Here is a 230686-nt window from a genome sequence, read left to right as displayed (position 1 = left end):
ACCAGCGCCTCGACCGCCTCCTCCGCGAGAAGCGAGAGGTCGACGATCTCGCGGGTGAACGCTCGGCGATCCGCGCGGCTGAGCAGCAGCAGGGCCTCGGTCAGATCGATCGCGCGCGTGTTGACCTCTCGGAGGCGGGAGATCAGCGCATCGACATCGCGGTCGGGATCGTCGCGCGCGACTTCGAGCAGAGTCTGCGAGATCGCGAGGGGCGTCCTCAGCTCGTGCGAGGCGTTGGCGGCGAAGCGCTGCTGCTCGGCCACATGCGCCTCGAGCTGCTCGAGCATCGCGTCGAAGACGTCGGCGAGGTCGCGGAACTCGTCACGGCGACCGGGCAGACTCACCCGGTGCGACAGCGAGCCCTGCGCCGCGAGCCGAGCCGCGTCGCCGATGCGCTCGAGCGGCGCCAGCATCCGTCCGGCGAGCAGCCAGCCCCCGCCGAGGCCCAGCGCCAGGAGGACGACCATGACCGTCGCGGCGACCGGCACGAAGGCGCGGATCAGGTCGGAGCGGTTCGGCACGCGGAGGTCGGTGAGCACCGGGATCTGCACGTCAGGGACGTACCGCAGCAGGTACAGCGCCACTGCGGCGAGCAGCAGCAGTCCCGAGACCACGACGATCCCCGCATAGCTGAGGGTGAGCTTGAGGCGGGCGCTCATCCCGCGGCGCCTAGGCATCCGCATCCGTCCCGATCCGATACCCGACACCCGGCACCGTGAGGATCAGCCACGGCTCGCCCAGGCGCTTGCGCAGCGAGGAGACCGTGATGCGCACGGCGTTCGTGAACGGGTCGGCGTTCTCGTCCCAGGCGCGTTCGAGCAGTTCCTCGGCGCTGACGACCCCGCCGCCCGCGTCGACGAGCACCTCGAGCACGGCGAACTGCTTGCGGGTGAGCGCGACGTACCTGTCGTCGCGGTACACCTCGCGGCGGAACGGATCCAGACGCAGCCCCGCGACCTCCAGCACCGGGGGACGGGCGCGCTGGCGTCGTCGATCGAGGGCACGCAGGCGCAGCACGAGCTCTCGCAGTTCGAAGGGCTTCGTGAGGTAGTCGTCGGCTCCGATCTCGAAGCCCGTCGCCTTGTCGTCGAGGCGGTCGGCGGCGGTCAGCATCAGGATCGGGATGCCGCTGCCCGAGGCCACGATCCACCGGGCGATGTCGTCGCCGGAGGGACCGGGCACATCGCGGTCGAGCACGGCGATGTCGTAGGAGTTGATGCTCAGCAGCTCCAGCGCGGTGTCGCCGTCGCCGGCGATGTCGGCCGCGATCGCCTCCAGGCGCAGGCCGTCGCGCACCGCCTCGGCGAGGTAGGGCTCGTCCTCGACGATCAGCACACGCATGGCTGCGATCCTACGCAGTGCGGTGTATCGGGAGCATATGGAAAAGCGCATACGCCCTGGCAACCGCGCCCCTTCTTCACTGGGAGCATGAACACCCGCACCACCTCCCGTCCCCCACGAGCGCGCCGTCGCCGCCGGGTCGTCGTCACCCTGGCCACCGCGGTCGCCGTGGTGATCCTCGCGTTCGCTCTTCAGCAGTCGTTGTCGGTCGCATTCGCCGACGCCACCCACACCGGACCGTCGCCGTCCCCCACTCCGCGGCACGACGGCGGAGACTTCAGCGGCTCGGTCATGGCGCCGAGCGAGGCCGACGGCGTGATCCGCGACGACGACAAGCCGACCGTGTTCGAGGTGGACCGGGTCGCGATCGGCAACCTCGATCCCGGGCTGTCGGAGGCGTTGCAGCGCGCCGCATCCGACGCCGATGCGGACGGCATCACGTTCCGGGTCAACAGCGGATGGCGCTCTCCCGCGCTGCAGCAGCGGATGCTGCAGGACGCGGTCGTGCAGTACGGGTCGGAGGACGAGGCCCGCCGCTGGGTGGCGACGCCGGAGACCTCGGAGCACGTGACGGGCGATGCGGTCGACCTGGGGCCGTGGCCCGCGCTGGACTGGCTCGCGCAACGCGGATGGCGCTACGGCCTGTGCCAGATCTACGCCAACGAGCCGTGGCACTACGAACTGCGTCCAGAGGCCGTCGACGACGGATGCCCCGAGATGCTCGCCGATCCGACCGTCGACCCGAGGATGACCCGATGACCGCCGTTCTCGTACCGCAGCGTGCCGCCTCCTCGCGGCTGCACGCCCCCACGCTGTACACGCTGCCGACGGGTATCGCGGAGAACGTGCGTCGAGTGCGGGAGGTCACGGCCGCCCGCATCATGGCCGTCGTGAAGGCCGACGGCTACGGGCACGGGGCGGTCACGGTCGCCACGGCCGCGGTCGCCGCGGGGGCCGGATGGCTCGGGGTGACCGACGTCGGCGAGGCACGCGCGCTCCGGGAGGCGGGGCTCTCGGTGCCGGTCCTGTCGTGGCTGAACCCGTCGGGAGTGGATGCCGAGGAGGCCGCGAGGCACCGAGTCGACATCGCGGTCGGCTCCGCGGAGGAGCTGCGCCAGCTGATCGCCGATGCCGGAAAGCCGGTGCGCGTGCATCTGCACCTCGACACGGGCATGTCCAGGGGTGGGAGTCCGCTCGACGAGTGGCCGGAACTGCTCCGCCTCGCCCGCTCCGGGCGCGGCAGGGTCGAGGTGGTGGGGGTGATGGGCCATCTGCCCCGCGCGGACGAGGGGGATCCCGCGGCGAATGCGGCTGCGGTGCTGCGCATGCGGCAGGGGCGTGACGCCGTGCTGCGGGCCGGCTTCGGACCGGTGCTCGTGCACCTCGCAGCGACCTCCGGTGCGCTGACCGATCCGGCGACGCACTTCGGCATGGTGCGGATCGGCGCCGGCCTCGTGGGCATCGACCCGTCGGAGACGACCGTGCTGGCCGGGGCGTCCCGCTGGACGGCGCCTGTCGTGCACAGCGTGCTCGCCTCCCCGGGCACCGCCGTCGGCTACGGCGGTGCGCACGTTACCGACCGGGAGACGCACCTCAGCGTCGTGGGAGTGGGGTACGCCGACGGCATCCCTCGGGAGCTGGCGCCGGATGCGGGCGTCGAGATCGGGGGGATGCGGCACCGGATCGTGGGGAGGGTGTCGATGGACCAGATCGTCGTCGACACCGGGTCGGTGCCCTTCCCCCGCGGCGCGGTGGCGACCGTGTTCGGACCGGAGGGGGGAGCGGTTCCTGCCGTGCAGGACTGGGCGCGCTGGGCAGGGAGCATCCCGCACACGGTCGTCACCGGCATCGGCACACGGGTTCAGAGGAGCGTGGCATGACGACGAACGTGCTGGTCATCGGCGGAGGGCAGAACTCCGAGCACGAGGTCTCGCTGGCCTCGGCGGCCGCGGTCGCCGCCGCCCTGCGGATGGGCGATCACGAGGTCACGAGCGTGACGATCGATCGCGAGGGGATCTGGCGGGTCGACGGGCGTCCGAACGGCGCGACTCCCGCAGAGTCGCTCGCCCTCGCCCTGCCGCTCCTCACCCGCACCGATGTGGTGTTCCCCGCCGTGCACGGCGCGCTCGGGGAGGACGGTGCGCTGGCGGCGCTGTGCGCGCTCGCCGGAGTACGCGTGGTGGGGTCGGGGCTGCGGGCTGGGGCGATCGGCATGGACAAGTGGACGACCAAGCTGGTGGCGGATGCCGTGGGCCTCGGCACCGCGCGGGGCCGGCTGGTCGCGGCAGAGGACATCGGCGACGTCGAGTTCGAGGGGGAGGTCGTGGTCAAGCCCGTGTCGGCCGGATCGAGCCACGGCGTGAGCCTGGTGACCGAGGAAGGGCAGCTGCTCTCGGCTCTGCGGGAGGCGGCGCGCTTCGATCGGCGGATCCTTGTCGAGGAGGTGGTGCGGGGGCGGGAGATCGACGTCGCGGTGCTGCGCGAGAAGGGCGGTGTGCGGTGGGCGGCGCCGCCGTTGGAGATCCACGCGACCGGGTTGTTCGACACGGCCACCAAGTACGACGGCAGTGCACGGTTCACGGTTCCGGCAGCGCTCGACGCGGCGCAGACGGCCGCCCTCAAGCGTGCCGCGATCGCCGTGTTCGATGCGCTCGGTTGCGATGGGGTCGCGCGCATGGACTTCTTTCTCACCGATCGGGGGCCGGTGCTGAACGAGGTCAACACGATGCCGGGGCTGACCGCCGCATCCCAGGTGCCGCGGATGTTCGCCGCCGTCGGGGTGGCGTACGTCGATCTGGTGGCGCGGCTCGTGCGTGCGGCCTCGTGACGGAGGTTCGCCACGTCTCCGGGGAACCCCTCGACAAGCGAGAGCTTCGGGCGGACCATGGAAGCATGGCGGCCTTCACAGCGGACAACGCGTTCAGCGGATTCAGCGTCGACGACATCGACGCGGCGAAAGAGTTCTACGGCACGACCCTCGGCCTCGACGTCGAGGTCAACGCGATGGGGTTCCTCGACCTGCGGCTGCCCAGCGGCGCGTCGATCCTCGTGTACGCGAAGCCGAACCACACCCCGGCGAGCTTCACGATCCTGAACTTCCCGGTGTCGGACGTCGACGCCGCGGTGGACGAGCTCATCGAACGGGGCGTGCAGACCAAGATCTACAGCGACGACGAGTTCCCCTCGGATTCACGCGGCATCGTGCGCGGCAACGGTCAGGGCCCGGACATCGCGTGGTTCCGCGACCCGGCGGGCAACGTGCTCGCGGTCATGCAGGCCTGACGCCGAGGGCGCTACAGCCGGTCGACCGCCGTGACGGTCACGACGGCCTGTCCTGCCTCGTCGGAGGCGGCGAGGTCGATCGTCGCGGTGATGGCCCAGTCGTGGTCACCGGCGGGGTCGTCGAGGATCTGCCGTGCCGTCCACGCCGTCGCGCCCTCGTCGAGGATCAGCAGCTTCGAGCTGCGGGCATCCGCGCCGGTGAGGAGCTCGTCATGGTCGGCGAAGTACCCGTCCAGCGCGTCCGACCACGCATCGGCGCCGAAACCGGGGTCGAGCTCGGCGAGGCCGTCGATGTCTTCCCGTGCCGCCAGCTGCACCCGTCGGAACAGCTCGTTGCGCACGAGGATGCGGAAAGCGCGGATGTTGCTCGTGAGCCGCTTCGGTGCGGGCGGCACGATCGGCTCGTCGGGCGCGTGCGGGTCGAAGCGTCCGTTGTCGACGCCGGCGATCAACTCCTCCCACTCGTCGAGCAGGCTGGAGTCGACCTGACGGACGAGTTCGCCGAGCCACTCGATGAGGTCGCGCAGATCCTCGTCCTTCAACTCCTCCGGAACGGTCTGCGAGGCAGCGCGGTACGCGTCGGAGAGGTAGCGCAGCACCACACCCTCCGAGCGCGCGATCTTGTAGTAGGCGACATATTCCCCGAACGACATGGCCCTCTCGTACATGTCGCGGACGACGGACTTCGGGTGCAGTTCGAAGTCCCTGATCCACGGCTGAGCGGCGCTGAAGGTCTCGAACGCAGCTCCCAGGAGCTCGTCGAGCGGCTTCGGGTAGGTGATCTGCTCGAGCAGCTCCATCCGCTCCTCGTACTCGATGCCCTCGGACTTCATCGCGGCGACCGCTTCGCCCCGGGCGAGGAACTCCTGCTGGCTCAGGACCGCGCGCGGGTCGTCGAGCGTCGACTCCACGATCGAGATCATGTCGAGCGCGTACGAACCGGTCCCCGTGCCGGCGGCGGGATCGGGGTCGAGCAGCTCGAACGCGGCGAGGGCGAAGGGGGACAAGGGCTGGTTGAGTGCGAAGTTCGGCTGGAGGTCCACCGTGAGCCGGATCTCCCCGTCGGCCGTCTGCTCGACGATGCCGGATTCGCGGAGCGTGCGGTAGATCCCGATGGCGCGGAGTGCGAGCTCGCGCCGGCGTTCCCGCGACTCGTGGTTGTCGTATACGAGCGCGCGCATATTTCCGAACACGTCGCCGCCGCGCGCGATGACGTTGAGCATCATCGCGCTGGTGATCTGCATGTGCGAGGTCAGGGTCGCCGGTTCCGCATCGATGAGTTTGCGGAACGAGGGCTCTCCCCACGACACGAAGCCGTCCGGTGCCTTCTTGCGGATGATCTTCCGCTTCTTCTTCGGGTCGTCGCCGGCCTTGCGGATCGCGGCGATGTTCTCGCTCTCGTGCTCCGGGGCCTGCGCGACCACCGTGCCGGCGGTGTCATACCCGGCGCGACCGGCACGCCCCGCGATCTGGTGGAACTCGCGGGCGTTCAGCTGCCGCATCCGGGTGCCGTCGAACTTGGTGAGCGCGGTGAGCAGGACGGTGCGGATCGGGACGTTGATGCCGACGCCGAGCGTGTCGGTGCCGCAGATCACCCGCAGCAGACCGCGCTGCGCGAGCTGCTCGACCAGTCGCCGATACTTCGGCAGCATCCCGGCGTGATGCACACCGATCCCCGCGCGCAGGAACCGCGAAAGGGTCTTGCCGAACGCGGTCGTGAAGCGGAACTCGGCGATCAGGGCTGCGATCTCGTCGCGCTGCTCTCGGGTGGCGACTTTGGTGCTCGACAGCGCCTGTGCACGCTCCATCGCGGCGGCCTGCGAGAAGTGCACGACGTAGATCGGAGCTTGTCCGGTGTTCAGCAGGTCGTCGATCGTCTCGTGGATGGGCGTCGTCTCGTAGAAGAAGTGCAGCGGCACCGGGCGCTCGACCCCGGTGACCGTCGCGGTCTCTCGACCCGTTCGACGGGTGAGGTCGGCGGCGAGCTCGGTGACATCGCCCAGGGTCGCCGACATCAGGATGAACTGCGCCTGCGGGAGCTCGAGCAGCGGCACCTGCCAGGCCCATCCGCGGTCGGGGTCGGCGTAGAAGTGGAACTCGTCCATCACGACCTGCCCGACATCGGCATCCGTGCCCTGGCGCAGGGAGAGGTTGGCGAGGATCTCGGCGGTGCAGCAGATGATCGGAGCGTCGGCGTTGACCGAGGAGTCGCCCGTGACCATGCCGACGTTCTCGGCGCCGAAGACGTCGACCAGTGCGAAGAACTTCTCGCTCACGAGGGCCTTGATCGGTGCCGTGTAGTAGCTGCGGCGCCCTGCGGCGAGAGCGGTGAAGTGCGCGCCGACCGCGACGAGCGACTTCCCGGTGCCGGTCGGGGTAGACAGGATCAGGTTGCTGCCCGAGACGATCTCGATGGTCGCCTCGTCCTGCGCGGGGTAGAGGCTGATGCCCGTGCTCTCCGCCCATTCGACGAACGCGAGGTAGACGGCGTCCGGGTCCGCGGCGTCCTGGACGATGGCGGGATCGAGCCGCGGGGAGGAAGTCATGGTCTTCCGATCATCCCATCCGGCGGGGATGCCGACCTGCGAGGCTGATCAGGCGGCGGTCGCGGCGCGCAGCGCGATGCGGATCATGTCGCCGAAGGTCTGCTCGCGCTCCTGCGCCGTGGTCTCCTCACCGGTGACGATGTGGTCGCTCACCGTGCAGATCGCGAGGGCGCGCCGACCGTGGAACGCCGCGAGCGTGTACAGGCCGGCCGCTTCCATCTCGACCCCCAGGATGCCGTGCTGCACGAAGGGCTCCATGAGCTCGGGGCGGGTGCTGTAGAACTGGTCGCTCGAGAACAGCTGTCCCACGTGCACGATCGATTCGAGCTCGGCGTCCTCGCTCGCCTCGACCGCCGCGCGCAGCAGTCCGAAGTCGGCCACGGGAGCGTAGTCGAGTCCGTGGAAGCGCACGCGGTTGATGCCGGAATCGGTCGACGCACCGCTGGCGATGATGATGTCGCGCACCTTCACGCGCTCTGTCAGCGCACCGCACGACCCCACCCGGACGATCGTCTGCACGTCGTAGGAGTCGAACAGCTCGTTGGCATAGATCGCCATCGACGGCTGCCCCATGCCCGAGCCCTGCACAGAGACGCGGTGCCCCTCCCACGTGCCGGTGAATCCCAGCATCCCGCGCGTCTGCGAGTACAGCTCGGCGTCGTCGAGGAACGTCTCGGCGATCCACTTCGCGCGCAGCGGATCCCCGGGGAACAGGACGACGGGGGCGATCTGGCCTGGCTCTGCGGCGATGTGGGTGCTCATGGCCTCAGCGTAGCCAGCCGGTGAGACGGAGACGACGCGCGCTCACGGGAGTGCGATCGTCGACAGGCGTGCGGGATCGGCGAGGACGTGCAGCGCCGCGATCCGCCCATCTTCGACCTCGAAGCTCATGAGCGACACGAGACGCTCGCCGAACATGGCGGCCACTCCCGGACGGCCGTCGATCAGCACGGGTGTCGAGTGCGCCGCGAGGCGGGCGGCGAGCACGGCCTGCGCGCCGATCTGCTCCGCGCCGTGAAGGGTCTGAGCGCTGGTGCCGTAGTCGGCGTGCAGAGTCGCGTCCTCATGGAGCAGACCGAGGAGCGTCGTCAGGTCGCCCTCCTGCGCTGCCGCGAGCCACGCGTCCACCAGTGTGCGTCCGCGGCGGCGGTCGGCGCGGGCAGGCACGGATGCCTCGCGCAGGCGGCGACGCGCGCGGGAGGCCAGCTGCCTGGCGGCGTCGGGCGACCTGTCGAGGGCGGCAGCCACCTCGTCGAAGGGCTGACCGAACACGTCGTGCAGCACGAACGCGATCCGCTCGGTGGGTGACAGCGTGTCCAGGACCACGAGCAGCGCCACGTTGACCCTGTCGGAACGGTCGACCATGTCGGCGAGGTCCGGTGCGGGATCGACGGGCTCGTCGCGCCAGGGCTCGACGTTCCAGGAGTGCTCGCGCGTCGATCGCGGGGCGCGGAGCAGGTCGAGGCTGATGCGCGAGACGACGGTCGTGCACCACGCGTCGAAGTTGTCGATCCCGGCAGGATCCGTTCGCGCCAGCCGCAGCCAGGTCTCCTGCACCGCGTCGTCGGCGTCGGCGCTCGAACCGAGCATCCTGGTCGCGATCGCCCGCAGCCGTGGCCGGGTTTGCTCGAACCGTCGTGCGAGTTCTTCGTCGTCCATGTCACATCTCCTCGTCGTCGCTCGTCATGATCTCGACGGATGCGACGGCCGAGATGTGACAGGCCGCGCGAGACACGAAAGGCAGACCATCATGAGCACTCCCATTCTCGTCACCGGAGGCACCGGCAACATCGGACGCCACACCGTGCCGCTGCTACGCGCTGCGGGCCGCGACGTCCGCATCCTGACCCGGCATCCGCGAGCGGCGGAGCCGGGCATCACCCATGTCGAGGGCGACACCGTGAAGGGGACCGGGCTCGACGCCGCGCTCGAGGACGTCGAGACGGTGCTGCACCTCGCCGGCGGCGCGAAGGGCGACGACGTCGCGGCGCGGAACCTCGTCGAGGCCGCGCGCCGCGCCGGCGTCCGCCACATCGTGCTGATCTCGGTCGTCGGCGCGGGCAGCATGCCGATCGGATACTTCCGGATGAAGTCTGCGGCGGAACGCGCGTTCGAGGAGTCGGGCATCCCGTGGACGGTGCTCCGCGTCGCGCAACTGCACGACTTCGCGATGCCGATGGTGAAGGCGCTGCCTCGGATGCGTCTGGCGCCACAGGGGCTGCGGTTCGAGCCGGTCGGGGTGGAGGCGGTCGCCGAGCGGCTCGCGGCGGTGACACTGGGCGCACCCGCCGGACGCGTACCCGACCTGGCCGGCCCCGAGGTGCAGGAGATCGGGGATCTCGTGCGGACGTTCGACCGTGCCCGCGGGCGCAGCCACAGGCTCCTGTCGATGCGCATCCCCGGTGCGGTGGGTCGTGCCTATCGCGCGGGCGACAACCTCGCCGACGAGACCGCGGTGCGTACAGGCTCCACGTGGGCGCAGTTCGTGTCCGCCGGCGTCGGGTCTGCGGCGTCCGAGGTCGTGGGGTCGCGCTGAGACACCTGTCGTGGGGAGGGGATCCGCGGTTCGGAGGTGTGAATCGCGGATACGGCCCTCCGAACCGCGGATCACCTCCGCAGCGCGACCGCGGGAGGAGCGCTCAGCCCTCGCGACGACGCACGATCTCGCCGATCCACAGCGGAGCGAACGGGGAGGTGCAGCCGGGAGCGGTCGGGTAGTCGGCGAGGACCTGCAGGCGTTCGCCGATCTCCAACGCCCTCGCACGGTGCTCAGGATGGAAGATGCCGATGTTCGCGAGGGTCTCGTTCATCGCCCACTGCAGACGACTCGGAGCGTCCTTCATGTCGCGCTCGATCAGGTCGAGGAGGTGCGGCAGGTCGAGGCCATCCGCGTCCTTCATCACCCGCACCGTGGTGAGTGACCAGGCGGCGGCGGCCACCGTTGGGTCGGAGTCGTCGAACCATCGCAGCCGGAGCTCCTCGGCCAGCGGCGACTTCTTGACGACGTAGTTCACGAACCAGTCGTTCACCTTCGGCGGCCGGGTGTCGCGCAGCATGGCGTCGAGCTCGTCGGCGGTGAAATCGCGCGGGCGGCAGACCAACAAGGCCAACAGCCGCGCCGGTGTCTCCCCCGTCGCCCACAGTTCCTGCGCGAGGGGCTGGTCGGTCTTGATGCGTTTCGCCAATGCGCGCATCCGGCTGAGATTGATGCCGTGGTCGTCGCCGCGCTTCTCGTTGGCGGCGCGCATCTTCGGGTCTTCCAGGGCCGCGAGCTCGCCCAGAGCCTCGGGCACGGTCATCTCGGACATGCTCTCAGGGTACGCGGACTCAGTCCTCGTCCAGCAGCTCGCCCCGGATGCGGCGGAGGTCTTCCAGGAGCGAGCCGATCAGGATCCAGTGCTGCGACGAGGGCGGCCGCACCACGAGCGGCGCCGTGAGCGCGGGGATGGTCGAGGTCAGGGTGTCCGGCTCGGGGGAGGCCTCCGCGACCTGCACGGCCAACCGCACGTCGTGGCCGGCCCTGCGCAACTGCTCCGCGATGGCCGATACGACGGGCTCGTCGCCGAGGGTGTCGTCATAGTGGTCGAAGTACGCCCTGGTCATGCCGATCGTCTGGGTCACGATGGGCGACAGGCGCTCGAGCAGCTCCCGCAGCTCCCGCAGTTCCGCGCGGTGGGTCGAGCGCCGCGGGTTCAGGGTGAGCGATTCCTCCCCCGCCGCGATGGAGGCGTCAGCGGCGTCCTTCATCGGGCGCAGCAGGCGCACCTCCAGCATCAGCTCCTGCAGCTTCGCGGGTGTCTGCGGTTCGGGCAGCGCGACCGCCAGCCGATCCAGGCTCGCCGCGAGCTCCCGACCGAGCAGGCCGACATCGCGACGGGCGGGCGCGACCAGGACGGGCGGGACGATCAGGGCGTTCACGACGATGCCGATCACCACGCCGATCAGCGTCTCCACGATGCGCGCGAACGCGTACTCCGGGCTGGAGGAGCCCAGCGCCAGCACGAGCATCGCCGAGATCGCGACCTGGTTGCCGGTGCCGGGGGAGGCGCGGAAGATCCACGCCACGAGCATGGCCACCACGATGGCGAGCAGCACGATCCAGCTGGGCGACCCGAGCAGCAGTCCCAGCGCGACGGCGATCACCACCCCCGCGATCACCCCGATGCTGCGTTCGAGCGCCTTCGACAGCGACTGGTTCACGCTGGGCTGCACGACGAGGAGGGCGGCGATCGCGGCGAAGACCGGCAGCTGCGCGGGGAACACCCATCCGGCGATCAGCCACGCCGCGATCGTCGCTGCGGCCGACTTCACGACCTGCAGCAGCGGGGAGCGCTTGGAAGCGCGGATCGCGGCGGGGATGCGCATGACCTCAACGCTAGTCGTGCGGCGGCCGCATGATACGCGCCGGTCGGGGACGCGTCCATCGGGGTGGCCGATCGGCGTCGAAGGCACAGAGTAGGCCGTCCATCCCCGACGGCGAGGAGCCTCACATGTACTTCCACCTGCAGCAGCTCATCAACGAGATCGAGCCGGACGAGCCGGATCCCGCGGCGGCCAACGCCCTGCAGGAAGGACTGGGTGGCCAGTTCGGCGAGATGCGGACGATGATGCAGTACCTGTTCCAGAGCATCAACTTCCGCGGCCCCGCAGGCAAGCCCTACCGCGACCTCATCCAGGGCATCGGCACGGAGGAGATCAGCCACGTCGAACTCATCGGCACCACGATCTCGCGGTTGCTCGACGGCTCGCCGGCGTATCAGGGGAAGAAGGGCGACCCGGTCGACGCCCCTGGTGCCGGTGGTGCCGTGCCGCTGGAGATCGCCCTCGATCACAGCAACATCCATCACTACCTCGTCGGGGCGCAGGGCGCGCTGCCGGTCGACGCGGCCGGGAATCCGTGGATGGGCAGTTACGTCTACAACTCCGGCAACCTCGTGCTCGACCTGCTCTACAACCTGATGCTCGAATCCACCGGACGCCTGCAGAAGTGCCGGCTGTATGAGATGACGGCGAACAAGACCGCGCGCTCGACGATCTCCTACCTGATCGTGCGGGATCAGGCGCACGAGAACGCCTACGCGAAGGCGCTCGAGACCCTCGGGGTGAACTGGCGCACCAGCCTGCCCATCCCGAAGACCAACGCCGAGAGCTTCCCTGAGGTCAAGCGGCTGCTCGATCTGGGTCTGCAGAGCAAGCAGTACTCCTTCGACCTCGACGACAGGTCGGAGGCGGGGCGCATCTTCCAGGGGATGTCGCCATCCGGCGACGGCACCGAGCTGGTGGCCGACGAGCAGGCGCCGGAAGGGGTGCCGTCGACGATCGCCCCCGAGCGCCCTGAGGAGTTCTCTCCCGGCGCGGACGCCGAGCTGCAGGCCCTCATCGAAGCCACCGCCGAGATGGAGATGGCCGACATCGACGCGACGTTCGGTCGGATGTCTGGCAGCTGACGAGGGTCGCGGGATCGGCGGCGGATGTCAACCCCGTCGCCGATCCTCGCGATCACCGGCTGAATGAGAACACACGAACGACGAACAGTGAGGAGCATCCCATGGTGCAGATCATCGAGACCATCGACGTCCACGTTCCCGTCCGCACGGCGTACAACCAGTGGACGCAGTTCGAGAGCTTCCCGAAGTTCCTCGACGAGGTCGAGTCGATCACGCAGATCGACGACACGCATACGCACTGGAAGGTGAAGGTCGGCGGAGCGACGCGAGAGTTCGACGCCGAGATCACCGAGCAGCACCCCGACGAGCGGGTCGCGTGGAACAGCGTCGGCGGCGAGACGGAGCACGCGGGAGTGGTGACCTTCCACACCCTCGACGACACGAACACCCGGGTCACGGTGCAGCTCGACTGGGAGCCCGAAGGCCTGCTCGAGAAGCTCGGGTCGCTGGTGGGCGCGGGCTCGCATGCCGTGAAGAAGGACCTGCAGAACTTCAAGGAGTTCATCGAGGGCCGCGGGGTCGAGACCGGCGCCTGGCGCGGTGACGTCGACGCCTGACGCCCGGGCTTTCGGGTGTCCCCTGCTCGTGCTTGCATGAGCAGATGGAGCGGGACGAGCGGTTGCGCGGCGAGACCAGGGCCGTGTGGGCGACGGCGTTCTGCTTCGTCGTCGGTGCGGCCGCGGGCGTCCTGCTCCTGCGGGGTGACCCGCGGCCGCTCACCGGCGAGGGGTCGCTGGCGATGCCGGCCGCTGCGATCGCCGGTGTCGTCGCGGCTGCCGCATTCCTCACGAGCACGCTCATGCACCGTCGCGGCGAGACGGCGCCGATGCCGCGCTGGCAGGCCGTGGTGTCTGACCTCTCCGCGATCGCGCTGACGGTGGCCTTCGGGGCGGTCACCGTGATGGGGGTGCTGCTCACCGCCGAGGTGCTCGCGGCCGGGCTCCAGGGGCTGCGGCTCGGGGCGGTCGGCGGGGGACTGCTCACCGGTGTCGCCGCGGCGGTCGGCGGTCGGTCGGCATTCGGGGCGGGCATCGATCTGCGCACGACCGATCTCGCCGCGCTCCTGTTCGGCTTCCTCACGATCGGCACGCTCTTCGCCATGGTCACGGCGGCCGATCCGTCCTGGTGGGAGCAGAACTTCTCGCAGCTGGGCGGGTCGTGGGCCTTCAACGGCACGCTCGTCGTGGCCGGTCTGCTGGTCGCGACCGTCGGGTCGTACATCGGACGCGACCTGCATCGGATGCTGGGCGATCCCGCGGTAGCGCGCATCGCCGGGGTCGTCGCCCTCTGGGCCGCCTGCGGGATCGCCCTGGCCGCCGTCGGACTGCTGCCGTTGCACAGGGTGCCCGTGCCGCACGACATCGCCGCTTTCGCGACACTCGTCCTCTTCGCCGCTGCGGCCGCCGCCACTGTGATCGCGATACCCGGGCCGCCCCGCGCCCTGCTGATCACCTCGATCGGCGTCGGAATGCTGGTGGTGGTCGCCCTCCTCCTGTGGATCCCGTTCGGGCTGTACTCGGTCACGGCCGTCGAAGCCGTGATCGTCGGACTCGGGCTGCTGTGGATGTTGACCCTGGTGCGGGTGCTGGCGATCCTGACGCCGACGCAGTCCCGGCCGTCGGCGCGTCCGACCCTCCTGCGCCAGGCGCCGTCGGCCCGCTAGCCCGCGGCATCCCTAGTCGGCCGCTTCCCGAAGATAGGGAGACCGTCCGATGTCGGCGGGGTACCTCAGAGCGGAGTGTAGGGATACAGCGAACCGTCGAGGAGAACCCCATGTACGAGCACCCGTACCTCACTCATCAGATCACCCAGTTCGAGCAGGAGCAGATGGAGCGCGCCGCCGCGCAGCGGCGCTTCCTCATCGAGCACGCCGACCAGATCGTGCCGCGTCCGGCGGGAGCGGTGCGTCGGATGCTCGACCGCGTGCTCGGCGTCGACCGCTCCCGCACGGCGACCGCACGTTCGACGAAGGTCTGCGAGACGGCGGCGCCCGCACGGTGAGCGAGGCCTTCGCGGAACCCGGCCGGCGCCCCGGCCCGAATGTCGGTCGGGAGTGGGACGATGAATCCATGCCTCCTTCCGCTCCGAGCGCCGAGATGGTCGGCCGCGCGGCCGAGCTCGTCGAGGTGCGCCGGTTGTTCGACGGCGTGCGCGACGGCGTACCGGCGGCGCTCCTGGTCGAAGGCGAGGCCGGGATCGGCAAGTCGCGGCTGGTGCGGGAGTTCGCGGCGGGCATCGAGCAGACCGCCGACGTGCACGCCGGCTGGTGCCTCGACCTGGGGTCCGCTCGCACGCCGTACGGTCCGCTCACGGGCATCCTCCGTTCGATCGTGGCCCGCATGGGGGTCGAACGGGTGCGCGAGTCGGTCGGCGTCGGCGCCGAGGCGCTCGGGATGCTGCTGCCCGAACTGGTCGACGCCCCCGCAGACCGCGACCGCACGAGTCCGGAGCGGCTCCGCGACGCGATCGCCTCGCTCATCGAGGCGGCGGCCGAGCGCGCGCCCCAGGTGCTCGTCGTCGAAGACCTGCACTGGGCGGACGAGTCGACGCTCGCCATCCTCTCCTTCCTGCTGCGGGCGCTCGGCCGGGGGCGCATCCTGCTGCTCATCACCTGCCGCACCGACGATGTGCGCCGCGGGGACGCGGTGAGCCGGTTCATCGGCGAGTCGACGAGGGCCCGGCTGCTCGAGCGTCTGACCCTGGGCCGACTGGACGAGCGCGCCGTGCGGGAGCTGGCCGAGCAGATCACGGGCCGTCCGCTCAGCGAGGCGGCGTTGGGGCGCATGCAGGAGCGCGCCGAGGGCGTGCCCTTCTTCATCGAGGAGATCGCCGGGTGCTCGAACGGCCCGTTGCCCGACGGCCTTCGCGATCTGCTGCTCGCCCGGTTCGACCGGCTCGGCGATGACGCCCGCCACGTCGTGCAGGTCGTGTCGGGAGCCGAGCGCCCGCTGTCGCATCCCCTGATCACGCGCCTGGTCGACCTCCCGGAGCAGCGGCTCGACGAGGCGATCCGGGAGGCGACGCGCAGCGGCATCCTGGTCGTGGTCGACGACGACTACCGCTTCCGGCACGCCCTCCTGCGCGAGGCCGTGCACGACGACCTGCTTCCGGGGGAGCGGGCGCGACTGCATCGCTCGTATGCCGAGACCCTCGAGGCGCACGGCGCGGGCTCCGAGAACGGTGACGCCGCGGCGCTCGCCTACCACTGGCAGCTCGCGCAAGACGACCGGAAGGCGCTCGTCGCCGCGGCAGACGCCATGCGCCACGCCAAGGCGCAGTACGCGTTCGCCAGCGCCGCCCGCTTCGGCGAGCTCGTGCTGGAGCTGTGGCCGCTGGTGCCCGATGCGGCCGTGGCCGCCCAGGTCGAGCGCCTCGACCTGCTCCTCGTCCTGGGCTCGGTCCTGCGCAATGCGGGCGACGGCGAACGCGCGCTGGCCGTGGCGAACGTGGCCCTCGCTGAGGTCGATCCCGCGACTGTCGATCCGCGTCTGCATGCGCGGCTGCTGCGCAACAAGGCGCTCTATCTCGTCAACCTCGGCCGGCTCGGAGCCATCCCGCTGCTGCAGGAGGCCCTGGCGATCGCAGAGGAGCACGTCCACGATGACGTCTTCCGCGCCGAGCTGCTCAACCAGCTCGCCAGCCGTCGCATGATCGCGGGCGACCGCGAGGAGGCGATCCGGCTCGCCGATGAGGCCGAGCGTGGGGCCGCAGGCGCGGAGTCCACCGATCAGCTGTCGATCGCGGCGAACGTGCGCGGCGGCTCGCTGGCGCACCTGGGCGAGGTCGAGGCCGGCGTACGCGAGTACGAACGTGCCAGAGCGCTCGCTGCGGGGTCGAATGCCGAGATGCGGTACCGCGTGAACTACTCCGACCTGCTCACACTCCTCGGCCGCTACCGCGAGGCGGTGGAGGTGGCAGAAGAGGGGCTTCGGCGCGCGCGCGAACTCCGGGTCGAGCGCACCTCTGGCTCGATCATGGCGCAGAACATGGTCGTGCCGTTGCTCGAGCTCGGCGAGATCGAGCGGGTGGAGGAGATGCTGGCGCGCGACTTCGTGCAGGGGACTCTGCGCGTGTTCCGCATGTATATGAGCATGACGCGCGTACGGGTGCTGGCCTGGCGTGGCCGATCGGCAGAAGCGGCCGAGATGCTGCGGGACTGGCTTCCGGCGTTCGAGGAGACGGGGGTCTCGGAGCGGCAGATCTGGTACGACCGCGTCATGATGACGGTCGCGGTCGCCGAGAGCGAGGGAGACCTCCGCGGCGCGCTCGACACGATCCTCGGGATGTTGCACGACGACCGCCCTGCGCTGCTCCATCAGCGTCGACTGCTGCTGGAGGGCGCCGCGATCGTCGCCGAGCTGCGCGCAGAGGGCGTCGACGTCGGGGAGGCGTCGGACGCCATCCGCGGGGCCTGGCTCTCGCAGCCGTCGGAACTGCAAGACGATGCCTGGTCGACGATCCTCGACGCGCTGCTCGACCCGCGTCACGATGCGGTCGATGCCGCGGTGCGCCGGGCCGAGGGAGACGACGTGCCGGTCACCCTCCGGGTCGTCCTGCGGCTTGAGCGCGCACGACTGCTGGTGCGGGACGGCGACCGGTCGTCGGCCTCGACGGAGCTCGCCGTCGCCGCCGACATCGCCGAGGCGCTGGGGCACGCGCAGTTGCAGACCGCCGTCGCCCGATTCGCCGCCGTCGCGGGACTCGCTCCGCGGGCGGCTGCGGAATCCGTGCAGGGCGGCGAGGCTCTCACGGCCCGCGAGCAGCAGGTGCTCGAACTCATCGCCGAAGGTCTGAGCAACCGGCAGATCGGCGAGCGTCTGTTCATCAGCGTCAAGACCGTGAGCGTTCACGTCTCGGCGGTGCTGAGAAAGCTCGGCGTGAGCACGCGCACCGAAGCCGCGCTCCTGCAGAGGAGTCCGGCGTTCGGTGCTTCTGCTCAGCCCGCCGTGGTAGCGTGACAGAGCGCGCGTGTCGGATGTTCCGACTCGGCGCAGGCCGTGCGAACGGCCAAGTCAACAGAAAGTAGAAAACACATGGCCACTGGCACTGTGAAATGGTTCAACGCGGAAAAGGGCTTCGGCTTCATCGCTCCCGATGACGGCTCGGACGACCTCTTCGCCCACTACTCGGCTATCGCCGGCTCCGGTTTCAAGGAGCTCCGCGAGAACCAGAAGGTCGAATTCGACGCTGAGCGTGGCCCCAAGGGCATGCAGGCGGCGAACATCCGCGCTCTCTGAGCGCGCGCTGACTTCCTGAAGCCGGCCGGATCCTCACGGATCCGGCCGGTTTTTTCGTACCTCGGAGACGGACTCGAAGTGAGGCGGACCTAACCTCCGTGTTAGATTAGGCCAGGCTTACCAAAGGCTGGGCGCGGCTCTCGCGCCGACACCCACCCCGAAACCCGAAGGGAACGCCTGTGCGCATCTCTCGAATCCTCGCCATCGGCGCAGCCGCCGCGCTCGCCGTCGGCCTCTCCGCCTGCGCCTCCTCCGCACCGCAGTCGACGGCGGAGACCGGTGGCAACCCGGCATCGGACGACGCGTTCCCCGTCACGGTCGAGCACGCCTACGGCGAGACGACCATCTCGGCGAAGCCTGAGCGCGTCGCGACGATCGCCTGGGCGAACCACGAGGTGCCCCTGGCCCTGGGCATCGTGCCCGTCGGCATGAGCAAGGCGACGTGGGGCGACGACGACGACAACGGCGTGCTGCCCTGGGTCGAGGAGAAGCTCGACGAACTCGGCGCCGAGACCCCGGTGCTCTTCGACGAGACCGACGGCATCGATTACGAGGCGGTCGCCGACACGGAGCCCGATGTGATCCTCGCCGCGTACTCCGGCCTGACGCAGGAGGAGTACGACACCCTCTCCAAGATCGCGCCGGTCGTCGCCTACCCCGAGGTCGCCTGGGGCACCTCGGTCGACGACATGATCGAGATGAACTCGAAGGCACTGGGTCTCGAGGATGAGGGTGAAGCACTGATCGAGGAGCTGCACGCAGACGCGGAGGCCGCCCTCGAGGAGAACAGCATCCTGAAGGACAAGAAGGTCCTGTTCGCCTACCTCGACCCGACCGACCTGAGCCAGATCGGCTACTACACGGCGACGGACACCCGCCCCGGATACCTGCACGACAACCTGGGGCTGCCCTACCCGTCGCTCGTGGAGGACACGGCGGACACCGACAAGTTCGACCTGACGATCAGCGCCGAGGAAGTGGCGAAGTTCGAAGACGTCGACGTGTTCGTCACCTACGGTGATGACTCGCTGATCCCGCAGCTGCAGGCGGACCCGCTGCTGTCGAAGATCCCGGCGATCGCCGAGGGACGCATCGCGATCCTCCCGAACGCGACGCCGATCGCCGCATCCGCGAACCCCTCGCCGCTGTCGATCCCGTGGGGACTCACCGACTACCTCGCGATGCTGGCCGCGCCGCTGTCGAAGTAATCGTTCGATCCGCATCGGCGGAGTGAATCCCCCGTGACCTCAGCAACCGTCATCGCACCAGCACCGGGCGCCGCAGACCTGCGACGCCCGGTGCTGGTGCGCACCCTCTGGCTGCTCATCGGGGTCGCGGTGCTGGTCATCCTCAGCGTCCTGTCGATCTCCTTCGGCGTGCGTGCGGTCTCCTTCGACGACATCGTCGCGGCTCTCGGCGGCCACACCGACACGATCGCCCAGGCCGCGATCGTCAAGCGCATCCCTCGCACCGTGCTCGCGCTCCTCGTCGGGGCGGCGCTCGCGCTGGCGGGTGCGACCATGCAGGCTGTGACGCGCAATCCGATCGCCGACCCCGGCATCCTCGGCGTCTCGAACGGGGCTTCGCTCGCCGTCGTGTGCGGCATCGCGTTCTTCGGGCTCAGCAACCCCTATGGACAGATGGCGTTCGCGATCGCCGGAGCCGGGATCGCCGCCGTCTTCGTGTACGCGGTCGGCTCGCTCGGTCGCGGTGGCGCGACCCCGCTCAAGCTCGCTCTGGCCGGAGCAGCCACGTCGGCCGCCTTCGCCTCGCTCATCAGCGCGGTCATGCTGCCCCGCGTCGACCTGCTCCAGACGTTCCAGTCCTGGCAGATCGGCGGCGTCGGCGGGGCGGAGTGGCCGCGCATCGCCCTCACTGCACCCGTGCTGGCCATCGGAGCCCTGATCTGCTTCCTCAGCGCGCGCGGCATGAACTCCCTCGCCCTCGGCGACGACATGGCCAAGGGTCTCGGTGAGCACGTGTTCCGCACGCGCATGGTCTCTGCGCTCGGCGCGGTGATCCTCGCCGGCGCGGCGACAGCGATCGCCGGACCCATCGGCTTCGTCGGCCTCATCGTCCCGCACATGTGCCGGATGCTCGTCGGCACGGACCACCGCTGGCTGCTGCCGTTCTCGGCCATCGCCGGCGCCGCGCTGCTGACCGCGAGCGACATCGTCGGCCGGGTTATCGCCCCGTCGTCGGAGGAGATCCAGGTCGGCATCATCACGGCCATCATCGGCGCCCCGTTCTTCATCTGGATCGTCCGCCGTCAGAAGGTGCGTGAGCTGTGAGCACGACCGAGCACACCGAGCACACCCTCGACCGCGTCGACGAGCCGGCATCCGCCCGCATCGCCCGCATCGTCGCCGGCCGTCGCTCGCGCCACCGCCGGCACGCGATCGCGACGATCGTGCTCGGGGTGCTGCTGCTCGTGCTCTTCACGGTCGCCCTCATGGTGGGCAACACGTTCTATTCGCTCGATGAGGTCATCCGCGTGCTCCTCGGCGAGACCGTTCCCGGAGCCTCCTTCACCGTCGGCGACCTGCGGCTGCCGCGCGCGGTGCTCGCGGTCCTGACCGGGATCGGGTTCGGCATGGCCGGCGTCTGCTTCCAGACGATGCTGCGCAACCCGCTCGCATCCCCCGACATCATCGGCATCTCCAACGGCGCCGGGGCTGCTGCGGTGTTCGGCATCGTGGTGCTGTCGCTCAACGGTCCGCTCGTCTCGCTGCTCGCCCTCGGCGGTGCCGTCGTCACGGCTCTCGCGATCTACCTGCTCTCGATCAAGGGCGGCTTCGCGGGCACGCGCCTGATCCTGATCGGCATCGGCGTCGCCGCGATGCTGCAGAGCGTCATCTCGTACATGCTGTCGCGGGCGGCGAACTGGGACATCCAGACCGCGATGCAGTGGCTGACCGGAAGCCTCAACAACGCGTCGTGGGAGCGGGTGCTGCCGATGGCGATCGCCGCGGCGATCATCGTGCCGTTGATGCTGTCGCAGGGCCGTGCGCTCGGTGCCCTCCAGCTCGGCGACGACTCCGCCGCAGGACTCGGGGTCCGCGTCAACACCACGCGCCTGCTGCTCATCCTCGGCGCCGTCGCCCTGCTCGCCTTCGCGACGGCAGCCACCGGCCCCATCGCGTTCGTCGCGTTCATGGCCGGACCCATCGCCGCCCGTATCACAGGGCCGGGAGCGAACCTGCTGCTGCCGTCGGCCTTCGTCGGAGCCGTCCTCGTGCTCGGCGGAGACCTGATCGGCCAGTTCGTCTTCGGCACCCGCTATCCGGTCGGCGTCATCACCGGCGTGGTCGGCGCGCCGTACCTGATCTACCTGCTCATCCGCACCAACCGCTCCGGGGGTTCGCTATGACCGTGTCGCACAGCCTTTCGGCCGACGGGGTGACGCTCGCCTACGGCGACCGCACCATCATCGACGGCCTCGACCTGCAGATCGCCCCCGGCAGGATCACCACCATCGTGGGCGCGAACGGTTGCGGCAAGTCGACCCTGCTCCGCTCGCTCGCGCGCCTGCTCTCTCCGACCGCAGGGCAGATCGTGCTCGACGGCAAGTCCGTGCACGCGCGGCCGACCAAGGAGGTCGCGCGGGTGCTCGGCCTGCTGCCGCAGTCTCCGGTCGCACCCGAGGGCATCGCGGTGGCGGATCTGGTGGGCCGCGGTCGGCACCCGCACCAGAAGATGCTCGCCCGGTGGAGCACCCACGACTACGAAGTGGTCGCCGACGCCCTCGATGCGACCGGCATCACCGAGCTCGCCGACCGCAGCGTGGACGAGCTCTCGGGCGGACAGCGCCAGCGCGTGTGGATCGCGATGGCGCTCGCGCAGGAGACCGACATCCTGCTGCTGGACGAGCCGACCACGTTCCTCGACGTCGCGCACCAGGTCGAGGTGCTCGACCTGCTCACCGACCTGAGCGTCTCACGCGGCACGACCATCGTCATGGTGCTGCACGACCTCAACCTGGCGGCGCGCTACGCCGATGAGCTGGTGGCCATGAAGGACGGTCGGGTGCACGCGACGGGCGCTCCGCAAGACGTCGTCACCGCCGAGCTCGTCGAAGAGGTCTTCGGCCTCGCCAATCAGATCACCATCGATCCGGTCTCCGGCAAGCCGATGGTCACACCCATCGGGAGGCATCATGTCCGCTGAGACCACCACGACCGAGCGCCCGACCTACATCCTCACCCGCGCCGAGGTGCGAGCCGTCGCCCGCGTCTCGCCGTCGTTCGTGCGGGTCACCTTCGGCGGTGAAGAGCTGTTCGAGTTCGGCACGCCCGGCGAGGTGTTCGACAGCCGCATCAAGCTGGTCTTCCCGCCGGCATCCGGCATCCTCCCCGAGATCGACCGGGACTCGGACAGCTGGTGGCAGGCGTACCTCGCCGTCCCGGAGGCCGAGCGCGGGTCGATGCGCACGTACTCGGTGCGCGAGCTGCGGGTCGATGCGGACGGCGGAACCGAGGTCGACGTCGACTTCGTCCTGCACCTCGAGCCTGGCCTGACAGGACCCGCGTCGCTGTGGGCGAGCCAGGCCGGCGTCGGCCAGGAGCTGTACGTCGTGGGACCGCGTCGTGGCGTCGACGTCGATGCGCACGGCGGAGCGGAGTACGCCCCGGGTGCCGCCGATTCGGTCGTGCTGGCCGGCGACGAGACGGCCGCTCCGGCGATCGCGCGGATTCTGGAGGACGCGCCACGGGACGTCCGCGGAGTGGCGTTCATCGAGGTGCCGTCTCCGGCCGACGTCCTGCGCATCGACGCACCCGTCGGGGTGGAGGTGCACTGGCTGCCGCGCGATGCGGGAGAGCCGCACGGTCTGCGCTTGATCCCCGCAGTGCTCGGATACCTCGGGGACGCCGATGCGACGGATGCGATCAGCGTGACGGACATCGACGGTGAGGACCTGCTGTGGGAGACGCCGGACTACTCCGGCCTCGGGGAGGACATCGCCACGCGGGAGGCCCCGGCGGAGCGGTACTTCTGGATCGCGGGGGAGAGCGGCGTCGTCACCACGCTGCGCCGGCACCTTGTCAAGGACCTCGGCATCGACCGCGGGCAGGTGGCCTTCATGGGCTATTGGCGCCGCGGCGTCGCCATGCGCGGCTGACCCGCCCTCCCCGAGCGGCTGCCGAAACGGAGACGACCCGAGCATCCGTCGGCGTGCCCTGTGTGGACGCGCCGCCCGGATGCCGGGTCGTCTCCGTTCCGGTGGCGGCCGGAGGGGTTACTTCGCGAGGAAGGACTTCAGTGCCGCGTTGACCTCGTCGGCGTGAGTCCACAGCAACCCGTGCGGGGCGCCCTCGACCTCGACATACTCGGCATCGGGGACGGCCTGGTGGAAGCGGCGCGCGGTGGCGTCGATCGGCAGGATGTTGTCCTTCGTCCCGTGCAGGATCAGGGTCGGCTTGCCGGCGGCACGGACGGCATCGACATCGCCGCGGAAGTCCTCGATCCAGGCGGGGACCACGGCGTAGGCGGCCACCGGCGCGCTGCCGACCGCGACGTTCCAGCTGCCCTGCACGGCCTCTTCGCTGATGCGGGAGCCCAGGGTCTCGTCGAGGTTGTAGAAGTTCTTGTAGAAGTCGGTGAACCACGCGAAGCGGTCGCCCTTCGCGGCGGCCTCGATCCCGTCGAAGACCTCCTGCGGCACGCCCTCGGGGTTGTCGTCGCGCTGCACGAGGAAGGGCTCGAGTGAGGCGAGGAAGGCGAGCTTGGCCACCCGGTCGTGTCCGTAGCGGGCGACGTAGCGTGCCAGTTCGCCCGTGCCCATCGAGAAGCCGACCAGCACGACGTCACGCAGGTCGAGGGTCTCGAGCACGGTGTTCAGGTCGGCCGCGAACGTGTCGTAGTCGTAGCCGGACGCCACCTTGGAGGACTGCCCGAAACCGCGGCGGTCGTACGTGATGACGCGGTAGCCCTGGGCGAGGAGCTCGCGGGTCTGACGCTCCCAGCTGTGACCGTCGAGCGGATAGCCGTGGATCAGGACGACGGGCTGGCCGGCACCCTGGTCTTCGTAGTAGAGCTCGATCGGGGTGCTGTTCTCGTTTCCGACGGTGATGTAACCCATGATCCTGGTCCTTTCGGTTCCGGTGAGAACGATCGTTCTCGCTCGATATGACCAACATAGAGAACGTGCGTTCTCATGTCAAGTAGACTTCTGGGTATGACCGAAGACGAGGCACGTGAGCGCATTCTCTCCGCCGCGGAGGAGCTGTATTACCGCAAGGGGTACGCGGCCGTGGGCATGGACGAGCTGCGCTCGGCGGCCGGCGTGTCGCTGCGTCGTCTGTATGCGCTGTTCCCGGCTAAGACCGACATCGTCGCGGCCGTCCTCGCGCGCAAGCACGTCGAGTGGGAGTCCGGACTCGCGGGTGCTGTGACCGACGCGGGCGACGATCCGCGGACGCGTCTCCTCGCCGTCTACGGCTACCTCGAGGACTGGTTCTGTGCCGATGACTTCCGCGGCTGCGCCTTCATCAACGCCTTCGGTGAACTCGGCGGCACGAACCCCGAGGTCGCCGGGATCGTCCGCGCGCACAAGGCGTCGTTCCAGGAGTACATGGCAGGACTCGTCGCCGCGACCGGGGCCCCGGCGGCGCTCGCGGCCCAGCTCTCCATCCTCGCGGAGGGCGCCCAGAGCACCGCGGCGATCTCGTCCGATCCTGCGGTCGCCGTGCAGGCGCGCGAAGCCGCCGAGGTGCTGATCGACGCGGCGTTCGCCCGCCCCTGACCCCACCCCGCCCGCGCCGGCCCCCGCCCCCCCGCGCGCTCCCTCCGCCCGCGCCCCCGCGCCGTCTCCCTGCACGGATGTCGGGGGTTCGGACGGATGTCGGGCGTCGAGGCGGCGTGTCGTCCGACAGGTGTCCATCCGTCCGACATCCGTGCCGGCAGAGTGTCGAACATGGCTAACCTGGTTAGCGAAACCGTGGAGCGCTGTCAAGGCGGGTGCGTCCGAGGATGAGGCTGCCTACGGTCGGGGCATGGAATCACGCAGCAGAGGCATCGTCCGCCAGTCGCTGATCATCGCCGCGGCGTCGTTCATGCTGATCGCGGCCGCGGTGGGCGCGGGCGCTTTCGGCGGAGCATCCGTCGACGATCTGCAGGATGGCGCGCTCTCGGCTCAGGGCTCCTACCTGGCGCCGGCCGGGCCCGCGTTCTCGATCTGGTCGCTGATCTACTTCGGCCTGATCGCGTACACCGTGTGGCAGGCGCTTCCCGCGCAACGGCAGGACGATCGCCAGCAGGCTGTGGGCGGATGGATCGCCGCCTCGATGGTGCTCAACGGACTGTGGTTGGTCACGGCGCGGTACCTCACCCTCTGGCTGACGGTGCTCGTGATCGCGGCGCTCCTGGCCGTGCTCGCGCGGATCATCGTCATCCTCGATCGATTCCCCGCCCGCAACCTCGCCGACCGTGTGCTCACCGACGGCGCGAACGGCCTGCATTTCGGCTGGGTGACGATCGCGACCGTGGCGAACACCGCCGCGTGGCTCACGCAGATCGCGCCAGAGGACTGGGCCGAGGCGGCCGACGCGTGGGCCGTGGCCGTCCTGGTCGTGGTGCTCGTGATCGGAGGGGCAGCGGCCTGGTTCACCGGACGCATCGCCCCGGCCCTCGCGACCGCGTGGGGTCTGAGCTGGCTCGCGGTCGGTCGGCTGACGGGAGAGCCCGAGAGCACGCCGACCGCGGTGACGGCGATCATCGTCGCCGTCCTGCTCGTCGTCGTGGGAATCGTCGCCGTGCTCCGTCGTCGGCGTGAAGCCCCGGCAGCGCGCACGGCGCCGCTCGGACGCTAGAGCACCAGGCGGTAGCCCATCCCCGCCTCGGTGAGCAGATGCACCGGGGCACCGGGCTCGTGCTCGAGCTTCTTCCGCAGCTGCGACATGTACAGACGCAGGTAGCCGGAGTCGGAGACCTGCTCGCTGCCCCAGATCTCCTTGAGCAGATCCTGACGGGTGACGAGGGCCCCGGGGTGCCGGGACAGGTGCTCCAGCATCCGCCATTCCGTCGGGGTCAGGTGCACGCGTGCGCCAGCCCTGGTCACGGTCTTGGTGGCGAGGTCCACCACGACATCGCCGAACGACACGGTCGACTCCCCACCCACCGGCATGGACCGGCGCGACAGGGCGCGCAGGCGGGCGAGGAGTTCGTCGACCTGGAACGGCTTGGTCACGAAGTCGTCCGCGCCGGCGTCGAGCGCCTCCACCTTGTCGGCGGAGCCGGTGCGACCCGACACCACGATGATCGGCACGTTCGTCCAGCCGCGCAGAGCCTGGATGACCTCGATGCCGTCGAGGCGCGGCATACCCAGGTCGAGCATGATGAGGTCGGGGTGGGTCTGCGCGGCAGCCGCGATCGCGGCCGCGCCATCCGGAGCGACGACCACGTCGTAGCCGTGTGCGGCGAGGGTGATCCTCAACGCTCGCACCATCTGCGGGTCGTCGTCGGCGATGAGGAGCTTCACTCCGAGCCTTCCGTGTCGCGGGGTCCTGCGGCAAGAGGCAGGGAGATGACCATGGTGAGGCCCCCGCCGGGGGTGTCCTCGGGTGTCAGGGTACCGCCCATGCCCTCGGTGAACCCGCGCGACAGGGCGAGCCCGAGACCGAGGCCGGTCGTGTTGTCGGTGTCGCCGAAGCGCTGGAACGGCTGGAAGATGCGGTCGCGTCGCTCGGGGGACACGCCGTCGCCCCGGTCGATGATGCGGATCTCGGCGTGATCGAGGAGCGCGCTCGTCGAGACGATGACCTTGGCGCCGTCCGGAGCATGGCGGTGAGCGTTCGCGAGCACATTGACGATCACGCGTTGGAGCAGCACGGGGTCGGCGAACACGGGAGGGAGGTCGGGGTCGAGCGCGAGCTCCACATCGGACGGTCCGAGGCCCAGTTCGTCGACCGCAGCGAGCACGGTGCCTGCGGCATCCATCCGAGAGGCCGAGACGGCGAGCACGCCCGCCTGCACGCGACTCACATCGAGCAGATCGGTCACCAGCGTCGACAGCGTCGCGAGGCTCTCGTCCGCCGTGGCCAGCAGCTCGTCGCGGTCGGCGGCCGAGAGTCGGTGCGCGCCGCGGAGACCGCCGATCGCCGCGACAGCCGAAGCGAGCGGGCGGCGGAGGTCGTGGCTGACGGCGGACAGCAGAGCGCTCCGCACCTGGTCGGTCTCGGCGAGGGACTCGGCCTCACGCGCGGTCGCCCGGAGGTCGGTGTGCTCGATCGCCGCCGACAGCTGCGCCACGATCGCGTCGAGCAGACGCCGTTCGGGCCCGGCCAGCGGGTCGCCGTTCAACTCGAGCACCGCGCGGGGGCCGCCCCCGGGCCGGATGCCGACCGGGATCGTGGTCGCCCGTCCGTCGGCCACGGGCTCCCCATCGCTCGCGAGCACTTCACCGTCGGGCGAGAGCAGACGCACGCCGCTCAGGCCGAACGCCTCGCGCGTGCGACTGACCAGGGCGAGGACCGCGTTGTCGCCGCGCAGCACGTTGCCGGCGACGGCGGCGAGCAGCTCGGCTTCCGCGGCGGCGCGTTGCGCGGTGCGAGCGCGCCGGGCGGCCTGGTCGACGATGATGCTCACCAGGATCGCGATCACGACGTAGAGCGCGAGGGCGAGCACGTGCAGCGGATGCGCGATCGTGATGGTGAACAGCGGTGCGACGAACAGGAAGTCGAGCGTGACGCCCGAGAGCACGGCGGCGAACACCGCCGGACGGATGCCCCCGATGAGGGCGACGACGACCACGAGCAGCTGATACGCGAGCACTTCGGCCGTGATCGACTCGGGGCTGCGGAACGTGAACATGATCCACGACAGCAGGGGGCCGACCACCAGGGCCACTCCGAAGCCGAGCGCCTGCCGCCGCCAGCCGAGGGCCCCGCCCGTGATGCGCGGCAGGGCGATGCGTCCGCCCGCCGCCGCATGCGTGACGATGTGCACGTCGATGTCGCCCGAGCGCCGGATGACCTCCGATCCGATGCCAGGACCGGTGAGCGCCGCCGTGAGACGACCGCGCCTGCTGACGCCGATCACGAGCTGCGTGGCATCGGCGCCCTGGGCGAACTCGACGAGCGCGCCGGGGATGTCGTCGCCGACGACCTGGTGGTACGAGCCGCCGAGCGACTCCACGAGCGTGCGCTGCGCCGCGAGGGCGCCTGGTGTCTCGTCGCGCAGGCCGTCCTGCGCGGTGATGTGCACCGCGAGCAGCTCGCCGCCGGCCGAACGGGCGGCGATCCGAGCGCCGCGACGGATCAGCGTCTCCCCCTCAGGGCCGCCCGTCAGGGCGACGACCACGCGCTCCCTGGCCTGCCACGCACCCTCGATGCCCTGCTCGGCGCGGTAGCTGCGCAGCGCGCTGTCGACCTCGTCGGCGAGCCAGAGGAGGGCCAGCTCGCGCAGGGCGGTGAGGTTGCCGAGGCGGAAGTAGTTCGACAGCGCGGCGTCGATGCGCTCCGCCGGGTACACGAGTCCGGCCGACAGCCGGTCCCGCAGCGTCTGCGGGGCGAGGTCGACGACCTCGATCTCGTCGGCGGCGCGGACGACGGCATCAGGGATCGTCTCCTGCTGCGCGACGCCCGTGATCTTCTCGACCACCGCGTTCAGCGACTCGATGTGCTGCACGTTGACCGTCGTGACCACGTCGATGCCCGCGTCCAGCAGCTCGTCGACGTCCTGCCAGCGCTTCGCGTTGCGCGAGCCGGGGGCGTTCGTGTGCGCGAGCTCGTCGACGAGGGCGATCTCGGGCGCGCGGTCGAGCACGGCGTCGATGTCGAGCTCGGTCAGGGTGATCCCGCGGTGGAGATCGACGCGGCGCGGCACCTCGGGGATGCCGATGGTCTGGGCCCTGGTCGCCGCGCGCTCGTGGGTCTCGACGATCGCGATCACCACGTCGTGGCCCTCGTCGAGCATGCGCCGCCCCTCCGCGAGCATCTCGTACGTCTTGCCGACGCCGGGCGCGGCGCCGAGCAGCACCCGGAGCCGACCGCGGCGCACGGAGGATCGACGGAGTGGTTCTCCGGTCATTCGCCCTCCCGGTCGTCGAGCGCGAGGTTGAGTTCGGCGACGTTGAGGCGCTCCGCACCGAGGAATCCCAGATCCCGCCCTTGAATCCTAGACTCCACGAGCTCCCGCACCTGCTGCGTCGGGAGCCCACGGGCCTCGGCGACGCGCGGGACCTGCAGCAGCGCGTACTCGACGCTGATGTGCGGGTCGAGCCCCGAACCGGAAGCCGTCACCGCATCGGCCGGCACCTGCGACGGGTCGACGCCTTCGCGCTCCGCGATGGCCGCCGTGCGCTCCTCGATGGCGGCCACCAGGTCGGGGTTCTCCGGCCCGAGGTTGCTGCCGCCGGACGAGGCTCCGTCATAGCCGTCGCCGGCCGCCGACGGGCGCGACTGGAAGTACTGCGGCAGGGCCTCGCCATCGGCATCCGTGAAGGGCTGGCCGATGAGCGCGCTGCCCTCGTCGTCGGGGAGCAGCGACCCGTTCGCCTGCCCCGGGAGCAGCACCTGGCCGATCCCGGTGACCAGGAGTGTGTACCCGACTCCGAGCACGAGGGTGAGGACGATCATCGCGCGGACGGCGACCCCGGTGGTGCGGAGGGTGGTGCGGGTGGAGGACATGAGGTGCCTTTCCTGAGGTGCGTGGTCGGAGCAGGGTCAGAAGCCCGGGATGAGACTGACCACGAGGTCGATGAGCTTGATGCCGAGGAACGGCGCGATGATGCCGCCGAGTCCGTAGACCAGCAGGTTGCGCTGCAGGATCTGGGAGGCGCTCGCTGGGCGGTACTTCACCCCGCGCAGGGCCAGGGGGATCAGGAACACGATCACGATCGCGTTGAAGATGATCGCGCTGGTGACGGCGGAGGCCGGGGAGTGCAGCTGCATGATGTTGAGGGCCGCGAGCCCGGGGAAGACCCCCATGAACATCGCCGGGATGATGGCGAAGTATTTGGCGATGTCGTTCGCGAGCGAGAACGTGGTGAGCGCTCCGCGGGTGATGAGCAGCTGCTTGCCGATGCGCACGATGTCGATCAGCTTGGTCGGGTCCGAGTCGAGGTCGACCATGTTGCCGGCCTCCTTCGCCGCCGAGGTGCCGGTGTTCATCGCGACGCCGACATCCGCCTGGGCGAGTGCGGGGGCGTCGTTCGTGCCGTCGCCGGTCATCGCGACCAGGCGGCCGCCCTGCTGTTCGCGGCGGATGAGTTCGAGCTTGTCCTCCGGTGTGGCTTCGGCGAGGAAGTCGTCGACGCCGGCCTCCGCGGCGATGGCCTTCGCGGTCAGGGGGTTGTCGCCCGTGATCATGACCGTGCGGATGCCCATGTTGCGCAGCTCATCGAACCGCTCGCGCAGTCCCTCCTTCACGATGTCCTTGAGGTGCACGACGCCGAGGATCCGGGCGTCGGACCCTGGTTCGCCGGACGCTTGTCGGGAGTTCGCACGGATGTCGGACGACTCGCCGCGGCCCGGCCCGACATCCGTGCCTTCGCCCGACAGGTGTGCAGGGACGGATGCGGATGCGGTGACGGACGCGGCGGACGCGGCGGCGGATGCGCGCACCGCGACGACGAGGGGTGTGCCACCGCTCGCGGCCACGCCGTCGGTCGAGGCGGCGAGCTCGTCGTCGCTGTCGAGTCCGAGCCACGCCCGCACCGCGGAGCCTGCACCCTTGCGGATCTGCGTGCCGTCGGCCAGGTCGAGCCCCGACATGCGGGTCTGCGCCGTGAAGGGGACGACCACGGCGTCGGCGGGTGCCGTCACCCGGATGCCGCGGGCCTCGGCGAGTTCGACGATCGAGGCGCCCTCCGGCGTGGGGTCGGCGAGCGACGACAGGGCAGCGACCCGGAGCAGCTCTTCCTCGTCGACGCCCGAGAGGGGCAGCACCTCGTGCGCGCGGCGGTTGCCGTGCGTGATGGTGCCCGTCTTGTCGAGGAGCAGTGTGGTGACGTCTCCTGCGGCCTCGACCGCGCGCCCCGACATCGCCAGCACGTTGCGCTGCACGAGCCTGTCCATTCCCGCGATGCCGATCGCCGAGAGGAGGGCCCCGATGGTGGTCGGGATCAGGCACACGAGCAGGGCGATGAGCACCGGGATGCTGACCGGCGACGCGGCGTACGACGCGATCGGGTTGAGGGCGAGTACTACCACCAGGAAGACGATCGACAGACTGGCGAGCAGGATGTTCAGGGCGATCTCGTTGGGGGTGCGCTGGCGGCTCGCACCTTCGACCAGGGCGATCATCCGGTCGACGAAGGTCTCGCCCGGCTTCGAGGTGATGCGCACCACGATGCGGTCGGACAGCACGCGGGTGCCGCCGGTCACCGCGCTGCGGTCGCCGCCGGACTCGCGGATCACCGGAGCGCTCTCGCCCGTGATGGCCGACTCGTCGACGGTCGCGATGCCCGCGATGATGTCTCCGTCGCCGGGGATCAGCTCGCCCGCCGTGACGATCACGACGTCGTCGCGCTGCAGCTCGGCCGACGACACCTGCGCGGTCGCGGCGTGCTCTGCGGCGGCATCCGCTGACGGGTCGTAGCCAACCACGCGGCGGGCCATGGTGCTCGTGCGGGTCTTGCGCAGGCTCGCCGCCTGGGCCTTGCCGCGTCCCTCGGCGACCGACTCGGCCACGTTCGCGAACAGCACCGTGAGCCAGAGCCACACGGCGATGCCCACCGTGAAGGGAGCGGGAACCGGCGTGCCGCCGGAGTCGGCGGGGCCGCCGAGGAAGGGCTCGGCGATCGCGAGCACGGTGGTGAACGCGGCGCCGACCCATACGAGGAGCATGACCGGGTTGCGGACGAGGGCTGCGGGGTTGAGCTTGCGGAGCGCGCCGGGGAGTGCCTGCACGAGCTGCGACCAGCCGAAGGAGCGCGACGGCTGCACGGCGGCGGGTGCCGGAGCATCCTGCCGTTCGGAGGGGGTGGTGATGAGAGTCATGGTCAGACGAGTCCTTCGGCGAGGGGTCCCAGCGCGAGCACGGGGAAGTAGGTGAGAGCGGTCACGACGACCGTCACGGTGAGGAGCAGCCCGACGAACTGCGGGCGATGCGTCGGCAGGGTTCCCGAGGTGGCGGGCACCCGCTCCTGGGCGGCGAACGAGCCGGCGAGGGCGAGCACGAGAACGATCGGCAGGAAGCGCCCCAGCAGCATCGCGATGCCGAGCGCGGTGTTGAACCACGGGGTGTTCGCGGTGAGTCCGGCGAAGGCGGAGCCGTTGTTGTTCGCGGCCGAGGTGAAGGCGTAGAGCACCTCGCTCATGCCGTGCACGCCGGGGTTGAGGATGCTGGTCGACTCCACGTCTTCTCGGATGCCGGGGATCGCGAAGCTCAGGGCGGTGCCGCCGAGGACGAGCGCGGGGACCACGAGGATGTACAGGCTGGCGAGGGTGATCTCCCGCGGTCCGATCCGCTTGCCGAGGTACTCCGGGGTGCGTCCGACCAGCAATCCGCCGACGAACACCGCGATGATCGCGAGCACGAGCATGCCGTAGAGGCCCGATCCGACACCACCGGGGGCGACCTCGCCGAGCATCATGTTCAACATCGGCATCATGCCGCCCAGGGCCGTGTACGAGTCGTGCATCGAGTTGACCGCACCGGTCGAGGTGAGCGTGGTCGCGCTGCCGAAGAGCGTGGAGCCGAGGATGCCGAAGCGCACCTCCTTGCCCTCCATCGCGGCCCCGGCGAGTTCGGGTGCGCTGCCGCGGCCGGCGAGTTCGAGCGCCGAGAGGGCGAAGGTCGAGACGAGGAAGATCGCGCCCATGACCGCCGCGATCGCGTAGCCCTGACGGTGGTCGCCGACCATGCGGCCGAAGGTGCGCGGGAGGGAGAACGGGATCACGAGGATCAGCAGCACCTCGAGCAGGTTCGTGAAGCCGGTCGGGTTCTCGAACGGGTGCGCGGAGTTGGCGTTGAAGAACCCGCCCCCGTTCGTGCCGAGCAGCTTGATCGCCTCCTGCGAGGCGACGGGCCCACCCGGGATGCTCTGGGGTGCGCCGGACACCGTGGTGACATCGGTGAGTCCCGCGAAGTTCTGGATGACGCCGCCCGCGAGCAGTGCGACCGCGCCGATCAGGGCGATCGGAAGCAGGATGCGCCCGAGGCCGCGGATCAGGTCGACCCAGAAGTTGCCGATGGTCGTCGAGCCTCGGCGCGCGAGTCCGCGGATCAGCGCGATCGCGATCGCGAGGCCCACGGCTGCCGACACGAAGTTCTGCACCGTGAGGCCCGCGAGCTGCACGGTGTAGCCCATCGTCTGCTCCGGCGAGTACGACTGCCAATTCGTGTTCGCCACGAACGAGGCTGCCGTGTTGAAGGCGAGCCCCTCCGGCACCGCGGGGAGTCCGAGCGACTGCGGCAGGAACGCCTGGAGGCGCTGCAGCCCGTAGACGAGGAGCACCCCGACCACCGAGAACGCCAGCACGCTGCGGGCATACGCGCGCCAGGTCTGCTCGGACGACGAGTCGACCCCGATGATCCGGTAGATGCCGCGCTCCGCTCGCAGGTCGCGCGCCGAGGTGTAGACGTGCGCGATGTAGTCGCCGAGCGGGCGGTAGAGGAGCACGAGCACGACCACGACGGCCGCGACCTGCAGGACGCCGAACCAGATCGTCGCGTCCATCAGAACCGCTCCGGGGCGACGAGGGCCACCACGAGGTAGACGATGGCGGCGACGCCGAGGACGGCCGCGAGGATCTCGAAGACGATCATGCGCGGTCCACCGCCTTGGCGACCAGGGACACGAGGGCGAACAGCGCGAGAGTCAGCGCGATGTAGATGATGTCGAGCACGGATCCGATACAACTCCCGCGGCAGCGCGCGAACGGCGATCCTCACGCTTCCCCTACGCCCCCGGTGCGGATGCATGCGCGTTGCTCACGGCAGCCGCGGTTTTCCGGATGTCGGTCGCGGCCCGGATCGGACATCGCCCTCATTGCGAACCCGACGCTGGTGGTGCGCTATGTCCACGGATGTGATTATTATGTCGTCATATGACGACCATGCGAAGAGAGTTGCCCACGTGACGAAGGTGGAACTGTTCTATGGCGATCTCGACGAGTCCGCTCGCGAGTGTGAAGAGGCGTCGAGCGGACTCCTGTTCGATGTGTCTCGCATCGGCGGGGGCGACTTCGGAGTGGAGGCGCCGGTCGGCCGCCATGGGTTGCAGGTCGAGGTGCACTCCCGGATTGTCGAGCTACACGACGCCGCCGCCACGCATGGCGATGCCGGATCGGCCCTCGCCGCCTCGCTCTTCGCGATCGCGGCGACCTACTCCGAACTCGATGAAGAGCTCGCGGGGGAGGGCGCGCCGTGAACCTGTCTTCGCCACGGCGGGGATACCCCCTGGAGCGGATCGCCGGCGACGTCGGCACGATGTCCCGATCGGTCGATCAGGTTGAGATCGTGGCCGCGCACCTTCGCACGCTGCGCGGCGCGTCAGGACGCGCCGCAGCCCTGCCGGGGCGGGACAGGGCGGTCACCGCCGCGCGCACCGACGCGCGGGAGATCCTGTCGACGATCGGCCCGCACGTCGCGGTCGCTCAGAGGCTCTCGGCGGCCCTGTCGAGGTATGCGAGGGCCTATGACGAGCACGCGCACAGGGCGAACGACCTGATCGAGCAGATCGAGTCGGCGCACGGGTCGTGGCTCGCGCTGAACGCGGCGTCGGATGAGGCGGGTCGGGGTGCTCTCGCTGCCGCGGAGGGCGACGATCCGGTCGTCGCGCAGGCCGCAGAGGAGCTGGCGACCGACCTGATCAGGGATCGCCGAAGGGTGGAGGAGGAGCTCGACGACCTCTGGACCCGCTACGAGTTCCATTTCGGAGCATGGGACGAGGCCTACGACACAGCGGTGCGCGCGCTCGGGGAGAGCGCGGGCGTGAACCTCTCGCACGAGTCGCGGGACCTCCTGCAGGATCTGCTCGCGGCGGATTCGCCGCAGGAGGTGCTCGCCCTGTGGCTCCTGCACCCCGAGTTGCAGGAGGAACTCATCGATGCGGACCCTGCGGCCTTGGGTGCGCTGGATGGCCTCCCCGCGGCTGTGCGGGTACATGCGAATCAGCGGAGCGCTGCCGCATGGATCGAGGAGGCCCTGACGGAGCGTGAGCGTGAGCCGGACGGATCGGAGCGAGCGGCGTTTCTCGCGAAGGAGATCGACTACCTCCGGAAGGTGCAGCACGGCGAGGTGCAGCTGTATCTGTACGACCGCGACTTCTCGCGCATCGTCGAGGTCGTCGGGGATCTCAGTGTCGCGCCGACGCACGTGCTCACGTATGTGCCCGGTACGTTCACGAGCCTCGCGAGCTTCTACGGCGGCGACGTGCAGCAGGTCGCGGGTCAAATGGTGCGAGCGGTGCCCGGAACCCTCGCGTTCGTCTACAAGGACGGTGAGTTCCCTGGCGAGGACTCAGAGGCGGGTGGAATGAACCCGATGCGAATCGGGGAGGCGAACGACCATGATCGTGCCGTCGAGGCAGGGCGGCAGCTGGCTCGGTTCGAGGCCGGGATGCGGGCAGATCCGGCGACCGGTGCAGCGGAGCAGGATGCGTTGGGGCACAGTTGGGGGCTTGCGAACGTGACGAGCGCGGAGGTCGCCGGTGCCGAGTTCGACAAGGTGATCTCGCTCTCCGGAGCCGGGTTGCCGCCGGAATGGTCCCCGGACCCCGACACCGTGTATGCCGACCTCTCCTATCGAGATCTTCTCCAGGAGGGACAGCACATGGGACTCGTCTGGGACGGCAACAACCCGCGCTCTCACCCGGCTTTCGAGCACGGCGGCTACTACGTCGGCCCGGACGACGCGGTGCTCGATCAGGCCGAGGGCGGGAGCGCTCATCCGGGGTACGGTCTCACGCCCGACTACTTCCGGGTGCTGACGGAGAACCACAGCCTGATTGCGAGCGACGATCCCGCTAACTGGGAAGCGCTGCAAGACATTCGGCGGCTGGTAGCAAGGTGACGAGGTGGCTCGGTATGTCGGCGGTAGCGGCGGTGGCAATCATGTTGGGGCTATGCGGGTGCTCTGGAGCGAAAGTGCCACCAGAACGGAACCTGGACCAGAGCTGGGAGGAGGTGAAGGCTTCGACGCAGGCGATGGAGCGGGAGGTCGCGGCCCTCGTGCCGGACAAGGATGTCGTTCGCGTGGATCAGAACGAGAAGGGGGGCCTGTTCAGTTGTGATGAAGCACGGCACCGATGGACGGGGATCACCACAGTCACTCTTGTCCCCGGCGTCGAGATCGAGTCGCTCTTGAAAACGTTGGAGGACCAGATCGCAGATGCGCTGCATCACAGAGGCGAGTTCACCGTGTCGCATCGACGCGACATCTTCGGCGACTATGCGCTGACCGCGCAGTCGAAGACGACGGGAGAGGCTGTTCTTCTCGGGCAAGGCGACGAAGGAACCATCGTGATCGACTCCTGGTCGGTGTGCTTCACGCTCCCCGAGGGCACCTATCCCGGTGGCGACTTCTGAGCGTGGGCTGGACAGGAGGTGGTGCGGTGGCATTCACTGCTGAATGAGGGCACCGGGGGTTGACCTCTCGGGTCAGCCCCCGCATCCTCGCAGTTCAACGCGCCATGAGTTGATCCCGCGCACGCTCTGCTCACCCAGCTGATCGGAGGAACCAGAGATGGCTGAACGCCCGATGGTGATTGTTCCTGATGTGGTCGGCCAACCGGTGGACATCGCCGGCGAAACCGCGGCCGCAATCGGGTTGATTCTGTCGAGCGGAGATCTCGACGGCCCTGGTATCCGCGCACGTACCTGGCCTGGGCTCTTCTGGGTGACGAGCCAAGATCCTCAGGCAGGAGCGATCGTCGAGCGCGGAAGTCCGCTGCGCGTCACTTTTGTGGAGGATGGTCAAGCCAGGAGCGACGTGCCGGCGCAGTCATCCGGGCCGTTGCCGTCGCTCGAAAGCCATGCGGATGACGATCCCGACGAGCGCCTGCGGGGGCGCACGTATCCCGGCGGTGACTTCTGAAGACGGTCATGTCCGACCTCCGCTCACCCGCCGCATCTCCGCCGCGAGTGCCTGGTTCGTCTCCGCCAACCGTGCCGTGATGGTGTCTCGCACCTCGGGCGTCTTGTTCTGGCTGAGCTTGGCGCGCGCGTCGAAGCGGTCGACGCGCATCCGCAGACCCACCGTGCCCTTCGCCGCCCGGCGCGTTCCCTGCTCGTCCTCCGACAGATGCCGACCGTGCTCCTGGCGACTCTCGAAATGGTCAGTCAGACGCGTGAGCATCGCGTAGTTCTCCTCCTCGCCGAGGATTTCGGGGGTGCCGTACAGGTGCGCGGTGACGTGGTTCCACGTCGGGACCAGGTCGCCCGGCGCATAGAGGCTCGACGACACGTAGTCGTGCGGACCCTGGATGATCACCAGCACCTCGTGTCGGCCGAGCTCATGCAGCTGCTCGTCCGGACGTCCGAAGTGGCTCGCGATCACGATCTCGTCCTCGTCCTCGAGCAGCAGGGCCGGGTAGTGCGAGGCGATCAGGCCCGAGCTCGTCGGGGAGACGAACGTCGCCCACGGGTTGCCGCGGATCAGGCGCTTGACCTCTTCGGGGTCGGTCATCAGGTAGCGGGGTGTGTGTCGCATCAGGACTCCTCGGTGCGGGGGCGGGTGGTCAGACGGGTGCGCACGGCCAGGGCGGCACAGGCGATGACGGCGAGTCCGCCGACGGCGGTGGGCCAGCCGATCGGCTCGTGGAGCAGGATCGCGGCCCAGGCGATGCCCATCACCGGCTGCACGAGCTGGATCTGACTCACCTGCGCCATCGGCCCGATCGCGAGGCCGCGGTACCAGGCGAAGAAGCCGAGGAGCATGCTCACGGCGGCGAGGTAGGCGAAGGCGAGCCACTGCACCGGTGTTGCGGATGGCGGCTGTGCGAACGCCGATGTCACGGTCAGCGCTGTCATGAGCGGAGCGGCGACGATCAGGGCCCACGACACCGTCTGCCATGCCCCGAGCTCTCGGGCGAGAAGGCCGCCCTCGGCGTAGCCGACCGCGGCGGCGAGGACGGCCCCGAACAGCAGCAGGTCGGCTCCGGTGAGCGCACCGATCCCGCCGTTCTGCAGTGAGGCGAAGACGACAGCGGCGGCGGCGCCGAGGATCGCGTAGACCCAGAACGAACGAGCGGGCCGTTCGCCCGTGCGCAGCACCACGGCGACCGCGGTGGCGGCGGGCAGCAGACCGATCACGACCGCACCGTGACTGGCCGGGGTCGTGGTCATCGCGAACGACGTGAGCAGCGGGAACCCGGCCACGACGCCGCCGGCGACGATCGCGAGTCGCGCCGCCTGCCTCATTGTGGGGCGCCGCTGACGGGTGGCGGCAAGGGCGATGCCCGCGAGGATCGCGGCGACGACGGCGCGACCCGATCCGGTGAACAGGGGCGACAGCCCGCCGGTCGCGACGCGCGTGAACGGGAGGGTGAAGGAGAAGGCGGTGACGCCGAGGAGTCCCCACCACAGTCCGGCGCGGGTCGATAGCACTGGCGTGCGCGGAGCGATAACGCTACTCTCTACTTTCATGAGTCAGGATAGCAGTGACCGGATCGTCGCGGGAGTCCGTACCTGGATCGCGTCCGCGTCTGCGGGAGCCAGGGTCCCCTCGAACCGGGCGTTGATGGCCGAATACGGGGCGAGCCCTGTGACGGTGCAGAAGGCCATGCGGCAGCTCGTCCGGCTCGGACTTGTCGAGTCGCGCCCCGGCGCCGGGACGTTCGTGCGGGCGACGCCCACCGCGCGCGCAGCCGACTACGGCTGGCAGACCGCTGCTCTCGGCGCAGCGCCGGCCGGACTCGCCGGGCTCTCGTCGACCCAGCGCACCGTGGCGCCTGACGCCATCGGACTGCACTCCGGATACCCGGCGGCAGACCTGCTGCCGGAGCGCCTGGTGCGACAGGCGATCATACGGGCCGCGCGATCCGAGGCCGCGCTGACGCGCTCTCCTGCGGCCGGGAATCCCGACCTCCAGGCCTGGTTCTCGAGCGAGCTCGCCTCCTCGGCCCCGGCGGGGGTGACGCCGGCGTCGGGGCGCGATGCCCTGATCATCTCGGGCAGTCAGAGCGGACTGAGCTCGATCTTCCGTGCGGTCGTCGGCGTCGGACAGCCGCTGCTGATCGAGTCGCCGACTTACTGGGGTGCGCTGCTCGCGGCGGCACAGGCGGGGGTGGTGCTGGTGCCGGTCCCTTCCGGACCCCAGGGTCCCGACCCGGACGAGGTCGAGCGCGCGTTCGCGCTGACCGGCGCTCGGGCGTTCTACGCGCAGCCGACCTTCGCCAATCCGACCGGCGCACAGTGGACGACAGCCACCGGAGCCGCCGTCCTGGAGGCAGTCCGTCGCCACGGCGCCTTCCTGATCGAAGACGACTGGGCGCACGACCTCGGAATCGACGCCGAACCACGACCGATCGCCGCATCGGACGACGACGGCCACGTCGTGTACTTGCGCTCGCTCACGAAGAGCGTCTCGCCCGCGCTGCGGGTGGCGGCGGTGATCGCCAGGGGTCCCGCGCGGGATCGCATCCTCGCCGACCGTGCCGCCGAGTCGATGTACGTGAGCGGTCTGCTGCAGGCCGCCGCGCTCGACGTGGTCACGCAGCCTGCGTGGCGCACACACCAGCGCGGGTTCCGTGAGCACCTGCGCGCTCGTCGCGACCTGCTGGTGTCGAGTCTGGCTGCCTCGGCGCCGCGCGCGCAGGTCGAGCACGTGCCCGTCGGCGGTCTCAACCTGTGGGTGCGGTTGCCCGAGGGGACCGATGTCGGACAGGTCGTGCGCGACTGCGAGGTGCGCGGCGTGATCATCGCGCCAGGGTCGGAGTGGTTCCCCGCCGAGCCCTCCGGTGCCTTCGTGCGCCTCAACTACGCCAACGCCGACCCGGCCCGGTTCCCCGAAGCCGCGGGCATCCTCGGCGAGGTGCTCGACGGGTCGTGACTTCGCTCGCCTGACGGGATCGGGTGACGACGCGCGCTACTCCTGCGGCGGGCCGGCGGGCCGGTGCGCGCGACGACCGGACACGACCACCGGACGCCCCGCGCGTTCCTGGCCGGGCAGGGGACGGGAGCGGCGGCCGTAGATGAGCTCCGACGAGTCGAGCAGCCAGGGCACGAGAGTGATCGACACCCCGTGCACGAGCATCAGCTGGTTCGCGAGGCGACGGGCACGACGATTGTGCAGGAACGACTCCCACCAGTGGCCCACGATGTACTGCGGCAGGTACACGGTCACGACCGACGAGCCGTGCTTCTCGCGATACTGCTTGATGAACTGCGTGATCGGCTGGGCGAAGGAACGGTATGGCGACTCGACGATCACGAGAGGGACGGGTACGAGGTGGTCGGCCCACTCCTGCTGGACCTTCGCGGCATCCTCCGCCGACACGGCCACGTGCACGGCGAGGGTCTTGTCGTGCTTGGCGGCGATCGCATAGTCGACGGCCTTCATGACCGGCTTCTGCAGGTGATTCACGAGCACGATCGCGACGTCGCCCGAGGCGCCGAAGCGCGTGGTGTCGTCGATCGCGATCTCGTGCTCGACATCGCGGTAGTACCGCTTCACGCCCATCATCAGGAAGGCGAGAACAGGGATGGCGAAGAACACGAGGTAGGCGCCGTGCGTGAACTTGGTGATCGTCACGATCACCAGGACGAGCACCGTCAGGGTCGCTCCCGCGGAGTTGATGAGGAGTCCCACCTTGGCCGATCGTCGGTCGGAGGTCGAAGCCCCGTCGATGCCGGACCCCGCCGTGCCCTCCACAGGCCCTCGCAGCACTCGCCGCCAGTGCCGGACCATGCCGATCTGCCCGAGGGAGAACGAGACGAAGACGCCGATGATGTAGAGCTGGATCAGCGTCGTCAGCCGCGCCTGGAACACCACGAGCACCGCGATCGCGGCGATGCCCAGCAGGATCATTCCGTTCGAGAACACGAGGCGGTCGCCGCGGGTGTTCAGCGACTTCGGGGCGTAGCCGTCACGGGCGAGCACGGCGCCCAGCAGAGGGAAGCCGTTGAACGCGGTGTTCGCGGCGAGCAGCAGCACGCACGCAGTCGCCGCCTGGACGATGAAGAACGGGATGCTGCCCCCGCCGAACGTGGCCGAGGCGATCTGCGCCATCAGGCTCGGCTGCGGGTTCGTGCAGTCGAAGCCGATCAGATCGCAGGGGTTCTCGGCGTAGTGCACGCCGGTGATCAACGCGAGTGCGGTGAGGCCCGAGAACAGGCAGATCGCGATCGTCCCCATCAGCACCAGGGTCGACTGGGCGTTGCGGACCTTCGGGGCACGGAAGGCCGGCACGCCGTTCGACACGGCTTCGACACCGGTGAGAGCGGAGCAGCCGCTCGAGAACGCCCGCAGGATCAGCAGGATCACGGCGGCCTGGCTCAGGCTCTCGGCCTGCACCGAGAACTCGGCGCTCGAGGCGACGGGGGCGTCACCGAGGAACGTCCGGATCAGACTGGTGACGATCATGATCCCGACCGACCCGATGAACACGTACGTCGGGATCGCGAACACGAGCGAGGCCTCGCGCACGCCGCGGAGGTTCACGATGATGATCAGGATCACGAAGCCGACCGCGAGCTCGACGCGGAACGGATCGAGCCCCGGCACCGCGGAGATGATGTTGTCGACGCCCGAGGCGACCGACACGGCCACGGTCAGCACGTAGTCGACGAGGAGTGCCGCGGCGACGACCACACCGGGGATCTCGCCGAGGTTCTTCGAGGCGACCTCGTAGTCTCCGCCGCCCGAGGGATAGGCCTTGATGAGCTGCCGATAACTGAGCACGACCACGAGCAGAAGGACCACGACCGCGACGGCGACGAGCGGCGTGAACGACAGGAAGGTCAGTCCGCCGATCAGGAGGATCATCACGAGCTCCTGCGGGGCGTATGCCACCGAGCTCAGTGCATCCGAGGCGAAGATCGGCAGAGCCATCCGCTTCGGCAGCAGCTGATCGTCGACCTGCTGGCTCGTCAGCGGTTCCCCGATGAGGATGCGCTTCGCGCGTGGCGGCGCGTCCACGCTCTCCCTGTTTTCGTCTGACACGTCCGGCGACACTACGCCTGCGCACGGCGTCCTCACGTGATCCTCACGGAATCCCTACGGCTGGATACACCGTCCTCACGAAATCCTTACGGCCGTCATCCGGGCCTCACGGCGACGCCTACACTGACACGTTGTGGGGGATCAGGTGCTGCTCGGCTTCATCGCGATAGCGATCGGCGTGGCCTTCGGCGTCGTGCTCTTCGTCCCCTTCGTGGCGATCAGCTACCGTCGGCGCGGACGACTGGGATTCGGCCGCACGATCCTCTGGCTCTCTGCCCTGATCTACTTCTGGGCGATCTGGACCTACACGCTCCTTCCCCTGCCCGACCCCGACGCGATCCGGTGCGTCGGCGCGATCACCGACCCGATGTCCGTGGTCCGCGACGTGCAGACCGCGCTCGCGGCCCCGGGGAACCCGCTGCGACACCCGGCGCTTCTGCAGCTCGCATTCAACGTGCTGCTGTTCGTGCCGCTCGGGGTGTTCGTGCGTGTGCTCGCCGGGCGCGGCATCGTGGTCGCGCTCGCCGCGGGCTTCGGTCTGTCGCTCCTGGTCGAGACGACGCAGCTGACGGGCGTCTGGGGTGTCTACCCGTGCGCGTACCGGTTCTTCGACGTCGGCGACCTCATGACCAACACGCTCGGCGCGGTCGTCGGTTGCACGCTGGCGCTCGTGGTCCCGCGGTCGCTGCGCGGCAGTGGGGCGCGCCCCGATGCCGACCTGGCGCGTCCGGTCACCCGAGGTCGCCGCGCCCTCGCGATGCTGTGCGATGGTCTCGGCTACTTGTTCGTGAGCTTCGGTGTGAGCATCGCGGTGCAGCTGTGGTTGCAGTTCGTGATGGACGATCGGGCGGCGGTCCTCGACGGGCGCATCGCGAACGCCGCCGGCACGATCACCGCGTCGGCGCTGTGGCTGGTGGTGATCCTCGCCGGCGGCCGCTCCGTCGGCGATCTCGCGGTGCAGCTGCGTTACACGGGTTCGAGGATGCCGGTCCCCGTCGCGCGATTCCTGCGCTGGGTGGGTGGCATCGGCGGACTCGGCGCGCTCCCGTTGCTCGGCGGATTGTTCGAGCCCGCGTCCTCCGCGCTGATCCTCGTCGCGATCGTCCTCCTCTTCACGACCCGCCTCGGTCGCGGGCTGCCGGGACTCCTTTCAGGCCAGCAGCTCTCCGATGCCAGAGCGGATGCCGGACCGGACAGCTCCCGGTAACGCCGGCGCCACGTCGTCGCCGCCGGCCAGCCAGACGTCCTGCCGAGGTCGCCCGCAGAGTCGTGACCGCGGCCCCTGATGCCCGGGACGCCCGGACGCGGAGAGTGGCGGAGCGTCCGCTGGGGGCGCACCGACAGAACAGGAGAGACCCATGTCTCAACTCACCGCCGCGCGTCATCGCGGCACTCGCTCGCCCGCTCCTCGTGCAGGGCGCCTCTGGCTGCTGTGGGGTGTCGCCGCCGGACTCTTCGGCCTCATCGCCACGATCCTCTTCGATGTGCGCCCCTGGACCGAGGCCGACTACGAGCGGGGCGGAGTGCTCATCGCCGCCGCGGAGGACATGCCGAACCTCGATCCGATGGGCAATCGACTGGGCTTCCTGTTCGGGTTCGCCGCGGTCGCGTGCCTCCTGGTGTTCCATGGAGCCTGGCGTGTCCGCACGGAGCGGACACCGGGTTCGGTCGCCGCGCGGGTCTTCGCCGCGGGGCTCATCACCTCCGCCGCCGGACTCACGTTCGGGTACGGGTGGAAGGGCTCCCTCGCCCTGTACGGACACGGCGGTCCCGAGTTCGGCAGCTTCGGCGACGAGGGGCTCCTCATCTTCTACGCCCTGACCGACTTCGGTGCCTTCATCCCGTGGTTCGGGGTGCTCGTGTCGCTGGGGGCGCTCGCCACCATGGCCTGGGTGGAGCGCTCGGTCTCCCGCATCCTGGGGACCCTGCTCGCCGGGATCGTTCTGCTCGTGGCGGCCGGATACATCGTGACGGGCGTCCCCGGACTGGCAGGACCCGTTGGTGGACTCGGCCTGGCCTTCGCGTCGCTGTGGCTGCTCGTCGGCAAGCGCGGAGTGGCCGTCGCGGCCGGGGCCGAGGCTCGTGCTGCCGTGGCGCCCGAGGCGGCATCCGGTGCGGAGCCGCTCCGATGAGGCGGCCGTGGGCATCCGCGGCCGGCCTGGCCCTCGCTGCGGTGCTCCTCGCTCTCGCCGGGTGCTCGGCGACGGACACGGCACCCGCTTCGCCGGATCCCGTCGCCGAGAGCGACGAGACGTCCGAGAACGCGCAGTCCGACGTGCCGGAAGAGTGCGCGACCGCTTTTCCGCAGGCATTCGCAGCGCCCGACCTCTCGGACGTGGAGGCGCTCCCCGCGGACTGGCCCGATCCTCCGCCCGGGTCCACGCTCTGCCTGACGTCGTCCGGGCTGGGCGACGCCGCGACGGAGTCGCTGTCGTACGTCACCGACGCCGAGGCGTCCGCGGTGCTGACACATTACGAGCAGGCACTCGCGGGATACGCGACCGAGCGCACGCCCTCGCCGACCGGAGGCGAGATGCTGACCGGCGACGGCGCGGGGATCGGCTTCCAGGTCCAGCCGGGCACGGGGACGGTCGTCGTCGTCATCCAGCCGGTGGGATAGCGGACGGGGCGGCGGCGCACACCACGACGCGCGTGCCGCCGCCCGACGGTTGCTCCCACCGAACGCGGAGCCCGGACTCCTCGGCCCATTCGCGCATCGAGGCGAGTCCGACCCCCGTGCCCGTCCGGATGTCGAGCCCCCGTCCGTCGTCCTGCACGCACAGGATCGCACCGTCATCGCCGCCGACCGTCACCACGACCGACTCCGCCTCGGCATGCCGCACCGCGTTCACCACGGCTTCCGCCGCGATGCGCAGCAGGATTCCTGAGCGTCGCGGGTCGAGGCCGACGTCCGTCGCCACACGCAGACGCACTCCCGCGCGGGCCCCGGCGAACGACGCGATGAGCACCTCCAGTTCGCCGACGAGGTCGTGCACGTCCGCTGTGCCGCCGCGGGCGAGACCAGCCAGCGTCTCGGATTGCGCGCCGAGGAGCATGCCGACCCTGGCGGCGGCGAGTTCGGCGGCACCGCGGTCGCCGCGCGCGAGATGGTTCGAGGCCGCGGCGATCGAGAACCCCGCCCCCGCGAGCGCCGGCCCCAGGCCGTCGTGCAGCTCCCTGCGCAGTGCCCGCCTTTCGGCGTGCCGGGCCTCGGCCGCGTTCCTCCGCGCGAGATCCAGCGCGGAGGAGGCTGCGGCGAGTCGCACGACGACGCCGATCACGGGGGCGAGGTCGGCGATGGTCTCCCGCGCGCGACGGCCCACCGGGAGGTCGGGATCCGAGCCGGTGACGACGAGTTCGGCGATCGCACCCGTGGTGCCGGATCCGGCGTGCAGCCGGAAGTGCGTCGGCTCTCCGACCGGGTTCCCCACGAGCACGCCGACGGGATCAGCGGTCCCGTCGGATCCGGTGCTGATGCGCACGGAGCCGAGTCGCAGCGTGCGGCGCAGCGCCGACGCCAGCGCACGCAACCCGTCGCTGCCGGTCGCGATCTCGGCGACCTCAGCGCCGAGCGTGTGCACGAGGCGTTCCGGAGCACCCGATTCGCCGTACACGAGCCGGTCCACGCGGCGGTGGATGAGGCGTCGGGCAGGCAGGAGGCCGATCGCGATCACGGCGGCCGTCGTGAAGACGGCGAGCGGCGTCGCCGGCCCGAGACTCTCCAGCGCCGTGACAGTGAGCAGGTATCCGCCCGCGGCCAGGACGGCGAGGATGCTGGTCGTGAGCACAGCGCTCACGGCGACGTCGACACCTCGGAGGCGGTGCTGCAGTCCCATCACCAGGATCGCCGATGGGTAGAAGATCTGGCCGATGATGGGCGCGATCGTGCCGAACAGCCAGACCGGTCCCGCGAGCTGCAGCGACGAGGGCAGCACGGTCACCACGTAGGAGGCCGTGAGGAAGACGTGCCCGACCAGCAGCCAGAGCAGCGGTGACCGCTCCTCCCGTCGCACGGTCATCGCGTGTCGGGCGAGGATGCCCGCCACCACCAGCGAACAGCACATCGTCAGCGTCGCCGCGACCGCATAGGCGAGGGGCAGCACGGCCTGGTAGGCGGGCCAGGCCGGAGCGAGCGGGTTGTCGAGCGGACCGCGACCCTGCTGCGTCATCGACGAGACCGTCGCCACGACCGCGGCGACCGTGACGACCCGCACGAGCATGCGGCGCAACATGCTCCGTCGGCTCGGGAGGAGCAGCAACGGCACGATCGCGGTCAGGAAGGTGCCGGGCACGAACGCCCACCCGCCGGCGTAGGCGAAGAACCCGGCCAGCGGAAGGGAGGGGTGCGCGAGTGCCAGCAGACCGTACTGCACCCCGAACGCCGCGAGCCCCGAACCGACGGCGTGCACACCAGTCAGGATCGCGACGGGCTGCGGACGCCGCAGGAGCAGCACCGCGGCGAGCGGGGCGTACACGAACGCCACCGCGACCCCGATGTCGTCGAAGCGCGCCTGCGCCTCCGGGGGCGCCGGGGAGAGGAAGGTGCCTTCGACCGGCGCCGCTGGCAGTTGGAAGATCCACGCGAGGACGATCGAGGCCGTCGCGAACCCCCACGCCGGGATCAGGACGGCGAGAGCGGCCGCGGTCCGTGCGGGTGCCGGCCGGTTCACGATCGACCTCTCACGGTGACGGAGTCGGGTGGGCCCTGATGATCTGTGCGGTACCCCGTCTCCTTCGCGCGGTCGTGGAGCGCACGGAGGATCGGCCGCGTACGGGTCCGCTCACCCACGACGCGCAACGCCCACCGGTCTGACGAGAGCACGGTCACGTCGATACTGTCGACTCCGCCTCTCCGTCTCGCCCGTAGCATGGCCTCGGCGACCAGGTGGTAGACCGCCTCCGGATGCTCGGGCGCCACGTGCACCGCGGTGTGCAGCGCCGGGCTGTCGAAGCGTGCCCCGAGCTCTGCGAGGGCGCCCGGCAGGTCGCCCGCGTCGAGCGAGCCGGGAAGCAGCGTCCGTGCCAGGTCGCGGACTTCGGTGGTGGCCGCCTGCAACGCCGAGGCCGCACGCCCGAGCACCGCTGCCGGATCGGGTGCGTCCGGCAGTCGTTCGAGGTCGCGGCGGATCCGGGCCAGCGCGGGCTCGATCCCGGCTTCGATCTCGGCACGGGCGAATCGCCGCTCGCTCGCGGCGATCTGCCTGGCTCGATCTCTCGCGTCGCGAAGACCCTCGTTGATAGCGGCGAGGAGAACCGCGACGCTCAGCACGCCTCCGATCCGACGGAGCGCGTCGATCGTGCGCGGCTCGACGCGGCGCCCGGCGGTCCCGCACACCTCGACCGTGCCGCACACCCCGTCTGCCGCGAACAGCGTGATCACCTGGCGGGTCGCCGGATCGACGGCTCCCGCCTCTGCGCGAGCGCCGTCACCGGTCGACGTGATCGCCACGCCGCCGAGTCGCAACGACTGCCGCAGTGCCGCGGCCAGGGCGCCGAGAGATCCGCTCTCTCCGCCGGCGATCTCGGCGCTGACCGTGCGGAGCAGGGCGCGCGGGTCCGCGGATCGCCCGTACAGCAGCTGGTCGACGGCGCGCTGGATGCCTCGGCGTGCGGGCTCGGCCGCTACGGCCAGCAGCACGACGGCGATCATCCCTCCGCTGGTCGGCGTGAGGGGTGCGAGCTGGGCCGCGGTCGCCGCGATCGCACCGTAGGCGACCAGCAGGGCCGAGACGAGCAGGACGCCCACGGCGAAGCGCGCCAGGGGAGGATCCACGGCATCCGGTGCGCGCGCGATGGCCGTCAGCACGAAGGAGGCGGCGGCGAACAGCACGCCAGCCGGAAGGAATGCCGCGGCGAAGGCGGTGGCGACGAGAGAGGGGCCGCCTTCGTCGCCGACGATGTAACCGCCGACGCCGGAGAGCAGCAGAGCGAAATGCGCGATCGCCAGCCAGAGCGCAGCCTCGCGGTCGGGCGACGTTCCTCGCGCGGCCGCCCACAGGATCATCAGCCCCGCTCCGAGGGCGAGAGCGAGCCACACGATCCACAGCGGCAGCGCGAACGGGAGGGCGTGACCGGCCTGGAGCTCCGCGACGCTCACGACAGCGATCACGGTGGAGAGCAGCGTCCCCGCCGCGAGGAGGGAACGCGAGCGGAGCATGACCGCGGCCCCCAGCACACCCGCGACGGTGAGGCCTCCCGGCATCCACGCCACCCCCAGCAGGTCGAGCCAGAGCCCGCCGTCGAGTCCCGCCGCCCGGAGTCCGGATGCGAGGGTCGATGCGCCGGCGCCGACGGCAGTCACGGCGAGCGCGAGAGGGAGTAGCGGACCCCCACGTCCGCCGTGACCGCCCCGCACCGGGAGGAGCGCAGCAGCGCCGCCGAATGCGAGGGCGGCGCTGAGTGTGCCGACGGCCTCGACACCGGATGCCGACGCGAGGCACAGCAGCATCCCGATCAGGGCGGGTGCCCAGGAGAGGGACAGCACGAGCACAGCCGGCAGGGCTCGCGTGGCGCGCGGCGCCGCCGCCGTCGCGCGTCGTGGTGCGGCCGTCGTGGACACGGGCATTCCTCTCTCCGGGCCTCAGTGTGCCGGACGGGCGGCCGCCGAAGCCAGCGTTCTCGGCGTCCCGGGCCGGATCGCCCGGCGCTTCAGGACCCGGTGCCCTCTCGGCTGGGACATCGGGACGCCTAGCCTCGGCACAGGTCGACGGGGTCGCGTCGGCGGGAGGAGGGGCCATGCGCGGTCGAACGGGACGGTCTGCGCGAGCATGGGGGCGGCGCGCGGTCGGCACCCGCCGGCGTCGTGGGGCCGCCGGTCCGGGTGGGCGCCGACCGCTTCGCGCCGGTCGGACGGCACCGCGGCCCCGGTGGGAGCAGATGGGGCTGCTCCCACCGGGAAGCCGGCACCGCGCTCCGGGTGCGGCCCGTACTCCTGGTGCGCGACGGCCGGGGGAGCGCTAGCGTGAGCGGCATGCCGGAGCACCCGATCGACCGAGACCCGTCGGAGTCGGAGAGCGCCGTGCGCATTTTCGTCGTGGATGATCATCCGGTCTTCGCGTTCGGCATGTCGAGCTTCCTCGAATCGATCGAGGGCTTCCAGGTGGTCGGCCGGGCCGGCACCGAGGACGAGGCCGTCGACGGGGTGCTCGCCGCTCAGCCGGATGTCGTCCTCATGGATGTCGACCTCGGTGCGGGGTCGGGCATCGAGGCCACGCGCCGCATCGTGCGGGCGGCCCCTGGCATCGGTGTGCTCATCGTGACGATGCTCGGCGACGACGACTCGGTGTTCGCCGCTCTGCGTGCCGGTGCTCGCGGATACCTCCTCAAGAGCGCACTGCCCGACGAGATCGAGCGGGGACTGCGGGCGGTGGCTTCCGGCGATGTGCTGCTCACGGCGGAGATCGGGCGGCGGGCGATCGAGCTGCTCTCCGGGGCGCGGACGACCGGCCCCGTGGTGTTTCCCGAGCTCACGCACCGCGAGCGCGAGGTGCTCGACCTCATCGCCCGGGGCCTCGACAACCAGGCGGTCGCGCGCCGGCTCGTGCTGTCGTCGAAGACCGTGCGCAACTACCTGTCCGGCATCCTCGCGAAGCTGGCGGTGTCCGATCGCAGTGCGCTGATCGTCCGGGCGCGCGAAGCGGGTCTGGGTCAGGATGCGCCGCCTGCCGAGGCCTGACCGCGAGCGACAGGGAACGCCGCGTCAACCCGTTCGGGAATCGTAGGGACATCGGGGATCCACAGCGGTTTCCGATCACGAACGCGTAACGTCGAGGGCATGACGACCGTTCACGTCACCGAGGACACGATCAACCACGCCCGCGAGCTGCGCGACGAGCTGCAGCGGTTCCTGCGCGAGTACGAGTTCGGGATGCGTGAGGTCGAGACGAAGATCTCGATCCTCCGTGACGAGTTCACACACGACCACGCGTACAACCCGATCGAGCACGTGAAGAGCCGGCTGAAGTCGCCGGACAGCATCGTCGAGAAGCTCGCCCGCAAGGGCATCGACGAGCCCGACTTCGACCGCATCCGTGCCGACATCACCGACATCGCCGGCGTCCGTGTGACCTGCAGCTTCGTGGCCGACGTCTACCGCCTGTTCGACCTGCTCACGGCGCAGGACGACATCACGGTGCGCACGGTCAAGGACTACATCGCGCACCCGAAGGCGAACGGATACAAGAGCCTGCACGCGATCATCGAGGTGCCCGTCTTCCTCTCCACCGGCGCCCTGTCGGTGCCGGTCGAGGTGCAGTTCCGCACGATCGCGATGGACTTCTGGGCCAGCCTCGAGCACAAGATCTACTACAAGTTCTCGAACCAGGTGCCCTCGCACCTCGTCGACAGTCTGTCGGATGCCGCAGACGCCGCCGCCGAGCTCGACAGCCGGATGGAGCGGCTGCACCGCGAAGCCCACGGCGTGCCGCAGCGCCAGCTCGCTCCGGCGCCCCCGCCCGCCCCGCGCACGTCGCCCGCGGCCCCCGAGAGCCCTCGAGTCGTCGGCGTCTGAGCCGGAGCTCAGTCCCCGAACACCGAGGCGAGTGCGGGCCAGGACTCGGCGCGCGCGAACACAGGGACGCGGTCGCGCGTCGTCGAAGCGGTCACCACCGCCCCACCGCGTACAGCGCTCCCGGTCCACACGTCGATCCACTCGCCGGGCGGCAGGTACACGGTCGACGCGGAGACCCCTGGCTCGAGCACCGGCGCGACCAGGAGCGCCTCGCCCAGCATCCACTGGATCGGATGCGCCCACACCTGCTCGTCACCGGGGTGGTCGAAGTACAGGGGTCGCATGAGCGGGCGGCTCGTGCGGATCGACTCCCGCGCCTGTGCGGCGAGATACGGCACCAGACGCTCGCGAAGGTGCACGAGCTGCCGCACCTCGGCGATCACGGCGTCGTCCCCCGTGCGCTCGGCGATGTTCCACGGCGTGCGGTCGCGCGAGGGCAGCCGGTGGTGGTTGAACTCCGAGTGGTACTGCATGATCGGCACGAACACGCTCGCGGCCATCGCCCGCACGTAGAGCTCAGGATCGGGGATGTCGCCCGAGAACCCGGCGATGTCCCACCCCCAGTAGAGGACGCCGCTTGCTGCGGCCGAGAGCCCGGCGAGCATCGACCACCGGAACGCCTCCCACGTCGAGTTCTCGTCGCCCGCCCAGAACGCACCGTGCGCCTGCGAGCCCGTGAAGCCCGCACGGCTGAAGGTCACCGGCGCCTTGCCCGCCGACGCGAGCAGTCGTCCGTATGCCGCGGCATAGGCGACGGGGAACAGGTTGTTCGACACGTCGCCGTGGCTGCCGTCGAGGTAGCGCAGGTCCGCGCCCCACGCGTGCTCGCCCCCGTCGGTCTTGAACCCGTCGATGCCGACCTCCTCCACGAGGTAGCGGCGCTTCTCGGTCCACCACCGTGCAGCGCGCTCATCGGTCAGATCGGGCATGAGTCCCAGCGGGAACCACCAGCCGCGGTTGCGGTAGGGCCGAAGCGACCCGTCGGGGGCGACCTCCTTGATCAGCACGTCCTCTCTGATCGCGGCATCCGCGTCGGCGCGCGCCTGCCCCTGCGGATGCGGGCGCATCTTCATGAGCGGGATCTGCCATAGGTGCACTCGGACGTCGTCGGCGTGCAGGGCGTCAACCATGCCCTTGGGGTCGGGCCATGCGCCCTCGGAGGGGAAGTCGAAGTCGTCCAACCGCAACGGACCGCCGTCGGCGCGCACCTCGTACCGGGCGTCGCGGAACGCCGTGAAGGTGCTCTCGTCGCTCCAGGCTTCGATCACGACGGAGCCGACCGGGATGTCGTGCTCGCGGTGCAGCGCCATCTGCCGCTCGACCTCGGCCTGCGTGTTCCACTCGTTGCCGCTGGCCCACAGTCGGAACACCCAGTCGGGCAGCTCTGTCGGACGCCCGACCTCGGCGAGGAAGGCGTCGAGCACCGCAGTCGGAGTGCCGCCGTAGAGGGCGAGCTCGATGGCGGCGGCCTCGGCGACAGCGTCCGTCTCGGCCTCGACGACCAGACGTGACGCGTCGGAGGCGCCGATGTCGAACCACACGCGTCGCGAGGTGCGCACATGGAAGCCCCACCCCGCGCCCCCGACGACGTGCGCGAAGGGCATGGGCAGGTACGTGCGGCGATGCGCGCCCTGGCTCTTGTACTGCTCGAACACCATGGAATCCAGCCGCTGCCCGCGGTGGTCCACCGTGTCGAAGCGCTCGCCGAAGCCCGTGACGTGCTCGCCCTCGGTCAGCGGGAGCGCGAAGCGCACACGGAGGATGCGCTCCCCGTCATCGAGCACCTCGACCTCGCTCGGGCGCGCAGGTGCGGATGACGCGGCGTCCACACGCACGGCGTCGGCGGCTCCCAGACGCCAGGCAGCGACCCGGCACGAGAACCAGCGGGTGCTCTCGGCGGCACCGTCCCGGCGCTGCGCGGTGAAACGGTAGCGCAGCTCCGCGCCGGAGGGGACGCTCGGCAAGGTCAGCTCCCACCCGCCGGCGGCCCTGTTCTGGCGGGCCTGCGCCGAGGCGAGGTGTCCACCGTCGACCGCCTGTCCGCGGGACGAACGGGCGACGGCGGAGAGGGCATGCCGTTCCACGCGAGTGCCGGCCGCGTCCCGCCATTCCAGCTCGACGTGGACGGCGTCCGCATCGGCAGAGGTGCGGACGCCGAGCCGCAGCGGCTCGCCCGCGACCGGATGCACGGGCGAGCGCTGCTCGGTGTCGTCGGAGTACGGGTGACCGGATCCGGCCGGACGGTGACGGATCACGCGGGGACCTCCCCGAGTTCGACCGCGAGTCGCAGCAGCATCGCATGGCTCCACAGCAGGGGAGTCGCCACGGTGCCCCACCGGTCGATCCACTCCTGACGGAACGACGGGTCGAGCAGGTGAGCGCCGACCTGCTCGGGCAGCATCAGGTCGGCGGTGGCGGTGTTCGCGGCCCATTCGAGCGCCGAGCGGGCGCTGTCGCGGTCGCCGACGGCTGCCTGCGCGAGTCCGAGGAAGCACGTCAGCAGCGGCCATTGGCCGCCCCCGAAGAAGGTGTCGGCACGGAAGCGGTGCACGCCGCCGTCGATCGACAGGTCGCGGCGAACGGCCGTGATCGTGCCCGCGGCCAACGGGTCGGCCGCGGGGATGACTCCGAGCGGCGAGATCAGAGCACTGAGGCTGCCGTCGACCGCGTCGTCGCCGATCCACTTCACCAGGTGTCCGTCTGCCGTGCCGTCACCGTGCAGCAGATCGTCGATCGCGGACCGGGCGTCGAGTGCGGCCTCGAGGCGAGGTCCCTCGATCAGGCCCGACGATGCGGCCGCGGAGAGCCCGGCCGCGATACAGCCCAGCGTCGAGATGTGCACCTGTTCGGAGTGCTCCTCCCACCAGTCGAAACAGGGTCGCTGCCACGAGCTGACCAGGTAGTCGACCGTGAGCTCCGCCGCCCTGCGCCAGCGCTGCGCGTCGAGTCCGTGGCGTTCGGCGTGCGCGACGGCGGCCCACAGCCACGTGCCGTAGCCGTCGAGCTGGAAGTCCCACCAGTCGTCGTGGCCGAGGTCGCCCGCGAAGGTGAAGCGTGCGGGGAGCATCCGATCGTCCGGCACCGGGTGCCCCGCCCGCGCGGCGGCGACGATCTCCTCGATCGTGCCGGCATGCCGCAGCAGCACGTCGGAGCACCAGTCGAAGAACCGGCTCGCGGAGTCGACGGCGCCGGCGGCCGAGACGCCGTCGGCGATGAACGACCCGTCGCGGAACCAGCAGTAGCCGCGGTAGGCGGAGAAGTCGGGGCTGGCGGGATAGGCGCCGTTCGGCTCCTGCAGGGAGGTGATCACGGATCGCGAGTGCGCGAGGAGCGCACCGAGGTCGGTGTGCACGGGGGACGTCATCGTGGGGACTCCTGGGGTCGGAGGGGGCGGGCCGGTCGGCCCGCCCCGGGGTGGGGTGGCCTCAGCCGAGCAGCGCGTTGACGCGCTCTTCAGCCGAGTCGAGGGCTTCCTGCACGCTCTTGCGCCCGGCCGCGGCCTCGGTGAGCTCTTCGCTCACGATGTCCTGCATCTCGGTCTGGCCCTCGCCGATCGAGGGGGCGAGAGCGACCTGATCGAGCGAGTCGAACACGGCCTGACGGTTGGCGGGGTCGCCCTTGTCGAGGTACGCGTCGAGCTGGCTCTCGTCGGCGATCGGCGGCAGTTCCCATCCGCTGTCGAGTCGCACGTCGACCATGGTCTTCGAGCTGGTGAGGAACTCGGCGAAGCGCTGGGCGGCGTCCGCGTTCTCGGTGCCGGCCGAGACGGCGACGCCGTTCGAGAACAGCGCGCTCGCCGGGGTGGTGTCGCCCGGTTCGACCGCGATGTCCCACGCGAAGCCGGCATCGGCGAGGCCGCCGAACATCCAGATGCCGGTGTGCCACATCGCGAGCTTGCCCTCGGCGAAGAGGCCGCTGTCGAAGTCGGGCGTTCCCGCTCCCTGCTCGGCGGTCGGCATCGTGGTGCCGCTCTTGCCGACCAGCCACTCCGCCGCGGCGAGACCCTCGGGGGAGTTGAACGCCACGGCGGAGCCGTCGTCGTTCAGGAAGTCGCCGCCCGCCTGCGCCACCGCCTTGTAGTACTCGTGGTAGCTGATCGGCTGGTAGTCGCCCCAGACGCCCGCGGCGGCATCCGTGAGCTTCTCGGCAGCGGCCTGCTCATCCGCCCAGGTCCAGTCGGCGGTCGGGTACTCGAGGCCGGCGGCGTCGAACAGGTCGGCGTTGTAGAACAGCACGACGTTCGAGAACGAGCTCGGCAAGGCGTACTGGGTGCCGTCCGTGGCGTAGGCCTCGGCGAGGGAGGTCTGGTACACGTCGGTGTCGACGCCCTCGAGCGGTGCGAGCATGCCGTTGGCCTGATAGGCGGCGTAGTTGGCGAACTCGATGTCGAACACATCCGACACCGTGCCGCCTGCCAGGTCGGTCTGCAGCGCGGTGAAGTAGTCGGCGTACGGGAGCGTCGTGACGTCGACCTTCACATCGGGGTTCTCCTTCTCGAAGGCCTCGACGATGGTGGCGAGGTTCTCCTCGTTGCCGCCGTTCGAGATGAAGTTCGAGTAGGTGATGGTGACCTGGTCGCCGTCGCCGGAGGCATCCGTGCCTCCGGACGAGCAGCCGGCGACCGTCAGGCCGACGACGGCGAGGACGGCGACGGTGCCGACCGGGGTCCATGCTGTGCGTGACATGGTGGGGGTTCTCCTTCTCATCGGGTGGTGCGTGATCGGGTGGTGCAGTCGGTGCGGATGCTCCGAGGTCATTTGATCCCGGAGCTGGCGACGCCCTGGATGACGTAGCGCTGGGCGAAGACGTAGATGGCGAGCATCGGCAGGATCGAGACGACGGAGCCCGCCATCATCACGTCCCACTGCGTGGTGTACTGCCCCTGCAGGCCGGCGAGCGCGAGCGGAAGCGTCTGCAGCTCGGCGGATCGCAGGATGATCAACGGCCACAGGAAGCTGTTCCAGCTGCTCATGAACGCGAAGACCGTGAGCGTGGCGATCGTCGGACCGACCAGCGGGAGCACGATCGTCCCGAAGATGCGGAAGTGCCCCGCCCCGTCGAGAGTCGCGGCCTCGTCGAGTTCCCGCGGCACGGAGTTCATCGCCTGCCGGAGCAGGAACACCCCGAAGGCACTCGCGACGCTCGGCAGCAGCACACCCAGGTAGGTGTCGACGAGCTTGAGGTCGCGCATCTGCACGAACAGCGGCACGATCAGCACCTGGATCGGGATCATCATCGTCGCGAGGTACACCGCGAACACGGCGTCGCGACCGGGGAAGGGCATGCGGCTGAAGACGTACGCGGCCATCGAGCTCGTGAGCAGCTGCAGCAGCGTGACGACCACGGCGAGGACGAGCGAGTTGAGCACGACCCTGGCGAACGGCGTGTTCGCGAACAGCTCGGTGTATGCCGAGAACGAGGGGTTCTCCGGGATCAACGGCGGCGTGGAGGAGAGTCCGGCGCCGGGAGAGATCGAGGTCACGATCGTCCACAGGAACGGGAAGAACATGACCAGCGCCCCGAGGATGACCACGGTCGTCAGAGCGACGGTGCCGAGACGCTTACGCATAGTTCACCCACTTCTTCTGGCCGCGGATCTGGATCACGGTGATGAGGAGCACGACGAGGAAGAGCATCCACGAGAGGGCGGATGCCTCGCCGGCCCGCCCGTAGCGGAAGGTGAGGTCATAGATCTGCTGCACGACGACCGTGCTCGCACCGGCCGGACCGCCGCCGGTCATCGCGTACACCTGGTCGAACACCTGGAACCCGTTGATGAGCGAGATGACGATGACGAAGAACGTCGACGGCGAGAGCATCGGCATGGTCACGCTCACCAGTCGACGCCAGGGCCCTGCACCGTCGACGCGGGCGGCCTCGTAGAGGTCGGCCGGGATCGCCTGGAGGCCTGCGAGGAGGATGATCATCACGAAGCCGAGGTCCTTCCACGCCGACGCGATGATGATCGAGGGCATCGCCCACGCGGGATCGGTCCACCATCCCGGGCCGTCGATGCCGACCAGTCCCAGCACCGCGTTCACGATGCCGATGTCGGGGTTGAGCAGCCAGCGCCAGACCAGCGCGACGACGATCCAGCTGGTCACCACGGGGAGGAAGTACACGCCGCGCAGGAAGTTGCGGGCGGGGATCGCGCTGTTGAGGGCCAATGCGAGTGCGAGTCCCCCGACGTAGACGAGGGGCAGGTACCCGACGAGGTAGTACAGCGTGTTGAGGAACGCGCGGTGCGTCGCCGGGTCCTGCAGCAGGTGGATGTAGTTGTCGAAGCCGACCCATTGCATCGGAGACAGCAGGTTCCAGCTGTGCAGGCTCGTCCACAGTGCACCGACCATCGGGTACAGCGTGAACATCACGAGCGGGAGCGCGCTGGGGAGCAGGAAGATCAGCACGGTGATCGCATACCGCGCACGGCGGGAGCGACGGGCGCGTGCCGGGGTGCGGGTGGGAGGCGGGGCCTCCACGGCCGGGCGGGAGTCGAGCGCGGTCATCAGCGGGACTCCTGCGCTCCGTCACGGAGGGAGGGCTCGGTCAGACGTTCGCGGACCAGACGGCCCTGTTCGCCGGTGCGCCCTGCGGCGTCGAACGGCGTCGCGAGCACGAGGCTCGCGGCTCCCTGCGCCCAGCGGTCGTCCTGCCAGGTCTCGACCGCGACGGGAATGCCGCGCTTACGGGGCATGAGCCCGGAGCGCAGCGCCGGCTCGAAACCGTAGGACCAGTGGTTCCAGGCCTCGACGCCTTCGCCGAGGAGGATGAGGATCTCGGGGTCGATCGTGTTCACGACCCCCGCGAGCGCACGGCCGAGGAGGTGCCCGGCGTGTGAGAACAGCTCCTGTGCGGCGGTGTCGCCCGCGTCGGCGCATCCGCGGAGCGTGGACATGCCCGCCGCCTCGCCGATGATCCCGCGGGTGCGGGCCGCCGACACCAGGGCGCCTTCGCCGATCAGCGATTCCAGGCATCCGTCCGCCCCGCAGCTGCACCGGGGTCCGTCCTCCTGAGTGGGGAGGTGGCCGATCTCGCCCGCACCGCCGCCGTGCCCGCGCAGCACGGAGCCGTCGGCGATGATGCCGGCGCCGATGCCCGTGCCGATCGTGACGACCAGCACGTTGTCGTGGCCGCGGGCCTGGCCGTGAAGGAGTTCCGCCATCGCGAGGGCGTTGACGTTGTTCTCGACGAGCACGGGGAGGGCCAGTTCGCGGCGCAGCACGTCGCCGAGGGGCACGTGGCTCCATCCGAGCTGGGTCGAGTCGACGTTGCCGAGGCTCTGGTCGTCGACGTCACCGGGGACGCCCACCCCGACGCCGAGGAGAGGGCGGTCGCTGCCGCCGGCGATGAAGGTGCGCAGCAGGCTCGCGAGGGTCGGGATCGCGGTCGCGGATGCGGCGTCGAAGGGCTCCGTCGCCGAGCGCACGACGGTGCCGTCGATACCGACCTCGACGACGGTGATGTGGTCGGCGACGACCTTGACCCCGATGACGCGGCCGGCGTCGGCGACGAGACCGAGCAGGCGGGCGGGGCGTCCGCCCTGGGAGGGGCTGTGGTCGAGTTCGACCAGCAGGCCGTCGGCGATCAGCTGCTTCGTGACCTGCGTGACCAGGGCGGGCGACACGCTCAGCAGTCGCGCGAGGCTCGCTCGGGACGTGGGTCCGAGCGCGCCGACCTGGGCGAGGACGGCGGAGCGCATGATGTCGGACCGTGCCGAGGACTGAGTCACAGGAACCCCTTTGTTTAGGACTAAATGAACTATAGAAACAAGTAGGGGTCCTGTCAATGCCAGGCCGATTCCGAGAACGCGCTCGACCCGCGTGCGACGATCGGTGAATAGGTCGGCAGTATCACGTAAAGTTTTACTCATGCACGGAGAACAACTTCAACGGAGAAGGTCGATGAGAAGACGCGGACTTTTCTTGGTGGCGGCAGCGCTGTCGGCATTGACGGTGTCAGCGTGTGCCCCCGCGCCCGATGACGACGCGGGGCGTCTTGCCCCGTCGTTGCATGCCCTCATCGAACAGGCGCTGGGGCGAAACGACCTGTCGGAGTGGGACAGGGCAGCTCTGGAGAAGGCGAGTGAGGAAGGCAAGATCTCGCAGGCAGACTACGTCGAAGGGATGGATCTCTTCGACGCGTGCCTGAAATCGGCGGGGATCGAGTTCGACCGGACGGTGCTCCTGAACGGCGTCATCGAGTTCCAGCCGCCGCCCGGGCGCTATTCCGAAGCCGAGATCGATGCGCAGGCGAAGGCGCAGTACGAGTGTTCGGTGAATGCCGCCACCCAAGAGATCTTCACCCTGCAGCAGGCGAATCCTGACCTCTTGGCGGATTTCCCTCAGGCCGCGGTGAACTGTCTCAAGAAGGCGGGGGTGGTGGATGACGAGTTCACCAAGGCGGATTTCGAGAACGCGTCTGGTTCTGGAGCGGGGCCGGCCGAGTATCCGTTCGATGTGATGTCCCCGGAGGCGCAGACATGCCTGTACTCGCTCGGGTACTCCGTGAAGATTGCTGAGTGAGTGAAGCGCGCGCTCATCTGGCCGCCACCCCGAAAAACAGGACCTACCCGGTGAGGTTCGTGGATCTCGTCGACGAACGGACGCTGCCGTCGCGCGCCATCGAACCCGCGGCCTACGAACCGAGGAACTCCCTCGCCGCCGCCGACATCGCGGTGACGCCGACCTCGATGGTGGGGTGGATCTCCGGCGCGAAGAACGGCGAGTGGTTCGTGGGGACGTCGGCCTCCTGGCGGCCGGCGGCGACGGCCTCGGCGAACTTCGCAGGGTCGTGGCCGCCCCAGAACCAGAACACCAGCGGAGCACCGGCGTCCCGCGCGAACCACGACACGTCCTCGCTGCCGGTGAACATGCCCGGGTCGATGACGGATGTCTCGCCGAGCGCGCGCTGCAGGGCTGCGGTCACCCTGGCCGTGGCGTCCTCGTCGTTGATCGTGGCAGGCAGCGTGTGGTCGGTGCGGATCTCGGGTTCGCGCTCCGCCCCCGATGCCGTGGCCTCGGCGCGGACGATGCGCTCGACGCTCGTGAGCACCTTCTCGCGCATCTCGTCGTTCGGGTAGCGCAGGCTGAGCTCGAGCTTCGCCTCGGCGGGGATGATGTTGTTCTTGAGCCCTGCGTGGATCGAGCCGACCGTGACGACGGCGACGCTCTGCGGGTCGATCTCGCGCGAGGTGATGGTCTGCAGGCGCATCACGGTCGCCGCGGCCATCACGACCGGGTCGATCGTGGCGTGCGGGCGGGAGCCGTGGCCGCCGCGTCCGTGCAGGGTCACGGTGAGTCCGTCCGATGCCGCCATCTGGGTGCCGCTGCGCACCCCGATGATGCCGGCGGGGAGCGGGGTGACGTGCTGGCCGAGCACGACGTCGGGCTTCGGGTAGCGGTCGAGGATGCCGTCGTCCAGCATCGCGCGTGCGCCGGCGCCGTACTCCTCGGCGGGCTGGATCAGCACGACCAGGGTGCCCGCCCACTCGGCGCGCTCGGCGACGAGCTTCTCGACCGCGCCGATCATGGCCGTGACGTGCATGTCGTGGCCGCACGCGTGCATGACGGGAACGGTCGTGCCTGCGGGGTCGACGCCCTTCGCGGTGCTCGCGTAGGACAGCCCGGTCTGCTCTTCGACCGGGAGTGCATCCATGTCGGCACGCACCCAGACGACGGGTCCTTCGCCGTTGCGCAGCACGCCGACGACGCCCGTGACGCCGACGCCCTCCTCGACCTCGAGTCCGAGGTCGCGCAGATGCTGGGCGGCGATGCCGGCGGTGCGCGTCTCCTGGAACGAGAGCTCAGGGTGCTGGTGCAGGTCGATGTACAGCGCTTCGAGATCGATCGTCATGGCCCGAGCCTAGTCCGCACGGTCACGACACCGCCTGGTCGAGAAGGTCAGGTGTGCACGTAGGTCTGCAGGGCGGGACCCGGATGCAGCACGGCGTTGACGATGGCCTGGATCGCGAACGCACTGGTCTCGCCGAGGTCGATCTCGTCGGGGTGCAGGAGCCACTGCAGCTGCAGTCCGTCCATGACGGCGAGGATCGCCGCTGCCGCCGACGCGATGGTGTCGGGATCGGACACGCCCTCCTGTGCGCACAGCTCATGGAACGCCGCGGTCACCTCGCGGCGGAGGGTCGTGTACCGCTCGGCGAAGAACGGCCGCGACGGATGCTCGTCGGTGACGGACTCGGCCGAGAGCACGGTGTACGCCTGCACGATGCCGGGGCGCTTCTCGTTGGTGAAGGCCGTGCGCACGAGGTGCAGGAACAGTTCAGGGCCGCCGGGGATGTGCTTCTGCGCCAGGCCGGCGACGTCGTCCTGGTCGCGGTACGCCAGCACCTCGAGCAGCAGTTTCTGCTTCGAGCCGAAGTGATGCAGCACCCCCGCGTGGGTGATGCCGACCTGCTCCGCGACGTCGGCCAGGGTGCCGTTCGTCGACCCCTTGTTGCCGAAGATCTCGATCGCCGCCTTGAGGATCTGCTCGCGTTTCGCGCGTGTCGCCGGGCGCACGCGTACCGTCTGGTCGCTGTCTGCCACTGCGGCTTCCTCTCCCTCGTCGAGCTGTGCTTGCGATCCAACTTACTCCTCGGTAACCTCACGGAAGCTTACTTTCTCGACAGTAAGCAAATCACGACCGTCGGAGGGCTCCCGTCCACCGATGACGCAGCACAAAGACCCGTGCCAAGGAGAAGCAATGAAGCTCAGGAAGTCTCTGATCGCCGTGACCGCGATCACCGCACTCGGCATCTCGGCCCTCGCCGGATGCTCCGCCGGGGGAGGGGACGACGACTCCGGCAGTGGCGCCGGCTCGGCCTCCCTCACCATCGCGAAGCCCGACGGCGCGATCACCACCGAGTCCAACAACCCGTACGTCGGCGACTCGTCCGCCTCGAAGTACGGGTACGGCAAGGTGATCTTCGAGACGCTCGCCCTCGTGAACCAGACCGGCGACCGCGGCGTCACGCCCTGGCTCGCCGAGAGCCTGGAGTGGAACGACGACTACACCGTCCTCACGGTCGTCCCGCGGAAGGATGTCACCTGGAGCGACGGCGAGCCGTTCACCGCCGACGACATCGTCTATTCGTACGAGCTCGCCTCCACGCCTGCCCTCGACACGGCCGGCCTCCAGCTCGACAGCGCCGCGGTCGAGGGCGACAGCGTCGTGCTGACGTTCGCCGCGTCGAAGTTCGTCAACCTGGCCCGCGCCCTGCACGTGCCCATCGTCCCGAAGCACATCTGGGAGAACCTCGACGACCCCGCCACCGACCCCGTCAAGGGCGACGACCTCGTCGGCACCGGCCCCTACGTCCTGTCGAACTGGTCGACCGAGTCGGTCACCCTCGAGGCCCGAGACGACTACTGGGGCGGCGACCTCGCGGTCCCCGAGCTGCACTACGTCTCCTACGGCGACAACACCGCCCTGACCACGGCGCTCGCGCAGGGCGAAGCCGACTGGGCGCAGGCGTTCATCCCGCAGATCCAGGAGCAGTTCCTCGACGCCGACCCCGAGCACAACAAGTTCTGGGCCGCTCCGACCACCGGCTCGGCGACGTTGTTCATGAACCTGCAGCAGAAGCCCTTCGACGACCCGGCCTTCCGTCAGGCGCTCGCCTGGGTCATCGACCGCGATGCCTACGTCGACATCGCCCGCGAAGGCGCCAGCGAGGCCGTCTGGTCGGTCACCGGACTCTCGTCGATCCTCGAGGACGAGATCCAGCCCGAGTTCAAGGGCGTGAACTACTCGGTCGACGCCGAGAAGGCCCGCGACCTGCTCGAGACGGCCGGCTACACCTGGAAGGACGACGCGCTGATCGACCCCGACGGCGCACCCGTCTCGTTCACGCTCTCGGTCCCCTCCGGATGGAGCGACTGGAACACCGCCCAGGAACTGATCGCCGAAGACGTGACCGATGCCATCGGCGCCGAGGTCAAGATCGACATGCCCGACTGGGGCGGCTGGGCGGACCCGCGCGACAACGGCACCTTCTCGGCGATCATCCACTGGCTGGAAGACAGCGGCACGGCCTACGGCCTCTACACGTCGACCATGGACCCCCGCTGGATCTCGGATGGCAAGGCCGGCTTCAACTTTGGTCGTTTCGAGGACCCGGAGGCGACGGCCGCGCTGAACACCTACGCGAACGCGTCATCCGACGAGGAGCGCACGGCCGCACTCGACACGCTGCAGACGATCTTCTCCGAGCAGGTGCCGGCCATCCCGCTGGGCGCGCACCCGCTGCTGGGCGAGTTCAACACGCGCAACTACGTGGGCTGGCCGTCGGAGGAGGACCCGTACGCGTCCGCCGACCCGACACAGCAGAACATCGTGCAGATCCTGACGAAGCTGACGCCTGCCGAGTAAGCACCCTCCTGCCGGGGGAGCCCGTGCCCGCAGCGGCATGAGCTCCCCTGAGCAGGTCGACGAAGGACACCCCATGCCAGATCCTCTGCTCAGCGTGCGCGACTTCTCGGTCGTGTATGACGTCGATCCGCCCGTCGAGGCGGTGAAGAACGTGACCCTCGAACTGCAGCGCGGCGAGATCCTCGGCCTCGCCGGGGAGAGCGGCTGCGGCAAGACCACGCTCGCCTACGGTGTGCAGCGCCTGCTCCGCGCCCCGGCCGTCATCACGGGCGGCAGCGTGACCTTCCACGACGTGACCGGCGTCGACGTCGACATCGACGCCCTCGACGCCGACGCGATGCAGCGCTTCCGCTGGGACAAGGTGTCGATGGTGTTCCAAGGGGCCATGAACGCCCTCAACCCGGTCGCGACGATCGGCTCCCAACTCGAGGACGTCTTCGAGATCCACCGACCCGACATGAACCGCAAGCAGCGTCGTGCCGAGGCCGAGGAGCTGCTCGAGATCGTGAAGGTCGGACGCCAGCGCATCCGCTCCTTCCCGCACGAGCTCTCCGGCGGCATGCGACAGCGCGTGATGATCGCGATGGCCCTCGCACTGCGTCCGCAGCTGATGGTGATGGACGAGCCGACCACGGCGCTCGATGTGCTCGTGCAGCGCGAGATCCTCTCGCAGATCTCGCAGCTGCGTCACGAGTTCGGCTTCTCGGTGATCTTCATCACCCACGACCTTCCGCTCCTGTTGGAGATCAGCGACCGGATCGCGATCATGCGCGAGGGCGAGATCATCGAGCTCGCGACAGCCGAACGGATCTGGACGCAGCCCGAGCACGAATACACGAAGACCCTGCTGTCGTCGTTCCCCCGCCTGACCGGGGAGAGAGGGGTGCTGGCGCGATGACCACGCTCGAATTCCGCCATGTCACGAAGGCCTACAACGTCCGCGGCGCCGGCCAGATCAAGGCCCTCGACGACGTGAGCTTCACCCTGACCTCCGGGCGCACGATCGGTCTGGTCGGCCAGTCCGGCAGCGGCAAGTCCACGATCGCGAAGATCCTGACGCAGCTGGAGACCCCGACCAGCGGTGAGGTGCTGCTCGACGGCAGGTCCATCCCCCGCCGAGGCAAGGGCCTGCGGGCCTACCGGCAGCAGTTGCGCATGGTGTTCCAGGACCCGTTCGCCTCGCTCAACCCGTACCACTCGATCCGCTACCACCTGGAGCGACCGATCCGCCTCGACGCCGTCGTGCCCAAGAAGGAGACCGAGGACGAGGTGCGACGACTGCTCGAGCGGGTGCGACTCGACGCGGATGCCGTGATCGACCGCCGTCCGCACGAGCTCTCCGGTGGCCAGCGGCAGCGTGTGGCCATCGCCCGTGCTCTGGCCTCGCGCCCCTCGCTCCTGGTCGCCGACGAGCCCGTGTCGATGCTCGACGTCTCGATCCGGCTCGGCGTGCTGAACCTGCTCGCCGACCTGCAGCGCGAGGAGGGACTCGGCGTGCTCTACATCACCCACGACCTGGCGACGGCCCGCCACTTCAGCGACGAGATCATGGTGCTCAACCAGGGCCGCGTCGTGGAGTACGGCACGGCTGACGACGTGATCCTGAACCCGCAGGACCCGTACACCCGAGAGCTGCGCGCCGCTTCTCCCGACCCCGAGAAGCACTTCGCCTCGGCGGCATCGAACGGAGGCGCCCTGTGAGCACGGCATTCCCCCAGCTCGACGACAACGACCTCGTCGCCCGCGACGCGCTCGAGGTCGGCACCACCGCGACCACAGCCGAGCGCGGCCGACGGCGCGTGCCGTGGCGGTTCTTCGCCGGACGCGCGGGCTTCTACCTTTTCACGCTGTGGGCGGCCATCACGATCAACTTCTTCCTGCCGCGGCTCATGAAGGGTGACGCGGTCAGCTCGTACCTCGCCCGCAACCGCAACGTGAGCCCAGAGGCGGCCGACGCACTGCGCATCCTGCTCGGCATCGACACCGACAAGTCCATCTGGCAGCAGTACCTGGAGTACTGGGCGATGCTGCTGCGCGGCGACCTCGGCATCTCGACCCTGCATGGCCTGCGCCCGGTCGCGGAGGTTCTCGCCGCCGCGCTGCCGTGGACGCTGGGTCTCGTCGGGATCGCGACCATCATCTCGTTCGCGATCGGCACGGTCGCCGGCGCCTTCGTGGGATGGAAGCGCGGCAGCAAGCTCGACGCGATCATCCCGGTGACGACGTTCTTCAACACGATCCCCTACTTCTGGCTCGGCCTGATCGCGATCGCGATCTTCTCCTCGACCCTCAAGTGGTTCCCGTCATCGCACGCCTACGACAAGGGGCAGTCCCCGGAATGGAGTCTCGACTTCATCGGCCAGGTGATCATGCACGGCACGCTGCCCGCCCTGACCATCGTGGTGGCCTCGCTCGGCGGGTGGGTGCTCGGCATGCGCAACATGATGCTGACCGTGCTCGACGACGACTACATCACGGTCGCGCAGGCCAAGGGCATGCCCAACAGGCGCGTGCTCTGGGGCTACGCCGCCCGCAACGCGGTGCTGCCGCAGATCCAGAGCTTTGCGCTGTCGATCGGCTTCATCGTCGGCGGCACGATCGTGATGGAGATGGTGTTCAGCTATCCGGGCGTCGGCAAGCTGCTGCTCGACGCGACCAACGCCAAGGACTTCGCCCTCATGCAGGGCGTCTTCCTCGTGATCACGCTGTCGGTGCTCGTGGCCAACATCCTCGCGGATGTCGTCTACGCCTACCTCGACCCGCGCACGCGCCAGATGGAGTCCTGACATGACCGTTCCCACCACCGCAGCGAGCACCGCACCCGACGGGTCGGCCGTCGTGTCGGGCATGCCCGAGACCGCGACTGTGCACACCGCCCCCACCGGAGCCCCGCCGCGCAAGACCTTCTGGTCGCAGCTCGCCCAGGCGTTCGCGATGTTCCGCAACCCCAAGTCGATCGCCGGGCTCATCATCCTCGGAGTCTTCGTCCTCATCGCGATCCTCGCCCCCTGGATCGCGCCGTACGGGCCCACCGAGAAGGACAGGACTGCGCTGCGCCAGCCGCCCTCCTGGGAACACTGGCTGGGCACCACACACATGGGGGAGGACGTGCTGAGCCAGATCATCTTCGGCACCCGCGGCGTGATCGTCGTCGGCTTCCTCGCCGCGTTCATCGCCACCATCATCGCGATCACGATCGGCGTGATCGCCGGATATGTGCGCGGGTGGAAGAGCGAGTCGCTGTCGGCGCTCACGAACGTGTTCCTGGTGATCCCCGGCATCCCGCTCATCATCATCATCGCCTCGCAGTTCGACAACCCGCCGCTGATCGTGATCGCCGCAGTGCTCGGGCTCACCGGGTGGGCGTGGGGTGCTCGCGTGCTGCGGGCTCAGACCATGTCGCTGCGCAACCGCGACTTCATCCAGGCGGCGCGGGCCAACGGCGAGCCGCTGCGCCGCATCATCACGGTCGAGATGCTGCCGAACCTCATGGCTCTCATCGCGTCGAGCTTCGTCGGCACCGTGACCGCCGCGATCTTCGGACTCACCACGCTGGCGTTCATCGGCGTGATCCCGGTGAGCAACCTGAACTGGGGCACGATCCTGTTCTGGGCGCAACAGAACGGCGCGTTCCCACGGCTGTGGTGGTGGTACGTGCCCGCCGGCCTGTGCATCGCGATCATCGGCGTCGCGCTGTCGCTCATCAACTTCGGCATCGACGAGTACGTCAACCCGCGACTGCGCTCGGCGGGTGAGTGGGCCAGAGCGATGAAGAAGAAGGGGCTGAACGTCAACGACGCGGTCACGGCCGTCCGCAGCGTGCCCCTGCCCGCGCCGTCCCCCGATCCCGTATCGTCGGCGACCTCGCTCGACTCCTCGACCTCTTCGGCCCCGAACACGAACCAGAACACGAAGTGATGACCTCTCAGACCCTCACCACGCAGCTTCCGTACCAGGACCCCGCTCTCTCGATCCCGGAACGCGTGGCCGACCTCCTCAGCCGCATGACGCTCGAGGAGAAGGTCGGGCAGATGCTCCAGCTCGACGCCCGCGACGACCTCGACGACCACATCGCCCGCCGTCACGCGGGGTCGATCCTGCACACCTCGCCAGAGCGCATCCTGCGCGCGAACGAGCTCACCGCGCAGACCCGCCTCCGTATCCCGCTGCTCGTGGGAGAGGACTGCATCCACGGACACTCGTTCTGGCCAGGAGCCACGATCTACCCCACGCAGCTGGGAATGGCGGCCTCGTGGGATGCGGGCCTCGTCGAACGCGTCGCCCGCGCCACGGCGGAAGAGGTCGCGGTGACCGGCATCCACTGGACGTTCTCGCCCGTGCTGTGCATCGCCCGCGACCTGCGCTGGGGCCGCATCGACGAGACGTTCGGTGAAGACCCGTTCCTGATCGGCGAGCTCGCCTCGGCGATGGTGCGCGGCTATCAGGGCGACGGCCTGGACGATCCGACCGCGATCCTGGCGACGGCCAAGCACTTCGCCGGATACTCCGAGACCCAGGGCGGGCGCGACGCGAGCGAGGCCGACATCTCCCGCCGCAAGCTGCGGTCGTGGTTCCTGCCGCCGTTCGAGCGCGTCGCCCGCGAGGGATGCCGCACGTTCATGCTCGGCTACCAGACCACCGACGGGGTGCCGATCACCACCAACGACTGGCTGCTCAGCGATGTGCTTCGGGGCGAGTGGGGCTACACGGGCACGCTCATCACCGACTGGGACAACGTCGGACGCATGGTGTGGGAGCAGCGGATCCAGCCCGACATCGCCCACGCGGCCGCGGCGGCGGTGCGGGCGGGCAACGACATGATCATGACCACGCCGAGCTTCTTCGAGGGCGCTCTCGACGCGGTCGCTGCGGGCATGCTCCACGAAGACGCGTTCGATGCCGCCGCCGCCCGCATCCTGACGCTCAAGTTCGAGCTCGGACTGTTCGAGAATCCCCGGCTGCCCGGGACCGAGCTCGCCGCGGTGGTGGGCAGTACCGCGCACGCGGAGCTGAACCTCGAGGTCGCGCGCCGCTCGCTCGTGCTGCTCGAGAACGACGGCGTGCTGCCGCTCGACCCGACGGGGCCCCTCAGGGTGCTCGTCGCCGGACCCCTCGCCGACGACGCGCAGACGCAGCTCGGCGACTGGGCGGGCGGCTCCGGTCAGGCAGGGTGGCTCGACGGTCAGCCCCGCGACATGATCACGACCGTGCTCGACGGGCTGCAGGCGATCGACGGCTGGACGGTGACGCACGCCAGGGGTGCCGACATCCTCACGCTCGAGGAGGATCCCCGCGGACGATTCTTCCCCGATCACCAGCCGCGCCCGCCGGTCGTGAAGCCGTGCGAGCCGGATGCGGCGCTGATCGCGGAGGCCGTGGCCGCCGCATCGGAATCGGACGTGGTCGTGGCGGTCGTGGGTGACCGGATCGAGCTCGTCGGCGAGGGGCGATCCACCGCGACGCTCGAGCTCATCGGCGGGCAGAACGCCCTGATCGACGCGCTCATCGCGACAGGGAAGCCCGTCGTGATCGTGCTGCTCGCCTCGAAGCCGCTCGTGCTCCCTCCCTCCGCGTCGAAGGCGGCCGCCGTGATCTGGGCGGCCAACCCCGGCATGCAGGGCGGCCGGGCGTTGGCCGACATCGTCTCCGGCGCGGCCGAGCCCTCAGGGCGTCTGCCGATCTCGTTCGCCCGCCACGTGGGTCAGCAGCCGACGTACTACAACCAGATCCGCGGTCAGCACGGCGACCGGTATGCCGACCTCACGCAGTCGCCTGCCTGGGCGTTCGGCGAGGGGCTGTCGTACACGACTGTGGAGTACGCCGACCTGACGCTCGAGGACACCGCACTCGGGGAGTCCGACACGATCGTCGGGCACATCACGGTGTCGAACACGGGCGCCCGGTCGGTGCGCGAGACCGTGCAGGTGTACGTGCGCGACTCGGTGACGAGCGTGAGCTGGACCGACAAGGAGCTCAAGACGTTCCGTCAGGTCGATCTCGCGCCGGGGGAGACCGCGCGCGTGCGAGTCGAGCTTCCGGTCGCGGAGTGCACGATCGTGGACGCGGCGGGTACACGCCTGGTCGAGCCCGGCATGTTCGAACTCCTGGTCGGTCCGAGCTCGCGCGACGATGTGCTCCTCTCCGCCGAGTTCGAGGTGATGTGACCGTCGGCCGGGGAGGACGTGACGCTGGATCGTTCTCTCAGTCCTGAAGGCGCTGGGGGCCGACGCCCTGGGTACCGAGAGCATCGTCGGGGTTGAGCAGGCCGCAGGCCTTCATCGACAGGCAGCCGCAGCCGATGCATCCGGTGAGTTCGCGCTCCAGGCGTTCGATGCCCTCGCGGCGCTTCTCCAGCTCGCGCTTCCACCGCCGCGAGGCCCGCTGCCAGTCGGCGTGACTCGGGGTCTCGGTCAGCGGCACGTCGGCGAAGGCCGTCTGCACGTCGGAGAGCGGGATGCCGAGGCGCTTGGCGACCGTGATGAGCGAGACGCGGCGCAGCATGTGCCGGGCATAGCGGCGCTGGTTGCCGGGCGTGCGAGTCGACGCGATGAGGCCCAGGGACTCGTAGAAGTGCAGGGCGGATGCCGCGACGCCGGTGCGCCTCGTCATCTCGCCGATCGACAGCGGTTCGTCGGGTGCGTGCGGACTCATCCGGTCGACCTTCCTCGATTTGACCTCAAGTATACTTGAGGTTTTACGGTGGAAACCGTGACCCGAACGAAGACCGACCGATGACCTACGTGATCGCCCTGCCGTGCGTCGATGTGAAGGACAAGGCCTGCATCGACGAGTGCCCCGTCGACTGCATCTACGAGGGCGAGCGCTCGCTGTACATCCACCCCGACGAGTGCGTGGACTGCGGCGCCTGCGAACCCGTGTGTCCCGTGGAGGCGATCTTCTACGAAGACGACCTGCCCGAGGAATGGCAGGACTACTACAAGGCGAACGTGGAGTTCTTCGACGAGATCGGCTCGCCCGGAGGGGCGGCCAAGACGGGGATGCTCTCGTTCGACCACCCGCTGGTCGCCGCGCTTCCCCCGCAGGAGGCGCACGCATGAGTCCGCGCCTCACGATCGTCTGCGTCACGCTCGACCATGCGCAGCCCGCGTCCGTGAAGGAGACCGTCCGATGACCGCCCATGCCCCAGAGCCCGTGCCGCACCCGGCCGCACCCGTCCCCACTCCCGTCGGCGAGGGGCTCAAGGCCGCGTTCCGCACCCACCCCGCCGGCGTGGCCATCATCACGGCGCAGACTCCGGCCGGCCCGGTCGGCCTCACCGCATCGAGCGTGTCATCCGTGGCGGTCGACCCCGCCGCGATCGTGTTCTCGGTGACGCGTGCCACCGGGAGTGCGGGGGCGCTCCTCGGCGCCGAGACCTTCCTCGTGCACCTGATCGACGACGAACACTCCGACCTCGCGCAGAGCTTCGCGGTCAGCGGCTCCGAGCGCTTCACGCCGGAACAGGGCTGGACGACACTGCCCACGGGAGAGCCGCACCTGCCCGAGGCGCGTGCGGCGCTGCGGTGCCGCTCGATCCAGAACGTCCCCGTCGGCTCCTCCACGGTCGTGATCGCCGAGGTGCTCGAGGTGCTGCCGGGGCGCGCCGCCCGTCCGCTGGTCTACCTCGACCGCCGTTTCCACGCCCTCCCGCACGACACCGCCCTCTGAACCCGCTCCACGAAAGGAACACCATGTCCGCGCTCTACACACTCCCCGAGCTGCCCTACGACTACGCGGCGCTCGAGCCGCACATCTCCGGCAAGATCATGGAGCTGCACCACTCCAAGCACCACCAGGCGTACGTCACCGGCGCGAACACCGCACTCGAACAGCTCGCCGCCGCCCGCGACGCCGGGGATCTCGCGAACGTGAACAAGCTCGAGAAGGACCTCGCCTTCAACCTCGGCGGCCACATCAACCACTCGGTGTTCTGGCAGAACATGTCGCCCGAGGGCGGTGGCGCTCCCGAGGGTGAGCTGGCGGCGGCGCTCGAGGACGCGTTCGGGTCGATCGATGCCTTCCGCGCACATTTCACCGCGACCGCCCTCGGCGTGCAGGGGTCGGGCTGGGCCGTGCTGGCGTGGGACAGCGTGGGCGCCCGGCCTGTGATCTTCCAGCTGTTCGACCAGCAGGGGAACGCGCCGCTCGGCGTCACCCCGCTGCTGCAGCTCGACGTCTGGGAGCACGCGTACTACCTCGACTACCTCAACGTGCGCGCCGACTACGTCAAGGCCTTCTGGAACCTCGTGAACTGGTCGGACGTGCAGCGCCGTTTCGAGACCGCCCGCACCGCGACACAGGGTCTGATCGTCGGATCCTGATCCCGCGGGGCGCACCGCGTCCGCCCAGGAATGCACTCGCGTAACCGTCTAGGGTGGAGGAAGGAGCGTCGGGAAGCCTGGTCGACATCATCGTTCGTCGACACCTCGGAGCTCCCATGACAGACGCCCGTCGTTCCTTCCCCGCCCGCGGCAGCTACCGCGAGGTCCGCCGCATCGGCACCCTCCTGCGCAAGGAGAGCGTCGGCGGCATACTTCTCGTGGTGATGGCCGCGCTCGCCCTCGTGTGGGCGAACTCCCCACTCGCGGAGAGCTATTTCGCGCTCCGGGACTTCGAGATCGGCTACGAGCCATGGCACCTCCGCCTCAGCCTCGGAGCCTGGGCCGCAGACGGACTGCTGGCGATCTTCTTCTTCCTCGTCGGTCTGGAGCTGAAGCGCGAGTTCGTGGTCGGCGATCTGCGCGACGTGCGAACCGCGATCGTGCCGGTGGCCGCGGCCGTCGGGGGCGTCGTGGTCCCCGCCCTGATCTACGTGCTCGTCATCGGGCCCGATCCCGAACTGCTGCGCGGATGGGCGGTTCCGACGGCGACCGACATCGCCTTCGCCGTCGCCGTCCTCGCGATCATCGGCTCGCATCTGCCCGCGCGCCTGCGTCTGTTCCTGCTGACGTTGGCGGTGGTGGACGATCTCATCGCGATCGGCATCATCGCGATCTTCTACACCGATGACCTGAACCCGATGCCGCTCCCCGCCGCGATCCTCGGCCTCGCCCTGTACGCGGCGCTCGCACAGATGCGGCAGGGGTTCTTCGCCCGCAACCGCTTCGCGGCCTGGCTGATCCTGCTCCCGATCGGCGTGGTCGTGTGGGCCTTCGTCCACGCATCGGGGATCCACGCGACCATCGCGGGCGTCGCCCTGGGCTTCATGATCCCGGTCCGTTCCGGGGAGACGGATGCCGACGGGATCGAGCGCCCCGGGCTCGCGGAGGAGTTCGAACACCGGTTCCGTCCGTTGTCCGCCGGGTTCGCGGTCCCCGTCTTCGCGTTCTTCGCGGCCGGCGTGGCCGTCGTCGGCGACGGCTTCGTGCAGACGGTCACGCACCCCGTGGCCATCGCGATCGTCTGCGGCCTGGTGCTCGGCAAGCCGATCGGGATCGTGGTCGCCACCTGGATCGCGACGAAGGCGACCCGCGCGAAGCTGGGTGGGGGACTCCGGTGGGTCGACCTGATCGGCGTCGGCATGCTCGCGGGCATCGGATTCACGGTGTCGCTGCTGGTCGCGGAGCTGAGCTTCCCCGCAGGACTCGAGCACGATGCCGCGAAGGTCGCCATCCTCATCGCCTCCGTGCTCGCCGCGGTCGCCGCATCGATCCTGCTGGGCGCGAGAAACCGGCGGTATCGGGCGATCGCCGCGCAGGAGTCCGTCGACGCCGACGGCGACGGCGTCCCGGATGTGTATCAGCGCGAGGAGTAGGCGGCACTCCGCTCAGATGAGCCGCGCCGTGGTGCCGCGCACGTTCAACTCGTACGGCAGCTCGGAGGGGATGTGCACCTCGTCCGGGGTGGCGAGCTTCGCCAGCACGGCATCCGCGGCCCGTTCGCCCTGGCCGAGCGGGAACTGGTCCACCGTGGTCAGGCGGAAGAACTCCCCGAGCTCGTGCCCGTCGATGCCGACGATCGACAGCTCCTCCGGCACGCTGAACCCGAGGTCGCGCGCGGCGAGCAGGGCTCCGATCGCCATCTCGTCGGATGCCGCGAACACCGCGGTCGGGCGGGGCCCAGGGCGTCCGAGCAGCTGCTTCGCCGCCCGGTACCCGCCCTCGACCGTGAAGTCCGCGGGCTCGAGGAACGCGTGGTTCAGGGGGATGCCGGCCGTCAGCAGGGCCTTCTCGAAGCCCAGGCGGCGGTTCGTGGGGATGTGGAAGTCGATGTCGAACTCGGGGTTCGCGCCGATGTGCGCGATGTCGGTGTGACCGAGACCGATGAGGTGCTCGGTGGCCAGTTGGGCGACTGCGACGTCGTCGACCGTGAGGGTGTCGAGCTTCGGGTTCGGGCCGCCGATCGCGATCACCGGAAGTCCGAGATCGAGCAGGTGCTGCGTCTCGTCCTCATCGAGCTCGATCGACACCGCGATCACGGCATCCACCCGCTGACGCCGCAGGAACGTGTCGAACACGTGTCGGCGCACGTCCTTGTCGGCGGTGATGTTGTACAGCGTGATGTCGTAGCCGGCGCGCATGAGCGCCGCCGAGACGCCCGAGAGCACCGTGCTGAAGAACCACCGGTCGAGGAACGGCACCACGACGCCGATGTTGCGCGTCCGACCGGAAGCCAGACTCGATGCGCGGGAGGACACGACGTAGCCGAGCGACTGCGCCGCGGCCTGCACCCGCTCCTTGGCGGACTCCGACACGTGTCCGCGGCCGCTGAGCGCGCGGGAGACGGTCGCGGTGGAGACCCCGGCGAGCCGGGCGACCTCATCGATGCTGGCCATGTGTTCCTCTGTGTGATCCGCTCCCGTCGCACTCCCTGTCGAGCCGTGCGGCTGAGATCGACGGAAAGTGCGACGGGGCGGGATGGCGCGGGTCAGACCTGGGCGGGGGTGGTGTACCAGACCGCGGTGTCGACCGGGAGGGCCGCGCCGTCGAAGGGCTGGCTCTGCAGGATGACCGTCGCGTCGGCGGGCAGCTCGATCGGCTCGGCGCCGAGATTCGCGACCACGTGCACGTCTCCGCGCCGGAAGGCCACCGCGTCAGCGCCGGCATCCTCCCACACCAGCGAGCCGGCGCCGAAGCCGTGCTCGCGACGGGCGGCCAGCAGACGCTTGTACAGCGCGAGGGTCGACGCGGGGTCGACCTCCTCGACATCGCGGGCGTATGTCGCCCACTCCGCCGGCTGCGGGAGCCACGAGAGTCCGGTCTCGTTGAAGCCGAAGGCCGGAGCATCCGCCTCCCACGGCAGCGGGACGCGGCAGCCGTCACGGCCGTAGCGCTCGCCGTTCGTGCGGTACCAGGTCGGGTCCTGACGGAACTCGTCCGGGATCTCCATGGCCTCCGGGAGTCCGAGCTCCTCGCCCTGGTACAGGTACGACGATCCGGGGAGCGCGAGCATCAGGGTCGTGGCGGCGCGGGCACGGGCCAGGCCGGTCGCGGTGTCGGGCTTGTGCGGGGTGTTCGGCCCGATGCCCTCGCCCTGCGGGTTGTCGGCCGTGAGTGCGAGGCGCGATGCGTGGCGCACGACGTCGTGGTTCGACAGCACCCACGTGCTGGGCGCGCCCACCGCGCCGAACTCGTCGAGCGACTCGCGGATGACGTCGCCGAGCCGCTGGGCATCCCACGGCGTCATCAGGTACGGGAAGTTGAACGTCTGGTGCATCTCGTCCGGACGCACCCACAGGGCGGTCTGCTGCAGCGTCGGCATCCAGGCCTCGCCGCACAGGGCGCGGTCGCCGTCGTACTCCGCCAGCACCTTGTGCCAGTCGCGGTAGATCTCGTGAACGCCGTCCTGACCCCAGTACGGCACGTTCGACTCGCCGCCGCCCATCGAGTCGGCATCCGTCGGCGGGGTGTAGTCGGGCAGGCCCTCGGTCTTGATCATGCCGTGGGCCACGTCGACCCGGAATCCGTCGACGCCGCGGTCGAGCCAGAAGCGCAGGATCGAGCGGAACTCCTCCTGCACCTCCTCGTTGTTCCAGTCGAAGTCGGGCTGCGTCGCATCGAAGATGTGCAGGTACCACTGGCCGGGGGTGCCGTCGGCCTCGGTCACGCGCTGCCACATGCCACCGCCGAACACCGACTCCCAGTTGTTCGGGGGCAGTTCGCCGTTCTCGCCCTTGCCGTCGCGGAAGATGTAGCGCGCGCGCTCCGGGCTGCCGGGGGCGGCCTTGAGCGCCTCCTGGAACCAGACGTGCTGGTCGGAGGAGTGGTTGGGCACCAGGTCGACGATCACCCGGATGTCGCGGGCGTGGGCCTGCGCGAGCATCTCGTCGAAGTCGGCGAGCGTGCCGAACAGCGGGTCCACGTCGCGGTAGTCGGCCACGTCGTAGCCGGCATCGCGCTGCGGACTGGTCATGAACGGACTCAGCCAGATCGCGTCGACGCCGAGATCCTGCAGCGCGTCCAGACGGCTGGTGATGCCCGGGAGGTCGCCGATGCCGTCGCCGGAGGCGTCCGCGAAGGAGCGGGGGTAGATCTGATAGATGACGGCGCTGCGCCACCACTCGGAACCGGGGGCTGCGTTCTGCTCAAGCTGTGCCATGCGAAACAGGTTACTGCAAACGCTTACACTCCCGCCAGGGAAGGCATCGAATCGGTTCGGCGTCCCGTCGCGGTGCGTTCGCGGTGAGGTGACCCCGTCGACCTCCTCCCCGCGCCGTCGCGTCGCGGGAGTAGGGTGGCGGCAACCGACGAGTGGAGGCTGTCATGGTTCCCGAGATCAATTACTGGGCGGTCCTCCTGGCCACCGCGTCGAGCATGCTCGTGGGGTCGGTCTGGTACGCGCCCAAGGTGTTCGGCACGCGATGGGCGAAGCTCGCGGACGTCGACATGGATCGCCCGGCCGCGACGGCTGCATGGCCGATCATCACGACCGTGATCGTCAGCTTCATCACGGCATGGGTGCTCGCCGGAGCATCCGCCATCGCCTGGCACTTCTACGGTGGGTCGTTCTTCTGGGGCGCCGTCGTCACGGCGGTGACGCTGTGGGCGGGGTTCACGGCCGCCCGTTTCATCACGCACGACGCGTTCGAAGGCCGCTCGACCAGACTGACCACCCTCAACATCGCGCACGAGCTGGTGACGGTCGTGGTGATGGCCGTGCTGATCGGAGTGTGGCCGCCGGCACTGGTCTAGGTCGTTCGGGGTCGTCGAAGGAGCGCCGACGACCCCGCGTGCTCACGGCGTCGGCATGCCGCCGTTGACGTTCAGCGTCTCGCCGGCGACATAGCTCGACTCGGCCGATGCCAGGAAGACGTAGGCGGGGGCGAGTTCGGCGGGCTGCCCCATGCGGCCGAGCGGGGTGTCTTCGCCGAAGCTCTCGAGCTTCTCCTGCGGCTGGCCGTCGCTGGGCTGCAGCGGGGTCCAGATCGGGCCGGGTGCCACGGCGTTCACGCGGATGCCCTTCGGAGCGAGCTGCTCGGCCAGTCCCTTGGTGAACGCGTTGATGGTCGCCTTGGTCGCGGCGTAGTCGACGAGGATGCCCGAGGGCGAGTACGCCTGGATCGACGTGGTGTTGATGATCGTCGACCCGGCGGGCAGGTGCGGCAGCGCCGCCTTCGTGATCCAGAACATCGCATACACGTTGGTCTTGAACGTGTCGTCGAACTGCTCGTCCGTGATGTCGATCAGCGACTCCTGGTAGACCTGCTTCCCGCCGTTGTTGACGAGGATGTCGAGGCCGCCGAGGGCCGCCACCGCATCGGCGACGAGGGTGCGGCAATACTCGGGGTCGCGGAGGTCGCCGGGGAGAGCGGCGACCTTCACGCCGGCGTCGCGCAGGATGTCGGCGATGCGGCTCGCATCCTTCTCCTCCTCGGGCAGATACGAGATCGCCACGTCGGCGCCCTCGCGGGCGAACGCGATCGCCGTGGCCGCACCGATACCGGAGTCACCGCCGGTGATCAGCGCCTTGCGTCCGGTCAGGCGTCCGGTGCCCCGGTAGCTCTCCTCGCCGAGGTCGGCCTTCGGGGTCAGGTCGGCGTCGAAGCCGGGCTCCGGCATGTGCTGCTTCTCGGGCTCGATGTCGGCATAGAGCTCGGCGGGGTTGGTGAAGGTGTACTGGTCGCGCGTCATGATGCGTCCTTCCTCGTCTGCGGATCGTCCCGCCGTCCGCGACCGCGTGCGAGACGCGGCGCGGGTCCGGGGTGACGAGTGGACTCCCAGCGTGCGGGTCGACGCCCGTCGAGGCAAAAGCCTTGCGCCGGACGGGCCTGGTTGCTACGCGGACGTCGCGGCGCAACCCTCACCGCAGAACTAGACCTTCGCCACTTCTGCGGGCGTCCCCGGTATGCGAATGTTCCTATCGTGGCCGTCCGGCCGCCCACGAACTGTCCGGGTCGTGGTCCTGCCAGAGGGGTTCCGATGCCCGATTCGTCGCGCCGAAGGGTGCCGTCGGTGATCGCCGCTGCGCTCGTCGCCGCGGTGCTCGCTGCCGCCGCGCCGGCCGTGTCGGGGGCCTTCGCTGCCGCTGACGGTGCGCCCTCCGACGCCGCGACGGATCCGTCTGTGTCTGTCGCCCTGGCGTACGAGTTCCTCGACGCGCGCGTGGACGAGTTCTGCGACGGCGCCGGTCGCTGCCTGCCGCGCAGTTACGAGGGCGGGTTCTTCACGACCCCGAGCTGGGACTTCACTCCCTCGTTCGTCTACGACGACGCTCTGGTCGCGATCGCCTACACCGCCCGAGGTCTGCCCGACGACCTCCGCCGCGCGCGAGCGATCGGCGACGCCCTCCTCTTCGTGCAGCAGAACGACCCGATCGGCGACGGTCGCACCCGCGCATCGTACGAGCCGCACGGCATCCGGCAGGGGCGAGTGGAGATCACCGGACCCGGCACGTTCACCGGCAACCAGGCGTGGGTCGGCTTGGCCCTCGCTCGGCTCGCGCACGCGACCGGTGACCCTCGATATCTGGACGGCGCCGTCCGCGTCGGTCAGTGGATCCAGGCCAACACGGCCGACATGGACCGAGCGCCTTTCGGCTACACCGGTGGTCAGCTCGAGGACGGCACCTCGCTCACGTGGAAGTCCACCGAGCACAACGCCGACATCACGGGATTCTTCACGCAGCTGGCGCAGCTCACCGGGGATGCCGTGTGGACCGAGCGGGCGGCGGTGGCCGCGGGGTTCGTGGCAGCCATGCAGAGCGCGGACGGCCACGTGAACACCGGGACGGCCCTCGACGGCTCGACGATCAACACCCGTCCCATCCCGCTGGACGGCCAGACGTGGAGTGCGCTCGCGACGGGAGACCCGCGGTACGGTGCGGCGCTCGATTGGACGCTCGGAAGCCTCATGGCGTCGGATGGCCCGTACACGGGGCCGTCGATCAGCGAGGTCGACGTGTCGAAGGTGTGGTTCGAGGGCAGCGGTCACCTGGCTCTGGCGCTGCGACTCCGCGGCGGAGTCGGCGACGACGACCGGGTCGAGTCCCTGCTGCGCAGCATCCGTCTGGCGCAGCGCGACGCTCCGAACGGCGACGGCAAGGGCATCGTCGCCACCTCGAACGACGGCCTCGACTCCGGCTTCGGCGACCTGTACTACGCGAGCCTGCACACCGGCGCGACCGCGTGGTACCTGCTGGCCGCGTCGGGGACGAACCCGTTCATGCTTCCTGCTGGCTGAGCGGGGCTACGCGGCGACGCGGGCGACGGCGGCGATCGCGCTCGTGAAGAAGTCGAGTCCGTCGACACCGCTGCGCATGGCGGCCGAGGTGTCGGGGCCGAAGCCGGGCTCCGTGGCGTGCTCGGGGTGCGGCATGAGTCCCACCACGTTGCCCGCCTCGTTCGTGAGACCGGCGATGTCGCGGAGCGATCCGTTCGGGTTGACCCCGGCATAGCGGAAGGCCACGAGCCCCTCGCCCTCGATGCGGTCGAGGGTCTGCTCGTCGGCGATGTAGCCGCCGTCGGCGTTCTTCAGCGGGATCACGATCTCCTGGCCGGTGCGGAACGCGTTGGTCCAGGCGGTGTCGGAGTTCTCGACCGTGAGCTTCTGGTCGCGACGGACGAAGTGCTGGTGGTTGTTGCGGATCAGTCCGCCGGGAAGCAGGTGCGCCTCGACCAGCATCTGGAACCCGTTGCAGATGCCGAGCACGGGCATGCCCTTGGCGGCGGCATCCTTGACCTCGGCCATGATCGGCGAGAGCGCGGCGATCGCACCCGCACGGAGGTAGTCGCCGTAGCTGAAGCCTCCGGGGAGGACCAGGGCGTCGACACCCTCGAGGTCGTGCGATCCGTGCCACAGTTCGACCGGCTCGGCACCGGCGATGCGGACGGCGCGCTGCGCGTCACGGTCGTCGAGCGAACCCGGGAAGGTGATGACGCCGATGCGGACGGTCACTCCGCGACCTCGATGCCGACGACGTCTTCGATCACGGAGTTGGAGAGCACCTCGTCGGCGATGCGCTTGGCCTCGGCGAGAACCTCGTCGGTGACCTCGCCCTCGACGGTGAGCTCGAAGCGCTTGCCGATGCGGACGTCGCTGAAGCCCTCGACGCCCAGACGTGCGAAGGCGCCGGAGACGGCCTTCCCCTGCGGGTCGAGCAGTTCGGGCTTGGGCATGACGTCGACGACGATGGTGGGCATGACGGCTCCAAGAGTCGCGGGCGGACGGGCGCCTTCAGTCTACCGCCCCGGGGCGAGTCCCTTACGCGGAGTGGAAGACGGTGTGCAGGTCGCCGACGGTGTCGCGGCCGCCGAGGCCGTCGATCTCGAACAGCACCGAGATGCCGATGACGTGGCTGCCCAGGCCCTCGACGAGTTCGCGACCTGCTGCCAGAGTGCCGCCCGTGGCGAGCACGTCGTCGATGAGCAGGACGCGGGAGCCGACCGGCAGGTCGTCGTGCATCTCGATCGTCGCGGTGCCGTACTCGAGGGCGTAGTCGACGGATGCTGCGGGGCGAGGGAGCTTGCCCGCCTTGCGGATCGGGATGAGCCCGACGCCCGCGGCGATGGCGGCGGCGCTGGCGAGGATGAACCCGCGCGCCTCGATGCCGGCGATCACGTCGAACTGGCCGGCGAAGGGCTCGATGATCGCCTCGGTCGTGACGCGCAGAGCTTCGGCGTCGGCGAGCAGCGGCGTGATGTCACGGAAGATGATGCCCGGCTGCGGATAGTCCGGCACATTGCGGATCAGGGCTTCGGCGCGGACGAGGGCAGGGGAGAGCGTGGCTTCGGGCACCGGACAAGGGTACGCCGGTCGGCCAGGGTTGACGATTCACCGACGCGGTGACGATCCGCGGACGATGTCCCGGCCGCTGTTCAGCGGATCGTCGTGGCATCGGCGATCCGTCGCCGACCGGGCTGGCTTGACACCATGGGAGCGCTCCCATACAGTGGCTACTCAGTTCGTGGGAGCGCTCCCACGAAGTCCCGATGCAGCAACACCGCACGACCACCACAAAGGAGTGAACTGTGAACACACGTGCCCGCCACCGGATCCTCGCGATCGCCGCCGTGGCATCCGTCTCCGCCCTCGCCCTCGCCGGCTGTTCCGGAAACACCGGCGACGCCGACGGAGGCAGCGCCGACGAAGAGGTCACACTGACCGTCACCACCTTCGGCACCTTCGGCTACGAGGACCTCTACAAGGAATACGAGAAGGCGCACCCGAACGTGAAGATCGAGGCGACCAACATCGACACGGGTGGCAACGCCCGCACCGATGCCTTCACCAAGATCGCCGCCGGTTCCGGCCTCAGCGACGTCGTCGCGATCGAGGAGGGCTGGCTCGGAGCGATCATGGACGTCTCCGACACCTTCGTCGACCTGCGCGACTACGGCATCGAGGACCGCAAGGACGACTGGGTCGACTGGAAGTACGGCCAGGCCACCGATGCCGAGGGCCGCGTCATCGGCTACGGCACCGACATCGGCCCGAGCGGCATCTGCTACAACGGCGCCGCGTTCGAGGCCGCCGGTCTCCCGAGCGACCGCGAGTCCGTCGCCGAGCTCCTCAACGGCGACTGGGAGAACTACTTCAAGGTCGGCGCCGACTACACGGCCAAGACCGGCAAGGCCTGGTACGACCACTCCGGGTTCGTGTGGAACGCCATGGTCAACCAGCTCGACGAGGGCTACTACACCGCTGACGGCGAACTGAACGTCGAGGGCAACGACGAGCTCCAGGAGCGCTTCGAGCTGCTGGGCGCCGCGACGGAGGGCGGCCAGTCCGCCGCGCAGACCGCCTGGGACTGGAACGGCGGCAAGTCGTTCGTCGACGGCACCTTCGCGACCTTCGTGTGCCCCGGCTGGATGCTCGGCGTCGTGCAGGGTCAGGTCGAGGCCGGCGGCGGCGACGCGTCGACCGGATGGGACTTCGCCGACGTGTTCCCCGGAGGCGCGGCGAACTGGGGTGGCGCGTTCCTCTCGATCCCCGAGTCCTCGGAGCACAAGGAGGCCGCGGCGGAGCTCGCCGACTGGCTGACGCAGCCCGAGCAGCAGGTGAAGCAGTCCGCTGCAGCGGGCAACTTCCCCTCGACCATCAAGGCGCAGGAGTCCCTCGCCGAGGAGGCCACGCCCAACGAGTTCTTCAACGACGCGCCGACCGGTGCGATCCTCGCCGAGCGTGCCAAGGGCGTCGTCGCGCAGTTCAAGGGCGCGGACGACTCGGTGATCCAGGAGAACGTCTTCGGTCCGGCTCTCAGCAGCCTCGACCGCGGCGAGACCGACACCAAGGGCGCCTGGGACCAGGCCATCGGCCTGCTGAACGATCTCGTCGGCTGACCAGGGTCGGCTGACTCCCTCCTCTCGTCGCAGTCTCTGTCGCCTCCGCGTGCGGTCGGCGACAGGGACTGCGACGGGAACCCTCGGATCCCGGGACAAGGAAACGCACATGACTCTCACCGCCCCGCCTGCGCAGCAGCATGCCGCGGCATCCGCGACCGAGGATGCTCCGCCGAAGCGCTCCTGGCGCCACCGCGTCTCGCGGTTCGACCAGAACGCGTCGCCGTACTTCTACATCTCGCCGTTCTTCCTGTTGTTCGGACTCGTCGGCCTGTTCCCGCTGCTCTACACCGTGTGGGTCGCGGTGCACGAGTGGGACCTGCTCAAGGGTGAGGGCGACTTCGTCGGATTCGGCAACTTCGCCGAGATCCTGGGCGACGCGATGTTCTGGAACTCCATCGGCAACACCCTGAGCATCTTCCTGCTCTCGGCGATCCCGCAGCTCGCGGTCGCGCTCGTGATCGCCTACCTCCTCGACCGCGGTCTGCGCGCCCCGACCTTCTGGCGCATGAGCGTGCTGATCCCGTTCGTGGTCACCCCGGTCGCGGTCGCCATCATCTTCTCGAGCATCTTCAACGAGGCCGACGGTCTCGCCAACAACCTGCTCAACCTCATCGGCATCGCCGACCAGGAGTGGAAGCACAACACCGCCCTGTCGCACATCGCGATCGCGGTCATGGTCAACTTCCGCTGGACCGGCTACAACGCCCTCATCCTGCTGGCCGCGATGCAGGCCGTGCCGCGCGACCTCTACGAGTCCGCCGCCCTCGACGGGGCAGGGGCCGCCCGCCGGTTCTTCTCCATCACGATCCCGACGATCCGTCCGACCCTGATCTTCGTGATCATCACCGCGACCATCGGTGGCCTGCAGATCTTCGCCGAGCCGCGCCTGTTCGACGTGTCGACCGCTGGCGGCATCGGAGGCAGCGACCGTCAGTTCCAGACCACGGTGCTGTTCCTGTGGGAGCTCGCGTTCTTCCGGCGGGACCTCGGAGAGGCATCCGCCGTCGCGATCCTGCTGTTCCTGCTGATCGTGGGGATCGGCGTGATCAACTTCCTCATCTCCCGGCGCATCTCCACCGGAGACGCCCCCAAGAACCGCGCGGCTCGTCGCCGCGCTCGCACCGCCGACACCGCGGCCGCCGCCGCCGCTGCCGGCACGACGATCGCCACCACGACCGAGGAGAACGCGCGATGACCGCCACGCAGGCGCTGAGCGTCCCCGAGAAGATCCGCCGTCGGCGCGGAACGTCGTCCGGCACCGCCGGCATCGGCAGCCGCCCCGGGTTCCTCACCTACGGACTGCTGGCCGCGTTCATCATCGGCAGCGTGTATCCGCTGTGGTGGTCGGTCGTGGTGGCCAGCGGCACGAACGCCACCCGCGGGGAGACGCTGCCCCTGATCCCCGGCGGGAACTTCCTCGCCAACGCGGCCCAGGTGTTCGATGCGATCCCCTTCTGGCTCGCCCTCGGCAACTCCTTCCTGATCTCGGGCATCATCACGATCTCGGTGGTCACGTTCTCGACGCTCGCGGGCTACGCGTTCGCCAAGCTGCGGTTCAAGGGACGCGACGGTCTCATGGTCTTCGTGATCGCTACCATGGCCATCCCGACGCAGCTGGGCATCATCCCGCTGTTCATGCTGATGCGCGAGTTCGGCTGGACCGGTTCGATCGGAGCCGTCATCGTGCCGACACTCGTCACGGCGTTCGGCGTCTTCTTCATGCGGCAGTACCTGGTCGACGTGATCCCGGACGAGCTGATCGAGGCGGCGCGCATGGACGGGGCCAACCAGTTCCGCACGTTCCTCACGGTCGGGCTCCCCGCCGCGCGACCGGCCATGGCGATCCTCGGTCTCTTCACGTTCATGACGGCGTGGACCGACTACCTGTGGCCGCTGATCGTGCTCTCGCCCCAGAACCCGACACTGCAGACGGCCCTCAGCCAACTCCAGTCCGGGTACTACATCGACTACTCGATCGTGCTCGCCGGAGCGGTGCTCGCGACCCTTCCCCTGCTCGTGCTCTTCGTGGTCGCGGGCCGGCAGCTGGTCAGTGGCATCATGGCGGGCGCGGTGAAAGGATGACCCCTATGACCCGCTCCTTCCCCGAGAACTTCCTCTTCGGCGCCGCGACGGCCGCCTATCAGATCGAGGGTGCGGCGTTCGAAGACGGCCGCACGGCATCGATCTGGGACGCGTTCTGCCGGGTGCCCGGCGCCGTGATCGGCGGGGACGACGGCGATGTCGCCTGCGATCACTATCACCGATACCCGCAGGACGTCGCGCTCATGAAAGAGCTCGGGCTGCAGACGTACCGCTTCTCGACCTCGTGGTCGCGCGTGCGACCGGACGGGGGAGCGGTCAACCCGGCCGGCGTCGACTTCTACGAGCGCCTGGTCGACGAACTCCTCGCCGCCGACATCCTGCCCTGGCTCACCCTGTACCACTGGGACATGCCACAGGCGCTGCAGGATGCCGGTGGCTGGACGAACCGCGACACGGTCGACCGGTTCCTCGAGTACGCGGGCACCATGCACGACGCGCTCGGCGACCGCGTGAACGTGTGGACCACGCTGAACGAGCCGTGGTGCTCGTCGTTCCTGTCCTACACGGGTGGTGAGCATGCGCCGGGGCACACCAGCATCGCGGAGGGACTGCTCGCCTCGCACCATCTGCTGCTCGCGCACGGGAAGACCGTGCAGGAGCTGCGCGGGCGCGATGCCTCGCTCAACCTCGGGATCACGCTGAACCACACGGTGGCCGACCCCGCCGACCCGCAGAAGCCGGCCGACGTCGACGCCGCCCGTCGCGTGGACGGGCAGTTCAACCGGTGGTTCCTCGACCCGATCTACCGCGGCGGCTACCCGGTCGACATCGTGGAGGACATCCGCGCGGTGGATGCCGACGCCGTCGCGCAGTTCGAGGCCGCCGTGCACGACGGCGACCTGGAGACGATCTCGCAGCACATCGACACCCAGGGCGTGAACTACTACCACGGCGACCTCGTGTCCGGCACGCCGCCGATCGCGTCTCCCGTGCCGGGAGGGCCCGCCACCGAGCGCCCGGTCCGCAGCCCCTATCCGTCGAGCGCCGGCGTCCACGCGGTCGAGCGAGGGCTCCCGCGCACGGCGCAGAACTGGGAGGTGCAGCCCGAGGGGCTCACCCGCCTGCTGCAGCGCGTCTGGACCGAGTACGCCGAACCGGCAGGCACCGTGCTCTACATGACCGAGAACGGTGCGGCGTATGACGACGTCGTGGTGGTCGAGGACGGCGAGACGCGGGTGCACGACGCCGACCGCACCGACTTCCTGCGACTGCACCTCGGAGCGGTGCTCGACGCCGCAGAGGCGGGTGTCGACGTGCGCGGCTACTTCTACTGGTCGCTCTTCGACAACTTCGAGTGGGCCTGGGGCTACGACAAGCGCTTCGGCATCGTGCGGGTCGACTACGACACCCAGGAGCGGACCGTGAAGGATTCGGGCCGCGAGTACGCGCGTGTCATCTCCACCAGGGCGCTCTAGGGGCGACGCCGAGTCTCGGATCGCGTGAGCGGCGGCAGCCAGATGCCCCCGTTTGCGCGATTCGACACGAGATGCCCACCCGACCGGTGAGAATAGGGCGATGGAAGAGTGCGTACGCTGATGTCGCCCCGAGCGACCATCGAAGAGGTGGCATCCGCTGCCGGTGTCTCCCGGTCGACCGTGTCGCGGGTCGTGAACGGGTCGACGGCGGTGAGTCCGGAGGCGCTCGCCGCTGTGCGCGCGGCGATCGACGAGCTGAACTACGTGCCCAACAGGGCCGCCCGTTCCCTCGCGTCGCGACAGACTCATGCGATCGCGCTGATCGTCCCCGAAGACACGAACCGCTTCTTCGGAGACCCGTTCTTCGCCGCGATCGTCGCGGGGATCACGGGGGCGCTCGGAGGATCCGACTACCTGCTCAACCTGCTCATCGCCAGTGACGACCCCGGCGACAAGATGACCGGGTTCGTGCGCAACGGCGGTGTGGACGGCGCTCTGATCGTGTCGCATCACACGAGCGACGCCTTCATCGACCGGGTGGCCGACGCCGTGCCGGTCGTCTATGGCGGGCGGCCCGTGCGCCGGCGCGACGGCGACTACGTCGTCGATGTCGACAACGTGGCGGGCGCCCGCGAGGCGACTCGGCGGCTGATCGACATCGGTCGGACGCGGATCGCGACGATCTCGGGTCCCGTGACGATGGTCTCCTCCGGTGACCGCATCCAGGGCTTCCGCGCCGCGCTCGCGGATGCCGGGCTGACGCCGTTCGCGGAGGAGGAGGGCGACTACAGCGAGGCCAGTGGAGCGGATGCCATGCGACGCATCCTCGACGTCGGCCGCCCCGATGCGCTCTTCGTCGCCAGCGATCTCATGGCGAGGGGAGCGTTGACGGCCCTGCGCGCCGCGGGTGTGCGTGTGCCCGAGGACATCGCTCTGGTCGGCTTCGACGACTCCTCCGTCGCGGTCACCACCGATCCGCAGCTCACGACCATGCGCCAGCCGATGTACGCGCAGGGCGAGGCCATGGCCCGCATCCTGCTCTCGCGTCTCGCCGGCGAGGATCCGCCGCAGACGACCATCCTGCCGACGGAGCTCGTGGTCCGCGCCTCGGCCTGACGCGCCGGTCCCGGGACCGGATGGACACGGGCACGCCCCTGGCGCCCCCTCCGGGTCAGGGACGCACCCGTGCGTCTGGTTCGGCTGAGCGTGTCAGCCGAAGATCGATGCGGGCAGATCACCGCCGAAGAGGGAGAGGGCGGTGATGCCGGCCGAGATCAGCAGCACCGCGACGGTGCCGGCGACGGCGAGGAGGGAAATCCCGCGACCGCCGAGCCGCTGCCCGCGCAGTCCGACGGCGACACCGGCTCTCGCGGCGATCGCTCCGGCCGCGTCGTCGCGGTACAGCTCCGTGCGGGCGGCGAAGCGGCGATGGAACTCCTCTGCGAGCACGACCGTGGCGGCCATGGTCTCGGCCCGGTCGAAGCGGGTCTTCGCCGGAAGATACACGTACAGCCGATCGGACACGAGCTCGATCTCGGCGCCGGAGCCCAGGTCGAGCACGCGCGCCATCAGGTCGGGCGTGAAGATGTAGAGCGCGTCCTGCTGGTAGCCGTCCGGCACGATCAGGCGGAACGTCTTCGCGAAGTCTCCCTCGAGGTCCAGCCGTGCGGCACCGCGCCCGAGGCCCAGCGTCGGGATGATGCTGCGCGTGCGGTTGGCCAGCACGATATGCGGCACCGACGCGGGCAGCGGCAGCTCGACGAAGGCGAACGGCCGCTGGATCGTGGCACGCTGCTGTCCGCGCGACACGGAATGATGCAGGCCGAGCTCGAACGGCATCCGTTCGTCGTCGCACGCGACGACCGCGCGCTCCCGACCGTGCGCGACCCGGGCGAACGCGGCACCGGGGCGACGTGTGCGCTCGAGCACGTCGGCGTACGCCCATCCGTTCTGCCAGGCGAACGCGGCGACCTTCACGCGGCGGCCCACCCCCACGGCGTACCAGACGAATCCCCCCGCGGCGAGGACCGTGTACCCCACGACCACGACGCCGAGGATCGGCGCGACCGTGAGGATGTCGCCGCGTCCGAGGAACCACAGGCCGGTCAGCATCGCGGCGGCGAACAGCAGGACCGCGGTGAGGATGACCACGAACCGGCGATGCGGAGGGATCCCGCAGAGCCGTTCGTACGCGAGGATGTCGCGGAGCCCCGCGCCCCGTCGCAGCGGTTCCAGGTCTACGGCTACAGGCTCCATGGCAGCGTCGCCCAGGGGCCGTTGCGCTTCTCGGACATCGCGGCCTTGAAGTCGGACCATCCATCACCGAACTTCTCGAACGACTTCTCGTCGACGTTTCCGTCCGACCAGTGCATGACCCGACCGACGAGGTAGCTCAGCCCGAAGTCGGCCCAGGAGGTGAACGCGGGACGACCCTCCTCGTTGATGCGGTGGATGATCCCCCGGGCCTCCGCCACGTCGCCGTGACCCAGCGCGACGCCCCAGGTCGTCATCGCGACCGCCTGTCCGAGTGCGTAGCCGTCGAGCGTGCGCACGAACAGGTCGGGGGTGACGACATCCTTCCCGACGCGCTTGCGCACCTGCGCCTCGGAGTACTCGATCGAGGTCACGAAGGTGCGGGCGTCACGCTTGTCCCCGCCCTCCTGAACGATCGCGGCCAGCCATTCCTTCGCCTTCGGAGTGCGCCCGAGGCGCTCGGCGAGTTCCGCGCGTACCGCGAGGTACAGCATCCACACCTCGCGCCGACGACGGGCGCCCGTGAGCCGCTCGATGTTGGCCAGCCAGTCGCCACGCGTGTGCACTCCCCATTGCTCGACCAGCACCTTCTTCTCGCGATCGCCGAGGAGTGACGCCTTCGGGTCGTTCCAGAGGCCGGACGGGAGGTTCACGATCTGCAGGAAGCCGAGCGCGATCTCGTCGGCCTCGGCATCGGTCGTCGAGTACTCCGGCGCAGCCTTCACCTTCGCGTCGGGGAGGATCCAGATCACGAGGAAGAACAGGACCACGGCACCGACGACGGCCCAGGCCCACCACTGGCCGATGAGCCATTCGAAGATCGACGTGATGCTGTTGAAGTCGACGCTCGCGAAAGAGTGCATGGTGCTCCTGGAAGTGGGTGATGCGTCCGTTATTAGATTGAACGTACATTCAGTGAGTAATCTATACGTCAGGGGACCGATTCGGAAACACCGCAGCCGACGGATCTCAGGAGGTGGACGCCGCATGGCACGCACCGACGCGCAGAATCGCCTGGCCAGAGAACGGGCGCGGGAGAACATCCTGCAGGCCGCGATCGAGGTGTTCAGCGAGCGCGGCGTGTCCGGCGCAAGCATCGCCGAGATCACCTCCAGGGCGGGCGTCGCCCAGGGGCTCGTGAACTACCACTTCGGCGCGAAGGACCAGCTCGTCGGCGCCGTCATCGACCGGTGGTTCGAGACCGTGCTCAGCTTCGCCCGCGTCGAGGGCACGCCGGACGAGATGCTGGCCGCGGTCATCGACGGGGCGCTCACCGCGACCGCCTACGCGATCCCGCTGCAGCGCGCGGTGCTGGCGATGCAGCAGCAGCCCTCCACGCATCGGCTCTTCGCCGAGTCGGAGGCGCGTCACGAAGAGGCGGCGACGGCGGCCGAGGATGCCGTGCGCGACCTGTTCCGCGCGCGCGGCGCCGAAGACCCCGCCCTCGAGGAGGTCATGCTCCGCAGCACCCTCGAGGGTGTCTTCGTGAAGGCTGCGGTCTTCGGCGAGACCTATCCGTTGGAAGAGGCAAGGCGGTGGATGCATCGCCGCTACGGTCTGCCCGATCCGACGACGCCCATCGTGTCGCCGGCACCTCTGCGTGACGGTGAGCCTCGCCCGCGCGCGACCGCGGCGCTCTCTCCGTAACCGCAGAGCGAGGGCGGCTGAGGGTCGCAGCGCCTCAGGTCAGGTTCATGCGGGCGAACGCGCCGAGCACCACGCGCTCGGACTGCACGAGATACCTCTCGAGCTCGGTGGCACCTGCGTGCGGACCCCGGCTGAGGAAGGTGTCGAGCACGGCCCGGTTCTTGCGGACGAAGGGCTCGTGGAGCGAGCGAGGATCGTCGATCTTCAGGAAAGCCAGTCGCAACTCCGCCGCGACGTCGCGGTAGGTGCGCGCCAGACGGGGGCTGTCCGCCAGGTCGACGAGCGCGACGTGGAACGCCATGTTGGCGCTGCCGACCGCGCGCCAGGCGGACGCGTCGTCGTGGCCCGCCCCGGTACCGGCGGCCTCGGCGGTGTCGACGGCATCCTTCATCCGCTGGACCGCGGGGTGCTCGGGCTCCGACTCGCGCAGGGCCGTGCATTCGATCACCCGGCGCGCCCGGTAGATGTCGATCACGTCGGCGATGGCCGGCGACGCCACCGAGACTCCGCGGTGGGGGATGTGCTCGACCAGGCCCTGCTCGGCCAGGACGCGGAACGCTTCGCGGAGCGTGTTGCGCGACACGTCGAACTGCTCGGCGAGCGTCGACTCCGACAGGCGGGAGCCCGGGGCGAAGTCGCCGTCGATGATGCGCTGACGGAGCACGTCGGCGAGCATGCCCTGCTGGTTCATGCCTTCATCGTAGGTGCCGGAGGCGACAAGGATCATGAGAACGCAACCATGCTGTAGCACGATCGAAACATGATTGTTGAACAATCCTCTGTAATACGTTCTACACTGAGTGTCTATCGACACCCACCAACGACGATGGGAATCCCCCGCACATGTCCGATCAGTCCCCCGCATCCTTGTCGCCCGAAGATGAGACCCGCGTCGCCACCGCGAAGAGGCGCGCGGGCCGCAGCGCCGTCATCGGCGCGATCTTCCTCATGGCCACCAGCGCCATCGGCCCCGGCTTCATCACGCAGACCGCCACCTTCACCGCGCAGATGGGCGCCGCGTTCGCGTTCGCGATCCTCGTCTCGATCCTGATCGACATCGCGGTGCAGCTGAACGTGTGGCGCATGATCACCTCGTCGGGAAAGCGCGCGGGCGAACTCGCCAACAGCGCCATCCCCTTCTCCGGTCACGTGATCGCCGTCCTGGTCGTGATCGGCGGTCTGGCCTTCAACATCGGCAACATCGCCGGTGGCGGGCTGGGGCTCAACGCCCTGCTCGGCATCGACCCCAAGGTCGGTGGCGCCCTCACCGCCGGCCTCGCGATCATCATCTTCCTGATCAAGAAGGCCGGTCGGGTGATGGACGTCGTCCTCATCGTCCTGGGCATCGGGATGATCGTGATGACCCTGATCGTGGCCTTCGTCTCCCAGCCTCCGATCGGCGAGGCCTTGCGGCAGACGTTCCTGCCCGATGAGCTGAACTTCGCCACGATCACCACGATCGTCGGCGGCACCGTCGGCGGGTACATCACCTACTCCGGCGCACACCGATACCTCGACTCGGGCCACACCGGGCCCGAGCACGCCGGGTCCGTGATGCGCGCCGCCGCCAACGGCATCCTCGTCACCGGGATCATGCGTTACGTGCTGTTCCTCGCGATCCTCGGCGTCGTCGCCTCCGGTGTCGCGCTCGATCTGTCGGGCCAGGCGGCGAACCCCGCCGGTCAGGCGTTCGGCGCGGTGCTCGGCGACGCCGGGATGCGCATCTTCGGCGCCATCTTCTGGGCCGCGGCGATCAGCTCGGTCATCGGTGCCGCGTACACCTCGGCCACGTTCCTCTCGACCTTCACCGCGAAGCTCAAGGGCGGCTGGGCGCTGCAGCTCGCCACCGTCGCCTTCATCGTCGTGTCGCTCATCGTGTACCTCTCCATCGGCACGGCGCCGGCCGCCATCCTCGTCTTCGTCGGCGGGTTCAACGGGCTGATCCTGCCGATCGGCCTCACGGTGTTCATGTACATCGGCTGGTTCCGCCGCGACCTGCTCGGCACGAAGAGGTACCCGATGTGGCTGCTCGTCGCCGGTACGCTCGTGACGCTGCTCACCTGGTACATGGGTATCGTCTCGGTCGGCCCCATCTTCGCCTTCCTCGGAATCGGAGCGTGATCGCATGACATCCATCGACCTGAACTCGGATCTCGGCGAGAACGTCGCCGACCGGATCGTCAGCGACGATACGAGCATGCTGCGCATCGTCACGAGTGCGAACGTGTCGTGCGGGTTCCACGCGGGCAGCCCGGAGGGCATCCGCGAGACGCTCGCTGCGGCCGTGCAGGGCGGCGTCGTGATCGGCGCACACCCGGGCTACCGTGACTACGAGAACTTCGGTCGCACGAAGGTCGACATCGACTCGGCCACCCTTCAGGCGCATGTCGAGTATCAGCTCGGCGCTCTCCTGGGGCTCGCGTCCGCGGTCGGCGGACGGGTCTCGTACGTCAAGCCGCACGGTGCGCTGTACAACACGATCGCGCGGGACGAACGGCAGTCGAAGGACGTCGTGGCGGCGATCCGCGCGATCGACCCGAGCCTCGTACTGCTCGGTCTCGCGGGCGGTGTCGTGCTCGACGTCGCCGAGCGCGCCGGTCTCGCCGTCGCGGCGGAGGCCTTCGCGGATCGGGCATATCAGCCGGACGGTCAGCTCGTCTCGCGCACCGAGGCCGGCGCCGTGCTGCACGACCCCTCTGAGGTCGCGGAGCGCATGGTGCGCCTCGCGTCCGACGGCGTGATCCGCGCGATCGACGGCACCGACGTGCCCGTGGTCGCGCAGTCGATCTGCGTGCACGGAGACAGCCCCGGCTCGGTCGCCATGGCTGCGGAGACGAGGCGGATGCTGCAGGATGCGGGCATCACGATCGCACCGTTCGCAGGCGCGCGATGACGGTTCTCGCCACAGCCGAGCAGCTCGCCGACGCCCGCGCCGCCCGTGCCGCCATCAGGGCGGGGCGCGCCGAGCCGACCAGCGGGGTCGCCGTCGGACTCACCCAGGCGAACCTCATCGCCGTGCCGGCCGACTGGGCCTTCGAGACCCTGCTGTTCACGCAGCGCAACCCGAAACCCTGCCCCGTTCTCGAGGTCATCGAACAGGGCGATGTGGAGTCCCGGCTCGCGCCCGGCAGCGACATCCGCACCGACATCGGCCGGTACCGCATCTGGCGCGACGGCGAGCTGGCGGAGGAGGTCGACGATGCGATCGAGGCCTGGGCAGAGCACCCCGACCTCGTCGCGTTCCTCATCGGTTGCAGCTTCACGTTCGAATCGGGTCTCGTGCAGGCGGGGATCCCGATCCGCCACCAGGAGCTCGGGAGGAACGTGCCGATGTATCGCACGGCGGTCGCGTGCGTCCCGGCGGGGCGCCTGAGCGGTGAGATGGTCGTGTCGATGCGTCCCATCGCCGCGGATCGGGTGGCGGATGCCGTGCAGATCTCCGGACGCACTCCCGCGGTGCACGGCGCTCCCGTCCACATCGGCGACCCCGCGTCGCTCGGCATCGTCGACCTGGCGCACCCCGACTTCGGAGACGCCCCCGAGGTGCGCGAGGGCGAGGTGCCGGTGTTCTGGGCCTGCGGCGTCACGCCCCAGGCCGCGATCATGGCCTCGAAGCCGCCGTTCGCCATCACGCACGCCCCCGGGTACATGTTCATCACCGACGTCCCGGATGCGGAGTACATCGTCTGATGCGCATCCTCACGGCATCCGATCGCGCCCTGCTCGTCGAGGCCTCAGACCTCGATGAGGCCATGCGGCTGAACCTCGCCTGGCAGGACGTGCCCGGCGTCGTCGAGCGCATTCCCGGAGCCAGGACCGTACTGGTGCGCTTCGATCCCCTGCGGGTGTCGGCCCCGGAGCTGGCGGCGGTGCTGTCCTCGACGGAGGTCGACGCTGATCATCTGCCGGAGACCGGAGAGGTCGCCGTGCCCGTGCGCTACGACGGGGAAGACCTCGACGAGGCGGCGTCGCTGCTCGGCGTCTCGACGGAGGAGCTGGTGCGACGCCACCTCGCTGCCGACTGGAGGGTCGCGTTCTCGGGTTTCGCCCCCGGGTTCGGATACGTGGTGAGCAGCGACCCACTCTTCGATGTGCCGCGCCGATCGTCGCCGCGCACCCGTGTGCCCGCCGGCTCGGTCGCGCTGGCCGGACAGTTCACCGGGGTGTACCCGCGGGAGAGCCCTGGTGGCTGGCAGCTCATCGGCCGCACGGACGCCGTGATGTGGGATATCGACCGGACCCCTCCCGCATTGCTGTCACCCGGGACGACCGTGCGATTCGAACACGTGCGGGAGAGCGCCCGGCTCGGCGGGGACCGCGACGAGCCGCCGTCGGCTGCCTCGCGACCCGCCGACACGGATGCCGGCGCCCAGGGCCTCGACGCCCCCTCCGCCGTGGAGGTCGTCCGCCCCTCGCTGCAGCTTCTGGTGCAGGACGCCGGGCGCCCCGGCTACGCCTCGCTCGGAGTCTCGGCATCCGGAGCAGCCGACCGCCGAGCCCTGCGCGACGCCAACCGCGCGGTGGGAAACGCCGTCACCGCCGCAGTGTTGGAGAGCGTCGGGGGAGCGGTGCTGCGGTTCCGCGGTCCTGGTGTCGCCGCCGTCACCGGTGCCGTCGGCGCGATCACGCTGACCGAGGTGGACGGCGCCGCGCGTGCGATCACGCACGGAGAGCCCTTCGCCACGGTCGACGGTGACGAGCTGACCCTGGACCACCCTGACCGCGGGCTGCGCTATGTCATCGCGATCCGCGGCGGACTCGACGCGACGCCGGCGCTCGGCAGCCGCGCTGCGGACACTCTTGCAGGACTCGGGCCGATGCCCCTGGCGGCGGGCGCCGTGGTCCCGATCGGCGATGTCGCCCCGCACCCTGTCGCCCCCGATGCCCTGGCGCGGGAGCTTCCGCAACCCGGCGACGTCGTCGACCTCGAGATCACACTCGGCCCGCGCGACGACTGGTTCACACCGGCGGCGCTGGCGACTCTCACGGGCCAGGACTGGACCGTCACGCCGCGCTCGGATCGCGTCGGCATCCGCCTCGACGGAGATGTGCCCCTCGAGCGCTCCACCGGGGGCGAGCTGCCCAGCGAGGGCGCGGTCACCGGCGCGATCCAGGTGCCGCCCGACGGGCAGCCCGTCCTGTTCCTGCCCGACCACCCCCTCACGGGCGGCTATCCGATCATCGGCGCCCTCACCGACAGCAGCCTCGATCTCGCGGGCCAGCTGGCGCCGGGCGTGCGCGTCCGCTTCATCGTCAAGGAGACCTCATGACCAAGGTGCTGATCGCCAACCGCGGAGAGATCGCCGTGCGCGTCGTCCGCGCCTGTGCCGAGGCCGGGTACACCTCGGTCGCGGTGTACGCGGACCAGGACGTCGATGCCCTGCATGTGCGTCTGGCCGACGAGGCCGTGGGGCTCGGGGGCGACACCGCGGCGACGACGTACCTGTCGATCGACGCCCTGCTGACCGCCGCGCGGGAGTCCGGAGCGGACGCCGTGCACCCGGGGTACGGATTCCTCTCCGAGAGCGCGGCGTTCGCCCGGGCCGTCGAGGGTGCGGGGCTCGTGTGGATCGGCCCGACGCCCGACAGCATCGACGCACTCGGCGACAAGATGACGGCGCGCCGCATCGCGCAGCAGGTCGGGGCTCCGCTGGCTGCGGGTACCGACGAACCGCTCGCCGGCCCGGAGGAGGCCGTGGCCTTCGCGGAGCAGCACGGACTCCCGATCGCCATCAAGGCCGCTTTCGGCGGGGGCGGCCGCGGGTTGAAGGTCGTACGCGAGCTGGCGGAGGTCGCCGAGGCCTTCGACGCCGCGACGCGTGAGGCCATCGCGGCGTTCGGCCGCGGGGAGTGCTTCGTCGAGCGCTTCCTGGAGAGCCCGCGGCACATCGAGGTGCAGGTGCTCGGCGACGGTCGCGGCGGTGTCGTCGTCGTCGGCGACCGCGACTGCTCGATGCAGCGCCGCAACCAGAAGCTCATCGAAGAGGCCCCGGCCCCTGGGCTCTCGCCCGAGCAGCGGACGCGGTTCCACGAGGCGGCGCGGTCGATCTGCGGCGCGGTCGAGTATCGGGGCGCGGGGACGGTGGAGTTCCTGCTCGCGGCGGACGGCACGATCTCGTTCCTCGAGGTGAACACGCGACTCCAGGTCGAGCATCCGGTGACCGAGGCGGTGACCGGGACCGATCTGGTGCGCGAGCAGTTCCGGATCGCGTTCGGCGAGGGGCCGTCCTTCACCGAGACGCCCGAACCGCAGGGGCACGCCCTCGAGTTCCGCATCAACGCCGAGGACCCTGGCCGCGGCTTCCTGCCCAGCCCCGGTCGAGTCGAGAAGCTCCGGATCCCGGGCGGCCCCGGTGTGCGCTGGGACAGCGGCATCGATGAGGGCGACGTCGTCGAGCCGGCCTTCGACTCGATGATGGCCAAACTGATCGTGTACGCGGAGACGCGCGACGCCGCCCTGGTGCGTGCGAGACGGGCGCTGCGGGAACTCGTGGTGGAGGGCCCGGCGACCGTCATCCCGTTCGACCTGCGGGCGCTCGACGACCCGGCGTTCGCCACGGAGACCTTCGCGGTGCACACGCAGTGGATCGAGAGCGCCCTGCTGCCGAAGCTCGAGATGCAGCCGCGGTCGGCCGCCGTGGCGGACGCCGGATTGCAGCGGTTCCCCGTCGAGATCGACGGGCGACGCGTGATGCTCGGTCTGCCCGCGGCTCTCCTCGCCGGGCTCGGACGTCCGGCGGAACCCGCGGCGGAGCCATCCCTCGCCGATCCGACGGAACTGCGCTCGCCGGTGCCGGGGACCCTGGTGCGGTGGCTCGTCGACGACGGCGCCGAGGTGGCCGAGGGTGACCCGGTCGCCGTCCTCGACGCGATGAAGATGGAGACCACGGTGCCGGCGCATCGCGGGGGGACGCTGTCGCAGCGTGTCGAACTCTCGGCGTCGGTCGCCGCCGACGGGGTGCTCGCGGTCATCGCCTGAGCGCTCCGCCGCCGAACGCAGGGACCCCGGCTGCCTCATGAGAGGCGGCCGGGGTCCTGGTCGTTGTGCGGCGCGTCTCAGGCGGGGTCGCCGCCGAGCGGGCCGACGGCCTCGAGGGGCTTGGGGTCGTCGGCGCCGGTCTTGCGCAGCCGGGCGATCAGGTTGCCCAGGTGGTAGATGAGGATCGCCGCGACCGTGGCGATGACGATGCCGCCGAGCTCGAAGCCGGATGCCTCGTCCTTGATCATGAAGCCGCCGACGGCCATGATCAGCGCGACTGCTGCTGTGTACTGGTTCACCGGACGCGAGAAGTCGACGCGGTTGTCGACCCAGATCTTGATGCCGATGACGCCGATCAGGCCGTACAGGGCTGTCGTCACACCGCCGAGCACGCCGGCGGGCACCGAGTTGATGACCTCGCCGAACTTGGGCGACAGGCTGAGCAGGATCGCGGCCGCACCGGCGACCCAGTACGCGGCGGTGGAGTAGACGCGCGTGGAAGCCATCACGCCGATGTTCTCGCCGTAGGTCGTGGTGCCCGAGCCGCCGAAGAAGCCGGCCAGGGTGGTCGAGACGCCGTCGGCGATCAGCGCCTTGCCGGTCTGCTCGTTCACGGTCGCATCGCCCGTCATGGTCGCGACGCCGCGGACGTGTCCGACGTTCTCCGCGATCAGCACGAGGACCACGGGGAGGAACATCGCGAGGGCCGTCAGCGTGCCCGGCTCGGTGAAGTTCGGGAGATGGAAGGTGGGCAGGCCGATCCAGTCGGCCTTCTCGACCGCCTCGAAGTTCAGTTCGCCGCGGAAGGCCGCGAAGATGTAGCCCGCGATCACGCCGAGGAAGATCGAGATGCGACCGAGGAAGCCGCGGAACACGACCGCGAAGAGGATGGTGATCGCGAGGGTGAAGGTCGCGGTCACGGGGGCTGCGGCGTAGTTGTTGTGCGCGGCCCCTGCGAGGTTGAACCCGATGAGGGCGACGATCGTCCCGGCGAGGACCGGCGGAAGGAAGCGGTCGACCCACTTGACCCCGACCGTGTGCACCACGACGCCGATGATGGCCAGCAGCACACCGACCGCGACGATGCCGGCCAGGGCCGTGCCCATGTTCGCGGAGGCGGTCGCCGCGGTGACGGGGGCGATGAACGCGAACGACGAGCCCAGGTAGCTGGGCAGCTTGTTGCGGGTGACGAGCAGGAACAGGATCGTGCCGACACCGCTGAAGAGGAGGGTCGTGGCGACCGGGAATCCGGTGATGATCGGGACGAGGAAGGTCGCGCCGAACATGGCGACCACGTGCTGGAGACCGATCGCGATCGTCGCTGGCCAGTTCAGCCGCTCATCGGGACGGACGACGGCGCCGGGCTCGACCGTGCGGCCGTTTCCATGCAGCTTCCACAGGGCCATGCGGGCTCCTCAGGGTTCGGGGGATGGCAGGAGTGCTGGAGCAACACTACCGATTCCTGAGTTTTCCCTGAGCGCCGTCTCCCATGGTAGAACGCGCGGTAGAATGGTAGACATGAGCCTGAACATCAAGAACGAGACGACGCATGAGCTCGTCCGTCGCTTGGCGGCCCTCACGGGGCAGAGCCAGACGGGTGCGGTCGAGGATGCGGTTCGTCGCCGGCTCGCCGAGTTGGAGCAGAGCCGAGAGGCGGAGATCGAGCGCAAGCGGGCGGCGATCGACGCCGTGGTCGCGCGAGCCCGACTCATTCCGCGGACCGGCCGCAACACAGAAGAGATCATGGATGAGCTCTACGACGAGGCGGGGATGCCCCGGTGATCGTCGATTCGTCGGCTCTGGTCGCGATCTTGATGGAGGAGGCGGAGGCAGCGGAGTTCTCCTTCCGCCTCGCGACGGAAGATCCCATGATCTCGGCGGCGTCGCTCACCGAGTGCATGATCGTCCTCCATGGCAAGGCCGGAGAGGGGATGGTGCGTGAACTCGATGTCCTGCTCCGCTCCGCTGCCGTGGCGGTGCTTCCGGTCGACGAGGCACAGGCGCGCCTGGCGGGAAACGCCTATGCGCGTTACGGCCGCGGGTCGGGGAGCCCGGCTCGCCTGAACTACGGCGACTGTTTCTCGTATGCGCTCGCGATCACGCGCGACGAGCCGCTGCTGTTCACGGGCGACGATTTCGTGCACACCGACGTGCGACGGATGGAGTCTGCCTGACGGCTCAGGCCCCCAGGCGGTCGATCAGCTCGCGGTAGCGGTCGGCGGTGCGCTCGACCACCTCGTCGGGAAGTGCGGGCGGCTCGCCCTGCTTGTCCCAGTTCGCGGCGAGCCAGTCGCGCACGATCTGCTTGTCGAAGCTCGCCATGCGCTCGCTCGCGGTGGTGCCGGTGCGCCAGGCCTGGGCGTCCCAGTACCGAGAGGAGTCGCTCGTGAGCACCTCGTCGGCCAGTCGCAGCGTGCCGTCGGCATCCGTCCCGAACTCGAACTTGGTGTCGGCGAGGATCAGGCCCTTCTCCTCGGCGATCGCAGCTGCTCGGGCGTAGATCGCGAGTGAGGTGTCGCGAAGCTCGGCCGCGCGGTCCGCACCCACCAGCTCGACGACGCGCTCGAACGTGATGTTCTCGTCGTGCTCGCCCATCGGCGCCTTGTAGGCCGGGGTGAACAGCGGCTCGGGCAGTCGGTCGCCGTTGTGCAGGCCGGCGGGCAGCGGGATGCCGCACACCGTGCCGCTCTCCTGATACTCGGCCCAGCCGGACCCCGTGATGTAGCCGCGCACGACGCACTCGATCGGCAGCATCTCGAGCGACTGCGCGAGCATCGCACGCTCGGCGACGGCCTCGGGAAGCTCTCCTTCGGCGATGTGGTCGGGGAAGTCGGAGAGCTGAGCGAACCACCAGCGGCTCAGTCGCGTCAGCAGTGCACCCTTGTCGGTGATGCCGGGGGAGAGCACGAAGTCGAACGCGCTGACCCGGTCGGATGCCACGACGAGGATGCGCGTGTCCTCCGGGTCTTCCGAGGCGTAGAGGTCGCGGACCTTGCCCGAGTAGATGTGCCGCCAACCGGGGATGCTCTGTGCCGTGCCTTCTGAAGGGGTGCTCACCCGCCCATTATCCCGGAGTCCCGTGCGCGATCCCGCCCGATGACTGTATAGTCCATGTGGACTATTTGAGAGGGATCATGAAGAAGGACGCGGTCGACACGCTCACCCCGCTGGGGGTGATGGTGCTCGCGCTGCTGCGCGAGGGCGACATGCACCCCTATGAGATGGTGCGGCTACTCCGCGCGCGCCACGACGACCGTCTGCTCGCCATCACGAACGGCACGCTGTACCACACCGTGGCCCGCCTCCAGAAGGCAGGACTGCTGGAAGAGGTCGGCGTCGATCGGGAGGGGAACCGTCCCGAACGCACGACCTACACGCTCACGGCCGCCGGGCGGGAGGCGGTCGTCGCCTGGGTGCGCCGCGCGCTGCCTCGCATCGACCGCGACACCGACGCCCGCATCGCGCTCGCCGAAGCGCACAACCTCGAGCGCGACGAGGTCATCCCGCTCCTGCGTGAACGCCGTCACGCTCTCGCCGAATCGCACGCCCTGCACCGCGACGGCTTCTCCGCAGCCATGGCGAAGGGCGTCCCCCCGCAGGTGCTGGTCGAGATCGAACGGCAGGAAGCAGTGCTCGATGCCGAACTGCGCTGGCTCGACTCGCTGCTCTCCCGTCTCGAGTCCGACGCCCTCGCCTGGGGCCCCTCCGCTTTCTCCGACTCCGAGCGCTACCGCGCTCAACGAAAGGCAGCACGACAATGACAGACTCGGCGCGCGACGGCGGCCCCAAGGCATCCGTCCCCACGACGACCGGCACATACTCCGCCGGTCACAAGCCCGCGAGCCCGTGGCCGGCCCTGTGGGCACTGGTGATCGGCTTCTTCATGATCCTCGTCGACACCACGATCGTCTCGGTCGCGAACCCGGCCATCAAAGCCGCGCTCGACCCGAACACGAACAACCTCGACAACGTGGTGTGGGTCACGAGCGCATATCTGCTCGCGTACGCGGTGCCGCTGTTGATCACCGGGCGACTCGGCGACCGCTTCGGCCCGAAGAACATCTACCTCATCGGCCTCGCGGTGTTCACTCTCGCCTCGCTGTGGTGCGGCCTGTCGGAGTCGCTCGAGATGCTCATCGCCGCCCGTGCGGTGCAGGGGCTCGGCGCGGCGTTCATGACCCCGCAGACGATGGCCGTGATCACCCGTACCTTCCCGCCCGAGCGCCGAGGTGCGGCAATGGGCCTGTGGGGTGCGACCGCCGGTGTCGCCACCCTGGTCGGGCCCCTCGTGGGTGGTCTGCTGGTCGACGGGTTCGGCTGGGAGTGGATCTTCTTCGTGAACATCCCCGTCGGCGTCGTCGCATTCGTGCTCGCGTGGCGTCTGGTCCCGAAGCTCGCGACCCACCCGCACCGCTTCGACATCGTCGGCGTCGTGCTGAGTGCCGTCGCCCTGTTCCTGATCGTGTTCGGACTCCAGGAGGGCGAGAAGTTCGACTGGGGTGTGATCTGGGGGCCCATCTCCGTGTGGAGCCTGATCATCGCCGGACTCGTGGTGCTCGCCCTGTTCATCGTGCAGCAGGCCCGCACCCGCAGCGAGCCGCTCGTGCCGCTGGCGCTGTTCCGCGACCGCAACTTCTCCGGGGCGAATGTCGCCATCGCCGCGGTCGGCTTCACCGTGACGAGCATGTCGCTGCCGATGATGTTCTTCCTGCAGAGCGCACGCGGCCTCACACCCACCGAGGCGGCACTGCTCCTGATCCCGATGGCCGTGCTGTCCGGCGCGCTGGCTCCGGTCGCCGGAAAGATCCTGGACCGCGTCGACCCCCGTATCATCCTCATCCCCGGCCTCCTCTGCGTCGCCGGTGCGCTGGTCTGGTACGCGGCCCTGATCAACATGGAGACGGAGATCTGGATGTTCCTGCTCCCCTCGGCGCTCATGGGTATCGGTAACGCCGGCATGTGGGGACCGCTCGCCACCACGGCCACGCGCAAGCTCCCCCCGCGCCAGGCGGGCGCGGGCGCCGGCATCTACAACACCACCCGCACGATCGGTTCGGTCATCGGCTCCGCCTCCATCGCGGCCTTCATGCAGTCCCGGCTCGAGGCGAACCTTCCCGGTCTCGCCGACGCCCCGGCCGGCATCGGCGGAGGTGCGCTGCCCCCGCAGATCGCGGAGGGTTTCGCGGCCGGCATGTCGCAGTCGATCCTGCTGCCCGCGTCCGTGATCGTGGTGGCCCTGATCGCGTCGCTGTTCCTCGGCCGTTACGACACGGCGGATGCGGCCGCCTCCGAGCCCCCGCGTCCGGAGTAGCCCCGCGGGCCCGCGGCGGTTTGCGCGCGGGAGGGCGATCTGGTCTGCTGAGGTGATGACGATCGCCCTCACTCGACCGACCATCGACCTCTTCGACTCCTGGGCCGCCGCCGTGGCCGAGTTCGACGGAGGACACGTCGACGGTGCGGGCCTGGAGCAGGGGGTCGTGCCCGATCGGGCCGCGTGCGAAGCCTTCATCGCGATGGCGGAGCTGTACGCGACCCCGGGCGCCGCGCTGCCGGACGACCGCGTCCCGTGCGATCACTTCTGGATCACGGAGGGCGACCAGGTCGTCGGCTTCATCGCCTTCCGGCGCGAGCTCAACGACTACCTGCGGCGGTTCGGCGGGCACATCGGCTACTCGGTCATCCCGACGCGTCGCCGCGAGGGCATCGCCCGTGAGGCCCTGCGCCTGCTGCTCCGGCGAGCCAAGGCCGACGGCTACGACCGGGTCATGCTCACCTGCGACGACGACAACACCGGCTCGATCCGCACGATCGAAGGCGCCGGAGGCGAGCTCGACGGGGTGGTCGACGCCTCGCAGGCCGGGGCGCCCCGCGTGCGGCAGTACTGGATCGAGCTCCCGCAGAGCTGATGCGGCTCGCGCCGCGGGTCATGCCTGCGTGCTGAAGACCGACGAGAGCACGAGCCCGGCCCCGCCCAGGAGGGTGATCTGGTCGGGGTCGTCGGCGAACATGACCGTCGGGGGGCGGCCGCGCTCCGGAGCGAGACGGGTGACCCAGGTCTGGAGCGCGACGCGCATCGCCTCGCCGCCCGTGCAGGCGTCGCCGTGCATGATGTAGTGGCCGGGAGCCAGGATCTGCTCGTTGTTCGCGATGCCGATCGCCAGATTCCTCGCGTAGAGATCGAGCAGGGAGGACGCGCTCTCCGATCCGGCCTCCGCCAACGCGGCGAGGGCGCGGGAGTCGAGGCTCTCCGCCCCGCGGAGTCCGGCCGCCGCGGCCTGATCGCGGAGCCAACCGAGGGTCGCGACCGTCTCCCAGCATCCGCGTCGGCCGCATCGGCACAGGGCGCCGTCCAGCTGCACGATCGTGTGGCCGGACTCCCCGCCGGCGCCGTTCTCCCCGCGCAGCACCTCGCCCCCGTGCACGATGCCGAAGCCCAGCGCCTCCCCCGTGTAGACGGAGGCGAAGTCCTGCACCTCGCGGCCCAGTCCGAACCAGCGGTCGCCGAGCGCCTGCACGCGCGGATGGTGGTCCACGAGGGTGGTCGTGCCGAAGCGCTTCTGGAGGAGCGCGACGACGGGGAGCCCGTTGAGACCGGGGGTCAGGTGCATCGAGATGACGCTACCCGTGCTGGTGTCGACCATGCCGGCTGCGGCGACGCCGATGCCGACCAGCTGCACTCCCGCGAAGCAGGCGTCGGTCACATCGTGCAGCCGCTCGATGATCTCGTCGGCGGAGGCGTCGCGGCTGTACTCGGCGCGGTTCATCTCGTGGATCGTGCCGTCGAAGGCGATGCGCGCCGCCACCACGAAGTCGGGGGAGAGATGCACGGCTCCCAGCCACGGTCCGTCGTCGCGGAACCAGAGCGGACGGGCGGGCTTGCCACCTGCTTCGGATGGCGCGACGGGGTCGCCCTCGACGAGGGTGGACGAGTCGAGCAGCGGCTGCAGGATCGTCGCGATCGTGGCCCGGTTCACGCCCAGCGACCTCGCCAGTTGAGCGCGGCTGGACGGACCGAGGCGGTGCAGGGTCTCGAGGACCCGACGGCGGTTGGCTGCTCCGATCGCACTCGTGGTGATCAGGGGCCGACGCGCGGACTGGTCGGAGAACACCAGGTCGGGCTGAGATTTGCGGGACGGTGCCATGGCACCTGCCTTTCCGGTCACGACGGGTGGCGGCGATGCTCCGTCTGCGGATCAGTTTACAAGGAAGAATGTATGGTTTAGTGTCATACATACCTCGCGGCGCGCGGGACGATCCATGAAGAAGTGGGGTAGGCAGTGAATCTGAGCAGGTCAGCACGAGTCGGAGTCATCGGCGGAGGGATCCGGGGCGGGATGTTCGCCCGCGCGCTCCAGGAGAACCCCGATGCGGAACTCGTCGCGATCTGCGACCGCAGCCCCGCCGTGCTCGCGGCGATGGTCGACCAGCTCGGAGTGCCGGGTCACGCGAGCACCGAAGAGCTGCTGTCGGCCCACCCCGAACTCGACGCGGTGGTGATCGCGACCCCCGACTTCGCGCATCGCGAGGCTGCCGTGCTGAGCGCCCGCGCCGGACTCCACCTCATGATCGAGAAGCCGTTGGCGACCGAGATCGACGACGCGCGGGCCATCCTCGACGAGGCCGCGGCGGCGGGAGTGCGCGTCATGGTGGGCTTCGAGAACCGGTGGAACGTGCGGTACTCCGCGGTGCGCGACCGGCTCGGCGTCGACGGCGACCCCCGCATCAGCGCCCAGATCATCCACCTCAACGACACCGTGTTCGTACCGACCGAGATGCTCTCCTGGTCGGCGAAGAGCTCGCCGGCATGGTTCCTCATGCCGCACTCCCTCGACCTGGCGTGCTGGATCGGCCGCACCACGCCCGTGTCCGTGTATGCCGTCGGTGCACGCGACCGGCTCTCGGACTCCGGCATCGACACCTGGGACCGCGTCAACGCGATCTTCACCATGGCGGACGGCTCGCACGTGGCGCTGAACTCCTCGTGGGTGCTGCCCGAGTCCATGCCCTCGGTCTTCGACTTCCGCTACGAGATCCAGTCCGCCGCGCACGTCGTGCACATCGACGGTGCCGACGACGGAGTGATCGACTACGGCGCCGACCGCGGGCAGCTCGTGCAGTCGGCGGTGTACGAGCGTGCCGGACGCATCCACGGCGTGCCGATCGACATGGTCTCCGACTTCGTCCGCCTCGTGCGCGGCGAAGAGGTCGAGGTGCCGGACGCGCACGACGGGCTGCTCATCACCGCGGCGATCGCGGCCGTGCACACCGCACTCGAGTCCGGACAGGTCGTCGAGATCTCGGTCTGAACCCCCGCATCACCCCGCACCACCGCATCACCCCGCACCACCGCATGACCCCGCACCACCGCATCACCCCGCACCACCGCATGACCCTGCACCACCGCGTCACCCGATCAACGCGTCACCCCCATCGTCACGAACTTCACGAAGGAGCAAGGAAATGAATGCATCATCGTCGATGAGCCGGGGAATCTCCCGGCGTCAGGTCTTCCAGCTCGGCGGACTGGCCGTTGGCGCGATCGCCCTCGCCGGGTGCGCGCCAGGAGAGCAGCAGAGTGGTGCACCGCTCGCCGGCGGCGGCACGCCGTCCGGGCAGATCAGCATCCTCGACGACAACACCAACAGCGTCTTCAAGGATCAGGCCATCGCCGCGTTCGAGAAGAAGACCGGCATCAAGGTGGTCACCTACCAACAGGGCAACTTCAACGACCTGCACGACAAGATGGCGACGATGTTCGCCGCGCAGGACTCGTCGTTCGACGTCGTGATGACCTGGGCGGGGTGGTCGGCCGAGTTCGGGCAGGCGGGTTGGCTCGAGGAGCTCGACTCCTCGGCGATCCCCAAGGACCTCATCCAGCCGGCCCTCGACGCCGTCTCCTGGCGCGGCAAGGTCTACGGACTGCCGAAGTTCGTCAGCGCGCAGACCATGTTCTGGAACAAGGACCTGTACGGCTCGGCGGGCCTCGACCCCGAAGTCGGCCCCGCGAACTGGGACGAGTTCGTCGCCGCCGCGAAGGCCCTGACCACCGGCGACCGCTACGGCTATGCCTGCGACATGGGCAACCCCGCCGGCGCGTACCAGAACTTCCTGCGCATGCTGCTGCTGAACGGGGGCGAGTTCTACGACGCCGACTACCGGCCGACCTTCGCGGGAGAGGAAGGCGTCGAGGCGCTCACCAAGCTCGTCGAGCTGCTGCAGGTGCACAAGGTCATGGACCCGTCGTCGCTGCAGATCACCAACGCCTCCGACCTCGCCGACCTCTTCGCCCGCGGCAACACCGGCATGGTGTTCAACTGGCCTTTCCAGTACGCGGTGGCCACGGCGGACGGCGCCGCGACCGCGGCCTCGGTCGGCAACGGCCTGCTCCCCGGCATCTCCGTGCGCTCCGCATCGATAGACGGCTCCGAGGGTTTCGCGATCAGCAAGTTCTCGAAGAACAAGGAGGCGGCGCTGGCGTGGCTGCAGTTCGTCACGACCGGCGACGTGCAGACGGACATCGTCGAGAAGGAGGGCTGGTTCCCCGTGTCGCAGACCGTGCTCGCCGACCCGGCCGCGCGCGAGGCGCTGCCCATCCTCTCCACCTACGAGGAGTCCACGGACTACGTCACCAAGCGCTACGGGACGCCGTGGTCCAACGAGCTCGACCAGGCGCTCTCCGTGCAGCTCATCAACGCGATGAACGGCAAGACGTCGCCGAAGGAGGCCCTCGCCTCGGCGCAGAAGACCGCGGAGGACCTCGTGAAGAAGTACCTGAAGTAGGGGCGGGCACATGGGCGTGAACCTCGCGGAGAGGAGTCGTCGGCGCGATCTGCGCTTCGGTCTGATGCTGATCGCCCCGGCGGTGCTCATCATCGTGATGCTGCTGGGGTACCCGATGGGGTACGCCGTGTTCATGTCGCTCCACGAATGGAACGACAAGCTCGGCATGGAGCATCCGTTCATCGGTCTGCAGAACTACGGGCAGCTGATGACGGATCCGGCCGTGCACCGGGCGATGGAGCGCACGGCGTACTTCTCGGTGATCACGGTGATCGGCGGCGTCGCGCTGGCGGTCGCGATCGCGGTGCTGCTGAACCGGGAGTTCCGCGGGCGCACGCTCGCGCGCGTCCTGCTGCTGGTGCCGTGGGCCGTGCCGCCGGTCGTGAACGGCATCATGTGGAAGCTGATCTTCGACGGCAGCACCGGCATCGCCAACACGGTCCTGCGCGGTCTCGGACTCATCGACGAGAACGTGCAGTGGCTCAGCGATCCCGCCCTGGCGATGAACATCCTGGTGTTCGCCGAGATGTGGAAGCTGCTGCCGTTCCTGTGCCTGCTGATGCTGGCGGCGCTGCAGGGCATCCCGTCGAACCTCTATCGCGCGGCGGCGATCGACGGGGCCGGTCCCTGGCGGGCGTTCTGGCGCATCACTCTGCCGAACATGCGCGGCGCGCTGATGTTCGCGCTCATCGTGCAGTCGATGTGGTCGCTCAAGGTGTTCGACACCATCTATGTGCTCACCGGAGGATCCGGGGGGCCGGCCGAGGGGACGACGACCATCAACTTCCTCGCGTATCTGGTCAACTTCAGCAATCTCGACCGCGGCTACGGTTCCGCGATGGCCGTGGGGATCATGATCCTCGTGCTCGTGGTCGCCGTGTTCTGGATCCTGCTGTTCGGCGGTTTCCGCAGGAAGAGGAGGAAATCGCATGCCTGACCTGACCACCACCGCGCTGGTGACGGCGCAGCGCCCCCGCGCCAGGAGGGTGTCCCGACGCGGGCGCAGACGGCTCACGGCCGTCGTGTGCGGCATCCTGCTGATCGGGGTGATGGCGTTCTTCCTCGCCCCGTTCCTGTGGATGTTCGTCTTCAGCGTCTATCCGTCGAGTGCGCTGCAGGGACGCACCCCGGATCTGTCGCCGTCGAACCTGACGGTGCAGTCGTACATCCAGCTGTTGTCAGACGGCACGTTCCTCATCCCCATGGCGAACTCGGCGATCGTGGGGCTGTCCACCACGATCATCTGCATGACCGTCGGCGCGGCCTGTGCCTACGCGATCGCGCGCTTCCGGTTCCGCGGGCGCCAGCCGCTGCTGCTCAGCATGATGACGGTGCAGGCGATCCCGGTGATCGTGCTGGCCGTTCCGCTGTTCATCCTGCTGCGCTCGGTGGGCCTGTACGACCAGATCCTCGGCTTGATCGCGACATACACGGCGTTCATCCTGCCGCTCGTGATCTGGATGCTCGTCGGATTCTTCGAGGACATCCCGCCGAGTCTGGAGCGCGCGGCGCGGATCGACGGGTGCAATCGGCTGCAGATCATGTACCGGATCGCCTTCCCGTTGGCGGCACCCGGCATGGCGGCGACCGCGATCCTGGCGTTCATCACCAGTTGGAGCGACTTCTTCCTCGCGAAGGTCCTGACGTCGAACAACGCGGTGACGCTGCCGGTGAAGACGGCGGCATTCCAAGGGCTGTTCGCGATGGACTACACGTCCGCCGCGACGGCAGGCGTGATCACGGCCATCCCGGTCCTGATCCTGACGCTCGTGGCACAGAAGTGGATCATCCGCGGCATGACCGAGGGTGCGGTGAAAGGCTGATCATGGCTCAGATCGAATTGGTGGATGTCGAGAAGACCTACGGACGTCCGAAGCGGGGACACGAGGCGCGCAAAGCCGTCTCCGACCTCAGCTACGTGATCGAGGACGGGCACTTCGTCTCGCTGCTCGGCCCTTCGGGGTGCGGCAAGACGACCACGCTCAACATGATCGCGGGGCTCGAGGACATCTCCGGCGGCGAGATCCTCATCGACGGGCGCCGGGTCGACGACCTCGACCCCGACAAGCGCGACCTCGCCTTCGTCTTCCAGGACTACGCGTTGTATCCGCACATGAGCGTGTACGAGAACATCGCGTTCGGCCTGCGCATGCGCAAGGTGCCCAAGGACGAGATCGATCGGCGGGTCGTGGATGCGGCGCGCAGGCTCGACATCGACCACGTGCTCGACGTCAAGCCCAAGAGCCTCTCCGGAGGGCAGCGTCAGCGTGTGGCACTCGCCAGGGCCATCGCCCGGCGTCCGGCGGTGTTCCTGTTCGATGAGCCGCTGTCGAACCTTGACGCACTGCTGCGTGATCAGACGCGCAGCGAGTTGAAGGTGCTGCACCGCGAGCTCAACGCGACGAGCGTGTACGTCACGCACGACCAGGAGGAGGCGATGACGCTCTCCGACCGGATCGCCGTGATGAGCAGGGGGCGCCTCGAGCAGTACGGCAGCCCCTACGAGGTCTACCACGAGCCCGCGACCGAGTTCGTCGCCTCGTTCGTCGGCAAGCCGCGCATGAACCTGTTCACGGTGCAGAGGCAGGAGGAAGGACGCTACGTCCTCCCCGGCACCTCGTTCGCGCTCGACATCGGCGCCGTCGGGCAGGACGAGGTCCGCGCGGGCCTCCGCCCGGAGGAGTGCGACGTGCGTGCGCCTCTGCCCGGTGAGGCTCCGCACGGACACGTCGTCGCCGTGGAGCCCCTGGGCAACGTGTCGGACGTGCACGTCGCGGTCGGCGATCTCGAGTTCCTGGTGCGTGTGCCGGGCTTCGGATCGTACGACGTCGGCGATGCCGTGATGATCGACCACCGCGGCGCACGGCTGCACTGCTTCGATCGGACGACGGGGGTGCGGCTTCCCGTCGGCTGAGCCCCGCGGCGGCCGCACCGGAATTCTGGTGGTCCGCCCGGGCAGGGTTAGGGTGGATTCCCGGCGGTCGTCCGGTCGCTGCTGTCGACTCGAGGAGCACACGTCGTGATCCGAAATCCATCCGCCGCGCCCGGCCGCCTGCGTGGGGCCGCACGCACCGTGGGCGCCGCCGCCCTCGTCGCGTTCGTCGCCGTCGGGGCGCTCCTCGCCGGAGCCGCCCCCGCCACCGCCGCGAACGACGGCGAGAAGTACGTCATCGGCACCGACACGACGTTCGCGCCGTTCGAGTTCACGAACGCCGACGGCGAGCTGGTCGGCATCGACATGGACCTGCTCCGCGCGATCGCGAAGGACCAGGGGTTCGAGGTCGAGATCCGCCAGCTCGGCTTCGACGCCGCCGTGCAGGCCCTGCAGTCCAATCAGGTCGACGCGGTCATGGCCGGCATGTCGATCACCGAGGCGCGGCAGGAGACCTTCGACTTCAGCGATCCGTACTTCACGAGCGGCATCCAGCTCGGCGTGCTCGAGGCCAGCGACATCCAGTCGCTCGACGACCTCGACGGCGAGACCGTCGCGGTCAAGACGGGCACGCAGGGGCAGACCTTCGCGGACGAGAACAAGGACGAGTTCGGCTTCAGGGTCACGCCGTATCAGGACACCACCGACATGGTCGATGCCGTCAAGGCGGGCCAGGCGGTCGGCTACTTCGAGGACTTCCCGGTGCTGGCGTACGGCATCCAGCAGGGGTCCGGATTCCGTCTCGTCGGCGAACCGGAGCTGGGCGGCGAATACGGGTTCGCGGTCAACAAGGGGCAGAACTCCGAGCTCCTGGAGATGTTCAACGCCGGACTCGCCAACCTCCAGGACTCCGGCGAGTATGACGAGATCGTCGACACGTACCTCGCGTCGGGCGACGACGCGCAGCAGGCGCAGCCCAGCGACATCATCTCGGTCGCCGTCGAGTACTGGCCGGCCCTCATGCAGGGTCTCTGGCTCACGATCCTCGCCACGATCGTCGCCGTGGTCGCGGCTTTCATCCTCGGCATCGTCTTCGGCTTCGGGCGCATCTCCAAGTTCGCACCGTTCCGCTGGATCGCGACAGCCTACGTCTACGTCTTCCGTGGGACGCCGATCCTGATCCAGGCGTTCTTCGTGTTCTTCGCGATCCCGCAGCTGATCCCGGACCTCAAGTTCGATCCCTTCGTCGCCGGCGCGATCACGCTGTCGCTGAACACCGGTGCGTACATGACCGAGATCATCCGCGGCGGCATCCAGGCCGTCGACCCCGGTCAGGCCGAGGCATCGCGCTCGCTGGGACTCTCGCGCTGGAAGACCATGCAGAAGGTCGTGCTGCCGCAGGCGTTCCGCATCATGATCCCGTCGTTCGTGAACCAGGGGATCATCACCCTCAAGGACACCTCGCTCATCAGCGTCATCGGCCTCGCCGAGCTCACCTTCGTGTCCCGTCAGATCATCGCGTCGACGTACCTGTCGGCCCAGGTGCTGACGATCGTCGCCATCATCTACTTCGTCGTGATCACGCTGCTGACGCTGCTCGCGAACCGCCTGGAGAGGACGTTCAACGCATGAGCAAGATCGAGGTCAAGGATCTGCACAAGTCCTTCGGGGACAACCAGGTGCTCAAGGGCATCGACCTCGCGGTGGAGGATGGCGAGGTCGTCGCGGTGATCGGCCCGTCCGGTTCGGGCAAGTCGACTCTGCTGCGATGCCTCAACAAGCTCGAGGAGCCCACGTCCGGGCACGTGATCATCGACGGCGTCGACCTCACTGACAGGAGCGTCAAGCTCGACGAGGTGCGCCAGCGCATCGGCATGGTGTTCCAGCACTTCAACCTGTTCCCGCACATGACCGTGCTGGAGAACATCACGCTGGCGCCGGTCGAGTGCGGGAAGCTCTCGAAGGCCGAGGCGCGCGAGCGGGCGCTGTCGCTCCTCGAGCGGGTCGGGCTGTCCGAGAAGGCCGATGCCAAGCCTGCCTCCCTCTCCGGAGGACAGAAGCAGCGCGTCGCGATCGCCCGTGCCCTGGCGATGGACCCCGAGATCATGCTCTTCGACGAGGCCACGAGCGCCCTCGACCCCGAGATGGTCGGCGAGGTGCTGCAGGTCATCCGCGATCTCGCCGATGGCGGTATGACCATGGTCCTGGTGACGCACGAGATGGGCTTCGCCCGTGAGGTGTCCGACCGCACGGTCTTCATGGACGGCGGCGTCGTCGTCGAAGAGGCCGCGCCCGCCGAGCTCTTCGGATCCCCCAAGAACGAACGTCTGCAGGACTTCCTCTCCAAGGTGCTGTAACGCGGCGCCGCCCGGCGCGGGTGCGGGGAGAGAGGGGGGCTACTCGGCGACGCGGGCGGCGATGTCGGTGCGGTGGTGCGAACCCTCAAGGCGGATGCGGGAGATCGCCTCGTAGGCGCGGTCGCGCGCGGTGCGGAAGTCCGCGGCCACGGCCACCACGTTCAGCACCCGGCCGCCCGTCGCGATGAGGTTGCCGCCGGGGGCGTCGGGGCTCGCGGTCGCGGCATGCACGAGGCGGACGCCCTCGACGGCGGCGGCATCCGCGAGGCCCTCGATCGGTCGACCGGTCTGCGGCGCCTCGGGGTAGCCCTCGCTGGCGAGCACGACCGTGATCGCCACATCGTCACTGAACACGGGCTCCGGCTGGTCTTCGAGGGTGCCGGATGCCGCGGCGAACAGCAGCTCCGACAGCGGGGTCACCAGGCGGGGCAGCACGATCTGCGTCTCGGGGTCGCCGAAGCGGGCGTTGAACTCGATCACGCGCACACCCGCGGGGGTGAGGATGAGTCCGGCGTAGAGGAGCCCGATGAACGGCGTGCCCTCGGCGTCGAGCTGTCGCACCACGGGGAGCGCCACGTCACGGGTGACCTCTTCGACGAAGGCCTGCTCGCTGCCGAACTGCTCGGCCAGCCAGGGCAGCGGAGAGTATGCACCCATGCCACCGGTGTTGGGTCCGGCGTCGCCGTCGAGCGCGCGCTTGAAGTCCTGCGCGGGGCTGAGGGCGCGCACGGTGTCGCCGTCGCTCAGGAAGAACAGCGAGACCTCGGGGCCCGTGAGGAACTCCTCGATCAGCACCGGGCCCGCGGGGAGATACTGCTCGGCATGCGCGAGAGCCTCGGCGCGGTCGGAGGTCACGATGACGCCCTTGCCGGCGGCCAGACCATCGGCTTTGACGACATAGGGGGCGCCGAGGTCGTCGAACGCGGCCTCGACCTCTGCGGTGCTGGCGGCGCGGACAGCGCGACCTGTCGGCACTCCCGCCGCGTCCATGACCCGCTTCGCGAACGACTTCGAGCCTTCGAGCTGCGCAGCCGCCTTGCCGGGGCCGAACACCGGGATGCCGCGCACCCGCAGCGCATCGGCGACTCCGGCGACGAGTGGGGCTTCTGGGCCCACGACGACGAGATCGATGGCGTGCTCGTGGGAGAACGCGGTGACCGCTGCGCCGTCGAGAGGATCGACCGCGACGGGGGTCGCATCCTGCGCGATTCCCGCGTTGCCGGGAGCGACGAAGATCTCGTGCTCCGTGTGCTCTGCCCGCAGGGCGAGGATGATCGCGTGCTCACGGGCACCGGAACCGAGGACGAGGATCTTCACCTGTCCAGACTACCGAGGGTCGCGGTCCGGGTTTCGGCCCGAGACGGAGGCGGCCGGTCAGAGCTCGATCGGGCGCTCCACCGACGCGTCCCACGGCACCGTCCAGTCGGCCGCGTCGAAGAGGGCGTCGAGGACCATCGCGGTGAAGCCCCAGACGATCGTGCCGTCGACGTCGAATGCCGGTCCGCGGAAGGTGCGGCCCATGCGCGACAGGGTCGAGGTGAATCGGGTCGCCGGATCGAGAAGCTGGGCGACCGGGACCCGGAAGACCTCCACCGTCTCGGCGTGGTCGACCGCGACGACCCGTGACGGCGACTGCCACCAGGCGAGCACCGGGGTGACCAGGTGATTGCTCGCGGCGAGAGGGATGGCGGGGAGCGTCGCGAGGATCTCGACGCCGCGGGGGTCGAGCCCCGTCTCTTCCTCGGCCTCGCGCAGCGCCGTGGCGACGACATCCGCGTCGTCCGTCTCCACGCGTCCGCCCGGGAACGAGACCTGGCCGGGGTGCGATGACAGGGTTGGCGCGCGACGCTGCAGCAGGACGTCGAGGTCGCGGGCGACCGCAGCGTCGGGCGTGGGCGCAGGGATGCGGTCGAGCACACCGAACAGGATGAGGACGGCGGCGTCGTTGGCGCTGTGCGGATCGGCGAGCTGGGGGACACGGACGCCCCACGAGTGATCGGCCACCGCGGCGAGCAGCTCGGCGCGGGCGCCCTGGGGGTGCATGCTCATGCGTCCGAGCTTATGACTTGGTGCGGACTCCCGGTCGTAGGCTGGAGGAATGGCCAGGAAGATCGACGTCGCCGATGGGCGTGCCGCGCTCGATGCCGTGCGGGCGGCCGGTGCCGCCGACGTGAAGCCGCCGCGCATCGACCTCGCCACCGCCGTGCGGTACCTGCTTCAGCTGCTCGACGAGAAGGCGCCGGGCAACAGTGTCGAGGTGCGGGTGCCCCCGTTCGGTGCGGTGCAGGTCATCCAGGGCCCCCGACACACCCGCGGCACTCCCCCGAACGTGGTCGAGATGGACGCGGCGACCTGGATCGCGGTCGCCACCGGCACGGAGCGCTGGGCGGATGCCGCCGAGGCCGGCCGCATCCACGCCTCGGGCACCCGTGCCGATCTCGCGGATGTGCTTCCGGTGCGTCCCTGACGCCTCGCCCCGTCCTCGGAAAGCCACTTTCACGATTCTGATCGCAGATGGATGAAGCGTTCACCTGATGTTGGAGCTGTCGTCATCCGCACCGCCTAACGTGGCGCCGCCGCACCCGCGGCATCCCCTCACAGATGCGGAGCACGCCATGAAGCTCGTCCAGATCACCGACACCCACATCAGCCACCTGGGCGGCAGCCCGTCGTCGAACGCCCAGCGCTTCGTGGCCTTCATCAACGCGATGGAGCCCGACATCGTCGTGCACACCGGTGACGTGACGATCCTCGACCCGGACGAGGACCGTGACCGCGTCGTCGCGAAGGAGATCCTGGCCGGGATCAGTGCGCCGCTGCGGGTTCTGCCGGGCAACCACGACGTGGGGGAGCCCGGCGACGACCCCTTCGGCGACCGTCCGGTGACGAGCGACCGCATCGCCGCGTTCCGTGCGCACTTCGGCATCGACCGGTTCGTCGAGGTCGTCGACGGCTGGGCGGTGGTCGGGTTCAACAGCGAGCTCTTCGACTCCGGGCTGCCGGAGGAGGAGGAGCAGTGGGCGTGGCTCGAGTCGCTTCCCGAGCAGGTCGGCCCGCGCCCTGTCGTGGTCTTCACGCACAAGCCCGTGTGGGCATACGCGCCCGAGTACCAGAACACGCACCTCACGGTCGGCCCCGACTCGCTCCCGCGCCTCGAGGCGGTGCTCGCCCAGCTCGACGTGCGCGCTTTCGGCAGCGGACACCTGCACCACTACGCCCTCACCGAGCGCGACGGCGCCGCGGTCGTGTCGGCGCCTTCGACCGCCTTCGTGCATCGCGGAGCGGTCTCGGCCGACATCGTGGGCCCCGGCCTCGCACAGCTCGGCGTGGTCGAGTACGACCTGGGGGAGCGCGTGCTGCCCTCGTTCCGTGCTCCGCTCGACATCGTCGAGCCCGAGTTCCTCGAGGTGGAACCGGCGCGCATCGCGCTCGACGCGATGGGCGTGACACTCTGACCCTTCCGCCGTCCGCCGCCCGCATCGCGTCGCCGTTCACCTCGGCGTCGCGATGCGGGCACCGACACGTGATAGACCGAAACCCATGAACGTTCGCATCGCCGAGCCGCCGATCGGCGGGACCATCGATCACATCCTCTCCGTGCTGCCTTCGCTCATCCCGAGCGCGCAGCGAGTGGCGCGCATCTGCGCCGAGCGCCCGGAGGACGTCGTGGAGATGTCGGGGGCCGACCTCGCCGCTGCGGCGGAGACCTCGCCGCCGACCGTGAGCCGCACCTGCCAGGCGCTCGGGTTCCAGGGCTTCCAGCACCTGCGGATGCTCCTGGTGCGCGACCTCGGGGCGGCGGCGAGGGCGTCGCGCTCCCGCGAGACGGGGACGTCGGGCTGGCTGCAGGGGATCGCCGACGGCGCGGGGGAGATCCTGCGCACGTCCCTGGCATCCGTCGATGCGGCGGCTTTCGAGTCCGCGGCCGACGCGATCGTCGCGGCTCCCCGGGTGCTGCTGGTCGGCACGGGGGCTTCCGGCCCTGCGGCGCAGGGCATCGCGTTGAAGCTCACGATCAACGGCAGGCCCTGCGAGGCGCCGGCCGACGGTGTCTCCCAGCAGTTGACCGCCAGGGTCCTCCGGCCCGGCGACGTCTGCGTCGTCGTCAGTTCCAGTGGCGCGAACGTGGTCACCCTGGCCGCCGCCGCCGCCGCGCGGGAGGCGGGGGCCACGGTGGTCGGTGTGACGAGCTTCTCCCGCTCCGAGCTGGCCAAGTACGCCGACATCCTCCTGGTCGCCGGAGCGCGGTTCCAGAGCTGGGATCAGGGTGCCGTGGGTGCGGGTCTCGTGCAATACCTCCTGCTCTCGGTGCTCCAGCTCGCGGTGGCGGACCGGATGGACGGCGACGACGACACGGAGCGCGTCCACTGGGCGATCCGCGACGAGCTCGGCGCGCTGGTCGCCGAGTCGACCGACGGGGCCGAGGTCGAGGAGACCGAGACCGACGGGGACGTGTCATAACGTTCCCCGTCGCACCGCACGGCGTTGACCTCTCGTTCGCCGACAATTCACTTTCACTGCCCAGACTCGCTATGTAAGCGAATTCCACGGGAGGGTCCCGCGCGTTAGGTCGCTTGCAGGAGGCGACCCATGGGCACCATCCAGCTCCGCGGGATCGGCCGCAGCTTCAAGAGCACCGCAGCGGTCCGCGACATCACGCTCACCGTCGACGACGGCGATTTCCTCGTCCTCCTCGGCCCGTCCGGATGCGGCAAGACCACGCTCCTGCGCATGATCGCCGGGCTCCTCGAGCCGACCGGGGGGCGGATCCTGCTCGACGGCGACGACATCACCGAGCTCGCGTCGAAGAAGCGCGACCTCGCGATGGTCTTCCAGAGCTACGCGCTCTACCCGCATCTCAGCGTCCGCAAGAACCTGGCGTTCCCGCTGAGGGTGCAGAAGCTCGCCAAGGACGAGGTCGAGCGCCGGGTGCGCGAGGTCGCTGTGTCGCTCGAGATCGATCAGTACCTCGACCGCAAGCCGAAGGAACTCTCCGGCGGGCAGCGGCAGCGCGTCGCGGTGGGGCGCGCGCTCGTGCGCAACCCGAAGGCCTTCCTCATGGACGAGCCGCTGTCGAACCTCGACGCGAAGCTGCGCACCCAGACCCGGCAGGAGCTCACGGCCCTGCACCGTCGTCTGGGTGCGACCTTCGTCTACGTCACCCACGACCAGGTCGAGGCGATGACGATGGCGACGAAGATCGCGGTGCTGAATGCCGGACGCGTCGAGCAGTACGGCACGCCGGAGCAGGTCTACGACCGTCCGGAGTCGGTCTTCGTCGCCGGCTTCCTCGGCAGCCCGGCGATGAACCTGCTCGACGCACGCGTGACGGCGGACGCCGGGCGCATCACGGTGAGCGCCGAGGGTGTGGCGGGCGACCTGTGGGCGGGCGACAGCACCGCGCTCGACGTCGTCCTCGGATTCCGTCCGGAGCACCTGCAGATCGTCGACGCGGCGAGCGCGGCGGCACCGGGAGTGAGCGTCGCCGTCACGGTCGACATCGTCGAGAACCTCGGCGGCGAGCAGATCCTCACCTGCCTCACCGGCGCCGGCCGCGTCCACATGCGCACCTCGCGCGACGTGCGGGTCGCAGGTGGCGACGAGCTGACACTGCACGTCGCCTCCGAGCACGTCCACCTGTTCGACCGCTCCACCGGTCGCCGCCTGGAGTGGGTCCCCGACGCGGTCGACAGCGCCGACCGCACTCCCTCCGCCGAACGCATCCTCGTCCCCTGACCCTCCACGCACCCCAGAGAGAGAAATGATGAACATTCGCATCCGCCGCGCCGCCTTCGCAGGCTTCGCCGCCCTCACGGTCGCCGCCCTCGCCGGCTGCGCCACGTCGGCCGCCTCCACGGAGAACGCCGCAGGGAGCATGGCGACCCTGTCCGCCGACGACGAGGTGACCATCACCTTCGAGTCGTACAACCTTTCCAACGCCGGCATCTGGTCGGACACGATCACGAACCTGATCGACGAGTTCATGGCCGAACACCCGAACATCACGGTCAAGGCGCAGCCCTCGAGCTCGGCGTCCACGGCAGGCAGCGTGCAGCAGCAGGTCCTCGCCGGGGGAGCACCCGACGTGGCCCAGCTCACGTTCAACGAGCTGGACTTCGCAGCCACCACACTCGGCGCGCAGAACCTCAGCACCGTCGTCGGCGAAGAAGGACTCGACGAGGAATTCGGCGGAGACTACCCGTACCACGAGCGGGCGCGCGCGCTGGCGGACTGGGACGGCGCGACCTATGGGATCCCGTACGTGTTCTCGACCCCGGTGCTCTGGATCAACGAGGACCTCTTCGCGCAGGCCGGACTCGACCCCGAGACGGCGGATCTGTCGACGTGGGATGCGGTCCAGGCCGCGGGTGAGAAGATCACCGCGGCGACCGGTCAGCCGTCCGTCAGCGTCACCTGCACCGTGACGGGCGGCAGCTGGTGCATGCAGGGCCTGTTCCTGTCGGACGGGGCCCAGGTGCTCAGCGACGACCGCTCGACGATCGAGTTCGGCTCCGATGCCGCAGTCGACACCGTGCAGACCTTCCGCGACATGTTCGACGCCGGGGTCCTCGCCAACCAGGATTCGGTGTCGATGTACGAGGCCTTCGCCCAGGGCAAGACCGCGATCCACGTGAACACCTCGGCCCTCCAGGCCGCGTTCATGGGCGGCGCCGCATCCGGCGGCTGGACGCTCGACGCCCGCACCCTGCCCGCGTTCGGTGACTCCGCCGTCGTGCCGACCAACTCCGGATCGTTCCTGGCGATGTTCTCGACCGACCCGAAGAAGCAGGCGGCGGCTTGGGAGCTCATCCAGTGGATGACCAGCGAGCACGCCTACGAGATCATCTCGACCGAGATCGGCTACCTGCCGCTGCGCAACACCATGACCGAAGAGGGCGGCCCGCTCTACGAGTGGGTCGAGGCGAACCCCCTCGTCAAGCCCAACCTCGAGCAGCTCGACGCCCTCGAGCCCTGGGTCTCCTACCCGGGAGACAGCTACGCACAGGTCGACACCGTGCTCGCCACCGCGATCGAGGAGTCGATCTTCTACGGCGCCGATGTCGACACGTCGATGCAGGACGCCGCGAAGCGCGCACAGGGACTGATCGAATGAGCATCGCCGAAGGAACCCCCGTCCGTCGCCACTCGACACCCGGCGTCTACAACCTGCGCGACACCGGCGGGTACCGCGCCGCCGGAGGAACCTCCCGCTGGGGCAAGCTCTTCCGTTCCGACGCACTGCACCTGCTGGACGCGTCAGGCCGGTCGCTGATCGCCGAGCTGGGCATCGCGCACGTGATAGACCTCCGGGGCGCCGACGAGCTGCGCACCGCGCCCAGCGCTCTCGACGGGGTCGCGGTGCAGGTCCACCACCTGCCGGTGTTCGATGACGCGGCGCCCGCCTCCCAGGCCGACATGCGTCTCGGGCTCGCGCCGATCTACGACCACATGGTCGACCGGCGCGGCGCCCAGCTGGCGGATGCCGTGCGGGTGATCGCCGCGGCCGACGACGACGAGGCCGTGCTCGTGCACTGCACCGCCGGGAAGGACCGGACCGGGCTCGTGATCGCCTTCGCGCTCAGTGCGGCCGGTGTCGATCGCGACGAGGTCGTGGCCGACTACGCACAGACCGCCGACAACCTACGCGGCGAATGGGCGGAGCGGATGCTCGCGGGATTCCGCGCGAGCGGCGGCGAGCTCACCCCGGAGATCGTCGAACTCGTCACGGCGAGCCCGGCCGAGGTGCTCGACGTGCTGCTCGCCCGCATCGAGAAGGAACACGGCTCCGTACGCAGCTACCTCGGCGCGAACGGCCTGTCCGACCCGGATCTCGACCGCCTCGCCGCGGTCCTGGTCCAGTGACACGAAACCCCTGGAAAGGACCAACCATGAACGATTTCGACGGGCAGTTCCCCGCCCCCGAGCACTTCATCCTGCACGTGTCCGACACGCACTTCGTCGGCGACGGCGACCTGCTGCACGACCGCATCGACTCCGACAAGAACCTGGCGGAGCTGTTCGACGGCTTCGCCAAGTCGAACACCCGCCCCGAGGCGATCGTGTTCACGGGCGACCTCGCCGACACGGGGCGCCCTGACGCCTATCGCCGGCTGCGTGAGCTGGTCGAGCCCGCCGCCGAGCGCCTGGATGCGCAGGTGATCTGGGTGATGGGCAACCACGACGAGCGCGTCGCGTTCCGCCAGAGCCTCCTCGACGAGACCGCTGACGAGAGCGAGCCGGTCGACCGGGTGTTCGACATCAACGGCCTGCGCATCATCGCGCTGGACTCGACCGTCCCGGGGCACCATCACGGGGAGATCACCGAGGAGCAGCTGGCGTGGCTGTCCGACGTCCTCGCCGTGCCGGCGCCTGATGGGACGCTGATCGCCCTGCACCACCCGCCGGTGCCGAGCCCGCTCGGACTCATCGCCCTCGTCGAGCTCAAGAACCAGGAGCGTCTCGCCGAGGTGATCCGCGGAACGGACGTACGCGGCGTGCTCGGCGGTCACCTGCACTACTCGACGCACAGCACCTTCGCCGGCGTCCCGGTGTCGGTGGCATCGGCCACCTGCTACACGCAGGACCTCAACGTGGTGTATCCGGCGGCGCGCGGACAGGACGGCGCGCAGTCGTACAACCTCGTGCACGTCTACGGCGACCGGGTGCTGCATTCCACCGTCCCGATCGGGCAGTACCCGACCGTGTACGAGATGACGACGGAGATGCTCGAGGGGTTCATGAAGATGAGCGCCGAAGAGCGTCTCGCAGCGGCATCCGCGTCGATGCAGAGCTGATCGTGTTCGTCGCCGTCAGCGTCCCCGAGACCCCGACAGAGGAGGTGGATGCGGCCCCGCGCACGCGGCGCCGCATCCGCCCAGGGGCCCTCGTACCGTACCTGTACATCCTGCCGGGGGTGTTCTTCCTGGTGATGTGGACCTACAGCCCTCTGGTGCAGACGTTCTCGCTGTCCTTCTACGACTGGAACCTGCTGCCGACGAGCCCGAAGACCTTCGTCGGGATCGACAACTACACCGAGGTCGTCCAGCTCCCGGAGCTGCAGACCGCGATCGTCAACACGGTCGTCTACATCGCCGCATTCCTGGTCTTCTCACTGGTGCTGCCGATCGTCATCGCCCTGGTGTCGCGGCAGGTGCAGGGCAGGGCGCGCACGATCTACCAGGCGCTGATCTTCGTGCCGTTCCTCATCACGCCGGTCGCGACCAGCGCGGTGTGGCGCTGGCTGTTCGCCGAGCAGGGGGCCCTCCCCACGGTCCTCGCGCACCTCGGCATCGACATGCCGAACGTGTTCCGTGATCCGTCGATCGCCATCTGGGCGGTCATCGTGATCGTGGGCTGGCAGATGCTCGGCTTCGGCGTGCTCGTGGTGGCGGCGGGCTTCGCGGGGATCAGCCCCGACTATGCCCAGGCCGCGTCGCTCGATGGCGCCGGGTTCGCGCGGATCACCCGCAAGATCACGATGCCGCTGCTGAGCCCGACGATCGTCTTCCTGGCGCTCATGACGATCCTGCTGGCCGCGCAGTGGACCTACCCCATCATCGATCTGCTCACGCAGGGCGGGCCGTCGAACTCGACGACCAACATCTACTACCTGCTGTACCAGTTCGGGTTCCAGAACTTCGACGCCGGCATCTCGTCGGCAGCCGGAGTGATCTTCTTCCTCGGCTTCGGCCTGATCGCGCTGCTCTTCCTCGAGCTGCAGGATCGCCTGAGCTTCTACGACAACTGAGAGGTCTGACATGGCATTCGTCACCGTCGCACCACCGGCATCCCTCGCGGGCGGCGCCAACCGTGTGCAGTCCACGACCGAGGATCTCGCCGTCGGGTCCCGTCGCCGCGGCGGCGTGATCGTCGGTCACGTCATCCTGGTGCTCCTCGCGCTCTTCAGCATCTTCCCGGTGTACTGGATGTTCGCGACCGCGCTGCGTGCCCCCGAGAACGCGCTCGACCAGACGCTCCTGCCGTGGCCGTTGAGCTTCGAGAACTTCGCCTACGTGTGGGACACGATCCCGATCGGCGGCATGCTGCTGAACACGTTCGGGATGTCGCTCGTGCTCGCGGTCGCGCAGCTGCTCATCGCGGTGCTCGCGGCCTACGGTTTCGCCGTGTGGGACTTCGCCGGCAAGAAGGTGCTGATGTTCCTCTTCATCGGCTCGTGGCTCGTGCCCTTCCAGGTGACGATGATCCCGAACTACGTGCTGGTCTCGCAGCTCGGACTCCTCGGCACGATCGGCGGCGTCGTGGTGCCGCAGCTGGCCGGCGCCTTCGCCGTGCTCCTCATGGTGCAGCACATGCGGGCCTTCCCCCGGGAACTGCTCGAGGCGTCGCAGCTGGACGGTCGGTCGAGCTGGGCGACGCTGTGGGCGGTCGTCATCCCCAACATGAAGCCGGCTCTCGCGGCGCTCGGCATCATGGCGTTCATCTCGGCCTGGAACGAGTACCTGTGGCCATCGCTCATCATGCGGCAGGGCGACGCCCTGATCCAGGTCGGCGTGCGCAGCTTCCTGACGGCGGAGGGCGACAACTGGGGCGCGACGATGGCCGCGGCCGGACTCGCCTGCATCCCGGTGCTGCTGATCTACATCTTCCTGCAGCGGTATGTGGTCGACGCGTTCGTGCGCTCGGGTCTGAAGTAGGAAGTCGCCCGTCGGTCGCCCGTCGTCAGCGGCGGGCGACCACCAGCGGTACTCCGGTCGCCGGGTGGGGGAACACGTCGACCGCCTGACCGTAGACCTGCTCGATCCGCGCGGCCGTGAGCACCTCTGCCGCCGTGCCCGTCGCCGCCACGCGCCCGTCGGCGAGCAGGGTGACCCGGTCGGCGTGGGCGAGCGCGGCGTTGAGGTCGTGCAGCACGATGGCCACCGCGACCCCGGCCTCCGCTTGCCCACGGATCAGCCGCATGACGTCTTCGTGGTGCTTGAGGTCGAGTGCCGCTGTCGGTTCGTCGAGCAGCAGGATGTCGGTGCTCTGGGCGATCACGCGGGCCAGGGCGACACGCGCCCGCTCGCCGCCGGAGAGGGAGGGGACCGCGCGAGCCTCGAGCGGCGTGACCTCGGTCTGCGCCATCGCCGATGCCACCAGCACGTCGTCGTCCTCCGCGGCCGGAGTGCGGGCCCAGGGCGTCCGGCCCATGCGCACGACCTGCTCGGCCGTGAACGGGAACGTGACGGTGTTCTCCTGCAGGAGCACAGCGCGCTGTTGCGCGAGAAGGCGCGGCTTCACGCGGTCGATCGGCCGCTCGTCGAGGACGACCGTTCCGGCGTGTGCGGTGACGTCGCCGGCGAGCACCCCGAACAGCGTGGACTTGCCTGCGCCGTTCGGGCCGACCAGCGCGTGGACCTCGCCCGCGTGGATCTCGATCGACGCGTCGTCGAGGATCGTCCGCCCCTCGCCGACCCGCACCGTGAGCCCCGTCCCCCGGAGCCGGACGGTCACGCCCATCCTCCCGAGCGGCGGCGGGTGCGCACGAGCAGCCAGAGGAAGAACGGACCCCCCACGAGCGAGGTGATCATGCCGATCGGCAGGTCGGCGAGCGGAACGGCGGTGCGTGCGACGAGGTCTGCCACGGCGATGAGCAGTGCGCCGCCCAGGGCGGAGGCGATCACGAGCGGAAGGTGGGCGGGGCCGATCATCATGCGCATCAGGTGCGGGACCACGAGGCCGGCGAAGCCGATGATCCCGGCGAACGCCACCGCCGCGCACACCAGCAGCGCGACCGTCACGATGACGACCATCCGCAACAGCTCGACGTTGAGCCCGAGATGACGGGCGGTGCGCTCGCCGAGGGCGAAGAGGTCGAGGCCGGGGGCGACGATGAGGGCGACCACGACACCGATCATGACGAGCGGCGCGACCAGCTGGATGTTCGACCACAGGGCGCCGTTGAGCGATCCGAGCTGCCAGAACACGATCTGCTCACGGGTCGACGTGGTGCCGAGGAAGGTGAAGAACGCCATTCCCGCGCCGGCGATCGCGTTGATCGCGATGCCTGTGAGGAGCAGGGTCACGACCTCGGTGCGGCCGCCCGAGCGGCTGATGAAATACACCGAGAACACCGCGATCAACCCGCCGAGGAAGGCGAAGGCGGGGGTCGTCCACATCCCGAAGGTCGCGAGTCCGAACGTGATGCTCGCCGCGGCGCCGAGGGCCGCGCCGGACGACACGCCCACGACGCCCGCATCGGCGAGCGGGTTGCCGAAGATCGCCTGCATGAGCACGCCCGAGACGGCGAGAGCGGCGCCGACGAGGAGCCCGAGCACGATCCGCGGCATCCGCAGGTTGAAGATCACGCCGTAGTCGGTGGAGGCGTCCGGTGCCCAGGCGGTGTCTACCCCGATGCCGCGCAGGAGGACACCGACGAGCGCCGTGGGGGAGAGGTCGTACTGTCCGCTGGTGATCGAGACGACGCCGGTGATCACGAGCGCGAGGACCAGCCCTCCCGTCACGAGAGCGAACCGGGCGCCGCGGTGCTTCGTGGGCGTCGGAGTGATGACCTCCCCGGTCACGTCGTGGGCTCGGGGGCGTAGAGGGCGCGGGCCAGGGCGCCGATCACGTCGGCGGTGCGCGGTCCGAAGCTGAGGATCTCGCTGTCTGCCATGTCGATCACGCGGCGGTTCGCCCCGGCCGGCGTCTCGGCGACGGCGGGGACCCGCTCGATGAGACCGTCGATGCCCCCGACGGATTCGAGCCCATCGGTCATCATCACGAGCACGTCCGGCTGCGCGGCGACCAGTGCTTCCGCGGTCATCGGCTTCATGCCGTCCCAGCCGATCTCGGCGGCGACGTCGACCCCGCCGACCGCATCGATCAGGGAGTCCGCCCCGGAGTCCTCTCCGAAGATGTAGTACACGTTGGCGCTGCCGCGCACGTAGAGGAAGAGCATCCGTGCACGGTCGGCCTCGTCGGCGGGCACGACCTCCGCGATCTCGGCCAGCGTCTCCTCGACCGCGGTGTCCAGGCGGTCGATGAGCGCTTCTCCGCGGGTCGGCACGCCGAGGGCGGCCGCGATCTCGGTCACCAGCTCGTCCGTGGTGTCGAGGCGTCGGTCGCTGGAGATCACGACGACCGCGATGCCCGCGTCCCGCAGCTGTTGGCGCACCTCCTTGGGTCCGATCGTGGTGTCGGTGAGCACCACGGTCGGCGTCAGCTCGAGGATCGCCTCGGGATTGAGGGTGTGCCCGGTCTTGGTGACGACCGGCAGGTCTTCGGTACCGGCGAAGGTCGTGGAGGAGTCGCGACCGACGACACGGTCGCCGAGCCCGAGGGCGAACACGGTCGACGCGATCGTGCCCGAGATGTCGATGGGGAGGATGCGGTCGACGGCGGTGATCTCGACCTCGTGGCCCTCGCTGTCGCTCACCGACACGGGCAGTGCCGGAGGGGTGTCATCGTCGACCGGCGCGATCGCATGGCTCGAGAGGCACGCGGTGGAGGGACCCTCGTGTCCCCGGACGTCGTCGACCAGATCGAGCGACGCGAGGGGCGTGGTCGCCTGCGGGCAGGTGTCCGCCGCGACGGCGGGAGGCGCGGCGTTCGCTCCCGGCTCGGCGCACGCGGTGAGTCCGACGGCGACAGCGGCAGCGAGGAAGACGGCAAGTACGCGGCGCATTAGGCAAGGCTATCCTAAAACTTGACGCGTGGTGGTCCGCGCCTCTACGCTCAGGGTTGGCGGCCTGCTTAGCCAAGCCTAACCAAACCCTACCCTCGCCCGACTGCATTGCGGCACCGCCGGCGCGCGTGCTCTTCTGCGTGCCCGGAGCCGTGGAGAATCGTGAACGCCACAGCCACAGCATCCTCAGGGAGCACCCGCATACGCGTGCTGCTCGCCGCCTTCGTCTCGTTCCTGCTGGTCGCCGCCGGTGCGGTGATCGTCCCGCCCGCTCACGCCGCCGGGGCTTCGGTCACAGCCACGATCGCGTCAGCCGGCTCTTCCGGCATCAGTGTGCAGGTGCAGGCCGCCGGTCTTCCCGAGGTCGAGGGCGCATACGCGGCGCTGATCGTGAAGGGGACCGAGAGCGGTCTCAGCGGCAGCGGGGGATACGCCGCATTCGTGATGCCGACGGTCGCCGGCGGAGCGAGCACGTTCACCCTCGACGCTCCGGCCGGGTCCCTGGATCGCACGAAGTCGTACGAGGTGCTCGTGTGGCAGAAGCATTCCAACCCGAACGAGACCACGATCTACGGCCGTGGGGACGTCGCCGTCTCGGCTGCGCAGTGGGACGCCGTGTTCGGTCCTGTGCCCACGGAGCCCGGGACGGACCCTGGCACGGATCCCGGCACCGATCCCGGTACGGACCCGGGTACCGATCCCGGTACGGACCCGGGTACCGATCCCGGTACCGACCCCGGTACGGACCCCGGTACCGACCCGGGTACGGACCCCGGCACGGACCCCGGCGAGACGCCGTTCTCCCCGGCGATCGAGGTCTTCCTGGCCGACGGCACGACGCCCGCGACGGGCACGGCCCTCGAGGCCGGCGACGAGATCGTCGTGAAGGGCTCGGGCTATGACCCCGCGGCCAACGTCGGAGGCCGTGGCGTCCCGATCCCGAAGGATCTGCCCCAGGGCACGTATGTGGTGTTCGGCAACTTCGCCTCGGCGTGGCAGCCGTCCGCCGGCGCAGCGTCGTCGACCCGTTCGGTCGGAGCACAGGTCTGGGCGCTCTCCGAAGGAGTCCTGAACCAGGTTCCGGCGCAGTATCAGGGCGCCATCCGCGCGCAGTGGGTCGATATCGCCGCTGACGGCACCTTCCGCGCGACCCTGACCCTGAAGGACACGGCGGCGACCCCCGGCTCCTACGGCGTCTACACGTACGGGGCGGGAGGAGTGTCCAACGCCGCCCAGGAGAAGAGCGTCGCGCTCGACTACACGGCCGCACCGAAGATCACCGTCGCCTCGGCGCTGTCGGCCGCCCCGGCCGGCATCACTGCGACCGTGACGGGTGCGGACTTCGGCTCGGCGACCGGCGCCTACGCCGCGCTCATCGAGGCCGGAACCGAGGCTGAGGTCACCGCGGGCGGCGGATTCCTCGCGATGCAGTACGTGCGCGGGATCGAGGGTGGCGCGTTCACGGTCGACCTCACCGCCGCGGCCGACAAGCTCGACCGCACGAAGTCGTACGAGGTGATCGTGTGGAAGCAGCACACGATGCCGAACGCCGACACGATCTATGCCCGCAGCGCGGTCGTGATCAGCGACGCGGACTGGGATGCGCTCACGCCCCCGTCGTTCTCGCCGGCGATCGCGGTGTTCCTCGCCGATGGCGTGACTCCTGCGGGGACGACGGCGCTCAGGGCGGGCGACAAGGTCGTCGTGAAGGGGTCGGGGTATGACCCGGAGGCGAACGTCGGAGGTCGCGGGGTTCCGATCCCGAAGGATCTTCCGCAGGGCACCTATGTGGTGTTCGGCAACTTCGCGTCGGTGTGGCAGCCCTCGGCGGGAGCGACCTCGTCGTCCCGTTCGGTCGGCGCGCAGGCGTGGGCGCTCGCGGAGGGCGTGCTGGATCAGGTGCCGGCGCAGTATCAGGGCGCGATCCGTGCGCAGTGGGTCGACATCGCCGAAGACGGCACGTTCGAGGCGACTCTGACGCTGAAGGACACCGCGGCCACGCCGGGCTCCTACGGTGTGTACACGTACGGCGCCGGTGGCGTGACCAACGCCGACCAGGAGCAGAGCGTCGCCCTGAACTACGGCGTCGGCGCCGCGCTCACCACGACCGTGAAGACGGCCACGGCGAAGGACGGCCTGACCGTGACCGCGGCGGCGACCGACCTCGGCGCGATCACGGGCGCGTACGTCGCGCTGATCGAGGAGGGCACCGAGGCGGATGTCACCGCGGGGGGCGGCTTCCTCGACATGAAGTACGCCACCGGCATCACGTTCGGCACGCTCGCGGTCGACCTCACGACCGCGGCGAAGAACCTCGACCGCACGAAGTCGTACGAGGTGATCGTGTGGAAGCAGCACACCATGCCCACCGCCGACACGATCTACGCGCGCTCGACCGTGACGATCACGCCGGCGCAGTGGGATGCTCTGCTCGACGTGAAGGAGCCCGAGAAGCCCACGACGCCCACAAAGCCGACGACTCCGCCGGCGAGCGTTCCGGGCGGTTCCCTCCGCTGGGCGATCTCTTCGACGTTCGTCGACTACGTCACGAGCGGTATCGCTCAGGGCGCGGTCACGGTCTCGGACGGCGCGACGCGCTCGGGTGGGCAGTTCCAGTTCGGCCAGACCGTGGGCGGCGACTTCGATCCGAACAGCGGACTCGGCAGCGTCAACTACCGCGGATCGGTGCGCTTCACCGGGCACCACGGAGTGCTCGACGTCACCGTGTCGAACCCGCAGATCCGCATCACCTCGTCCAGCGCGGCGACGCTGTACGTGACGAGCGGCGGCGCGCAGGTGGCCTTCGCGACGCTCGACTTGTCGCGGGCGGCGCGCATCGCGGCAGGCGGCGCAGTGACCTACACGGCGGCCCCCGCCTCGCTCACGGCAGCAGGGCGGGATCGGATCCTCTCCGGGTACTCGACCGAGCTCAACCCGGTCACGTTCACGATCGGCTCCGTCGCGGCGGCGCCCTCCGGGACGACGGGCACCGTGGCTGCGGCCGCCGTGAAGGCGAAGACCACCCTGCCCGCCACGCCACCGTCGTCGGACGGGATCGTCGTCGACGAGGAGAACCTCGCGGCTCTCGAGTCGGGGAAGCCGGCGACCATCACGGCGTCCGGATTCCAGCCGAACGAAGAGGGCATCAAGGTGGTCGTGTACTCGACGCCCGTTCTCCTCGACACGGTGAGCGCGGATGCCGCAGGCATCGCCACCTGGTCGGGCACCCTGCCTGCCAGCCTCGAGGACGGCGCGCACACGCTCACGATGCAGGGCTCGGTCGATCGTGGTCTGGCGTTCACGCTCGCTCGTGCACAGACCGTGATCGGGGCGTGCACGGTCGAGGGCGCGACCCTCAAGTGGGGGTACAAGGAGTCGTTCCGCACGTACATCGAGGGCATCGCGAAGGGCGGCTGGACGCTGACCGACGTCGAGTACCAGTACCCCGACTATGTGTGGGCGGGCGGCACCGGCTCCTTCGATGACGCGACCATGACCGGCGCGGTCACCTACGGCGGCGGCATCACGTTCACGGGCCACGACGGCGCACTGAACACGACGCTCGCCAACGCACGGCTCGAGCTCGCCGGAGACAAGGGGTACCTCGTCTTCGACGTGACCGGCACCACGCAGGGCGGCGAGAGCGTCGACCAGAAGGGCGTCCGTCTCGCGGAGTTCGCCCTCGGGGACACCGCGGTCGTCGACGGGGTGCTGTCGCTCGACGCGGTCCCTTCGACGTTGACCGAGGCGGGTGCCGCTGCGTTCGGCACCTATGCCGCGGGAGAGTCACTCGACCCGGTCACGGCCATGATCCCGGTGGACACGGAGTGCGGTGTCGCGGCGGAGGAGGAGGTCGAGGTCGACTCCGACGCCACGGCGGCGGTGACCACGGCGACCGAGCCTGCCGCGCCCGAGGGGGCGCCGGTGTGGCCGTGGATCGTGGGCGGCCTCGTGGTCGTGGCGCTGGCGGCGACCGGAGGGGTCCTGATCGCCCGTCGCAACCGCAAGGCCGAGACCGCCGAGACGACGACCGAGGTCTGAGCCCGGCGGCACGGTGGCCCTCCCGGGGCGGATGCGGGGAGGGCCGTCGTGCGCACTCCGGCGCACCCTCCTTCGTGCGGTGCACCTGTCGGACGCATGGACGGATGTCGGGAGGACCCGCCGCATGCCTCCCGGCATCCGGGCTTCCACCCGACAGGTGTACGGCATCCCCGGACGGTGGGACAATGGAGGCATGGCCCCCACCGATTCCCACCAGACCGTCGAAGCGACCGTGCGCCGTGTGCCGCGGTACGGCGTGCTCATGGGCATCGGAGTGGTCCTCGGCATCATCGCCGCGGGCATCCTCACCTGGACCGGCAGCTTCGACGAGTCGCAGGCCCTCGACGTCGTCTACCCTCCCGGTCAGGTCTTCGGGTTCCTGCTGCTGTGGACCGTGCCGATCGGCATCGCCCTCGGTGGTGTGGCCGGCCTCGTGATGGAGCGCATCGCCCGCCGCCACGACCGCGTGGTGCAGGTCGACCGCGAGACCGTCACCGACTGACCCCGCCCCGCCTCGCCGAGTGCACGGCTTCGTGTCGAGTGCACGGCTTCGTCGCGCGAACTTCCCGTGCACCCGTGAACTTCCCGTGCACTCGGCGCTTCCCGGCGCGCGGGCGGCGCGCGGAGCTACGCCAGCTCGGCGATCACCGGGCGGATCGCGGCGTCGAAGGCCACCACGTCGCGCCGCAAACCGTCGGTCACGGCGACCGTGAGGGAGCCGATCCACCAGATCCCGCGCTGCGTGAACGGCAGCACCTGCACGTTCAACTCGAACGAATGGGCACGGCGTCCGACCTCGCGCTCGAACTCGGCGATCGCACTCGCATACGCACGATAGGCATCGCCGCCGGTGTGACTCTTCATCGAGCTCACGTACCGGTCATGGGCGGCGCGCGCGTAGAGAAGAGCCGATCCTGCTTGAGGGGCGATCGCGGCGGTGAGCTCTTCCGCCCCGGTGGCGGGAAGCGCGACCAGGGTGTCGAACCCCTCGACGAGCTCGAGCGGCACCTCTGACGGGTGTGCTCGGGGCTCGACCGTCATGTCCCAGTACTCGCGCCACTGGGCCTCGACCGCGGGGGAGGCGTCTTCGGCATCCGGTGCACGCACGGCGAGGTCGCGGAGGGCGGGAAGGTCTTCGGGGGCGCGGATCCCCAGCCGCTGCCGCAGCGCGAGCGCGAGGAGCACGGGTACGCTCGCGTCTTCGCGGATGAGCCACTGCGGCTTGTCGGCCATGGCCCCATCGTAGGCGGGGATGAGCCCCGGATCGGAGGTCCGTCTTCGCGGAGAGTCGAGTCGTCCACGGGCGGTAGGCTGGAGGGGTGGCTGCCTCCCCCACCAACCCCTATTCCGAAGCCGGCGTCGACACCGCTGCCGGTGATCTCGCCGTCGAGTTGATGAAGTCGTCCGTGCGCGCGACGCACGGCCCCGAAGTGCTCGGCGGTGTCGGCGGATTCGCCGGACTGTTCGATGCCAGCGCGTTGCGCGACTTCCGTCGCCCGCTGCTCGCGACCAGCACCGACGGCGTCGGCACGAAGGTCGCGATCGCGCAGGCGATCGACAAGCACGACACGATCGGCCAGGACCTGGTCGGCATGGTCGTCGACGACATCGTCGTGGTGGGGGCGAAGCCGCTCTTCATGACCGACTACATCGCCTGCGGCAAGGTCTTCCCGCAGCGCATCGCCGACATCGTCCGCGGCATCGCCGAGGCGTGTGCCGCCACCGGCACGGCGCTCGTCGGGGGCGAGACGGCCGAACACCCCGGGCTTCTCGGTCCGCGCGACTATGACGTGGCCGGGGCGGCGACCGGTGTGGTCGAGGCGGATGCCATCCTCGGCGCGGAGCGCGTGCGCGACGGCGACGCCGTGATCGCCGTGGCATCCAGCGGCCTGCACTCCAACGGCTACTCCCTCGTGCGTCACATCATCACCGGTGCCGGCATCTCCTACGGCGACAACGCCGCGGACTTCGGCACCACCTGGGGTGAGGCCCTGCTCGAGCCGACTCGGCTGTACACGCTCCCGCTGCTCCGTCTGATCGAGCAGCTCGGTGGCGGTGTCCACGCACTCAGCCATGTCACCGGAGGAGGTATCGCGGCGAACCTCGCGCGTGTGCTTCCCCAAGGCAGCTGGGCGGAGGTCGACCGCAGCAGCTGGTCGCCGAGTCCCGTGTTCCGCGTGCTGAGCGATATCGCCGGCTCCACGTTGGAATCGGCCGAGGGCACCTGGAACCTCGGAATCGGCTTCCTCGCGGTGGTCGCCGCCGAGAAGAAGGATGCCGCGATCGCGGCGCTGAACGCGGAGGGCATGCCCTCGTGGCAGGTCGGGACCGTCGGCTTCGGCCAGCGCCCGACCGGTGAATTCGAACAGGGCGCCAAGGGCGTCGACGGTGGAGCGGTGCGCCTGGTCGGCGCCTACGCGGACGGAGCGAAGTAAGAGCCCATGTGCGGCATCGTCGGAATGGTGGGCTCTGCCCCGGTCAATCAGGACATCTACGACGCACTCCTGCTGCTGCAGCACCGCGGCCAGGATGCGACGGGCATCGCGACCGCCGAGGCGAACGGCGTGATGCACAACGCCAAGGCGCAGGGCATGGTCCGTGAGGCGTTCCGCACCAGGGACATGCGCGCGCTGCTCGGCAACGTCGGCCTCGGTCACGTGCGCTACGCGACCAAGGGCACGGCGTCGAACGAAGAGGAGATGCAGCCGTTCTACGTGAACGCGCCCTACGGCATCATCCTCATCCACAACGGCAACCTCACCAACACGCGTGAGCTCACGGCCGACATGGCCAAGCGCGACCGCCGTCACCTCAACTCCTCGAGCGACACCGAGCTGCTGTTGAACGTGCTCGCCGGCGAGCTGCAGAACACCACCTCGACCGTCGACCTCGACCCCGAGCGCATCTTCGAGGCAGTGGCCCGCACGCACGAGCGCATCGAGGGCGCCTACGCCGTGATCGCCGTGATCGCCGGCTACGGTCTGCTCGCGTTCCGTGACCCGTTCGGCATCCGCCCCCTGATCCTCGGTCGCCGTCCCTCCACGGTCCCCGGTGCGGAAGGCCGCGACGAGTGGGTCGTCGCGAGCGAGTCGCTCGTGCTCGAGAACGGCGACTACGAAGTCGTCCGCGAGGTCGAGCCCGGCGAGGCCGTCTTCATCACGAACGACGGTGAGCTGTTCACCAAGCAGTGTGCGGCCGAGACGCACCTGGCTCCGTGCGCGTTCGAGTACGTCTACCTCGCCCGTCCCGACTCCGTGATGAACGGCATCTCGGTGTACGAGTCGCGTCTGCGCATGGGGGACAAGCTCGCCGACACGATCGCGAAGCATGTGCCGATGGACAAGATCGACGTGGTCATGCCCATTCCCGACTCGTCGCGCCCCGCGGCGATGGAGGTCGCCCGCAAGCTCGGAATCGAGTACCGCGAGGGCTTCTACAAGAACCGCTACGTCGGTCGGACCTTCATCATGCCGGGGCAGGCGGTGCGCAAGAAGAGCGTGCGCCAGAAGCTCAACGCGATGTCGACCGAGTTCCAGGGCAAGAACGTGCTCCTGATCGACGACTCCATCGTGCGGGGGACGACCTCCAAGGAGATCATCCAGATGGCGCGGGATGCCGGCGCCGCCTCGGTGACCTTCGCCTCCGCGGCTCCTCCCGTGCGGCATCCGCATGTCTACGGGATCAACATGCCGTCGCGCCACGAGCTCATCGCGCACGGCCGGACGATCCCCGAGATCGCGGAGGAGCTGGGCTGCGACCACCTCGTGTATCAGGAGGTCGACGATCTCAAGGCCGCGATCACCGAGGGATCCGTCCTGGAAGACCTCGACATGAGCTGCTTCGACGGCCGCTACGTCACCGGCACCGTCACCGATGAGTACCTGGCCTGGGTGGAGGGGTCACAGACCTCATGACGATGCCGAGCGCGCGACCGCTGTGGCAGGGTCGGGCTCTCGCACTCGTGGGGATCGTCCTGGTGGCGTTCTCGCTGCGATCGGCGGTCGCCTCGCTCTCACCCGTGATCGACCACATCGCGGCCGAGTTCCCGGTCTCCCCGGTCGCGGTCGGTCTGATCGGCGCCGCTCCGCCCGTGTGCTTCGCGATCTTCGGTCTGCTCACCCCGCTGTTCGAGCGCCGCTTCGGTCTGGAGCGGATGGCCGTGGCCGCGATCGTCCTGATGACGGCCGGGATGCTCCTGCGGGCATGCGCGCCGGAATCCTGGACGCTCCTCGGCGCGACCGCCCTGGTGTTCGCGGGCGTCGGATCGGGCAACGTGCTCCTGCCTCCGCTGGTGAAGAAGTACTTCGCCGACCGCCTCGGCGTCATGATGACGGTCTACTCGTCGACGCTCGCCTTCTCCACCTTCCTGCCGCCTCTGGTCGCCGTGCCCGTCGCGGATTCGCTCGGGTGGCGGGTGTCGCTGGGGATGTGGGGCGTGGTCGCCGCGCTCGCTCTCGTGCCGTGGGTGACGCTGCTGGTGCGCTCGCGCACCGCGCCTGCCGCGCAGCCCGTGACCACCGAGCTGCTGATGCCGGATCCGACCGATGGTGTGGACGACCTGCGCGACGCGGTCGCCGCGGCGACGGGGCCGATCACGACGCAGCCGGCCAGCGCCCGGGTGTTCGGTCGACTGCGGCGCCTCCCGCTGGCCTGGTCGCTCGCATTCGTGTTCGGCACCTCGTCGACCATGGCGTACGTCGCATTCGCCTGGCTTCCGACGATGCTCATCGACATCGGCGGCGTCACCCCGGCGACGGCCGGCTTCCTGTTGTCGCTGTTCGCGCTGGTCGGTCTGCCGTGCTCGATGCTGGTGCCTGTGCTCGTCGTGCGCTTCCAGGCCACGCGGCCGCTGTTCTTCGTCGCCGTGGGCGCGGGACTCGTCGGCCTGCTCGGCCTGCTGCTGGTGCCGACCGTGGCGCTGGCGTTGTGGGTCGCGGTGTTCGGGCTCACCGCCATCATGTTCCCGCTGAGCCTCGTGCTGCTCAGCATCCGCGCCCGCACGCCCGAGAGCGCCGTCGCATTGAGTGGATTCGTCCAGAGCATCGGGTACGGAGTCGCCGCGATCTTCCCGCTGCTGGTGGGGCTCCTCCACGAGACGACCGACGGCTGGCAGGTGCCGCTTCTCGTGGTGATCGGGGTGCTCGTCGCGTCGATCCCCGCGGGCATCGTGGCAGGTCGCCGACGCACCGTCGAAGACGAGTGGGAGCGCCGCCACGGCCGCTGGTAACCCGGGGGCACGACGATCGCCGCGACGCCGGGGTCTCGCGGTGGAGGCTCGACTACTCGCGTCGAGGGCGTAGGACCGCGGCGGCGAAGCCAATGGCGCCGAGAGTACCGGAGAGGGCCACGGCGGATAAAGACCCCGGCAGCGCGATCGGCCACGCCCAGGTCTCGATTCCCGTGGGTGCCCGTCCGATCAGTGCGCACACGAACACGAAGAGGGTGGGGGCCGTCATCGCCGCGGACCAGGAGATGAAGGACGCGACGATGAGGAAGATTCCGGTGAGTCCGCAAATGTCGCGTACGGCGACGACGGCTGCGGGGATGGTGTGGAAGAGAAGCCCGGCGATCAGCGCGGCAACAGCGGAGAGGGCGATGTACGCCAGAATCGTGGCTGCGTCGATGACGCGGAGGTCTCGTGCCGCGGCTCGGTATTCGGCGCGACCGTCGGTGTGAAGGCTCAGCCCGATGGCAATCGGCGTGATCAGCGCGATGACCGCGGTGACGGAGATTCCCGCGGCCACGCCGCCGCGGAGGGTGGGGATGGCGATGCTCAGATCCCCGAGGAGCGGTGCGGCGAACAGGGAGACGGCGACGATCCCTGTCAGCGGGAAGGTATGGCGCGCTTTGAGGAGCCAGATCATGAGGTCGGGAAGGCCGGGACGGGGCGATCACACGTGCCCAGGATCGGCAGAGTCGCGGTGACCCAGTGCACCTGAGACTCGATCGGAACAGTGCGGAAGGGGGCGTACTCGCCATCTGCGTCGTGGGCTTGAGTCTGAATCGCGCCGATGTCCATCCCGTGGCCTCCCTTCTCTTCGATCCACAACTCGGCTACGTAGGCGGCGGTCTGACGCTGCTGATAGTCCGACTCGTCGCAGTATGCGACGCCGGTGGCGGGCAGTAGAGATGAGGTGAAGGAGTACACCACCTCTGAGGGTGTCATCCCCGCTCGGATTGCCATGTGCACGGACTCCGGAGTGCTGTCGCCACGGGCGCCGGTGATGTCTGGGGGCACAGTGAGACCCAGGTCTGTCAGGTTCGTCCACATGGTGTCGATCGTCCGCCGAACCGTCCCGTCGGCGGCGACCTCCGGGAAGAGACAACTGCGGGGCGCCGTTCCGTCGCAGAGTAGCTCCGAATCGGTGCGGTCCTGCACCGGCGTGTATGTCTGAGTGATCGGAAGCAAAAGGGTGACGAGGATCGCGGCAACCCAGGCGGTCAGCACGCGGAGCACGACACTCGCACGTCGGCGGCGACGGGACCGTGCAGTGGTGACCAGTGTGCGGACAAGGGCGAAGAACAAGAACGCAGACACCGCGGCGAACGCGACCGTGACCGCGATGGGGCCGGGCGTCAGCGCTGTATCCACCGTGCAGCACTGCACGACGATCACCCCGGAGAGATACCGCCCCGCGGGGAACGGCATCGCCTGGGTGAATCCCAACCAGCAGTATGAGGCGGTGAGGGCGGCGGCTGCGGCGACGACCCATGGCAACAGCGCTCCGAGGAGCGCTCCGAGCATGGCGTGGAACGCGATCACTGTCACGTACATCGCGATGACGATCCACGGCAGGTCTCCGCCCACCGGCGGGTAGCTCACGATGAGCCACACGATGCCGAACACCTGTACAACCAGGGCGCCGACGACGCTCTTGGAGAGCACGGCGATCATTGTTCTGTTCGACGATCGGGCCTGAGGAACGGCGATCATCCCTGACCGCCGAAGCCGCGCAATCTCGATCGCACTGGAGATCGCGGCGACCGCGCACGAGAAGAGGAGGAAGAAGCCGGCGTTGCCGATCGCGGCAGGGAGATATCCGGCGTAGTCGACTGGATGGACGTACGTGGCGGCGTACACCATGACGCAGACGATTCCGATCGGTGGCAACCACAAGGCGGGCGAGGAGCGCCACGGCAACACGCTGAATCTCATTGCTCGCGCTCAACCCACTTCTCGTACTCGCGGCGCAGTGCCGTCGCGGCGTCGCCTCCTGCCGGATCAGAGAAGACCGCGGAGATCGATCTCTGGGTTCGAACCTGACCTCGGTCGACGACGACGAGCTCGTCGTAGGTGTCTGTGATCTCAGTGAGCAGATGAGTTGAACAGATCACGGAAACCGTGTCGGGCAGCCTCTCGAGTGCTTCCAAGAACTGATCCCGTTGGAGGGGGTCGAGACCGACCGTGGGCTCATCCAGCAGGATCAGGGTCGCGTCGTGCACGAGCGCGGAAGCGATACCCGCACGTCTCAACTGCCCCCCAGACAACGTGGTCGATGCACGGTCCGCGAGATCGCTGAGGCCTACCGTCCTCAGCGCGCCCAGCGCCGAGTCCCAGGCGTCGGTGCGAGACATGCCCTTCAACCATCCGGCGAACGCCACTTGCTCTCGAACCTTGAGCCCCGGATACGCGCGTGTCGCCTGCGGCACCCACGCTACAGACGCGAGATAGTGGCGGCGGCTGCTTCCCCACGGAGCGGGCCCGGTGCCCAGCGCGATCCGTCCTCGTTTCGGTTTCAGGGAGCCGGCGAGAGCCGCCAGTAGCGTCGATTTACCGGCACCGTTCGGGCCGAGGAGAGCCGTGCGCCCGGCGTGGAGCTCGAGATTCAACTCGCTGTACACGGTCGACCGACCATAACCGAGCTCGCACTCCGCGAGTTCCACGACTGCACTCATCTGATTGTCGATCTCTCTGGTGGACTGACAGGTAACCGACTATAACGTTACGTGTGCTCTCAAGGATGAGGAGCGATTGGGGGGTCATGACCCGTTCCGACACCTACCACTGGAGCATTTCCGCGGTGAATGGGTCGAACTGGGCACACCTCAACGTCGGTGCCGTCAACCAAACCTACTGACCGACGGAACCCCGGGGGGTGCTCCTCTGGAGCGCCCCACACCATTGGGTGGTGCCGTGTTCGTCGTGTCGATCCCGCCGGGATCGTCGCGGGTCGTCGCCGCACCGTTGAGGACGAGTGCTGGCGCGGGCCGTGTGTGGTTCGGCTGCGAGCGAACTTCAGCCTTCACACGAACCGTCACGCGAGTCGTCGCCGGGTCCGCGATCGCCCTCGGAGCATGCGCCCGCATCCGGACACGACGAAACACCCGCACGTCGTGCGGGTGTCTCGGTCGAACAGAGAGGCGGTCAGGCCTTCTCTAGCTCGTCCTCGTCTTCGTCTTCATACTCATCGGCCCACTTGTCGACATATGCGTCTTCGTCGGTCGGGTGAGCCAACTCGCGCTCGAGCGCGGAGTAGTTCACCGACGGACTGTACGCCTTGAGTTCGCGGGCGATCTTGGTGTGTTTCGCCTTCTGACGGCCACGGCCCATGCGCGAGACCCCCTCACGAGTTAAGCTGCGGGCTGTAAGGCCCGAGGCATTTCACGACACCGGCGCGAAGCCGGTAAGAGTAGCATTCAGAATAGCACGCGGGGAAGACGCTCTGGCTGAAGCCAGGCTGGTGAAGGGAACGATCTTCATGACCGACAGCACCTCCACTCCGTCCGACGAAGCCGCACAGAACGCGGCGCTGCAGAAGGCCGTCATCGTCGGCATGCAGCTGGATCAGGACCCGCACGTCCTCGCCGAAGCCGTCCGCTACGCGCGGCTGCTGGGCGCGCCGCTCGTGGTCGCCCACGTCGACGTGACGCGTTTCGTGACCTACGAGGATCCGGATGGCTACGTCCACTCGGCTCCGATCGACATCAATTTCGACGCCGGTGCTGCGGAGTTCGAGGCCGTCGAGGCGGCCGCAGCGAAGCAGCTCCAGGGAACGGATGTCACCTGGACCGCGCGTCAGCTCGTCGGCGACCCGGCCCTGGCGATAAAGCAGCTCGCCAACCGGCTCGACGCTCAGCTGATCGTCGTCGGCACGCGCAAGCGCGGCATCGGCGAGTCGATCAGGGAGTTCTTCACGGGCTCGGTCGCGGCGCGGCTCGCCCATCGGCAGCATCGTCCGATCCTCGTGGTGCCGCTCGGCGAGTCGGTGCCGGACGAGCAGAAGGAGATCTGGCCGGAGTGAGGGTGGCGCTCCGCACAGACGAGAGGCCCCGCCGACGAATCGTCGGCGGGGCCTCTCGTCTGCGCCGTCACCCCCAGCGGATGATGACGCCGTGCCGCGCCGTGGATGCGACCTGCGGGTGGGAAGGCGCTGCTCGGTCCTGCCGCGAGACCTCAGGAGGCGAGACCACATCGTGGCGGGGCTCATCCGGGGGTCGCTGATGCGAGTCGGCTCCGCCCGCCGCACCGGTCACGACCGGATGGTGTTCAGGGCGACCGTCACGCCGCGCGCCGCGGTGTCGAGTGCCGATTCCAGGTCGGTCACGACGGACGACGGCAGCGTGCCGCCCTTCGCGATGTGCGTGCGCAGATCGGTGCGCACGCGCGCACGGAACGCGTTGATGATCGCATCGGCCCGGTGCATCTCCTCGCGGCTGACGAGTCGGGAGTCGTCGGTGGCCGACCGGGGACGGCTCTTGGCGGCTGAGCGATCCCCCTTCTCGGCCGCGGCCAGATCGGCACGGAGGCTCTTCATCGCATCCTGCACGCTCTGGCGCACCTCGCTCGCGATCAGTCGCACCGAGTCGGTGATTCCGGCCTCGATGCCCGCGAGGTCGCCCTCACGGGCAGCGAGCTCGGCGCGTCCGGCGTCGGTGATCGCGTAGATGGTGGTGCGGCCGTCGACGGTCTTGGTGACCAGGCCCTCCTCCTCGAGCTTCGCGAGCCGGGGGTAGATCGTGCCGGCGCTCGGCGTGTACGTGCCGCCGGTGCGGTCGGTGAGCGACTGGATGATGCCGTACCCGTGCTGCGGCGCCTCGGCGAGGAGCGACAGCAGGTACAGGCGCAGGTCGCCGTGGGAGAAGACGGCAGGACTCATGCTTCCCACTCCGCGTCGTCGGTGATCGATGCCGGGGTACGGCGCAGCACGGTGACGCCGCCGGAGACCGAGTTCGCGCGCAGGTCGACGAAGCGTCCTGCCAGCTCGCCGGTCGTCCCCGTGTAGTTGCTGGGGCCGGAGGAGCTGCGCTCCACGCCGTCGATCAGCAGGCGGCCGCTGAGCGACCGGATGACGTAGTTCGCGGCGAGCGACTCGTCCAGACGCACCGTGGTGCCTCCGGAGACCGAGTTGATGTTGATGGTGTTCACGTCGCCGGCGGCATCCACCAGAGTGGAGCCCGAAACGATGTCGACCGTGGCGCGACGCACGGCACCCGTGACCGCCACGTCGCCGGAGACGCTGTTCGCGCTGATCGAGCCGGTGAGGCCGCGCACCTGCACGTCGCCGGAGACCGAGTTGACCGTGAGGTCGCCGATCAGGGTGTCGACGATGATGTCGCCCGACACGGTGTTGAGGCGGGCGTCGTTGCGCAGACCCGACACCAGGGCGCCCGCGCTGACGACGCCGAGGTTCAGGGCGATCGCGCGGGGGACGGCGACGCTCACCTCGGCGCGGGGACCACCGGAGCCGAAGTTGCGGAACACCTCGAGGAAGTTGTCCCAACCCAGCTGCGGGTGGTCGATCTCGACCTCGCCGTCGTGGGACTCGATGCGCAGGTCTTTGGTGGTGACGCCGTGCACCTCGATGCGGATGCCCGGTTCGTCGTGGGCGATGATGTCGACCTGCCCTCCGACCAGGCCCACCTTGAGGCGAGTGACGGATTCGATGTCGATGACGCGTTCCTCGCCGGGGGCGATGAGCCACTTCTCGGTCATGTGTGCTTCTCCTGTGTTGGGATCACGATATATCGTGTCTGGCCACCATAACACGATATATCTCGATGGTGTCAAGAGTGCTGACGAAACTCCCAGCCAGCGCCCGCCGGCGCGCTCGCCCGCGCGGGGGGAAAAGAGGTGTTGACATTGACGTTGCGTCAACTTCTAGAGTCGTGATGACACGGAGGGGAGGAGGGGACATGGAGAGAGACGACTGGTCGATCCAGGAGATCGCACGGCTGGCGGGAACCACGAGCCGCACGCTGCGTCACTACGACGACATCGGGCTGCTGCCGCCGACACGCCTGGCCGCCAACGGCTACCGGCACTACGACGGTCAGGCGCTCGTACGCCTGCAGCGCATCCTGCTGCTGCGAGACCTCGGCCTCGGACTGCCGCAGATCGCCGAGGTGCTCAGCACGGCGTCCGATCACGGGTCCACCCGCACCGAGGCATCCGCTCTCGAGACCCACCTCGCGCTGCTGCGCGAGGAGCAGGCACGGTTGGCGCGGCAGATCGCGTCGGTCGAATCCACCATCACGGCATTGAGAGGAGGTGAGAATCTCATGGCAGAGAACATGTTCGACGGCTTCGACCACACCCGCTACAAGGAGGAGGTCGAGGATCGTTGGGGCAAGAAGGCCTACGCCGACAGCGACCGCTGGTGGCGTGGGATGACCGACGCCGAGCGCGCCGACTGGCAGAAGCGGGTGTCCGATCTGGGACGCGACTGGATCGCCGCCGCGGAGAGCGGCATCGACCCCGCATCCGCCGAGGCTCAGGACGTCGCGCGGCGCCACGTCGAGTGGCTCACGGGCATCCCCGGCACACCCGCGGCCGCGCCAGGCGGCGACGTCAAGGCGTACGTGATCGGTCTCGGCGAGATGTACGTCGCGGATCCGCGCTTCGGCGCGAACTACGCGACGTCGTCCGGAGGGACGGAGGGTGCGGAGTTCGTCCGCGACGCCCTCCGCATCTACGCGGAGCGCACGCTCTAGCGGCGAAGGCCCCGTGCGCGCGACCCCTTCGGGTGCGGTCGTGCCCACGGGCCTTCGTGCACCCCGGCCGTTCGTACACAACGGCGCCGCCCGCGCGCAAGGGGTGCGTCGAGGGGAGGGATGCGGCGTAGGGTCGGGGCCATGACGGGGAGCGGGAGCACGAGGGGCAGCGCTGCCGCGTCATCGCTGTTCACGGCGGCCGCGGTGGCCTACGGCGCGAACTGCGCACTCGGGGCATCGGTCGCCACGCGCCTGATCGACACCAGCCGCTTCCGCTGGCTGCACCACGCGCTGTACATCGTCACGTGCACCGCCGTCGCCGCGGCCGTCGTGGTGGGCTGGTCACGAGGACCCCGTTCCTCGGGTCGACGAGCCGCCGTCGCGCTGCTTCCCGCGGCGGTGCCCCTCACCGCGATCCCCTCTCTCGGCAGTCACGGCCGCCGGCATCCTCTCACCGCGCTCGCCGCGGCCCCTTTCCTCGTCGCGGGGCTGATCCTCGCGCATCGTCCCGCCGACCGGAAGTGACAACATGGAACTGCTCGACGCCATCCGCCGCCGCAAGACCACGAACGGGCCGTTCCTCCCCGACCCGGTCTCCGAGGAGCATCAGCGCATCCTCCTGGAGGCGGCCGGCCGCGCACCGTCGCAGCTGAACAGTCAGCCGTGGCGGTTCGTGGTGATCGAGAACCGCGACACGATCGAGCAGATCGCCCGCATCTCCGGCGAGAGCATGACCGAGGCGATGTCGAACGGCACGTTCTTCGAGCGCTACAAGCCGTACTTCCGGTTCAGCGAGGCCGAGATGGAGGAGAAGCGCAGCGGGATGCTGTTCGACAAGCTCCCTGCGGCGCTGCGGCCGTTCACGAACCAGGTGTTCACCAAGCGTGGACAGACGCTGATGAACACGTTCGGGGTCCCCAAGACGCTCGGAGCCGAGAACCGGAGACTCGTCGCGGGGTCCCCGCTGCTGCTCGGGGTCATGCTCGATCGGAGCGAGTACCGCCCCGGACAGCTGTCGTCGTTCTACTCGGTGTTCAGCATGGGAGCTGCGATGGAGAACGTGTGGCTCACCACGGGCGAGCTGGGCATGGGCATCCAGTTCATCTCGTTCCCCATGGAGGTGCCCGGTCGCTGGGACGAGATCGTGCGACTGCTCCGCGTGCCGGACGACCTCGAGCTCATGGCCGTCTATCGCCTCGGATACCTGCCTCCGGAGCAGCGTCGCCCCGCCATCGACTGGTCGAGCAGTCAGCGCAAGCTGGTCTCGCAGTACGTGTTCCGCGAGGACTGTGACACCCCTCAGCAGGGGTGGGACGAGCCGCTGCGCTGAGTCCTCGCTATCGCCGTCGCCGCGTCAGCGATCGGACGTCCGGGATACCTCCGGCAGGTCACGCAGAGCGGGACCCTCGATCCTCGTGCCGTCCGCCGCGAACCGCGACGCGTGCAGCGGGCAGTCCCACGTGCATTCGGCGTCGTTCCAGTCGAGCACCCCGCCGAGGTGCGTGCACACGGCGCTCACCGCGCGCGTGACGCCATCGACCGTGGAGATGCCGACCGGTCGTCCGCCGCGATTCGCCACGACACCCTCGCCTTCACCCGGGCGGGGCACCGGAACGGGCCGACCCTCGGCCTCGACCCATCCCTTCGTCGCCGCAGCCGCGACCTTCGCGCCCTCGACGGCGCCCCGAGCGAGGTCGGCGGGAACGGTCAGCCGCGTGCCGAGGCGGATCATCCACGACGGGCGATCACTCCGTCGCGTGCCGATGATCTCCTCGGTGAGGCGCAGCGCGGCGGCCGGGGCGTTCGACAGCCCCCACTTGGCGTATCCGGTCGCGATGCGGATGCGCCCGAGGCCGCGAGGCAGAGCGCCGACGAACGGGATCAGGTTGTGCGACTGGTAGTCCTGGGCAGACCAGCGGTGGGTCTCCTCGGCGTCGGGGAAGTGCAGGCGCGTCCACGAGACGAGGTCTTCGATCGCCGCCGTCTCGCCGTCCGAGCGGCCGACCGGGTGCCCGTTCCCACCCACGACGAGCTGGGCGGTATCGCCTGGCCCGTCGGCGGGAGAGACAGGCCGGATCGAACGCGTCGGGCCGTCGGCGGAGATGAAAGTGCCATCGGGGACGCCACCCGGAACGCGGAAGGCTACGCAGGAGGACCGCATCCCCTGCACCTTGGAGAAGTAGAGTCCGCGGTCGAGGATCGGCGTCCCGGTGGCGAGCACGATGTGCTCACCGAACAAGGGCCCGGCCTCCGTCTCGATCCGGCCGTCGGGGAGGGCGTGCGCCCCCGTCACGCGGACGCCGGTGTGCAGCGTCCCGCCGCCCGCCAGGAACTCCGTCGCCAGTGCATGCGCCACGGCCACAGGGTCGATCGCCACCTGACCCTCGAGCGCCACGGCGCCTGCAGCGGGGAAGGTGGTCGAGAGCTCGTGCTGTCGGAGGAGCCGGGCATCCAGGCCGGCCTCGCGAGCGGCGGCGTGCTGCTCGCTCACGGCGCGCATGCCCTGGGCGCTCTGCGCATACGTATGGTCCGTCCTGCGGGTGTAGGTGATGCCAGCGGTGTCGGCGAATCCGAGGAGCCAGTCCATCCCCGCACGGTTGGCGTCGACGTATGCCCGCACGAGCGACGCGGGGTGATGGCGACGGATCGTGGCGAGCTGTGTGCCCTGCAGGAGCGAGAGCTTGCCGGTGTTCCCACCCGAGGCGAGCTCCGCGACCTGTCCCGCCTCGACCACCGCGACGTCCATGCCGGCCCTGGCGAGCATCACGGCCGTCGATAGACCGGTGAGCCCGGCGCCGACGATGACGACGTCGTGACGTGCGCCCGCGTCGAACGGCGATCCGGCTGGCAGGGTCTGGTCGAGCTTCCACAGGGGCCTCATGGCAGCAGTCAACGTCGGAGAGCGGACGGACTCCACGCCCTTGACATCGTGCCGACCCGCTGTCAGGCGCTACTACAGTGGCGAACGTGAACCTCCGTCGTCTCCTTCTGGTCGCCCTCGGCGGCACGGTCGGAACGGCGGCGCGGCTCGGCCTCGGACTCGTGCTCCCCGACGGCGGCTTCCCGGCCGCGGTGCTCGTCGCCAACGTGGTCGGGTCCTTCCTGATCGGGGTCCTGGCGGCGCGGCTGCCCGCGACGGCGGAACTCCGACTGCTGCTGGGCACCGGGGTGCTCGGCGGTTTCACGACGTACAGCGCCTTCACGACGGGCACCCTGTCGCTGTGGTCGCACGAGCCCCTGCTCGCCTTCGCCTATGCCGCGGGCAACCTCGTGCTCGGACTCGGCGCTGCGGCGCTCGGGCTCCGCGTCGGCAGGCCCCGGGCGGAGGCCACGACGTGAGCCCCCTCCTGTTCCTGGGCGCTGCGCTCGCCGGAGGGGCCGGTGCGGTGCTGCGGTACCTCGTCGACCGCGGCATGGCTCGGCTCGCCGGACGCCGCTTCCCGTGGGGCGTGCTCGTGGTCAACGTTTCGGGTTCGTTCGCCCTCGGGCTCATCACCGCGGCGCTGCCCGAAGGGGCGATTTTGCTTGGAGCGGGTCTGCTCGGTGGATACACGACCTTCAGCACGGCCATGCTCGACACGGTCGCCCTGTGGCGCGACGGGGAGCGGCCGGCATCGGTGTTCAACGCCCTCGGCATGCTGCTGTGCGGCCTGGTCGCTGCGGGCCTCGGCCTGGCGCTGGGCGCCGTCGTGTAGTCGGGGCCCGCGGCTCCCAGCATCCTCACAAAACGGAAATGTACAAACGTACATGTACGGATGTTGAAGGGGGCGGGATGAAGCAGGCGACACGCCGCAGGCGGAACCCCGAGGCCCGCCGCCGGGAGATCGTCGCCGCCGCATCCGAGCTCATCGTCGAGGTGGGCGCCGAAGCGGTCACGCACCGCAAGGTCGCCGCGCGCGCGGGCGTGCCGCTCGGTGCGACGACCCAGTACTTCGACACCCTCGACGACCTCCGTGGCGCGGCCTTCCGCGCGCTCGCCGATGAGGTCGACGCACGCCTCGACGGGGTCAGGCAGACGCTCGCCGAACGGGGCGACAGTCCCGACGTGATCGCCGCCCTCGTGTTCGAGAGCATGGACGATCACCACGCCGTGCAGGCCGACCGTGCCGTGGTCACCGCTGCCGTGCACGACCCCCGCCTGCGCGATCTCGCGCGTCACCTGTCCGACCGTCTCGTGGAACTGCTCACGCCGACCTATGGCGAAGATCGTGCCAGAGCGGCGATGATCTTCATCGACGGCGTCATGTGGAACACGCAGCTCCGCGACGACCGCCTTGCGCAGTCCTTCATCGAGTCCGCACTGGCGCGGATCCTCGGAGAGTCCCTCTCCTCTTCTTCCGCAACGACAGCCACACCCTGACACCGAGGACACCGCCTTGTCGAAACTCGCCATCCTGAGCCTGAAGAACCGCGCGCTCATCGCCCTCATCACCATCGTTGCGGCGGTGTTCGGAGGTCTCGCGCTCACGAACCTCAAACAGGAGCTGATCCCGTCGCTCGAGCTCCCGGCGCTCGTCGTCATGACGACCTACCCCGGTGCATCGCCCGAGGTCGTCGAGAACGACGTGTCGACCCCGGTCGAGTCGGCCATCCAGGGGGTGCCTGGACTCGAGTCGACCACCGCGACCAGCACGACCAACGCCTCGATCGTGCAGGCGATGTTCGCCTACGGCACGAACCTCGCGACGGCAGAGCAGAAGATCCAGCAGGCGATCAACCGCATCTCGTCGCAGCTGCCCGAGGACGTGACCCCGCAGGTGCTCTCGGTGTCCATCGACGACTTCCCGGTGATCCAGGTCGCCGTCACCGGATTCGAGGATGCCGACAACGCGCAGGCGGAACTGGAGTCCGTCGCGATACCCGACCTCGAAGACGTCGACGGGGTCAACGCCGCCGAGATCGTGGGCGGCGTCGGCCAGCGCATCAGCATCACGCCGGATGTCGCGAAACTCGCGGCGGAAGGGCAGAGCACGCAGGCGATCAGCAACGCGCTGCAGCAGAACGGCACGCTCTTCCCCGGTGGCGACATCACCGAGAACGGCCAGACGCTCACGGTCCAGACCGGGGCGAAGATCACCTCCGTCGACGAGATCGCCGCGCTCCCGCTCGTCGGGACCGCTCTGACCATCGGCGATGTCGCGACCGTCGTGCAGGAGTCCGATCCCGTCACATCGATCTCACGCGTCGACGGCGAGGACGCCCTGTCGATCTCGATCACGAAGCTGCCGGCCGCCAACACGGTCGAGGTGTCGAACGGCGTGATCGCCGCCCTCGACGAGATCGGCGAGGCCTTCCCCGACGCCGAGTTCACGATCATCTTCGACCAGGCCCCGTTCATCGTGCAGTCGATCGAGACGCTGGCGACCGAAGGTCTGCTCGGCCTGGTGTTCGCGGTGATCGTGATCCTGGTGTTCCTGCTCTCGATCCGCTCGACGCTCGTCACCGCGATCTCGATCCCGACCAGCGTGCTCATCACGTTCATCGGGCTGCAGGCGTTCGGCTATTCGCTCAACGTGCTGACCCTCGGTGCCCTCACGATCGCGATCGGTCGCGTGGTCGACGACTCGATCGTGGTGATCGAGAACATCAAACGCCACTATGTGGGCGACGCCGACAAGGGCGACGCGATCCGCCTCGCCGTGCGCGAGGTCGCGATGGCGATCACGGCATCGACCATCACGACGGTCGCGGTGTTCCTGCCGATCGTGTTCGTCGGCGACATGGTGGGCGAGCTGTTCCGTCCCTTCGCCATGACCGTGACGATCGCCATGGTCGCCTCGCTCCTCGTCGCGTTGACGATCGTCCCGGTGCTCGCCTACTGGTTCCTCAAGCCTGGCAAGCCGCTGCTCGACGAGCACGGGAACCCCATCGATCCCGAGCACCCCGACGCACCGCCGACGCAGTTGCAGCGTGTGTACCGCCCGATCCTCGGCTGGACGCTCAAGCACTCCGGGGTCACGGTGATCCTCGCCGTCGTGGTGCTCGGCGCCACGCTGGCGGCCGCGCCGCTGATGAAGATCAACTTCCTCAGCGACTCCGGGCAGAACACCATGACAGTGACGCAGGATCTGGGCCCGACAGCGAGCCTGCAGACGAAGTCGGATGCCGCGGTCGAGGTCGAGGACGCGCTGCTCGACATCGACGGCATCGAGCACGTGCAGGCGTCGATCGGCACGAGCGGCTCAGCTCTCAGCGACGCCTTCTCCGGCGGCGCGGGCGTCACGTACTCGGTCCTGACCGACGGCGATGCCGACCAGGAGAAGCTGCGGGCCGACGTTCAGGACGCGATCGACGGACTCGGCGACGACGTGGGCGAGGTGTCGGTCGCGGCATCGGCTGGCTTCGGGTCGAGCGACATCGAGATCACGGTCTCGGCTCCGAACGGCGACGACCTGCAGACCGCGACGACCGCGCTCGTCGAGGAGCTCGACGGACGCGCGGGTGTCGGACAGGTGACCGACAACCTCGCCGCGTCGCTGCCGTACATCGCGGTCGTCGTCGACAGGGAGGCCGCAGCACAGCGCGGACTCTCCGAGGTCGCCGTCGGCTCGATCGTGTCGAACACCATGCGACCTCAGCAGGCGGGCTCCGTCGAGATCGACGACACCGCCCTGACGGTCTACATCGTCACGCCGAACCCGCCCACCACGGTCGACGCGCTCAAGACGCTCGCGATCCCGACCCCGCTCGGCGTCGTGCAGCTGCAGGACATCGCGACCGTCGAACAGCGCAACGGACCCACCTCGATCACGACCGAGCAGGGGCGTCGCACCTCGACCATCACGGTGCCGCCGGCGTCGGACAACCTCGCCACCGCCACGCAGTCGGTGAACGAGGCGCTCGCCGCGGTCGATCTGCCGGACGGCGCCTCGGCCGAGGTCGGCGGTGTCGCCTCGCAGCAGGCCGACTCGTTCTCGCAGTTGGGCTTGGCGATGCTCGCGGCCATCCTGATCGTCTACGTGGTCATGGTCGCGACGTTCAAGTCGCTGCGCCAGCCGCTGCTGCTTCTCGTGTCGGTGCCGTTCGCGGCGACCGGTGCGATCCTGCTGCAGATCGTCACGGGCGTGCCGCTCGGGGTCGCGTCGCTGATCGGTGTGCTGATGCTCATCGGCATCGTGGTGACCAACGCGATCGTGCTCGTCGACCTCGTGAACCAGTACCGGGAGAAGGGTCTGTCGACCATCGAGGCGGTGAAGGCCGGTGGTGAGAAGCGTCTGCGGCCGATCCTCATGACCGCGCTCGCGACGATCTTCGCGCTGACCCCGATGGCGCTCGGCATCACCGGGCACGGCGGCTTCATCTCGCAGCCGCTCGCCATCGTCGTCATCGGCGGCCTGATCTCGTCGACCGTGCTCACGCTGATCGTGCTGCCGACGCTCTACAACCTCGTCGAAGGGGCGAAGGAGCGGCGGGCCGCGCGCAGGGCTGGTGGCTCGGATGCGGGAGGGACCCCGACCCCGGAGGCTCCGACCGGGCCCGGTGGGTCCGGCGCCGCTGCCGCATCCGGACCGGTGCTGATCGACGCTTCGGGCCTGCCCCACGCGCCCCAGCTCACCCGTCGCGAGTTGCGCGAGCGCGGGGAGTAACCCCGCTCCCGGTTCGCCGAGTGCACGGCTTCGTGTCGAACGCACGGATTCTTCACGCCAGCATCCCGTGCACTCGGCAGCACCCCGTGCGCTCGGCGCACGGAGCGGAAGACGCTCAGGCGAGGGCGATGCCCCAGTGCAGCGTCCAGGTCTCGTCGGGGGCGAGGCGACGGAGGCCGAGGCCGCTGTTGAAGGCGTCGGCCGGGGCGGTCATCGGCTCGATCGCCACCGCCAGGCTCTGACCCGGGTATGCGGGCGTCGTGTACACCTGCACGTAGTCGAAGCCTTCGCCCTGCCAGAGGGTCACGCGGCGGCCATCGGGCGCGGTGAGCGAGTGCCGGACCCGCCCGTCGGGGTCGCGGGCCAGATCCGTGAATCCGGTGTCGAGCGTCACCTCTCCGAGGCGGACGCCGGCTTGGAGAGCGGAGTCGGCCGGTCGCGTGCCGGTGGGGAGCATCCGCTCGTCGGTCACGAACGCCGTCTCGGCGGGAACCCGCAGCACGAGGTCGTGCGGATCGACGTCGCTGATGGTCATGAACGGATGCGTGCCCAGCGCGATCGGGGCTGCGGACGCGGAGCGGTTGGTGAGCGTGTGCGTCACCTCGATGCCGTCCGGCGTGAGGGTGTACGTCACCGACGTCTCGATCAGATACGGGTAGCCGGTCTGCGGCACGATCGTCGCCCGCAGCACGGCTTCGGCATCGGTGTGCGAGACCTCGTAGGCCGTGAACCGCAGCAGGCCGTGACTCGCGTTGTGGAGCTTCGGCTCGGTGATCGCGAGCGCGCGCGGGGTGCCGTCGTCGTCCCACTTCCCGTCCCGCACCCGGTTCGGCCACGGGGTGAGGACCACCCCGGAACACGCCGGCGTGGGCTGATCGAGGGGATACGGCGGCACGAGGTCGACGCCGCCGACGCGCAGCGAACGCAGCGATGCGCCGACCTGGGCGATCTGCGCCGTGACATCGCCGCGGTGGAGGGTGATCTGGGCGCCGGTGGGGGAAACGGTACTCACCTCGTCATCGTACGGCCAGCTCCGGGTCGGCACTCTCCCAGGGGGACCAGGTAGTATCGAACGGTCGGCTTCGGACACCTGCGCGTTGGCGCAGACGTTTTATGTGTGTGAAGTGTGAGTCCAGGGGCCGATGGTGAGCGTCGCTCGACGCTAATCAACCATCACATGAATGGCCCCGGCCGCTGACAGTCCGGAACCCCGCTGGTCGAGTTCGACCATGCGCTGGGTGCATGCGCGTGCGCGCTGCGCTGTTCTCGTGCGAGAACACAGGAAGACATCGCAATGCCGAAGAACAAGAAGCCCCGCGGAGGGCGTCCGTCCGCCAACTTCGAGCCCCGCTACGGGGCCAAGAAGACCTCCTTCCACGATCGTCACCACGCAGCTCCTGCCCGTGACGGTGCGCGCGACGAGCGCGGTGGACGAGCGGATGCCGGCGACCGCCGCTCCGCTTCCGCCGCGGGCGGCTATGACCGCCGCCCCGGCAGCCGGAGTGCCGGCCACCGTGGCTACCGTCCGGCCGAGGCGGAGTCGGGTGCGCCCAAGCAGCGCTGGAACGCGTCGGAGCGTGCCGGCCGCGACGAGGCCCGCGGCATCCGCAACCGTGCCGAGTCGGGTCGCCGTGAGGCCCCGCATCACCGCAACGACGAGCGCTCAGAGCGCCCCCGGTACAACGACCGGTCCGGCGCCGGTCGCTTCGACGAGCGTCCCCGTCGCGACGACCGCGGCGGACAGCGTCCGACCGGTCCGGGTACCTACCGTGACGACCGTGGGGGAGACCGTCCCCGCTACGACCGCGACGACCGTCCGCGTCGTGACGACCGCGGTGCCGGCAGCCAGCGCCAGGGCTTCCGCGACAACGACCACCGCGACGGCGGGCGTCCCCGGTTCAACGACCGTGGTGCTGAGCGCCCCCGGTTCAACAGCGACCGTGGTGCCGAGCGCTCCCGGTTCAACGATCGCGGCAACGACCGTCCGCGGTTCGACCGCGACGAGCGCCCCCGGCGCGACGACCGCGCCGGTGACCGCACCCGCTCGAACGACCGCGGCGCAGAGCGTTCGTACGACGCCGACCGCGCCCGTCGCGCCTTCGACCGCGACCGCACGCAGCGCTCGTTCGACGGGGGACGCGAGCGTCCGTCGACCGGCGGCGCCTACCGCACCGAGCGCCCGCGTCCGCTGACGTCGGACACCCGGGGTCGTCCGGCCCGCAACGACCGCCCGAGCCGCAACGACTGGAACGCCACCGGCCGCCCGGCGTCGAGCGGAGCCAAGTTCGAGCCGACCGACGATGTCGTGCACGAGCGCCTCGAGGCGAAGTCCGTGGCCGCCGTCGAGGTCGACGGCGTGAGCTTCGGCGACCTCGGCCTCGGCTCCAACATCGTCGAGACCCTCGCGAACATGGGCGCGGCGACCCCGTTCCCCATCCAGGCGGCCAGCATCCCGGCCGTCCTCGGCGGACGCGACGTGCTCGCCCGCGGTCGCACCGGATCCGGCAAGACCATCGCGTTCGGTGCTCCGCTCGTCGAGCGCGTGCTGCAGTCGCAGGCAGGCAAGCGCCGGGAGTTCGGACGGTCGCCCCGCGCGATCATCCTCGCTCCGACTCGCGAGCTCGCGCTGCAGATCGACCGCACCATCCAGCCCATCGCCCGCAGCGTCGGCCTCTTCACCACGCAGATCTACGGTGGTGTGCCGCAGGGCCGCCAGGTGGGTGCACTGAAGAAGGGGGTCGACATCGTGATCGGCACCCCCGGCCGCATCGAGGACCTCATCAACCAGGGCAAGCTCGACCTCTCGGACTGCCGCATCGCCGTGCTCGACGAGGCCGACCACATGTGCGAGCTCGGATTCGTCGAACCCGTGCAGCGGATCCTGCGTCACACCGCGGACGGCAGCCAGAAGCTGCTGTTCTCGGCGACACTCGACCGTGAGGTCGCCGCGCTCGTCGACGAGTTCCTCGTCGACCCGGCCGTGTACGAGGTCGCCGGTGAGGACCAGGAGTCCAGCACCATCGAGCACCGCGTGCTCGTGATCGAGCACCGGGACAAGGCCGACATCCTCACCTCGCTCGTCGACCGCGAGGGCAAGACGCTGGTCTTCGCCCGCACCCGTGCCTACGCCGACATGCTCGCGGAGCAGTTCGACGATGCCGGCATCCCGGCTGTCTCGCTGCACGGCGACCTGAACCAGGCCAAGCGCACTCGTAACCTCGAGCGTCTGACCTCGGGCCGTGTGAACGTGCTCGTCGCCACGGACGTCGCCGCCCGCGGCATCCACGTCGACGACATCGACCTGGTCGTCCAGGCCGACGCCCCCGACGAGTACAAGACGTACCTGCACCGCTCCGGCCGCACGGGCCGTGCGGGTCGCTCGGGTCGCGTCGTCACGCTCATCACGCGTCAGCGTCAGCGTCGCATGACCGAGCTGCTCGACCGCGCCGAGATCGACGCCCCCTTCGAGAACGCCCGTCTGGACGACGACATCATCGAGGAGATCACCGGCCGCATGCCGACCGCGGCCGCTCTCACGAGCTGACCTCCTCCGCAGAGGCCCCGCCCCGCTCCCGCGGGCCGGGGCCTCTGTCGTCCCCCGGCCCGCCCCCGCGCCCCCGCCGCGAGTGCACGGGATCGTGCCGAGCGCACGGGATGCTTGCGTGAAGAACCCGTGCACTGGGCAGCATCCCGTGCACTCGGCGGAGCGGTGCGGGGGTGCGGGGTTACGCGGGGAGTTCGTGCACGTGCACGGTGGAGGTCAGGTTCGTGCCGTTGAGGTCGAGGTAGATGACCCCCTCGGTCACGGTGAGGGTCATGGTGTTGCGGCGCTCGATCAGTGCGGCCGCGGTGTCGATGAACCCGGGGTCGAAGCTGTGGACGCGGATGTCCTCGCGGCGATGGATGCGCTTGTCGGCCCACGGTGCGATCACCTTGGCGGGGTCGCGGTGTGTGTAGACGACCGTGCGCTCGGCGAGGCGACTGCCGTAGTGCAGCCGTTCGGCGTCCGGCGCCCCGATCTCGACCCAGGCGGTGATCAGCCCGGTGAGGTCGCGCACCAGGACGGCCGGCTCCTCGGTCGAGGAGATGCTGCCGCCGAACGCGATGCCCTCTCCGAACTCGAGGCCGTAGGCCAGCACGCGGGTGAGCATGTATGCGTCGGTCTCGGAGGGATGCCGCGCCACACGCAGGGAGTAATCCTCGTAGACGCCGCGATCGGTGTCAGCGAGCTGCACCTCGAATGTGTGGACTGTCGAACCGATGGCCATGATCCCCGAGCCTACGCGGACGCGGGAGCGGTCGTCGGACGAGCGCCGGTGCTGCTCAACACGATGCGTATCGCCCCGGCATCCGCGGGAACGGTCGGGTCGAGACCGGTGGCCAGCGCGAACCGGGTGAGCCGGTTCAGCACCGTGTTCCGATGACAGTAGAGGGCGGCGGCTGTCCGGGTGACCGATCCGGTCGCGAGGTATTCCCGTACCGCTTCGATCAGGAGGTTCTGCTCGCGTTCCGGCAGGGCGTGCAGACCCGCGAGCGTCTGCCGTGAGAAAGCTCTGGCGACCGTGCCCAGTCGGTCGGCGAAGAGACGGTCCCACTGTTGCTCCAGCGTGGCCGCGCGATCGGCGGTGTCCACGAGGGCGGACAGGTCCCGCGCGACCCTCCAGAGGGAGCCGATCTCCTCGGCGCCCTGCGCGCTGGGCGGAAGGCCGACGGGCAGGGCGCGGAGGGCCTCGAGCGCGTGCTCCGACAGCGAGCCCGCGTCGAGGATGGCGAACTCGGAACCGTCGAGGCGGTCGACCGGCACAGCGGGGAAGAGGGCCCTCATGCCGGCGCGGAACTCTGCCGCGAACGGCAGGCTGCCGACCACGACGAGGAAGGAGCCGACCGGATCGAGTCCGAGCGATTCGGCGGCCTGGCGTGAGAGGCGGATGTCTCGACTGCCGTCTTCCAGCAACCGGCGGAGGAGGAAGGCGCGGGCGAGCTCGAGCTCGCGGTCCATGTCGGCGAGTTCCGCCATGTATCCGGCGTGCACGTTCATGGTGTGGACCTCGACGGCATCCCAGATCTTCACGACCTCCTCGGCGAACGCCGGAAGGTCCTCCTCGGCCACGTAACCGCGCATCGCGTTCCAGAGGAAACGGAAGTCCATGCGGACCGCCCTCAGGAGGGAGTCCAGCGGGATCCCCTGTCTGGCGCGTCGACGCCCGAGCCGGTCGGAGTGCGCCATCAGCTGGGCGTCCAGGTCGTCGCCGATGATCAGCCCGAAGAGCATCTCCAGCGAGCCGCGCGCCGCACGGAACAGCTCGGCGTCGTCGATCACCGAATCGAGATAGCCGGAGACCTGGCGGACCTCGTGGACGTAGCGCCAGGCCACCTCATCGAGATCGGCGAGGCAGGACTCGGCGATCTGCGCCGCGAAGGATCGTCGCTGATTAGGCATGTGCACAGTGTAGGGCCGAATCTCGGGGCGATCATCGGTTGTGAGTGCAGCATTTCGCTACCAGCATGGAAGCTGCCCCTGCGGATCCTGCCTTCAACGGAGAACTCATGTCGAACCCGACCCCGGAAGTCCCGTCCGGCGCGACCCCGCCGATCAGCGGCGGCGACGCCGCCCGCGTCGCATGGGCGGCGTTCGTCGGAACCGCGCTGGAATGGTACGACTACTTCCTCTTCGGCACCGCCGCAGCCCTCGTCTTCAACAGGCTGTTCTTCACCGACCTCGACGCCACTGCGGCCACGCTCGCCGCGTTCGCGACCTTCGGTGTCGGCTTCGCGGCTCGCCCCATCGGTGCTCTGGCCTTCGGGTACATCGGCGACCGGTACGGACGGCGCCCCGCGCTCCTCATCACCATCGTCATGATCGGCTGTGCGACCGGGCTGATCGGTCTGCTCCCCGACTATCTGGCGATCGGCATCGCCGCACCGATCATGCTCGCCGTGCTGAGACTGCTCCAGGGCCTCGCGGTGGGCGGCGAGTGGGGTGGCGCGATGACGCTCGCCATCGAGCACGCGCCGATCGAGAAGCGCGGCCGCTTCGCTGCGCTCATCCAGATCGGCTCCCCGGCGGGAACCCTGATCTCCTCCGGTGCCTTCGCGCTCGTGCTCCTGATGCCGCCCGCCGTGTTCGATGCCTGGGGGTGGCGGCTCCCGTTCCTGCTCGCGTTCCCGCTCCTGGGAATCGCGCTCTACATCCGCCTCAAGGTCGAGGAATCGCCCATCTTCCAGGAACTCGTCGCTCTCGAAGCGCGGGCCAAGGTGCCCGCTCTCGACCTGTTCCGTCGTGCCGGCGGCCGGCTGGCCGTCGCCGTCGCTGCCGCGATGCTCGGCGTCGGCGGGTTCTACCTGATGACGACGTTCGTCGTCAGCTACGGGGCGAACACGCTCGGGGTCGATCGTGGCCTCATGGTGAACGCGACGCTGATCGCGGCCGGGGTCCAGATCGTCGTGACCGTCTTCGCCGGACGATTCGCCGAGCGCTTCGGACCAGGACGGATGACCGTGGTCGGTGCGATCGCCACCGCCGCGGCCGCTTTCCCCCTGTTCTGGCTCATCGACACCCGGAATCCCTTGGCGATCATCTTCGCGGTCACGCTCGGCATCGCCCTCCTCACGATCGCCTACGCGGTCACGGGTGCTCTGCTCACCGAACTCTTCCCCCCGGAGCTCCGCTACAGCGGTGTCGCCCTCGGGTACAACATCGCCGGAGCGATCACGGGATTCCTTCCGCTCATCGCCACCGCATTGCTGGCATCCACGGGCGGCGCCTCGTGGACGGCGGCGCTCCTTCTCATCCTGATCGCACTCATCACCGCGCTCGGCGGCCTGCTCGGGGAGCGCCTGCGCGTCCACGACAAGCCGGTCGTGCACTGACGTAAGGAACGACGAACCATGAAGCTGACCAGCGAAGTCGCCGACAAGATCTGCGCGGCCGTCGATGCCGCCTTCGAGCAGCAGATCGCCTTCACGCAGGAGCTGGTACGGCATCCGTCCCTCCGCACCAAGGAGGCGTCGGCCCAGGACCTCCTGTTCGACGCGATGCGCGAACGCGGACTCGAGATGGATCGGTGGGACCTCGATCCGGCCGAGCTGGCGCAGCACCCCGGTGCCGGGCGCGTGGCCGTGTCGTACGAGAACGTCGGCAACGTGGTCGGCACGTACACCCCGGCGTCAGAGGAAGGCCGATCACTGATCCTGAACGGACATGTGGACGTCGTGCCGGAGGGGCCGCACGAGGAGTGGGCGCGCTCGCCCTGGGACGCCCCGGTGATCGACGGCTGGCTCTACGGGCGCGGCAGCGGTGACATGAAAGCGGGTCTCGCCGCCAACCTCTTCGCCTTCGATGCCCTCCGTGCGGCAGGATTCACGCCGACCGGGCGGATCCACTTCCAGTCCGTGGTGGAGGAGGAGTGCACCGGCAACGGGTCGCTCTCCGCCTTGCAGCGCGGCTACCGCGCGGATGCCGTGATCATCCCGGAGCCCGAGGAGGACATGCTCGTCCGGGCGAACGTGGGTGTGATCTGGTTCACGGTGCGCGTCGCCGGTCGGCCGACGCATCCGCGCGAGATGAGCTCCGGGTTCAACGCGATCGATGCCGCGCACCACGTGATGGAGCGGCTCAGGGAGGTCGAAGCCCGATGGAACGCCGAGAAGGGTGAGCACCGGTACTTCGAGGACCTGGATCACCCGATCAATTTCAACCTCGGCGGGATCCGCGGCGGCGACTGGCCGTCGAGCGTCCCGGCCTGGTGCGAACTCGACGTGCGCATCGCGCTGTATCCGGGCGTGACGGCGGACGCGGCTTGGGCCGAGATCGAGGAGTGCCTGGCTTCGATCGACGTCGACGAGTCCGGTAACCCCGTCGAGGCCGTGGCGACACGCAACGGCTTCTACTCCGAGGGTTACGTCCTCGAGGAGGGCTCCGATGCCGAGGCGGCGCTGCGCGATGTGCATCGCGAGGTCTTCGGTGACGAGCTGCGGACTTTCACGACGCCGGGCTACCTCGACGGGCGGGTGTTCGCCCTCTACGCGGACACTCCGGCCCTCGTGTACGGCCCCATCTCCGAGGCGATCCACGGCTACGACGAGCGCGTGGACGTGGAATCCGTCCGGCGGATCACGAAGTCGATCGCGCTGTTCATTGCCGAATGGTGCGGCGTGAGTGTGCAGATGCACACCGCGTAGCGAAAACTGAGGGAGGATCTCCCTTGTCGCCCGGGCATCCGCCCCCTCAGAGTTGTCTCACCCGCAGTACCCGACCCCCATTCCCCCTCCTGGAGGATCCATGTCCGCCACATCCCCGTCGGCCTCCTCGCCGACCGAATCAGGTCGCCTCGACCGAGCGAAGATGCGCAAGATCTCGACCGCCAGTGTCATCGGCACGACGGTCGAGTGGTACGACCTGTTCCTGTTCGGCACCGCATCGGCGCTCGTGTTCAACCAGGTGTTCTTCCCCGCCCTCGACCCCGCCGTCGGCACCATTCTGTCGTTCCTCACGTTCGCCTCCGCGTACCTCGCGCGGATCGTCGGTGCGATCCTCTTCGGTCACTTCGGAGACCGTCTCGGTCGCAAGTCGATGTTGCTCATCTCGCTCATCACGATGGGGGCGGCCACGCTCTCCATCGGCCTCATCCCCGACTTCGCCACGATCGGCCTCGCTGCGCCGTTCATCCTGCTCACCCTGCGTGTGATCCAGGGCCTCGCCCTCGGCGGCGAATGGGGTGGCGCGGTTCTCATGACCGTCGAGCACGCGCCGGCCGCCAAGCGCGGATGGTACGGGTCGCTCGTGCAGGTGGGTGTCCCCGCCGGAACCCTGATCGCCAACCTGGCGTTCCTCATCGTCACCGCGATGATCGACGACGAGGCGCTCGTGGCATGGGGATGGCGCGTGCCGTTCATCGGCTCGATCATCCTCGTCGCCGTGGGCATCTACATCCGCCTGAACATCGAGGAGACCCCGAGCTTCCGCAAGGTGCGCGAGCGCGGCGCGAAGGCCAAGCTCCCCTTCGCCTACCTCATCCGCCACTACTGGAAGCAGGTTCTGCTCGGCGGCATCGCCACGCTCTCGACCGGCTCGACCTTCACGCTGCTCGTCGCCTCCGGCGTCAACTACGGCACCTCCGAACTCGGTCACTCCAGCGATCTGATGCTCTGGGCCGTGCTGGTCGCCTGCATCGTGGCGCTCTTCGCGATCCCCGCCTTCGGACGCCTGTCCGACCGTGTCGGACGCAAGCCCGTGATCGCCGGTGGCATCATCGCCGAGGTCGTGCTCGCCTTCCCGTTCTTCTGGCTGCTCGACACCGGGATCGACGCGATGGTGTTCGTGGCCTACGCGCTGATGATGCTCGCGTTCTCGGCCAACTACGGTCCGATCGCCACGTTCCTCGCCGAGCTCTTCGGCTCCAAGATCCGGTACTCCGGGCTCTCGGTCGCCTACATGCTCTCCGGGCTGCTCGGATCCGCCATCACGCCCGCGATCACCGTCGCTCTGCTGTCGATGACGGGCCAGAGCTCGTCGATCGCCTGGTACGTCGGCGGTGCGGCCGTGCTGTCGCTCATCGCCCTCCTCCTCCTGACGGAAGGTCTGCACAAGAACATCGACGTCGTGGGCGTCGAGGAATCGTCCGCGGGCGATGAGCCTGCGCGCGACCTCCCGGAGACGGTCGCACGATGACGATCAGAAGGGTGCGGACGGTCGACGGCCTCGCAGGTCCGGTGGGCCCGTTCTCGCAGGCTGTCGTCGCGAACGGTTTCGTGTACACCTCGGGGCAGATCCCCGCCGGAGTGGACGGCAGCATCCCCTCGGACTTCGAGGAGCAGCTCGAGGCCACTCTGCAGAACCTCCGCACCCTTCTGGACGGCGTCGGGAGCGGTCTCGACCACGTCGTCAAGGTGAACGGCTACCTCACGGACGCCGCCGATCTCGAGGCGTACAACCGCATCTACGTGCGGTGGTTCGGCGAGCACCTCCCGGCCAGGACGACGGTGGGCGTGAGCCTGTGGGGCGTCGCGCTGGAGCTCGAGTGCGTCGCGGTGCTGAAGGATGAGGCGGATGACTGACCTGATACCCGCGACCGCCGACCCTCTCGTCGAGGCCCTGCGGCAGATCGAGCTCCCCACTCTCGGCCACTTCCTCGAAGAGGGCTTCTGCGATCCGCGCATCCGTCCGATCGGCGACGTCGGGCGGATGGCGGGTAGGGCGGTGACCGTCGACCTCACCGCACCCGATGCGATCGCGGTGAACCGTGCGCTCGTGCGTCTGCAGCCTGGTGAAGTGCTCGTGATCCGGGTGCACGGCGGGCGTCATGCTCCGGTCGGCGCGGTGACCGCGGCGGCAGCCATCGCCCGGGGCGCCGCAGGGATCGTCGTGGACGGCCCGGTGACCGACGTGTCGGCGCTCACCGCCACTGCGGCGGCGCTGCCGGTGTTCGCCACGGGCACCACGGCGTTGACGACCAAGAGGCTGGGCACCGCCGTCGAGGGAGTCGGTCGGCCGACGGTCGTCGGAGGCGTACCCATCTCCGAGGGAGACCTGGTCGCCGGTGACGAGAACGGCGTGGTCGCGTTCGGTTCCGACGCGCTCCGCCCTGAGATGCTCGACGCCGCAAGGCGTTCCGACGACGAAGAACCCGAGCTGCTGGCACGCATCCGCCGGGGCGATCCCCTCGAGGACCTCCTCGCCCTGGACACTGAAACACTCTGAAAGGCTCCGCATGACCATCGAGATCACCACCCGCTCGCGCGTGACGGAGGAGCAGGAGCCCGTAGCCGCACCCGAGACGCGTTCCGCCGGGCACCTCATCGTCGCCCAGCTCGAGCGTGAGGGCGTCGAGCGCGTGTACGGCGTCCCCGGGGAGTCGTACCTCGACGTGCTCGACGGGCTCCACGACTCGTCGATCGAGACCGTCATCACCCGCCACGAGGGTGGGGCGGCCTTCATGGCGCTCGCCGAAGGGCGACTGACCGGCCGCGCCGGCGTGGCGATGGTCACGCGCGGCCCCGGCGCCGCGAACGCCTTCATCGCCGTGCACACGGCGTGGCAGGACGCCACTCCGATGGTGCTGTTCGTCGGACTCATCCCGGTGTCCGACCGCGGGCGCGAGGCATTCCAGGAGTTCGACCTCACGGGGTGGTTCGGCTCCACGGCGAAGCATGTCACGACGCTCGACGATGCATCCTCGGCGGCCCGCGTGGTCACCGAGGCCATGCGCATCGCGCGCTCCGGGCGTCCGGGACCCGTGGTCATCGGCCTGCCGGAGGACGTCATCCGGCTCTCCGCCGAGGGCGCGACGACCCTGGAGCCCACCGCTGCCGCCGGGGCCGAAGCGGGTTCGTCGGCGGTCGAGGAGCTGGTCGCGCGTCTCACGCGGTCCGAACGTCCGGTCGTCGTGGTGGGCGGCGAAGGATGGTCCGCCGAGACCGGTCGCACCCTGATCGACTGGGCGACCCGGCATGGCGTCCCCGTCCTCGCGGACTTCCGTGCCTACGACGCCGTCCCGCACGACGGGGCCTACGTGGGCGCCCTCGGCTACGGTCGGGCCGACAACGCGGCCGCCCTGTTCGATGACGCCGACCTGATCGTGTTCATCGGGACAGCGCGCACGGACGTGCTGAGCGACGGCTATCGGCTCGGACACGACGCGGCCACGGTGGTCGTGCTCCCCGGCGAGCCCACCGGGCACTCGGGGCGTCTGGACCAGCTGATCGCCTCCGACGCCGCCAACTTCGTCGCCCGTCTGCCGCAGCTGGGCGTGACCTTCGACGATGCGCGTCTGCAGCGGGCCCGCGATGCCCACCTCCGGTTCTCGACGCCGTCCACGGGTTCGGTCGCGGCTGAGGGATACGTCGACCTCACCGAGGTGATGGCTGCCCTCCGCGAAGAGCTGTCTTCGGACGCGGTGATCACCTACGGCGCAGGCAACCACGCCATCTGGCCGGCGCGCTACCTGCCCCACCAGGCACCCGCGACGCTCGTCGCCCCCCGGAACGGGGCCATGGGCATGGGGATCCCCGCTGCGGTCGCGGCGTCTCTGGCTCTGCCGGGGCGGGAGGTCGTGTCGATCGCCGGCGACGGATGCTTCATGATGAACGGGCAGGAGATCGCCACCGCCGTCGGGTACGACGCTCCCTTCGTCGCGATCGTGGTGGACAACGGCGTGTTCGCGACCATTCGCGAGCACCAGGAGGCCCACTACCCGGGTCGTCCCTCGGGAACGCATCTGACCAACCCTGACTTCGCGGCATTGGCGCGGTCGTACGGCGCGCACGGCGAGACGGTCTCGCGTACTGCCGACTTCCGCGACGCCTACCGCCGGGCCCGCGCGAGCGGCCTTCCGGCCGTGCTCCACCTGAGCCAGGATCCGGCCGTGCGCGCGCCCTCGACGGCCGTCTGATCACCGTGACGATTCGAGGAGCATCCGCCATGACCATCGATCAGGGAGCGGTCGACCGGACCGCCGGAGGGAAAGAGGGCGCCTCCGCGGCGTCCACGCGCGCCGAGGAGTTCCTCGCGGACTTCGCACGGCTCAGTGAATTCGGCGCCACGGTGAACGGCGGCGTCGACCGGCAGGCTGGCAGCGACGCCGACGTCGCCCAACGGCGCTGGTTCGCGGAACTCCTCGAGTCACACGGCCTGCGGGTGGAGTACGACCGCATCGGCAACCAGTTCGGCCTGCTGGAGGTCGTCCCCGGCGCGCCGTTCGTCGTCGTGGGGTCCCACCTGGACTCGCAGCCGACGGCAGGACGGTATGACGGCGCCTACGGTGTGCTCGCGGCCGCCCACGCCGCGTTCCGGCTCGCGGACGAGTGGGCCGCGGACGGCGGGACCGGGCCTCGGTACAACATCGCCGTGGTCAACTGGTTCAACGAAGAGGGCTCGCGGTTCACCCCGTCGATGATGGGGTCGAGTGTGTACACGGGCGTCCTGCAGCTGGAGGATGCGCTCGGCACGTCGGATCGCTCGGGCACGACGGTGGCCGAAGTCCTGGCCCCGGCCGGGTTCCTCGGCGCCGGCGACGGCCCGGAGGCGGTGTTCTGCGCCGAGATCCACATCGAGCAGGGGCGTGTGCTGGAGAACTCCGGCAGCACGATCGGACTCGTGACCGCGAGCTGGGCCGCCAGCAAGTACGTCGTCACCGTGGAGGGGGAGCAGGCGCATTCCGGCGCGACCGTGATGGCCGATCGACGGGATGCGCTGTACGGCGCCTCGCTGCTGGTGGTCTTCGCCCGCGAGCTCGCCGACAGGTTCCCCGGCGTGCTGCACACTGCGGTCGGACAGCTCGACGTGTATCCGAACTCACCGGTCGTCGTGGCGTCGGAGGTCAGGCTGCTGCTCGACCTGCGCTGCGCAGACGAAGCCGTGCTCGCCGAGGCGAACGCCCTGCTGCAGGAGCGTTTCGCCGAGATCGAGGAGATCGCGAGGATCGGCATCCGGCGGTCGCTCTCGCACGAGTGGGGGATCGACCCCTATCAGCCCGAAGGCGTCGAGCTGGCGCGGGAATCCGCTGACCGGCTCGGGTACTCCCGCGAGGAGATCCTCACCGTCGCGGGGCATGATTCGATAAACATGAAGAGGCGCGTGCCCACGGTGATGCTGTTCGTCCCGTCGGTGGACGGGATCTCGCACAACGAGGGCGAGTACACCCGCGACGAGGACCTCGTCGCCGGGCTCGACGTCCTGACGGACGTCGTCAGGCGCCTCGCACAGGGAGAACTGGCGCCGACCCCCGGCGCTGTGGAGGAGCGGACCAGATGACCGACTACGCCGTCACAGACCCGACGACGAACGAGATCGTGCGCCGGTACGACTCCGCGACCGACGCCGAGGTGGAGGCCGCCGTCGCGCGCGCGGCCGAGGCGTATCCCGCGTGGCGGGCGCTCACCGTCGAGGAACGCTGCGGTTATCTCGCGGCGGTCGCCGCGGAGTACCGCGCAGACAGCCATCGCCTCGCCCGCATCATCACCAGGGAGATGGGGAAGACCACGGCGGAGGCGCTCGGTGAGATCGCCATCGTCGCCGACATCTACGACTACTACGCGACCAACGGTCCGACGTTCGCGGCCGACCGGCCGCTGCCGGTCGCGACGGGCGAAGCGATCGTCCGCACCGCTCCGGTCGGCGTGCTCCTGGGCATCATGCCCTGGAACTATCCCTACTACCAGGTGGCGAGGTTCGCCGCCCCCAACCTCGCGGTGGGCAACACGATCGTGCTCAAGCACGCACCGAGTTGTCCGGAGTCGGCAGCCGCGATCGCCGAGCTCTTCACGCGCGTCGGCCTCCCGGAGGGAGCGTACGAGAACGTCTACGCCTCGGAGGAGCAGGTCGCAGACATCATCGCGCACCCCGCGGTGCAGGGCGTCTCGCTGACCGGTTCCGAGCGCGCCGGTCGCGCTGTCGGCGAGCTCGCGGGACGGGCCATGAAGAAGGTGGTGCTGGAGCTCGGCGGCTCCGATCCGTTCATCGTGCTGCCGGATGCCGACGTCGACGCGGCTGCGCGTGCGGCCGTCGTCGGGCGGATGGGCAACGCGGGTCAGGCCTGCACCGCCTCGAAGAGGTTCATCGTCGCGGATGAGGTGTACGACGCCTTCGTCGCACGTTTCACCGATCTCGTGGGCGAGCTTCGTGTCGGCGATCCGCTCGAGGACGGCGTCGCCTTCGGGCCGCTGTCGTCGGAGGCGGCCGCACGGGCCGTCATCGATCAGGTGGACGACGCGACCGCGCACGGGGCCACCGTGCTGACCGGCGGACATCGCCTCGGCCGCGCCGGCGCCTTCGTGGAGCCCACGATCCTGGCAGACGTCACCCCGGAGGCCCGCGCGTATCGCGAGGAGATCTTCGGGCCCGTCGCCGTGGTGCACCGCGTGGGTTCGGTCGATGCCGCCGTCGAACTGGCGAACGACACGCCCTACGGCCTCGGCAGTGTGATCTTCGGGTCCGATCCCGCACTCATCGCCGATGTCGCCGACCGCCTCGACGTGGGCATGGTGTCGATCAACGGTCCCTCGCAGACGCAGGCCGATCTGCCGTTCGGCGGAGTGAAGGCGTCGGGCATCGGCCGTGAGCTGGGCGAGTACGGCATGGCCGAGTTCGTGAACCGCAAGCTCATCCGGCGCCACTGACGGCGAGACCAGCGCCCGGCTGCGGTGTCAGAACAGCATCGGCTGCGCGGGTGCGGCCGCCGTACGCCCGCTGGGGGCGAAGGCCACCGCGCCGGGGGATGAGACACTCGTCTGCACGTGCCCCGGTCCTGGTCGGAGCCCGCGCCGGGGGTAGTCGTCTTCGTGGCGGCCGTCGAGACCGTGCATGCGGATGAGCGGGCGAGCCCGTTTCGCGAGCCACTGCCGATAGCCCTTCGGCGCCTCGGCCGAAGCCCCGGGGTACAGGCCCCGGTACGAGGAGACGAGGTCGGGCCGATGAGCCTCGAGCCATGCGAAAAACCACGGCTTGACGCCGGGGCGCAGGTGCAGGGCGCCGTAGATGACGCTGCGGGCCCCCGCCTCCTTGATACGCACGAGGGCGCTGTCGATCGCGGCGAGCGAGTCGGTCATGTGGGGCATGATCGGCATCAGGAACACGGTCACGGGGAAGCCCGCATCCGACAGGGCCCGCACGGTGTCGAGGCGGGCCTGCGTGGTCGGGGCTCCCGGTTCGATCGCCTTCTGCAGCTCGTCGTCGTACATCGCGATCGACATCTGCACGTCGACGGGCACTCGCTGTGCGGCTTTCACGAGCAGCGGGATGTCGCGGCGGATCAGCGTGCCCTTGGTGAGGATCGACATCGGGGTGCCGGAGGCCGCGAGAGCCTCGATGATGCCAGGCATGAGGGCGTAGCGGCCCTCGGCCCGCTGGTACGGGTCGGTGTTGGTGCCGAGGGCGACGGTCTCGTGCTGCCAGCTGCCCTTGCGCAGTTCGCGCTCGAGCACCTCGACGACGTTGACCTTGACCACGATCTGCGAGTCGAAGTCGGAGCCGCCGTCGAGGTCGAGGTACTCGTGCGTTCCTCGGGCGAAGCAGTAGACGCACGCGTGGCTGCATCCGCGGTAGGGGTTGATCGTCCACGCGAAGGGCATGCGCGACGCACCGGGGACGTGGTTGAGGGCGGACTTCGACAGCACCTCGTGGAACGTCATGCCCGCGAACTCGGGAGTGGTGAGCGATCGCAGCACGCTCGAGCGGTCTTCGAGCCCCGGCAGCGCCGCCGCGTCCGTCTCTCCGAGTTTCTGTCCCTGCCACCGCATTCCTCTATTCGAACAGAAGAACGACAGTGATGCAAGCGACTCTCAGAGATACCTTCGAATGCGAAGATGGACCAATGCCCCTTTCGCCGCACGCTCAGCATGCGGCTCCGCGCTCCCCGCTCCGTGGACCCGCCCTGCCGCTGGGTATCGCCCTGACCGCGGTCGGGATCCTGTTCTCCCTCGGATCCGCCCCCATCGCCTCGTCGGAGGCGGAGCCCATGCCGGAGCCGGTCGTGGTGATGCAGGTGCCGACCGTGCAGGTGGGGGCGACGACCGCGGCCGATCCGTGCGCCGACACCGCCGTACAGCAGGCGCTCGCGAACGGTGACGATGCCGCGGCGATCGCGGGGTTCGGGGGTGGGGCGGCCTTCCGTGAGGCCGTGATCGCCGGCAATGCTCCGTGCGTCTCGCTCAGCGATCCCGCACGCCTCTGGGTCGTGGTCAACAAGAGCCGCCCGCTGAACCCGCCGGAGTACGAGCCCGCCGACCTCGACTCCGTTCCGCTGCAGATGACCACGCTGTCCGGTCGCGTGCGCTCCGACGTCGCGGCTGCCGTCGGGCGGATGGCCGATGCGGCGTCGGCCGCAGGCGTCGGCCGGATCGGTGCGAACAACGGCTACCGCTCCTATGGGCTGCAGGTGACGACCTATGCGGCGCACGTCCGCTCGCAGGGGCAGCAGGATGCGGATGCCGGTTCGGCGCGGCCGGGGCACAGCGAGCACCAGACCGGGCTGGCCCTCGACGTCGTCGCCTGCGGGTCGGGCTGCGGCGGACTCGACGGCTTCGGCGGCACCGCGCAGAGCGACTGGGTCGCCGCGCACGCGTGGGAGTACGGGTTCATCGTCCGCTACGAGCAGGTCGGCACTCCGGTGACCGGGTATGCGCCGGAGCCGTGGCACCTTCGCTACGTCGGCGTCGACCTCGCCACGGCCTATCACGACGGGGGATACCACACGCTCGAGGAGTTCTTCGGGCTCCCCGCCGCCCCCGATTACGCCCACTGAATCGGGCGCGGACCTCCCGCTTGCGGCATCCGACAACCGCGGTACCGAGTGTCACCGTTTATGGGATGCATTCTCACAACGTCCTGTCCCGGCCGCTTCCTGACACGTAGAATCACCGGAGCAACGATGCATGAGACGTTCAGGAGGACGGCATGGAACGCGACATCTACGAAGAGGATCACGAGGCTTTCCGCGACCTCGTCAAGGACTTCGTCAAGCGCCACGTGACGAACGAGGCGATCGAGAAGTGGGACGCCGCCGGTGAGATCGACCGGGCGACCATGCTGGCAGCCGGCGAGGCTGGCCTGATCGGGCTGTCGGTCCCCGAGGAGTTCGGCGGCGCAGGGATGCTGCAGGACTACCGCTTCCGCACGATCGTCATGGAGGAGGTCATCGCCTCCGGCGCCGGCTCGCTCGCGGGTGCCTTCGGCATCCAGGACGACCTGGCCGTGCCCTACCTCGTGCACATGGGGACGCAGGAGCAGAAGGAGAAGTGGCTGCCCCGCATGGCCACGGGCGAGGTGCTCGGGGCGCTCGCGATGACCGACCCCGGTGCCGGCTCGGATCTGCGCGGCATCAAGACCAACGCCAAGAAGGTCGACGGCGGGTACATCCTCAACGGCGCCAAGACGTTCATCTCCTCCGGCACGACGGCCGACGTCGTCGTGACCTTCGTCAAGACCGGCGAGGGCAACCGTCCCGACGCGTTCAGCCTGCTGCTCGTCGAGAAGGGCATGGAGGGCTTCGACCAGGGCAAGAAGCTCAGCAAGATGGGCTTCCACGGCTGGGACACCGCCGAGCTCAGCTTCACCGACGTGTTCGTCCCCGACGAGAACCTGATCAGCGGTAAGGAGGGTCAGGGCTTCATCCAGCTGATGCTGAACCTGCCGCTCGAGCGCCTCTCCATCGGCGTCGCCGCTGCGGCCGCCGCGCAGGCCGCTCTCGACTGGACCGTCGCCTACACGAAGGACCGCGAGGCGTTCGGCGAGCGCATCGCCGACTTCCAGAACACCCGCTTCCGCCTCGCCGACATGTCGGCGACCACCGATGCGATGTGGGCGTACATCGACCGCGCGCTGCTCGCGTACAAGAACAGCACGCTCACCGCCGAGGATGCCGCGAAGGTGAAGTTCTGGGCGACCGAGCGCGAGTGGGAGGTGCTCGACATGGGTGTGCAGCTGCACGGCGGCTACGGCTACATCATGGAGTACCCGATCGCCCGCGCGTTCACCGACGCCCGAGTGCACCGCATCTACGGAGGGACGAACGAGATCATGCGCGACCTCGTCGGGCGCCAGATCGCCGGCAAGCGCTGACGCGATCGCATCGAAGAGGCCCCGGATGTCGCATCCGGGGCCTCTTCGCGTCTCCGCCGAACCCCGGTGGCACCCGCGGTGCTACCGCGGTAGTATCGACGTCATGGCCGCAGCGAAGATCAGCCTGAGTCTGAGTGAGAGCGATCTGGCCTTCCTCGACATGCAGGCGCTGGAAGGTCGATACCTGTCGCGCTCTGCGGCGGTGCACGATGCCCTGCGGCTGCTTCGTGAGAGTCGGCTCGCCGATGCCTACGCGGAGGCCTACGCCGAGGGCTACGACGACGAGTGGGATGTCGCTGCCGAAGACGGCCTGGCCTCAGCGTGAGCGACCCGGCGGTCTCGCTGCTGCGTCGCGGTCAGATCGTGCTCGTGTCGTTCGACCCCGCGGTCGGCTCCGAGGTGCGCAAGACGCGACCGGCCGTGCTGGTGAGCAACAACACAGCGAATGACGTCGCGGCACGGCGACCGCAGGCGACCGTGACCGTCGTCCCCGTCACCTCGAACGTCCAGCGGGTGCTGCCGTTCCAGGTGCTTCTCCCCGCTGCCGTAACCGGGATCGAGCGTGACTCGAAGGCCCAGGCCGAGCAGGTGCGCACGATCTCGGTCACGCGGCTCGTCCGGCCGGTCGGGTGGGTCCCGGCCGAACTGATGGCCGCGATCGACGAGGCTCTGCGGCTGCATCTGTCGCTCTGAGGTGCCGTCGCAGCGCCACTTGTATCGGACCTCGATGTCTCCGCGCCGTCCGTGAGACTCCGACGTTCATGCGCTCGCGAGGAATTGCCGTGTAAAACCCCTGTTCACAGGTTGATTCATCGACCCTGGAAGCGATCGTCGAGACTTTCGTGACTTGTCTCTTCAGGGGATACATGTCCTGCACGATGATCGATACATGTCGGATACGAGATGTCCGGCCCGGGGAACGACGGAGTCCCCACACCCGCTCATCGAAGAGGCCGGAATGTCCACTCTCACCATGCCGCTGCTCGACCGCACGTCGACAGCACCGATCTGGTTCCAGATCATGCGCGCCATCGAGGCCGAGATCGCCCAGGGCACCTGGGCTCCCGGCGACCGGCTGCCGAGCGAGAGCGAGCTGCGCGCGCACTTCTCGGCGTCGCGCACCTCGATCCGCGACGCGCTGTCTCGTCTCGAGAGCGCCGGGATCATCTCGCGCCAACAGGGCAAGGGCGCCTTCGTCGAACGCGCACAGGGGCCTTCGGCGTGGACGCTCCCCTCCGCCCCCAGCCTTCTCGGCGAATACAGCGAAGACGGCCGCAGCGCCCTGAGCTCCGAGATCCTCCGCGCCGGCATCGAGCCGCTCCCGTCGTGGGCGGCCGCGGTCGTCGGACGCGAATCCCCCGACGGCACGGGCTTCGTGCTGGAGCGCGTGCGTGCCGTCGGCTCCCGCACCGCCGTGCACGTCATCAACTACCTGCCGTCGCGCTTCGCCGGGGTGCTCCCCGACCTCCGCGATCCGCGCGCGAGCCTCTACGCCGCGATCCGGAACGTCGCGGGAGTCCGCATCGCCCGCATGCACCGCACGATCGAGGCGGTCGCCGCCGACCGGGTGCTCGCCGCGTTGCTGGAGGTCGAGCCAGGGCATCCGATCGTCGTCGTCGAGGCCGTCGCCTATGACCAGGCCGGCCAGCCCATCGACTTCTCGCGCGCTTCGGTGCGCACCGACCGCCTGCGCGTCAGCGTCGACACCGGGTTCGACGCCGCAGGCATCTCGACCGAGACCGCCTCCGGCCGGTATCCGACCGCGCTGCGCTGACCCGCCTCCACTCACCGACCCTCTGGGAGCCCTGCACATGACCGACCACCGCATCCTCGTCATCGGCGACAGCTACATGAACGCCGAGATCTTCGTCCGCGCGTTCGCCCAGCGCGGGATCGCGGCCGACTCGGCCACGATGACGATCACGACGCCGACGTGGGACACCTCCTCGATCCGGGAGTACGAGGGCGACCCCGCGGAGGTCGCCCAGGTCGCGCGGGGATACGACGTCATCGCGTTCCACGCGGCGCCCGTAACCGCTGACGTGCTCGCCGCCCTGCCCGATCTGCGACTGGTCGGATGCGCCCGCGGCGGCCCGGTGAACGTCGACCTCGACGCGGCACACGAGCGCGGCGTGCGGGTCACGACCACACCGGGCAAGAACGCCGACGCGGTCGCCGACCTGACCATCGGCTTCCTGATCTCCCTGATCCGCAACGTGCCCGCCTCCCTCCGCGACGTCGACGAGCGAGTCGCGGACGGTCGCCCGCTGGCCGAGTCGACCTTCGAGGGTGCGCGGTGGTTCGGCCGCGAGGTCAAGGGCCTCCGGCTCGGACTCATCGGCTACGGCAACGTCGCCCGACTCGTCGCCGCTCGTGCGCGCGCGCTCGGAGCCACGATCACCGCCTACGACCCGTTCGTCGATCCGGCATCCGTGCCCGACGCCACCATCGTCTCCGACCTCGACACGCTGCTCGCCTCCAGCGACGTCGTCAGCGTCCACGCACGCGCGACCGCCGAGAACCGGCACATGATCGGTGCGGAGCAGATCGCGCACATGCCGCAGGGAGCCTTCCTCATCAACACGGCGCGGGAATCGCTCGTCGACGAGCAGGCCCTCCTCGACGCTCTGCGCAGCGGCAGGCTCGCCGGGGTCGCGCTCGACGTGAACGAGCCGGACGGACCGTGGCGCGAGCTGGTCGCCGAACCGAACCTCATCCTCACGCCCCACCTCGCCGGGGCGACCGAAGAGACCCTCGTCCGCGGTGCCGACATGCTCGCCGCCGAGGTCGAGAGCTTCCTGGCAGACGGGAGCCTGCGATGGGAGCGATGACCGAGGTCTTCCTCGCGATCGACGCCGGCACCGGGTCGGCGCGCGCGCTCGCCTTCGACATCGAAGGGCGGCTCGTGACCCAGGCCGCGCGCGAGTGGACGCACGAGGCGGTCGCCGGTCACCCCGGTGGCACGGTCTTCGACACCGAGGGCGGATGGCGTGCCATCGCGGCAGCCGTCGCCGAGGTGGTCGCGCGGCTCGGCGAGCGACGGGTGGCAGCCGTCGCGGCGTCGAGCATGCGCGAGGGCTTCGTCCTCTACGACGCCGATGGGCACGAGCTCTGGGCCTGCCCGAACACCGACGGACGAGCCCGCGCGGAAGCCGACGAACTGGTCGCCGAAGGGGTCGCCGACGAGGTGTACCGCACCGCGGGGGACTGGGTGTCGATCACGGCACCGGCCCGGCTGCGGTGGATCGCGCGTCATGAGCCCGATCTCCTCGCACGCGCACGCCATCTCGGGATGCTCAGCGACTGGGTCACGACGCGCCTCACGGGTGTCTTCGTCACCGAGCCGACCAGCGGGTCGAGCTCGGCGCTGTTCGACCTCAGGGCACGCGACTGGTCGGACGATCTGGCGAGGCTCGTGGGCGTCGACCGGAGCATCCTCCCCCCGGTCGTCGAATGCGGAGAGGTCGTCGGTGCGGTCACGCCCGCTGCCGCCGCCGCCACCGGGCTGCCCGTCGGAACGCCGGTCGTCACCGGAGGCGCCGACACTCAGCTCGCCCTGCACGGCATCGCCGCGAGAGAAGGCGTGCCGACGATCGTCGCCGGCACCTTCTGGCAGACGACGGCGGTGACCTCGGAGCCGCTCGTCGACCCGGAGCGGCGGCTGCGCACCCTGTGCCACGTCGACCGCGGCAGCTGGATGGTCGAGGGCATCGGGTTCCTGTCGGGACTCGCGATGCGCTGGTTCCGCGACGCCATGTGCCCGGATGCCGCCGCCCTGGGCCGTGCGACCGGGAAGTCCGCGTTCGCCGTGATGGAGAGTGGGCGGCCGAGGTGCCCGTCGGCGCGAACGGTGTCGTCGCCACCATGGCGAACGTCATGCAGGCCGACGCGTGGCATCACGCCGCCCCGGCGTTCGTGGGCTTCGACATCAACGATGCCGCACGCTCTTCGCGGGGAGCGTTCATCCGTGCGATCGAGGAGTCGGCCGCCATCGTGGCGAGTGCGCACCTCGACATCCTCGCCGCGCTCACGGACAGACGAGCGGTCGCCGAAGGAACAGTGACCTTCACCGGCGGCTCCAGTGCCGGGGCGCTCTGGCCGCGCGTGATCGCCGGCGTCACCGGGCTCGACACCCGCGTGACCCCGGCGCCTGAGGCGACCTCCTACGGCGCCGCCCGGCTGGCGGCACGCGGCGTGGGCGCCGTCCTGCCCCCGATGGGCGATCCCGACCGCGTCGAGCGCGTCGACCGGGTCGAGTACGAGCAGTACCGGACGGTGACCGAGCGCTGGCACCGCGTGTATCGCGATGTGCTCTCGATCTCCGGATCCGACCTACCCCCGCTCTTCACGCCCCCCGGCGCCGCTCGCGGCCCCCACGACCATTCCCCCACCCGGCTCACGCCCGTCGGCCACGGCCGCTGACGTACACCAGAAGGAAGACACCATGGCAGATCTCGAAGGCAACATCTCCGCGAAGAAGTTCCGCGCCGACACCCCGGCCGTGCGCTTCTCGCAGAACATCCGGGGAGCGGCGAACCTCGATTGGGGCATGCAGAACCGCCTCTCGCGCATCCTCGACCCCCAGACCGGTCGGACCGTCATGCTGGCCTTCGACCACGGCTACTTCCAGGGGCCGACGTCCGGCCTCGAGCGCATCGACCTGAACATCGCACCGCTCGCCGAGTACGCCGACGCCCTCATGTGCACCCGCGGCGCGCTGCGCACCTCCGTGCCGCCGGCGACCAGGGCCGGCCTCGTGCTGCGGGCATCGGGCGGACCGTCGATCCTCAAGGACCTCTCCGACGAGTACACGGCCATGGCGATGGAGGATGCCGTGCGCATCAACGCCGACGCCGTGGCCGTGCAGGTCTTCGTCGGGGGCGAGCACGAGAGCCGCAGCATCCGCAACCTCACGACCCTCGTCGACGAGGGGTATGCGGCCGGCATCCCGGTGCTCGGGGTGACCGCGGTCGGCAAGGAGCTCGTGCGCGATGCCCGCTACCTCGGCCTCGCGACCCGCATGATCGCGGAGCTCGGCGCCCAGCTGGTCAAGACCTATTACTGCGACGAGGGCTTCGAAGACGTCGTCGCCGGGTGCCCGGTTCCGGTGATCATGGCCGGCGGCAAGAAGCTCCCCGAGCAGGAGGCGCTCACCATGGCCTCCAATGCGGTGCGCGCGGGAGCCGCCGGTGTCGACATGGGGCGGAACATCTTCCAGAGCGCCGACCCCGCCGCCATGATGCGGGCCGTGCGTGCGGTCGTGCACGACGACGTCGACCCGACTGACGCCTATGACCTGTTCCGCGACGCCACCGAGACGCGGGTGCTCGCATGAGTTCCGAGGTGCTGCGCGCGGAGGATGCCGAGCTCCGGTTCGGTGACTGGGGTCCCGGCTACCTGGCTCAGGGCGAGGATGCCGCGTTCGGCGTCGTGGTGCTGCGCCCGGGCGACGAGTTCGCCAACCACCTCCACGAGCACCACACCGAGTCGTTCGTCGTCCTGGAAGGACGAGCCGAGATCTGGCTCGACCGCGACACGCGTCGCGTCGTCTCGGCCGGCGACGTGCTTCGCGCCGAACCGCACGAGGAGCACTTCGTGCGCAACCCGTTCGACGCGACGTTCCGCGCCGTGTTCGTCAAGACGCCCTGGGTCGACGGCGACAAGGTCGATCGGCCATGGACGCCGGGCGCTCCCGCATAGACCGAATCACCACCCCACCCGAAGAACATTGAAAGGACAGCACCATGAGTGTGCAACGACGCTCCTCATCCTCCGCGCGCATCGCGCGCCGCACCCTGCCCGTCATCGCCCTGGCGTCCACGGTGGGTCTCGTGCTCGCCGGATGCGCCGGCGATGCCGGTGGCTCCTCCGGTGACGGCGGCGACAAGACCCTCAAGGTCCTCATCGCCGCCCCGCAGGAGGGCGCCGGCGAGATCCTCGAAGCCGACTTCGAAGCCGAGACCGGCGTCGAGATCGAGGTCGAGGTCGTGCCGTACGACCAGATCCAGACCAAGGCGATCCTGGACGCGCAGTCCGGCACGAACAACTACGACGTGATCCAGTACTGGTACACCTCGGTCGGTGCGCTCGCCGACGCGGGGGCGCTCGCCGACATCACCGACTGGGTGGAGTCCGACGAAGACATCGACTCGTCCGACTTCATCGAGGCGATCTTCGGCCCGTACACCCAGTACGAGGGAGCGACCTACGGGTTGCCGATCGACGGTGACACGCACGTCCTCTTCTACAACAAGGCGATCTTCGAGCGCAACGGCGTCGAGGTGCCGACCACGTGGGACGAGTACATCGAGGTTTCGAAGAAGATCACCGACGCCGAGAAGGCGAACGGCGTGTACGGCAATGCGCTGCTCGGCTCGAAGAGCGCGTTCAACATCGGCTCGACCTTCTTCAACCGTCTCGCCACGATGTCGCCCGATCCGATCGACCCGCAGATGCCGCAGCTCGACACGGAGTACGCGGTCGCGGCTGCGCAGTCGATGCTCGACGCCTCTGCCTCGGCGCTGCCCAGCCCCCTGGAGATCGGGTTCGAGCAGGCGCTCCCGCAGTTCCTCTCCGGCTCCGTCGGCATGATCGAGTTCTGGACGGACCTCGGCGTCTTCGCCCAGGACCCCGCGCAGTCGAAGATCGTCGACGGCTGGGGTGTGGCCCCGCTCCCGGTGGGTCCTGAGGGCAAGGTCTCCGGAGCGCTGAACGCCGGATGGGCGATGGGCATCAGCCCCAACGCGAGCGACGAGGACCTCGCGAAGCAGTTCGTGGCGTTCGCCTCCTCGAAGGAGACCAACGAGAAGCTCATCACAACGACCGGTTCCGGCGTCGATCCGACCCGCACCTCGACGCTCGAGAGCCCGGAGTACATCGAGTTCGCCCCCGAGGTGTCGGCCGTCGCCGCCCAGGTGCTGCCGAATGCGCAGTCCTGGCCGACCTCGCCGCAGGCGCCGGAGATGATCCAGTCGCTGAGCGACAACCTCGCGCTCATGCTGCAGGGCAGCCTCAGCGCCGAACAGGCGATGCAGCAGACCTGGGACTCCTGGCAGTCCCTGGCCGGCTGACCCGCGTCGAACCCGAAAGGACCGCTCATGTCGCAGCACGTCGCCACCCGGCGCGTCGCCCGACGCGCGTCGTGGACAGGCCGAGCCCTGCTCGCGCCCGCCGTCATCGCGATCGTCATCATCGCGATCTATCCGCTCGCGTACATCATCGCCGCCTCCTTCTCGGAGTCGTCGCTGGGGCGGCCCTTCTCCGAATGGGTCGGGTTCGACAACTTCGCGGCCATGCTGGGGGACGGGATCACCCTCCCGTCCCTCGGCAGGTCGCTCCTGTTCGCCATCCCGTCGGCCCTGATCGCGCTGGTCGCCGGGCTCGCCGTCGCCCTCTCGCTCGACGCGGCGGTCAAGGGCGGGCGCATCATCCGGGTGCTGCTCCTGCTGCCGCTGATGACCCCGCCGGTCATGGCGGGCGTCATCTGGAAGCTCATGCTGGCCCCGACCGGGGGTCTGCTCAACAACATCGGTCAGTCGTTCGCGCCCGGATCCGAGCCGTTCCTGTTCCTCGGTTCGAGTCCCGCGGCCATGATCTCGGTCATAGTGGTGGACGCATGGCAGTGGACCCCGTTCTGCGTTCTGCTCGTGTTCGCGGCGCTGCAGACGCTCCCGACCGAGGTGTACGAGGCCTCGCAGGTCGACGGCGCCGGAGTGTGGCAGACGTTCTGGCGGATCACGTTCCCGCTGGTGATGCCGAGCCTGATCACGGTGCTGCTGCTGAAGCTCGTCGTCTCGTTCAAGGTGTTCGACCTCGTCTTCATCATGACCAGTGGAGGCCCCGGCTTCGACACCACGGTCAGCAGCTTCGAGATCTACCGCACCGGCCTGCAGACCTTCGACGTGGGATCCGCGGCCGCGCAGACCATCGCCTTCCTCGTGCTGGTCACCATCGTCATCCTGCCGCTCAACGCCGTGCGGCAGCGTCTGCACAAGGAGGGCTGACCATGTCGCTCACGCTCCGCGCATCCGATCGCACCGAGGAGAGGGCGACCGAGACCCTGGTCGTGCCTGCCGCGCGTCGTCGGCGCCGCTCGAAGGTCCGCACGTCCAGCACCTCGCGCCCTGGGCGTCCCTCCGCGGTCGTGACCGCCGTGAAGTGGGTCGTGATCGTGGTCGCGATCACGCTCGCCCTGCTGCCCGTGCTGTACATGGTCGGGATGTCGTTCAAGAGCCCCGACGACATCTTGTCGACGCGGATCCTCCCCTCGCGTCTCGCCTTCGAGAACTGGGTGGCCGCGTTCGACAACTGGCCGATCCTCACCTATCTCCGCAATTCGTTCGGGGCCGCCATCGTGGCCGTGCTCGTCGCGCTGCTGGTGTCGATCCTCGCCAACTACGCCATGGCTCGACTCCGTGCAGGTGGAAAGCAGATCCTCGGGCTTATCGTCTCGGCCTACGTCGCGCCGCCGGTCGTGGCGATCATCCCGCTGTTCGTGCTGGTCAGATCGGCGGGTCTCATGGACTCGGTGGTGGGGCTCGGGATCGTCGAGGGACTGCTGCTCACCCCGGTGGCCGTCTGGCTGCTGGACGGCTTCTTCCGTGCGATCCCGTTCGAGGTCGATGAGGCAGCCCAGATCGACGGATGCGGACCGCTGCGCACGCTCTGGTCGGTGATCCTGCCGCTGACTGCGCCCGGCATCGTCGCCGTGTCGATCATCGTCTTCATCCTCGCGTACAACGACTTCCTGATCCCGCTGCTGCTGACGCAGAGCATCGACTCGCAGACGCTCCCGGTGGGCATCGCCCTCATGCAGGGTGGCCGCGAGGTCATGTTCGGGCAGATGGCCGCCGCGAGCCTCTCGGGACTGATCCCGATCTACCTGCTGGCGCTCTTCCTCCAGAAGTGGTTGGTGGGCGGGCTGACGCAGGGGAGCGTGAAGTAGGGGGCTGGCCGAGAGCGCGGAGGTCTTGTCCACCCGTTCGGGAGTAGTGGATAACTTCTAATCTCGGCAGTTTATGGGGATCGGGTGGCCGTGGGCCCGCGTCGTCATTTCGCGGAATTCCGGCATTCATTCGTAATTAGGTTCGAATCTGACGTGTTACCTCGGTAGAATGAGAGCATGTCCACACTGATCGGGTTGCACGAGGCGATGGCTTGTCTCGACGCGGCGTGGGCGGATGCTGCGGGCGCGGGCGATCTGTCCCGACCGCAGTTGATCGAGGTCGGCGCGGCGCTCGGGGTGCTGCAGCGGCGGCTGGATGCGGTGCACACAGATGTGGCCGCGGGTATCTCGCGGGAGTCGCGCCCGGAACTGGGGGCGGACAGCCTGGCGAAGCAGCAGGGCTTCCGGTCCCCGGCGAAGCTGATCGCCGCGACGACGGGGGTCTCGACCGGGGATGCGGTGCGGTTGGTGAAGGTGGGTGAGGCGACCGCCCCACGTACCGACCTGCGGGGGGAGCGGCTGCCTGCGAGGTATCCGGTCGTGCGCGACGCGTTGACCTCTGGTGTGTTGAGCGCCCAGGTCGCGGGTGTGGTCATCGCCGTGTTGGATCGGTGTCGGGTGGTCGCGGGGGCGGTCAGGGTGGCCGAGGCGGAGCGGATGCTGGTCGAGAAAGCGCGGGGGCTGGCGCTCGATGAGGTGCGCAGGCTCGCGGTGCGGGCCGAGGCATGGCTCGACCCCGACGGCGTCGAGCCGAAAGAGGAGGAGCGGCGCGCGAAGCGGTCGTTGACGGTGTTCGAGCGAGACGGGATGGTGCATCTCAACGCGATCCTCGATGTCGAGACCGCGGCTCCGGTCGTGACCGCGATCCGCGGATACGTGACCGCCGCGTTCGCCGCCCGGAAGGATGCGCCCGACAGTGCGGCCCCGGATGCCGACCGGCGCACGGTGCCGATGATCCAGGCCGACGCGCTCTCCGTGTTCTGCGCCCATGTGCTCGACTGCGACCGGAAGGTGCCGCTCGCCGGGGCGACCGTCGTGGTGCGGATGAGTCTCGATGACCTCGAGACCGGGTCGGGGTCGGCAGCCGTCGACGGTCTGGATCATCCGATCAGCATCGGCGCGGCGCGCAGGATGGCAGCAGGCGGTGGGGTGATCCCATGCGTGCTGGACGGGGCGAGCGAAGTGCTCGACTGGGGCCGGGAGAAACGACTGTTCACGCGGGCGCAACGCCTGGCACTGGTCGAGCGGGACGGCGGATGCGCGATGTGCGGGTTGCCGCCGGAGATGACGAAAGCGCATCACATCCGGTGGTGGAAGCGCGACCGCGGGCCGACCGACCTGGCCAACGGGGTGCTGCTGTGCGAGACCTGTCACCATCGCATCCATGACAACGGGTGGGAGATCCGCGTCGAAGGGCAACGGGTGTGGTTCATCCCTCCGAGCTACGTCGATCCTGCGCGACGACCGCGGCTCGGCGGACGTGCACGCTTCGACATCGCGGCCTGACCGCACGGACGTCTAGCCGCGCGGGCGTCTGACCGCGCGGCCGTCTGACCGGGGTGCCGTCTGACCGGGGTGCCGTCTGATCGCGCGGGACTCAGCGGCGGCCGACACCGGCCTTGCGGAGCCGATCGGCGATCAGGATGCCGAGTGCCGTGGCGCCGACGCAGCTGGCCAGAGTGATCGCGAAGAACAGCATCTGGACGCCGAGCGGAAAGGAGCCGAGATCGAACGAAGCCCAGGCGAGAGCCGGATAGACGACACCGACGATCACCGCGCCCGCGTAGTGCAGCCAGGTGCCCCAGTACCGCCACAGCACGAAGAGGAACGGCAGCTCGGTGAAGGCCGCCCACCACAGATTCGTCGCGACGCTGCCGAACCCATAGCCCGAGAACGGCACGATCACGAGACCGGCCAGCAAGCCGACGAGAAGCCCGACCAGCGGTCGACGCAGGAGGCGGAGGGCGATGACCGAGGGCAGCAGCCAGAGGCCTGCGAGCCCCACGCTGACGAAGGGAAGACCGGGGAACAGGACCGTCGACAGCCAGTTCGCGGGTGCCAGCAGCAAGCCGCCGGCAACGCCGAGCGCAGCGCACGTGAGCAGGATCGCAGTGGGGAAGCGGAATCGCCCGCCCCACCTGCGACGAGGAACCACCCCGTCCGCGCGCGCGGCTTCGCCCGCCGCATCCGCCCCGCTCATGCGAGCGGCTCCGCGGCCGCCTCGCGAGCGGTCTTCGACGCGGGGGAGGCCGCGCCGATCTTCCAGTACCCGCAGAAGCTGACCGCGTTCTTGTCCACACCGCGCGCGCCGACCAGGTGCTTGCGGACGCCCGACGCGAGAGCCTGCTCTCCCGCCGCGTACGCGTGGAACGGCGCAGCCGGCAGCGCCGTGCTCTCCAGAGCCTCGAGGGCCTGCACTCCCGGAGCAGCATCGTGCGGCCGGACGATCCACACGAGTTCCACCCCCGAGGGGCGTGCGAACTCCAGCGCATCCGCCTCGCTCGGCACCTCGACGATCGCCGTGCCGACCGCGTCCTCCGGCAGCGAAGCGCAGATCGACGCGATCGCCGGCAACGCGGTCTCATCGCCGACCAGGACGACCCGATCGGTGCCGCGCTGCGGGTTGAAGGCCAGCCCCTCGTCGATGATCAGCACGTGCTCTCCGGGCTCACAGGTCTCCGCCCAGCGCGACGCCGGCCCGGCCGTCCCTTCGGCTGCGGATCCGTGCAGCACGAAATCCACATCGATCTCGGCGCCGGCCTGCACCGTCGCCGGGCGATACGCGCGGACGCTGTAGTTGCGCATCACCGGGCGCTCCCCATCGGGGATGCGGAGGAACTTCAGGTACCCGAACATCTTGTTGGCCTTCGCCGGCACCCGGTCGAGTCCCGCATCGCCGCCGATCGGCAGGAACAGCCGGAACCACTGGTCGAAGCCCATCGGCCGGAACTTCTCGATCTCACCGCCGCCGAGCGTCACGCGGATCCAATGCGGTGAGAGACGCTCCGTGCGCAGCACGGTGAGGTGGATGAGGTCGCTGGAGTCGGGCTTGACCATCTTGCTGAACGCCATAGTGCGCCTTTCAGGGAAGCTGCCAGGGGAAGAAGGCGATGAAGATGGCCGCCGAGGCCAGCAGCATCGCGACGGTGAACACGGTGTCGCGGATACGGAACGGGACGAGGTGCCGCTCGGTTCGCGTGGGATGCGCGCCGAACGCCCGCGAGTCCATGGCGAGCGCCACCCGCTCGGCATGCCGGATGGCTCCCGCCAGGAGAGGGACGATGTAGCCCCAACCGCGGGCGATGCGCGCGAACGGTCCGCGTCCCCCGTGGTATCCCCGCACGCGGTGCGCCGCGCGGATCACAGCGAGCTCGTGGCCGAAGCGCGGCACGAACCGGAATGCCGCGAGAGCCGTGTAGCCGATCCGATACGGCACCCGCAGCTGCTGGACGCTCGCGCGCACGAGGTCGGGCCCACTGGTCGTGAGTCCGCCCACGAGTGCGAGGGCCACGATGGAGCCGAGACGCAGCGCCGTCGCGAAGCCGATCAGCAGGGCGCCGCTGTGCAGCGTCCAGTCGCCGATCCGCACGAGCGTCGAGGTGTCGGCGACGAGTGCCACGTCGACCCACAGCGAGAATCCGACGCCGACCAGCAGCATGCCCGCCGGCACTCCCACGAGCAGGAGGGCGAGGAGGCGACCGGTCAGGCGTGCGCCGATCAGGATCAGGGCATACGCGAGGACGAGGAACGCCGCGGGAGTCGCGAGGTCGCGCACGAACACGAGCAGCAGCATCGCCGGAGCGAAGCCGGCCACCTTGGCGAGCGGGTTGAGCCCATACAGGAACTGGTGTGGCGATGACGCCGTCATCCGCGCATACGGGTCGAAGGCACGAGGTGCGCCTGCAGCGGTGTGTCCGCCGCCCGCGGCATCCGCGCTCACGAGGTCACCCCGAGACCGGCCGAGGCGAGCACCCGCTGCAGGGCGGGCATGCGGAGCCCCGCGTCGGCGAACACCTTCTCGTCCTGGAACACGTCGGCGGTGCGCCCGGTCGCCCGCACGCGTCCGTCGGCGAGCACCACGACATGGGTGGTGTGCTCGACGACGAGCTGCAGGTCGTGCGTGACGATCACGATCGTCGTCCCGTCGGCGCGCAGGGACTGCAGCAGGTCGAGCAACTCCGACGCCCTGGCGCGGTCCTGTCCGAATGTGGGCTCGTCCAACGCGAGCAACCGAGGGCGTGTGATCAGGGCGGTCCCCACCGACAGGCGCCGCTTCTCGCCGCCCGACAGCAGGAACGGATGCACGTCCGCCTTGTGGGCGAGTCCGAATCGGGCGAGCATCCCGTCGACCCTGGCGGCGATCTCGGCATCCGGCACGTGCCGCAGGCGCAGCCCGTGGGCCAACTCGTCGAACACCGTGTGCGCGAGGAACTGGTGCTCGGGGTTCTGGAACACGAACCCGATGCGCTCGGCGAGCTCGCGGGGCGAGGCCGTGCCTGGGTCCATGCCGTCCACCGACACTTGACCGCGGGGAGGCGGGACCACCCCGGCGAGCGCCTGGATCAGGGTCGTCTTGCCCGCTCCGTTCGCGCCGACGATGGCGGTGAGACTCCCTGGCGCGAGCTCGAGGTCGATGCCGTGCAGGATCTCTGAGCGCCGCCGCCGCACGGTCAGGCCGCGGGTCCGGATGATCGGGACCACTCCGAGGTCTGCGTCGTCTCCATGGTCTGCGCCGGGCGTCGGTGGGAGGGTCGTCGACCCCGCGTCGCCCTCCGTCAGCGGTCGTGCACCGTGCCCACCGGCGTCGGGTGAGGCGAGCGCGGCGGCGAGCTCGGTCGGCGTCATCGGCAGCGGATCGAGGGCGAGGCCCCTCTCGCGGAGGCGGAGTGCCGCCAGCGTGGCGCCGGGGAGCCACACGCCCATGGCCACCAGCTCAGCGGCATGCGCGCGGATGACGTCGGCGGCGGGGCCGTCGAATGCGACCCTGCCCTCATGATCGAGCACGATCGTTCGGGTCACGAAGTCCATCGCGGCGTCGAGATTGTGCTCGACGAGGAGGATCGCGCGATCGCCGGAGGCGACCACATCGGCCAGCGCCGCATACACGTCGTCGATGCCCTGCGGGTCGAGGTTGGCGGTCGGCTCATCGAGCACGATCAGCGGGGACCCCATCGCGAGGGCGCACGCGATCGCGAGTCGTTGCCGTCCCCCACCCGACAGGTGATCGGGGTTCTCCTCGCGGCGATCCCAGAGCCCCACCCGACGCAGGGCCTCCTCGACGCGCGCGCGCACGACGTCGAGGGGAAGCAGCAGGTTCTCCGGCCCGAAGGCCACCTCGTCGTACACGCTGCCGGTGACGATCTGCGCATCCGGATCCTGGAAGACCATCGCGACCCGGGTGCTCAGGGTGGCCGTCGTCGCGGTCGTCGTGTCGACGCCTCCGGCCTGCACGGTTCCGACCATGGTCGCAGGCAGCGCGTGCGGGATCAGTCCGTTGAGCGCCAGGGTGAGCGTCGACTTCCCGGATCCGGAGGGGCCGAGCAGCAACACCACTTCGCCCGGATGGATGTCGAAAGTGACGTCGCGCGGTGAGGGGTGCGACGCATCGGCGTGGGTGAGTGAGAGCTCACGCACGCGGAGCAGGGGCGCGGATGGGCGCACGGCGGAGTCCCGGGTCGGCGGATCGAACCCTTCTAACTTAGCTGAGCCTTACCTGATTTGCCATCGAGTCTGACGGCCCTCGCAGCGCCCGGGAGGCGTCAGCGCCGTGCGACCCCGGCCGTGCGCAGCGCCGAGCCGATCGCGAGTCCCATGGCCGTCCACGCCACCGGCCCGAGGACGGAGATCGCCAGGTAGAGGATCTGCGCCCACAGCGGCATCACCGCGAGGTGCGCGGCGAAGAACACGACCACCGCGACGATCACGCCGATGATCCCTGCCGAGAGGAAGAAACGCCACGGCCCCCAGGCGCGATAGCGGGTCAGGGCCGCGACCCCTTCCTGGATCAGTCCGAACAGCAGGGCGGTGCCGATGAAGCGCAGCGCCCACGCCGGGTTGAACGCGCTCGCGATCAGCGCGGCGAACACGTGCGTGATCAGGGCCACGAGCGGGAGCCGCAGCACCTCCTGCGCGATGATCCCCGGCAGCACGTGCGAGCCGAGGACGAGACCGTACAGGAACAGCAGCGGGCTCGCGAGCAGGACGGGTGTCACCCATCCGGCGATGCCAGCGAGGATGCCGGTGGCCACTCCGATCGCCGCGCAGACGAGCAGTACTCGAGTCGACAGGACGGAGGTGCGGGCCACCTCACCAGCTTACTGTCGACCTATCGGGAGGGCGGCCGTGGAAAACCCTGGCCGATCGGCGAGGGCGGGTTGACCGATCGGCCACATCTCGTATCGATCGCCGAGTGCAGGACTATGTTGAGCCGCGGTGCGGCAACGAGGCCGTACCCCGATCATCGGGAGCACCACATGGGTCGAACACCCCTCCGGATGGCAGCAGCCACCACCCTGGCGACGCTGTTCATCGCATCGACGGCAACCACCGGTTATGCGGCGACCGAGGAGGTGACGCACCCCGTCCCGGTCGCCGGCACCCCCGGTCACTACATCGTGGTCATGAAGGCCGACCCGCTCGCCAGCTATGAGGGCGACGTCAAGGGTCTGAAGGCGACGAAACCCGCCGAGGGCGAGCAGCTCGAGACGCAGTCGCAGGACGCGCAGCGATATGTCGAGCACCTCCAGACCGAGCAGACCGACCTCGTGAGCGATCTGGGTGTCACGCCCGACACGACGTACCAGGTCGTGCTGAACGGGTTCAGCGCCGACCTCAGCGGCGAACAGGTCGATGCGCTCCGGGCGTCCAAGGACGTGTTCGGCGTCTACCCCGACGAGATCCGTCACCCCGACGCGCAGAGCTCGACCGACTTCCTCGGACTCGGCGACGACCGCAAGGGCAAGGGCGGTGTCTGGCAGCAGACCGGTGGCGTGGAGAAGGCAGGCGAAGGCGTCGTGGTGGGCGTGATCGACACCGGCATCGCACCGGAGCACCCGTCCTTCGAGGGCAAGAAGATCAAGAAGCAGAAGAAGCAGCAGAGCCGCCACAAGGGAAACCAGCCCTACACCGACGGCACCTACGTGTACTTCGACAAGTCGGACGGCGGTCAGTTCCAGGCCGCGATGGTCGAGGGCCAGGACTGGGACCACAGCGACTATTCCTCCAAGCTCATCGGCGGACAGTACTTCTTCGCCGGAGCGGAGGCCGCCGGCTTCGACTTCCAGTACGACTACCTGTCTCCGCGTGACGGTGACGGACACGGCTCGCACACCGCCAGCACGGCCGCTGGGAACTTCAAGGTGAAGGCCGAGGTCGAGGGCGTGGACTTCGGCACGATCTCCGGCGTCGCGCCCGGCGCCAAGGTCGCCGCGTACAAGGCCTGCTACGTGGGCCCCGACGTCACCGTCACCGACGACGACATCTGCGCGCTGAGCGACCTCGTCGCCGCGATCGACCAGGCCGTCGCCGACGGCGTCGACGTGATCAACTACTCGATCGGCGGCGGAGCGGCCAGCACGGTCCTCGCCCCGGAGGACATCGCGTTCTTCAATGCGGCGGCCGCCGGTGTGTTCGTCGCCACGAGCGCGGGCAACGACGGCCCCGACCCGGTCACCGCCGACCACGCATCGCCCTGGTACACGACGGTCGCCGCTTCCACCATCCCGACCTGGGAGGGCACGGTGCAGTTCGACGGGTTCGAGCAGGCCGGCGCCTCGGTGAGCGTGCCGTTCGGCGAGAGCGTCACCGGCCCGTCGATCTACGCCGGGGACGCCGCAGCCGCGGGTGCAGCCGCCACGGATGCGGAGCTCTGCCTTCCGGACGCCCTCGACCCCGCGAAGGTCGCCGGACACATCGTGGTGTGCGATCGCGGTGGCAACGCGCGCGCCGAGAAGTCGCAGGTCGTGAAGGATGCCGGTGGTATCGGCATGGTCCTCGTGAACGTGCCCGGTGGGGCCGACTCGCTCGACAACGACTTCCACGCCGTGCCCACCGTGCACCTGAACGCGGTGCACCGCGCCGCCGTGCTCGCCTACGTGCAGGGCGGCGTCGACCGGCCGATCACCCTCGTGGGTGAGAACACCACGGGTGTCACGACCCCGACGCCGCAGATCGCGGGCTTCTCGAGCCGCGGGCCGATGCTGGCCGACGGCAGCGATGTGCTCAAGCCGGATGTCGCCGCCCCCGGCGTCGCGATCCTCGCGGCGACGAACAACGCACCCGGTGAGGATCCGACCTTCGGGATCCTGTCCGGCACGTCGATGGCCTCGCCGCATGTCGCGGGTCTCGGCGCGCTGTACCTCGGCGAGCACCCGAAGGCCACGCCGGCCGAGATCCGGTCGGCGATGATGACGACTGCCTACGACACGGTGCTGCCCGACGGATCGAAGAACACGAACCCGTTCGAGCAGGGCGCGGGGCAGGTCGACCCGAAGCGGTACCTGAACCCGGGTCTGCTGTACCTCAACGGGGTGAAGGACTGGGCGGCGTTCCTCGACGGGAAGGGACTGTCGGACTTCCCCGGCATCGACCCCATCGACGGCAGCGATCTGAACCAGGCCTCGATCTCGATCGGCTCGCTCACCAGCGCGCAGACGGTGACCCGCACGGTCACCTCGACCGAGAAGGGGACCTTCACCGCGAAGGCCTCCGTGCCGGGAGTGAACGTCAAGGTCACACCGCAGCAGCTGAAGTTCGACCGGGCGGGTCAGACGAAGACCTTCACGGTCACGTTCGACAACGCGAGCGCGCCCGTGGAGCAGTGGGCCACCGGCTCTCTGACCTGGACGAGCGCGAAGAACTCGGTGCGCTCGCCGATCGCGCTGTTCCCGGTCACAGCCGACGCCCCGGCCGAGGTCACCGGCACCGGCACCGACGGCACGGCTCCCGTGGAGATCATCCCCGGTCTCACGGGCGACCTGGCGCTCGACCTGTCCGGGCTCACGCCGTTCCAGCTGCTCGCCGATCCGGACAATCCGGTCGATGGGCACTCGGGCGACGAGAAGTCGGGCGATGCGAACAAGGACGTGGCCTGGATCGTGGACGTGCCGGAGGGGACGACCCTCTCGCGGTTCGACCTCGATTCGTCGGACGACAAGGGCAGCGACCTCGACCTCACCGTGTACCGCGTGGTGAGCGCGGACGACCTGCAGTACTACCAGCGCTGGCAGTCGGCGACGGGTTCGGCCGACGAACAGGTCACGATCCCGGCACCGACCGCGGGAACGTACCTCGTGGTGGCGAACATCTACTCGACGACGGGCCCGATGACGTGGGACATGACCTACGCCAACGTGCTGCCGGACGGCGAGGGCGAGCTCACCGCGACACCGAACCCGATCGCCGCGGTGCGCGGACAGCGGACCTCGTACGAGCTCGGCTGGACAGGGCTCACCGCGGGGGCCCGCTACCTCGGGCTGGTGCAGTACGGCGACTCCGAGGTCCGTACCGTGCTGACGGTCGACGTGCCCGCCGCAGCGCCCGACGCGAAGGCCCCGGAGACGGACGCCCCGGAGACGGATGCCCCGCCGACGGATGCCCCGCCGACGGACGCCCCGCCGACGGACGCCCCGGAGACGGAAGCCCCGGAGACGGATGCCCCGCCGACGGACGCGCCCGAGACGGGCACGCCCGAGACGGGCACCCCGACCCCGGCGCCTGAGACGGAGGCTCCCCGAGGGTAGGTCCCCCACAGCGCAGCGCCCCGCGGTCTCCCTTCCGCGGGGCGCTGTGTGCGTGCCCGACTCGCATGCACGACGGGAACACCTGCACGATCCGGGAACGGATGCACGACGGATTCGGCCGTGCGGGACAGGCCGCCGTGTCGGGGTCGTGCATCCGTCCCGGGGCGCAGGGACACGGAGGCGGCCGTTCATCGCGCGATCCCTGCCGCTCGTCGCAGCATCCGGTCGGGGTGCCGCTCGGAGGGCGCCGCGTTCCTAGCGTGGGAGAACGCAACGTCGCGTACCCCGAGGAGACCCCCATGACCGCACCTTCGTCGCGCCGCCGTGACGGCGCCGGACTGGTCGATGCCGACCCGATCATCGTCACCGACCCGGCACTCCCGCCCGTCGCCCTCAGCGAAGAGCACCACGAGAAGTCGAACCGCTGGACCCTGCCCAAGATCATCCTCTGGGCGGCGATCGCCCTGCTCGGAGCGGTCGCCTGGACCATGCTCGCGATCGTCCGGGGCGAGACCGTGAACGCGATCTGGTTCGTGTTCGCCGCCGTGTGCACCTACCTGATCGGGTACCGCTTCTATTCGAAGGTGATCGAGAGGTACATCACCCGGCCCGATGACCGCCGTGCCACTCCGGCCGAGGTCAAGCAGGACGGCAAGGACTACGTCCCCACCGACCGCCGCGTGCTCTACGGCCACCACTTCGCGGCCATCGCGGGCGCCGGACCCCTCGTCGGACCGGTGCTCGCCGCGCAGATGGGCTACCTCCCCGGCACAATCTGGATCATCGTCGGCGTCGTGCTCGCGGGTGCCGTGCAGGACTACACGGTGCTCTTCTTCTCGATGCGCCGCGGCGGTCGGACCATCGGCCAGATGGCTCGACAGGAACTCGGCAGGATTGGAGGCACCGCCGCGATCATCGCCTCGCTGCTGATCATGCTGATCATCGTCGCCATCCTGGCCCTCGTGGTGGTCAACGCTCTCGGCGAGAGCCCGTGGGGCGTGTTCTCGGTCGCCATGACGATCCCGATCGCGCTGTTCATGGGCGTCTACCTGCGGTTCCTGCGTCCAGGCAAGGTCACCGAGGTGTCGATCATCGGCTTCGTGCTCCTGATGGCCGCGATCATCGGCGGCGGCTGGGTCGCCGGCACCGAGTGGGGTCAGGCGATCTTCCACCTCGACCGCACCACGATCGCGTGGGGCATCATCATCTACGGCTTCGTCGCCGCCGTGCTCCCGGTCTGGCTGCTGCTCGCCCCGCGCGACTACCTGTCGACGTTCATGAAGATCGGCGTCATCGTCATGCTCGCCGGCGCGATCGTCTTGGTCCGCCCCGAGATCACCGTTCCCGCGATCAGCATCTTCGGCGAGAACGGCATGGGCCCGGTGTTCGCCGGTCCGCTCTTCCCGTTCCTGTTCGTGACGATCGCCTGTGGTGCGTTGTCGGGCTTCCATGCGCTGATCGCCTCGGGGACCACGCCGAAGCTGATCGAGAAGGAGCGTCAGACGCGCTTCATCGGCTACGGGGGCATGCTCATGGAGTCGTTCGTCGCGATCATGGCCCTCGTCGCCGCGATCTCGATCGACCAGGGCATCTACTTCGCCATGAACGCACCCACCGCCGCCACCGGCGGCACCGTCGAGGGAGCCGTCGCCTTCGTGAACTCATTGGGTCTGACGGGGGTGAACCTCACGCCCGAGATGCTCACCGGCACCGCCACGATGGTCGGCGAGGAATCGATCGTCTCGCGCACGGGTGGAGCACCGACGCTCGCGCTCGGACTCGCGCACATCATGCAGCAGGCCCTCGGCGGGCAGGCGCTCATGGCGTTCTGGTACCACTTCGCCATCATGTTCGAGGCCCTGTTCATCCTCACGGCCGTGGACGCCGGAACCCGCGTCGCCCGCTTCATGCTGCAGGACTCGATCGGCGCCTGGTTCCCGAAGTTCCGCGACGTCTCGTGGCGTCCGGGTGTGTGGATCTGCACCGCGATCATGGTGGCCGGCTGGGGCGCGATCCTCATCCTCGGCGTGACCGACCCGCTCGGCGGCATCAATACGTTCTTCCCGCTGTTCGGCATCGCGAACCAGTTGCTCGCCGCGATCGCGCTCGCCGTGGTGCTCGCGATCGTCGCCAAGCGCGGCCGGTCGTACGTCAAGTGGCTGTGGATCATCGCGCTGCCGCTCGCGTTCACGGCCGTCGTGACGGTGACCGCATCGCTCTACAAGATCTTCTCGCCCGTGCCGGCGATCGGATACTGGGCGAACCACTTCCGCTACCTCGAGGCCCTCAACACGGGCGACACGGCGCTCGGCGAACCCGAGGTGCTCCAGGCGGTCATCCGCAACACCGCGGTGCAGGGCACGCTGTCGATCATCTTCGTGACCCTCGCGATCATCGTCATGATCGCCGCCGTGATCGTCACGGTCCGGGCGATCCGCAACGGCGGTGGCGAGAACACCGAGGATGCGCCCGTGGCCTCTCGCCGCTTCGCCCCGGCGGGCTTCCTCCCCAGCGCCGACGAGCGCGAGCTGGAGAAGCAGTGGGAGCCGCTCCTCGCCGACGAGCGCCGGACGACGACCCACTGAGATGGCCGACACCGTGAATCGGACGGATGCCGCGACCACCCTCCTGCGCACGCTGCTCAGCGCTGCGGGGCGGGTCGGCCGCGGCATCCGCTGGTACATGACCACGCTCATGGGAGACACCGCGTACGCCACGTATGTCGCCCATCAGCGGCGGGTGCATCCGCACGAGGAGCCGATGACCGAGCGGCAGTTCTGGCGGCAGCGGATGGACGACCAGGACCGCAACCCCGGTGCCCGCTGCTGCTGAGGAGGAGCGGCCGGTGCCTAGGCTGAGGTCATGACCGACGTCGTTCTCGCAGCGATCCTCGGCGTGCTCGGCGGTGTCGTCCTCTCGGTGCTCCTGCTGCTCGCACGCCGACTCGCGCGCGGGGCGACCGACCTCGGCAGCGATGCCGAACAGGCCGCGCTCACGGCGCTGCATCAGGCGAGCCTGGCCGCACCGCACCTGCGTGCCGGGCTCTCCGCGCCGGATGTCGTCAAGGCCGCGCGGCATCTGCGGGTCCTGCTCGGCAGCGCGGCGGTCGCGATCGTGAGCGCCGAGGGCGCCGTGTCGTTCGACGGAACCTCCGACGGGCTGGAATCCGCTGCACGCCGCATCGCCACACAGGTCGGCGCCTCCGGCCGGAGGCAGGTCTTCCCCGCTCCAGGAAGGGAGGACGACCTGGAGGCCGTGGGCGCGCCGATCCTCGTCGACGGCCGGGTGGCCGGTGTGGTCGTGGCGTTCGCCGCTCCCGTCAGGGCCGCCCTCGTGCGCGCGGCCGAGGAGGTCGCAGACTGGTGCGCCGCGCAGGTCGAGCTCGGGGGACTCGATGCCTCGCGGACGCAACTGGCCGAGGCGGAACTGCGGTCGCTGCGCGCGCAGATCTCGCCGCACTTCATCTACAACGCCCTCACGGCGATCGCCTCGTTCGTGCTCACCGATCCGGCTCGGGCGAGGGAGCTGATCCTCGAGTTCGCCGACTTCACGCGGTACTCGTTCCGTCGACAGGGGGAGTTCACCACGCTCGCCGAGGAGCTGGGCAGCATCCACTCGTACCTCGAGCTGGAGCGGGCGCGCTTCGGCGATCGGCTGAGGGTGACGCTGCAGATCGCTCCCGAGACGCTCGCGACCGTGATCCCGTTCCTGTCCGTGCAGCCGCTCGTCGAGAACGCGGTGCGGCACGGACTCGAACCAGGGGAGGGCGGCGGCGAGATCCGCATCGCCTCGAGAGACGACGGCACCCACACCGAGATCACGGTCGAAGACGACGGGGTCGGCATGGAGCCGGAGGCACTGCGGGCCACACTCACCGCCGGCGACGACGGCCTGCACGTGGGGCTGCGCAACGTCGACACCCGGCTGCGCCAGCTGTACGGTGCGGAGGGCGGTCTGGTGGTCGAGACGAACACCGACGCGGGGACGCTGGTGCGCCTGCGGGTGCCGAAGTCGCAACCACAGCACGACCCGAGCGCAGAGGGACGCGGATGACCGCGAACGGGGTGGATGCATGATCGACGTCCTGGTCGCCGACGACGAGCAGCCGGCGCTCGACGAGCTGGTGCATCTGCTGCGCTCGGATGCCCGCATCGGCGAGATCCTCACGGCGTCGTCGGGAGCGGAGGCGCTGCGCCGGCTGTCGGAGCGCCGGGTGCGGATCGCGTTCCTCGACATCCACATGCCGGGACTCGCGGGGACGGAGCTCGCGCGGGCACTGCTGCGCCTCGCCGAGCCGCCCGCGGTCGTGTTCGTCACGGCGGACGAGGCCAAGGCCGTCGAGGCCTTCGAGCTCCGTGCCGCCGACTACCTGCTCAAACCCGTGCGGGTGCAACGGCTGCGGCAGGCGGTCGACCGTGTGATCGAGCTCGGAGATGTCGCGGCACCGGGTGACGACGAGATGCTCCCCGTCACGGTCGGGTCCGTGGTGCGGTTCGTGCGCCGCAGCGAGGTGCGGTGGGTGCAGGCGCAGGGCGACTACTCGCGGCTGCACACGGGAGAGGGTGCAGGGCATCTGGTGCGCATCCCGATCTCCGAGCTCGAAGCGCGGTGGGCGGAGGCCGGATTCCTGCGCATCCATCGCTCGTCCCTCGTGCGTACGTCGGCTGTGACGGCGGCCCGGTTGTCGGGGTCCGAGCCGGCCGTGTCGATCGGGCACGTGTCGCTGCCGGTCAGCCGTCGGCTCGTGCCCGCGGTGCGAGAGGCGCTCCTGAGCGGAGAGGGCACCGGATGAGCGAGAAGCCGAAGCGGGTCCGTGTGACGGCCGACCTCCCCGACCGGCGGCCCGCGACCTTCACGCGCGGCATCGCGCTGCCCGGATCCCCGGTCGACGAAGCGGATGCCGTGTATGCCAGAGCCCTCATGCGCAGTCAGCTCCGTCTGGCGCTCGGCACGGTCGCGGGGTTCGTCGTCGTGGTGATCGCGCTCACGCTCGCGATCGCGCTGATCCCCGAGATCGGTGAGGTGCTGGTGTGGGGCCTGCCGCTGTCGTGGCTGTTCCAGGCTTATGCGTTCTATCCGATCATCCTCGTCTTCGGCGTGCTCTACGTCCGCACCGCCACCCGCAACGAGCGGCGGTACCGCGCGCTCAGAGACCGCGAATGAACGCCGTCATGGACCTCGTCGGAGTCGCGTTCGTCATCGTCGCGACGCTGCTCATCGGCGTCTACGGTCTGCGGATCTCGCGTACGACGGGAGACTTCTTCGTCGCCTCGCGCACGGTGCGCCCGGTGTGGAACGCGTCCGCGATCAGCGGGGAGTACCTGTCGGCGGGGACCTTCCTCGGGCTGTCCGGTCTCGTGCTGCTCGACGGCGCCCGCGGCTTCTGGTTCCCCATCGGGTATGCCGCGGGCTATCTCCTCGTGCTCGCCTTCGTCGCGGCGCCGCTGCGTCGCAGCGGGGCCTACACGATCCCCGACTTCATGGAAGCCCGACTGGAGTCGACCTCGGCGCGCCGGGTGACCAGCATCGCGGTGCTCGTCATCGGGTGGTTGTACATCGTGCCGCAGCTGCACGGCGCGGGGATCACCCTGTCCGTGGTGGCGGGCCTGCCGGAGTGGGTGGGGGCCGTGACGGTCGCGGTGCTCGTCGCGGCCGCGGTCGCCGCTGGCGGCATGCGCGCGATCACGTACGTGCAGGCGTTCCAGTACTGGCTCAAGCTCACGGCGCTGCTCGTGCCGGTCGTCTTCATCGCGTTCGCGCTCAGCGGCGGCCCGCACGACTTCGATCCGGCGCTCGTCTTCCCGGTCGAGGCCGGGCCGTCGGGATTCGACGCGTACGAGACGGCATCCCTGCTGCTCGCACTGCTGCTGGGAACGATGGGACTGCCGCATGTGCTGGTGCGCTTCTACACGAGCCCGACCGGGGTGTCGGCGCGACGGACCACGGTCATCGTGATCGGCATGGTCAGTGCCTTCTATGCGGTATCGAGCACGATGGGGTTGCTGGCGCGCATCGCCGCACCCGACCTCGCGGTGCCCGGTGTCGCCGACACGGTGGTGCTGCTGCTGCCGTCGCGCGTCTTCCCGGGTGTGCTCGGCGAGCTGTTGACGGCGCTGATCGTCGCGGGGGCCTTCGCCGCGTTCCTGGCGACCTCGGCCGGGCTCGTGGTGTCGCTCGCGGGGGTCGTCAGTCAGGACGTGTTCTCGGGGTCGGTGCGCTCGTTCCGTGTGTCCGCCGTGCTGTGTGCGCTCGTCCCCCTCGGCGTCGCGCTGCTCACCGCGCCGGCGGGACTCGGGTCGAGTGTCGGCGTGGTGTTCGTCGTCGCCGCATCCACCCTCTCGCCCGTCGTGCTGCTCGGGGTGTGGTGGCGCGGGCTCACGGCCCGTGGCGCCGTGGCCGGCATGGTCTCGGGCGGCGTGGCGACGGGTCTCGCCCTGCTCGTGCATGCGGCCGTCGACGGCGTGGGGGTCGCCGCGCCCTACCTCGCGCAGCCGGCGGCCTGGACGATCCCGCTCGCCGCCGCGGTGACGGTGGTGGTGTCGCTGCTCGATCCGCGGGGCCCGTCGCCGAGGGCGGAGCGCTTCCTCGCACGAGTCCACACCCCCGAGCGCGGCTGACCTCTGCGCCACGGGCGCCCTCCGTACCGCGGATGCCCTCCGTACCGGGGATACCCTCCGAACCGCGGCCCCTCTTTCGGGAGGAGATCCGCGCTTCGGAGGAGCAGTGCGCCGGAGCCGCCCTCCGAACCGCGGGTGCCCTCCGTACCGCGACCCCGCGGAGTCAGAGCTTCCTGCTGCGCGGCATGAGTCGCACGTCGGGAAGCGGCGGGGCGGGGATGCGCACGTCGTGACCGGCCACGACCCCGAAGCGCTCCGACTCCGACTCCCACTCCTCACGCGCCGCGACGATCTCCTCGTGCGTTCGTCCGGCGAAGTTCCACCACATCACGATGTCGTCCTCGAACGGCTCGCCGCCGAGGAGGAACAGCAGGGCGCCGTCGTCGCTCGCCACCTCGACCTCGTCTCGGGAGTCGCCAAGGTAGAGCAGGCCGTTGCGGTCGAGGGGATGCTCGGCCACCACGGTGTCGCCTTCGACGAGCATGAGCGCGTGCTCCCAGTCGGAGCGCAGCGGCAGCCGCACGCGCGAGCCGGGGGCGAGGACGATCTCGGCGCCCACGATCGGGGTGTGCACGGTCGCCGGGGAGTGCACGCCCGCGAACTCGCCGAGCACGACGGTGGCTTGGGCATCCGCTCCCTCCTCCGCCGCGAGGGTGAGCGCCGGAAGCTCCGTGTGCCGCTCGAAGCCGGCTGCGCCGTGCCGGGCGGCCTCCGGCAGCACGACCCAGAACTGCAGGGCGTCGAGGGGGATCGGATCGTCGCCGATCGAGTACTCGGAGTGCGAGATGCCGCCCCCGGCCGTCATCAGGTTGAGCTGGCCGCGTCGCAGATCGGCGTCGCTGCCGAGCGAGTCGCGGTGGCGGATCTCGCCGACGAGCGGCCAGGTCACCGTCTGCAGCCCGATGTGCGGATGCGGCTCGACCCGCATCTTCGTGTCCGCGGGTCCGAATCGGTCGAGGAAGCACCAGGCGCCGATCGTCGGCAGGTTGCGGTGGGGCAGTGCACGCAGCACGTTCATGCCGCGCACCCCACCCAGCGGCACCTCGCGCGGCTCGAGGATGAGGCGGTGCTTCCCGATCATTCCGCGCGGCCCGTCGGGTCCTCGTGCGCGGAGCCTCCCTGTTCGGGGGCGCGCTTCGGCCAGCGGATCTCAGCGCCGGGGACCTCGTGCGTCTCGAGGTACTTCGCGATGTACGGGCACAGCGGGACGATCGCCTCACCGCGCTCGACCGCATCAGCCAGCGCGGTCTCGGCGAGCTTCCCCGCCAGCCCCTGACCCTGGAACGCGGGGTCGACCTCGGTGTGCAGGAAGCGGATGGCCCCGGGGCGGAGGTCGAAGGCCGCGAAGCCTGCCAGCACGTCGCCCGAGCGGATCTCGTAGCGCGACGCGTCGTCGTCGCGGGTCACGGTGATGTCGGTCATCGGATACTCCTTCTGCGCGTGCCTCCAACCTACGCCCCGCGTGCAGCGCGAGGGCGGTCTCCGTCGCAGGGCGCTGTGGATGACACACCGCCCGCGTCGGCGGGGGTCGTTACGCTGGAGGGATGCCGCAGACTCCCCGTGACCCGTACGCGGATCTGCCGTACGCCGATGAGCCCTACGACGACGGGTGGGAGCCGACGCTTCCGCCGGAGCCGATGGACTGGGAGCCGCAGGGCGCGGGCTTCGAGCCGCCGCTCGACTGGGGGCAGGGACCAGTCACACCGGTGAACCGATCGGCCGTGACCCCGCCACCCGCCGCTCCCATCGTGCGCCGTGCGACGCCGAGCCGCTACCCGACCGCGCGCGAGGCCCTGCACACGGTCTTCGGCTACGACGACTTCCGCGGCGACCAGGCCGACATCGTCGAGCAGGTCATCGCGGGCGGAGACGCGGTCGTGCTGATGCCGACCGGTGGCGGCAAGAGCATCACCTATCAGGTGCCTGCGCTCGTGCGCGAGGGCACCGGGCTCGTGATCAGCCCGCTCATCGCACTCATGCACGACCAGGTCGACGCTCTGCGGGCGAACGGCGTCAACGCCGCATACCTGAACTCGACGCAGGGGATCGACGAGCGTCGCGAGGTCGAACGGGCGTATGTCGCGGGCGAGCTCGACCTCATCTACGTCGCCCCTGAGCGTCTCTCCAGCGCCCAGACCACGGCGTTGCTCCAGCGCGGAACCCTCAGCGTGATCGCGATCGATGAGGCGCACTGCGTGTCGCAGTGGGGCCATGACTTCCGCCCCGACTACCTCGCGCTCGGCGATCTGGGCGAGCGCTTCCCCGGGGTGCCGCGTATGGCGCTCACCGCGACGGCGACCCGCGCCACGCACCAGGAGCTCACCGAACGGCTGCGCCTCGACACCGCCAAGCACTTCGTCGCGAGCTTCGACCGCCCGAACATCCAGTACCGGATCGTGCCGAAGGTCGACCCGCGCAAGCAGCTGGTCGCGTTCATCAGATCCCAGACCACGGCGAGCGACGGCACGCAGCCCGCGGGTATCGTGTACGCGCTCAGCCGCAAGTCGGTCGAGCAGACCGCGACCTACCTGGCCGCTCAGGGCCTCGATGCGCTGCCCTACCACGCGGGTCTCCCCGCCGAGGTGCGCGCGGCGAACCAGGCCCGCTTCCTCCGTGAAGACGGCGTCGTCATGGTCGCGACCATCGCGTTCGGCATGGGCATCGACAAACCGGATGTGCGCTTCGTCGCCCACATCGATCTGCCGAAGTCCGTCGAGGGGTACTACCAGGAGACCGGTCGAGCCGGTCGCGACGGCGAACCGTCGGTGGCGTGGATGGCGTACGGCCTCGGCGACGTCGTCCAGCAGCGACGCCTGATCGACCAGAGCCCCGGCGACCGCACGTTCAAGATGCGGATGGGGCAGCACCTCGACGCCATGCTCGCGCTGTGCGAGACGGTCGAGTGCCGCAGGCAGAACCTCCTCGCCTACTTCGGCCAGGAGTCGGAGCCCTGCGGCAACTGCGACACGTGCCTCGACGACACCGAGACCTTCGACGGGCTCGTGCCCGCGCAGAAGCTGCTCTCGACGATCGTGCGACTCAAGCGCGAGCGCAATCAGGCGTTCGGCGCGGGGCACCTGATCGACATCCTGCGCGGGGCCTCGACCGAGCGCATCCGCCAGCAGGGTCACGACAAGCTCGCGACGTACGGCATCGGGAACGACCTCTCCGACCAGGACTGGCGCAGCGTGGTCCGGCAGCTCCTGGCCCGCGGCATCCTGGTCGCGCAGGGCGACTACGGCACCCTCGCTCCCGGTGAGCAGGCGGCCGGAGTGCTGCGCGGCGAGCTGGCGGTGCCGCTGCGCAAGGACACGATCGGTCGTCCGGCCTCCTCTTCGCGGGCGCGCAAGGCCAGCGCTGCGGATGCTCTGGACGCCGGGGATCGCGGGCTGTTCGAGGCGCTGCGCGCCTGGCGGGCAGAGACCGCGCGCGAGCAGGGGGTTCCCGCGTACATCGTGTTCGGTGACGCGACGCTGCGCGCTCTGGCCGAGCATCGTCCGGCTTCTCTCGCCGATCTCGACGGCATCACCGGCATCGGCGCGAAGAAGCGCGAGGCCTACGGCGAAGGCGTGCTGGCGGTCATCGCGGCGGCGTGAGCGCCGACTCGCGCTCGACGCGAGGCAGCACGTCGTCGAGGTGGGCGCGCAGGTGCGCGGCGATGTCGACGGCGTCGCGGTCGTACAGCCACTGATACTGGAGTCCGTCCCACATCGCGACGAGCCAGACGGCTTCGTGCGCGGGGTCGCGGTGTGCCGGCAGGTCGCCGTCGATCTGTGCGAGGCGGAAGAGGGCGGTGAAGTAGTCGATCGTGTTCGCGAACCGGGTCTCGAAGTAGGCGTGCGCGGGATGCGCTGCCGGCACCGCCTCGCAGGAGAGCACGGCGTACACCTCGATCAGTCCGGGTTCTTCTCGCGCGTTGAGTGCCGCGCCGTCCGGGATCCCGCGGAGCAGCTCGCCGGCTGAGGCGGCACCCGTGATCGCCTGGTTCTCGTTGATGGCGCTGTCGCGCTCGGCGAGGACGGCGCTGAGCAGAAGCTCCTTCGAGGCGTAGTGGTGCAGCAGGGTCGACTTCGATACGCCGACGGCGGTCGCGATGTCCTGCAGGCTGGTGTCGCCGTAGCCGTCGCGGGCGAACAGGTGCGTCGCGTCCGCGACGATCTGCGCTCGGCGGCGGCGGCCGACCGCATATCCCGGATCGATCTCGGGCGCCGCGGCGATCGGCAGTTCGGGAAGTGGACCGGCCGCCCCGGCCGAGCCGGCAGGCTGCTCGTCGTCGGGGTCGCGCCACCCGAGCGGCGATGCCCACAGGCTCTCGCGTTCTTCGAGCATCTCCACGACGTCGACCCGATCGGGGAGGTACTGCGAGAGCAGCTGCAACCCGTCCCACCCCGCCGTATGCCGCACGGTCTCGCCGTCGACGTCGCGGTCGGCGGCGATCACGCCGTGGTACTTCGCATCCTCGAGCACGTCGCTGCTCAGGGAGCGCAGTCGGCAGTAGCGTTCGCGCATGCGCTCGTGCGCGGGGTGACCGGGCGCTGATGCCTCGCCGGTGAGAGCGGCGAAGAGCTCGAGATAGCCCTCGGTGCGCGCGTTGCGTTCGGCCAGAGCGGCGAACACCAGGTCACCCGGCTCGGAGGCCGCGGCGATCGCGCTGAAGAACGCCTCGTTCTCGGACTCGAGCTCGGCGACGACCTCGGCGAGCAGTTCGTCCTTCGAGGAGAAGTGTCCGAGGAGCCCCGGGTGGCTGACGGATGCGGCGGCGGCGATGTCGCGCAGCGACGTGGAGCGGTACCCGTTGGCCACGAAGAGCTCGTGCGCAGCGGAGAGGATGCGCTCTCGCGTGGCGGCGGCGCGGGCGTGTCGTGTGCCCATCGATGCCGTCGTCGTCATCACATCCTCCTTCCTCATCCTATCCTCGCTCATTACCAAGTGGTCTACTTTCACTTACCAACTGGTCGAGTTTCGTGTATGGTCATCCCAGAACCGCATCGCCCGAAGATGTGCGGTGAATCGAAAGGACTGTCATGACAGAGTTGTCATCCGCCGCTGCCGCGGCCGCGGTCGGCACGACGGGCTTCAAGGCCCCCGGAACCACGCCGCCCAAGACCCCGCGCGGCTACACGCCGGGTCTCGCCGCCGTCAACTTCGGCGTCTACCTCGCCCTGCTCACCCCGGTCATGGTGTCGATGGCGTTCAAGGTCCAGCACGTCGACCCGGTGAACACCGAGGGCAGCCTCGGACTCGTGATGGGTGTCGGCGCGATCTTCGCCCTCGTCGCCAACCCGCTCGTCGGACGACTGTCCGACCGCACCACCTCGCGCTGGGGCATGCGTCGTCCCTGGATCCTCGGCGGCGCGATCGTCGGACTCGGCGGGTTCGTGCTCATCGGTGCGGCGACCTCCGTCTGGATGATCCTGCTCGCGTGGTGCCTCGTGCAGACCGCCATGAACGCGGTGCTCGCCGCCGCCAACGCCACCCTTCCCGATCAGGTGCCGGTCACCAGCCGTGGCAAGGTCTCCGGCATCATCGGCATCACCACGCCCATCGGCATCCTCGCCGGCAGCTTCATCGTCAACTTCCTCCCCGGCGACTTCGAGCGCTTCGTCGTCCCCGGTGTGATCGCGCTGATCCTCGTGATCGTGTTCGTGCTCACCCTCAAGGACCGCCGCCTGACCGAGAAGCCCGCGGAGAGGTTCACGATCGGGACGTTCTTCGGCTCGTTCGTCTTCAACCCGCGCAAGCACCCCGACTTCGGCTGGACCTGGCTGACCAAGTTCTTCGTGATGTTCGGGTACGCCGGCATCGCCACGTTCCTGCCGCTGTACCTGGTGACCAAGTTCGAGCTCGACGAGCAGGGCGCCGTCGGCACCATCCTCATCGCCAACCTCGCCTCGATGGCGGCCATGGCGATCTCCTCTCCCCTCGGCGGCTTCCTCTCGGACAGGATCGGCAAGCGCCGGCCGTTCGTCGCCGTCGCCGGCGTGATCATGGTGGTCGGCCTCGTGATCCTCGCGATCGCCCCCGACGTCACGACCGTCATCGTCGCGCAGGCGATCATCGGCCTCGGCGCCGGTTCGTTCCTCTCGGTCGACCTCGCGCTCGCCACCGAAGTGCTGCCCAACCCCGACGACGTCGCCAAGGACCTCGGTGTGCTGAACATCGCCAACGCCCTGCCGCAGTCGATCGCTCCGGCCATCGCCCCGGGGATCATCGCGCTCGGCGCGGCCACACCCCTCGGCGGCTACACCACCTGGTACCTGTTCGGGGCGCTCGTCGCCCTCGCCGGCGCCGTGCTCGTGTACCGCATCAAGGGAGTCAAGTGACCATGACTGAGACCACCGTCGCCCGCCCCTGGCTCGACGCCGACCTTCCCGTCGACGAACGGGTCCAGCTGCTGCTGGATGAGATGACGATCGAGGAGAAGGCCGGGCTCTTCTTCCACACCATGATCGCGATCGGAGATCTGGATGCGCCCGACCCCACGTTTGCCACCCCCTCCGCTCGCGAATTCCTCGAGAGCAAGCGGATGACGCACTTCAATCTGCTCGGTGCGGCGCCGACGGGTCGCGAGATCGCGGCCTGGCACAACGCGCTGCAGCGGCTGGCCGCGTCCACGCGCCTCGGCATCCCCGTCACCCTGTCGACCGACCCGCGTCACTCGTTCAGCGAGAATCCCGGCGCGTCGATCCTCGCCGGTCCGTTCTCGCAGTGGCCGGAGACACTCGGTCTCGCGGCGACCCGTGACGAGGTGCTCGTGGAACGGTTCGCCGACATCGCCCGCCAGGAGTACACGGCGGTCGGTCTGCGCGTGGCGCTGCACCCGCAGGTCGACCTCGCGACCGAGCCGCGCTGGGCACGTCAGACCGCGACGTTCGGGGAGGATGCCGAGCTCTCCGGACGACTCGGCGCCGCGTACATCCGCGGATTCCAGGGTGCGTCGTTCGGGCCGGGATCCGTGTCGACCATGACGAAGCACTTCCCCGGTGGCGGGCCGCAGAAGGACGGCGAGGACCCGCATTTCCCGTACGGCCGCGAGCAGGTCTATCCGGGTGGTGAGTTCGAGCTGCACCTGAAGCCCTTCGAAGACGCTCTCGCCGCCGGGACGCGGCAGATGATGCCCTACTACGGGATGCCGGTGGGCACCGAGTACGAAGAGGTCGGGTTCGGCTTCAACAAGTCGGTCGTCACCGGGCTGCTGCGCGAACGGTACGGCTTCGACGGCCTCGTCTGCACCGACTGGGGCTTGATCAGCGACTCCGAGATCTTCGGGCAGCCGTTCCCCGCCCGCGCCTGGGGTGTGGAAGATCTGACCCCGCGCGAGCGCATGGCGAAGGTGCTGGACGCGGGTGTCGATCAGTTCGGCGGAGAGGCGAACCCCGAGCTGCTGCTCGAACTCGTCGCCGACGGGGTGATCTCGGAGGAGCGGCTCGACATCTCGGCCCGCCGCATCCTGCGGGAGAAGTTCGAGCTCGGTCTGTTCGAGAACCCGTTCGTGGATGAGGACGCCGCGGACGCCGTGGTCGGACGCGCCGACTTCCGTGCGGCGGGGGAGGAGGCGCAGCGGGCGTCGATCACCGTGCTCTCGAACGACGGTGCGCTGCCCTTCGCGCGAGGGCTCCGCCTGTACGTCGAGGGCATCGACCCCGCCGTGGCCGCGGCTTTCGGGGTGATCGTCGACGATCCGGCCGACGCAGAGCTCGCGATCATCCGCCTGCAGGCGCCGTTCGAGGAGCGCGAGACGATGTTCGAGAACTTCTTCCACGCCGGGTCGCTGGAGTTCGCGGGCGAGGTCGTCGCGCACGTCCGCGAGGTCGCCGCCGCGGTTCCGACCGTCGTCGACGTGCTCGCCGATCGGCCGCCGATCCTGACGCCGATCGTCGAGACCGCCGCCGCCGTGACGGTGAACTGGGGAGCCTCGGGCGAGGCGCTGCTCGACGTGCTCAGCGGTGCCGTCGCGGCGAGGGGTGCGCTTCCCTTCGACCTCCCCCGGTCGATGACCGCGGTCGAGGCCTCGCGGCCCGACGTGCCGTTCGACACCGCCGACCCGCTGTTCCGCTTCGGCCACGGGCTCTCGTTGAGCTGATCGGGGTCGACCTGTTGCGAGGCGACAACGGGGAGTAGGGGCGTCCGCCTGCAGAGTTGGAGGATGCTCACAGCGGAGTTCCTGTGGGTTTGTCGCAGACCTACCATGGAAGCACCCCTACTCCCCTGGAGGAATGCCATGGTCGACGCTGCCGTCCGTTCTTCGACGACACCCGATGAATCGCCCGAGATCGCGGTCGCTCCGCCGATCGACATCGCACGTGTGAACGAGGCCCTGATGGGCACGTGGGGCGATGTGCGTCGTCAGGCGCGCGAGATGATCAAGGACTCGGCGTTCTGGCGCAAGGATGAGCTCGGCAAGGACGAGCACCGCGAGCGCGTGCTCAGCCAGCTGCACCTGCTGGTCGAGAACAAGGCCGTGCACCGCGCCTTCCCCAAGTCCCTCGGCGGCGAGGAGAACAACGGCGCGAACATCGCGGGCTTCGAGGAGCTCGTGGTGGCCGACCCCAGCCTGCAGATCAAGTCGGGCGTGCAGTGGGGGCTCTTCGGCTCGGCGATCCTGCAGCTGGGTTCGAAGGAGCACCACGAGAAGTGGCTGCCCGGTGTGATGGACCTCTCGATCCCCGGGGCCTTCGCGATGACCGAGATCGGCCACGGCTCCGACGTCGCCGCGGTCGGCACCACGGCCACGTACGACCCGGAGTCCGAGGAGTTCGTCATCAATACCCCGTTCCGCGGGGCGACGAAGGAGTACCTCGGCAACGCGGCCCTGCACGGCGTCGCGGCGACCGTGTTCGCACAGCTCATCACCAACGGCGTCAACCACGGCGTGCACTGCTTCTACGTGCCGCTGCGCGGAGAGGACGGCGTCGACCTGCCGGGCATCGGCCGCGAGGACGACGGTCTCAAGGGCGGGCTCAACGGCATCGACAACGGGCGCCTGTCGTTCGACCACGTGCGCATCCCGCGCACGAATCTGCTGAACCGCTACGGCGACGTCGCCGCCGACGGCACCTACTCCAGCGCGATCGACAGCCCTGGCCGCCGCTTCTTCACGATGCTCGGCACCCTCGTTCAGGGGCGCGTCTCCCTCGACGGCGCGGCATCCTGGGCCTCCGCGCTCGGTCTGCACATCGCGATCACCTACGCGACCCAGCGTCGCCAATTCGACGGTGCGGACGGGCAGGAGGTCGTGCTCATGGACTACGGCAAGCACCAGCGCCGTCTGCTCCCGCGTCTGGCGACCACCTACGCCCAGATCTTCGCGCACGACGAGTTCCTGCAGAAGTTCGACGGCGTGTTCTCGGGTCGCACCGACACCCCGGCCGACCGCGAAGACCTCGAGACCCTGGCCGCCGCGCTCAAGCCGCTGTCGACCTGGCACGCGCTCGACACCCTGCAGGAGGCCCGCGAGGCCACCGGCGGTGCCGGCTTCATGTTCGAGAACCGCCTCGTCGGACTCCGTCAGGACCTCGACATCTACGTCACGTTCGAAGGCGACAACAACGTCCTGCTGCAGCTGGTCGGCAAGCGTCTGCTCACCGACTACGCGAAGCAGTTCCAGGGCAAGGACGCGGCGGCGCTCGCGAAGTTCGCGGTCGGCATGACCGCGGGGAAGGTGTTCCACGGCGCAGGACTCCGCCAGCTCGGCCAGGCCGTCTCCGACTTCGGTCAGGTCAGCCGTTCGGTCGAGCGCGGGCTGCGCGAGGAGCAGCAGCATGATCTGCTCGCGGGTCGGGTGCAGCAGATGGTCGCCGACATCGCCGGCCGCCTGCGCCCCGGCGCGAAGGACAAGCTGCTCGGCGCCCGGCTCTTCAACGAGAACCAGGCCGAGCTCATCGAGGCCGCGCGTGCGCACGGCGAGCTGCTGCAGTGGGAGGCGTTCACCGACGCCGTGCACCAGATCGAGGACGCCGACACCAAGAAGGTCCTCACCTGGCTGCGCGACCTGTTCGGTCTTCAGCTCATCGAGAAGCACCTCGCCTGGCACCTCATCAACGGACGCCTGTCGACGCAGCGCGCCGCGGCCGTGTCGAGCTACATCGACCGGCTGTGCACCCGCCTGCGGCCGTACGCCCTCGACCTCGTGAACGCGTTCGGCTACGAGCCGGAGCACGTGCGCGCGCCGATCGCGAGCGGCATCGAGAAGCAGCGTCAGGACGAGGCGCGGGCGTACTACGCCGATCTCGCCGCCACCGGCCATGCACCGATCCAGGAGAAGACCCTGAAGAAGCAGCGGCGCTGACGGTGATCTCTCGTGCGATTCATGGATTCGGCTGAGTAGTCTCGGCACGTACCCGATCCGAGGAGCACGAGATGTCCATCGTCACCGCCTATGCCGCTCCGCGCGAAGCCGCGCCGCTCGAGAAGACCGTCATCGACAGACGCGAGCTCGGCCCCCACGATGTGCTGATCGACATCGCGTTCGCCGGCATCTGCCACTCCGACATCCACACGGTGCGCGGCGACTGGGGTCCGCAGCAGTACCCGCTCGCGCCGGGGCACGAGATCACGGGCACGGTCGCCGCTGTCGGGTCCGAGGTCACGCGTCACGTCGTGGGCGACCGGGTGGGGGTCGGGTGCCTCGTGAACTCCTGCGGCGAATGCCGGGAGTGCGTGCGCGGTCAGGAGCAGTTCTGCCGTCAGGGCGCGGTCGGCACGTACGGCGCCGTCGATCGCGACGGCAGCATCACGCAGGGCGGATACTCCGAGCAGGTCGTGGTGACCGAGGCCTTCGTGCTGCGCATCCCGGATGCACTGCCGCTCGATGCCGCCGCTCCGCTCCTGTGCGCCGGCATCACGACGTACTCGCCGCTGAGGCACTGGCGGGTCGGGCCCGGGACGAGGGTCGCGGTGGTCGGTCTCGGCGGACTCGGACACATGGGCGTGCAGATCGCGCACGCGCTCGGCGCCGAGGTGACCGTGCTCTCGCAGACCCTGAGCAAGAAGGACGACGGGCTGCGGCTCGGCGCCGACCAGTACCGTGCGACGAGCGATCCGACCACCTTCCGCGAGCTGCGCTCATCCTTCGACGTGATCCTCAACACGGTCAGCGCCGCGGTCGACCTGCGCTCGTACCTCGGCCTGCTCGACGTCGACGGGACGATGGTGTGCGTCGGGGCGCCGGCGGAGCCCCTCGCCCTCACGGTGGGCTCCCTCATCGGCGGGCGCCGCTCGATCGCGGGCTCCAACATCGGCGGAATCCGCGAGACGCAGGAGATGCTCGACTTCTGCGCCGAGAACGGCATCGTCGCCGAGATCGAGGTCATCAGGGCCGCGGAGATCAACACGGCATACGAGCGGGTGCTCGCGTCCGACGTGCGCTACCGGTTCGTGATCGACGCCTCGACCTTCGCGGAGTGACGTCGGCGGCGGCGGATACGTTGGGGAGATGACCTCTCTCCTCACGGGCCCCGACGCCCGCGACCGCTGTGCCTGGGTGGGCGACGACGCCGAGTACCGCCGCTATCACGACGAGGAGTGGGGGACGCCGCTGCACGGCGACCGGGCGCTGTTCGAGAAGATGGCGCTCGAGGGGTTCCAGGCCGGGCTGTCGTGGATCACCATCCTGCGCAAGCGTCCGCGGTTCCGGGAGGTCTTCGCGGGCTTCGGGCCTGCCGCCGTATCCGCGTTCGGGGAAGACGACGTCGCGCGGCTGATGCAGGACCCCGGCATCATCCGCAACCGCGCCAAGATCGAGGCCACGATCGGCAACGCCCGCATCGTCCACGACATGGCAGACGGCGAGCTCGACGAGCTGATGTGGTCGTTCGCGCCGCCGGCATCCGACACGCGTCCCGCCGCGTTCGCCGACGTCCCCGCGGTCACCGCGGAGTCGACGGCCTTGAGCAAGGAGCTCCGACGGCGCGGGTTCCGCTTCGTCGGCCCGACCACGATGTACGCCCTGATGCAGTCCGCCGGGATGGTCGACGACCACATCGCGGGGTGCTGGCGCGCCTGACGCGGAGTGGGGATATCTCCCCATCGAGCGGTATTCCGCGACCCGGTTAGGATGTACGGGTGCTGCACCGGCTCGTCGAGCCCGTGCATGGAGCAATCGGAGTGTCACCCTGGGGGGGAACCGGGAATGAAGGCGTTGTCATGGATGCGCGCGCGACCCAAGACCTTGGCGTCGGCCGCCGGCGTCACCGTCGGTGTCATCGCGATCACCACGATGGCGTTCACCTATGAGGGGTTCCCGACCACCAAGGTCGACCTGAACGACGGCGGCGTCTGGATCACGAAGTCCTCGAGCCTGCTCGTGGGCCACTTCAACAACGAGTCGACCATCCTCGACGGCGGTCTGCGCACCACGAGCGAGAACTACGACATCCTCCAGGCCGCGTCCAACGTGCTGGTCGTGGACGAGAGCGCCTCGACGGTGACGGCGGTCGATCCCGCCCGCGTCTCGCTCGGCGACTCCACCGTCATCCCCTCATCGGCCAAGGTCGCCCTGGGGGCCGAGACGGCCGCGATCCTCGATGAGAAGTCCGGCGATTTGTGGGTCGTCCCCGTGAAGGGGATCGCGTCCTTCGAGATCGAGGCGACGGAACCCATCGCCGAGCTGGGCGAGAACTCCGACGTCACGGTGGCCGACGACGGCACCGTCTTCGCCCTGTCGGCGGAGAAGGGCGAGGTCGTGACGGTCCCCGTCGACAACGAAGGCGTGCCGGGCGATTCGTCTGCGGCGTCGGTCGGCGAGCTCGACCTGTCCGAACGTCCCACGATCACCGCCGTCGGTCGCACACCGGTCGTGCTCGACGAGGCCGCAGGAGTCGTCACCACGCCGGGTGGCTTCCGCACCGAGGTCGCAGGCGCGAAGGACGCGGTGTTGCAGCAGGCCTCCGCCGAGACCGACGCCGTCGCCATCGCCACGCCCTCCGCGCTCGTGCGCGTCCCCCTCGACGGCAGCGAGCCCGAGGAGACCTCCGCCGGCGGTTCAGGCACCGCGGCGGCACCCGTGTGGCTGCGCGGGTGCACCTACGGCGCCTGGGCCGGTTCCGCGACGTTCATCCGCGAATGCCCCGGTGACTCGAACGACGTGAACGCGCCGATCGAGGGCGCCGAGGAGTCCGCGAGCCTGACCTTCCGCGTGAACCGCGACGTGATCATCCTGAACGACGCCGTCGGCGGCGCCGCGTGGATGGCGAACGAGAGCCTGCAGCGCGTCGACAACTGGAACGACCTCACGCCGCCCGAGGGCGAGACGGAGAACCAGGAGGACTCGACCGAGGAGACGGTCGAGACCACGCTCCCGGAGCGCAGCGAGGAGAACACGCCACCGATCGCCGAGGACGACTCCTACGGCGTGCGGCCTGGCGCCACGACGCTGCTGCCCGTGCTCGACAACGACAACGACCCCGACGGCGACGTGCTCGTGGCGGCGCTGGCCGAGGCGCAGCCCTCCATCGGCACCGTGCAGCCGATCAACAACGGCGGCTCCCTGCAGATCGCGGTCGACGAGAAGGCCTCGGGCACCGCGAGCTTCACCTACGAGGTCGACGACGGCCGCAAGGGCAAGGACACCGCGGTCGTCACGCTCGAGGTGCACGACTGGAGCGACAACGCCGCCCCCGGGCCGAAGCGGAAGACATCCCTCGCGGTCGAGACCGGCGGCACGATCTCGTACAACATCCTCCCGGACTGGATCGATCCGGACGGCGACGACATCTACCTCAAGGAGGTCATCGCGGCGCCGGGAGACGAGGTCGACTTCAGCAAGGACGGCCAGATCACCTACAAGGCGACCGCCAGCCTGCAGGGGCGCAAGGACGTGCAGGTGACCGTCGCCGACGCTTTCGGCAAGCTCGGCACCTCGACCATCTCGCTCGACGTCCGCCCGCAGGGGTCGACGAACCCGAAGACCAACGCCGACCACGTGATCACCAAGGTCGGCGAGCAGGTCACGATCGCGCCGACCGCGAACGACACCAGCACCTCGCGCGAGCCGCTGCGTCTGAGCAGGGTCCTCGACACCCTGGGTGCGACGATCGTCCCGAACACCGCCAACAAGACCTTCTCCTTCATGGCGGAGGCTCCCGGCGTCTACTACGTGCAGTACCAGGTCACGACGGGCCCGAAGAACGGCGAGGGACTCGTGCGCGTCGACGTGATGCCGGAGTCGGAGACGGATCTGCCGCCGGTCGCCGTGCGCGACGTCGCGCTGCTGCCCACGGGCGGCGACGTGCTCCTCGGCGTGCTCAACAACGACACCGATCCTGCCGGCGGCATCCTCGTCGTCCAGTCCGTGTCGCTCGAGCCGAACAGCGGCATCTCGGTCTCTGTGCTCAACCACGAGACCCTCCGCATCACCGATCAGGGTGCGCTCGAAGAGCAGGTGCGCGTCAAGTACCGCATCTCGAACGGCTCCAAGTCGGCGGAGGGCGAGGTCGTGGTGATCCCGATCCCCGCGCCGGACGAGCTCCGGCAGCCCGTCGCGAACCCCGACACCGCGACGGTGCGCGTCGGAGACGTCGTGACCATCCCGGTCCTCGACAACGACACCCACCCGAGCGACGACGTGATGCACGTCGAGCCCGAGCTCATCGAACCGTTCGTGGATCCCGAGGACGGCGAGGCGTTCGTGTCGCAGGACACGGTGCGCTTCAAGGCGGGACCCGAGGCGAAGACGGTCTACCTCACCTATGAGGTGTCGGACTCCCGCCAGCAGAAGGCGGCGGGCTACGTCACGATCCAGATCATGCCGATCGACGAGGAGACCAACGCGGCACCGCGTCCGCAGGATCTCGTCGCCCGCGCCCTGGCCGGCACCGAGGTGAACATCGCCGTCCCGCTCGACGGCATCGACACCGACGGCGACTCCGTCGAGCTGGTCGGCATCGAGTCGAGCCCCTCGAAGGGGCGCGTCACGAACGGTCCGAACTACTTCACCTACGAGGCGGCAGACGGCGCATCCGGCGTCGACGTGTTCAAGTACCGGGTGCGCGACCGTCTCGGCAAGGAGGGCATCGCCACGGTGCGGGTGGGCATCGCGCCCGCCGAAGAGGTCAACCAGCCGCCGTACGCGGTCAAGGACGCCGTCGTCGTGCGACCGGGCAGGGAGATCGCGGTACCCGTGCTCGAGAACGACTCCGACCCCGAGGGCGACAAGGTCTCCCTCGTCAAGGACGGTCTCGAGCGGCCCGACGGGCTGGAGGCGCGCGTCTCGGGCGACCGGGTGATCGTGCAGGCGCCGAACGGGCCCACCGAGACCTCACTGCAGTACACGGTGTCGGATGCGCGCGGGGCGACGGCCACCGCGACCCTGCAGATCACCGTCGACGAAGACGTCCCGCTGCAGGCGCCGGTCGCCCGCGACGACAGGCTGCTGCCTACCGACCTCAAGGACGGCGGTCTGACCGCCGACCTCGACATCCTCGCGAACGACGAGGATCCCGACGGCACGACCGAGCGGCTCACGGTCGACGTCGGCGAGGGCGGCACCCGGCTCGAGAACGGCAAGGTGCGTGTCACCGTCACCGACGAGCTCCAGCTGATCCGCTACACCCTCACCGACCGCGACGACCTGAAGGCCTCGGCGTTCATCTTCGTGCCGTCGAGGGCCGATCTGCGTCCGACGCTCACGTCGACGAAGCCGCTCGAGGTGGTCAGCGGCGAGACCGAGACGCTCCCGCTCTCGAAGTACGTCACGGTGGCGGGCGGCGGCGATGTCGTGATCACCGAGAAGGAGCGGATCAGCGCGAACCACGCCGACGGCGCCGACCTGCTGGTCGACGAGAGGACGCTGGTCTACACCTCGGCGCCGGGGTACTTCGGGCCCGACGCGCTCACGTTCGAGGTCACCGACGGCGATGGGCCCGACGACCCCGAGGGGCGCAAGGCGACGCTGAGCATCCCGATCAACGTGCTCCCGCCGGAGAACCAGCAGCCGAAGTTCATCCAGGGCCAGGTCAACGTCGCCCCGGGCGAGCCGGCGACATCGCTCGACCTCGCGGCGCTGACCGACGACCCCGACCCCGAAGACAAGGGCAAGCACGACTACGCGCTCGTCGGCGGGGAGGAGAAGGGCGTCTCCGCGCGCATCGACGGCGGCGACAAGCTCGTCGTCGAGGCGGCGTCGAACGCCAAGAAGGGCACCGCGGTCACGCTGAAGCTGCGCATCTCCGACGGCACCACCGAACCGGTCGAGGGCACGGTCGCGGTCATGGTCACGGCGTCGACCCGATCGATGCCCGCGGCGAACACCGACACGATCGCCGAGGCCGATGCGGGCAAGACCATCACGGTGCCCGCACTCGCGAACGACTACAACCCGTTCCCCGAGACGCCGTTGAAGATCGTCTCGGCCGTGACCGAGTCGGGTGTGGGCGACGTCGAGTTCACCGACGATCAGGTCACCGTGACGCCGGCCAAGTCCTTCGTGGGAACGCTCGTGGTCCGCTACCGCATCCAGGATGCGACCGAAGACGCCGACCGCGAGGTCAACGGCCAGATCGTCGTGACCGTGCAGGACGTCCCGGATGCGCCGGGGGTTCCGACGATCGCCAGCGTGCAGGACCGCACGGTGGTCGTGTCGTTCTCGGCGCCGTCGAACAACGGTGCGGAGATCACGAAGTACACCGTGAGATCGGTCGGCGGCAGCCCGTACTCCAAGGAGTGCCAGTCCACGACCTGCACGCTCGACGGCCTCACCAACAACGTCGAGTACACGTTCCAGGCGACGGCGACCAACCGTGTCGGCGAGTCCGAGCCGTCCGGCCTGTCGGCGCCCGCGCGCCCCGACGCACGTCCCGACACGCCGAACCCGCCGACCCTGGCCTTCGGCGACAAGTCGCTCAAGGTGGCCTGGGTGACCCCGTCGACCCCTGGTTCGCCGGTCGAGCGGTACACGCTCGAGATCTCGCCCGCACCCCCCTCCGGCATCACGCAGAAGGAGGTCACGGGCAACTCCACCACGTGGGAGGGGCTCGAGAACGGATCGGACTACCAGGTCAGGGTGCAGGCGCACAACAGGGCGCCCGATCCGTCGAGCTGGAGCGGCTGGTCGGCGTCCGAGATCCCGGCGGGTCCGCCGCTCCCGCCCGCGGCACCCACCACGGCGGAGCTGTCCCCGGTCGGCGGCCGCGCGCAGATGCAGGTGAGTTGGAACCCACCGGACAAGAACGGCGACGCGATCCGCGGCTACCGCCTCGAGGTGCTGCGCGGCGGCCAGGTGATCGACACCCTCACCCCTGGCCCGGAGGCGCTGAGCCAGACTGTGGTCGTCGACCCGTCGGAGACCGCGTACACGTACCGGATCCAGGCGAACAACAAGGCCGGATGGGGCGATCTGAGCGCCGAGTCCGCCCCGCGACGCGGCGTGGTGCCGCCCGGTGCGCCGACGAGCCTCAAGGTCACGAAGGAAGGCGACCGCGCGCTCACGATCTCGTTCAACGAGGGCTCCCGCGGCGGCGCGACCGCCGGGGAGATCACCAACCAGTACCGCCTCAACGGCGGCGAGTGGAACACGGTGCCGGGCAACAGGATCATCGGCGGCCTCACCAATGGCAAGGACTACCGGGTCGAGGTGCGCGCGGTCGCGAACGTCAGCGGATCGACGTACCCCGGCGCCGTCTCCAACTCGGCGACAGGCAACCCGTACGGCGTCCCGAGCCCGCCGGCGGTGAGCGCGGAGTCGCTCGAGAGCCAGGTGCGGCTGAACTGGAATGCCAACGGCTCCGCGAACGGGCGCAACATCACCGAGGTGCAGATCAGCATCGACGGCGGCGGCTGGCAGGGTGTCGCCGCGACCGGGTCGGTGAACGTCGGCACCTACAGCGAGCACCACACAATCCGCGCCAGGGCGAAGGACTCCACGGGTGTCTGGTCGGATGTGAGCCCGTCTGCCGGTGCGACCGCCCAGGCGAAGCCGCAGCCACGCTGGTGGGCCTCGCAGGGGACCGACTCCGGGAACTGCAGTCCCGACACGTGCTACTACCTGAACCTGAACACGGCCAACGTGCCGGCAGGGCAGTACCGGATCCGCTGCCTCGAGAACGGCACGCCGTACCGCTCCGCGTCGGGACAGACCTCGAACTACAACACGTACAACGTGCCGGCGAACGGCACCATCCGGCTCTCCTGCTGGCACGGTGGCATGAACCGCACGCTGCAGGCCGACATCCAGGGCGTCGGCTGGTCCGAGGCCACCTCCTGGCCGTGACCGTCTCCGGCTGCCCCTGAACTCCCACACGAAGGAACGACACACTCATGACAATGACCCCCGAGCAGGCGGCCTGGTTCCAGGGCACCTTCCAGCGACTGGTCGACAACGTCGACAAGGCCGTGCAGGGCAAGCAGGAGGTCGTCGGCCTCGTGCTGGCCTCGATGCTCGCCGAGGGCCACGTGCTCCTGGAGGATGCACCGGGCACGGGGAAGACGAGCCTCGCCAAGGCGCTCGCGGCGACCGTCCAGGGCACCAGCGCGCGCATCCAGTTCACCCCCGACCTGCTCCCGTCCGACGTCACGGGTGTGACGATCTACGACCAGCAGTCGCACCGGTTCGAGTTCCACAAGGGCCCGATCTTCGCGTCGATCGTGCTGGCCGACGAGATCAACCGCGCATCGCCCAAGACCCAGTCGGCACTGCTGGAGGTCATGGAGGAGTCTCGCGTGACCGTCGACGGCGTCACGCACGAGGCCGGGCGTCCGTTCCTCGTGATCGCGACGCAGAACCCCATCGAGCAGGCGGGTACGTACAAGCTCCCCGAGGCCCAGCTCGACCGCTTCCTGATCAAGACCTCGATCGGCTACCCCGACCTCGCGGTGACTGAGAGCATCCTGGCCGGTGCGTCCGACCGCAACCCGTCTGCGGGTCTCTCGGCGATCATCACGACGAGCGCCGTCGCCGATATGGCCGACCTCGCCGCGTCGGTCCACGTTGAGCCCGCCGTGCTCCGCTACGTCGCCGAACTCGCCGAGGCGACCCGTGAGGACTCGGCGATCCGACTCGGCGTCTCGGTGCGTGGGGCGATCGCGATGATCCGCATCGCCAAGGTGTGGGCTGCGGCTCAGGGGCGCCATTTCGTACTCCCCGACGACATCAAGGCCCTCGCCCGTCCGGTGTGGCAGCACCGTCTGCTGCTCGACGCCGAGGCGGAGTTCGCCGGCACCACGAGTGACACGGTGATCGCCCGCGTGCTCGACGGCGTCGCCGCTCCGCAGGCCCGAGCGGCGGCCTGATGACCGCGGAGGCCCTTCCGGCGTCGCCGCCGCAGACGGAACGCGACGCCGGCTGGCGTGACGTCGCGGCCGTCCTCGGTGCGCGTGCCCTGGTGCGCCTCCGCAAGATCACCGCGGCGATCCGCCCGCTCGCGTGGGTGCTGATGGCCCTCGCGATCGGGTTCTGGGTGCTCGGGCAGCTCGCCGGATGGTCGGAGTTCACGGTCGCGGCCGTCGTGATCGCGGTCGCGGTCGCGGTGTGCGCGCTGTTCCTGATCGGGCGCACCGCGTACGACGTCTCGCTCGACCTCGCCCGCACCCGGGTGGTCGTCGGTGAGCGCGCGGTCGGTGCGCTCACCCTCGCCAACCGTGGCAGCAGGGCGATCCTGCCGTCGCGTGTGGTGCTCCCGGTCGGCTCGGGCCGAGGAGAGTTCGGGATCCAGCGGCTCGCACCGGGGGAGGAGGCGGAGGAGCTCTTCGCCATTCCCACGCAGAAGCGCGGTGTGGTCAAGGTGGGACCGGTGAGCGTGGTGCGCGGAGATCCGCTCGGGCTCTTCGAACGGGCGCACCGGCGTGACGATCCGGTCGACCTGTTCGTGCACCCGCGCACCGTGCTGTTCGACGGACAGTCGCTCGGGTACCTGCGCGATCTGGAAGGGCTGCCGGCGGCGGATCTGTCTCGCGACGACGTGTCCTTCCACGCCCTGCTCGAGTACCAGCCCGGTGACGACCTGCGCCACGTGCACTGGCGTTCGACGGCGCGCACGGGCACGATGATGGTCCGGCAATACGAGGAGACCCGCCGGTCGCACTTCGTGATCGGCCTCTCGCGCTCGGTCGCCGACTACGCCACCGCCGACGACTTCGAGCTCGGGATCTCGGCCGCCGGGTCGATCGGTCTCCGCGCGCTCCGCGACTCCCAGCGCGTCGACGTGCGCGTGCAGGGGCGCGAGCTGCCGGCCGGCACGGGCAAGCAGCTCCTCGACTCGCTCTCGGCCGTGGAGAACAGCAAGGCGAGGGAGGGCGGCATCGCCGACCTCGCCGGAATCGTCTCGGCCACGATGCCGCTCGCGAGCGTCGTCGTGCTCGTCTGCGGATCCCGCGTGCCCTCGGACGATCTCCGTCTGGCCTGCTCCCGGCTTCCCTTCGGCGCGAAGGTCCTCGCCGTCGTCGCCGACACGACGGCGAAAGCCCCGGCGCTCCGGCGGATCGGCGACGCCGATGTCGTCACGGTCGGCGCTCTCGAACAGATCCCCCTCGCTCTGCAGAAGGTGCTCGCATGACCGGGTCCGCCACCGCATCCGGCGTTCTGCCGCTCCGCCGCTGGATCCTCGATCTGGGAGCGTCCGCCCTCCTCGTCCTCACCGCGCTCGTCGGCTTCTGGCCGACGTTCGCCGGCGGGTCGTTCCTCCCGGCCGTGATCGGCGGCCTCCTGCTGGGACTCGGAATCGCGGCCGTCGCCGCATGGCGTCGATGGGGCATCCTGATCATCGCCGGGCTCACGGTCGCCGCGTACTTCGTGTTCGGCGGGGCGCTCGCCCTGCCGCACACGACGATCCTCGGGGTGGTCCCGACGCTGGAGACCCTGCAGAAGCTCGCGGTCGGCACCGTGACAGCCTGGAAGCAGATGCTCACCACGGTCGCCCCGGTGGCGGCGGCGGACGGGCACCTCCTCGTCCCGTTCCTGCTGGCGCTCGTGGCATCCGTGCTCACCGCGTCGCTCGCGCTGCGCCTGCCGCAGGTCGCGTGGGCGCTCCTCCCCGCCGGCGTGCTGCTCATGCTCGTCATCGCGCTCGGCACCCCCGAACCCGCTTTCCCGCTCGTCCAGGGCCTCGTGTTCGCCGTGGTGAGCATGACGTGGCTCGCGCTGCGGCAGCTCTGGGCGCCGCAGAACATGGCCGTGTCGGTCAGCGAGGTCGACCCCTCGCGTGCGGCCCACATGCGCACCCGTCGTCTGCTCGCGGGCGTCGCGGTGCTCGCCGTCGCGGCAGGCACGGGCGTCGCCGCCAGTGCGTTCGCGACCCCGGCGCAACCGCGGCACGTGTTCCGCGACGTGATCATCCCGCCGTTCGACATCCGCGACTATCCGAGCCCTCTGCAGGCGTTCCGCAAGAACGTGCGCGACGAAGCCGACAAGACGCTCTTCACGGTGCAGGGCCTGCCCAAGGACGCGCGCATCCGGACGGCCGTGATGGACCAGTTCGACGGCATGGTCTACAACGTCACCGACGGCGGTCCCACGTCGTCGAGCGCGTTCGCCCCGCTGCGCTCGAACATGGCGCCGGAGGCCGAAGGTGTTCCCGTGACGCTGAAGTTCGCGATCGACGGGTATCGCGGCGTGTGGATGCCGACGGCGGGAGAGCTGTCGGAGATCCGCTTCGAGGGCGATCGCGCCGAAGACCTGCGCCGCGGGACGTTCGTGAACACCGTGACGGGCACGGCTGTCGCCACGCCGAAGCTGGGTGCCGGCGACGAGTACGTGGTCGATGCCGTGATGCCCGCCGTGCCCGATGACGAACAGCTCGCCGAGGTGCCGTTCGGCAAGGTCACGATGCCGAAGCCGAGCAACGTGCCGGAAGAGCTCACCTCGCTCGCTGCCGAGACCGTGTCCGACGCCGAGACCCCGATCGAGCAGGTCAGGGCGTTGGAGAACCTCCTCGCGGAGGGCGGCTTCTTCAGTCACGGCCTTGAGGGCGAGGTGCTGTCGCGCGCGGGACACACCGCCGAGCGCATCTCGACACTCGTCGGCGCCGAGCAGATGATCGGCGACGACGAGCAGTACGCCGTGGCCATGGCCCTGCTGGCTGGGCAGCTCGACATCCCCGCGCGGGTCGTCATGGGCTATTACCCCGACGAGGAGCAGGCGGGTGAGGCGGTGTTCGCCGCCACGGGCGACAACGTGCACGCGTGGGTCGAGGTCAACTTCGAGGGCGTCGGATGGGTGACCTTCAATCCGACCCCGCCGGAGGACCAGGTGCCCAACGACCAGAACACGAAGCCGCGCGTCGACCCGAAGCCGCAGGTCCTGCAGCCGCCGCCCCCGCCGCAGGAGCCCGTCGACCTGCCGCCCACGCTCCCCGACGACCGCGAGTCCGAGGACGAGAGCCTGAATCTCGCCGGCATCATCGGGGCGATCCTCCTGATCGGCGGCATCACGCTCGCCGTGATCGCGGTGCTCGCCTCGCCGTTCATCGTGATCGGCGCATGGAAGGCGGCGAAGCGGCGTTCGCGCCGTGCGGCTGCGCGCGCCTCCGACCGCATCAGCGGCGGCTGGGACGAGTTGACCGACCGTGCGATCGACTACGGCGCCCGCCTCGCGCCCGGCGGCACGCGCACGGAGGAGGCGGCTGTCGTGGCCTCCGCGCTGACGGTGCCGCAGGTCACGGCGCTCGCCGACCGTGCCGACGCCGAGGTGTTCGGGCCGGCCGAACCGACCCCGCAGGACGTGGAGTCGTTCTGGCACGAGGTCGACGAGATCGTGGGCGGCCTCGGCAAGGAGGCCGGCTTCTGGAAGCGCGTCAAGGCAAGGCTGAGCCTTCGTTCGCTGGTCGGGGGAACCGCGATCTCGAACGGTCTGCAGAACCTGAAGGATGCCGCGACCGCGCGCGTTCGGCGCGAACCTGGCACCATCAAGAGCAGCACGACGCCCCCGTCCTCCGAGAGTGAGACCCCATGACGCAGCCCGCGCTCGATCAGATCGCGCCGATCTCCCGTCGCGCGGTCGCGTACCTCATCGATGCCTTGATCGCCGGGGGCCTCGCGATCGTGCTCGGCGGCGGACTGCTGGTCGCCGCCTCGCTCTCCGGCAGCGCCGAGAAGATGCTCGGGATCCTCCTGATCGGCGGGCCGGTGGTGAGCCTCGTGCTCCTCGGCTGGTTCGTCGTCTACACGATCATGCAGGCAGGCGGCGGCTCGATCGGGATGCGGGCGCAGGGTCTGCGACTCGTCTCGGCGGCGGAGGGGAAGCCGCTGGGATTCGGGCGGACCCTGCTGCGGAACATCATCTTCGGCCTCACCGCCGCTGTGGTGGTCGGCTACTTCAGCCCGCTCTTCGACGGCTCCGGCCGTTTCCAGGGGTGGCACGACAAGGTCGCCGGTTCGCTGATGCTCGATGCACGGGTGTCGGCGTCCGCCACGCAGGCGTCCGTCGCTGCGGCGGCGATCCCGCCCGCCCCCACGACGTCGATCCCCGCCGCGCCCCTCGCCTCCGGCGCCGGTCACCCTTCTCCGACCGGATCCCCGGCCCCGGCGATCCCCGGTCTTCCGATGACCTCCGCGGCTCCCGCTGCTCCCTCCGCCGCGGTGCCGGCGTACGTCCCGCCGCGCCCTGCGGCCCCCGCAGCCCCGGTGGCCGACGCCGGTTCGCTGATCGCCTTCGTCCCGGGGGTCACCCAGGACGCACCCCCGCACCCCGCTCCGGCCGTGGAGCCCGAACTCGATGCGACCGTGCAGCAGCGGCCGGAGCCTGCCGTCGTGACTCCGCCGGCGACGTCCGCGCCTGTGCCCGCCGCGCCCGCTCCCGCACCGGCCGCACCTCTCGCACCGGCGGCACCCCCTGCCCCTGCCGCAGCTCCGGCGCCCGCAGCGGCACCCGTCGCCTTCGTTTCCGTCGAGGCCGAGGACGATCTGGAGGACACGCGGATCAGCGTTCCAGGACACCGGCTGGTGTTCACCTGGGACGACGGGACGCGCGTCTCGGTGTCTCGGCGCACGATCTTCGGCCGCAACCCCGCGCCCGAGGAGGGAGCGACGCTCGTGCCCGTGCGCGACGAGACGCTCTCGCTCTCCAAGACGCACTTCGAGGCCGCGGCCGAGACCTCCGGCGGCTGGGTGCGGGATCGCCACTCCACGAACGGCATGACCATCGTGCGCGACGGGCAGCGTATCGCCTGCCCCGCCGGGCAACGCGTGCCGATCCGTCTCGGCGACGCGATCGAGATCGGCGACCGCATCGTGACGATCGGCGGCTACGCGTGAGGGCCGGGCTGGTGGTGACCACCGCGTCGGCGACGCATCCGGGTCTCCGGCGCGCGCTGAACGAAGACGCCCATCTCGCCTCGGCGCCGGTGTTCCTCGTCGCCGACGGGATGGGCGGGCACGAGGCCGGAGAGCGCGCGAGCGCCGCGGTCATCGCCGAGTTCGCACGGTACATCGGTCGCCCTGCGCTCGAGCTCGACGACGTCCGCCATGCGCTGACCCTCGCCAGGGCGAGCGTCGAGGAGCTGTCCACCTCGGGGAACGGCCGCGCCGGCACGACGCTCAGCGGCGTCGTCATCGCCTCGGTCGACGGAATGGGCTACTGGCTCACGGTCAACATCGGCGACTCCCGCACGTATCGCTTCGCCGACGGCGAGCTGGAGCAGATCAGCGTCGATCACTCGGTCGTCCAGGAGTTGATCGAGTCGGGCGAGCTCACCCCCGAGGAGGCCGTCTCCGATCGCCGCCGCAACATCATCACCCGAGCGATCGGGGCGAGCAGCACCGGAGACGCCGACTACTGGATGTTCCCCGCCGAACTCGGCGACCGGATCCTCGTGTGCTCGGACGGCCTCACGTCGGAGGTACCCGATGCCCGCATCCGCGAGGTGCTGGCGACCGAGCCCGACCCGCAGCTCGTGGTCGACGCCCTGACGTCGGACGCCGTGGCAGCGGGGGGCAGGGACAACATCACCGTGATCGTCGTCGATGCCGTCTCGGTGGCCTCCCGTCCGGGCACTCTGCTGGCGACCGACGACACCGACATCGACCTGGACACGCGTCCACGGGAAGCCGCAGCAGGAGGGGTTCGCTGATGCAGACCAACTACCGACCGGGTGACTGGTACCTGATCGTCATCCCCGGCGCGCTCGTCGCGCTGCCGCCGGATGTCTCGGGTGAGGTCGTGGCACGCCTGTGGGAGCGGATGCCGGCGGACAAGACCCTCGCGACGGTCGTCGACGTGCTCACCACGCACGCCGGCGGCTCGTTCACCTCGCTGCCGTCGTTCGTCGCCGCCGTGGCCGAAGGTGCGGACGTGCGGATCGCCCTGCGCGGGCAGGTCACCGCGCACGTGACGTGCGCCGCGGAGACGCTCGAGCTCTCGGGCGCCGAGGTCACGACCTGGAACGAGCGCTTCCTGAGCGAGGCGACGAAGATCGAGATCGTGGTCGAGACGGTCACCGCCGCCGACGCGCTCCCGGTGCAGAGCGGCATCGTGCGGGCGGCTGCGGTCAGTGCCGAGCTCGAGCCGAGCGACGCGGAACCGCTCATCGCCGTCCTGAGCCCGGCGCCTGTCGTGGGGGCGGCGGACGCCGCGTCCGTGCCCGCTGCCGCCGAGGGACAGCCCGAGCCGGAGCCACAGCCGCAGCCGGAGCCGCAGCCGGAGCCGCAGCCCGAGCCAGAGCCCGAGCCAGAGCCAGAGCCGGAGCCCGGCCCGGTGCCGGTGATCGAAGACGCATTCCTGCCGCCGACCGAGGTGACGCTCGCTCCTCCCGTCGATGACGACTTCGATCAGCTGTGGGGCGCGACCGTGCATTCCGCCGGTGCCGCCGCCCCAGCCGCTCCGCCCCTCCCGCAGGTCCCTCTCGCGACGGAGGGCGACCACGACGGGGCGACCGTCTCGGCGGCCGAACTCCGTGCGCTGCGACAGCAGCCCCCGTCCGCCGACGACGTGGCCACCGCCGTGCTCGACGTGACTCCTCCGCCGACTGCGGCGTCGGGGGGACGCATCCGCCTCTCCACCGGTCAGGTCGCTGCGCTCGACCGTACGGTGATCATCGGACGCCGCCCACGATCGACACGCGCGAGCGGGGCGAACCTCCCGCATCTGATCGCGGTCGAGAGCCCGCAGCAGGACATCTCTCGCAGTCACCTCGAGGTCAGGCCCGAGGGCGACACCGTCGTGGTCATCGACCTGCACACGACGAACGGGTCCACCCTGCTCCGCCCCGGCGCCGACCCGGTCCGGCTGCACCCCGGCGAGCAGACGCTCGTCCTCTCCGGTGACGTGGTGGACCTCGGCGACGGCGTGACCGTCGCGTTCGAGGACCTGCCGTGAGTCGTCGCCCCTCACCGCCGCCCGACCTGCCCGGCTTCACCTATGTGGAGCCGCTGGGGACCGGTGGCTTCGCCGACGTCTTCCTGTACGAGCAGGAGATGCCCCGCCGGAGGGTCGCGGTGAAGGTGCTCCTCGCCGACCGCATCTCCAGCAGTGCGGCCCAGGAGTTCGCCGACGAGGCCAACGTCATGGCGATGCTGTCGACGCACCCGGCGATCGTCACGATCTACCAGGCGGGCGTCGCGGGCGATGGCCGCCCGTACCTCGTCATGGAGTACTGCCCGCGCCCGAACCTGCAGATCCGCTCCCGCAAGGAGCCCTTCTCGGTGGCCGAGGCCCTGCGCGTCGGCATCCAGGTCGCCGGTGCGGTCGAGACTGCCCACCGCGCTGGCGTGCTGCACCGCGATATCAAGCCCGCGAACATCCTCGTCACGGAGTACAACCGGCCGGCGCTCACCGACTTCGGTATCGCCTCGACGACGGGGGCGACGGGGGAGGCCTCCGGGATGTCGATCCCGTGGTCCCCGCCCGAGTCGTTCGCCGAGCCGCCGCAGAGTGGTCCTCGCACCGACGTGTGGGCGCTCGGAGCCACGCTCTACACGCTGCTGGCCGGTCGCTCTCCGTTCGAGCGGCAGGGCGAGCGGAACTCGAGCGCCGATCTCATCGAACGCATCGAGCGCGCCGCGCTGCCGTCGCTGAAGCGGCCGGATTCCCCCGAGAGCCTGCAGCGCCTGCTCGAGCGGTCGATGGCGAAGAACCCGGACGACCGCTTCCCGAGCGCGGTGGCCTTCGCGCGCGCTCTGCAGAAGGTGCAGATCGAGCTCTCGCACTCCGTGACGCCGATCGATATCGTCGACGATCATCCGCCCGCAGAAGACCTGGAGGACGACGGCGACGGCCTGACCAGGGTGCGCGAGATCGTCAGCATCGACCCCGACGTGGCATCCTTCACTCGTCCGTCCGCGACGACGCAGCGCAAGGAGGCGCCCACACCGCTCTCGGGAGTGCCGCGCTTCGATGCGCCGGTGGCGGAGGAGTCGACCGTCGAGCAGACGCAGTTGCGCGCGCCGTCACCCGCGCCGGCGCCGGTCCTCCCGCCGAGCGCCGACGATCGGACGATCGCCCGCGCGCCGATGGTCGTCGCACCCGATGCGGCAGCGCCACCGCTCGCGCCCGCCGGACCCGCCGCAGTCCCTGAGCCCCCGCGCGAGCCGCGCAGCCGCAGGGGCCTGTGGATCACGCTGGCCGCGGCCGCGGTCGTGCTGGTGGTCGGCGGGATCATCGGGATGAACCTCCTGGTGGCCGGGGTCGAGCCCGAACCGCAGGAGACGGCTCAGGCGGTCGATCCGAAGGATGTCGGCACGGACGTCGTGCCGAAGGTGACCGAGCTCTCCGGTACCCGGCAGGGTGATCGCGTGGTCTTCACATGGACGAATCCGAGTCCGCTCGAGGGTGACTCCTTCATCTGGACAGAGGTCAAGGTATCGGGCGAGATCGATCCGCAGCAGACGCCGGAGACGACCGCGACGGTCACGGCAGGAGCCGGGACCGTCTGCATCGACGTGATGCTGCGCCGCGACGACGGTCGGGCGTCCGAGACCGTACGGGGGTGCGTGGAGTGAGCGATGGCGGTGGTGCGGGTGGGGTGACCGTCGAGTTCGCCGGGGAGTACTTCCCCGTGCGTCGTGGCGGCCGGTTCATCGTCGGGCGGGAGGGTGACCTCGAGCTCGACGACAACCTGTTCCTGCACCGGCACTTCCTCGAGATCACCGACGCCGACGGCCTGTGGTGGCTGTCGAACGTGGGCACCCGTCTCACCGCGACCGTGACCGACTCGGCCGGCGGTGTGCAGGCCTGGCTCGCTCCGGGGGCTCGGCTGCCCCTGGTGTTCGAGAAGACCACGATCGTGTTCAGCGCGGGGCCGACGACCTACGAGCTCACGCTGCACGCGGCCGAGCCCACGTTCCGGGCCACGAGACGCGAGCACGACGACGGGGGCGCATCCACGATCGGCGACGTGCCCCTCACGCTCAGCCAGAAGCTGCTCATCCTCGCGCTCGCCGAACCGCAGCTGCGCAGGGACGGCACCGGCATGAGCGAGATCCCGACCTCGGCGAAGGCGGCGGAGCGGCTGGGGTGGACGGTCACCCGCTTCAACCGCAAGCTCGACAACGTGTGCGACAAGTTCGACCGGATCGGCGTGCCGGGTATGCGCGGCGGTCAGCGCAGCTTCGCGACGAACCGCCGTGCGCGCCTGGTCGAGCACGTCATCGCCTCGCGCCTGGTCGGCAAGAACGACCTGCCGCTGCTGGACACCCCGCACTCCGCCGACGATGTCGAGGGAGAGCAGGAGTGATCTGGGAGATCGACGACGGCGCTCCTGAGATCGAAGGCCTCGACGCGCAAGGACGCCCTGATCCCGCCTACGCGGCGGCACTGGGGCTGCGACCGGCGGGCCGGGGTGCGCGCGTTCTCGCGGCGCTGCTGGAGTGGACGGTGGCCGTGGTCATCGCGCTGCCGGCGATCATCGCGCTGACCCCGGTGGTCGGACAGGTGGCGTCGGGGCGGTTCGACCCCGCGGAGTTCTTCGCACGGGGCGACCTCGTGTGGATCATCGTCGCGGTCGCGGCCTCGCAGGGCCTGATGATCGCGTACGTCGTCGTGCAGCTCGTGCTGCACGGGCGCAAGGGGGTCACGCTCGGCAAGGCGGTCTGCGGCATCCGGTCCGTCAACGTCCGTACCCTGGAACGTCCAGGATTCTGGCGTGGTGCCGTGGTGCGGTACCTCGTCGCCTACGCCTCGCTCATCGTTCCGGTCATCGGTCCGGTGCTGGTGATCATGCTCTCGCCCCTCTTCGACGTCGAGCGGCGCGGACGCGGATGGCTCGACCTCGCGGCTGCGACCTGGTTCGTCGACGTGCGCGGCGGACTCAACCCCTACGACTCGAAGCGCATGCGCATCGCGCGCAAGCGTGTGAAGACGCCGGAGCACGAGGAGAAGGCGCCGCTGCCGTCCTTGGCCACACCCGTGCACCGCGACGCTCCGGCGGAGTACATCCCCAGCGCACGGTTCTCCGGTGGTGTGATCGGCGCGCACCGCGCCACGTCAGGACCCACGTCCGAGCAGCCGAAGGCCGCGGCATCCGGCTCGATGGTCTCTTCTGTGCCTCCGTCGCTGGCCACAGGAGCCCCGGCTCCCGCGTCGTTCGCACCGCCGGCTGCCGCGGCCCCGTCCCCGGCGCCCGCTCCGGCTCCAGCGGCACCCGCTCAGGCTCCCGCGGCCCCGGCTCCCGTACAGGCGCCTGCTCCGACCCCCGCTCCCGCGACTCCGGCCCCCGCGGTTCCGGCGTCGTCTCCGGCTCCTCCCGCTCCCGCTCCCGCGCCGGCCGAGCCGCAGAGCGACGCACCCCTGCCCGCCCCGGCGGGCGTACGGGCGATCCTCGTCCTCGACACGGGCGAGCGCATCGAGGTGCGCGGGACCACGCTGCTCGGGCGATCGCCGAGTGCCGCCGCCGGCGAAGGCGTCGCGCACCTCGTGCCGGTCGTCGACGACACCCGCTCGGTGTCGAAGACGCACATCGCGGTGATGCCGACGCGGCGCGGAGTGCTCGTGGTCGATCGCGCATCGACGAACGGCAGCGCGATCGTGCGCGGCGGATCCGAGACGGCGCTGCCCGCCGGGCACCCCGCGCAGTTGCAGATCGGCGACACGGTGCGCTTCGGCGACCGGTCCCTGCAGGTGGAATGGGTATGACCCCGATCAGTGTGATGCGCCTCCGGCGCGGTGAGGACGAGCGATGAGAGTCAAGCTGACCCTGCGTCGACCCGCAGCCCCTCTGACCGACGTCGTCGTGACGGCGGACTCGACCGCGACCGTCGCCGATGTCGCGCGGCAGATCGCCACGACCGATCCGACCCGCAGCATCGCCGCGGGTCCGGACGACGTGCTCACGCTCTCCGTGGCCCCGCCGACCAGCGAGCAGCTCACCATGCTCAACCCCGACCTGCTCGTCGGGGACGCCCCGATCGGGTCCGGCTTCCTGGCCGAGGTGATCAACGTCGGGCCGAACAGGGCGTCGACGGGCACCGTGGGCGCACGTCCGGCCGCGGTCCTCCGCGTGGTGTCGGGCCCCGCGACGGGCCAGGAGTTCCCGCTGCCGGTCGGCCATTTCCTGATCGGGCGCGATGCGGCGAACGACATCACGATCGCCGATCCGCTGGTCTCCAAGCGCCACGCGCGGATCGAGGTCGCCGCGACCTTCGTCGAACTGGTCGACCTGAACTCCGCGAACGGCATCCTCGTCGACGGCGGCCTCGTGCAGCGCCTTCGCGTGATCCCCGGACAGAGCTTCGCGCTCGGCGACTGCGAGTTCGTCGTGCACATGGTGAGCGACTTCGACGGCTCGGCCACTGGCGACCCCGTGCTCGAGCGCGGCGGTGCGCTGATGTTCAACCGCAGTCCGCGCGTCGAGGAGCGCTTCAGCGGGCAGGAGCTCGACGAGCCGCGGTATCCGCGGGATCAGGTCCAGCGCCTCTTCCCCTGGCCGATGCTCGTGGCGCCGATCCTGCTCGGACTCGCGATCTTCGCGATGAGCGGCAACCCGCGGTCGCTGCTCATCATCTTCATGTCGCCGCTGATGATGTTCGGCAACTTCATCTCGCAGAAGACCAATCTCGGTCAGCGTCTGCGCAAAGAGGAGGAGTCGTTCGAGGAGCAGTTCGAGCGCCTGGAGGAGAAGCTCTATCACGCGCATCCGCAGGAGCGTGAGGTGCGCCACAACGAGGTGCCGGCCGTCGCCGTGGTGTTCGACGAGGCGATGCGGCTCGGCCCCCTGTTGTGGACACGACGGCCGGAGCACTGGAACTTCCTCGCGTTGCGGCTCGGCGTGTGCGAGGACGAGTCGCGCACGAGGATCAAGCGCACCGAGACGCCGGAGGCGCTCGTCGAATACGTGGAGCGCGTCGACCGCCTCGAAGAGCGCTACAAGATGATCGCGGACGTGCCGATCCTCGAATCCCTGCAGAGCGTCGGGTCGATCGGCGTGGCCGGTCCCACCTCTCTCGCCAGCGACGCCCTGCGCGGCATCGCGGTGCAGCTCTTCGGGATGCACTCGCCGAACGAGCTCGTCACCGTCGCGCTCACCGAGCCGGGGTGGGCGAACGAGCTCGACTGGCTCAAGTGGCTCCCGCACACCTCCAGCGAGCGCAGCCCGTTCAAGGACGTGTCGCTCGCCGACTCCGCGTCGACGGGCGCCGCACTCCTGAGCGGTCTCGAGGAGATCGTGCTGAGGAGGTCGCGTGAGGCGAAGTCGCAGCGCCCGCCGTACGGCGACGACTGGGACCCGATGCTGTTCGGCACCGATGTGAAGCGTGCGGCCGAGGATGCGACGTTCCCCGGGCAGACCGCGATCCTCGTGATCGTCACGAACGATGCGCCGGTCGACCGTGCCCGGCTCACGCAGATCCTCGAGCGCGGCGCCGACGTGGGCGTCTACGGGCTGTTCGTCGCCCCGGTCGTCGCCGCGCTGCCCGCGGCCTGCCGCACGTTCGTCGATGTGAGCGCCGGTCTCGACCACGCCGTCGTCGGCACCGTCCGCAGCGGCGTGGGCTACCGCGACGTGCAGGTCGAAGGCGTGTCGCACGCGTACATGACGATGCTCGCCAAGCGCCTGGCGCCGGTCGTGGACTCCAGCACGGTCATCGAAGACTCGTCAGACATCCCGAACTCGGTGGGCTTCCTCTCGCTGGTCGGATCCGAGGTCGCCGAGGACCCGAACGCGGTGATCGACCGCTGGCGTCAGAACAACACGATCATCGACCGCTCCGGCAGCCCGCAGTCGCGGCTCAAGAAGGCCGGGAACCTGCGCGCCATCATCGGGCAGTCGCAGACCGACGCCATGACGCTCGACCTGCGCACCCAGGGTCCTCACGCCCTCGTCGGCGGGACCACGGGCGCGGGCAAGAGCGAGTTCCTGCAGGCGTGGGTGCTGGGCATGGCCGCCGCGCACAGCCCTGACCGCGTGACGTTCCTGTTCGTCGACTACAAGGGCGGCTCCGCGTTCGCGGACTGCGTCGACCTGCCGCACACCGTCGGTCTGGTCACCGACCTGAGCCCGCACCTGGTGCGTCGAGCCCTGACGAGCCTGCGCGCCGAACTGCACCACCGCGAGCACCTCTTCAACCGGAAGAAGGCCAAGGACCTGCTCGAGCTCGAGAAGCGCCGCGACCCCGAGACGCCGCCGGCTCTGGTCCTCGTGATCGACGAGTTCGCCGCGCTCGCCGGAGAGGTCCCGGAGTTCGTCGACGGCGTCGTCGACATCGCGCAGCGAGGACGATCCCTCGGCATCCACCTCATCATGGCGACGCAGCGCCCGGCCGGTGTCATCAAAGACAACCTGCGTGCCAACACCAACCTCAGGGTGGCTCTGCGGATGGCCGACGAGTCGGACTCGAAAGACGTCGTCGACGACCCCGTGGCGGCGTCGTTCCCGCCCTCCCTCCCCGGGCGCGGCATCGCGAAGACCGGCCCCGGCCGACTCGTGCCCTTCCAGTCGGCGTACGCCGGCGGATGGACGAGCGACGAGGCCCAGGTCGCGGAGGTGCGCGTGGCGGAGCTGCGGTTCGGATCGATCCAGACCTGGGAAGCAGAGCAGGCACCCGAGTCGGACTCGCACGACGAGGATCTCGGTCCGAACGACCAGAAGCGCATCGTCGCCACGCTGGTCTCGGCCGCCGCCCAGGCCGCCATCCCCGCGCCTCGTCGGCCGTGGCTCGACGATCTGGAGCGCGCCGTCGACATCCGCGATCTCCCGATCCACGGCGACGGACGCATCCTCCTCGGCAAGATGGACGTGCCCGAGCGCCAGCTGCAGGAGCCGGCGTACTTCCACCCCGACAAGGACGGCTCGCTGCTCGTGTACGGCACGAGCGGTTCGGGCAAGTCCACCGTGCTGCGCACCCTGGCGATCGCGGCGGGCTTCGACGGGGTCAGGTCGAACGTCGAGGTCTACGGGCTGGACTTCGGCTCCGGTTCGCTCAAGAGCCTGGAGGTCCTCCCGCACGTCGGGTCGATCATCTCGGGCGACGATGCGGAGCGCGTGCAGCGCATCCTGCGCTCCCTCGCCCGCGTGCTCGACGACCGCGGCAAGCGCTTCAGCGCGGCGAACGCGTCGAGCCTCACCGAGTACCGGGAGATCACGGGGAAGGCCGAGTCGCGCATCCTGCTGCTGATCGACGGGTTCCCGCAGTTCCGTGGCGAATGGGAGTCGACCACCGCGCGGATGCCGTTCTACCAGACGTTCATGCGCATCCTCGGCGAAGGACGCCCGCTCGGCGTGCACGTCGTCGCCAGCGCCGACCGTTCGGGCTCGGTGCCCACCGCGGTCAGCGCGAACGTCTCGCGCCGCGTCGTCCTGCGTCTCGCCGACGAGTCGGGCTACGCGATGCTGAACGCTCCGAAAGACGTGCTCGACGAGCGTTCGGCCCCCGGTCGCGCGATCGTCGACGGCCTGGAGACGCAGATCGCGACCCTGGGCGGCACGCCCAACGTGGCCGAGCAGACGAAGCTCCTCGACCGGCTCGCGGAGCAGCTGCGCGCCGGCGGTGCGCGGGAGGTCGCCGAGATCGGCGCCCTGCCGACGCGGTTGTCGGCGCGCGACCTCCCCGACCGCATCGGCGAGTTCCCGGTGCTCGGCGTCGCGGAAGACACGCTCGCGCCCCGGGAGTTCGACCCCGTCGGCACGTTCGTGGTGGCAGGGCCGCCCCTGTCGGGCAAGACGACCGCGCTCAAGGGGATCATCGCGTCGATGCGCCGCCTCGACCCCGAGGTCAAGCTCTTCCACTTCGGCGGACGCCGCGCGCAGCTCAAGGGCTACGTCGACTGGACGCGGAGCGCCGTGACGCCGGAGGACGCGAAGGAGCTGGCGAAAGAGATCGCCGAGATCGCGGTCGACGAGAGCGTCCCGGTGCGGATGCTCATCGTCGTGGAGGACGTGCCCCAGTTCGCCGATGGGCCGGCGGAGCGCGAGATGAAGGCTCTCTTCCAGGCCATCAACCGCAGCGATCACCTGCTGGTGGGCGACGCCGACGTCACGCAGGTGACGAGCGGATTCGGCTTCATCGGCGACTTCAAGGCCGGTCGCAAGGGCATCATCCTCAAACCGGATGCGTTCGACGGCGACGCGATCTTCAAGGTCCCGTTCCCCAAGGTCAAGCGCACCGACTTCCCGGACGGCCGAGGCATCTTCGTGCAAGCGGGGCGCCAGGTCACGGTTCAGCTGCCACTCATCGAAGGAGACACATGGACGCCGGTCCGCTGAGCGCGAGCGCGCATACGCCCCGAACGCGAAGGAGGGGCGGACGATGACGGTCACCTTCGACGACACCGCCCTGCGTGCGCCGGTTGAGCCTGCGCTCGCCCGCCAGGAGAGCCGCGAGCGCGTCGCCCGGGAGGGCCGCCGGTTCGGTGTGGTCCTCGGCTCCGGTTGGGTCGTGTTCCAGTCGGTCGTGCTGGTCGTCGGAGCCGGTGTGCTCGCGGCTCTGGCCGTCGTGGCCGTGCAGTTCATGTTCGGTGCGGACGGCGCCGACGCGACGACGTTCATCCTGGCCGCTCTCATGGTGGCGCCGCTCGCCGTGGTGCGGATCCGTTCGCACCTTCGTGGTCCACGCGACCGCGAGGTCGAGGAGTACCGCCTCGAGAGGTTCGCGGCGGCGAACGGGCTGACCTACCGCACCGGCGAGCTCGATCCGCAGCGGCCCGCAGCCCTCTTCGGCGTCGGCACCTCGCGCGTCGCGAGCGACATCGTGGCGGGGCCCGCCCCGCGCCCCTTCGAGGCGGCCAACTACTCCTTCGACACCTGGGTCGCGCGGGCGCGCATGCCGCATGTCGCCAACTACGCGGCGTTCGACCTGCAGAGCCCGCTCCCGGCGCTGACCCTCGTGACGAAGTCACCGGGGGTCGCGGCATCCGGATGGGAGCCGACTCCGCCGCAGGAGCGTGTGGCGTTCGACGGCGACTTCGCGTCGCGCTTCGAGGTCTTCACGGCCAGGGCGACGGAGGAACCGGTTCGTCACCTGCTGTCGCCGGAGGTGCAGGCTGCACTGATGGCCCTCGCCGAGCGAAGCGACATCGAGATCGTGGGCGATCGCGTGTTCGTGCTCTCGCGGCGGCACCTCCCGATGGCGGAGCCCGCGTACTGGGAGTGGGTCTCCGACCTCGCCGCCCTGGTCTCCGTGCTGGAGGCCCGCGGCCGGGCCGAGCAGCCTGCGGGACTCCCCGACGCGGATTCCGCTCGACGCACGCGTCGGGAGGCGCTGTTCGCCGCACCGAAGGGCGGCCGCGCTGCGGCCATGGGCTGCCTGGTCCCGCTTCTGGTGGGCCTGGCCGCGGCCGCCCTGATCACCAAGATCACGACGGGGTAGGGGTGCGGGCGTCGTCACCGGGGATGGGGAGTTGTCCCCATCGACCGGAGGGCGTCCGTTTCGTAGAGTTCTCGTAGTCGGGGCGACCGCATCGGCGCCACCGACGAGGGTCGGCCGCTGACAGGCAGCTGAACCGACGTGCTTTCAGGGGACGTGCTTCACGGCGGGTCCCCTCGATCTGAACATTCCACGAGGGGGGCTGACATGGGTGACGGTGTCAAGCTGAGATACGACGATCTGGAGCCGTTGCGCACGGAGCTGCAGAACATCATCGAGGAGTTCGAGAACGCCGGCTCGCGAAGCAACGATCTCGAGAGCGCCGTGGGTTCCCCGTACGGCGAGCGTGCCCTGCGCGACGCGGCGTCCGACTTCGAGGGTCGCTGGGACGACCGCCGCAAGCGGCTCATGGACGACTGCAAGAAGGTCGAAGAGCACGTCGCCGCGGTGATCACGGGCTTCCAGGACTTCGACCGTGACGCCGCATCCAAGTCCGAGAACAACGGAGGCTGATCGTGTACGAGCACATGCCGATGACCTCGCCCGCCGGCCACCCCATCGGTGCGCTCACCGGTGACGTCGAGTCGATCCGTGACCGGGGCAACGCGCTGCAGGAACTCGCGAACGCGATGAGCAACTCCGCCACGCTGCTGCAGCGTCTCGTCGACAACGGAGCCGACATGGAGGGCAAGTCGGTCGACAAGCTCGCCGAGGTCTCGGGGAAGATGCATGCCGAGCTGGGTCGCGCCGCCGATCTCTACGACGCTGTGGCCCCTCACATCGTGCAGTACGCGTCCGACCTCGAGTCGTCGAAGACTGCGATCGACCCGATCCTCGACGACCTCGTCGAGCTGTGGGCCACGTACCAGCAGAAGAAGGACGCCGCGGTGACGGCGCAGTCGCAGGTGCCCGACTATCCGACGGGCGCAGACGCCGACGACGATCAGGCCCGTCAGGCGGCGGAGGATGCCCGCGACGAAGCCGCCGACGCGGCCGCCGGTGCCGCCACCGGCGCGCGCGGCGACTGGGATGCCCGCGCGGCCGATTACGACCGCGAATGGAACTCGTGGCACACGGCCTTCACGAACGCGGCGAACAACATCCGCGAAGACACCTCGGACAAGATCGAGGACAGCACGTGGGACAACCTCGACGGGTTCCTGCAGTTCATGTCGGACTTCCTCGCGGTGGCCGGCATCGTGCTCGCCGTGCTCGCGATCATCGTCGGTGGTCCGATCATCGCCGCGCTCGCCGCGATCGTCGCCATCGCCACGCTGATCGTGGCCGTCGCGAGATTGGCGAGGGGCAACGGCTCCGTCATCGACGTCGTGTTCGGGGTCATCGGGGTCATCCCGCTGATCGGCCCGGCGATCAAGTTCGCCCGTGGTCCGATCGCCATGATCCGGGGTGCCGACTTCGGCGCCGACGGCATGCGATTCGTCAACGCCTTCGCCGGCCGTGCACCGCTGAGCACGCTCAGCCAGATCCGCGGTGGTTTCACCACCGGATTCGCCGAGTTCTCGGCGCGTCTGTTCACGGGCAACGGCACCGCGTCGTTCGCCGCGCAGATGACCGGTGTGCAGACGCTCGACATGGTCGGCAACGTCTTCGCCTCGCACTTCGCGATCGCCGGCGGCATCAAGGACAGTGCGGGCGGCGCGTGGTCGGGGACGTTCGACCCTGATCAGAACCCGTTCTCCTGACCGACAGTGGCGCGAGCCGCCCCCATGGAAGACTGAGACGATGAGCAGCCTGCGCGCGGAACTGATGGGGACGACCGGCACGATCATCCCGCCCTATCGGATGCTCCTCCCTCCGGGGTGGGAGGCGTTCGACCTCAGCGAGACGACGGAGCGCGACCTGATCCGTCGGGCCGAGGCGCGTCTGCAGGGCGCGAAGAACTCCGCTTTCGGGCCGGTGCTCGCCGGCAAGGTGCACGAGGTGCTCGAGGGGTTGCGCGCGCGTCAGGGATTCGCCTACGCCTTCGCCGGCGAGGCGGCGCCGAGCTGGGCCATCGGGGCGGCGACGCTGGTGGGGCTCAAGCGCTCGTCCTCTCCCGAGGCGACTCTCGAACAGATCGTGGAGAGCGCGATCCGGCATCACGACGGCGTCGCGATCGGGGAAGGTCAGCGCATCGTGCGATGGACCGAGCGCCGCGAGGTGACGGTCGACGGCGAGGATGTCGCGTCGCTGCTCATCAACTATCTGATCCCGGTCCCGGGGACGAGGCTCACCGAGGCGGTGCAGTGGACGGCGACCGTGACGCACGAGGCCGACCTCCCCGCCGATCATCCGAACCTCACGCTCTGGACCGCGCTGTTCGACACCCACATCAGCACCTTCACCTGGACGGTGCGCTGATGGAGCTCGAGATCACGTACGCGCCCGACCGCGTGATCCCGGTGCCTGCTGAACGACTCTCACCGCAGGAGCAGGCGGCATGGGCGCGTCAGGCCGCAGCGGATTTCACCCGTGACGCCGGTGCGCATTCCTCGACCGCCGCCCCGATCGAGGACGCTCTTCGTGCGGTGATGGCCGGGGTCGGCGACGATCGGCGGCTGCTGCTCATCGTCGGTGTCGACGGCGGCGTGGTCGCCCCGCTGATGATCTCGGTGATCACGCACGAGCTCTCCCGTCAGGAGCAGGCCGACTTCCTCTGGTCGAACACCGCGATCCTGCCGGTCACCCCCCGGCTCACCGAGACGGAGTCGCTGGGCACCGGGTTCTCGTCCACGCTCGCGCAGCGTGAGAACGGTCTCGACTTCGCGACCCGCCGCTGGATCTTCTTCGGCGAAGGGGCGACGGTGTGCGCGATGCTCGGGCCCGTCGTGCCGTACGGGATGGCGTTCGTGGAGCCCTTCGCCGAGGCGGCGTTGGCGTCGGCGACGCTCAGCGGCTTCACTCCGCGGGTCGACCAGGAACGTCTCGACGAGCTCGTCGCCGCGGTGGTCCGCCCCGGCGACGACTGGGTGCTGAACGTCTGACGCCACCGGGGTGGGGTGGATGGGGAGTTGTGCCCATCGACGGTGGTGTGTGGGGTCTCGTAGGGTGGGTGTATTCGGGCCGGAGGGGTCCGTTCCGTTCGATTTCCG

General features: G+C 69.6%; 202 protein-coding genes and 1 pseudogene (1 of these 203 cut by a window edge). 138 read left to right on the top strand and 65 right to left on the bottom strand.

The features are described from left to right. Positions 1–659 carry the 5' portion of a HAMP domain-containing sensor histidine kinase gene (locus tag AB0E56_RS01015; protein WP_359796254.1) on the bottom strand. Its footprint begins 424 nt before the window's first position, so 659 of the gene's 1083 nt are visible here — the first part of the coding sequence; its start codon is at positions 657–659; the stop codon falls past the left edge of the window. A gap of 10 nt (positions 660–669) precedes the next feature. Next, complete coding sequence (locus AB0E56_RS01010; RefSeq protein WP_359796253.1) at positions 670–1341, bottom strand: response regulator transcription factor; 672 nt, start codon at positions 1339–1341, stop codon at positions 670–672. A gap of 87 nt (positions 1342–1428) precedes the next feature. Here AB0E56_RS01010 and AB0E56_RS01005 point away from each other — a divergent pair, with 87 nt between their 5' ends. From AB0E56_RS01005 to AB0E56_RS00990, 4 genes are all read left to right on the top strand, one after another. Then, positions 1429–2100 carry a M15 family metallopeptidase gene (locus tag AB0E56_RS01005; RefSeq protein ID WP_359796252.1) on the top strand — a complete coding sequence of 224 codons (672 nt, stop codon included), beginning with the start codon at positions 1429–1431 and terminating at the stop codon, positions 2098–2100. Further along, entirely contained in the window at positions 2097–3221 is a 1125-nt protein-coding gene (gene alr, locus AB0E56_RS01000) for an alanine racemase (protein ID WP_359796251.1), read from the top strand. Before AB0E56_RS01005 ends, alr begins: the two co-directional genes overlap by 4 nt. Then, positions 3218–4168 carry a D-alanine--D-alanine ligase gene (locus AB0E56_RS00995; protein ID WP_359796250.1) on the top strand — a complete coding sequence of 317 codons (951 nt, stop codon included), beginning with the start codon at positions 3218–3220 and terminating at the stop codon, positions 4166–4168. Before alr ends, AB0E56_RS00995 begins: the two co-directional genes overlap by 4 nt. A gap of 65 nt (positions 4169–4233) precedes the next feature. Then, positions 4234–4623 (top strand): VOC family protein, encoded by a 390-nt coding sequence (locus AB0E56_RS00990; RefSeq protein WP_359796249.1) that lies wholly within the window; start codon positions 4234–4236, stop codon positions 4621–4623. A gap of 11 nt (positions 4624–4634) precedes the next feature. Here AB0E56_RS00990 and AB0E56_RS00985 read toward each other — a convergent pair whose 3' ends face one another. Genes AB0E56_RS00985 through AB0E56_RS00975 form a run of 3 tightly spaced genes read right to left on the bottom strand, consistent with a single transcriptional unit; the run spans position 4635 to position 8828 of the window. After that, positions 4635–7169 (bottom strand): DUF3516 domain-containing protein, encoded by a 2535-nt coding sequence (locus AB0E56_RS00985; protein ID WP_359796248.1) that lies wholly within the window; start codon positions 7167–7169, stop codon positions 4635–4637. 48 nt (positions 7170–7217) lie between these two features. After that, positions 7218–7931 carry a purine-nucleoside phosphorylase gene (gene deoD, locus AB0E56_RS00980; RefSeq protein ID WP_359796247.1) on the bottom strand — a complete coding sequence of 238 codons (714 nt, stop codon included), beginning with the start codon at positions 7929–7931 and terminating at the stop codon, positions 7218–7220. A 42-nt stretch (positions 7932–7973) separates the two neighbouring features. Then, complete coding sequence (locus tag AB0E56_RS00975; RefSeq protein WP_359796246.1) at positions 7974–8828, bottom strand: sigma-70 family RNA polymerase sigma factor; 855 nt, start codon at positions 8826–8828, stop codon at positions 7974–7976. A gap of 91 nt (positions 8829–8919) precedes the next feature. Between AB0E56_RS00975 and AB0E56_RS00970 the strand changes: the two genes are divergently transcribed. Next, positions 8920–9705 carry an NAD(P)H-binding protein gene (locus tag AB0E56_RS00970; protein ID WP_359796245.1) on the top strand — a complete coding sequence of 262 codons (786 nt, stop codon included), beginning with the start codon at positions 8920–8922 and terminating at the stop codon, positions 9703–9705. 103 nt (positions 9706–9808) lie between these two features. Here AB0E56_RS00970 and AB0E56_RS00965 read toward each other — a convergent pair whose 3' ends face one another. Together AB0E56_RS00965 and AB0E56_RS00960 are read right to left on the bottom strand one after the other, a co-directional pair. Further along, positions 9809–10477: a DNA alkylation repair protein gene (locus AB0E56_RS00965; protein ID WP_359796244.1), complete on the bottom strand. Its 669-nt coding sequence runs from the start codon at positions 10475–10477 to the stop codon at positions 9809–9811. A gap of 19 nt (positions 10478–10496) precedes the next feature. Next, positions 10497–11534 (bottom strand): FUSC family protein, encoded by a 1038-nt coding sequence (locus AB0E56_RS00960; protein ID WP_359796243.1) that lies wholly within the window; start codon positions 11532–11534, stop codon positions 10497–10499. Positions 11535–11659: 125 nt separating this feature from the next. Here AB0E56_RS00960 and AB0E56_RS00955 point away from each other — a divergent pair, with 125 nt between their 5' ends. The 11 genes from AB0E56_RS00955 to AB0E56_RS00905 all read left to right on the top strand — a co-directional run bounded on the left by AB0E56_RS00955 (position 11660) and on the right by AB0E56_RS00905 (position 22972). Beyond that, positions 11660–12616: a manganese catalase family protein gene (locus AB0E56_RS00955; RefSeq protein ID WP_359796242.1), complete on the top strand. Its 957-nt coding sequence runs from the start codon at positions 11660–11662 to the stop codon at positions 12614–12616. A gap of 101 nt (positions 12617–12717) precedes the next feature. Beyond that, a complete protein-coding gene (locus AB0E56_RS00950; protein WP_183151669.1) occupies positions 12718–13173 on the top strand; it encodes an SRPBCC family protein in 456 nt (151 codons plus the stop codon). A 44-nt stretch (positions 13174–13217) separates the two neighbouring features. After that, positions 13218–14279, top strand: a complete 1062-nt coding sequence (locus AB0E56_RS00945) for a DUF998 domain-containing protein (protein ID WP_359796241.1) — start codon at positions 13218–13220, stop codon at positions 14277–14279. A gap of 110 nt (positions 14280–14389) precedes the next feature. Beyond that, positions 14390–14617 (top strand): hypothetical protein, encoded by a 228-nt coding sequence (locus tag AB0E56_RS00940; RefSeq protein ID WP_220173871.1) that lies wholly within the window; start codon positions 14390–14392, stop codon positions 14615–14617. 68 nt (positions 14618–14685) lie between these two features. Continuing rightward, complete coding sequence (locus tag AB0E56_RS00935; RefSeq protein WP_359796240.1) at positions 14686–17574, top strand: AAA family ATPase; 2889 nt, start codon at positions 14686–14688, stop codon at positions 17572–17574. Between the two features lie 75 nt (positions 17575–17649). Continuing rightward, positions 17650–17853, top strand: coding sequence for a cold-shock protein (locus AB0E56_RS00930; protein ID WP_017831237.1), 204 nt, complete (start codon positions 17650–17652; stop codon positions 17851–17853). A 179-nt stretch (positions 17854–18032) separates the two neighbouring features. Then, entirely contained in the window at positions 18033–19061 is a 1029-nt protein-coding gene (locus AB0E56_RS00925; RefSeq protein ID WP_359796239.1) for an iron-siderophore ABC transporter substrate-binding protein, read from the top strand. 33 nt (positions 19062–19094) lie between these two features. Further along, positions 19095–20144, top strand: a complete 1050-nt coding sequence (locus AB0E56_RS00920; RefSeq protein ID WP_359796238.1) for an iron ABC transporter permease — start codon at positions 19095–19097, stop codon at positions 20142–20144. Beyond that, positions 20141–21223, top strand: coding sequence for an iron chelate uptake ABC transporter family permease subunit (locus tag AB0E56_RS00915; protein WP_359796237.1), 1083 nt, complete (start codon positions 20141–20143; stop codon positions 21221–21223). The genes AB0E56_RS00920 and AB0E56_RS00915 overlap by 4 nt, the downstream gene beginning before the upstream one ends. Next, on the top strand, positions 21220–22020 hold the full coding sequence (locus AB0E56_RS00910; RefSeq protein ID WP_359796236.1) for an ABC transporter ATP-binding protein: 801 nt from the start codon (positions 21220–21222) through the stop codon (positions 22018–22020). Before AB0E56_RS00915 ends, AB0E56_RS00910 begins: the two co-directional genes overlap by 4 nt. Next, the gene (locus AB0E56_RS00905; protein ID WP_359796235.1) at positions 22010–22972 is read left to right on the top strand and encodes a siderophore-interacting protein; all 963 of its coding nucleotides are present in this window, start codon (positions 22010–22012) and stop codon (positions 22970–22972) included. Before AB0E56_RS00910 ends, AB0E56_RS00905 begins: the two co-directional genes overlap by 11 nt. 117 nt (positions 22973–23089) lie before the next feature. Here the strand turns inward: AB0E56_RS00905 and AB0E56_RS00900 are convergent, their stop codons facing one another. Beyond that, positions 23090–23932: an alpha/beta hydrolase gene (locus AB0E56_RS00900; RefSeq protein WP_359796234.1), complete on the bottom strand. Its 843-nt coding sequence runs from the start codon at positions 23930–23932 to the stop codon at positions 23090–23092. A gap of 96 nt (positions 23933–24028) precedes the next feature. On the opposite strand from AB0E56_RS00900, the gene AB0E56_RS00895 reads away from it, so the two are divergent. Then, the gene (locus tag AB0E56_RS00895; protein WP_359796233.1) at positions 24029–24595 is read left to right on the top strand and encodes a TetR/AcrR family transcriptional regulator; all 567 of its coding nucleotides are present in this window, start codon (positions 24029–24031) and stop codon (positions 24593–24595) included. Positions 24596–24845: 250 nt separating this feature from the next. Continuing rightward, positions 24846–25661: a tryptophan-rich sensory protein gene (locus tag AB0E56_RS00890; RefSeq protein WP_359796232.1), complete on the top strand. Its 816-nt coding sequence runs from the start codon at positions 24846–24848 to the stop codon at positions 25659–25661. Here the strand turns inward: AB0E56_RS00890 and AB0E56_RS00885 are convergent. From AB0E56_RS00885 to AB0E56_RS00860, 6 genes are read right to left on the bottom strand one after another with little or no spacing between them, the layout of a single operon-like run. Then, a complete protein-coding gene (locus AB0E56_RS00885; RefSeq protein ID WP_359796231.1) occupies positions 25658–26329 on the bottom strand; it encodes a response regulator transcription factor in 672 nt (223 codons plus the stop codon). The genes AB0E56_RS00890 and AB0E56_RS00885 overlap by 4 nt on opposite strands. After that, the gene (locus AB0E56_RS00880; protein WP_359798246.1) at positions 26326–28848 is read right to left on the bottom strand and encodes an ATP-binding protein; all 2523 of its coding nucleotides are present in this window, start codon (positions 28846–28848) and stop codon (positions 26326–26328) included. Before AB0E56_RS00880 ends, AB0E56_RS00885 begins: the two co-directional genes overlap by 4 nt. A 26-nt stretch (positions 28849–28874) precedes the next feature. After that, positions 28875–29477: a potassium-transporting ATPase subunit KdpC gene (gene kdpC, locus AB0E56_RS00875; protein WP_359796230.1), complete on the bottom strand. Its 603-nt coding sequence runs from the start codon at positions 29475–29477 to the stop codon at positions 28875–28877. 36 nt (positions 29478–29513) lie between these two features. Further along, positions 29514–31790 carry a potassium-transporting ATPase subunit KdpB gene (gene kdpB / locus AB0E56_RS00870; RefSeq protein ID WP_359796229.1) on the bottom strand — a complete coding sequence of 759 codons (2277 nt, stop codon included), beginning with the start codon at positions 31788–31790 and terminating at the stop codon, positions 29514–29516. Between the two features lie 2 nt (positions 31791–31792). Then, positions 31793–33472: a potassium-transporting ATPase subunit KdpA gene (gene kdpA / locus AB0E56_RS00865; RefSeq protein WP_359796228.1), complete on the bottom strand. Its 1680-nt coding sequence runs from the start codon at positions 33470–33472 to the stop codon at positions 31793–31795. Then, the gene (locus AB0E56_RS00860) at positions 33472–33561 is read right to left on the bottom strand and encodes a potassium-transporting ATPase subunit F (RefSeq protein WP_183151684.1); all 90 of its coding nucleotides are present in this window, start codon (positions 33559–33561) and stop codon (positions 33472–33474) included. Before AB0E56_RS00860 ends, kdpA begins: the two co-directional genes overlap by 1 nt. A 310-nt stretch (positions 33562–33871) precedes the next feature. On the opposite strand from AB0E56_RS00860, the gene AB0E56_RS00855 reads away from it, so the two are divergent. The 4 genes from AB0E56_RS00855 to AB0E56_RS00840 all read left to right on the top strand — a co-directional run bounded on the left by AB0E56_RS00855 (position 33872) and on the right by AB0E56_RS00840 (position 36831). Then, positions 33872–34165, top strand: a complete 294-nt coding sequence (locus AB0E56_RS00855) for a hypothetical protein (protein WP_359796227.1) — start codon at positions 33872–33874, stop codon at positions 34163–34165. Next, positions 34162–35808 (top strand): hypothetical protein, encoded by a 1647-nt coding sequence (locus AB0E56_RS00850; protein ID WP_359796226.1) that lies wholly within the window; start codon positions 34162–34164, stop codon positions 35806–35808. Before AB0E56_RS00855 ends, AB0E56_RS00850 begins: the two co-directional genes overlap by 4 nt. Before the next feature lie 14 nt (positions 35809–35822). Further along, a complete protein-coding gene (locus AB0E56_RS00845) occupies positions 35823–36323 on the top strand; it encodes a hypothetical protein (protein WP_359796225.1) in 501 nt (166 codons plus the stop codon). A 157-nt stretch (positions 36324–36480) separates the two neighbouring features. Then, the gene (locus tag AB0E56_RS00840) at positions 36481–36831 is read left to right on the top strand and encodes a PASTA domain-containing protein (RefSeq protein WP_359796224.1); all 351 of its coding nucleotides are present in this window, start codon (positions 36481–36483) and stop codon (positions 36829–36831) included. 6 nt (positions 36832–36837) lie between these two features. Here the strand turns inward: AB0E56_RS00840 and AB0E56_RS00835 are convergent, their stop codons facing one another. Both AB0E56_RS00835 and AB0E56_RS00830 read right to left on the bottom strand, forming a co-directional pair. Then, positions 36838–37446: an FMN-binding negative transcriptional regulator gene (locus tag AB0E56_RS00835; protein ID WP_359796223.1), complete on the bottom strand. Its 609-nt coding sequence runs from the start codon at positions 37444–37446 to the stop codon at positions 36838–36840. After that, positions 37446–38381: a DMT family transporter gene (locus tag AB0E56_RS00830; protein WP_359796222.1), complete on the bottom strand. Its 936-nt coding sequence runs from the start codon at positions 38379–38381 to the stop codon at positions 37446–37448. The genes AB0E56_RS00835 and AB0E56_RS00830 overlap by 1 nt, the downstream gene beginning before the upstream one ends. On the opposite strand from AB0E56_RS00830, the gene AB0E56_RS00825 reads away from it, so the two are divergent. Next, entirely contained in the window at positions 38380–39786 is a 1407-nt protein-coding gene (locus AB0E56_RS00825; protein WP_359796221.1) for a PLP-dependent aminotransferase family protein, read from the top strand. The two genes, AB0E56_RS00830 and AB0E56_RS00825, sit on opposite strands and share 2 nt — an antisense overlap. Positions 39787–39822: 36 nt before the next feature. On the opposite strand, the gene AB0E56_RS00820 is transcribed toward AB0E56_RS00825, so the two are convergent. Continuing rightward, positions 39823–41910, bottom strand: a complete 2088-nt coding sequence (locus tag AB0E56_RS00820) for an APC family permease (protein WP_359796220.1) — start codon at positions 41908–41910, stop codon at positions 39823–39825. A 121-nt stretch (positions 41911–42031) separates the two neighbouring features. Between AB0E56_RS00820 and AB0E56_RS00815 the strand changes: the two genes are divergently transcribed. From AB0E56_RS00815 to AB0E56_RS00805, 3 genes are all read left to right on the top strand, one after another. Beyond that, positions 42032–43105, top strand: a complete 1074-nt coding sequence (locus tag AB0E56_RS00815) for a VanZ family protein (protein ID WP_359796219.1) — start codon at positions 42032–42034, stop codon at positions 43103–43105. Between the two features lie 151 nt (positions 43106–43256). Further along, positions 43257–44030 carry a hypothetical protein gene (locus tag AB0E56_RS00810; RefSeq protein WP_359796218.1) on the top strand — a complete coding sequence of 258 codons (774 nt, stop codon included), beginning with the start codon at positions 43257–43259 and terminating at the stop codon, positions 44028–44030. Further along, a complete protein-coding gene (locus tag AB0E56_RS00805) occupies positions 44027–44518 on the top strand; it encodes a hypothetical protein (protein ID WP_359796216.1) in 492 nt (163 codons plus the stop codon). Before AB0E56_RS00810 ends, AB0E56_RS00805 begins: the two co-directional genes overlap by 4 nt. On the opposite strand, the gene AB0E56_RS00800 is transcribed toward AB0E56_RS00805, so the two are convergent. Together AB0E56_RS00800 and AB0E56_RS00795 are read right to left on the bottom strand one after the other, a co-directional pair. Further along, a complete protein-coding gene (locus AB0E56_RS00800; protein ID WP_359796215.1) occupies positions 44499–46568 on the bottom strand; it encodes an ATP-binding protein in 2070 nt (689 codons plus the stop codon). The two genes, AB0E56_RS00805 and AB0E56_RS00800, sit on opposite strands and share 20 nt — an antisense overlap. Next, on the bottom strand, positions 46565–48457 hold the full coding sequence (locus AB0E56_RS00795) for a hypothetical protein (protein ID WP_359796214.1): 1893 nt from the start codon (positions 48455–48457) through the stop codon (positions 46565–46567). The genes AB0E56_RS00800 and AB0E56_RS00795 overlap by 4 nt, the downstream gene beginning before the upstream one ends. 411 nt (positions 48458–48868) lie before the next feature. Here AB0E56_RS00795 and AB0E56_RS00790 point away from each other — a divergent pair, with 411 nt between their 5' ends. Further along, entirely contained in the window at positions 48869–49573 is a 705-nt protein-coding gene (locus tag AB0E56_RS00790; RefSeq protein WP_359796213.1) for a response regulator transcription factor, read from the top strand. A 99-nt stretch (positions 49574–49672) separates the two neighbouring features. Next, positions 49673–50407, top strand: coding sequence for a GTP pyrophosphokinase family protein (locus AB0E56_RS00785; protein ID WP_359796212.1), 735 nt, complete (start codon positions 49673–49675; stop codon positions 50405–50407). Between the two features lie 8 nt (positions 50408–50415). On the opposite strand, the gene AB0E56_RS00780 is transcribed toward AB0E56_RS00785, so the two are convergent. From AB0E56_RS00780 to AB0E56_RS00755, 6 genes are all read right to left on the bottom strand, one after another. Next, positions 50416–52662 carry a TIM-barrel domain-containing protein gene (locus AB0E56_RS00780; RefSeq protein ID WP_359796211.1) on the bottom strand — a complete coding sequence of 749 codons (2247 nt, stop codon included), beginning with the start codon at positions 52660–52662 and terminating at the stop codon, positions 50416–50418. Continuing rightward, positions 52659–53771, bottom strand: coding sequence for a glycoside hydrolase family 15 protein (locus tag AB0E56_RS00775; RefSeq protein WP_359796210.1), 1113 nt, complete (start codon positions 53769–53771; stop codon positions 52659–52661). Before AB0E56_RS00775 ends, AB0E56_RS00780 begins: the two co-directional genes overlap by 4 nt. A gap of 61 nt (positions 53772–53832) precedes the next feature. Then, positions 53833–55092, bottom strand: coding sequence for a sugar ABC transporter substrate-binding protein (locus AB0E56_RS00770; RefSeq protein ID WP_359796208.1), 1260 nt, complete (start codon positions 55090–55092; stop codon positions 53833–53835). A 68-nt stretch (positions 55093–55160) separates the two neighbouring features. Beyond that, the gene (locus AB0E56_RS00765; RefSeq protein WP_359796207.1) at positions 55161–55976 is read right to left on the bottom strand and encodes a carbohydrate ABC transporter permease; all 816 of its coding nucleotides are present in this window, start codon (positions 55974–55976) and stop codon (positions 55161–55163) included. Then, complete coding sequence (locus AB0E56_RS00760; RefSeq protein ID WP_359796206.1) at positions 55969–56913, bottom strand: sugar ABC transporter permease; 945 nt, start codon at positions 56911–56913, stop codon at positions 55969–55971. The genes AB0E56_RS00765 and AB0E56_RS00760 overlap by 8 nt, the downstream gene beginning before the upstream one ends. After that, positions 56913–58136 carry an ROK family transcriptional regulator gene (locus tag AB0E56_RS00755; RefSeq protein WP_359796205.1) on the bottom strand — a complete coding sequence of 408 codons (1224 nt, stop codon included), beginning with the start codon at positions 58134–58136 and terminating at the stop codon, positions 56913–56915. The genes AB0E56_RS00760 and AB0E56_RS00755 overlap by 1 nt, the downstream gene beginning before the upstream one ends. A 196-nt stretch (positions 58137–58332) precedes the next feature. On the opposite strand from AB0E56_RS00755, the gene AB0E56_RS00750 reads away from it, so the two are divergent. Then, positions 58333–58929 carry a hypothetical protein gene (locus AB0E56_RS00750; protein WP_359796204.1) on the top strand — a complete coding sequence of 199 codons (597 nt, stop codon included), beginning with the start codon at positions 58333–58335 and terminating at the stop codon, positions 58927–58929. 112 nt (positions 58930–59041) lie between these two features. Here AB0E56_RS00750 and AB0E56_RS00745 read toward each other — a convergent pair whose 3' ends face one another. Both AB0E56_RS00745 and AB0E56_RS00740 read right to left on the bottom strand, forming a co-directional pair. Continuing rightward, the gene (locus AB0E56_RS00745) at positions 59042–60259 is read right to left on the bottom strand and encodes an amidohydrolase (protein ID WP_359796203.1); all 1218 of its coding nucleotides are present in this window, start codon (positions 60257–60259) and stop codon (positions 59042–59044) included. Positions 60260–60306: 47 nt separating this feature from the next. After that, the gene (locus tag AB0E56_RS00740) at positions 60307–60951 is read right to left on the bottom strand and encodes a TetR/AcrR family transcriptional regulator (RefSeq protein ID WP_359796202.1); all 645 of its coding nucleotides are present in this window, start codon (positions 60949–60951) and stop codon (positions 60307–60309) included. A gap of 157 nt (positions 60952–61108) precedes the next feature. Here AB0E56_RS00740 and AB0E56_RS00735 point away from each other — a divergent pair, with 157 nt between their 5' ends. From AB0E56_RS00735 to AB0E56_RS00710, 6 genes are all read left to right on the top strand, one after another. Beyond that, positions 61109–62776 (top strand): ABC transporter substrate-binding protein, encoded by a 1668-nt coding sequence (locus AB0E56_RS00735; RefSeq protein WP_359796201.1) that lies wholly within the window; start codon positions 61109–61111, stop codon positions 62774–62776. 73 nt (positions 62777–62849) lie between these two features. Then, positions 62850–63674 carry an ABC transporter ATP-binding protein gene (locus AB0E56_RS00730; RefSeq protein ID WP_359796200.1) on the top strand — a complete coding sequence of 275 codons (825 nt, stop codon included), beginning with the start codon at positions 62850–62852 and terminating at the stop codon, positions 63672–63674. After that, positions 63671–64477 (top strand): ATP-binding cassette domain-containing protein, encoded by an 807-nt coding sequence (locus tag AB0E56_RS00725; protein WP_359796199.1) that lies wholly within the window; start codon positions 63671–63673, stop codon positions 64475–64477. Before AB0E56_RS00730 ends, AB0E56_RS00725 begins: the two co-directional genes overlap by 4 nt. Continuing rightward, positions 64474–65562 carry an ABC transporter permease gene (locus AB0E56_RS00720; RefSeq protein WP_359796198.1) on the top strand — a complete coding sequence of 363 codons (1089 nt, stop codon included), beginning with the start codon at positions 64474–64476 and terminating at the stop codon, positions 65560–65562. Before AB0E56_RS00725 ends, AB0E56_RS00720 begins: the two co-directional genes overlap by 4 nt. Before the next feature lies 1 nt (position 65563). After that, a complete protein-coding gene (locus AB0E56_RS00715) occupies positions 65564–66694 on the top strand; it encodes an ABC transporter permease (protein WP_359796197.1) in 1131 nt (376 codons plus the stop codon). Then, a complete protein-coding gene (locus tag AB0E56_RS00710; protein WP_359796196.1) occupies positions 66694–68940 on the top strand; it encodes a glycoside hydrolase family 3 N-terminal domain-containing protein in 2247 nt (748 codons plus the stop codon). The genes AB0E56_RS00715 and AB0E56_RS00710 overlap by 1 nt, the downstream gene beginning before the upstream one ends. 37 nt (positions 68941–68977) lie before the next feature. Here AB0E56_RS00710 and soxR read toward each other — a convergent pair whose 3' ends face one another. After that, entirely contained in the window at positions 68978–69427 is a 450-nt protein-coding gene (gene soxR / locus AB0E56_RS00705; RefSeq protein ID WP_359796195.1) for a redox-sensitive transcriptional activator SoxR, read from the bottom strand. Positions 69428–69507: 80 nt separating this feature from the next. On the opposite strand from soxR, the gene fdxA reads away from it, so the two are divergent. The 4 genes from fdxA to nhaA all read left to right on the top strand — a co-directional run bounded on the left by fdxA (position 69508) and on the right by nhaA (position 72530). Continuing rightward, positions 69508–69834 (top strand): ferredoxin, encoded by a 327-nt coding sequence (gene fdxA, locus AB0E56_RS00700; protein ID WP_359796194.1) that lies wholly within the window; start codon positions 69508–69510, stop codon positions 69832–69834. A gap of 70 nt (positions 69835–69904) precedes the next feature. Next, positions 69905–70444, top strand: coding sequence for a flavin reductase family protein (locus AB0E56_RS00695; protein WP_359796193.1), 540 nt, complete (start codon positions 69905–69907; stop codon positions 70442–70444). Between the two features lie 23 nt (positions 70445–70467). After that, positions 70468–71097, top strand: a complete 630-nt coding sequence (locus AB0E56_RS00690) for a superoxide dismutase (protein ID WP_359796192.1) — start codon at positions 70468–70470, stop codon at positions 71095–71097. 116 nt (positions 71098–71213) lie between these two features. Further along, the gene (gene nhaA / locus AB0E56_RS00685) at positions 71214–72530 is read left to right on the top strand and encodes a Na+/H+ antiporter NhaA (protein WP_359796191.1); all 1317 of its coding nucleotides are present in this window, start codon (positions 71214–71216) and stop codon (positions 72528–72530) included. Positions 72531–72542: 12 nt separating this feature from the next. On the opposite strand, the gene AB0E56_RS00680 is transcribed toward nhaA, so the two are convergent. Further along, positions 72543–73550, bottom strand: coding sequence for a LacI family DNA-binding transcriptional regulator (locus AB0E56_RS00680; protein ID WP_359796190.1), 1008 nt, complete (start codon positions 73548–73550; stop codon positions 72543–72545). 92 nt (positions 73551–73642) lie between these two features. Then, on the bottom strand, positions 73643–75313 hold the full coding sequence (locus AB0E56_RS00675) for a glycoside hydrolase family 13 protein (RefSeq protein WP_359796189.1): 1671 nt from the start codon (positions 75311–75313) through the stop codon (positions 73643–73645). A gap of 164 nt (positions 75314–75477) precedes the next feature. Here AB0E56_RS00675 and AB0E56_RS00670 point away from each other — a divergent pair, with 164 nt between their 5' ends. After that, complete coding sequence (locus tag AB0E56_RS00670) at positions 75478–75906, top strand: DUF1761 domain-containing protein (protein WP_359796188.1); 429 nt, start codon at positions 75478–75480, stop codon at positions 75904–75906. 42 nt (positions 75907–75948) lie between these two features. On the opposite strand, the gene AB0E56_RS00665 is transcribed toward AB0E56_RS00670, so the two are convergent. Then, positions 75949–76845, bottom strand: a complete 897-nt coding sequence (locus AB0E56_RS00665; RefSeq protein ID WP_359796187.1) for an SDR family oxidoreductase — start codon at positions 76843–76845, stop codon at positions 75949–75951. A gap of 288 nt (positions 76846–77133) precedes the next feature. Here AB0E56_RS00665 and AB0E56_RS00660 point away from each other — a divergent pair, with 288 nt between their 5' ends. Further along, on the top strand, positions 77134–78393 hold the full coding sequence (locus AB0E56_RS00660; protein ID WP_359796186.1) for a hypothetical protein: 1260 nt from the start codon (positions 77134–77136) through the stop codon (positions 78391–78393). Positions 78394–78399: 6 nt separating this feature from the next. Here AB0E56_RS00660 and purQ read toward each other — a convergent pair whose 3' ends face one another. The 3 genes from purQ to AB0E56_RS00645 form a co-directional block, all read right to left on the bottom strand. Next, on the bottom strand, positions 78400–79107 hold the full coding sequence (gene purQ, locus AB0E56_RS00655) for a phosphoribosylformylglycinamidine synthase subunit PurQ (RefSeq protein WP_359796185.1): 708 nt from the start codon (positions 79105–79107) through the stop codon (positions 78400–78402). After that, positions 79104–79352: a phosphoribosylformylglycinamidine synthase subunit PurS gene (gene purS / locus AB0E56_RS00650; protein ID WP_045256886.1), complete on the bottom strand. Its 249-nt coding sequence runs from the start codon at positions 79350–79352 to the stop codon at positions 79104–79106. Before purS ends, purQ begins: the two co-directional genes overlap by 4 nt. 61 nt (positions 79353–79413) lie before the next feature. Next, on the bottom strand, positions 79414–79947 hold the full coding sequence (locus AB0E56_RS00645; protein ID WP_359796184.1) for an adenine phosphoribosyltransferase: 534 nt from the start codon (positions 79945–79947) through the stop codon (positions 79414–79416). A 233-nt stretch (positions 79948–80180) separates the two neighbouring features. On the opposite strand from AB0E56_RS00645, the gene AB0E56_RS00640 reads away from it, so the two are divergent. From AB0E56_RS00640 to AB0E56_RS00620, 5 genes are all read left to right on the top strand, one after another. Further along, positions 80181–81491 carry an ABC transporter substrate-binding protein gene (locus tag AB0E56_RS00640; protein ID WP_359796183.1) on the top strand — a complete coding sequence of 437 codons (1311 nt, stop codon included), beginning with the start codon at positions 80181–80183 and terminating at the stop codon, positions 81489–81491. A 109-nt stretch (positions 81492–81600) separates the two neighbouring features. Beyond that, positions 81601–82689, top strand: a complete 1089-nt coding sequence (locus tag AB0E56_RS00635) for a sugar ABC transporter permease (protein ID WP_359796182.1) — start codon at positions 81601–81603, stop codon at positions 82687–82689. Beyond that, complete coding sequence (locus AB0E56_RS00630; protein ID WP_359796181.1) at positions 82686–83576, top strand: carbohydrate ABC transporter permease; 891 nt, start codon at positions 82686–82688, stop codon at positions 83574–83576. Before AB0E56_RS00635 ends, AB0E56_RS00630 begins: the two co-directional genes overlap by 4 nt. Before the next feature lie 5 nt (positions 83577–83581). Continuing rightward, positions 83582–85012: a family 1 glycosylhydrolase gene (locus tag AB0E56_RS00625; protein WP_359796180.1), complete on the top strand. Its 1431-nt coding sequence runs from the start codon at positions 83582–83584 to the stop codon at positions 85010–85012. Between the two features lie 120 nt (positions 85013–85132). Next, positions 85133–86128 carry a LacI family DNA-binding transcriptional regulator gene (locus AB0E56_RS00620; RefSeq protein WP_359796179.1) on the top strand — a complete coding sequence of 332 codons (996 nt, stop codon included), beginning with the start codon at positions 85133–85135 and terminating at the stop codon, positions 86126–86128. A gap of 93 nt (positions 86129–86221) precedes the next feature. Here AB0E56_RS00620 and AB0E56_RS00615 read toward each other — a convergent pair whose 3' ends face one another. Then, a complete protein-coding gene (locus AB0E56_RS00615; protein ID WP_359796178.1) occupies positions 86222–87268 on the bottom strand; it encodes a hypothetical protein in 1047 nt (348 codons plus the stop codon). Continuing rightward, positions 87256–88128, bottom strand: coding sequence for a DUF1266 domain-containing protein (locus AB0E56_RS00610; RefSeq protein WP_359796177.1), 873 nt, complete (start codon positions 88126–88128; stop codon positions 87256–87258). The genes AB0E56_RS00615 and AB0E56_RS00610 overlap by 13 nt, the downstream gene beginning before the upstream one ends. Before the next feature lie 124 nt (positions 88129–88252). Here AB0E56_RS00610 and AB0E56_RS00605 point away from each other — a divergent pair, with 124 nt between their 5' ends. After that, positions 88253–88912 (top strand): TetR/AcrR family transcriptional regulator, encoded by a 660-nt coding sequence (locus AB0E56_RS00605; protein WP_359796176.1) that lies wholly within the window; start codon positions 88253–88255, stop codon positions 88910–88912. A gap of 34 nt (positions 88913–88946) precedes the next feature. Here AB0E56_RS00605 and AB0E56_RS00600 read toward each other — a convergent pair whose 3' ends face one another. Beyond that, a complete protein-coding gene (locus AB0E56_RS00600) occupies positions 88947–89603 on the bottom strand; it encodes a GntR family transcriptional regulator (protein ID WP_359796175.1) in 657 nt (218 codons plus the stop codon). 152 nt (positions 89604–89755) lie between these two features. On the opposite strand from AB0E56_RS00600, the gene AB0E56_RS00595 reads away from it, so the two are divergent. From AB0E56_RS00595 to AB0E56_RS00575, 5 genes are read left to right on the top strand one after another with little or no spacing between them, the layout of a single operon-like run. Next, positions 89756–91033, top strand: a complete 1278-nt coding sequence (locus AB0E56_RS00595) for an NRAMP family divalent metal transporter (protein ID WP_359796174.1) — start codon at positions 89756–89758, stop codon at positions 91031–91033. 4 nt (positions 91034–91037) lie between these two features. Further along, a complete protein-coding gene (locus AB0E56_RS00590; protein ID WP_359796173.1) occupies positions 91038–91805 on the top strand; it encodes a 5-oxoprolinase subunit PxpA in 768 nt (255 codons plus the stop codon). Further along, positions 91802–92602: a putative hydro-lyase gene (locus tag AB0E56_RS00585; RefSeq protein WP_359796172.1), complete on the top strand. Its 801-nt coding sequence runs from the start codon at positions 91802–91804 to the stop codon at positions 92600–92602. Before AB0E56_RS00590 ends, AB0E56_RS00585 begins: the two co-directional genes overlap by 4 nt. Further along, complete coding sequence (locus AB0E56_RS00580; protein ID WP_359796171.1) at positions 92602–94182, top strand: urea amidolyase family protein; 1581 nt, start codon at positions 92602–92604, stop codon at positions 94180–94182. The genes AB0E56_RS00585 and AB0E56_RS00580 overlap by 1 nt, the downstream gene beginning before the upstream one ends. After that, entirely contained in the window at positions 94179–95891 is a 1713-nt protein-coding gene (locus tag AB0E56_RS00575; RefSeq protein ID WP_359796170.1) for a biotin carboxylase N-terminal domain-containing protein, read from the top strand. The genes AB0E56_RS00580 and AB0E56_RS00575 overlap by 4 nt, the downstream gene beginning before the upstream one ends. Before the next feature lie 77 nt (positions 95892–95968). Here the strand turns inward: AB0E56_RS00575 and AB0E56_RS00570 are convergent, their stop codons facing one another. Beyond that, complete coding sequence (locus AB0E56_RS00570) at positions 95969–97297, bottom strand: solute carrier family 23 protein (RefSeq protein WP_359796169.1); 1329 nt, start codon at positions 97295–97297, stop codon at positions 95969–95971. Positions 97298–97409: 112 nt separating this feature from the next. Between AB0E56_RS00570 and AB0E56_RS00565 the strand changes: the two genes are divergently transcribed. Together AB0E56_RS00565 and AB0E56_RS00560 are read left to right on the top strand one after the other, a co-directional pair. Beyond that, on the top strand, positions 97410–97673 hold the full coding sequence (locus AB0E56_RS00565; protein WP_359796168.1) for a type II toxin-antitoxin system VapB family antitoxin: 264 nt from the start codon (positions 97410–97412) through the stop codon (positions 97671–97673). Beyond that, positions 97670–98065, top strand: coding sequence for a type II toxin-antitoxin system VapC family toxin (locus AB0E56_RS00560; protein WP_359796167.1), 396 nt, complete (start codon positions 97670–97672; stop codon positions 98063–98065). The genes AB0E56_RS00565 and AB0E56_RS00560 overlap by 4 nt, the downstream gene beginning before the upstream one ends. Positions 98066–98069: 4 nt before the next feature. Here the strand turns inward: AB0E56_RS00560 and AB0E56_RS00555 are convergent, their stop codons facing one another. After that, entirely contained in the window at positions 98070–98948 is an 879-nt protein-coding gene (locus AB0E56_RS00555; RefSeq protein ID WP_359796166.1) for a phosphoribosylaminoimidazolesuccinocarboxamide synthase, read from the bottom strand. A gap of 77 nt (positions 98949–99025) precedes the next feature. Between AB0E56_RS00555 and AB0E56_RS00550 the strand changes: the two genes are divergently transcribed. Genes AB0E56_RS00550 through AB0E56_RS00540 form a run of 3 tightly spaced genes read left to right on the top strand, consistent with a single transcriptional unit; the run spans position 99026 to position 101797 of the window. Beyond that, entirely contained in the window at positions 99026–99652 is a 627-nt protein-coding gene (locus AB0E56_RS00550; RefSeq protein ID WP_359796165.1) for a PadR family transcriptional regulator, read from the top strand. Continuing rightward, positions 99649–101202, top strand: a complete 1554-nt coding sequence (locus AB0E56_RS00545; protein ID WP_359796164.1) for a DHA2 family efflux MFS transporter permease subunit — start codon at positions 99649–99651, stop codon at positions 101200–101202. Before AB0E56_RS00550 ends, AB0E56_RS00545 begins: the two co-directional genes overlap by 4 nt. Positions 101203–101257: 55 nt before the next feature. Further along, the gene (locus AB0E56_RS00540) at positions 101258–101797 is read left to right on the top strand and encodes a GNAT family N-acetyltransferase (RefSeq protein WP_359796163.1); all 540 of its coding nucleotides are present in this window, start codon (positions 101258–101260) and stop codon (positions 101795–101797) included. Between the two features lie 18 nt (positions 101798–101815). On the opposite strand, the gene AB0E56_RS00535 is transcribed toward AB0E56_RS00540, so the two are convergent. Beyond that, positions 101816–103033 carry an ROK family protein gene (locus AB0E56_RS00535; RefSeq protein ID WP_359796162.1) on the bottom strand — a complete coding sequence of 406 codons (1218 nt, stop codon included), beginning with the start codon at positions 103031–103033 and terminating at the stop codon, positions 101816–101818. 135 nt (positions 103034–103168) lie between these two features. Between AB0E56_RS00535 and AB0E56_RS00530 the strand changes: the two genes are divergently transcribed. The 7 genes from AB0E56_RS00530 to AB0E56_RS00500 all read left to right on the top strand — a co-directional run bounded on the left by AB0E56_RS00530 (position 103169) and on the right by AB0E56_RS00500 (position 110900). After that, entirely contained in the window at positions 103169–104197 is a 1029-nt protein-coding gene (locus AB0E56_RS00530) for a Gfo/Idh/MocA family oxidoreductase (RefSeq protein WP_359796161.1), read from the top strand. 154 nt (positions 104198–104351) lie between these two features. Further along, a complete protein-coding gene (locus AB0E56_RS00525) occupies positions 104352–105671 on the top strand; it encodes an extracellular solute-binding protein (RefSeq protein ID WP_359796160.1) in 1320 nt (439 codons plus the stop codon). Between the two features lie 10 nt (positions 105672–105681). Further along, positions 105682–106608 (top strand): sugar ABC transporter permease, encoded by a 927-nt coding sequence (locus AB0E56_RS00520; RefSeq protein WP_359796159.1) that lies wholly within the window; start codon positions 105682–105684, stop codon positions 106606–106608. After that, on the top strand, positions 106601–107494 hold the full coding sequence (locus tag AB0E56_RS00515) for a carbohydrate ABC transporter permease (protein WP_183151740.1): 894 nt from the start codon (positions 106601–106603) through the stop codon (positions 107492–107494). Before AB0E56_RS00520 ends, AB0E56_RS00515 begins: the two co-directional genes overlap by 8 nt. Before the next feature lie 2 nt (positions 107495–107496). Continuing rightward, positions 107497–108585: an ATP-binding cassette domain-containing protein gene (locus AB0E56_RS00510; protein WP_359796158.1), complete on the top strand. Its 1089-nt coding sequence runs from the start codon at positions 107497–107499 to the stop codon at positions 108583–108585. 105 nt (positions 108586–108690) lie between these two features. After that, positions 108691–110175 carry an amino acid ABC transporter substrate-binding protein/permease gene (locus tag AB0E56_RS00505; protein WP_359796157.1) on the top strand — a complete coding sequence of 495 codons (1485 nt, stop codon included), beginning with the start codon at positions 108691–108693 and terminating at the stop codon, positions 110173–110175. Beyond that, positions 110172–110900, top strand: a complete 729-nt coding sequence (locus AB0E56_RS00500) for an amino acid ABC transporter ATP-binding protein (RefSeq protein WP_359796156.1) — start codon at positions 110172–110174, stop codon at positions 110898–110900. Before AB0E56_RS00505 ends, AB0E56_RS00500 begins: the two co-directional genes overlap by 4 nt. A gap of 39 nt (positions 110901–110939) precedes the next feature. On the opposite strand, the gene purD is transcribed toward AB0E56_RS00500, so the two are convergent. Together purD and AB0E56_RS00490 are read right to left on the bottom strand one after the other, a co-directional pair. Next, positions 110940–112217, bottom strand: a complete 1278-nt coding sequence (purD, locus tag AB0E56_RS00495; RefSeq protein WP_359796155.1) for a phosphoribosylamine--glycine ligase — start codon at positions 112215–112217, stop codon at positions 110940–110942. Between the two features lie 57 nt (positions 112218–112274). Continuing rightward, positions 112275–112949, bottom strand: a complete 675-nt coding sequence (locus AB0E56_RS00490) for a CoA pyrophosphatase (protein ID WP_359796154.1) — start codon at positions 112947–112949, stop codon at positions 112275–112277. Between the two features lie 49 nt (positions 112950–112998). Here AB0E56_RS00490 and AB0E56_RS00485 point away from each other — a divergent pair, with 49 nt between their 5' ends. The 9 genes from AB0E56_RS00485 to AB0E56_RS00445 all read left to right on the top strand — a co-directional run bounded on the left by AB0E56_RS00485 (position 112999) and on the right by AB0E56_RS00445 (position 121555). Then, the gene (locus tag AB0E56_RS00485) at positions 112999–113367 is read left to right on the top strand and encodes a sterol carrier family protein (RefSeq protein ID WP_359796153.1); all 369 of its coding nucleotides are present in this window, start codon (positions 112999–113001) and stop codon (positions 113365–113367) included. A gap of 148 nt (positions 113368–113515) precedes the next feature. Then, complete coding sequence (locus AB0E56_RS00480; RefSeq protein ID WP_359796152.1) at positions 113516–114355, top strand: metallophosphoesterase; 840 nt, start codon at positions 113516–113518, stop codon at positions 114353–114355. Between the two features lie 85 nt (positions 114356–114440). Continuing rightward, on the top strand, positions 114441–115361 hold the full coding sequence (locus AB0E56_RS00475; RefSeq protein WP_359796151.1) for a MurR/RpiR family transcriptional regulator: 921 nt from the start codon (positions 114441–114443) through the stop codon (positions 115359–115361). A 129-nt stretch (positions 115362–115490) separates the two neighbouring features. After that, positions 115491–116636, top strand: a complete 1146-nt coding sequence (locus AB0E56_RS00470; RefSeq protein ID WP_359796150.1) for an ABC transporter ATP-binding protein — start codon at positions 115491–115493, stop codon at positions 116634–116636. Between the two features lie 28 nt (positions 116637–116664). Next, positions 116665–118014 carry an extracellular solute-binding protein gene (locus AB0E56_RS00465; RefSeq protein ID WP_359796149.1) on the top strand — a complete coding sequence of 450 codons (1350 nt, stop codon included), beginning with the start codon at positions 116665–116667 and terminating at the stop codon, positions 118012–118014. Then, a complete protein-coding gene (locus AB0E56_RS00460; RefSeq protein ID WP_359796148.1) occupies positions 118011–118763 on the top strand; it encodes a tyrosine-protein phosphatase in 753 nt (250 codons plus the stop codon). The genes AB0E56_RS00465 and AB0E56_RS00460 overlap by 4 nt, the downstream gene beginning before the upstream one ends. Positions 118764–118789: 26 nt before the next feature. After that, a complete protein-coding gene (locus AB0E56_RS00455) occupies positions 118790–119695 on the top strand; it encodes a phosphodiesterase (protein WP_359796147.1) in 906 nt (301 codons plus the stop codon). Between the two features lie 2 nt (positions 119696–119697). Further along, positions 119698–120648 (top strand): sugar ABC transporter permease, encoded by a 951-nt coding sequence (locus AB0E56_RS00450; protein WP_359796146.1) that lies wholly within the window; start codon positions 119698–119700, stop codon positions 120646–120648. A 10-nt stretch (positions 120649–120658) separates the two neighbouring features. Then, positions 120659–121555, top strand: a complete 897-nt coding sequence (locus tag AB0E56_RS00445; protein WP_183151750.1) for a carbohydrate ABC transporter permease — start codon at positions 120659–120661, stop codon at positions 121553–121555. Positions 121556–121580: 25 nt separating this feature from the next. On the opposite strand, the gene AB0E56_RS00440 is transcribed toward AB0E56_RS00445, so the two are convergent. From AB0E56_RS00440 to AB0E56_RS00430, 3 genes are read right to left on the bottom strand one after another with little or no spacing between them, the layout of a single operon-like run. Then, positions 121581–122360, bottom strand: coding sequence for a heme ABC transporter ATP-binding protein (locus tag AB0E56_RS00440; protein ID WP_359796145.1), 780 nt, complete (start codon positions 122358–122360; stop codon positions 121581–121583). Beyond that, the gene (locus tag AB0E56_RS00435; RefSeq protein ID WP_359796144.1) at positions 122351–123424 is read right to left on the bottom strand and encodes an iron ABC transporter permease; all 1074 of its coding nucleotides are present in this window, start codon (positions 123422–123424) and stop codon (positions 122351–122353) included. The genes AB0E56_RS00440 and AB0E56_RS00435 overlap by 10 nt, the downstream gene beginning before the upstream one ends. Next, positions 123421–124527, bottom strand: coding sequence for an ABC transporter substrate-binding protein (locus AB0E56_RS00430; protein ID WP_359796143.1), 1107 nt, complete (start codon positions 124525–124527; stop codon positions 123421–123423). Before AB0E56_RS00430 ends, AB0E56_RS00435 begins: the two co-directional genes overlap by 4 nt. Before the next feature lie 162 nt (positions 124528–124689). On the opposite strand from AB0E56_RS00430, the gene AB0E56_RS00425 reads away from it, so the two are divergent. Beyond that, on the top strand, positions 124690–128568 hold the full coding sequence (locus tag AB0E56_RS00425; RefSeq protein ID WP_359796142.1) for an HtaA domain-containing protein: 3879 nt from the start codon (positions 124690–124692) through the stop codon (positions 128566–128568). Positions 128569–128761: 193 nt separating this feature from the next. Then, on the top strand, positions 128762–129070 hold the full coding sequence (locus AB0E56_RS00420) for a potassium transporter Trk (protein ID WP_183151776.1): 309 nt from the start codon (positions 128762–128764) through the stop codon (positions 129068–129070). Positions 129071–129195: 125 nt separating this feature from the next. Here AB0E56_RS00420 and AB0E56_RS00415 read toward each other — a convergent pair whose 3' ends face one another. Continuing rightward, positions 129196–129801, bottom strand: coding sequence for a zinc-binding alcohol dehydrogenase (locus AB0E56_RS00415; RefSeq protein ID WP_359796141.1), 606 nt, complete (start codon positions 129799–129801; stop codon positions 129196–129198). Positions 129802–129887: 86 nt separating this feature from the next. Here AB0E56_RS00415 and purM point away from each other — a divergent pair, with 86 nt between their 5' ends. Genes purM through AB0E56_RS00400 form a run of 3 tightly spaced genes read left to right on the top strand, consistent with a single transcriptional unit; the run spans position 129888 to position 133795 of the window. Continuing rightward, positions 129888–131003: a phosphoribosylformylglycinamidine cyclo-ligase gene (purM, locus tag AB0E56_RS00410; protein ID WP_359796140.1), complete on the top strand. Its 1116-nt coding sequence runs from the start codon at positions 129888–129890 to the stop codon at positions 131001–131003. A 6-nt stretch (positions 131004–131009) separates the two neighbouring features. Beyond that, positions 131010–132482, top strand: coding sequence for an amidophosphoribosyltransferase (purF, locus tag AB0E56_RS00405; protein WP_359796139.1), 1473 nt, complete (start codon positions 131010–131012; stop codon positions 132480–132482). Next, entirely contained in the window at positions 132479–133795 is a 1317-nt protein-coding gene (locus tag AB0E56_RS00400; RefSeq protein WP_359796138.1) for an MFS transporter, read from the top strand. The genes purF and AB0E56_RS00400 overlap by 4 nt, the downstream gene beginning before the upstream one ends. A 52-nt stretch (positions 133796–133847) precedes the next feature. Here the strand turns inward: AB0E56_RS00400 and AB0E56_RS00395 are convergent, their stop codons facing one another. The 4 genes from AB0E56_RS00395 to AB0E56_RS00380 form a co-directional block, all read right to left on the bottom strand. Beyond that, entirely contained in the window at positions 133848–134432 is a 585-nt protein-coding gene (locus AB0E56_RS00395) for a hypothetical protein (protein ID WP_359796137.1), read from the bottom strand. Beyond that, a complete protein-coding gene (locus AB0E56_RS00390) occupies positions 134429–135652 on the bottom strand; it encodes a hypothetical protein (protein WP_359796136.1) in 1224 nt (407 codons plus the stop codon). Before AB0E56_RS00390 ends, AB0E56_RS00395 begins: the two co-directional genes overlap by 4 nt. Before the next feature lie 68 nt (positions 135653–135720). Continuing rightward, positions 135721–136464, bottom strand: a complete 744-nt coding sequence (locus tag AB0E56_RS00385; RefSeq protein ID WP_359796135.1) for an ATP-binding cassette domain-containing protein — start codon at positions 136462–136464, stop codon at positions 135721–135723. A gap of 469 nt (positions 136465–136933) precedes the next feature. Continuing rightward, complete coding sequence (locus tag AB0E56_RS00380) at positions 136934–137119, bottom strand: DUF3073 domain-containing protein (protein ID WP_029263716.1); 186 nt, start codon at positions 137117–137119, stop codon at positions 136934–136936. A gap of 148 nt (positions 137120–137267) precedes the next feature. Between AB0E56_RS00380 and AB0E56_RS00375 the strand changes: the two genes are divergently transcribed. Further along, positions 137268–137810 carry a universal stress protein gene (locus tag AB0E56_RS00375; RefSeq protein ID WP_359796134.1) on the top strand — a complete coding sequence of 181 codons (543 nt, stop codon included), beginning with the start codon at positions 137268–137270 and terminating at the stop codon, positions 137808–137810. A 228-nt stretch (positions 137811–138038) separates the two neighbouring features. Here AB0E56_RS00375 and AB0E56_RS00370 read toward each other — a convergent pair whose 3' ends face one another. Further along, positions 138039–138665, bottom strand: coding sequence for a PadR family transcriptional regulator (locus tag AB0E56_RS00370; RefSeq protein WP_359796133.1), 627 nt, complete (start codon positions 138663–138665; stop codon positions 138039–138041). Then, positions 138662–139501, bottom strand: a complete 840-nt coding sequence (locus tag AB0E56_RS00365; protein WP_359796132.1) for a DUF4097 family beta strand repeat-containing protein — start codon at positions 139499–139501, stop codon at positions 138662–138664. The genes AB0E56_RS00370 and AB0E56_RS00365 overlap by 4 nt, the downstream gene beginning before the upstream one ends. A gap of 200 nt (positions 139502–139701) precedes the next feature. On the opposite strand from AB0E56_RS00365, the gene AB0E56_RS00360 reads away from it, so the two are divergent. The 3 genes from AB0E56_RS00360 (at position 139702) to AB0E56_RS00350 (ending at position 141829) form a co-directional block, all read left to right on the top strand. Continuing rightward, positions 139702–140499, top strand: coding sequence for a MerR family transcriptional regulator (locus tag AB0E56_RS00360; protein WP_359796131.1), 798 nt, complete (start codon positions 139702–139704; stop codon positions 140497–140499). Positions 140500–140640: 141 nt separating this feature from the next. Continuing rightward, on the top strand, positions 140641–141024 hold the full coding sequence (locus AB0E56_RS00355) for a hypothetical protein (protein ID WP_359796130.1): 384 nt from the start codon (positions 140641–140643) through the stop codon (positions 141022–141024). 4 nt (positions 141025–141028) lie between these two features. Continuing rightward, a complete protein-coding gene (locus AB0E56_RS00350; RefSeq protein ID WP_359796129.1) occupies positions 141029–141829 on the top strand; it encodes a nitroreductase family protein in 801 nt (266 codons plus the stop codon). A 24-nt stretch (positions 141830–141853) separates the two neighbouring features. Here the strand turns inward: AB0E56_RS00350 and AB0E56_RS00345 are convergent, their stop codons facing one another. Beyond that, on the bottom strand, positions 141854–143380 hold the full coding sequence (locus AB0E56_RS00345; RefSeq protein WP_359796128.1) for an FAD-dependent oxidoreductase: 1527 nt from the start codon (positions 143378–143380) through the stop codon (positions 141854–141856). A gap of 86 nt (positions 143381–143466) precedes the next feature. On the opposite strand from AB0E56_RS00345, the gene AB0E56_RS00340 reads away from it, so the two are divergent. From AB0E56_RS00340 to AB0E56_RS00325, 4 genes are all read left to right on the top strand, one after another. Next, a complete protein-coding gene (locus AB0E56_RS00340) occupies positions 143467–143838 on the top strand; it encodes a CrcB family protein (RefSeq protein WP_359796127.1) in 372 nt (123 codons plus the stop codon). After that, the gene (locus tag AB0E56_RS00335) at positions 143835–144194 is read left to right on the top strand and encodes a CrcB family protein (protein WP_359796126.1); all 360 of its coding nucleotides are present in this window, start codon (positions 143835–143837) and stop codon (positions 144192–144194) included. The genes AB0E56_RS00340 and AB0E56_RS00335 overlap by 4 nt, the downstream gene beginning before the upstream one ends. Before the next feature lie 77 nt (positions 144195–144271). Beyond that, the gene (locus AB0E56_RS00330; protein WP_359796125.1) at positions 144272–144859 is read left to right on the top strand and encodes a TetR family transcriptional regulator; all 588 of its coding nucleotides are present in this window, start codon (positions 144272–144274) and stop codon (positions 144857–144859) included. A 16-nt stretch (positions 144860–144875) separates the two neighbouring features. Then, positions 144876–148085: an efflux RND transporter permease subunit gene (locus AB0E56_RS00325; protein WP_359796124.1), complete on the top strand. Its 3210-nt coding sequence runs from the start codon at positions 144876–144878 to the stop codon at positions 148083–148085. Between the two features lie 115 nt (positions 148086–148200). Here AB0E56_RS00325 and AB0E56_RS00320 read toward each other — a convergent pair whose 3' ends face one another. Continuing rightward, positions 148201–149097 carry an aldose 1-epimerase family protein gene (locus AB0E56_RS00320; protein ID WP_359796123.1) on the bottom strand — a complete coding sequence of 299 codons (897 nt, stop codon included), beginning with the start codon at positions 149095–149097 and terminating at the stop codon, positions 148201–148203. A gap of 282 nt (positions 149098–149379) precedes the next feature. On the opposite strand from AB0E56_RS00320, the gene AB0E56_RS00315 reads away from it, so the two are divergent. Beyond that, positions 149380–151629, top strand: coding sequence for a DEAD/DEAH box helicase (locus AB0E56_RS00315; protein WP_359796122.1), 2250 nt, complete (start codon positions 149380–149382; stop codon positions 151627–151629). Positions 151630–151810: 181 nt separating this feature from the next. Here the strand turns inward: AB0E56_RS00315 and AB0E56_RS00310 are convergent, their stop codons facing one another. After that, positions 151811–152353, bottom strand: a complete 543-nt coding sequence (locus AB0E56_RS00310; RefSeq protein ID WP_359796121.1) for a YaeQ family protein — start codon at positions 152351–152353, stop codon at positions 151811–151813. Between the two features lie 11 nt (positions 152354–152364). Further along, positions 152365–153525: a helix-turn-helix domain-containing protein gene (locus AB0E56_RS00305; protein WP_359796120.1), complete on the bottom strand. Its 1161-nt coding sequence runs from the start codon at positions 153523–153525 to the stop codon at positions 152365–152367. Positions 153526–153632: 107 nt separating this feature from the next. Between AB0E56_RS00305 and AB0E56_RS00300 the strand changes: the two genes are divergently transcribed. The 8 genes from AB0E56_RS00300 to AB0E56_RS00265 all read left to right on the top strand — a co-directional run bounded on the left by AB0E56_RS00300 (position 153633) and on the right by AB0E56_RS00265 (position 163199). Then, entirely contained in the window at positions 153633–154955 is a 1323-nt protein-coding gene (locus AB0E56_RS00300) for an MFS transporter (protein ID WP_359798244.1), read from the top strand. An 18-nt stretch (positions 154956–154973) separates the two neighbouring features. Further along, positions 154974–156266 carry an ArgE/DapE family deacylase gene (locus AB0E56_RS00295; RefSeq protein ID WP_359796119.1) on the top strand — a complete coding sequence of 431 codons (1293 nt, stop codon included), beginning with the start codon at positions 154974–154976 and terminating at the stop codon, positions 156264–156266. Between the two features lie 100 nt (positions 156267–156366). Then, the gene (locus AB0E56_RS00290; protein ID WP_359796118.1) at positions 156367–157755 is read left to right on the top strand and encodes an MFS transporter; all 1389 of its coding nucleotides are present in this window, start codon (positions 156367–156369) and stop codon (positions 157753–157755) included. Next, on the top strand, positions 157752–158141 hold the full coding sequence (locus tag AB0E56_RS00285) for a RidA family protein (RefSeq protein ID WP_359796117.1): 390 nt from the start codon (positions 157752–157754) through the stop codon (positions 158139–158141). The genes AB0E56_RS00290 and AB0E56_RS00285 overlap by 4 nt, the downstream gene beginning before the upstream one ends. After that, positions 158134–158784: an RraA family protein gene (locus tag AB0E56_RS00280; RefSeq protein WP_359796116.1), complete on the top strand. Its 651-nt coding sequence runs from the start codon at positions 158134–158136 to the stop codon at positions 158782–158784. Before AB0E56_RS00285 ends, AB0E56_RS00280 begins: the two co-directional genes overlap by 8 nt. A 10-nt stretch (positions 158785–158794) precedes the next feature. Then, positions 158795–160474, top strand: a complete 1680-nt coding sequence (locus tag AB0E56_RS00275; RefSeq protein WP_359796115.1) for a thiamine pyrophosphate-dependent enzyme — start codon at positions 158795–158797, stop codon at positions 160472–160474. Positions 160475–160503: 29 nt separating this feature from the next. After that, positions 160504–161835 carry a M20 family metallo-hydrolase gene (locus AB0E56_RS00270; protein ID WP_359796114.1) on the top strand — a complete coding sequence of 444 codons (1332 nt, stop codon included), beginning with the start codon at positions 160504–160506 and terminating at the stop codon, positions 161833–161835. Further along, complete coding sequence (locus tag AB0E56_RS00265; RefSeq protein WP_359796113.1) at positions 161832–163199, top strand: NAD-dependent succinate-semialdehyde dehydrogenase; 1368 nt, start codon at positions 161832–161834, stop codon at positions 163197–163199. The genes AB0E56_RS00270 and AB0E56_RS00265 overlap by 4 nt, the downstream gene beginning before the upstream one ends. A gap of 27 nt (positions 163200–163226) precedes the next feature. On the opposite strand, the gene AB0E56_RS00260 is transcribed toward AB0E56_RS00265, so the two are convergent. Further along, on the bottom strand, positions 163227–164318 hold the full coding sequence (locus tag AB0E56_RS00260) for an Rv2578c family radical SAM protein (RefSeq protein WP_359796112.1): 1092 nt from the start codon (positions 164316–164318) through the stop codon (positions 163227–163229). Between the two features lie 74 nt (positions 164319–164392). Between AB0E56_RS00260 and AB0E56_RS00255 the strand changes: the two genes are divergently transcribed. The 14 genes and pseudogenes from AB0E56_RS00255 (at position 164393) to AB0E56_RS00190 (ending at position 177088) form a co-directional block, all read left to right on the top strand. Further along, positions 164393–165322, top strand: a complete 930-nt coding sequence (locus AB0E56_RS00255) for a M15 family metallopeptidase (RefSeq protein ID WP_359796111.1) — start codon at positions 164393–164395, stop codon at positions 165320–165322. Positions 165323–165474: 152 nt separating this feature from the next. Further along, positions 165475–166638 (top strand): acyl-CoA dehydrogenase family protein, encoded by a 1164-nt coding sequence (locus AB0E56_RS00250; protein ID WP_359796110.1) that lies wholly within the window; start codon positions 165475–165477, stop codon positions 166636–166638. 103 nt (positions 166639–166741) lie between these two features. Continuing rightward, the gene (locus AB0E56_RS00245) at positions 166742–166963 is read left to right on the top strand and encodes a ribbon-helix-helix domain-containing protein (protein ID WP_359796109.1); all 222 of its coding nucleotides are present in this window, start codon (positions 166742–166744) and stop codon (positions 166961–166963) included. Beyond that, the gene (locus AB0E56_RS00240; RefSeq protein ID WP_359796108.1) at positions 166960–167331 is read left to right on the top strand and encodes a type II toxin-antitoxin system PemK/MazF family toxin; all 372 of its coding nucleotides are present in this window, start codon (positions 166960–166962) and stop codon (positions 167329–167331) included. Before AB0E56_RS00245 ends, AB0E56_RS00240 begins: the two co-directional genes overlap by 4 nt. Positions 167332–167596: 265 nt before the next feature. Beyond that, on the top strand, positions 167597–168412 hold the full coding sequence (locus AB0E56_RS00235) for a GntR family transcriptional regulator (RefSeq protein ID WP_220173908.1): 816 nt from the start codon (positions 167597–167599) through the stop codon (positions 168410–168412). Between the two features lie 37 nt (positions 168413–168449). Beyond that, positions 168450–169469, top strand: a complete 1020-nt coding sequence (locus AB0E56_RS00230; RefSeq protein ID WP_359796107.1) for an NAD(P)-dependent oxidoreductase — start codon at positions 168450–168452, stop codon at positions 169467–169469. Then, a pseudogene (locus AB0E56_RS00225) lies at positions 169457–170191 on the top strand (FGGY family carbohydrate kinase); the annotation flags it as partial. The gene AB0E56_RS00230 and the pseudogene AB0E56_RS00225, both read left to right, overlap by 13 nt. Beyond that, positions 170092–171060 (top strand): FGGY-family carbohydrate kinase, encoded by a 969-nt coding sequence (locus AB0E56_RS00220; protein WP_359798242.1) that lies wholly within the window; start codon positions 170092–170094, stop codon positions 171058–171060. The pseudogene AB0E56_RS00225 and the gene AB0E56_RS00220, both read left to right, overlap by 100 nt. A 22-nt stretch (positions 171061–171082) precedes the next feature. Then, a complete protein-coding gene (lsrF, locus tag AB0E56_RS00215; protein WP_359796106.1) occupies positions 171083–171973 on the top strand; it encodes a 3-hydroxy-5-phosphonooxypentane-2,4-dione thiolase in 891 nt (296 codons plus the stop codon). Continuing rightward, complete coding sequence (locus AB0E56_RS00210) at positions 171970–172338, top strand: cupin domain-containing protein (protein ID WP_359796105.1); 369 nt, start codon at positions 171970–171972, stop codon at positions 172336–172338. The genes lsrF and AB0E56_RS00210 overlap by 4 nt, the downstream gene beginning before the upstream one ends. Positions 172339–172382: 44 nt before the next feature. After that, positions 172383–173708: a sugar ABC transporter substrate-binding protein gene (locus AB0E56_RS00205; RefSeq protein WP_359796104.1), complete on the top strand. Its 1326-nt coding sequence runs from the start codon at positions 172383–172385 to the stop codon at positions 173706–173708. A gap of 27 nt (positions 173709–173735) precedes the next feature. Further along, positions 173736–174641: a sugar ABC transporter permease gene (locus AB0E56_RS00200; RefSeq protein ID WP_359796103.1), complete on the top strand. Its 906-nt coding sequence runs from the start codon at positions 173736–173738 to the stop codon at positions 174639–174641. A 2-nt stretch (positions 174642–174643) separates the two neighbouring features. Next, a complete protein-coding gene (locus AB0E56_RS00195) occupies positions 174644–175582 on the top strand; it encodes a carbohydrate ABC transporter permease (RefSeq protein WP_359796102.1) in 939 nt (312 codons plus the stop codon). 177 nt (positions 175583–175759) lie between these two features. After that, a complete protein-coding gene (locus tag AB0E56_RS00190) occupies positions 175760–177088 on the top strand; it encodes a DUF222 domain-containing protein (RefSeq protein WP_359796101.1) in 1329 nt (442 codons plus the stop codon). 91 nt (positions 177089–177179) lie between these two features. On the opposite strand, the gene AB0E56_RS00185 is transcribed toward AB0E56_RS00190, so the two are convergent. The 5 genes from AB0E56_RS00185 to AB0E56_RS00165 all read right to left on the bottom strand — a co-directional run bounded on the left by AB0E56_RS00185 (position 177180) and on the right by AB0E56_RS00165 (position 181887). Then, entirely contained in the window at positions 177180–177782 is a 603-nt protein-coding gene (locus AB0E56_RS00185) for an ECF transporter S component (RefSeq protein WP_359796100.1), read from the bottom strand. Continuing rightward, complete coding sequence (locus tag AB0E56_RS00180) at positions 177779–178654, bottom strand: siderophore-interacting protein (RefSeq protein ID WP_359796099.1); 876 nt, start codon at positions 178652–178654, stop codon at positions 177779–177781. Before AB0E56_RS00180 ends, AB0E56_RS00185 begins: the two co-directional genes overlap by 4 nt. Before the next feature lie 10 nt (positions 178655–178664). Beyond that, the gene (locus AB0E56_RS00175) at positions 178665–179450 is read right to left on the bottom strand and encodes an energy-coupling factor transporter transmembrane component T (protein WP_359798240.1); all 786 of its coding nucleotides are present in this window, start codon (positions 179448–179450) and stop codon (positions 178665–178667) included. Between the two features lie 68 nt (positions 179451–179518). Beyond that, positions 179519–181243: an ABC transporter ATP-binding protein gene (locus AB0E56_RS00170; RefSeq protein ID WP_359796098.1), complete on the bottom strand. Its 1725-nt coding sequence runs from the start codon at positions 181241–181243 to the stop codon at positions 179519–179521. 98 nt (positions 181244–181341) lie between these two features. Continuing rightward, positions 181342–181887, bottom strand: coding sequence for an ECF transporter S component (locus AB0E56_RS00165; protein ID WP_359796097.1), 546 nt, complete (start codon positions 181885–181887; stop codon positions 181342–181344). Positions 181888–182076: 189 nt separating this feature from the next. Between AB0E56_RS00165 and AB0E56_RS00160 the strand changes: the two genes are divergently transcribed. From AB0E56_RS00160 to AB0E56_RS00130, 7 genes are all read left to right on the top strand, one after another. After that, entirely contained in the window at positions 182077–185322 is a 3246-nt protein-coding gene (locus AB0E56_RS00160) for a S8 family peptidase (RefSeq protein WP_359796096.1), read from the top strand. A 299-nt stretch (positions 185323–185621) separates the two neighbouring features. Next, on the top strand, positions 185622–187907 hold the full coding sequence (locus AB0E56_RS00155; RefSeq protein ID WP_359796095.1) for a carbon starvation CstA family protein: 2286 nt from the start codon (positions 185622–185624) through the stop codon (positions 187905–187907). 1 nt (position 187908) lies between these two features. Further along, on the top strand, positions 187909–188154 hold the full coding sequence (locus AB0E56_RS00150; protein WP_359796094.1) for a YbdD/YjiX family protein: 246 nt from the start codon (positions 187909–187911) through the stop codon (positions 188152–188154). Positions 188155–188184: 30 nt separating this feature from the next. Further along, entirely contained in the window at positions 188185–189375 is a 1191-nt protein-coding gene (locus tag AB0E56_RS00145; protein ID WP_359796093.1) for a histidine kinase, read from the top strand. Between the two features lie 19 nt (positions 189376–189394). Further along, the gene (locus AB0E56_RS00140) at positions 189395–190114 is read left to right on the top strand and encodes a LytTR family DNA-binding domain-containing protein (RefSeq protein ID WP_359796092.1); all 720 of its coding nucleotides are present in this window, start codon (positions 189395–189397) and stop codon (positions 190112–190114) included. Next, complete coding sequence (locus tag AB0E56_RS00135) at positions 190111–190485, top strand: heavy metal transporter (RefSeq protein WP_359796091.1); 375 nt, start codon at positions 190111–190113, stop codon at positions 190483–190485. The genes AB0E56_RS00140 and AB0E56_RS00135 overlap by 4 nt, the downstream gene beginning before the upstream one ends. Further along, a complete protein-coding gene (locus tag AB0E56_RS00130; RefSeq protein WP_359796090.1) occupies positions 190482–191939 on the top strand; it encodes a cation acetate symporter in 1458 nt (485 codons plus the stop codon). The genes AB0E56_RS00135 and AB0E56_RS00130 overlap by 4 nt, the downstream gene beginning before the upstream one ends. A gap of 163 nt (positions 191940–192102) precedes the next feature. Here the strand turns inward: AB0E56_RS00130 and AB0E56_RS00125 are convergent, their stop codons facing one another. Further along, entirely contained in the window at positions 192103–193020 is a 918-nt protein-coding gene (locus tag AB0E56_RS00125; RefSeq protein ID WP_359796089.1) for a pirin family protein, read from the bottom strand. Next, the gene (locus AB0E56_RS00120) at positions 193017–193430 is read right to left on the bottom strand and encodes a GNAT family N-acetyltransferase (protein ID WP_359798239.1); all 414 of its coding nucleotides are present in this window, start codon (positions 193428–193430) and stop codon (positions 193017–193019) included. The genes AB0E56_RS00125 and AB0E56_RS00120 overlap by 4 nt, the downstream gene beginning before the upstream one ends. A 53-nt stretch (positions 193431–193483) precedes the next feature. On the opposite strand from AB0E56_RS00120, the gene recQ reads away from it, so the two are divergent. Beyond that, a complete protein-coding gene (gene recQ / locus AB0E56_RS00115) occupies positions 193484–195535 on the top strand; it encodes a DNA helicase RecQ (protein WP_359796088.1) in 2052 nt (683 codons plus the stop codon). On the opposite strand, the gene AB0E56_RS00110 is transcribed toward recQ, so the two are convergent. Beyond that, positions 195519–196829, bottom strand: a complete 1311-nt coding sequence (locus tag AB0E56_RS00110; RefSeq protein ID WP_359796087.1) for a TetR/AcrR family transcriptional regulator — start codon at positions 196827–196829, stop codon at positions 195519–195521. The genes recQ and AB0E56_RS00110 overlap by 17 nt on opposite strands. Positions 196830–196963: 134 nt before the next feature. Between AB0E56_RS00110 and AB0E56_RS00105 the strand changes: the two genes are divergently transcribed. The 21 genes from AB0E56_RS00105 to AB0E56_RS00005 all read left to right on the top strand — a co-directional run bounded on the left by AB0E56_RS00105 (position 196964) and on the right by AB0E56_RS00005 (position 230578). Further along, positions 196964–198262 (top strand): MFS transporter, encoded by a 1299-nt coding sequence (locus tag AB0E56_RS00105; protein ID WP_359796086.1) that lies wholly within the window; start codon positions 196964–196966, stop codon positions 198260–198262. A 2-nt stretch (positions 198263–198264) separates the two neighbouring features. Then, positions 198265–200022, top strand: coding sequence for a glycoside hydrolase family 3 N-terminal domain-containing protein (locus tag AB0E56_RS00100; RefSeq protein ID WP_359796085.1), 1758 nt, complete (start codon positions 198265–198267; stop codon positions 200020–200022). Between the two features lie 138 nt (positions 200023–200160). Beyond that, complete coding sequence (locus AB0E56_RS00095) at positions 200161–202227, top strand: acyl-CoA dehydrogenase (protein WP_220173915.1); 2067 nt, start codon at positions 200161–200163, stop codon at positions 202225–202227. Between the two features lie 71 nt (positions 202228–202298). Continuing rightward, positions 202299–203345, top strand: a complete 1047-nt coding sequence (locus AB0E56_RS00090) for an NAD(P)-dependent alcohol dehydrogenase (RefSeq protein ID WP_359796084.1) — start codon at positions 202299–202301, stop codon at positions 203343–203345. A gap of 28 nt (positions 203346–203373) precedes the next feature. Beyond that, complete coding sequence (locus tag AB0E56_RS00085) at positions 203374–203943, top strand: DNA-3-methyladenine glycosylase I (protein WP_359796083.1); 570 nt, start codon at positions 203374–203376, stop codon at positions 203941–203943. A gap of 144 nt (positions 203944–204087) precedes the next feature. Continuing rightward, entirely contained in the window at positions 204088–210144 is a 6057-nt protein-coding gene (locus tag AB0E56_RS00080) for an Ig-like domain-containing protein (RefSeq protein ID WP_359796082.1), read from the top strand. Between the two features lie 47 nt (positions 210145–210191). Continuing rightward, entirely contained in the window at positions 210192–211163 is a 972-nt protein-coding gene (locus AB0E56_RS00075) for a MoxR family ATPase (RefSeq protein WP_359796081.1), read from the top strand. Then, positions 211163–212425 (top strand): DUF58 domain-containing protein, encoded by a 1263-nt coding sequence (locus AB0E56_RS00070; RefSeq protein WP_359796080.1) that lies wholly within the window; start codon positions 211163–211165, stop codon positions 212423–212425. The genes AB0E56_RS00075 and AB0E56_RS00070 overlap by 1 nt, the downstream gene beginning before the upstream one ends. After that, positions 212422–214818 (top strand): transglutaminaseTgpA domain-containing protein, encoded by a 2397-nt coding sequence (locus AB0E56_RS00065; RefSeq protein WP_359796079.1) that lies wholly within the window; start codon positions 212422–212424, stop codon positions 214816–214818. Before AB0E56_RS00070 ends, AB0E56_RS00065 begins: the two co-directional genes overlap by 4 nt. Further along, on the top strand, positions 214815–216119 hold the full coding sequence (locus AB0E56_RS00060; protein WP_359796078.1) for an RDD family protein: 1305 nt from the start codon (positions 214815–214817) through the stop codon (positions 216117–216119). Before AB0E56_RS00065 ends, AB0E56_RS00060 begins: the two co-directional genes overlap by 4 nt. An 11-nt stretch (positions 216120–216130) precedes the next feature. Then, positions 216131–216934 carry a protein phosphatase 2C domain-containing protein gene (locus AB0E56_RS00055; RefSeq protein ID WP_359796077.1) on the top strand — a complete coding sequence of 268 codons (804 nt, stop codon included), beginning with the start codon at positions 216131–216133 and terminating at the stop codon, positions 216932–216934. Further along, a complete protein-coding gene (locus AB0E56_RS00050) occupies positions 216934–218178 on the top strand; it encodes an FHA domain-containing protein (protein WP_359796076.1) in 1245 nt (414 codons plus the stop codon). The genes AB0E56_RS00055 and AB0E56_RS00050 overlap by 1 nt, the downstream gene beginning before the upstream one ends. Then, on the top strand, positions 218175–219800 hold the full coding sequence (locus AB0E56_RS00045) for a serine/threonine-protein kinase (protein ID WP_359796075.1): 1626 nt from the start codon (positions 218175–218177) through the stop codon (positions 219798–219800). The genes AB0E56_RS00050 and AB0E56_RS00045 overlap by 4 nt, the downstream gene beginning before the upstream one ends. Further along, complete coding sequence (locus AB0E56_RS00040; RefSeq protein WP_359796074.1) at positions 219797–220534, top strand: hypothetical protein; 738 nt, start codon at positions 219797–219799, stop codon at positions 220532–220534. The genes AB0E56_RS00045 and AB0E56_RS00040 overlap by 4 nt, the downstream gene beginning before the upstream one ends. Next, on the top strand, positions 220531–221931 hold the full coding sequence (locus AB0E56_RS00035) for an RDD family protein (protein WP_359796073.1): 1401 nt from the start codon (positions 220531–220533) through the stop codon (positions 221929–221931). Before AB0E56_RS00040 ends, AB0E56_RS00035 begins: the two co-directional genes overlap by 4 nt. 43 nt (positions 221932–221974) lie before the next feature. Then, positions 221975–226495, top strand: coding sequence for an FtsK/SpoIIIE domain-containing protein (locus AB0E56_RS00030; protein ID WP_359796072.1), 4521 nt, complete (start codon positions 221975–221977; stop codon positions 226493–226495). 43 nt (positions 226496–226538) lie between these two features. After that, a complete protein-coding gene (locus tag AB0E56_RS00025) occupies positions 226539–227597 on the top strand; it encodes a hypothetical protein (RefSeq protein WP_359796071.1) in 1059 nt (352 codons plus the stop codon). A gap of 204 nt (positions 227598–227801) precedes the next feature. Beyond that, a complete protein-coding gene (locus AB0E56_RS00020) occupies positions 227802–228107 on the top strand; it encodes a hypothetical protein (RefSeq protein WP_359796070.1) in 306 nt (101 codons plus the stop codon). Between the two features lie 20 nt (positions 228108–228127). Beyond that, on the top strand, positions 228128–229297 hold the full coding sequence (locus AB0E56_RS00015; protein WP_359796069.1) for a hypothetical protein: 1170 nt from the start codon (positions 228128–228130) through the stop codon (positions 229295–229297). A gap of 40 nt (positions 229298–229337) precedes the next feature. Beyond that, positions 229338–229955 (top strand): hypothetical protein, encoded by a 618-nt coding sequence (locus AB0E56_RS00010; protein ID WP_359796068.1) that lies wholly within the window; start codon positions 229338–229340, stop codon positions 229953–229955. Further along, complete coding sequence (locus tag AB0E56_RS00005) at positions 229955–230578, top strand: hypothetical protein (protein WP_359796067.1); 624 nt, start codon at positions 229955–229957, stop codon at positions 230576–230578. Before AB0E56_RS00010 ends, AB0E56_RS00005 begins: the two co-directional genes overlap by 1 nt. The last annotated feature ends 108 nt before the right edge of the window (positions 230579–230686 follow it).

The organism is Microbacterium sp. NPDC028030 (assembly GCF_040637855.1).
In the GTDB taxonomy this organism is placed as follows: domain Bacteria; phylum Actinomycetota; class Actinomycetes; order Actinomycetales; family Microbacteriaceae; genus Microbacterium.
The sequence above is the reverse complement of the archived record's forward strand: the minus strand, read 5'-3'. Positions and strand labels throughout refer to the sequence as shown.

Coding starts and splice junctions, on each gene's coding strand:
- AB0E56_RS01010 (WP_359796253.1), bottom strand. CDS start 1,341: ATGCGTGTGCTGATCGTCGAGGACGAGCCCTACCTCGCCGAGGCGGTG.
- AB0E56_RS01005 (WP_359796252.1), top strand. CDS start 1,429: ATGAACACCCGCACCACCTCCCGTCCCCCACGAGCGCGCCGTCGCCGC.
- alr (WP_359796251.1), top strand. CDS start 2,097: ATGACCGCCGTTCTCGTACCGCAGCGTGCCGCCTCCTCGCGGCTGCAC.
- AB0E56_RS00995 (WP_359796250.1), top strand. CDS start 3,218: ATGACGACGAACGTGCTGGTCATCGGCGGAGGGCAGAACTCCGAGCAC.
- AB0E56_RS00990 (WP_359796249.1), top strand. CDS start 4,234: ATGGCGGCCTTCACAGCGGACAACGCGTTCAGCGGATTCAGCGTCGAC.
- AB0E56_RS00985 (WP_359796248.1), bottom strand. CDS start 7,169: ATGACTTCCTCCCCGCGGCTCGATCCCGCCATCGTCCAGGACGCCGCG.
- deoD (WP_359796247.1), bottom strand. CDS start 7,931: ATGAGCACCCACATCGCCGCAGAGCCAGGCCAGATCGCCCCCGTCGTC.
- AB0E56_RS00975 (WP_359796246.1), bottom strand. CDS start 8,828: ATGGACGACGAAGAACTCGCACGACGGTTCGAGCAAACCCGGCCACGG.
- AB0E56_RS00970 (WP_359796245.1), top strand. CDS start 8,920: ATGAGCACTCCCATTCTCGTCACCGGAGGCACCGGCAACATCGGACGC.
- AB0E56_RS00965 (WP_359796244.1), bottom strand. CDS start 10,477: ATGTCCGAGATGACCGTGCCCGAGGCTCTGGGCGAGCTCGCGGCCCTG.
- AB0E56_RS00960 (WP_359796243.1), bottom strand. CDS start 11,534: ATGCGCATCCCCGCCGCGATCCGCGCTTCCAAGCGCTCCCCGCTGCTG.
- AB0E56_RS00955 (WP_359796242.1), top strand. CDS start 11,660: ATGTACTTCCACCTGCAGCAGCTCATCAACGAGATCGAGCCGGACGAG.
- AB0E56_RS00950 (WP_183151669.1), top strand. CDS start 12,718: ATGGTGCAGATCATCGAGACCATCGACGTCCACGTTCCCGTCCGCACG.
- AB0E56_RS00945 (WP_359796241.1), top strand. CDS start 13,218: ATGGAGCGGGACGAGCGGTTGCGCGGCGAGACCAGGGCCGTGTGGGCG.
- AB0E56_RS00940 (WP_220173871.1), top strand. CDS start 14,390: ATGTACGAGCACCCGTACCTCACTCATCAGATCACCCAGTTCGAGCAG.
- AB0E56_RS00935 (WP_359796240.1), top strand. CDS start 14,686: ATGCCTCCTTCCGCTCCGAGCGCCGAGATGGTCGGCCGCGCGGCCGAG.
- AB0E56_RS00930 (WP_017831237.1), top strand. CDS start 17,650: ATGGCCACTGGCACTGTGAAATGGTTCAACGCGGAAAAGGGCTTCGGC.
- AB0E56_RS00910 (WP_359796236.1), top strand. CDS start 21,220: ATGACCGTGTCGCACAGCCTTTCGGCCGACGGGGTGACGCTCGCCTAC.
- AB0E56_RS00905 (WP_359796235.1), top strand. CDS start 22,010: ATGTCCGCTGAGACCACCACGACCGAGCGCCCGACCTACATCCTCACC.
- AB0E56_RS00900 (WP_359796234.1), bottom strand. CDS start 23,932: ATGGGTTACATCACCGTCGGAAACGAGAACAGCACCCCGATCGAGCTC.
- AB0E56_RS00895 (WP_359796233.1), top strand. CDS start 24,029: ATGACCGAAGACGAGGCACGTGAGCGCATTCTCTCCGCCGCGGAGGAG.
- AB0E56_RS00890 (WP_359796232.1), top strand. CDS start 24,846: ATGGAATCACGCAGCAGAGGCATCGTCCGCCAGTCGCTGATCATCGCC.
- kdpC (WP_359796230.1), bottom strand. CDS start 29,477: ATGTCCTCCACCCGCACCACCCTCCGCACCACCGGGGTCGCCGTCCGC.
- kdpB (WP_359796229.1), bottom strand. CDS start 31,790: ATGACTCTCATCACCACCCCCTCCGAACGGCAGGATGCTCCGGCACCC.
- kdpA (WP_359796228.1), bottom strand. CDS start 33,472: ATGGACGCGACGATCTGGTTCGGCGTCCTGCAGGTCGCGGCCGTCGTG.
- AB0E56_RS00860 (WP_183151684.1), bottom strand. CDS start 33,561: ATGATCGTCTTCGAGATCCTCGCGGCCGTCCTCGGCGTCGCCGCCATC.
- AB0E56_RS00845 (WP_359796225.1), top strand. CDS start 35,823: ATGTCGGCGGTAGCGGCGGTGGCAATCATGTTGGGGCTATGCGGGTGC.
- AB0E56_RS00840 (WP_359796224.1), top strand. CDS start 36,481: ATGGCTGAACGCCCGATGGTGATTGTTCCTGATGTGGTCGGCCAACCG.
- AB0E56_RS00835 (WP_359796223.1), bottom strand. CDS start 37,446: ATGCGACACACACCCCGCTACCTGATGACCGACCCCGAAGAGGTCAAG.
- AB0E56_RS00825 (WP_359796221.1), top strand. CDS start 38,380: ATGAGTCAGGATAGCAGTGACCGGATCGTCGCGGGAGTCCGTACCTGG.
- AB0E56_RS00830 (WP_359796222.1), bottom strand. CDS start 38,381: ATGAAAGTAGAGAGTAGCGTTATCGCTCCGCGCACGCCAGTGCTATCG.
- AB0E56_RS00810 (WP_359796218.1), top strand. CDS start 43,257: ATGTCTCAACTCACCGCCGCGCGTCATCGCGGCACTCGCTCGCCCGCT.
- AB0E56_RS00805 (WP_359796216.1), top strand. CDS start 44,027: ATGAGGCGGCCGTGGGCATCCGCGGCCGGCCTGGCCCTCGCTGCGGTG.
- AB0E56_RS00790 (WP_359796213.1), top strand. CDS start 48,869: ATGCCGGAGCACCCGATCGACCGAGACCCGTCGGAGTCGGAGAGCGCC.
- AB0E56_RS00785 (WP_359796212.1), top strand. CDS start 49,673: ATGACGACCGTTCACGTCACCGAGGACACGATCAACCACGCCCGCGAG.
- AB0E56_RS00775 (WP_359796210.1), bottom strand. CDS start 53,771: ATGACGTCCCCCGTGCACACCGACCTCGGTGCGCTCCTCGCGCACTCG.
- AB0E56_RS00770 (WP_359796208.1), bottom strand. CDS start 55,092: ATGTCACGCACAGCATGGACCCCGGTCGGCACCGTCGCCGTCCTCGCC.
- AB0E56_RS00765 (WP_359796207.1), bottom strand. CDS start 55,976: ATGCGTAAGCGTCTCGGCACCGTCGCTCTGACGACCGTGGTCATCCTC.
- AB0E56_RS00760 (WP_359796206.1), bottom strand. CDS start 56,913: ATGACCGCGCTCGACTCCCGCCCGGCCGTGGAGGCCCCGCCTCCCACC.
- AB0E56_RS00745 (WP_359796203.1), bottom strand. CDS start 60,259: ATGACGATCGATCTCGAAGCGCTGTACATCGACCTGCACCAGCACCCT.
- AB0E56_RS00735 (WP_359796201.1), top strand. CDS start 61,109: ATGAAGCTCAGGAAGTCTCTGATCGCCGTGACCGCGATCACCGCACTC.
- AB0E56_RS00730 (WP_359796200.1), top strand. CDS start 62,850: ATGCCAGATCCTCTGCTCAGCGTGCGCGACTTCTCGGTCGTGTATGAC.
- AB0E56_RS00725 (WP_359796199.1), top strand. CDS start 63,671: ATGACCACGCTCGAATTCCGCCATGTCACGAAGGCCTACAACGTCCGC.
- AB0E56_RS00715 (WP_359796197.1), top strand. CDS start 65,564: ATGACCGTTCCCACCACCGCAGCGAGCACCGCACCCGACGGGTCGGCC.
- AB0E56_RS00710 (WP_359796196.1), top strand. CDS start 66,694: ATGACCTCTCAGACCCTCACCACGCAGCTTCCGTACCAGGACCCCGCT.
- soxR (WP_359796195.1), bottom strand. CDS start 69,427: ATGAGTCCGCACGCACCCGACGAACCGCTGTCGATCGGCGAGATGACG.
- fdxA (WP_359796194.1), top strand. CDS start 69,508: ATGACCTACGTGATCGCCCTGCCGTGCGTCGATGTGAAGGACAAGGCC.
- AB0E56_RS00695 (WP_359796193.1), top strand. CDS start 69,905: ATGACCGCCCATGCCCCAGAGCCCGTGCCGCACCCGGCCGCACCCGTC.
- AB0E56_RS00690 (WP_359796192.1), top strand. CDS start 70,468: ATGTCCGCGCTCTACACACTCCCCGAGCTGCCCTACGACTACGCGGCG.
- nhaA (WP_359796191.1), top strand. CDS start 71,214: ATGACAGACGCCCGTCGTTCCTTCCCCGCCCGCGGCAGCTACCGCGAG.
- AB0E56_RS00680 (WP_359796190.1), bottom strand. CDS start 73,550: ATGGCCAGCATCGATGAGGTCGCCCGGCTCGCCGGGGTCTCCACCGCG.
- AB0E56_RS00675 (WP_359796189.1), bottom strand. CDS start 75,313: ATGGCACAGCTTGAGCAGAACGCAGCCCCCGGTTCCGAGTGGTGGCGC.
- AB0E56_RS00670 (WP_359796188.1), top strand. CDS start 75,478: ATGGTTCCCGAGATCAATTACTGGGCGGTCCTCCTGGCCACCGCGTCG.
- AB0E56_RS00665 (WP_359796187.1), bottom strand. CDS start 76,845: ATGACGCGCGACCAGTACACCTTCACCAACCCCGCCGAGCTCTATGCC.
- AB0E56_RS00660 (WP_359796186.1), top strand. CDS start 77,134: ATGCCCGATTCGTCGCGCCGAAGGGTGCCGTCGGTGATCGCCGCTGCG.
- purS (WP_045256886.1), bottom strand. CDS start 79,352: ATGCCCACCATCGTCGTCGACGTCATGCCCAAGCCCGAACTGCTCGAC.
- AB0E56_RS00635 (WP_359796182.1), top strand. CDS start 81,601: ATGACTCTCACCGCCCCGCCTGCGCAGCAGCATGCCGCGGCATCCGCG.
- AB0E56_RS00630 (WP_359796181.1), top strand. CDS start 82,686: ATGACCGCCACGCAGGCGCTGAGCGTCCCCGAGAAGATCCGCCGTCGG.
- AB0E56_RS00625 (WP_359796180.1), top strand. CDS start 83,582: ATGACCCGCTCCTTCCCCGAGAACTTCCTCTTCGGCGCCGCGACGGCC.
- AB0E56_RS00620 (WP_359796179.1), top strand. CDS start 85,133: ATGTCGCCCCGAGCGACCATCGAAGAGGTGGCATCCGCTGCCGGTGTC.
- AB0E56_RS00615 (WP_359796178.1), bottom strand. CDS start 87,268: ATGGAGCCTGTAGCCGTAGACCTGGAACCGCTGCGACGGGGCGCGGGG.
- AB0E56_RS00610 (WP_359796177.1), bottom strand. CDS start 88,128: ATGCACTCTTTCGCGAGCGTCGACTTCAACAGCATCACGTCGATCTTC.
- AB0E56_RS00605 (WP_359796176.1), top strand. CDS start 88,253: ATGGCACGCACCGACGCGCAGAATCGCCTGGCCAGAGAACGGGCGCGG.
- AB0E56_RS00600 (WP_359796175.1), bottom strand. CDS start 89,603: ATGAACCAGCAGGGCATGCTCGCCGACGTGCTCCGTCAGCGCATCATC.
- AB0E56_RS00595 (WP_359796174.1), top strand. CDS start 89,756: ATGTCCGATCAGTCCCCCGCATCCTTGTCGCCCGAAGATGAGACCCGC.
- AB0E56_RS00590 (WP_359796173.1), top strand. CDS start 91,038: ATGACATCCATCGACCTGAACTCGGATCTCGGCGAGAACGTCGCCGAC.
- AB0E56_RS00585 (WP_359796172.1), top strand. CDS start 91,802: ATGACGGTTCTCGCCACAGCCGAGCAGCTCGCCGACGCCCGCGCCGCC.
- AB0E56_RS00580 (WP_359796171.1), top strand. CDS start 92,602: ATGCGCATCCTCACGGCATCCGATCGCGCCCTGCTCGTCGAGGCCTCA.
- AB0E56_RS00575 (WP_359796170.1), top strand. CDS start 94,179: ATGACCAAGGTGCTGATCGCCAACCGCGGAGAGATCGCCGTGCGCGTC.
- AB0E56_RS00570 (WP_359796169.1), bottom strand. CDS start 97,297: ATGGCCCTGTGGAAGCTGCATGGAAACGGCCGCACGGTCGAGCCCGGC.
- AB0E56_RS00565 (WP_359796168.1), top strand. CDS start 97,410: ATGAGCCTGAACATCAAGAACGAGACGACGCATGAGCTCGTCCGTCGC.
- AB0E56_RS00550 (WP_359796165.1), top strand. CDS start 99,026: ATGAAGAAGGACGCGGTCGACACGCTCACCCCGCTGGGGGTGATGGTG.
- AB0E56_RS00545 (WP_359796164.1), top strand. CDS start 99,649: ATGACAGACTCGGCGCGCGACGGCGGCCCCAAGGCATCCGTCCCCACG.
- AB0E56_RS00540 (WP_359796163.1), top strand. CDS start 101,258: ATGACGATCGCCCTCACTCGACCGACCATCGACCTCTTCGACTCCTGG.
- AB0E56_RS00535 (WP_359796162.1), bottom strand. CDS start 103,033: ATGGCACCGTCCCGCAAATCTCAGCCCGACCTGGTGTTCTCCGACCAG.
- AB0E56_RS00525 (WP_359796160.1), top strand. CDS start 104,352: ATGAATGCATCATCGTCGATGAGCCGGGGAATCTCCCGGCGTCAGGTC.
- AB0E56_RS00520 (WP_359796159.1), top strand. CDS start 105,682: ATGGGCGTGAACCTCGCGGAGAGGAGTCGTCGGCGCGATCTGCGCTTC.
- AB0E56_RS00515 (WP_183151740.1), top strand. CDS start 106,601: ATGCCTGACCTGACCACCACCGCGCTGGTGACGGCGCAGCGCCCCCGC.
- AB0E56_RS00510 (WP_359796158.1), top strand. CDS start 107,497: ATGGCTCAGATCGAATTGGTGGATGTCGAGAAGACCTACGGACGTCCG.
- AB0E56_RS00500 (WP_359796156.1), top strand. CDS start 110,172: ATGAGCAAGATCGAGGTCAAGGATCTGCACAAGTCCTTCGGGGACAAC.
- AB0E56_RS00490 (WP_359796154.1), bottom strand. CDS start 112,949: ATGAGCATGCACCCCCAGGGCGCCCGCGCCGAGCTGCTCGCCGCGGTG.
- AB0E56_RS00485 (WP_359796153.1), top strand. CDS start 112,999: ATGGCCAGGAAGATCGACGTCGCCGATGGGCGTGCCGCGCTCGATGCC.
- AB0E56_RS00480 (WP_359796152.1), top strand. CDS start 113,516: ATGAAGCTCGTCCAGATCACCGACACCCACATCAGCCACCTGGGCGGC.
- AB0E56_RS00475 (WP_359796151.1), top strand. CDS start 114,441: ATGAACGTTCGCATCGCCGAGCCGCCGATCGGCGGGACCATCGATCAC.
- AB0E56_RS00470 (WP_359796150.1), top strand. CDS start 115,491: ATGGGCACCATCCAGCTCCGCGGGATCGGCCGCAGCTTCAAGAGCACC.
- AB0E56_RS00465 (WP_359796149.1), top strand. CDS start 116,665: ATGAACATTCGCATCCGCCGCGCCGCCTTCGCAGGCTTCGCCGCCCTC.
- AB0E56_RS00460 (WP_359796148.1), top strand. CDS start 118,011: ATGAGCATCGCCGAAGGAACCCCCGTCCGTCGCCACTCGACACCCGGC.
- AB0E56_RS00455 (WP_359796147.1), top strand. CDS start 118,790: ATGAACGATTTCGACGGGCAGTTCCCCGCCCCCGAGCACTTCATCCTG.
- AB0E56_RS00445 (WP_183151750.1), top strand. CDS start 120,659: ATGGCATTCGTCACCGTCGCACCACCGGCATCCCTCGCGGGCGGCGCC.
- AB0E56_RS00440 (WP_359796145.1), bottom strand. CDS start 122,360: ATGGGCGTGACCGTCCGGCTCCGGGGGACGGGGCTCACGGTGCGGGTC.
- AB0E56_RS00430 (WP_359796143.1), bottom strand. CDS start 124,527: ATGCGCCGCGTACTTGCCGTCTTCCTCGCTGCCGCTGTCGCCGTCGGA.
- AB0E56_RS00420 (WP_183151776.1), top strand. CDS start 128,762: ATGGCCCCCACCGATTCCCACCAGACCGTCGAAGCGACCGTGCGCCGT.
- AB0E56_RS00415 (WP_359796141.1), bottom strand. CDS start 129,801: ATGGCCGACAAGCCGCAGTGGCTCATCCGCGAAGACGCGAGCGTACCC.
- purF (WP_359796139.1), top strand. CDS start 131,010: ATGTGCGGCATCGTCGGAATGGTGGGCTCTGCCCCGGTCAATCAGGAC.
- AB0E56_RS00400 (WP_359796138.1), top strand. CDS start 132,479: ATGACGATGCCGAGCGCGCGACCGCTGTGGCAGGGTCGGGCTCTCGCA.
- AB0E56_RS00395 (WP_359796137.1), bottom strand. CDS start 134,432: ATGATCTGGCTCCTCAAAGCGCGCCATACCTTCCCGCTGACAGGGATC.
- AB0E56_RS00390 (WP_359796136.1), bottom strand. CDS start 135,652: ATGGTGTACGCCGCCACGTACGTCCATCCAGTCGACTACGCCGGATAT.
- AB0E56_RS00385 (WP_359796135.1), bottom strand. CDS start 136,464: ATGAGTGCAGTCGTGGAACTCGCGGAGTGCGAGCTCGGTTATGGTCGG.
- AB0E56_RS00380 (WP_029263716.1), bottom strand. CDS start 137,119: ATGGGCCGTGGCCGTCAGAAGGCGAAACACACCAAGATCGCCCGCGAA.
- AB0E56_RS00375 (WP_359796134.1), top strand. CDS start 137,268: ATGACCGACAGCACCTCCACTCCGTCCGACGAAGCCGCACAGAACGCG.
- AB0E56_RS00370 (WP_359796133.1), bottom strand. CDS start 138,665: ATGAGTCCTGCCGTCTTCTCCCACGGCGACCTGCGCCTGTACCTGCTG.
- AB0E56_RS00365 (WP_359796132.1), bottom strand. CDS start 139,501: ATGACCGAGAAGTGGCTCATCGCCCCCGGCGAGGAACGCGTCATCGAC.
- AB0E56_RS00360 (WP_359796131.1), top strand. CDS start 139,702: ATGGAGAGAGACGACTGGTCGATCCAGGAGATCGCACGGCTGGCGGGA.
- AB0E56_RS00355 (WP_359796130.1), top strand. CDS start 140,641: ATGACGGGGAGCGGGAGCACGAGGGGCAGCGCTGCCGCGTCATCGCTG.
- AB0E56_RS00350 (WP_359796129.1), top strand. CDS start 141,029: ATGGAACTGCTCGACGCCATCCGCCGCCGCAAGACCACGAACGGGCCG.
- AB0E56_RS00345 (WP_359796128.1), bottom strand. CDS start 143,380: ATGAGGCCCCTGTGGAAGCTCGACCAGACCCTGCCAGCCGGATCGCCG.
- AB0E56_RS00330 (WP_359796125.1), top strand. CDS start 144,272: ATGAAGCAGGCGACACGCCGCAGGCGGAACCCCGAGGCCCGCCGCCGG.
- AB0E56_RS00315 (WP_359796122.1), top strand. CDS start 149,380: ATGCCGAAGAACAAGAAGCCCCGCGGAGGGCGTCCGTCCGCCAACTTC.
- AB0E56_RS00310 (WP_359796121.1), bottom strand. CDS start 152,353: ATGGCCATCGGTTCGACAGTCCACACATTCGAGGTGCAGCTCGCTGAC.
- AB0E56_RS00305 (WP_359796120.1), bottom strand. CDS start 153,525: ATGCCTAATCAGCGACGATCCTTCGCGGCGCAGATCGCCGAGTCCTGC.
- AB0E56_RS00300 (WP_359798244.1), top strand. CDS start 153,633: ATGTCGAACCCGACCCCGGAAGTCCCGTCCGGCGCGACCCCGCCGATC.
- AB0E56_RS00295 (WP_359796119.1), top strand. CDS start 154,974: ATGAAGCTGACCAGCGAAGTCGCCGACAAGATCTGCGCGGCCGTCGAT.
- AB0E56_RS00290 (WP_359796118.1), top strand. CDS start 156,367: ATGTCCGCCACATCCCCGTCGGCCTCCTCGCCGACCGAATCAGGTCGC.
- AB0E56_RS00285 (WP_359796117.1), top strand. CDS start 157,752: ATGACGATCAGAAGGGTGCGGACGGTCGACGGCCTCGCAGGTCCGGTG.
- AB0E56_RS00280 (WP_359796116.1), top strand. CDS start 158,134: ATGACTGACCTGATACCCGCGACCGCCGACCCTCTCGTCGAGGCCCTG.
- AB0E56_RS00275 (WP_359796115.1), top strand. CDS start 158,795: ATGACCATCGAGATCACCACCCGCTCGCGCGTGACGGAGGAGCAGGAG.
- AB0E56_RS00270 (WP_359796114.1), top strand. CDS start 160,504: ATGACCATCGATCAGGGAGCGGTCGACCGGACCGCCGGAGGGAAAGAG.
- AB0E56_RS00265 (WP_359796113.1), top strand. CDS start 161,832: ATGACCGACTACGCCGTCACAGACCCGACGACGAACGAGATCGTGCGC.
- AB0E56_RS00260 (WP_359796112.1), bottom strand. CDS start 164,318: ATGCGGTGGCAGGGACAGAAACTCGGAGAGACGGACGCGGCGGCGCTG.
- AB0E56_RS00255 (WP_359796111.1), top strand. CDS start 164,393: ATGCCCCTTTCGCCGCACGCTCAGCATGCGGCTCCGCGCTCCCCGCTC.
- AB0E56_RS00250 (WP_359796110.1), top strand. CDS start 165,475: ATGGAACGCGACATCTACGAAGAGGATCACGAGGCTTTCCGCGACCTC.
- AB0E56_RS00245 (WP_359796109.1), top strand. CDS start 166,742: ATGGCCGCAGCGAAGATCAGCCTGAGTCTGAGTGAGAGCGATCTGGCC.
- AB0E56_RS00235 (WP_220173908.1), top strand. CDS start 167,597: ATGTCCACTCTCACCATGCCGCTGCTCGACCGCACGTCGACAGCACCG.
- AB0E56_RS00230 (WP_359796107.1), top strand. CDS start 168,450: ATGACCGACCACCGCATCCTCGTCATCGGCGACAGCTACATGAACGCC.
- AB0E56_RS00220 (WP_359798242.1), top strand. CDS start 170,092: ATGCGGAGAGGTCGTCGGTGCGGTCACGCCCGCTGCCGCCGCCGCCAC.
- lsrF (WP_359796106.1), top strand. CDS start 171,083: ATGGCAGATCTCGAAGGCAACATCTCCGCGAAGAAGTTCCGCGCCGAC.
- AB0E56_RS00210 (WP_359796105.1), top strand. CDS start 171,970: ATGAGTTCCGAGGTGCTGCGCGCGGAGGATGCCGAGCTCCGGTTCGGT.
- AB0E56_RS00205 (WP_359796104.1), top strand. CDS start 172,383: ATGAGTGTGCAACGACGCTCCTCATCCTCCGCGCGCATCGCGCGCCGC.
- AB0E56_RS00200 (WP_359796103.1), top strand. CDS start 173,736: ATGTCGCAGCACGTCGCCACCCGGCGCGTCGCCCGACGCGCGTCGTGG.
- AB0E56_RS00195 (WP_359796102.1), top strand. CDS start 174,644: ATGTCGCTCACGCTCCGCGCATCCGATCGCACCGAGGAGAGGGCGACC.
- AB0E56_RS00190 (WP_359796101.1), top strand. CDS start 175,760: ATGTCCACACTGATCGGGTTGCACGAGGCGATGGCTTGTCTCGACGCG.
- AB0E56_RS00185 (WP_359796100.1), bottom strand. CDS start 177,782: ATGAGCGGGGCGGATGCGGCGGGCGAAGCCGCGCGCGCGGACGGGGTG.
- AB0E56_RS00180 (WP_359796099.1), bottom strand. CDS start 178,654: ATGGCGTTCAGCAAGATGGTCAAGCCCGACTCCAGCGACCTCATCCAC.
- AB0E56_RS00175 (WP_359798240.1), bottom strand. CDS start 179,450: ATGACGGCGTCATCGCCACACCAGTTCCTGTATGGGCTCAACCCGCTC.
- AB0E56_RS00160 (WP_359796096.1), top strand. CDS start 182,077: ATGGCAGCAGCCACCACCCTGGCGACGCTGTTCATCGCATCGACGGCA.
- AB0E56_RS00155 (WP_359796095.1), top strand. CDS start 185,622: ATGACCGCACCTTCGTCGCGCCGCCGTGACGGCGCCGGACTGGTCGAT.
- AB0E56_RS00150 (WP_359796094.1), top strand. CDS start 187,909: ATGGCCGACACCGTGAATCGGACGGATGCCGCGACCACCCTCCTGCGC.
- AB0E56_RS00145 (WP_359796093.1), top strand. CDS start 188,185: ATGACCGACGTCGTTCTCGCAGCGATCCTCGGCGTGCTCGGCGGTGTC.
- AB0E56_RS00140 (WP_359796092.1), top strand. CDS start 189,395: ATGATCGACGTCCTGGTCGCCGACGACGAGCAGCCGGCGCTCGACGAG.
- AB0E56_RS00135 (WP_359796091.1), top strand. CDS start 190,111: ATGAGCGAGAAGCCGAAGCGGGTCCGTGTGACGGCCGACCTCCCCGAC.
- AB0E56_RS00130 (WP_359796090.1), top strand. CDS start 190,482: ATGAACGCCGTCATGGACCTCGTCGGAGTCGCGTTCGTCATCGTCGCG.
- AB0E56_RS00125 (WP_359796089.1), bottom strand. CDS start 193,020: ATGATCGGGAAGCACCGCCTCATCCTCGAGCCGCGCGAGGTGCCGCTG.
- recQ (WP_359796088.1), top strand. CDS start 193,484: ATGCCGCAGACTCCCCGTGACCCGTACGCGGATCTGCCGTACGCCGAT.
- AB0E56_RS00110 (WP_359796087.1), bottom strand. CDS start 196,829: ATGACGACGACGGCATCGATGGGCACACGACACGCCCGCGCCGCCGCC.
- AB0E56_RS00105 (WP_359796086.1), top strand. CDS start 196,964: ATGACAGAGTTGTCATCCGCCGCTGCCGCGGCCGCGGTCGGCACGACG.
- AB0E56_RS00100 (WP_359796085.1), top strand. CDS start 198,265: ATGACTGAGACCACCGTCGCCCGCCCCTGGCTCGACGCCGACCTTCCC.
- AB0E56_RS00095 (WP_220173915.1), top strand. CDS start 200,161: ATGGTCGACGCTGCCGTCCGTTCTTCGACGACACCCGATGAATCGCCC.
- AB0E56_RS00090 (WP_359796084.1), top strand. CDS start 202,299: ATGTCCATCGTCACCGCCTATGCCGCTCCGCGCGAAGCCGCGCCGCTC.
- AB0E56_RS00085 (WP_359796083.1), top strand. CDS start 203,374: ATGACCTCTCTCCTCACGGGCCCCGACGCCCGCGACCGCTGTGCCTGG.
- AB0E56_RS00080 (WP_359796082.1), top strand. CDS start 204,088: ATGCGCGCGCGACCCAAGACCTTGGCGTCGGCCGCCGGCGTCACCGTC.
- AB0E56_RS00075 (WP_359796081.1), top strand. CDS start 210,192: ATGACAATGACCCCCGAGCAGGCGGCCTGGTTCCAGGGCACCTTCCAG.
- AB0E56_RS00070 (WP_359796080.1), top strand. CDS start 211,163: ATGACCGCGGAGGCCCTTCCGGCGTCGCCGCCGCAGACGGAACGCGAC.
- AB0E56_RS00065 (WP_359796079.1), top strand. CDS start 212,422: ATGACCGGGTCCGCCACCGCATCCGGCGTTCTGCCGCTCCGCCGCTGG.
- AB0E56_RS00060 (WP_359796078.1), top strand. CDS start 214,815: ATGACGCAGCCCGCGCTCGATCAGATCGCGCCGATCTCCCGTCGCGCG.
- AB0E56_RS00050 (WP_359796076.1), top strand. CDS start 216,934: ATGCAGACCAACTACCGACCGGGTGACTGGTACCTGATCGTCATCCCC.
- AB0E56_RS00030 (WP_359796072.1), top strand. CDS start 221,975: ATGAGAGTCAAGCTGACCCTGCGTCGACCCGCAGCCCCTCTGACCGAC.
- AB0E56_RS00025 (WP_359796071.1), top strand. CDS start 226,539: ATGACGGTCACCTTCGACGACACCGCCCTGCGTGCGCCGGTTGAGCCT.
- AB0E56_RS00020 (WP_359796070.1), top strand. CDS start 227,802: ATGGGTGACGGTGTCAAGCTGAGATACGACGATCTGGAGCCGTTGCGC.
- AB0E56_RS00015 (WP_359796069.1), top strand. CDS start 228,128: ATGACCTCGCCCGCCGGCCACCCCATCGGTGCGCTCACCGGTGACGTC.
- AB0E56_RS00010 (WP_359796068.1), top strand. CDS start 229,338: ATGAGCAGCCTGCGCGCGGAACTGATGGGGACGACCGGCACGATCATC.
- AB0E56_RS00005 (WP_359796067.1), top strand. CDS start 229,955: ATGGAGCTCGAGATCACGTACGCGCCCGACCGCGTGATCCCGGTGCCT.